180 protein-coding genes, 3 tRNA genes, 2 rRNA genes, 1 pseudogene and 1 riboswitch are annotated in these 199,049 nt (G+C 33.8%); of the genes and pseudogenes, 87 read left to right on the top strand and 99 right to left on the bottom strand.

The features are described 5' to 3' along the window. From ERX46_RS13565 to rfaD, 14 genes are all read left to right on the top strand, one after another. Positions 1–91, top strand: a 23S ribosomal RNA gene (locus tag ERX46_RS13565); the annotation flags it as partial. 231 nt (positions 92–322) lie between these two features. After that, positions 323–436, top strand: a 5S ribosomal RNA gene (gene rrf / locus ERX46_RS13560). Positions 437–708: 272 nt separating this feature from the next. Next, a complete protein-coding gene (locus tag ERX46_RS13555) occupies positions 709–1,593 on the top strand; it encodes an EamA family transporter (protein ID WP_130094408.1) in 885 nt (294 codons plus the stop codon). A 57-nt stretch (positions 1,594–1,650) separates the two neighbouring features. Further along, positions 1,651–1,745: riboswitch (TPP riboswitch) on the top strand. A 69-nt stretch (positions 1,746–1,814) separates the two neighbouring features. Next, a complete protein-coding gene (locus ERX46_RS13550; RefSeq protein ID WP_130094407.1) occupies positions 1,815–2,540 on the top strand; it encodes a class I SAM-dependent methyltransferase in 726 nt (241 codons plus the stop codon). Positions 2,541–2,542: 2 nt separating this feature from the next. Beyond that, positions 2,543–3,601: an AIR synthase-related protein gene (locus tag ERX46_RS13545; protein WP_130094406.1), complete on the top strand. Its 1,059-nt coding sequence runs from the start codon at positions 2,543–2,545 to the stop codon at positions 3,599–3,601. Beyond that, complete coding sequence (locus ERX46_RS13540; protein ID WP_130094405.1) at positions 3,588–4,244, top strand: thiamine phosphate synthase; 657 nt, start codon at positions 3,588–3,590, stop codon at positions 4,242–4,244. Before ERX46_RS13545 ends, ERX46_RS13540 begins: the two co-directional genes overlap by 14 nt. Further along, a complete protein-coding gene (locus tag ERX46_RS13535; RefSeq protein WP_130094404.1) occupies positions 4,241–4,501 on the top strand; it encodes a Trm112 family protein in 261 nt (86 codons plus the stop codon). Before ERX46_RS13540 ends, ERX46_RS13535 begins: the two co-directional genes overlap by 4 nt. A 209-nt stretch (positions 4,502–4,710) precedes the next feature. Then, on the top strand, positions 4,711–5,766 hold the full coding sequence (locus tag ERX46_RS13530; RefSeq protein WP_130094403.1) for a Fe(3+) ABC transporter substrate-binding protein: 1,056 nt from the start codon (positions 4,711–4,713) through the stop codon (positions 5,764–5,766). Further along, complete coding sequence (locus ERX46_RS13525) at positions 5,747–7,411, top strand: ABC transporter permease (RefSeq protein WP_130094402.1); 1,665 nt, start codon at positions 5,747–5,749, stop codon at positions 7,409–7,411. The genes ERX46_RS13530 and ERX46_RS13525 overlap by 20 nt, the downstream gene beginning before the upstream one ends. A gap of 2 nt (positions 7,412–7,413) precedes the next feature. Further along, positions 7,414–8,415: an ABC transporter ATP-binding protein gene (locus ERX46_RS13520; RefSeq protein ID WP_130094401.1), complete on the top strand. Its 1,002-nt coding sequence runs from the start codon at positions 7,414–7,416 to the stop codon at positions 8,413–8,415. A 208-nt stretch (positions 8,416–8,623) separates the two neighbouring features. Continuing rightward, a tRNA-Leu gene (locus tag ERX46_RS13515) sits at positions 8,624–8,705 on the top strand. A gap of 93 nt (positions 8,706–8,798) precedes the next feature. Then, positions 8,799–10,160 carry a trigger factor gene (gene tig, locus ERX46_RS13510; RefSeq protein ID WP_130094400.1) on the top strand — a complete coding sequence of 454 codons (1,362 nt, stop codon included), beginning with the start codon at positions 8,799–8,801 and terminating at the stop codon, positions 10,158–10,160. A gap of 445 nt (positions 10,161–10,605) precedes the next feature. Next, positions 10,606–11,046 carry a hypothetical protein gene (locus ERX46_RS13505; RefSeq protein ID WP_130094399.1) on the top strand — a complete coding sequence of 147 codons (441 nt, stop codon included), beginning with the start codon at positions 10,606–10,608 and terminating at the stop codon, positions 11,044–11,046. A gap of 108 nt (positions 11,047–11,154) precedes the next feature. Next, positions 11,155–12,120 (top strand): ADP-glyceromanno-heptose 6-epimerase, encoded by a 966-nt coding sequence (rfaD, locus tag ERX46_RS13500; RefSeq protein WP_130094398.1) that lies wholly within the window; start codon positions 11,155–11,157, stop codon positions 12,118–12,120. 311 nt (positions 12,121–12,431) lie between these two features. On the opposite strand, the gene ERX46_RS13495 is transcribed toward rfaD, so the two are convergent. Genes ERX46_RS13495 through ERX46_RS13485 form a run of 3 tightly spaced genes read right to left on the bottom strand, consistent with a single transcriptional unit; the run spans position 12,432 to position 17,051 of the window. Next, positions 12,432–13,880, bottom strand: coding sequence for an O-antigen ligase family protein (locus tag ERX46_RS13495; protein ID WP_130094397.1), 1,449 nt, complete (start codon positions 13,878–13,880; stop codon positions 12,432–12,434). A gap of 3 nt (positions 13,881–13,883) precedes the next feature. Then, entirely contained in the window at positions 13,884–14,873 is a 990-nt protein-coding gene (locus ERX46_RS13490) for a Wzz/FepE/Etk N-terminal domain-containing protein (RefSeq protein ID WP_130094396.1), read from the bottom strand. A gap of 48 nt (positions 14,874–14,921) precedes the next feature. After that, positions 14,922–17,051, bottom strand: coding sequence for a S46 family peptidase (locus ERX46_RS13485; RefSeq protein ID WP_165366239.1), 2,130 nt, complete (start codon positions 17,049–17,051; stop codon positions 14,922–14,924). Between the two features lie 166 nt (positions 17,052–17,217). Between ERX46_RS13485 and ERX46_RS13480 the strand changes: the two genes are divergently transcribed. Continuing rightward, entirely contained in the window at positions 17,218–17,823 is a 606-nt protein-coding gene (locus ERX46_RS13480; protein WP_130094394.1) for a hypothetical protein, read from the top strand. Here ERX46_RS13480 and coaE read toward each other — a convergent pair. From coaE to ERX46_RS13465, 3 genes are read right to left on the bottom strand one after another with little or no spacing between them, the layout of a single operon-like run. Continuing rightward, positions 17,816–18,400: a dephospho-CoA kinase gene (coaE, locus tag ERX46_RS13475; RefSeq protein ID WP_130094393.1), complete on the bottom strand. Its 585-nt coding sequence runs from the start codon at positions 18,398–18,400 to the stop codon at positions 17,816–17,818. The two genes, ERX46_RS13480 and coaE, sit on opposite strands and share 8 nt — an antisense overlap. A 5-nt stretch (positions 18,401–18,405) precedes the next feature. Further along, entirely contained in the window at positions 18,406–18,789 is a 384-nt protein-coding gene (locus tag ERX46_RS13470) for a DUF1987 domain-containing protein (RefSeq protein ID WP_130094392.1), read from the bottom strand. Between the two features lie 4 nt (positions 18,790–18,793). Further along, positions 18,794–19,351 carry a SiaB family protein kinase gene (locus ERX46_RS13465; protein ID WP_262708098.1) on the bottom strand — a complete coding sequence of 186 codons (558 nt, stop codon included), beginning with the start codon at positions 19,349–19,351 and terminating at the stop codon, positions 18,794–18,796. Positions 19,352–19,514: 163 nt separating this feature from the next. On the opposite strand from ERX46_RS13465, the gene ERX46_RS13460 reads away from it, so the two are divergent. Both ERX46_RS13460 and ERX46_RS13455 read left to right on the top strand, forming a co-directional pair. Then, positions 19,515–20,255 (top strand): class I SAM-dependent methyltransferase, encoded by a 741-nt coding sequence (locus ERX46_RS13460; protein WP_130094390.1) that lies wholly within the window; start codon positions 19,515–19,517, stop codon positions 20,253–20,255. Then, the gene (locus ERX46_RS13455) at positions 20,252–21,025 is read left to right on the top strand and encodes a ZIP family metal transporter (protein WP_130094389.1); all 774 of its coding nucleotides are present in this window, start codon (positions 20,252–20,254) and stop codon (positions 21,023–21,025) included. Before ERX46_RS13460 ends, ERX46_RS13455 begins: the two co-directional genes overlap by 4 nt. 19 nt (positions 21,026–21,044) lie before the next feature. Here the strand turns inward: ERX46_RS13455 and ERX46_RS13450 are convergent, their stop codons facing one another. The 3 genes from ERX46_RS13450 to ERX46_RS13440 all read right to left on the bottom strand — a co-directional run bounded on the left by ERX46_RS13450 (position 21,045) and on the right by ERX46_RS13440 (position 23,372). Beyond that, on the bottom strand, positions 21,045–21,563 hold the full coding sequence (locus tag ERX46_RS13450; protein ID WP_130094388.1) for a sigma-70 family RNA polymerase sigma factor: 519 nt from the start codon (positions 21,561–21,563) through the stop codon (positions 21,045–21,047). Between the two features lie 280 nt (positions 21,564–21,843). Next, positions 21,844–22,950: a glycoside hydrolase family 3 N-terminal domain-containing protein gene (locus ERX46_RS13445; protein WP_165366238.1), complete on the bottom strand. Its 1,107-nt coding sequence runs from the start codon at positions 22,948–22,950 to the stop codon at positions 21,844–21,846. A gap of 17 nt (positions 22,951–22,967) precedes the next feature. Beyond that, a complete protein-coding gene (locus ERX46_RS13440; RefSeq protein ID WP_130094386.1) occupies positions 22,968–23,372 on the bottom strand; it encodes an OsmC family protein in 405 nt (134 codons plus the stop codon). Positions 23,373–23,497: 125 nt separating this feature from the next. On the opposite strand from ERX46_RS13440, the gene lipA reads away from it, so the two are divergent. Then, entirely contained in the window at positions 23,498–24,391 is an 894-nt protein-coding gene (gene lipA, locus ERX46_RS13435) for a lipoyl synthase (protein WP_130094385.1), read from the top strand. Between the two features lie 168 nt (positions 24,392–24,559). After that, on the top strand, positions 24,560–27,652 hold the full coding sequence (locus ERX46_RS13430) for a T9SS type A sorting domain-containing protein (protein WP_165366237.1): 3,093 nt from the start codon (positions 24,560–24,562) through the stop codon (positions 27,650–27,652). Positions 27,653–28,248: 596 nt separating this feature from the next. On the opposite strand, the gene frr is transcribed toward ERX46_RS13430, so the two are convergent. From frr to rplM, 6 genes are all read right to left on the bottom strand, one after another. Next, the gene (gene frr / locus ERX46_RS13425) at positions 28,249–28,812 is read right to left on the bottom strand and encodes a ribosome recycling factor (protein WP_130094383.1); all 564 of its coding nucleotides are present in this window, start codon (positions 28,810–28,812) and stop codon (positions 28,249–28,251) included. A gap of 56 nt (positions 28,813–28,868) precedes the next feature. Then, positions 28,869–29,573 carry a UMP kinase gene (pyrH, locus tag ERX46_RS13420; RefSeq protein ID WP_130094382.1) on the bottom strand — a complete coding sequence of 235 codons (705 nt, stop codon included), beginning with the start codon at positions 29,571–29,573 and terminating at the stop codon, positions 28,869–28,871. A 94-nt stretch (positions 29,574–29,667) separates the two neighbouring features. After that, entirely contained in the window at positions 29,668–30,492 is an 825-nt protein-coding gene (tsf, locus tag ERX46_RS13415; RefSeq protein ID WP_130094381.1) for a translation elongation factor Ts, read from the bottom strand. A 23-nt stretch (positions 30,493–30,515) separates the two neighbouring features. Continuing rightward, the gene (rpsB, locus tag ERX46_RS13410) at positions 30,516–31,397 is read right to left on the bottom strand and encodes a 30S ribosomal protein S2 (protein WP_130094380.1); all 882 of its coding nucleotides are present in this window, start codon (positions 31,395–31,397) and stop codon (positions 30,516–30,518) included. Positions 31,398–31,511: 114 nt separating this feature from the next. Then, complete coding sequence (rpsI, locus tag ERX46_RS13405; protein WP_107039281.1) at positions 31,512–31,898, bottom strand: 30S ribosomal protein S9; 387 nt, start codon at positions 31,896–31,898, stop codon at positions 31,512–31,514. Positions 31,899–31,903: 5 nt separating this feature from the next. After that, positions 31,904–32,359, bottom strand: coding sequence for a 50S ribosomal protein L13 (gene rplM, locus ERX46_RS13400; RefSeq protein ID WP_130094379.1), 456 nt, complete (start codon positions 32,357–32,359; stop codon positions 31,904–31,906). Positions 32,360–32,696: 337 nt separating this feature from the next. On the opposite strand from rplM, the gene ERX46_RS13395 reads away from it, so the two are divergent. Further along, entirely contained in the window at positions 32,697–34,814 is a 2,118-nt protein-coding gene (locus tag ERX46_RS13395) for a S9 family peptidase (RefSeq protein ID WP_130094378.1), read from the top strand. A gap of 69 nt (positions 34,815–34,883) precedes the next feature. On the opposite strand, the gene ERX46_RS13390 is transcribed toward ERX46_RS13395, so the two are convergent. Next, positions 34,884–35,405: an NUDIX domain-containing protein gene (locus ERX46_RS13390; protein WP_165366236.1), complete on the bottom strand. Its 522-nt coding sequence runs from the start codon at positions 35,403–35,405 to the stop codon at positions 34,884–34,886. 9 nt (positions 35,406–35,414) lie between these two features. Then, entirely contained in the window at positions 35,415–36,614 is a 1,200-nt protein-coding gene (locus tag ERX46_RS13385) for a pyridoxal phosphate-dependent aminotransferase (protein ID WP_130094376.1), read from the bottom strand. A gap of 378 nt (positions 36,615–36,992) precedes the next feature. On the opposite strand from ERX46_RS13385, the gene ERX46_RS13380 reads away from it, so the two are divergent. Beyond that, on the top strand, positions 36,993–37,595 hold the full coding sequence (locus ERX46_RS13380; RefSeq protein WP_130094375.1) for an RNA polymerase sigma factor: 603 nt from the start codon (positions 36,993–36,995) through the stop codon (positions 37,593–37,595). Between the two features lie 57 nt (positions 37,596–37,652). On the opposite strand, the gene ERX46_RS13375 is transcribed toward ERX46_RS13380, so the two are convergent. Next, positions 37,653–38,702: an efflux RND transporter periplasmic adaptor subunit gene (locus ERX46_RS13375; RefSeq protein WP_130094374.1), complete on the bottom strand. Its 1,050-nt coding sequence runs from the start codon at positions 38,700–38,702 to the stop codon at positions 37,653–37,655. Positions 38,703–38,960: 258 nt separating this feature from the next. On the opposite strand from ERX46_RS13375, the gene ERX46_RS13370 reads away from it, so the two are divergent. Beyond that, entirely contained in the window at positions 38,961–39,503 is a 543-nt protein-coding gene (locus ERX46_RS13370; protein WP_130094373.1) for a hypothetical protein, read from the top strand. A 219-nt stretch (positions 39,504–39,722) separates the two neighbouring features. On the opposite strand, the gene ERX46_RS13365 is transcribed toward ERX46_RS13370, so the two are convergent. The 7 genes from ERX46_RS13365 to ERX46_RS13335 all read right to left on the bottom strand — a co-directional run bounded on the left by ERX46_RS13365 (position 39,723) and on the right by ERX46_RS13335 (position 46,953). Continuing rightward, positions 39,723–40,640 (bottom strand): hypothetical protein, encoded by a 918-nt coding sequence (locus ERX46_RS13365; protein ID WP_130094372.1) that lies wholly within the window; start codon positions 40,638–40,640, stop codon positions 39,723–39,725. Between the two features lie 102 nt (positions 40,641–40,742). Next, on the bottom strand, positions 40,743–41,867 hold the full coding sequence (dnaN, locus tag ERX46_RS13360) for a DNA polymerase III subunit beta (protein ID WP_130094371.1): 1,125 nt from the start codon (positions 41,865–41,867) through the stop codon (positions 40,743–40,745). A gap of 265 nt (positions 41,868–42,132) precedes the next feature. Continuing rightward, positions 42,133–43,152, bottom strand: a complete 1,020-nt coding sequence (locus tag ERX46_RS13355) for a hypothetical protein (RefSeq protein ID WP_130094370.1) — start codon at positions 43,150–43,152, stop codon at positions 42,133–42,135. A gap of 7 nt (positions 43,153–43,159) precedes the next feature. Beyond that, positions 43,160–44,935 carry a GldG family protein gene (locus ERX46_RS13350; RefSeq protein ID WP_130094369.1) on the bottom strand — a complete coding sequence of 592 codons (1,776 nt, stop codon included), beginning with the start codon at positions 44,933–44,935 and terminating at the stop codon, positions 43,160–43,162. A gap of 2 nt (positions 44,936–44,937) precedes the next feature. After that, positions 44,938–45,669, bottom strand: a complete 732-nt coding sequence (locus tag ERX46_RS13345) for an ABC transporter permease subunit (protein WP_130094368.1) — start codon at positions 45,667–45,669, stop codon at positions 44,938–44,940. Between the two features lie 111 nt (positions 45,670–45,780). Next, complete coding sequence (locus ERX46_RS13340) at positions 45,781–46,083, bottom strand: putative quinol monooxygenase (protein ID WP_130094367.1); 303 nt, start codon at positions 46,081–46,083, stop codon at positions 45,781–45,783. Positions 46,084–46,092: 9 nt separating this feature from the next. After that, a complete protein-coding gene (locus tag ERX46_RS13335) occupies positions 46,093–46,953 on the bottom strand; it encodes an SAM hydrolase/SAM-dependent halogenase family protein (RefSeq protein ID WP_130094366.1) in 861 nt (286 codons plus the stop codon). A gap of 523 nt (positions 46,954–47,476) precedes the next feature. Here ERX46_RS13335 and ERX46_RS13330 point away from each other — a divergent pair. The 5 genes from ERX46_RS13330 to hemF all read left to right on the top strand — a co-directional run bounded on the left by ERX46_RS13330 (position 47,477) and on the right by hemF (position 53,975). Continuing rightward, complete coding sequence (locus ERX46_RS13330; RefSeq protein WP_130094365.1) at positions 47,477–48,442, top strand: PhoH family protein; 966 nt, start codon at positions 47,477–47,479, stop codon at positions 48,440–48,442. After that, positions 48,420–49,376 (top strand): phosphoribosylaminoimidazolesuccinocarboxamide synthase, encoded by a 957-nt coding sequence (locus tag ERX46_RS13325; protein WP_207214175.1) that lies wholly within the window; start codon positions 48,420–48,422, stop codon positions 49,374–49,376. Before ERX46_RS13330 ends, ERX46_RS13325 begins: the two co-directional genes overlap by 23 nt. Positions 49,377–49,625: 249 nt before the next feature. Further along, positions 49,626–51,158 carry a glutamine-hydrolyzing GMP synthase gene (guaA, locus tag ERX46_RS13320; protein ID WP_130094363.1) on the top strand — a complete coding sequence of 511 codons (1,533 nt, stop codon included), beginning with the start codon at positions 49,626–49,628 and terminating at the stop codon, positions 51,156–51,158. After that, positions 51,158–53,092 carry an amino acid ABC transporter substrate-binding protein gene (locus ERX46_RS13315; protein ID WP_165366235.1) on the top strand — a complete coding sequence of 645 codons (1,935 nt, stop codon included), beginning with the start codon at positions 51,158–51,160 and terminating at the stop codon, positions 53,090–53,092. The genes guaA and ERX46_RS13315 overlap by 1 nt, the downstream gene beginning before the upstream one ends. Then, on the top strand, positions 53,067–53,975 hold the full coding sequence (gene hemF, locus ERX46_RS13310; protein WP_130094361.1) for an oxygen-dependent coproporphyrinogen oxidase: 909 nt from the start codon (positions 53,067–53,069) through the stop codon (positions 53,973–53,975). The genes ERX46_RS13315 and hemF overlap by 26 nt, the downstream gene beginning before the upstream one ends. Positions 53,976–54,482: 507 nt before the next feature. On the opposite strand, the gene ERX46_RS13305 is transcribed toward hemF, so the two are convergent. The 6 genes from ERX46_RS13305 to ERX46_RS13280 all read right to left on the bottom strand — a co-directional run bounded on the left by ERX46_RS13305 (position 54,483) and on the right by ERX46_RS13280 (position 62,797). Next, complete coding sequence (locus tag ERX46_RS13305) at positions 54,483–55,163, bottom strand: hypothetical protein (protein WP_130094360.1); 681 nt, start codon at positions 55,161–55,163, stop codon at positions 54,483–54,485. Between the two features lie 195 nt (positions 55,164–55,358). Further along, complete coding sequence (locus tag ERX46_RS13300) at positions 55,359–57,746, bottom strand: GumC family protein (RefSeq protein ID WP_207214171.1); 2,388 nt, start codon at positions 57,744–57,746, stop codon at positions 55,359–55,361. Positions 57,747–57,763: 17 nt separating this feature from the next. After that, complete coding sequence (locus tag ERX46_RS13295; RefSeq protein ID WP_130094358.1) at positions 57,764–58,546, bottom strand: polysaccharide biosynthesis/export family protein; 783 nt, start codon at positions 58,544–58,546, stop codon at positions 57,764–57,766. A 250-nt stretch (positions 58,547–58,796) separates the two neighbouring features. Further along, entirely contained in the window at positions 58,797–59,435 is a 639-nt protein-coding gene (locus ERX46_RS13290) for a LolA family protein (RefSeq protein ID WP_130094357.1), read from the bottom strand. Between the two features lie 83 nt (positions 59,436–59,518). After that, on the bottom strand, positions 59,519–62,077 hold the full coding sequence (locus ERX46_RS13285; RefSeq protein WP_130094356.1) for an FtsK/SpoIIIE family DNA translocase: 2,559 nt from the start codon (positions 62,075–62,077) through the stop codon (positions 59,519–59,521). An 87-nt stretch (positions 62,078–62,164) separates the two neighbouring features. Then, a complete protein-coding gene (locus tag ERX46_RS13280) occupies positions 62,165–62,797 on the bottom strand; it encodes a hypothetical protein (RefSeq protein ID WP_130094355.1) in 633 nt (210 codons plus the stop codon). A 158-nt stretch (positions 62,798–62,955) separates the two neighbouring features. Between ERX46_RS13280 and ERX46_RS13275 the strand changes: the two genes are divergently transcribed. The 5 genes from ERX46_RS13275 to ERX46_RS13255 all read left to right on the top strand — a co-directional run bounded on the left by ERX46_RS13275 (position 62,956) and on the right by ERX46_RS13255 (position 71,039). Next, positions 62,956–63,915, top strand: a complete 960-nt coding sequence (locus ERX46_RS13275; RefSeq protein WP_130094354.1) for an arginase — start codon at positions 62,956–62,958, stop codon at positions 63,913–63,915. A gap of 11 nt (positions 63,916–63,926) precedes the next feature. After that, positions 63,927–65,831: an arginine--tRNA ligase gene (argS, locus tag ERX46_RS13270; RefSeq protein WP_130094353.1), complete on the top strand. Its 1,905-nt coding sequence runs from the start codon at positions 63,927–63,929 to the stop codon at positions 65,829–65,831. An 11-nt stretch (positions 65,832–65,842) separates the two neighbouring features. Continuing rightward, positions 65,843–66,991 carry a putative sugar nucleotidyl transferase gene (locus ERX46_RS13265; RefSeq protein ID WP_130094352.1) on the top strand — a complete coding sequence of 383 codons (1,149 nt, stop codon included), beginning with the start codon at positions 65,843–65,845 and terminating at the stop codon, positions 66,989–66,991. 298 nt (positions 66,992–67,289) lie between these two features. Next, entirely contained in the window at positions 67,290–69,737 is a 2,448-nt protein-coding gene (lon, locus tag ERX46_RS13260; protein WP_130094351.1) for an endopeptidase La, read from the top strand. A gap of 351 nt (positions 69,738–70,088) precedes the next feature. After that, the gene (locus ERX46_RS13255; RefSeq protein ID WP_130094350.1) at positions 70,089–71,039 is read left to right on the top strand and encodes a YihY/virulence factor BrkB family protein; all 951 of its coding nucleotides are present in this window, start codon (positions 70,089–70,091) and stop codon (positions 71,037–71,039) included. Positions 71,040–71,180: 141 nt separating this feature from the next. Here the strand turns inward: ERX46_RS13255 and ERX46_RS13250 are convergent, their stop codons facing one another. From ERX46_RS13250 to ERX46_RS13205, 10 genes are all read right to left on the bottom strand, one after another. Next, positions 71,181–71,642 carry a MepB family protein gene (locus ERX46_RS13250; protein WP_130094349.1) on the bottom strand — a complete coding sequence of 154 codons (462 nt, stop codon included), beginning with the start codon at positions 71,640–71,642 and terminating at the stop codon, positions 71,181–71,183. A gap of 23 nt (positions 71,643–71,665) precedes the next feature. Then, on the bottom strand, positions 71,666–71,845 hold the full coding sequence (locus tag ERX46_RS13245) for a hypothetical protein (RefSeq protein ID WP_130094348.1): 180 nt from the start codon (positions 71,843–71,845) through the stop codon (positions 71,666–71,668). Between the two features lie 32 nt (positions 71,846–71,877). After that, complete coding sequence (locus ERX46_RS13240; protein ID WP_130094347.1) at positions 71,878–73,347, bottom strand: hypothetical protein; 1,470 nt, start codon at positions 73,345–73,347, stop codon at positions 71,878–71,880. Positions 73,348–73,496: 149 nt separating this feature from the next. Then, complete coding sequence (locus ERX46_RS17720; RefSeq protein ID WP_242494578.1) at positions 73,497–73,691, bottom strand: type II toxin-antitoxin system RelE/ParE family toxin; 195 nt, start codon at positions 73,689–73,691, stop codon at positions 73,497–73,499. Then, on the bottom strand, positions 73,691–73,936 hold the full coding sequence (locus ERX46_RS13230) for a type II toxin-antitoxin system ParD family antitoxin (protein ID WP_130094346.1): 246 nt from the start codon (positions 73,934–73,936) through the stop codon (positions 73,691–73,693). Before ERX46_RS13230 ends, ERX46_RS17720 begins: the two co-directional genes overlap by 1 nt. Before the next feature lie 263 nt (positions 73,937–74,199). Next, positions 74,200–75,039, bottom strand: a complete 840-nt coding sequence (locus tag ERX46_RS13225) for a bifunctional helix-turn-helix domain-containing protein/methylated-DNA--[protein]-cysteine S-methyltransferase (protein ID WP_130094345.1) — start codon at positions 75,037–75,039, stop codon at positions 74,200–74,202. Between the two features lie 109 nt (positions 75,040–75,148). Further along, positions 75,149–75,685 (bottom strand): hypothetical protein, encoded by a 537-nt coding sequence (locus tag ERX46_RS13220; protein WP_130094344.1) that lies wholly within the window; start codon positions 75,683–75,685, stop codon positions 75,149–75,151. A gap of 45 nt (positions 75,686–75,730) precedes the next feature. Then, positions 75,731–76,015: a hypothetical protein gene (locus ERX46_RS13215; protein WP_130094343.1), complete on the bottom strand. Its 285-nt coding sequence runs from the start codon at positions 76,013–76,015 to the stop codon at positions 75,731–75,733. A gap of 96 nt (positions 76,016–76,111) precedes the next feature. Next, a complete protein-coding gene (locus ERX46_RS13210; RefSeq protein ID WP_130094342.1) occupies positions 76,112–77,488 on the bottom strand; it encodes a hypothetical protein in 1,377 nt (458 codons plus the stop codon). A gap of 409 nt (positions 77,489–77,897) precedes the next feature. Next, positions 77,898–78,332, bottom strand: a complete 435-nt coding sequence (locus ERX46_RS13205) for a DUF2141 domain-containing protein (protein WP_130094341.1) — start codon at positions 78,330–78,332, stop codon at positions 77,898–77,900. Between the two features lie 366 nt (positions 78,333–78,698). Here ERX46_RS13205 and ERX46_RS17805 point away from each other — a divergent pair, with 366 nt between their 5' ends. After that, complete coding sequence (locus tag ERX46_RS17805) at positions 78,699–78,824, top strand: hypothetical protein (protein ID WP_262708097.1); 126 nt, start codon at positions 78,699–78,701, stop codon at positions 78,822–78,824. A 75-nt stretch (positions 78,825–78,899) separates the two neighbouring features. Here the strand turns inward: ERX46_RS17805 and ERX46_RS13200 are convergent, their stop codons facing one another. Then, the gene (locus ERX46_RS13200; protein ID WP_130094340.1) at positions 78,900–79,361 is read right to left on the bottom strand and encodes a hypothetical protein; all 462 of its coding nucleotides are present in this window, start codon (positions 79,359–79,361) and stop codon (positions 78,900–78,902) included. 176 nt (positions 79,362–79,537) lie between these two features. Here ERX46_RS13200 and ERX46_RS13195 point away from each other — a divergent pair, with 176 nt between their 5' ends. Beyond that, positions 79,538–80,020: a YkgJ family cysteine cluster protein gene (locus tag ERX46_RS13195; RefSeq protein WP_130094339.1), complete on the top strand. Its 483-nt coding sequence runs from the start codon at positions 79,538–79,540 to the stop codon at positions 80,018–80,020. Between the two features lie 285 nt (positions 80,021–80,305). Here ERX46_RS13195 and clpB read toward each other — a convergent pair whose 3' ends face one another. Then, positions 80,306–82,933, bottom strand: a complete 2,628-nt coding sequence (gene clpB, locus ERX46_RS13190; RefSeq protein ID WP_130094338.1) for an ATP-dependent chaperone ClpB — start codon at positions 82,931–82,933, stop codon at positions 80,306–80,308. Positions 82,934–83,193: 260 nt separating this feature from the next. Here clpB and ERX46_RS13185 point away from each other — a divergent pair, with 260 nt between their 5' ends. Then, on the top strand, positions 83,194–83,658 hold the full coding sequence (locus tag ERX46_RS13185; RefSeq protein ID WP_130094337.1) for a type I restriction enzyme HsdR N-terminal domain-containing protein: 465 nt from the start codon (positions 83,194–83,196) through the stop codon (positions 83,656–83,658). A gap of 176 nt (positions 83,659–83,834) precedes the next feature. On the opposite strand, the gene ERX46_RS13180 is transcribed toward ERX46_RS13185, so the two are convergent. The 3 genes from ERX46_RS13180 to ERX46_RS13170 form a co-directional block, all read right to left on the bottom strand. After that, entirely contained in the window at positions 83,835–84,797 is a 963-nt protein-coding gene (locus ERX46_RS13180; protein ID WP_130094336.1) for an OmpA family protein, read from the bottom strand. A gap of 303 nt (positions 84,798–85,100) precedes the next feature. After that, positions 85,101–86,042 (bottom strand): M20/M25/M40 family metallo-hydrolase, encoded by a 942-nt coding sequence (locus ERX46_RS13175; RefSeq protein WP_130094335.1) that lies wholly within the window; start codon positions 86,040–86,042, stop codon positions 85,101–85,103. Next, positions 86,029–86,637, bottom strand: a complete 609-nt coding sequence (locus ERX46_RS13170) for an IMPACT family protein (protein ID WP_130094334.1) — start codon at positions 86,635–86,637, stop codon at positions 86,029–86,031. Before ERX46_RS13170 ends, ERX46_RS13175 begins: the two co-directional genes overlap by 14 nt. A 51-nt stretch (positions 86,638–86,688) precedes the next feature. Between ERX46_RS13170 and ERX46_RS13165 the strand changes: the two genes are divergently transcribed. The 3 genes from ERX46_RS13165 (at position 86,689) to ERX46_RS13160 (ending at position 88,537) form a co-directional block, all read left to right on the top strand. Further along, positions 86,689–87,201 carry a hypothetical protein gene (locus ERX46_RS13165; RefSeq protein WP_130094333.1) on the top strand — a complete coding sequence of 171 codons (513 nt, stop codon included), beginning with the start codon at positions 86,689–86,691 and terminating at the stop codon, positions 87,199–87,201. A 5-nt stretch (positions 87,202–87,206) separates the two neighbouring features. Next, the gene (locus ERX46_RS17540) at positions 87,207–87,359 is read left to right on the top strand and encodes a hypothetical protein (RefSeq protein ID WP_165366234.1); all 153 of its coding nucleotides are present in this window, start codon (positions 87,207–87,209) and stop codon (positions 87,357–87,359) included. Between the two features lie 101 nt (positions 87,360–87,460). Beyond that, on the top strand, positions 87,461–88,537 hold the full coding sequence (locus ERX46_RS13160) for a chorismate mutase (RefSeq protein WP_130094332.1): 1,077 nt from the start codon (positions 87,461–87,463) through the stop codon (positions 88,535–88,537). Positions 88,538–88,699: 162 nt separating this feature from the next. Here the strand turns inward: ERX46_RS13160 and ERX46_RS13155 are convergent, their stop codons facing one another. From ERX46_RS13155 to ERX46_RS13145, 3 genes are all read right to left on the bottom strand, one after another. Continuing rightward, positions 88,700–92,944, bottom strand: coding sequence for a S8 family serine peptidase (locus ERX46_RS13155; RefSeq protein ID WP_130094331.1), 4,245 nt, complete (start codon positions 92,942–92,944; stop codon positions 88,700–88,702). 351 nt (positions 92,945–93,295) lie between these two features. Beyond that, entirely contained in the window at positions 93,296–93,742 is a 447-nt protein-coding gene (locus ERX46_RS13150; RefSeq protein ID WP_130094330.1) for a hypothetical protein, read from the bottom strand. A 25-nt stretch (positions 93,743–93,767) separates the two neighbouring features. Then, positions 93,768–94,262: a hypothetical protein gene (locus ERX46_RS13145; protein WP_130094329.1), complete on the bottom strand. Its 495-nt coding sequence runs from the start codon at positions 94,260–94,262 to the stop codon at positions 93,768–93,770. Positions 94,263–94,522: 260 nt separating this feature from the next. Here ERX46_RS13145 and ERX46_RS13140 point away from each other — a divergent pair, with 260 nt between their 5' ends. The 4 genes from ERX46_RS13140 to rny all read left to right on the top strand — a co-directional run bounded on the left by ERX46_RS13140 (position 94,523) and on the right by rny (position 100,402). Beyond that, a complete protein-coding gene (locus tag ERX46_RS13140; protein WP_130094328.1) occupies positions 94,523–97,903 on the top strand; it encodes a methylmalonyl-CoA mutase family protein in 3,381 nt (1,126 codons plus the stop codon). A 284-nt stretch (positions 97,904–98,187) separates the two neighbouring features. Beyond that, on the top strand, positions 98,188–98,484 hold the full coding sequence (locus tag ERX46_RS13135; protein WP_130094327.1) for a hypothetical protein: 297 nt from the start codon (positions 98,188–98,190) through the stop codon (positions 98,482–98,484). Between the two features lie 6 nt (positions 98,485–98,490). Then, positions 98,491–98,778 carry a cell division protein ZapA gene (locus ERX46_RS13130; RefSeq protein WP_130094326.1) on the top strand — a complete coding sequence of 96 codons (288 nt, stop codon included), beginning with the start codon at positions 98,491–98,493 and terminating at the stop codon, positions 98,776–98,778. Positions 98,779–98,869: 91 nt separating this feature from the next. Then, positions 98,870–100,402, top strand: a complete 1,533-nt coding sequence (rny, locus tag ERX46_RS13125) for a ribonuclease Y (RefSeq protein WP_130094325.1) — start codon at positions 98,870–98,872, stop codon at positions 100,400–100,402. Between the two features lie 4 nt (positions 100,403–100,406). Here the strand turns inward: rny and ERX46_RS13120 are convergent, their stop codons facing one another. Next, positions 100,407–100,616 carry a hypothetical protein gene (locus ERX46_RS13120; protein ID WP_165366233.1) on the bottom strand — a complete coding sequence of 70 codons (210 nt, stop codon included), beginning with the start codon at positions 100,614–100,616 and terminating at the stop codon, positions 100,407–100,409. Positions 100,617–100,875: 259 nt separating this feature from the next. Between ERX46_RS13120 and ERX46_RS13115 the strand changes: the two genes are divergently transcribed. Then, positions 100,876–102,735, top strand: a complete 1,860-nt coding sequence (locus ERX46_RS13115; RefSeq protein WP_130094323.1) for a T9SS type A sorting domain-containing protein — start codon at positions 100,876–100,878, stop codon at positions 102,733–102,735. A 41-nt stretch (positions 102,736–102,776) separates the two neighbouring features. Further along, entirely contained in the window at positions 102,777–102,971 is a 195-nt protein-coding gene (locus ERX46_RS13110; RefSeq protein ID WP_130094322.1) for a hypothetical protein, read from the top strand. A gap of 461 nt (positions 102,972–103,432) precedes the next feature. On the opposite strand, the gene ERX46_RS13105 is transcribed toward ERX46_RS13110, so the two are convergent. Continuing rightward, positions 103,433–103,657, bottom strand: coding sequence for a hypothetical protein (locus ERX46_RS13105; protein WP_130094321.1), 225 nt, complete (start codon positions 103,655–103,657; stop codon positions 103,433–103,435). A gap of 440 nt (positions 103,658–104,097) precedes the next feature. After that, positions 104,098–104,208, bottom strand: a complete 111-nt coding sequence (locus ERX46_RS17890) for an addiction module protein (RefSeq protein WP_394345120.1) — start codon at positions 104,206–104,208, stop codon at positions 104,098–104,100. A gap of 557 nt (positions 104,209–104,765) precedes the next feature. On the opposite strand from ERX46_RS17890, the gene ERX46_RS13095 reads away from it, so the two are divergent. Together ERX46_RS13095 and ERX46_RS13090 are read left to right on the top strand one after the other, a co-directional pair. After that, positions 104,766–106,127 carry a pyridoxal-phosphate dependent enzyme gene (locus ERX46_RS13095; RefSeq protein ID WP_130094320.1) on the top strand — a complete coding sequence of 454 codons (1,362 nt, stop codon included), beginning with the start codon at positions 104,766–104,768 and terminating at the stop codon, positions 106,125–106,127. Between the two features lie 54 nt (positions 106,128–106,181). After that, entirely contained in the window at positions 106,182–106,916 is a 735-nt protein-coding gene (locus tag ERX46_RS13090) for an ABC transporter substrate-binding protein (protein WP_130094319.1), read from the top strand. A gap of 368 nt (positions 106,917–107,284) precedes the next feature. Here the strand turns inward: ERX46_RS13090 and ERX46_RS13085 are convergent, their stop codons facing one another. Further along, a complete protein-coding gene (locus tag ERX46_RS13085) occupies positions 107,285–108,613 on the bottom strand; it encodes a hypothetical protein (RefSeq protein WP_130094318.1) in 1,329 nt (442 codons plus the stop codon). A 124-nt stretch (positions 108,614–108,737) separates the two neighbouring features. Between ERX46_RS13085 and ERX46_RS13080 the strand changes: the two genes are divergently transcribed. Further along, on the top strand, positions 108,738–109,292 hold the full coding sequence (locus tag ERX46_RS13080; protein WP_130094317.1) for a 1-acyl-sn-glycerol-3-phosphate acyltransferase: 555 nt from the start codon (positions 108,738–108,740) through the stop codon (positions 109,290–109,292). A 270-nt stretch (positions 109,293–109,562) separates the two neighbouring features. Here ERX46_RS13080 and ERX46_RS13075 read toward each other — a convergent pair whose 3' ends face one another. The 6 genes from ERX46_RS13075 to rsfS all read right to left on the bottom strand — a co-directional run bounded on the left by ERX46_RS13075 (position 109,563) and on the right by rsfS (position 114,227). Continuing rightward, on the bottom strand, positions 109,563–109,814 hold the full coding sequence (locus ERX46_RS13075) for a hypothetical protein (protein WP_130094316.1): 252 nt from the start codon (positions 109,812–109,814) through the stop codon (positions 109,563–109,565). Between the two features lie 37 nt (positions 109,815–109,851). Beyond that, a complete protein-coding gene (locus ERX46_RS13070) occupies positions 109,852–110,517 on the bottom strand; it encodes a phosphatidylserine decarboxylase family protein (protein ID WP_130094315.1) in 666 nt (221 codons plus the stop codon). Positions 110,518–110,661: 144 nt separating this feature from the next. Further along, on the bottom strand, positions 110,662–111,477 hold the full coding sequence (locus ERX46_RS13065; RefSeq protein WP_130094314.1) for a phosphatidate cytidylyltransferase: 816 nt from the start codon (positions 111,475–111,477) through the stop codon (positions 110,662–110,664). Further along, on the bottom strand, positions 111,470–111,727 hold the full coding sequence (locus ERX46_RS13060; protein ID WP_130094313.1) for a putative signal transducing protein: 258 nt from the start codon (positions 111,725–111,727) through the stop codon (positions 111,470–111,472). Before ERX46_RS13060 ends, ERX46_RS13065 begins: the two co-directional genes overlap by 8 nt. Further along, a complete protein-coding gene (gene ftsH, locus ERX46_RS13055; protein ID WP_130094312.1) occupies positions 111,696–113,843 on the bottom strand; it encodes an ATP-dependent zinc metalloprotease FtsH in 2,148 nt (715 codons plus the stop codon). The genes ERX46_RS13060 and ftsH overlap by 32 nt, the downstream gene beginning before the upstream one ends. A gap of 9 nt (positions 113,844–113,852) precedes the next feature. Further along, the gene (gene rsfS, locus ERX46_RS13050) at positions 113,853–114,227 is read right to left on the bottom strand and encodes a ribosome silencing factor (RefSeq protein WP_130094311.1); all 375 of its coding nucleotides are present in this window, start codon (positions 114,225–114,227) and stop codon (positions 113,853–113,855) included. A 65-nt stretch (positions 114,228–114,292) separates the two neighbouring features. Between rsfS and ERX46_RS13045 the strand changes: the two genes are divergently transcribed. Then, positions 114,293–115,030: a biotin--[acetyl-CoA-carboxylase] ligase gene (locus ERX46_RS13045; RefSeq protein ID WP_130094310.1), complete on the top strand. Its 738-nt coding sequence runs from the start codon at positions 114,293–114,295 to the stop codon at positions 115,028–115,030. A 115-nt stretch (positions 115,031–115,145) separates the two neighbouring features. Here the strand turns inward: ERX46_RS13045 and ERX46_RS13040 are convergent, their stop codons facing one another. Then, positions 115,146–115,373 (bottom strand): hypothetical protein, encoded by a 228-nt coding sequence (locus ERX46_RS13040; RefSeq protein ID WP_130094309.1) that lies wholly within the window; start codon positions 115,371–115,373, stop codon positions 115,146–115,148. After that, positions 115,370–117,274: an acetate--CoA ligase gene (gene acs / locus ERX46_RS13035; protein ID WP_130094308.1), complete on the bottom strand. Its 1,905-nt coding sequence runs from the start codon at positions 117,272–117,274 to the stop codon at positions 115,370–115,372. The genes ERX46_RS13040 and acs overlap by 4 nt, the downstream gene beginning before the upstream one ends. A 94-nt stretch (positions 117,275–117,368) precedes the next feature. Here acs and ERX46_RS13030 point away from each other — a divergent pair, with 94 nt between their 5' ends. Beyond that, on the top strand, positions 117,369–118,010 hold the full coding sequence (locus ERX46_RS13030) for an HD domain-containing protein (protein WP_130094307.1): 642 nt from the start codon (positions 117,369–117,371) through the stop codon (positions 118,008–118,010). 365 nt (positions 118,011–118,375) lie between these two features. Here ERX46_RS13030 and ERX46_RS13025 read toward each other — a convergent pair whose 3' ends face one another. The 7 genes from ERX46_RS13025 to proS all read right to left on the bottom strand — a co-directional run bounded on the left by ERX46_RS13025 (position 118,376) and on the right by proS (position 123,425). Next, a complete protein-coding gene (locus ERX46_RS13025) occupies positions 118,376–119,557 on the bottom strand; it encodes an OmpA family protein (RefSeq protein ID WP_130094306.1) in 1,182 nt (393 codons plus the stop codon). Continuing rightward, on the bottom strand, positions 119,541–120,581 hold the full coding sequence (hemE, locus tag ERX46_RS13020) for a uroporphyrinogen decarboxylase (protein WP_130094305.1): 1,041 nt from the start codon (positions 120,579–120,581) through the stop codon (positions 119,541–119,543). The genes ERX46_RS13025 and hemE overlap by 17 nt, the downstream gene beginning before the upstream one ends. Before the next feature lie 119 nt (positions 120,582–120,700). Continuing rightward, the gene (gene rpsT, locus ERX46_RS13015) at positions 120,701–120,952 is read right to left on the bottom strand and encodes a 30S ribosomal protein S20 (RefSeq protein ID WP_130094304.1); all 252 of its coding nucleotides are present in this window, start codon (positions 120,950–120,952) and stop codon (positions 120,701–120,703) included. 29 nt (positions 120,953–120,981) lie between these two features. Further along, a tRNA-Glu gene (locus tag ERX46_RS13010) sits at positions 120,982–121,053 on the bottom strand. Positions 121,054–121,110: 57 nt separating this feature from the next. Beyond that, a tRNA-Glu gene (locus ERX46_RS13005) sits at positions 121,111–121,182 on the bottom strand. 74 nt (positions 121,183–121,256) lie between these two features. Beyond that, a complete protein-coding gene (locus tag ERX46_RS13000) occupies positions 121,257–121,937 on the bottom strand; it encodes a hypothetical protein (protein WP_130094303.1) in 681 nt (226 codons plus the stop codon). 18 nt (positions 121,938–121,955) lie between these two features. Beyond that, positions 121,956–123,425: a proline--tRNA ligase gene (gene proS / locus ERX46_RS12995; protein ID WP_130094302.1), complete on the bottom strand. Its 1,470-nt coding sequence runs from the start codon at positions 123,423–123,425 to the stop codon at positions 121,956–121,958. Between the two features lie 141 nt (positions 123,426–123,566). Between proS and ERX46_RS12990 the strand changes: the two genes are divergently transcribed. Next, positions 123,567–124,655, top strand: coding sequence for a hypothetical protein (locus ERX46_RS12990; protein WP_130094301.1), 1,089 nt, complete (start codon positions 123,567–123,569; stop codon positions 124,653–124,655). Between the two features lie 27 nt (positions 124,656–124,682). Continuing rightward, positions 124,683–126,176, top strand: coding sequence for an OmpP1/FadL family transporter (locus tag ERX46_RS12985; protein WP_130094300.1), 1,494 nt, complete (start codon positions 124,683–124,685; stop codon positions 126,174–126,176). Here the strand turns inward: ERX46_RS12985 and ERX46_RS12980 are convergent. Both ERX46_RS12980 and ERX46_RS17840 read right to left on the bottom strand, forming a co-directional pair. Continuing rightward, positions 126,166–127,698 carry a hypothetical protein gene (locus ERX46_RS12980; RefSeq protein WP_130094299.1) on the bottom strand — a complete coding sequence of 511 codons (1,533 nt, stop codon included), beginning with the start codon at positions 127,696–127,698 and terminating at the stop codon, positions 126,166–126,168. The genes ERX46_RS12985 and ERX46_RS12980 overlap by 11 nt on opposite strands. Before the next feature lie 166 nt (positions 127,699–127,864). Then, positions 127,865–128,857, bottom strand: coding sequence for a glucosaminidase domain-containing protein (locus ERX46_RS17840; protein WP_165366232.1), 993 nt, complete (start codon positions 128,855–128,857; stop codon positions 127,865–127,867). Between the two features lie 271 nt (positions 128,858–129,128). Between ERX46_RS17840 and ERX46_RS12970 the strand changes: the two genes are divergently transcribed. Beyond that, positions 129,129–130,436, top strand: a complete 1,308-nt coding sequence (locus ERX46_RS12970; protein WP_130094298.1) for an NAD(P)/FAD-dependent oxidoreductase — start codon at positions 129,129–129,131, stop codon at positions 130,434–130,436. A gap of 182 nt (positions 130,437–130,618) precedes the next feature. On the opposite strand, the gene ERX46_RS12965 is transcribed toward ERX46_RS12970, so the two are convergent. The 4 genes from ERX46_RS12965 to trxB form a co-directional block, all read right to left on the bottom strand. Then, positions 130,619–131,272, bottom strand: a complete 654-nt coding sequence (locus tag ERX46_RS12965; RefSeq protein WP_130094297.1) for a LysE family translocator — start codon at positions 131,270–131,272, stop codon at positions 130,619–130,621. A 107-nt stretch (positions 131,273–131,379) separates the two neighbouring features. Further along, complete coding sequence (locus tag ERX46_RS12960; RefSeq protein ID WP_130094296.1) at positions 131,380–133,002, bottom strand: ABC-F family ATP-binding cassette domain-containing protein; 1,623 nt, start codon at positions 133,000–133,002, stop codon at positions 131,380–131,382. Between the two features lie 97 nt (positions 133,003–133,099). Continuing rightward, complete coding sequence (locus tag ERX46_RS12955) at positions 133,100–134,611, bottom strand: DEAD/DEAH box helicase (protein ID WP_130094295.1); 1,512 nt, start codon at positions 134,609–134,611, stop codon at positions 133,100–133,102. 241 nt (positions 134,612–134,852) lie between these two features. Then, positions 134,853–135,803, bottom strand: coding sequence for a thioredoxin-disulfide reductase (trxB, locus tag ERX46_RS12950; protein ID WP_130094294.1), 951 nt, complete (start codon positions 135,801–135,803; stop codon positions 134,853–134,855). A 64-nt stretch (positions 135,804–135,867) separates the two neighbouring features. Here trxB and ERX46_RS12945 point away from each other — a divergent pair, with 64 nt between their 5' ends. Next, complete coding sequence (locus ERX46_RS12945; protein ID WP_130094293.1) at positions 135,868–136,137, top strand: hypothetical protein; 270 nt, start codon at positions 135,868–135,870, stop codon at positions 136,135–136,137. A gap of 304 nt (positions 136,138–136,441) precedes the next feature. On the opposite strand, the gene rluF is transcribed toward ERX46_RS12945, so the two are convergent. Beyond that, complete coding sequence (gene rluF / locus ERX46_RS12940) at positions 136,442–137,164, bottom strand: 23S rRNA pseudouridine(2604) synthase RluF (protein ID WP_130094292.1); 723 nt, start codon at positions 137,162–137,164, stop codon at positions 136,442–136,444. 233 nt (positions 137,165–137,397) lie between these two features. On the opposite strand from rluF, the gene ERX46_RS12935 reads away from it, so the two are divergent. Together ERX46_RS12935 and ERX46_RS12930 are read left to right on the top strand one after the other, a co-directional pair. Then, on the top strand, positions 137,398–137,637 hold the full coding sequence (locus ERX46_RS12935) for a hypothetical protein (protein WP_130094291.1): 240 nt from the start codon (positions 137,398–137,400) through the stop codon (positions 137,635–137,637). An 11-nt stretch (positions 137,638–137,648) separates the two neighbouring features. Beyond that, the gene (locus ERX46_RS12930) at positions 137,649–138,425 is read left to right on the top strand and encodes a hypothetical protein (RefSeq protein WP_130094290.1); all 777 of its coding nucleotides are present in this window, start codon (positions 137,649–137,651) and stop codon (positions 138,423–138,425) included. A 90-nt stretch (positions 138,426–138,515) separates the two neighbouring features. Here ERX46_RS12930 and ERX46_RS12925 read toward each other — a convergent pair whose 3' ends face one another. The 3 genes from ERX46_RS12925 to rsgA are packed head-to-tail and all read right to left on the bottom strand — an operon-like array spanning position 138,516 to position 140,221. Continuing rightward, positions 138,516–138,842, bottom strand: a complete 327-nt coding sequence (locus ERX46_RS12925; RefSeq protein WP_130094289.1) for a nucleotide pyrophosphohydrolase — start codon at positions 138,840–138,842, stop codon at positions 138,516–138,518. Further along, positions 138,842–139,294, bottom strand: a complete 453-nt coding sequence (gene dtd, locus ERX46_RS12920) for a D-aminoacyl-tRNA deacylase (RefSeq protein WP_130094288.1) — start codon at positions 139,292–139,294, stop codon at positions 138,842–138,844. Before dtd ends, ERX46_RS12925 begins: the two co-directional genes overlap by 1 nt. Next, positions 139,295–140,221 (bottom strand): ribosome small subunit-dependent GTPase A, encoded by a 927-nt coding sequence (gene rsgA / locus ERX46_RS12915; protein WP_242494577.1) that lies wholly within the window; start codon positions 140,219–140,221, stop codon positions 139,295–139,297. A gap of 497 nt (positions 140,222–140,718) precedes the next feature. Between rsgA and ERX46_RS12910 the strand changes: the two genes are divergently transcribed. The 5 genes from ERX46_RS12910 to folE all read left to right on the top strand — a co-directional run bounded on the left by ERX46_RS12910 (position 140,719) and on the right by folE (position 146,604). Continuing rightward, entirely contained in the window at positions 140,719–143,475 is a 2,757-nt protein-coding gene (locus tag ERX46_RS12910; RefSeq protein WP_130094287.1) for an outer membrane beta-barrel protein, read from the top strand. Then, the gene (locus ERX46_RS12905; protein ID WP_130094286.1) at positions 143,450–144,193 is read left to right on the top strand and encodes a GLPGLI family protein; all 744 of its coding nucleotides are present in this window, start codon (positions 143,450–143,452) and stop codon (positions 144,191–144,193) included. Before ERX46_RS12910 ends, ERX46_RS12905 begins: the two co-directional genes overlap by 26 nt. A gap of 826 nt (positions 144,194–145,019) precedes the next feature. Further along, the gene (locus ERX46_RS12900; RefSeq protein ID WP_130094285.1) at positions 145,020–145,373 is read left to right on the top strand and encodes a T9SS type A sorting domain-containing protein; all 354 of its coding nucleotides are present in this window, start codon (positions 145,020–145,022) and stop codon (positions 145,371–145,373) included. A gap of 185 nt (positions 145,374–145,558) precedes the next feature. Continuing rightward, positions 145,559–145,990, top strand: coding sequence for a 6-pyruvoyl trahydropterin synthase family protein (locus ERX46_RS12895; RefSeq protein ID WP_130094284.1), 432 nt, complete (start codon positions 145,559–145,561; stop codon positions 145,988–145,990). A gap of 20 nt (positions 145,991–146,010) precedes the next feature. Further along, positions 146,011–146,604 carry a GTP cyclohydrolase I FolE gene (gene folE / locus ERX46_RS12890; protein WP_130094283.1) on the top strand — a complete coding sequence of 198 codons (594 nt, stop codon included), beginning with the start codon at positions 146,011–146,013 and terminating at the stop codon, positions 146,602–146,604. 43 nt (positions 146,605–146,647) lie between these two features. Here the strand turns inward: folE and ERX46_RS12885 are convergent, their stop codons facing one another. The 3 genes from ERX46_RS12885 to ERX46_RS12875 form a co-directional block, all read right to left on the bottom strand. After that, positions 146,648–148,141 carry a VWA domain-containing protein gene (locus ERX46_RS12885; RefSeq protein WP_130094282.1) on the bottom strand — a complete coding sequence of 498 codons (1,494 nt, stop codon included), beginning with the start codon at positions 148,139–148,141 and terminating at the stop codon, positions 146,648–146,650. Between the two features lie 98 nt (positions 148,142–148,239). After that, positions 148,240–148,935, bottom strand: coding sequence for an inorganic pyrophosphatase (locus tag ERX46_RS12880; protein ID WP_130094281.1), 696 nt, complete (start codon positions 148,933–148,935; stop codon positions 148,240–148,242). A 127-nt stretch (positions 148,936–149,062) separates the two neighbouring features. After that, positions 149,063–149,929, bottom strand: a complete 867-nt coding sequence (locus ERX46_RS12875; RefSeq protein ID WP_130094280.1) for a M23 family metallopeptidase — start codon at positions 149,927–149,929, stop codon at positions 149,063–149,065. A 157-nt stretch (positions 149,930–150,086) separates the two neighbouring features. Here ERX46_RS12875 and ERX46_RS12870 point away from each other — a divergent pair, with 157 nt between their 5' ends. Both ERX46_RS12870 and lnt read left to right on the top strand, forming a co-directional pair. Beyond that, positions 150,087–152,321, top strand: coding sequence for a choice-of-anchor L domain-containing protein (locus ERX46_RS12870; RefSeq protein WP_130094279.1), 2,235 nt, complete (start codon positions 150,087–150,089; stop codon positions 152,319–152,321). Positions 152,322–152,761: 440 nt separating this feature from the next. Continuing rightward, the gene (gene lnt / locus ERX46_RS12865; protein WP_130094278.1) at positions 152,762–154,372 is read left to right on the top strand and encodes an apolipoprotein N-acyltransferase; all 1,611 of its coding nucleotides are present in this window, start codon (positions 152,762–152,764) and stop codon (positions 154,370–154,372) included. A gap of 97 nt (positions 154,373–154,469) precedes the next feature. Here the strand turns inward: lnt and gldC are convergent, their stop codons facing one another. Together gldC and gldB are read right to left on the bottom strand one after the other, a co-directional pair. Next, complete coding sequence (gene gldC / locus ERX46_RS12860; RefSeq protein ID WP_130094277.1) at positions 154,470–154,823, bottom strand: gliding motility protein GldC; 354 nt, start codon at positions 154,821–154,823, stop codon at positions 154,470–154,472. A gap of 3 nt (positions 154,824–154,826) precedes the next feature. Continuing rightward, entirely contained in the window at positions 154,827–155,831 is a 1,005-nt protein-coding gene (gene gldB / locus ERX46_RS12855) for a gliding motility lipoprotein GldB (protein WP_130094276.1), read from the bottom strand. A 96-nt stretch (positions 155,832–155,927) separates the two neighbouring features. Here gldB and ERX46_RS12850 point away from each other — a divergent pair, with 96 nt between their 5' ends. Both ERX46_RS12850 and nadE read left to right on the top strand, forming a co-directional pair. Next, positions 155,928–156,743 (top strand): porin family protein, encoded by an 816-nt coding sequence (locus tag ERX46_RS12850; RefSeq protein ID WP_130094275.1) that lies wholly within the window; start codon positions 155,928–155,930, stop codon positions 156,741–156,743. 3 nt (positions 156,744–156,746) lie between these two features. After that, positions 156,747–157,526: an NAD(+) synthase gene (gene nadE, locus ERX46_RS12845; protein ID WP_130094274.1), complete on the top strand. Its 780-nt coding sequence runs from the start codon at positions 156,747–156,749 to the stop codon at positions 157,524–157,526. Positions 157,527–158,008: 482 nt separating this feature from the next. Here the strand turns inward: nadE and ERX46_RS12840 are convergent, their stop codons facing one another. The 8 genes from ERX46_RS12840 to topA form a co-directional block, all read right to left on the bottom strand. Further along, entirely contained in the window at positions 158,009–158,335 is a 327-nt protein-coding gene (locus ERX46_RS12840) for a 2Fe-2S iron-sulfur cluster-binding family protein (RefSeq protein ID WP_130094273.1), read from the bottom strand. A gap of 125 nt (positions 158,336–158,460) precedes the next feature. After that, positions 158,461–159,471: a type IX secretion system ring subunit PorN/GldN gene (gene porN, locus ERX46_RS12835; RefSeq protein ID WP_130094272.1), complete on the bottom strand. Its 1,011-nt coding sequence runs from the start codon at positions 159,469–159,471 to the stop codon at positions 158,461–158,463. 18 nt (positions 159,472–159,489) lie between these two features. Then, complete coding sequence (porM, locus tag ERX46_RS12830; protein ID WP_130094271.1) at positions 159,490–161,196, bottom strand: type IX secretion system motor protein PorM/GldM; 1,707 nt, start codon at positions 161,194–161,196, stop codon at positions 159,490–159,492. 72 nt (positions 161,197–161,268) lie between these two features. Beyond that, complete coding sequence (gene porL, locus ERX46_RS12825; protein ID WP_130094270.1) at positions 161,269–162,084, bottom strand: type IX secretion system motor protein PorL/GldL; 816 nt, start codon at positions 162,082–162,084, stop codon at positions 161,269–161,271. Between the two features lie 59 nt (positions 162,085–162,143). Beyond that, positions 162,144–163,688, bottom strand: a complete 1,545-nt coding sequence (porK, locus tag ERX46_RS12820; protein WP_130094269.1) for a T9SS ring complex lipoprotein PorK/GldK — start codon at positions 163,686–163,688, stop codon at positions 162,144–162,146. A 109-nt stretch (positions 163,689–163,797) separates the two neighbouring features. Beyond that, a complete protein-coding gene (locus ERX46_RS12815) occupies positions 163,798–164,724 on the bottom strand; it encodes a PorP/SprF family type IX secretion system membrane protein (RefSeq protein ID WP_130094268.1) in 927 nt (308 codons plus the stop codon). A gap of 155 nt (positions 164,725–164,879) precedes the next feature. Continuing rightward, positions 164,880–166,034, bottom strand: a complete 1,155-nt coding sequence (locus ERX46_RS12810) for a formimidoylglutamase (protein WP_130094267.1) — start codon at positions 166,032–166,034, stop codon at positions 164,880–164,882. Positions 166,035–166,121: 87 nt separating this feature from the next. Beyond that, the gene (gene topA, locus ERX46_RS12805; RefSeq protein WP_130094266.1) at positions 166,122–168,590 is read right to left on the bottom strand and encodes a type I DNA topoisomerase; all 2,469 of its coding nucleotides are present in this window, start codon (positions 168,588–168,590) and stop codon (positions 166,122–166,124) included. Positions 168,591–168,838: 248 nt separating this feature from the next. Between topA and miaB the strand changes: the two genes are divergently transcribed. From miaB to groL, 7 genes are all read left to right on the top strand, one after another. After that, the gene (gene miaB / locus ERX46_RS12800; RefSeq protein WP_130094265.1) at positions 168,839–170,266 is read left to right on the top strand and encodes a tRNA (N6-isopentenyl adenosine(37)-C2)-methylthiotransferase MiaB; all 1,428 of its coding nucleotides are present in this window, start codon (positions 168,839–168,841) and stop codon (positions 170,264–170,266) included. Positions 170,267–170,281: 15 nt separating this feature from the next. Continuing rightward, positions 170,282–171,547, top strand: coding sequence for a sigma-54 interaction domain-containing protein (locus ERX46_RS12795; protein WP_130094264.1), 1,266 nt, complete (start codon positions 170,282–170,284; stop codon positions 171,545–171,547). Between the two features lie 14 nt (positions 171,548–171,561). Beyond that, complete coding sequence (lptE, locus tag ERX46_RS12790) at positions 171,562–172,071, top strand: LPS assembly lipoprotein LptE (protein WP_130094263.1); 510 nt, start codon at positions 171,562–171,564, stop codon at positions 172,069–172,071. Next, entirely contained in the window at positions 172,071–173,459 is a 1,389-nt protein-coding gene (locus ERX46_RS12785) for a tetratricopeptide repeat protein (RefSeq protein WP_130094262.1), read from the top strand. Before lptE ends, ERX46_RS12785 begins: the two co-directional genes overlap by 1 nt. A 3-nt stretch (positions 173,460–173,462) precedes the next feature. After that, positions 173,463–173,765 carry a preprotein translocase subunit SecG gene (gene secG / locus ERX46_RS12780; protein ID WP_130094261.1) on the top strand — a complete coding sequence of 101 codons (303 nt, stop codon included), beginning with the start codon at positions 173,463–173,465 and terminating at the stop codon, positions 173,763–173,765. Positions 173,766–173,958: 193 nt separating this feature from the next. After that, on the top strand, positions 173,959–174,237 hold the full coding sequence (locus ERX46_RS12775) for a co-chaperone GroES (protein WP_130094260.1): 279 nt from the start codon (positions 173,959–173,961) through the stop codon (positions 174,235–174,237). 43 nt (positions 174,238–174,280) lie between these two features. Continuing rightward, the gene (gene groL / locus ERX46_RS12770) at positions 174,281–175,918 is read left to right on the top strand and encodes a chaperonin GroEL (protein ID WP_130094259.1); all 1,638 of its coding nucleotides are present in this window, start codon (positions 174,281–174,283) and stop codon (positions 175,916–175,918) included. Positions 175,919–175,997: 79 nt separating this feature from the next. On the opposite strand, the gene ERX46_RS12765 is transcribed toward groL, so the two are convergent. Beyond that, positions 175,998–176,999 carry an NAD(P)H-dependent glycerol-3-phosphate dehydrogenase gene (locus tag ERX46_RS12765; protein WP_130094258.1) on the bottom strand — a complete coding sequence of 334 codons (1,002 nt, stop codon included), beginning with the start codon at positions 176,997–176,999 and terminating at the stop codon, positions 175,998–176,000. Between the two features lie 218 nt (positions 177,000–177,217). Between ERX46_RS12765 and ERX46_RS12760 the strand changes: the two genes are divergently transcribed. Then, complete coding sequence (locus ERX46_RS12760; protein ID WP_130094257.1) at positions 177,218–177,523, top strand: hypothetical protein; 306 nt, start codon at positions 177,218–177,220, stop codon at positions 177,521–177,523. 230 nt (positions 177,524–177,753) lie between these two features. On the opposite strand, the gene ERX46_RS12755 is transcribed toward ERX46_RS12760, so the two are convergent. Continuing rightward, positions 177,754–178,923, bottom strand: coding sequence for an MFS transporter (locus ERX46_RS12755; RefSeq protein ID WP_130094256.1), 1,170 nt, complete (start codon positions 178,921–178,923; stop codon positions 177,754–177,756). A gap of 85 nt (positions 178,924–179,008) precedes the next feature. Here ERX46_RS12755 and msrB point away from each other — a divergent pair, with 85 nt between their 5' ends. Beyond that, on the top strand, positions 179,009–179,575 hold the full coding sequence (msrB, locus tag ERX46_RS12750; protein ID WP_130094255.1) for a peptide-methionine (R)-S-oxide reductase MsrB: 567 nt from the start codon (positions 179,009–179,011) through the stop codon (positions 179,573–179,575). 4 nt (positions 179,576–179,579) lie between these two features. On the opposite strand, the gene apaG is transcribed toward msrB, so the two are convergent. Continuing rightward, positions 179,580–179,978 carry a Co2+/Mg2+ efflux protein ApaG gene (gene apaG, locus ERX46_RS12745; RefSeq protein WP_130094254.1) on the bottom strand — a complete coding sequence of 133 codons (399 nt, stop codon included), beginning with the start codon at positions 179,976–179,978 and terminating at the stop codon, positions 179,580–179,582. A gap of 227 nt (positions 179,979–180,205) precedes the next feature. On the opposite strand from apaG, the gene ERX46_RS12740 reads away from it, so the two are divergent. Genes ERX46_RS12740 through nqrF form a run of 6 tightly spaced genes read left to right on the top strand, consistent with a single transcriptional unit; the run spans position 180,206 to position 186,336 of the window. Next, positions 180,206–181,573: a Na(+)-translocating NADH-quinone reductase subunit A gene (locus ERX46_RS12740; protein WP_130094253.1), complete on the top strand. Its 1,368-nt coding sequence runs from the start codon at positions 180,206–180,208 to the stop codon at positions 181,571–181,573. Positions 181,574–181,600: 27 nt separating this feature from the next. Further along, positions 181,601–182,878, top strand: a complete 1,278-nt coding sequence (locus tag ERX46_RS12735; RefSeq protein WP_130094252.1) for an NADH:ubiquinone reductase (Na(+)-transporting) subunit B — start codon at positions 181,601–181,603, stop codon at positions 182,876–182,878. Between the two features lie 2 nt (positions 182,879–182,880). Beyond that, positions 182,881–183,600, top strand: coding sequence for an NADH:ubiquinone reductase (Na(+)-transporting) subunit C (gene nqrC / locus ERX46_RS12730; RefSeq protein ID WP_130094251.1), 720 nt, complete (start codon positions 182,881–182,883; stop codon positions 183,598–183,600). Between the two features lie 4 nt (positions 183,601–183,604). Beyond that, the gene (locus ERX46_RS12725; protein WP_130094250.1) at positions 183,605–184,294 is read left to right on the top strand and encodes an NADH:ubiquinone reductase (Na(+)-transporting) subunit D; all 690 of its coding nucleotides are present in this window, start codon (positions 183,605–183,607) and stop codon (positions 184,292–184,294) included. A 21-nt stretch (positions 184,295–184,315) separates the two neighbouring features. Next, positions 184,316–185,038, top strand: a complete 723-nt coding sequence (gene nqrE / locus ERX46_RS12720; protein ID WP_130094249.1) for an NADH:ubiquinone reductase (Na(+)-transporting) subunit E — start codon at positions 184,316–184,318, stop codon at positions 185,036–185,038. Then, the gene (nqrF, locus tag ERX46_RS12715) at positions 185,038–186,336 is read left to right on the top strand and encodes an NADH:ubiquinone reductase (Na(+)-transporting) subunit F (RefSeq protein ID WP_130094248.1); all 1,299 of its coding nucleotides are present in this window, start codon (positions 185,038–185,040) and stop codon (positions 186,334–186,336) included. The genes nqrE and nqrF overlap by 1 nt, the downstream gene beginning before the upstream one ends. Positions 186,337–186,551: 215 nt before the next feature. On the opposite strand, the gene purE is transcribed toward nqrF, so the two are convergent. Together purE and ERX46_RS12705 are read right to left on the bottom strand one after the other, a co-directional pair. Beyond that, positions 186,552–187,034 (bottom strand): 5-(carboxyamino)imidazole ribonucleotide mutase, encoded by a 483-nt coding sequence (purE, locus tag ERX46_RS12710; protein WP_130094247.1) that lies wholly within the window; start codon positions 187,032–187,034, stop codon positions 186,552–186,554. Positions 187,035–187,070: 36 nt separating this feature from the next. After that, positions 187,071–187,316 (bottom strand): 4a-hydroxytetrahydrobiopterin dehydratase, encoded by a 246-nt coding sequence (locus tag ERX46_RS12705; RefSeq protein ID WP_130094246.1) that lies wholly within the window; start codon positions 187,314–187,316, stop codon positions 187,071–187,073. 201 nt (positions 187,317–187,517) lie between these two features. Here ERX46_RS12705 and ERX46_RS12700 point away from each other — a divergent pair, with 201 nt between their 5' ends. Beyond that, positions 187,518–188,087, top strand: a complete 570-nt coding sequence (locus ERX46_RS12700) for a hypothetical protein (protein ID WP_130094245.1) — start codon at positions 187,518–187,520, stop codon at positions 188,085–188,087. A 229-nt stretch (positions 188,088–188,316) separates the two neighbouring features. Then, a complete protein-coding gene (locus tag ERX46_RS12695; protein WP_130094244.1) occupies positions 188,317–188,583 on the top strand; it encodes a hypothetical protein in 267 nt (88 codons plus the stop codon). Between the two features lie 603 nt (positions 188,584–189,186). Here the strand turns inward: ERX46_RS12695 and ERX46_RS12690 are convergent. Both ERX46_RS12690 and ERX46_RS12685 read right to left on the bottom strand, forming a co-directional pair. Next, positions 189,187–189,948, bottom strand: coding sequence for a zinc ribbon domain-containing protein (locus ERX46_RS12690; RefSeq protein WP_130094243.1), 762 nt, complete (start codon positions 189,946–189,948; stop codon positions 189,187–189,189). Between the two features lie 5 nt (positions 189,949–189,953). Beyond that, positions 189,954–191,054 (bottom strand): Nif3-like dinuclear metal center hexameric protein, encoded by a 1,101-nt coding sequence (locus ERX46_RS12685; protein WP_130094242.1) that lies wholly within the window; start codon positions 191,052–191,054, stop codon positions 189,954–189,956. A gap of 512 nt (positions 191,055–191,566) precedes the next feature. Between ERX46_RS12685 and clpP the strand changes: the two genes are divergently transcribed. The 6 genes from clpP (at position 191,567) to ERX46_RS12655 (ending at position 198,456) form a co-directional block, all read left to right on the top strand. Continuing rightward, positions 191,567–192,235, top strand: coding sequence for an ATP-dependent Clp endopeptidase proteolytic subunit ClpP (gene clpP, locus ERX46_RS12680; protein ID WP_130094241.1), 669 nt, complete (start codon positions 191,567–191,569; stop codon positions 192,233–192,235). Between the two features lie 113 nt (positions 192,236–192,348). Continuing rightward, positions 192,349–193,590 (top strand): ATP-dependent Clp protease ATP-binding subunit ClpX, encoded by a 1,242-nt coding sequence (clpX, locus tag ERX46_RS12675; protein ID WP_130094240.1) that lies wholly within the window; start codon positions 192,349–192,351, stop codon positions 193,588–193,590. 256 nt (positions 193,591–193,846) lie between these two features. Then, on the top strand, positions 193,847–194,527 hold the full coding sequence (locus tag ERX46_RS12670) for a hypothetical protein (protein ID WP_130094239.1): 681 nt from the start codon (positions 193,847–193,849) through the stop codon (positions 194,525–194,527). Continuing rightward, positions 194,524–196,287, top strand: coding sequence for a hypothetical protein (locus tag ERX46_RS12665; RefSeq protein ID WP_207214169.1), 1,764 nt, complete (start codon positions 194,524–194,526; stop codon positions 196,285–196,287). Before ERX46_RS12670 ends, ERX46_RS12665 begins: the two co-directional genes overlap by 4 nt. 259 nt (positions 196,288–196,546) lie before the next feature. Continuing rightward, positions 196,547–197,365 (top strand): hypothetical protein, encoded by an 819-nt coding sequence (locus ERX46_RS12660; protein ID WP_130094238.1) that lies wholly within the window; start codon positions 196,547–196,549, stop codon positions 197,363–197,365. Positions 197,366–197,589: 224 nt separating this feature from the next. Further along, on the top strand, positions 197,590–198,456 hold the full coding sequence (locus ERX46_RS12655) for a WG repeat-containing protein (RefSeq protein ID WP_130094237.1): 867 nt from the start codon (positions 197,590–197,592) through the stop codon (positions 198,454–198,456). A 335-nt stretch (positions 198,457–198,791) separates the two neighbouring features. Here ERX46_RS12655 and ERX46_RS17915 read toward each other — a convergent pair. Beyond that, positions 198,792–198,957 (bottom strand): annotated as a pseudogene (locus ERX46_RS17915) (transposase); the annotation flags it as partial. Positions 198,958–199,049 lie beyond the last annotated feature (92 nt).

The following is a 199,049-nucleotide window of genomic DNA, read 5'->3' as shown; positions in this document are numbered from 1 at the left end:
GGCCGTGGAAGACTACCACGTTGATAGGCTATAGGTGTAAAGACAGTAATGTCAAAGCCAAGTAGTACTAATAACCCGTAAACTTATAGTTATCTACTGTTACTATTTCAATCACCCAATATTTTCTTTCTAGATGTTAGACTTCTAGACATTAGATATTAGACAAAAAACGTAAATGTTTTTGATCTATTATCAATGTTCTAAAAGCTATACTCTAGTTTATAGACTTAAGAAATTAAGGAGATAGACTAACAACAAAAGATAAAACAAGCCTCGCTTGTCTAATGTCTTTTGTCTTATAAGTCTAAAATCTCCAATGATTTTCGGTGTCTATTGCAGCAGGGTCCACCTCTTCCCATTCCGAACAGAGAAGTTAAGACTGCTTGCGCTGATGGTACTGCCCTTTTAAGGGTGGGAGAGTAAGACGACGCCACTTTTAATAAAAAACCTCATACATTAACTTGTGTGAGGTTTTTTTTTGGTTAAAAGTTTTTTTAATCTTGAGTATATTGTTCTGTCCGTCAGGTGACGGATGGGAGAGTAAGATGATGAAATTTATAAATCTCATGTATTGAGATGTCTTTAAGTTAAAACCATTTTGTATAAATGGCAGACGCCTTGGTATGTCATCGGTAGTTTAGTGTGTCGAAGCCATCCTTCCTAAAAGTTAATATGAAATTTATACAACAATATTTTTATTATTAAATCATGACGAAAAAAACAGGTCTTTTATATGTTGGGTTTGGATCCTTAAGCTACGGAATTCTTGCAACTGTTGTTAAATATGCGAATGAATTAGGTGCAGGAACAGCGCTTTTGGCCTTTTCTCAGTATTTCTTCGCCAGTATATTCTTAGCTTTTCTTGCTTGGAAAGTGAGTAAATCAAAAACACTAGGTTCAAATTATACTGTTCCTTCTAGAAATTTGAAGCTAAAAATGATCCTCTTTGGAACAACTTTAGGATTTTCTAGCTGTTTTTATTACCTCACCATTCAATATGTACCTGTCTCTGTTGGAATTATTCTATTAATGCAAGCAATTTGGATGGGAGTTGTTGTAGACCTAATATCCACAAAAGGTAAGAACAGTAAAATAAAAATAATAGGTGCTCTTGTCGCAATCACTGGGACTCTCCTTGCTGCTAACGTTTTTGAAGCTAGTTTTATTTTACATCCTTTAGGAATCACTTTTGGTATGCTTGCAGCTGTTAGTTTTACTTCGTTTATGTACTTTTCTAATTTACTCGGTCACCAGACACATGTAATAATAAAAAGTAAATACTTAGTTTATGGTGGTTTTATTGTAGTCCTTTTATTTTGGAATATTGACATCATAAACACATTTGACATTTTTTATATGGTAAAATATGGAATTTTCTTAGCTATTTTTGGTTCTATGATTCCACCTATTTTCTTTTCTCAAGGAATGCCAGTAATTGGAACGGGACTCGGAAGTATTGTTTCAAGTATAGAAATACCATTTTCTGTAATGAGTGCTGCTATTATTTTAGGTGAAGATGTATCTGTTTTGCAATGGATAGGTATATTAATTATTCTATCAGCAGTTGTTTTGATTAATATTAAGAAAATTTAGTTTTTTCATTTAACTTAATGTTTATCTATCAATGTAAATTAAATTTCTATATTTGATTTACAATATAAGGGGTGCTTAATTAATTTTAGGCTGAGATTATACCCAATCTGATCTGGATAATGCCAGCGTAGATAGTAAATAGCTTTTCAATTTGATTGAAAGCATCCCCTTTATATTATTTTATTAATTATAAAGTCTAGGACTGTTTTAATCAAATGGCTATGAATCCAATTAAATTTAATGAAGCTAAGTTCGATCTTGTTACACAAGATCTGAAGAAATGGCAAGGCAGAGAAGAGTGGTTCTTTAATAGAGAGCATACAGACACCTATGAACAATGGTATGAAGGTAGGTATAAACGAGCCGAAGTCTGGCAGAAAAAAATCATCGGTCGTCTAGTTAAGAAAGATGAAAGAGTAAAAACACTTTTAGAGTTTGGATGTGGAACTACTCGTTTTACACGATGGTGGCATGAGATAGGAATTGATTCTAGTGGTGCGGATATTTCTCCTTTTATGCTCGGTCAAGGTGTTCATTTGTTTACAGGTGAACTTGTTCTTGCAGATTCTCATTATATGCCTTTCAAAGATAATACCTTCGATGCATTAGCATTTGTAACAACTTTTGAATATTATAAGGATCCTGTTAAAGTTATTCAAGAAGCTGCTCGTGTTGGAAAGAACGGAATCGTCTTTGGAATGATGAATCGTAATTCACCTAAAGTTGTAAGAAGAAGAGTTCAAGAAGTGTTTGGTAAGAATCCATTTTATTTAACAGCCAACTTTTATTCCCCAAAAACATTAATAGCTGTTATTGAAAAAGCACTTAAAGGCCGTTCCTATAAAATAGAATGGACAACTACTGGTTTGCCAAAATGGTTTCCAGTACAAGAATGGAATCAACCTTATGGAGATTTTTTTGGTCTTTATGTTAGGTTAAACGATTAATCATGACAGCATTTAATAATTTGTCTGGTAAAATAACTTCGTCTGCATTCAAAGAATTATTACTTCCAAAAACTGGTCACCAAAGAGATGAAGTTCTTGTGGGACCGAATTTCGGAGTTGATAACTCTGTAATCGATTTGGGAAATAATCTAGGAATGGCTATATCAAGTGATCCACTTTCACTGATTCCAACAATTGGTACGAAAGCATCGGCATGGATGTCAGTTCATCTTTTAGCCAACGATATGGCAACAACAGGATTCTCTCCAATGTATGCTCAATTTGTTTTGAATCTCCCTTCAAATATTTCTTTATCTACTTTTAAAGAATATTGGAATTATATCCATTTTTACTGCAAAGAAATTGGTGTTTCCATAACTGGTGGACATACTGGAAGATTGGAAGGTCAAAATTCCGTAATTTCGGGTGGTGGAACCATGTTTCTAACTGCTCCTTTGGATAGAATAATTACAAGTAATGGAGCTAAACCAGGGGACGTAATTATAGTAACTAAAGAATCAGCTTTAAATTCATCATCTATTTTAGCTATGAGCTTTCCAGAAACTATAAAAAAGAACTTAGGATTAAAAGTTTATCAACAAGCCTGTGAGAATTTCTATCACACATCATCTCTTAAAGAAGCTTTATTGGCTGCTGAACTATTAGAAAGTAATTTTGAATTAAATGCGATGCATGATGTTACTGAAGGTGGAGTTCTAGGAGCTATTTATGAAATGGCTTATGCTTCCAATTGTGGTTTTGAAGTTTACAATAATAGCATTCCAACTGGTGATAGTCAAACCAAGATAATGGACTTATTCGAAATTGATCATCGTTTTTGTATCGGTGCAGGGGCAATGATCATGTCAGTGAAGAAAGGAAATGAAAAATGTTTGATTAATCACCTTGAAAGTAATTCAATTAAAGCAACTGTAGTTGGAGAATTTACAATCAATGAACATAGAATAATTGAAAATGGAATTGATAAGGAATTTGTTTTTGATGGAATTGATCCTTATTGGCAAGCTTATTTTAAAGCAGTGAAAGATGGAATCAAATAAGAATACAAAAAATATCGGTGGATTATATTTGGTTTTAGATCCTTCGATTGAACAAGTAACTTTATTGACTAAACTTAAAAGTGCCATTGAAGGAGGTGTCGATATCTTACAGATTTGGAATAATTGGCCTAATACATTCCGAAAAATTGCTAAAATTAATCTCATAAATCTAGTTGTTGATATTGCAAAACAATATAATGTTCCGGTACTTATTAATGAAGAATGGGAATTGGTTATAGAAACGGAACTATCTGGAATTCATTTTGACATTGTTCCAAGTAGTCTAGAACTTCTAAAATCAGAAATTGACAGAGAATTGATTATTGGAGTAACATGCAGTAATTCTCTTGAAATTATTGAATGGGCCCAAGAAAACAAATTAGATTATATTTCCTTTTGTTCACTTTTCCCATCGAAGTCTGCCGGATTGTGTGAAATCGTAACTCATGAAACAATTCTAAAAGCACGTAGAATTACAAGAATTCCTCTATTTGTTTCTGGTGGAATAACATCTGATAATCTGTTACAGCTTCAAAATTTAGGTATTTCAGGTGTGGCTGTTATTTCAGGAGTACTAGATTCACCTTCACCAAAGCTAGCAAGTCAAAAATATATTCAAACATTAAATAAAATTATACAATGAAAACATCATTTTTAGAAAAACTTTGCTGTCCTCAAGATAAGAGTCACCTCGAATTGCAAATATTCAAGCAAAAAGACGAAGAAATAATAGAAGGATTATTTACATGTCCAGAGTGTAAAAGGTATTATCCCATAATTTATGGTATTCCAATTATGACACCTGATGAGTATAGACAAAAAGAGCTGGAAGAACCGTTGTTAAAAAAGTGGGGACTTAATTTGACTGATAGTGGTTCTAAATTTTGTTTAATTGAATAAGCTAATATTACATAATGATGCAACCGCTTATTTTTATTGTAATCACGAGACTTTAGAAATATTGTCTTGTGAATTACTAAATTATATTCATAAGCTGTTCCTGCTTTAATTTTTGTTTTTAAATGTTTACAATTCAATTCACAATTCACAATATCTCCCTATTCATATCCATTCTAAATTACTATATTTGTCTTTTAAAAAGAGACGAGATGAAAAAAATATTAATTGCCGTAGTTACTTTTTCCTTACTTACAGCTTGTGGAAGTAACAATGAAGAAAAGGACAACAGTAACGTACAAGAAACTCAAAAAGAACAAGTCGTTAATGTATACACGCATCGTCATTACGAACCAGACCAAGATATCTTCAAAATGTTTGAGGAGCAAACTGGGATTAAGGTGAAGGTGATAAATGCAAGTGCAGATGAGTTAATTCAGAAGATGAAAATGGAGGGAAAACAATCTCCAGCTGATGTTTTAATCACTGTTGATGCAGGTAGATTAAGCCGTGCTAAAGACCAAGGTTTGTTGCAAAGTATTCAGTCAGAGATATTAGAAAAAACTGTTCCGTCCCATTTGCAAGATGTCGACAATCAATGGTTTGGTTTAACAAAAAGAGCAAGAATTATTGCTTATTCATTAGACAGGGTAAAGCCAGAAGAGCTATCAACTTATGAGGAGCTTGTGTCAAATAAATGGAAAGGAAAGATATTAGTAAGATCTTCTTCTAATATTTATAATCAATCCTTAATGGCTTCGATTATCGCTAATGATGGTGAAGAAATAGCTAAGAAATGGGCTAAAGGAATCGTTGCTAATATGGCACGTTCTCCAAAGGGTTCTGATAGGGATCAAGTAAAAGCCGTAGTCGCTGGAGAAGGTGATTTGGCAATCGTGAATTCATATTACATTGGTAAAATGTTAAACTCTCCTGATGCTGAAGAAGTTGCAACAGCGAAGAAAATCGGATTGTTTTTTCCTAATCAAGAGGGTAGAGGAACGCACATTAATGTAAGTGGTGCAGGAGTTGCAAAATACGCACCGAATAAAGAAAACGCTATTCGTTTTATCGAGTTTTTAGTGAGTCAAGATGCACAACAAATCTTTACTGATGCGAATTATGAATATCCAATTTTGGAAAGTGTGGCACCAACAAATGACATTAAAGCTTGGGGAGATTTTAAAGAAGATACTTTAGGATTAAACAAATTAGGAGAAAATAATAAAAAAGCAGTATTGATTTTTGATGAAGCAGGCTGGAAGTAATAGAGAAACCTTTTCCTTAAAATCAAGGCTAAAGAGATTTAAAAGAGACAGTAACAGATGGTCAGTATTTACGCTGGCCATCGTTATTTTCTTAGCGCTCCCAATTATCTTTATTGGCGTAGAGTTGTTTTCTGGTCCGGGTGAAACATGGAGTCATATTGTAAAATATCTTTTACCAGAATATATTTGGAACTCACTTTATTTGGTGTTATTCTGTAGTATTCTCGTTTTAGTTTTAGGTGTTTCTTCGGCATGGTTTGTTTCCCGCTTTAATTTCCCAATGCGGAAACAATTGGAATGGCTACTTATTCTGCCATTAGCAATTCCGTCATATATTGTTGGTTATGCATATGCAGGAATCTTCGATTATGGAGGAAGTCTCGATCTAATATTTCGTCAGCTCAATTTGGATTTTATTAGAATAGATATTATGAATCGTGCTGGACTTGCATTCGTTTTGAGTATTTCTCTATTTCCTTATGTATACGTTAGTGCGAGAGCATTTTTCTTGAATCAGGCCAATAATTTACTTGAAGCTTCTAAAATGTTAGGTGTTGGCGAACGTAAAACATTTTTCAAATTAATGTTACCACTTGCTCGACCAGCTATTGTTGCTGGATTAGTTTTGGTTTTAATGGAAGTGCTTAACGATTATGGTGCAGCTAAATATTATGGGGTAAACACTTTTACAACCGGTATTTTTAGATCCTGGTTTTCATTGGAAGAACCTGAAACAGCAGTGTATTTATCTGCATTATTAATCATAATTATCTTTGCATTGATTCTGTTTGAGAAATGGCAAGTGAGAAAAATTAAGTTTACTTCTTCCAAATCGAATAGCACGCAAATACAGCGTAAAACAACAACAAAGTCATTAAAGTGGCTCATCTTTTTAGTTGTGTTTCTTCCTGTACTTTTAGGATTTATTTTACCAGTTCTTCAATTAATCTATTGGGCAACATTAACGGCATCAACAGTTTTTGATGTGCAGTTTTTATTGATTTCTTTACAAAGCTTTGGAATTGCTATTACTTCAGCAATTATAACCGTTTTCTTTGCACTTTTATTGATTTTCTTTTCAAAATGGAGCGCACTTCGTTTCATTAAGAATGTGTCACGGGTTGGAGTTCTAGGTTATGCAATACCAGGAGCTGTAATTGCTATTGGTATAATGATTCCGACTTTAGCATTGGATAAATGGTTAATTAATGTACTCGCTAATTTCGGAATAGATTCTGGTTTTATTATCAACGGAACATTGATTGCGTTGTTTTATGCTTATGCTGTTCGTTTCTTAGCTGTAGCCTATAATCCTATTGATTCAACCGCTTTAAAAGTGGACAATTCTATTCCTGACTCTTCAAAAGTTTTAGGTGTTGGGAATCTCAAAACATTTTTTAAAATTGAATTTCCACTCATAAAAACAGGAGTATTTAGTGCTGTGATATTGGTTTTTATTGATGTTATGAAAGAATTACCTTTAACATTAATCTTAAAACCTTATCATATTGACACATTAGCAGTGAAAGCTTACGAATATGCAAGTGATGAAATGGTTATGGAAGCTGCAATTCCATCACTTTTCATTATCTTTACTGCAATGATACCTGTGATATTTTTAAATAAATTACTGATTAAAAAATAATAATGTTAGCAATTCATTCTCTTTCTAAAAGCTTTGACAAAGGCAAGAATTACGCCTTAGAAAATGTGACTTTCGATTTGAAAGAGGGAGATGTATGCGCCATTGTAGGCGAAAGTGGAAGTGGGAAAACAACCTTGGTGAGATTGATTGCTGGACTTGAGCGTCCTGATCATGGAAGTATTGCTTTAGATGGAAATATTATTGCATCACTAGATAAGTTTGTTCAACCAGAGAAACGAAAAATTGGTTTAGTTTTTCAAGAATATGCGCTTTTCCCTCATTTAACTATTCTTGAAAACGTATTGTACGGTATTTCTAAACTGAAAAACAAGAAAATAAGAGCGCAAGAAATGCTCGATTTAGTAGGTTTAAGTGAAATGGGAAAACGTTATCCACACCAACTTTCGGGTGGACAGCAACAACGTGTAGCCTTAGCAAGAGCTTTAGCGCCAGAACCAACACTGCTCATTTTAGACGAGCCATTCAGTAATCTCGATGCAATGTTAAGAATGCAATTGAGAAATGAAATTTTCGACATCATTAAGAAAACTGGAGTAACAGTTTTGTTCGTAACGCATGATACCCAAGACGCACTTTCTGTAGCTGATGAAATTTTGATTCTTCAAAATGGAAAAGTCGTTCAGAAAGATGCCGCAGCAAATTTATACGTTAAACCGAATACCTTATATGTAGCTTCTTTATTTGGAAATACAATTCAAATCAATAAGAATCTGCAAACTGCATTTCGATGTCCTTTAAAAGAAGATTGTTGTCATGCCATTAGGAATGAAAAAATAAAAGTGAACCCAACAGCAGTCGATTCAGATTGTGAATACATCACGAATGCCACTGTGATTAAGAAAATAGTTTTGGGAGATTCCATTCAATTGCTTTTAAAGCTTGAAACAGGAGAGCAGTTAACAGTAATGACACAAGATAAAAACGTTGCTGACACCATCACTATTGGATTCAATTCAAAAGATATTTTGGAGTTTAACGACTAACGGTATTATTGTAAATAATGTTTAAAAGATTAGGAAATCGTCCACGTTTATCCAATCAATTAACTCTTTTAAAAGTGGATTTTAAAATTCTTTTAAATAAATCCTAAATTGTTCTTTTATATAAAGAAAATTTACGTAAATTTGCACTCGCTTTTAGTTATGAAAGTTGACAAAATACCAAATAACGTTTTGGTGAAATTTTTTAAATGCGGATATGGTGAAATTGGTAGACATGCTAGACTTAGGATCTAGTGCCGCGAGGCGTGTGGGTTCGAGTCCCTCTATCCGCACACAATTAAAAGTGGTATGAGTTTAAAACTTATGCCATTTTTTGTTTTAGATTGTTTGGTTTTAGTATTAAATAAAAGTTTATTTCAATCAATATGAATATTATAAAAGAAAACGTTGATGATCTCAACGCATTATTAAAGGTTACAGTTGAAAAGAGCGATTACCAAGTAAAAGTTGATAAAGCTTTAAGTGACTACAGAAAAAAAGCGACTACTCCTGGATTTAGAAAAGGAATGGTGCCAATGGGAATCATTAAAAAACAGCATGGTAGAACAGTTCTTGGAGATGAGTTAAATAGACTTGTTAGTGAAGGACTTTACAAATATGTTGCTGAACAAGAATTTGAAATTCTTGGTAACCCACTTCCTAAAAATGACATCGAAGTACAAGGAGATTTTGATAAACCTGATACATTCGTATTTACTTATGAAATCGGAATTTCTCCAAAAGTAGATGTTAAAATTACCGGAAAAAACAATTACGAATACACTAAAGTTAAGGTTGATAAAAAGTTAATTGATAAACAATTAGAAGATCTTACTCGCCGTTATGGTAAACTCATTTCAGGTAAAGAAATTGGTGAAAAAGATATGGTTTTAGGTCAATTCGTTGAACTAAACGAAGAAGGTGAAATCTTGGAAGGTGGAATTATGAATAGTTCTACAATTTCTATGGAATTCATCGAAGATGAGCAACTGAAGAAAGAAATGATTGGAAAGAAAGCTGGCGATAAAGTCACTGTAAATCCATTCAGCGTTTCTAGAGGTGGTAAAGACACAGCTTCAATGTTAGGAATCGAAGAAAGTGAATTGGGTAATATCTCTGAGAAATTCCAATTGACAATCAATGAGGTTAAAATCATGGAGCCAGCAGAATTGAACCAAGAATTGTTCGATAAATTGTTTGGTGAAGGAGAAGTAACTTCAGAAAAACAAATGATTGAGAAAGTGAAAGCGGACTTAGTTCAAATGTTTGAAAAAGACAGTGAGAAAATCTTAACACGAAGAATTTCTAACGATCTAATAGAGAAAGCGGATATCCAATTGCCAGAGGGATTCTTGAAAAGATGGATTATAGCATCTCAAAAGGAACCTACTACAATGGAGCAGGTTGATGCTGATTTCGGAAACTATGCACGTAGTTTGAAATGGCAATTGATTCAAAATAGCATCTTCAAAAACAACGATATGAAAGTTGATCAAGAAGAGGCAATGAATTATACGAAAAGCTTATTGGTTAACCAATATGCGCAATACGGAATGCCAACTCCTGAGGATGCTGAATTAACTAAATCGGCACAACAAGTTTTGTCTAATCAAAAGGAAGCACAACAAATCTATGATATGTTAGCTGAAGAAAAATTAACTAAGTTCTTTAAGGAAACAGTTAAGTTGGATGAAAAAGAAGTTGATTATGATGAGTATGTTAAAATCGCACAAGACAGTAACGCATAAAATTTAAATTTTTAGCGTACTGCATTAAATATATTTAGAAAAAAGCCTCATGCAACTGCATGAGGCTTTTTCATTAGCATAAAAACAGAGTCGATAATCCTTATGATACTTGGAGATAAAAATGAATAGTGCTGTAATTAGTGTCCGCAAGAAAACTAAATATTTTTAAGGCTTTGATAAGAAAGTTTCAAAGGCAGAGCTTGTCTAAGTAGGCCTGTCGAAGGAACTGCAATTAAAAACACTTGTGCTGAGCTTGCCATAGTAAGCATAAAGCAGTATTTGGAATTTTCTTGCAAAGACTAATTGTCTTTTGAATAATATTTCTCGATGATTTACTTTGTCTGTTCCATTACTATTCTTTTACTTAAAATTGTTAAATTATTGACGTTACATGTTTTTGTTATAACTTAGCCTATTAACTATATAAAACAAAAAAAACACAAGTATGATATTACAAATTATTAAAAAAACACCCTTTTTACTTTGTGCAGGAGCAATGTTAGTTTTCTCTTCTTGTAATGGAGAAGAAACTGAAAGTATTGATGCAGAGAACACAGCAACCGAAACTGTAAATGATACACCAAGAACTCGAACTGATGCTGATGCTTCAAAAAGTCAATCTCCAGATGAAAATGTTACATTTGGAAATGAAAATACACCTTTAAACAACAATGTCTCCGGTGGAGTAGGAGTTGGTACAAATCCTCCACATGGGGAGCCAGGTCATGATTGCGCAATTGCAGTTGGTGCGCCTTTATCACCTAATCCAAGAATCGCTTCACCAGAAATTATCAATCCGCAGAGCACTAAATCAGGGAATTTGAATCCTCCACATGGAGAACCAGGACACGATTGTGCAGTGGAAGTTGGAAAGCCATTAAATTAAATTTATTAATTTTAGGAACCTCATGCAAAGACATGAGGTTTTTTTATGTTTAATTTTGACCTTGAAGGTGTCATTTTTGTATATTTACCTTTATAAATTTAATTAATTATGATAGTTGTAACAGGAGCTGCAGGATTTGTAGGAAGTGGTTTAGTAAGCAAACTAAACGATATAGGTATTAAACGCATTATTATTGTTGATGATTTTTCAAATGATGAAAAAGAACACAATCTTGTTGGTAAAAAATACATAAAGAGAATTGATCGAACGGAGTTTATTGATTGGTTCAAAGAACATGGTGAAGAAGTTAAATTCATTTACCACATAGGTGCAAGAACAGATACAACTGAATTTGATAAAGAAATATTTGATCGTTTAAATCTAAATTATTCAAAAGATATTTGGAGATATGCTACACAATATGGTATTCCTTTAGTATACGCTAGTTCAGCTGCCACTTATGGTTTAGGTGAGCACGGTTACGACGATAATCACAGATTAGTTAATGAGCTAAAACCATTAAATGCTTATGGAGATTCTAAAAATGATTTCGATAAATGGGTATTGACACAACCAATTAAACCTCCTTTTTGGGCTGGTTTGAAGTTCTTTAATGTATACGGACCAAATGAATACCACAAAGGTAGAATGGCATCTGTTGTTTTACATGCTTACCGCCAAATCACACGTACAGGTGAATTGAAATTATTCAGATCTCACAATGAAAAGTATGATGACGGTGAACAAAAAAGAGACTTTATTTACATTAAAGATGTTTTAAATATCTGTATTTTCTTGATGGAAAAACGTCCAGAAAGTGGATTATATAACGTTGGATCTGGAAGAGCGAGAACTTTCAAATCTTTAGCAGTAAATACTTTTCACGCTATGAACCGTGAAGTTGAGATCTCATATATCGATACTCCAGCAGATATTAGAGATAAATACCAATATTTTACTGAAGCAAAAATCAACAAACTTATTTCTGCTGGTTACACAGAAGGATTCCATACACTCGAGCAAGGTGTTGAAGACTATGTTGAGAATTACTTGATGGATGGAAAATATCTTTAAGAGATAATTTTTAAATATTTAGGATTTTAAAGACCCGATATAGCGTGATTTGATCATGGTGTTCGGGTCTTTCTTATTGTGTGAAATTAAAAAGGCAAATCTAAATTGAATAATTTAAGATACTTTATCATTAAGATATTATCAAAGCATTGAAGATTAGTTTTCCATGATGGATAAGATCTAACATATTTCGAATGTCATAATTGGTTAAAGTGATTTAGAGAATTACATTAATTCGTAGAATTATTTCAAGACCATTTAAAACTGTCTAGCAATAATTGTAACCGTTTTTTAGATGTTGTTGATATTGTTTATAGTGTGCTTTTTCTTCTCCTCATCATAACGCCTTGAGCTATAAAAACAGCAGCAGCTCCATATACTGGAATCGAAGCTTTATCCGTGTCGAGATAATTATTGAGTAAACCATGGAAGAAATACGTTGACATCGCCAAAATAATACAAAGGAGTAATATATACAATTCTGTATCCTCAGGGGTGTAGCGTTTAATATTAATTAAAAGCATAATTCCACTGTAAAATAACGCGGCTACAAAAACCAATACAGAAAGCATTCCTATAAGGCCCATTTCTGCCAATGCACCAAGGTATTCTGAATGAGCATTCCCTTGATTTCCAAAATTTGTAGAAATAACAGTAAGCTTTCCTGGATCCTGATATGGTGCATATTCAAAAGCATAAGTTGCAGGACCAAATCCAAAAACAGGACGTTCTTTAAACATATTCCATGCTGCACTCCATCTGTTTAAGCGTTCTAAATTTGATGCATCAGAAGTAATATTTGCTGCTGATTGTAGTCGTTCATCAAAATTAGTAGTGGTGTGTTCTTGCTTGTTTTTAGCCAATTCCATTTCAATTTTACTCCAAGAGAATAGGATAACTGACAACACAATAATACCAATGGAAAGTAAATATTTGAATTTCACTTTGTATTTTATAAAAGCCCAAACGGATATAGCGAATACTATACTCAACCAGGCACCTCTGGTGTAACTAAAGTAGAGTCCCAACAAGGTGATGATAAACATTATTACTAGAAGTACTTTTGCTTGTAAAGAGTGCTTTTTGTAAAAATACAGTCCTAAAACAAAAACAATACTCATGGCAACACTTGCTCCATAAATGGTGTGGTCTTTAAAGAAAGGTGACATAACCCAATGGCTTTCTTTCTCTCTGAAATTAAATCCCCAATGATGAATAATAGTATAAACAATTACGATGGTCATTCCTGCAGTGTAGCACCATAAGAATTTAACAATGTTGGATTTGTTTTTGAATATATTAAAACCAATCATTAAAATCGGAATTATGAACCAAAGCTTCATTAATAGAAATTTAAAGGAAACTAATGGTTGTGCACTAGTAATTGATGTCATGAAAACCCATAGAAGATAGAATCCAATCGATAGAGTTATTGGATGACTCCAGAACTCCTTATTCATAATTGGAGATTTCAATTCCTTCAGAATGATCCAAAGCATCAATCCAAAAAGAATCGGTTCAGTGGGGAGATATAAACCAAATTTACCATCTGTGAATTCCTCGAGATTAACAGATAAAGGTGTTAAGAATACAGTAAGTAAAAATGCTGAAGAGGTGTGGAAAATTGCAATATATGCAATGACCAAAACCAAAGGTAACGCATTTAAAAAATAATTATCATTAAAAACAAGGTATGCATTCACTCCCATAAACAGCAGTGCAATACTTATCAATAAGCTATTGTTTTTAATGAACTTCACAGTCTAAACTGAATATTTAACTGTTCTTATTCTGTCTCTGATCAACAATGCAATAAACATTAGGATTATTGAAGCTAGAGTGAAAACCAGAACAATAATCATTCTCTTCGGTTTAGCTTTTTTATCAGATGCAACAGCCGACTCAACAATAAATTTATGATTAAAATTTTCTACTGCATCAGATTCTGCTTGTTCGTAGGAAACCTCTTGATCGGTCATTTTTTCAATTCTGAACTCACGTAAATCTGATAGGGCATCGTATCTTGAACCGTATTTTAAATTTACATCAATTTGATTTTTGAAAAATGCTTTATCCTCTGCTGTTTTAGATTCGTTTAATGCCGCAAATAAGCTTGATCTCGACAATGCGTCTATTACTCCTAACTGGGAAAGGCTATCCATTTCAGTGTTTAATTGTTCTTGTGACGCCTTCAATTGGTCTAACTTACGTCGGTTGATCTCAAATGCAGGAACAGTACGCTCCTTAATTAAATCGTTTTTTACAGTATCTATTAACTGAACAATTTTATTCGCAATGTCTGCTGCAAGTTGTGGTGATTCATCCAAAACTGAAATATTGATAGAGCCAAAACGTGTTCTTTCAAAGTGAATATGACCTTCATATGCTTTCCCTAATTTATGATGATAACCATCCTCTTTTGGATCAATATCATACACTTTAGCCAAATCAAATTTGTTGATAATTCTATTGCGCAAAGGTGAAGATTGTAAAATCTGAATTAATTGCTCAGCATTTTCCTCTTCTCCAAAATCCATTGAACTGGCCTTGGCATTACTTTGTGCGTTAAAAGAAACTGTACTCGTAGCCGTAGGGAATACAATGGCATTTGATTCATACAAAACAGGAAGTATGAGCGAGACTATTATTGAAATTATTCCAGCAATTATCCCTGTAAAAAATAGTATTTTTCTATTTTTATATGTGAACACCAATAACTCATTGGTATTTTGATCAGATTTCGTCTTTTCCATCCTTAATTCTTTTCCTAACTAACTTTTTTGAATAAAATATATTGCTTCTTATCTAACTATTGTCATTTCTTTCACCAAATGAGGTGCTTCACCATAAATATCAATCATCCATAAAACATAGCGAATGTCAACAGAAATATTTCTACAACGTGATGCATCAAACATATAATCGCTCATTGTACTTTCCCAACTTCTGTCAAAGTTAATTCCTATTAAATGACCTTCTCCATTTATTACTGGTGAACCTGAATTTCCTCCTGTTGTGTGATTAGAGCCTGTGAAACAAACCCACAGCTCACCATCTTGAGCATAATCTCCATAGTTTTTAGCTTCGTAAAGCTCTACCATTCTTGGCAGTAAATCAAAGTCTTCATGACCCGTATTGTATTTTTCAATTACACCATCCAAAGTTGTATGTGGAGTATATTTCATTCCGTCTTGTGGCGTTGAACCTTCTAATTTACCATAAGTGACACGAAGCGTACTGTTAGCGTTTGCCCAATGTTTTGCTTCTGGATACATTTCATATTTTCCTTTCACATAAGGTTTCATTAACTGATTTCTTGTTCCATAATATGTTCTTAAATCATCCAATAAATGCTCGTTAAATATGTAATCTAGTTCACTATATAATTGATATCCTGCGTCTTTTTTGATTTTCTTCTTAGCGTATTTATTGAAGTTGTTTAAAACTTTCAAGTATCGCTCTTGATCCACTAAAAACGATTTCTCGAAAATATCACTTTGTAAGTCTGCTAAATCATTTTTCAATAAAGATTCAGGAAGAAAAGAAGAATCTACCATCTTTTTATAGTACTCACTTTGCAATAAGAAAATCTCTTTGTCTATATTGATATCGTATTGCTCATAAAAACCGCCAAGTGATTCCTTTTGTTCCTCAATCGCTGCATTCAATTCTTCTGTTTTTCCATCGTTATATAATGACATTAAATCGTTAATTGCACGTGCTCTTTTGAACATTTCAGCACCAACATAGATATACTCAATGTACATGTTATAGGTGAAGTCACTCATGTTAAATTGAGTAGATAGTTCTCTTAAATCACTAACAATTCCAGCGTATTCAGCATTCCATTCTTCTTTAGTGTTGGCTTCATTTGTATAGCTGTCTTCGTAATCAACTTTCTTTTTAATTGCGTCACCTCTTTTTAATCCATCAATTTGACCAATCCATTTTTTCCATGCATTTGCAATTCTAGCTTGTTTTGAAGCATACATAATTTCTGTTGCTTCAGATTTTTTCATTGCCGCATTAATAACAGATAAAGAAAGATCTCTCATTTGAATTTGAGCAGGACGCATAGTATTGATGATAAAATCTAATTCCGTACTAATTGTGTGCTGGTTTGTAGTTCCTGGGAATCCGAAAACCATTGTAAACTCATCCACTTCTCTTGATTTTAAAGAAATAGGAAGGTGGTGAATAGGAGAGTAAGGTTGATTGTTTTCGTTGTATTCAGCTGGTTGATTGTCAGCATTAGCATAAATTCTAAAAACAGAAAAGTCACCAGTGTGTCTTGGCCAAACCCAGTTATCTGTATCTCCACCAAATTTACCAACAGTTTTAGGAGGTGTTCCTACCAATCGAATATCTGTAAATGTTTCTTTAACCAAAAGGAAGTAACTATTTCCAAAGTCAAATGGTTTAATTTCTGCTTCGTAATGTGTTCCGTCAAGCGCTTCTGCTTTTAATAAAGCAATATTTGCTATAATTTTTTGATTTACTTCTGCTCCTTCTAAATCTTCAGTACCTGCTAAAACTTTAGCTGTTACATCTTCGATTCTCACCATTCTTGCAGCAGTCAAGCCTGGATTAGTTAATTCTTCTTGTAAATTCTTTGCCCAAAACCCGTATTTCGCAATGTTGTTGTCAACTGTTGTGTGCGAATAAATTTGAGAAAAACCACAATGGTGATTCGTTAATAAAAGTCCTTGGTCAGAAATAATTTCAGCTGTACAACCGCCACCAAAATGGATGATTGCATCTTTGATACTGGCATTATTAGCATCGTAAATATCTTGTGCACTAATCTTCATTCCCATGGCCTTCATGTCGGATTCAAAAGCACCAAGAAGCGTTGGAATAATCATGCCTTCCTCTGCGCGAGAAAAAACATTTAAAAGCATAAACATGAATAGGAAACTAACTTTTTTCATCATCTTCTGTTTTAATAAGCGGTAAAGATAAGAAGTGTATAGAATTTTTTGTATTCTTATCAATATAAAGATTTTATTTTTACAACTTTGTAACGTGGATTTACTGAATTTTATTTTTCGAATAGGTGTTATTTTAGCCGTATACAATTTTTTGTGGTGGCTAATAATGACGGGGATTAATCTTTTAAGAGGTGGTCGACCTAGACTATTGTTTGAAGTTTACTTCATTAAAACGATTCGCTATGTTTTTCTAGCGGATGTTATTTTCCTCTTTTGTGTCCAACAAGCTGGTGGATTAGTTCTTGTGAATGACCTACTTCTAGCAGGATTAATTTTACTTATTTACTTCACTGGAAAAATCCAATCTAAACAAAACCGTCAATCATTATTCTCTGTTCGTGGAAAAGCAAATCTTCCTGGAATTGGAGATATTTTGAATAGAATAAAACCTGCTTTTGATATTCGCTTCGAAATAGCAGTGGTGGTTTTAGCTTTGGTTGTTTTTGGAGGATTTTACTTTGCTCCTTATTTAGCATCAAATGCAATATCGAATTGGTTCTTAGAAAGTATTCTGAATATTGAAGATACTCCAGTGTTTGGCTTTATATTTAAAATTGTTGGATTCTTCTTTATGATATCAGTCATTATGAAGGTGGTAAACGCAATTATGACTATTCTTATTGGTAGAACAAAAAGTAATAACGAATATCCAGATGAAAAACGTGATGATAAAAACGATGATCATTTTGATGATTATACCGAAATCAAATAGCGCTTTCGAAATATTTAAGCATTGCAATAACTTGTGGAGTAACTAAAGTGGTATCATCGTTATTGATCACATAAGAAGCCATCTCAATTTTGACTTCATCTTTCCATTGGTTTTTCATTCTTTGTTCAACTTCTTCAATGGTTGTTTTGTCTCGGCTCGTTACACGTGCAATTCTAATTTCTTCAGGTGCAGTAACAAGAACAGTGTAATCAAATGTTTTGTATGCGCCAGTTTCATAGAGAATAGCCGCTTCATTAAATACTAAAGGTTTCTTTTGTAAAATTGCCCATTCGTCAAATGCTGCTCTAACCGCTGGATGAACAATTTTATTTAATGCTAATTTCAATTTTTCGTCATAAAAAACTTTACTCGCTAAGTAAGGACGATTTAAGGTGTTTTCAATGTAAGCTTCTTCTCCAAATAGGTTTTTTATCTGTTGAATAACAGCATTATTAGTCGTCATAAGAAGTTTTGCTTGATCGTCAGAATTAAAAACAGGGTAGCCCATGATTTTAAGAATATTGCAAATTATTGACTTTCCTGAGCCAATTCCTCCTGTTAATCCTATTTTTTTCACGTTTCTTAAATCTCTTCTACTTCAATCATTGTAAATGGAAGTGGAATTATTGCTTGATAATCCTCTCCTGCTTCTTCTATGTCTCCATCATCTTTTTCGAAATACCAATTCACTTTTACGTCAGTATCTTTTTTATTAATGTTTTCTAATAATTTAAAAAGATCAAGTAGACATTTAGAAGATGATGTGTTAAAGTATTCTAGCTTAACATCAAACACTGTAGCAGGTTGTGGAGATTCTCCATATTGCTCAATCCAGTCGTTTAAAGGTTTGTAAAACTCAACAGAATTCTCAGGAATAGATCTTCCGCGAATTTCTAAAGTCCCATTTTCAAAATTGAAAGTAACACTTGGTGTTTTAGGTGTTCCATCTAAGTTAATATTTTCCATCTTTTTACTTGATTTTTACATTTAAACAAAAGAAACTATAATTCTTATCAATAGGCATAAAACTATACTCTAACTTATTTCCCGACTTTCTTGCAATATCTATCAAACCTAAACCAGCTGTCCCTTTACTTGAGAATTGTCCTTTACTTAAAACAGACTTATATAATTCTCTTAACTCTTCCTTGTCTAGTTTGTTGATATTCTTAATCTTTAACTCTAAGTCTTCGGCTTTCTCTTTACTTATATAATTCCCCGTTTTGATTTCATAATAATCTTCTGGATTAGAAATGCAAAGAATGGAAGAATTGCTCATTATCTCTTTTGAATTATCTCCATGTTTTATCACACTTTCATTGTGGTGATATAAGTTTTGAAGACATTCTACAAGTATATTATATACCTTTTTACGCCTTTTTGTCGATTTCTCAATATGGTCAAGCTTAGATTCTGTGATTCTAAGTACAGAGTCTAATAAATCAGCAGTGACCAAACCTTTAAATGAAAGCATCGCATGATTGCGTTCCATGGTTTTATAGAGATCAAATATAGAGTTAATTGACATTGAGCTTTAGTTTCATAGTAATGAATCGCAAATATATGGTTTTGTTCCATATGTGCAATATCTCAAAAATGTTTCTTTGATTTCGTTTTTATAATGCAACATTATTGCATGAGTGGTTTAAATTGAATACATTTGTCTACTTTTTTAACAAAAGATTATTGAAATGGATGAGCTAAAAGGTGAATGGTTTGAGACTTGGTTTGATACTTCTTATTACCATATTTTGTATCAAAATAGAGATTTCACTGAAGCTGAGAGATTTATCAATAACTTGCTGGGCTATTTAGATTTACCGAAAAATGTAAATTGCTTAGACCTTGCATGTGGAAAAGGAAGACACTCTGTATTTATAAATAAGAAAGGATTCCAAGTTACTGGAGTAGATTTATCTTCTAACAGTATAAAAGAAGCAAAACCATTTGAAAATGAAACGCTTTCTTTTGATACGCATGATATGAGAGAGGTGTATAAAGAAAATACTTTTGATGTTGTTTTCAATTTATTTACAAGCTTTGGTTATTTCGACGATTATGATGACAATTTAAAAGTGCTCAACTCTGTTAATAAGATGCTTGTTTCAGAGGGGCTTGTTGTAATTGATTTTATGAATGCTGATTATACTTTAGATCACCTTGTAGAGAAAGAAGTGAAAACCTTGGACGGAATAGATTTTAATATCACAAAGTCTTATGATGGAAAACATATTTTTAAGAATATTGATTTCACGGATCAAGGAAAGGAATTCCATTTTCAAGAAAAAGTACAAGCAATTAAAAAAGAAGAATTTGAAACTTTATTAGAAAAAACAGGTTTTGAAATTCAAAATATTTATGGTGATTTTTCTTTAGCGCCATTTAATAAAAAAGAATCAGATCGTTTGATCATTATCGCTAAGAAGAAATGAGTTTAGTTTGGGGAACTATCCTTTTAGTAGGATCCGTATTATTAGGAGGAGGTTTAGTTGTGTTTTTACAGAACTTAAACAAAGGGAAAATAATTAAAATTTTGCTTTCTCTAAGTGGAGGATTCCTCTTGGCAATCGCATTCATTCATTTTATTCCAGAAATATATGCGCACGGGTCTGAAGGAGTAGGGTATTATATTCTACTTGGTTTTCTTATTCAATTGTTTCTTGAATATTTTTCTGGAGGAATAGAACATGGTCATATTCATGCAAAAGATACAAAAGGTACAGTTCCGTGGTCTTTATTCATAGCCCTTAGTTTTCATTCTTTCTTCGAGGGAATGCCCTTAGAAGCTCAATTTGTGAGAGAAGCAGGAGGACAGGTTTTAGATCATGTTGAACATGTCGGCCATGCGCATGCTCATTCAAAAGGGGAAGGGGTTCAAGGTTTACTTTTGGGAATAATCTTACACAAAATCCCTGTAGCAATTGCATTAATGACCTTATTGTTGGCTTCTGGTTTTAAAATGGCAAAAGCATGGCTAGTTTTGATTGCTTTCGCTTTGATGGCTCCTTTAGGAATGTTAGTTGGACATTTTGGTGCTCAAAATGCATTGTTCAATTTAGAAATAATTCTTGCCGTAGTAGTCGGAATGTTCTTGCACATATCAACTACAATCATTTTTGAATCGAGTGAAAACCATAAATTCAATTTTATAAAACTCATTAGTCTGCTCATTGGAGTTGGCTTAGCTATTTTCGCTATTTAAATAGTAAAGATGAGATTTGTTAAAGTTCACAGGCAGAACAGTTAGATTCTCCATTCAAATTCCCATTTTTGTCAAGTTCGTACTTACAGCATAGCATGAATTTTTTCTTTAAAATATCTTTAGCTCTGCTTGTTCTGGCTTTCACATTTTCTAGACTTATATCTAAAAACTTTGCAATTACCTTTTGTTTTTGTCCATCAATATAAATAAGTTCAATTACTTCTTTGTAGATCAGAGGTAGGTCATTTATAAATTTATCAAAACAACATATATCCTGATAGTTTGGATTAATGGATTCTTGATCTGTTGTAGACAAATATTTAGATTCCTTATTATAATAGTTTGTAATTTCATTTCTAGCTATCCTGAAGATCCATGACCTTATCTTTTCTTCACTTTTAAGTTGAGCTAGGTTCTTATGGATTTTTAAAAATATATTCTGGAAAACATCATTTGCGATATTCTTGTTTTTAACTTTCTTGAGAATGAAAAAATATAATTCCTCATTGAAGTGGTTGTATATATATTGAGTCTCCATATTCAAAAATAAAAATAAAAGGTTAGTCGAAAAACTAACCTTTTATAAATTTAGTTGCATTTGCTGCATTCACACTTTGTACAAGCACAGTTGTTTTCTGCGCAGTTTTTACAATTACAATTCGGACATTCACAATTTCTGCATTTACAATTATTCATTTCTTTATATTTTATCGTTCATAAAGAAGACTGTCCAATGCCAAAAAAGATACATTTTATTTCAATTATTTTAAAAATAATTTATTTTCTGTGAAGCGAATAGATTTAAATTCGAGAAATTATTAATGTGGAAATAAATCACCTTCAGTACAAAGTTTCGCACGAATAATACGTTTACAAGCTAAATCAACTTTTGCTTTAAAAACGCTATCAGTCATATACTTTGCTAGTATTTCTTCATGTGCTTTTGCCGCGTTTAATGGCATTAATAGAATATCAATTCCAGCATCAATTGCTTTTACATTTGAACCAGCAATAGTTGAAACACCCAACATATTCATAGCATCGGTTACAATTAATCCTTCAAATTGAAGACTATCTCTCAATAAATCAGTAACAATTTCTTTTGAAATAGAAGCAGGCATTCCTTTAGTATTGAAAGGAGTCTCATTATCAACGGCGATATGGGCAATCATAATACTTACAACTCCATTTTCAATTAATGGAGGATAATTTTTCACTTCCTTCATTTCACCTTTAATATATACCAGTTTTTTGTGCGTGTCTCCCTCAACATATCCGTGACCAGGAAAGTGTTTCGCAGTGGCGATAATATTATGTCTCTGCGTTTCTTGAATAAATGCATCAGACCATGGTATTACACTATCTGGCTCGTGTCCGAAACTTCTCCAACCAACAGTTTTGTTTGGTGACATATCAACAACCGGTGCGAAATTGTAATTAATTCCAATCTCATTTAAGTCTTTCGAAATAATCTTAGCCACCTCTGTAACCTCTTTTAGTGTCTTTAAAGTATTCGCTTTAGCGACAGGGGTAGAGTTTTTGATTTTTCTGTTCACCAAACTCGCCTCAGCATCTGCGCTATATAAAAATGGTAAAGTTCCCATTTCAAGATTCCAGTCGTTGTATTTTTTTACCCAAGTGGTAAATTCTGACTTCGTTCCATTCAGTAATAACAAACCACCTATTTTTTTATCAATCACCAATTGATTTATTGTAGCTTCTGTTTGACCATATGGACCAATTGCGGGCATAATTAATTGAGCTACTTTTTCACCATCTGTTAAAGCATCAAAATGTTTTAAAACTTTTTCATTCAATTCTAAATTGTAAGTATGAAAATCCGTTAGGTTAAATTTTGATTCTTGAGCATTTATTGATGCAGAAAAAGCAATTAATATTAAAGCTGTAATTTGAAAAATGCGCATTTGTAATAATTTTAACATTAGTAATTAAATTCAATATTGATTTTGATCTCCGGAGAAACACTTTTAGCAACTGGACAGTTCTTTGCTGCGTTCTCTACTCGTCTTTTCTCTTTAACATTCCAATCATTACCTGTAAGGTTAAGAACAATATTTAAACCTCCAACTCTTCTTGGATTGTCAATCATTATCTTTTCTACTTCTCCTTCGCATCCAGCAAAAGTGAGGCCGTTTTGATCACAATATATTCCAATTATTGTGATCATACAGTTAAGGTAACCTGCTGCCAAAAGATCTGTAGGAGAAAAGCGTGTTCCTTTTCCATTGTTATCAACAGGTGCATCAGTTTCAATTTTTGTCCCCGATTTTTGATGAAGTGTCGAAATTCGTAAATCTCCTAAATAGGAAGCGCTTATTTTTTTCATAGTCCTTTATATTACGTACTTTTGCAAGTGAAATTTATATTACAAAAATAGTATTTTCTTTGACGGTGTAAATGGAATAATTCATTTCATTATGTCAATGTAAAAACTTCAATAAATTAGACACAATGTCGATAGTAGAAGAGCCAAAGAAAACAAAGATTAAAAAGCCAAAATGGTTGCGTGTAAAATTGCCAACAGGTGAGTCATACAGAAATGTTAGAAAACTTGTAGATGAGCACAAATTGCATACCATTTGCGAAAGTGGAAGCTGTCCAAATATGGGTGAATGTTGGGGGGAAGGAACGGCGACGTTTATGATTCTTGGAAACATCTGTACGCGATCTTGTGGTTTTTGTGCAGTCCAAACGGGTCGACCAGAAGAAGTAGATCTTTTTGAACCCGGTCGAGTAGCGAATTCTGTGAAATTGATGGGCGTGAAGCATGCTGTGATTACTTCAGTTGATCGTGACGATTTAAAAGATGGTGGCGCTAATATTTGGGCTCAAACCATTCGTGCCATTAGAAAGCAATCGCCGGAAACAACTTTAGAAACTTTATTGCCTGACTTTGCTGGGAAATGGGAAAACCTAAAAATTGTTACTGATGTAGCACCTGAAATTGTATCACACAATATTGAAACAGTTCGTCGCCTAACGAAAGAAGTTCGAATTCAAGCAAAATATGACCGAAGCCTAGAAGCTTTGTTTAGAATAAAAAAAGCTGGAATGAGAACCAAATCTGGAATTATGTTGGGACTTGGTGAAACACATGAAGAAGTTCTTGAATCTATGCAGGATTTAAGAAGCGTTGGAACCGATATAGTTACTTTAGGACAGTATTTGCAACCAACTCAAAAACATATTCCTGTTGCAGAGTTTGTGACACCAGAACGTTTTGAAGAATATAAACGCAAAGGAATAGAGATGGGCTTTAGATATGTTGAGTCTGGTCCTTTGGTGAGATCCTCTTACCACGCTGAAAGACATATATTTGATATGCCGGAAGCTCAAAAAGTATAGAGTTGTATATTAAATAAACAATATTGAATTAAGTGTGTTTATTACATAGTCAAAAGGCTATAATTTTACAAATGAATAAATAGGCGTTAAAAAGTTATAAAATATTTGAATTTTTTACTTAAATTGGCGCCTTGGAATAGATGTGAAACCGAAAGTATTATTATGAATATGAAGCGAAATAAATTGATTCTGGGAGGATTAGGGGTTGTAGCTATTGCAGCGGCAGCCATGGTGACTCCAAGTATTTTAGGAAATGATGAGGGTATGAGGTACTCTCAAGATAGAGGCTCTTTGGCGACTGTTGCCGGGAGTAATGGATTCAGAGAGTGGGTCAAAACAACAATGATAGACGTCGAAACAGGCGAAGCTATTGAAAGCAGTAAATTAAACCAAATTCTAAAACAGCACCAAGTTGCTAACCAAACAAAGGCTTTAAGTGTTGAATGGTTAGAATTAGGACCAGATAATATTGGTGGTCGTACGCGTGCTATTTTAACAGATCATGTAAATACAAATACTGTATGGGCGGGAGGTGTTTCAGGTGGTTTATTTAAATCTGAAAATCGCGCTAATAATTGGTCACGTGTTGAGACTTTCCCTGGTGGACCGTTTATTTCTTCTATTGCACAAGATGCAGGAGGAAATATTTATGTTGCAACAGGTTCAAATGACGAAGCTTGGGACGGACAAGGTTTATTTGTTTCTCCAGATGATGGAGCAACATGGCAACTTGTTCCTGGAACAGCAAACTTTTCAAGAATTAATAGAGTAGCAGCGACTAAAAGTAGTCCTGTCGTATACTTTACTAACTCTGCAGGTTTGAAAAAATATACTTTTGGCGGTACTGTTGAAGATGTTACTTCTTATGGAGGTAACGGGTCTAAAACTTTAGCTTATTCTATAGATGGTAAAGCGATTGTTGTAGCATCTATTAATTCAGAAACATGGGTTTCTACAAATTGGGGACAAGATTTTCAAAAGGTTTCAGCATTAGGAAATGTTAATGGTAAAATCACACAATCTGGATTTGGTAGAATTGAATATGCTATTTCAACTAAAAAATCAAATGGTACATACTCTATTTATGCAGCAACTACTTCTTCTAACAATCAAGGACAATGGATTTCATTAGATGATGGTAACACATGGCATAAACATACTGCAGCAACTCCAGCTGATATCAGTAATGGTGTGATCGATTATCGTAATCAAGGTACTTACAATAGTGTTGTAAGTTTTGACCCTACAGATGTTGATCGTGTAATTGTGGGTGGTATTGACTTACATGAGTGGAAAAAACAAATTAATAACCCGCCTTCTGGAGGATGGAATAAAATATCATTATGGTTTACAAGCCCAACAAGTGATCTTTATGTTCATGCTGATAATCATGAATTAAAATGGGATGGTAGTAATAGATTATTTATTGGTAATGATGGTGGAATAGGTGTTTCTTTAGATAAAGGACAAACATTTTATCCAGCAAACCGTGGTTACAACATTACTCAGTTCTATGCTTTTGCATATGATAAAAATGGTGGTGTAATTGGTGGTACTCAAGATAATGGTAGTTTATATAACAACCTTAATAACGCAACTTATCAAGAATTTAGACAGGTTTCAGGAGGTGACGGTTTTACAGCTGAAATTTCTTTCTTCAACCCAAAAGTACTTATTACAAGTATTTACTATAATGCTTTTTATCGCAGTGGAGACGGAGGAAATACCGTAAATAATTTCGCTCCGATATTGCCAGGCTATGATGTTGTTGGTGGACTGACTTCTACGGATCACCCTTTTCACACACAATTTCATTTAGGAGAGTACTACGATACAGATTCTGAAGATTCAGTAATCTTTATCCCTCGTGCAAGTTATTCGGTTGGTGAAACAATTTTGGTTCCAAGTAGAGCTTCAGGTGATACTATTGAATACGTAACTCCAACGATTGTTCAGTATGATGATACGTTGTTATACGATCCAAGTTTAACTGTTGTGGAATATGAAGTGGAAGATACATCAGGAATTATTTATGATTTAGGTGTTTATAATTATGCTCATTTACCTTCTTCATCAGGGAGTACTCCTCCAGTGGTTAACGACAAGATAGAAGTCTTTGTTCCTAATGGACCAGATACAGTTGTTGTTGCTGCGGTAACTCCATATAATTTTTACTTCGGATCAAATGCATCTGGACCAGGGGTTACACCTTTTGGGAAAGATACACTTCGTTTAGGAGTTGCATGGGATACACTTACAGTTCAGGATCCATACCAATCATGGTTTGTGTTTAGTACGAACAAAAACAATGGAGAAATCTGGGGAACACGTGATGCTTTAAGGTTGTCAGCAACTACAGTAAAATGGGTTCGTTTGATGGATGGAATTGGAAATGCTGGTAATTTAGATGTTGCATTCAGTAGAGACTTAAATAACATGTATGTAACTGCTGGAAGTGCAGTTTATAGACTGCAAGGTTTAGGTGAAGTTTATACTTCGGATGCAGATTTTAAAGACAAATTAAGTATAGACCAAAGTTCATCTGCAACAACTAAAGTGTTAATGCGTTCAGGTTCTTTTACAGGAGTAGGAGTTAATCCAAATAATGCAGATGATGTAGTAGCTGTTCAAGGATTTAATGGTTCAGTTTATCGTTCTTCAAATGCAACTTCTGCTGCGCCAACAATGACGCAAGTAGGATCACAAAATGGGATGGCCTTCTATGACGTGATTATCGACAGAGATGATAGTAACATATTGTTTGCAGCTACTTTTGCAGGTGCTTCAATGTCAGAAAATGGTGGTTCTACATGGACAGATGTTTCTGACCCTCGTTTTGCTGGTGTTCCATCTTATGAAGTTCGTCAAGCTTGGAGAACTTTTGCTGAAGGTAACAGAGTACCAGGTAAGGTATTTTTAGGAACTTTCGGTCGTGGTATCTGGTCTTCTAACGCTGTTTTGAATGTGTCATCAAATGACCCAATCAAAGATGTGAAAAAAGACAAACCATTCAAATTGGAGCTTTATCCAAATCCTGCTCGTTACAATTCAACATTAGTTGTTGATTTGAAAGAGAGTAATTTGTTAGACATTCAGTTCTACAATATCTCAGGACGTTTGGTGAAAAGAATTCAAAAAACAGACGCTCATGTTGGACGTAATGAAATTGGATTCAGTGCTTCTGAATTACCTCAAGGTACTTACATCTTAAGAGTACAAAGTGGTAACCAAGTTGAGAATACGAAATTCGTGAAAATGTAGTCACATACATTCCAAAATATTTAAAGCCCTGACAATTATGTCAGGGCTTTTTTGTTGGTTAATACTTTAGGGTAATCCATTTTATATTAGTACAGCCCATTAAATTGTCATCCTGAAAATCGATAAAACTTATTTTAAATTGTTGATTTTTAGCTGTTATTGTCGGTTTAAATAGAATGTATAATAGTTGGTTTAATTCCTACGATTTAAATGGGAACCCTACATCTAGTATACACTACTAATGCTTTATAAAGCAAGTTGACAGTGTTTTCATAGATATATAATTGAGATGAGTTTTTGTTTAAAATTTAAATAGAACTTATTACAATGATTGGGATGTTTTAAAACGCTTTAGGAAATTAAATTCAATAGGGACGGCAGGACATGGACGGTTTTGGTACGGACGGTTTGCAACCGTCCCAACATCAAACCCGTCCCAACATCCAACGTCGCAACATCAACCGTCCCAACATCCAACCCGTCCCAACATCCAACGTCCCAACATCAAACCCATCCCATCCTCAACCCGTTCCAAAACCAAAAAAAGCCCCAACGATATCGTTAGGGCTTTCAGTTTATAGGGTCTTGTTCTAAAACTATATTTTCATCACATCGATTTCTTTAGCGTCGATAAGTGCATCTATTTTTTTAACAAAAGCATTCGTCACTTCTTGGATTTCTGCTTCAGCTGTTTTGGCATCGTCTTCAGAAAGTCCTTCGTTTTTTAATTCCTTGATGTAGTCCATTGCATCCTTACGGTTGTTTCGGATACTCACTTTGGCATGTTCTCCTTCAGATCGAGCAACTTTACACAAATCCTTTCTTCTTTCCTCTGTAAGCATCGGAATGTTGATAATTAGCATTTCACCATTATCTTGTGGAGCTAATCCTAAATTCGCATTAATGATTGCTTTTGCGCAATCACTCAAAATACTTTTCTCCCACGGTTGAACAGTTAATGTTCTTCCATCTAAAGTACCAACATTGGCAACTTTAGTGATGTTAGTCATACTACCATAGTAATCTACCATTACAGTATCTAACATGTCTGGAGTTGCTTTTCCTGTTCTAATTTTACGTAATTCGGAATCTAAGAAAGTTAAACTCTTGTTGTTAGCTGATTTAAACTCACTTATAGTCTCATTTGTTTCCTCTGTCATCACTTTTAGTTATTTAAAACCTTTAAATATAATATACAAATTTAATAAAGAATCCATTAAGCTACAATAGTACCTACTGGTTCTCCCATTATAATGCGTTTCAAATTACCTTCTATATTGATATTGAATACAATAATAGGCAGATCATTCTCTTTGCATAATGTAAAAGCGGTCATGTCCATAACGTTTAATCCATTTGAATAAACATCATCAAACGAAATAGAATCGTACTTTTCTGCTGTTGGATCTTTTTCTGGATCCTTGGTGTAAATACCATCAACTCTTGTTCCTTTAATAATCACATCAGCATTGATTTCAATTGCTCTTAATGAAGCAGCTGAATCTGTTGTGAAATATGGATTTCCTGTTCCAGCTCCAAAAATTACAACTCTTCCTTTTTCTAAATGACGAACTGCTCGTCTTCTAACATAAGGTTCTGCAATTTCTTTCATCTCTATTGCTGATAAAAGTCTTGAATCAATTCCAGCAGTTTCTAGTGCTGATTGAAGTGCCATTGCGTTAATCATAGTGGCTAGCATTCCCATGTAATCGCCATGCGTTCTGTCCATTCCACCTTCTTCGGCTTGCACACCTCTAAAGATATTTCCGCCCCCAATTACGATTCCTAATTCAACACCTAAATCGGTGATTTCTTTGATTTGCTCTGCATACTTGGTTAATCTGGCATTGTCTATTCCGAATTGTTTATCTCCCATAAGTGACTCACCACTTAATTTTAACAGAACTCTTTTATATTTCATGGTCAAGAATCGTTATACGTTTATAAAATTTCTACAAAATAAGACAAAAAAAAGAGAGAAACAATGTTCTCTCTTTTTTTACTTTAAATATTGATTAGCTTAATGAAAAGCGTTTAAATTCAGTAACAGTTAAACCAGGTTCAACTGAGTTTAAGAATTTCTCAACAGTCATTTTGTTGTCACGAACGAAGTCTTGACTCAACAATGTGTTCTCTTTAAAGAACTTGTTTAATCTTCCTTGTGCGATCTTGTCTGCTAAATCAGCTGGTTTCCCTTCCTCAATTGCTTGATCTTTTCCAACTTGAAGTTCACGGTCGATAACATCTTGCGCAATACCTTCTTTTTTCAAAGAAATAGGATTCATAGCAGCAACTTGCATTGCAACTTGTTTTCCAGCGTCTTCGCTTTCTTCACCTGATTTACTAAGACCAACTAAAGCAGCCAATTGGTTTCCTGGGTGGTTGTAAGCTACAACTGAAGTTGCAGATACTTTTGTGAAGTTTGAAATCTCTAACTTCTCTCCAATAACACCAATTTGCTCAATAAGCTTTTCATCAACTGTTAATTTCTCGTTGTATTTAAGATTTTTTAATTCATCTGCTGATGCAACGTCGTTTTTAATACCAACCTCTAAGATTGATTTAATAAACATTTGGAAATCTTCATTTTTAGCAACAAAGTCAGTTTCGCAGTTAAGTTGGATCATATATCCTACATCACCTTTTGACTCTGCAAATATAAGACCTTCTTTAGCTTCGTTGTCTCCACGTTTAGCAGCAACTTTTTGACCTTTTTTACGTAAAAAGTCAACTGCTGCTTCCATGTTACCGTCAGCTTCAACTAAAGCTTTCTTGCAGTCCATCATTCCTGCACCTGTCTGTTTTCTTAAGTCATTTACTTGACTAGCTGTAATTGCCATAATATATTAAATTACAAAAATTATTATTCTGATTTATCTTCTGGTTTTTCCTCAGCTTTCACCTCAGTTTTAGCCTCAGATTTCTCTTCTACTTTTGTTTCTTCTTTTTTAGAAGCTTCTTTTTTGGCTGCTTTTTCTTCGTCAGCTTTCTTTTTGTCTTCTTTTTTCTTTGCTTCTTCTGCTTTTTTGTCCTCTTCTTGTTTAGACTTAGCTGTTTTGCGTTCTTCTAAACCTTCTTCGATTGCAGCGATAACATGGTCCATAATGATTGCAACTGATTTAGATGCATCATCGTTCGCTGGAATAGGAAAGTCAACTAATTTTGGATTAGAGTTTGTATCAATCATCGCAAAAGTTGTAATTCCCAAACGAACTGCTTCTTTCAAAGCAATGTTTTCTTTCATTACATCAACAATGAAAATAGCAGCTGGTTGACGAGTCATGTCAGCGATAGAACCAAAGTTCTTTTCTAATTTCTCACGTTGTCTTGTAATAAATAATTTCTCACGTTTAGATAAAGTATCCCATGTACCGTCAGATTGCATTTTGTCGATAGTCGCCATCTTACGGACAGACTTTCTAGTTGTAGCGAAGTTTGTTAACATTCCACCTGTCCAACGTTCAGTAACGTAAGGCATGTTGATTGCTTTAACTTTGTCTGCAACAATTTGTTTTGCTTGTTTCTTAGTAGCAACAAATAAAATCTTTTTTCCAGATTTTGCGATTTGTTTCATAGCTAAACAAGCTTGCTCTAAATGAGCTATTGTCTTATTTAAATCAATAACGTGAATACCCTTTTGCTCATCAAATATGTATGGAGCCATTGCTGGGTTCCACTTTCTTTTGAGGTGACCGAAGTGAACACCTGCATCTAAAAGTTCTTTAAAATCTGCTTTTTTTGACATTTTAATTTTTTGTTTCGTGTTTACGTTCCTTTAGTAATCAATGACAGAGGGTTCTTTCGAAGGGTGCTCCACCACTTGGATACTAAACAAGCGCCAAATAAAGTAATTGTAAGTCTAACGTTTCGAGAATTGAAACTTCTTACGTGCTTTTGGTTGACCTGGTTTTTTACGCTCTACCATTCTTGGATCACGTGTCATTAAACCATGCTCTTTCAATAAAGGCTTGTGCTCTTCATTTACTTTTACCAATGCACGAGCGATTCCTAGACGAATTGCCTCTGCTTGACCATTGATTCCTCCACCGTGTACGTTCACTGTTACGTCATATTGACCTAAAGTTTCTGTAACAGCAAAAGATTGTTGAACTTTAGTTTGTAAAGTCGCAACTGGAAAAAATACTTTGTAATCACGTTTGTTTACAGTAACGTTACCTTTACCAGGCTTCATGTAAACACGAGCTACAGAAGTTTTTCTTCTTCCTAATGTGTTAATAATTTCCATACTCATTATTTGATTGATTCAAGATTAATCGTTTCTGGCTTTTGTGCAGCAAATTCATGCTCAGTTCCTACAATAACCTTTAGGTTCTTGTATAACTTACTACCTAATTTGTTCTTAGGTAACATGCGTTTTATAGCCATTTCTACTATGCGCTCTGGACGCTTCTCTAATAACTGCGCTGCAGTTAATGAACGCTGTCCTCCTGGAAAACCTGTGTGACGAATGTATGTTTTCGTCTCCCACTTATTACCCGACATTGTAACTTTCTCTGCGTTGATTACGATGACATTGTCACCACAGTCTACGTGAGGAGTAAAATTCGGCTTGTGCTTTCCACGGATTAATTGCGCTACCTTGCTTGCCATACGCCCTAGCGTTTCGCCTTCTGCGTCCACCAATAACCACTTCTTTTCAGCGTTTTCTTTATTGATAGAGACAGTTTTGTAACTTAATGTATCCACGTTGTTAATTTTAAAAATAAGACAATAATCCCAAAATTTGGGGATGCAAATATATAACTTAAAGATTTGAATAACAAATGCCCATTGAAAAGATTTGCAAAAATGTTTTGGGCTTTGTTTTAATTGTTTGCATTTCGAACAAATATAATCAATATCTCCGGCTCGATTATATAATTCTATTACTTTTTTGTTGAAGTTATTATTTTAATGGATTTAGCTTCCAACATTGTCTCTTAGATGCATTTAATTTCATTTAATCCTTTTATTTGTTATCTCTAAATAGCGCTTTCTTAATTTGTTTTATCTTTGGAATCTTACAAATCATAACTGTTAGAAAATGAATAAACTTTTTATCATCTTAATGCTTTCTGTGTTTTTTACCACACAAGCAAGCGCTCAAAAAGATTTAACTTTAGAAGAGGCCGTATCTGGGCAATACCAGCAATTTTATCCTGATCATGTTTTTGGTTTTGGATGGATAGAAAACCTTAATAAATATTCTTACCTCAAACAATATCAAACATTAGTGATTGGTGAAGTAGGTGGTGAAGAAAAAGAAGTGTTGAAAATTAGTGAGGTAAATGAAGCACTTGATGTAAAATTCAATTATTTCGCTGGAATAAAATGGAAGGATGAAAACACAATCGTTTTGAAACTTCAAAATACTGTTGTTACTTATAACCTAAAAACAAAGAAGGGAACCAAAATTGAATTGCCAGAAAATGCTGAAAGAACAACTTTCGATCATCAATACAATAATATTGCTTACACTATTGATAATAACTTGTATTACACTTCTGTCGCGCAATACAATCAATTTGCAGTAACAGAAAATGAGGATAAAAACATTGTGTCAGGTCAAGAGATTGCAAGAAGTGAAATGGGAATTACCCAAGGAATTTTCTGGTCTCCAACTGGGAATAGTTTAGCTTTCTATCAAAAGGATGAATCTAAAGTTCATGATTATCCACTTCTAGATATTACTCAAACTCCTGGGAAGTTGAATTCTATTAAATATCCAATGACTGGTCAGCCAAGTGAAAAAGCGAAATTGGGGATTTTTTCTTTAAAGAATAATACTACAGCTTTCATTGCTGCGAAAAATGGAGCAGAAAATTATTTGACAAATGTGAGTTGGACTCCAGATGAGCAATTTATTTTATTGGCTGAAGTAGCGCGTTCTCAAAAACACATTTGGGTTCAGAAATACAAGACTGATGGAACTTTAGCGAAAACACTTTTCGAGGAGAAAAAAGACACTTGGGTTGAACCTGAAAAACCAGCTCATTTCCCATCTAAAAATAGTAACGATTTTGTTTGGGTAAGTGAACGTGATGGTTTTGATAATCTTTATTATTATTCTATTGATGGTGAATTGAAATCCCAATTGACAACGAATAAGTTCATGTTGAAAGACATCGTTGCGGCTCATCATGGCGAAGTATTTTTCACAGCTACTGGAGAAAGTCCATTAAATACGCTGTTGTACAAGGTAAATACAAAAGGTAAACAAGTTTTACTTACTAAAGAGGAAGGAACGCATAGTGTAGATGTTAATTGTACAGGTGAATATATTTTTGACCAATATTCAGCTCATGATATTCCAAACATTGCTGTAATTCGTAAAGCGAGTGGTAAGGAGGTAAAGAGAATGTTAGAAGCTGAAAATAAATTAGCTGATTACAAACTATCAGAAGCTGAAATCAAATCTATTAAATCTAGAGATGGTGTTGATTTATATACACGTATGATTAAGCCGAAAAACTTTGATGCTTCTAAAAAGTATCCAGTTTTGATATATGTTTATGGTGGACCACACGCACAAATGATAACTAACAGTTGGTATGATGGAGCTAGTTTATGGATGCACTGGATGGCTAATCAAGGTTATGTTATATTTACATTAGATAATCGTGGTTCTGGAAATAGAGGAGTGGAGTTTGAACACATTATTCACCGTAATTTGGGAGTAATTGAACACCAAGATCAATTGGATGGTGTTGACTATCTGAGCGGATTTGATTTTATTGATACCAGTAGAATTGCAGTTCATGGTTGGAGTTATGGAGGGTATATGACAGGGACAATGATGATGAAATCTCCAAATATTTTTAAAGTAGGTGTTGCTGGAGGTCCTGTAACAGATTGGAAATATTACGAAGCAATGTATGGTGAACGTTACATGGATACGCCAGAAGAAAACAAAGAAGGTTATGAAAAGACAAGTTTATTGAATCAAGCGGAAAACCTAAAAGGCGATTTATTATTGATTCATGGAACTTCTGATCCTGTGGTTGTAATGCAACACAATTTGTCATTGGTGAAGAAACTTGTTGACCTAGGAATTCAGGTTGACTTTTTTCCTTATCCAATGCATGAGCACAATGTAGGAGGAAAAGACCGAATTCATTTAATGAGAAAGGTTTTAGATTATATTATTGATAACAACAAGTAATAGGGCTTAGATTAAACAAAAAATGGCAGCAATTAATTTAATTGCTGCCATTTTTTTATGCTTAATTTTTTATCTAATCTTCGTCTTACTCAATAGTTTTGAAATCAACCTCACATCTTCCAAAGTCGGTTCATCTGCTATACAGTCAACTGAAAGTGAGGAGATACTCCTTTGTAATTGAGAGAACGCCATTTTCACCATTTCAATGTGGTCGAAAGCCAATTCTGGTAATTCTTTCATTGAAACCCATTGTGCTGACTTTGCATCGTCGTTTCCTTTAGGTTGAACACCATTCTTTTTCATAAGAGTATAGTGCGCAATAGAAATTACTCGAAATCTAGGATCTCTTTTCACTTCTCCATAAGTTCCGAATTGCTTCATGAATTTCACTGAAACACCTGTTTCTTCTTTCAATTCACGGACAGTAGCTGCTTCCGGAGTTTCCTTATCTTCGATAAATCCTCCAGGAACCGCCCAGCTTTTTCCATTGGTTACTTTCTTACGTTCGATTAACAAAAGGTAAAGACCTGTTTCGTCGTAACCGAAAACAATAGCGTCTGCGGCAACTTTTATGTTTTGTTGAATACTCAAAATCTTGAATTAATAAGATGTATAAGGATAGATCTCTAAAGCTTTTTCTAAACAAACGAGTGCTTTTTGAAGTTCTTTTTTCTCTAAAACATAAGCAATACGTGCTTCTTTTTTTCCTAACCCTGGAGTAGCATAGAATCCGCTTAATGGCGCCATCATTACGGTGTTTCCTTCATATTCGAAATCTTCCAATAGCCATTGACAGAAATGCTCTGTGTCTTCTACTGGGAATTCTGCAACCGCGTAAAATGCTCCTTTTGGTTTTGGACAATTCACCCCTTTTATTTTGTTTAAACCATCTACCATAATGTCACGACGTGCAACATATTCGATAGTTACTTCATCAAAATAAGATTGTGGTGTAGCCAAAGCTCCTTCTGCAGCGATTTGTGCATAAGTTGGTGGGGAAAGTCTTGCTTGTGCAAATTTCATTGCGGCATTCATGAATTTGTCATTCTTTGAAATTAAAGCACCAATTCTTGCTCCACACATTGAATATCTTTTAGAAACCGAATCAATTAAGATTACGTTTTCTTCCATTCCTTTTAAGTTCATCACAGAAAAAGGCTTTGCTCCATCGTAACAAAATTCTCTGTAAACTTCGTCAGCAAATAAGAAAAGGTCTTTCTTCTTTACTAATTCACTTAACTTCTCTAGTTCTTCTTGCGTATATAAATATCCAGTTGGATTTCCTGGGTTACAAATTAAAATCGCTTTCGTTTTTGAAGTGATTTTCTTCTCAAATTCTTCAATTGAAGGCAGTGCAAATCCATCATCAATGGTAGATGTTACGGGAATGATATTAATTCCAGCTGCTGTAGCAAAACCATTATAGTTTGCATAAAATGGTTCTGGAATAATTATTTCGTCACCAGGATTTAAACATACTGACATTCCGAATAATAATGCTTCAGAACCTCCTGTTGTGATAATGATCTCATCTTTTGTTACATGAATATCATTCTTTGAATAATATTCAGCCAATCCTATTCTGTACGATTCAAATCCTGCAGAGTGAGAATATTCCAATACTTTAATGTCTGCATTTTTTACAGCATTTCTTGCCGATACAGGAGTTTCAATATCCGGTTGACCTATGTTAAGATGTATAACGTGTTTTCCTTGTGATTTTGCTGCCTCAGCAAATGGTACCAACTTTCTAATTGGTGAAGAAGGCATGCTGATAGCTTTCAATGATAATTCTGGCATATTTTCTTTCAGTTTTATTTCCTTCAAAAATAACCAAGACCTTTTGATTTTAAATGATTTTTTGGAAAGATTATCCTAAATTGTATTAAATGTATGTCTTGGGTTGTTTTATACGAACAATAAAAACAACCTAAGAATCAATGAAAATCATAGTTAAGAAGGTGTAGTGAAAAAAAAGTGATTTATTTTCCAACCTTTCCTAACTTAGTTACGTCTAACAGCTGTAGTGAAAATTTTTCCTTGGATTGATTTTTGCTATTTACACAAATAAGATTATATTTGAATTTATTAATTTTTTAAAACTAGTTGCTTATAGGAACATTTTTACTCTAAAACACAGAATTACATTTTAATAGTTAATCTCTAAACTGAGTAACAATGAACTTATCTAAACAAGAAGATAAACAACTGGTATCTTTATATATTGAAGGACAAGAAAAAGCTTTCGAAGTTCTTTTGAACAGACATAAAAATAAAATCTATAATTATATTTTTATGAAAATTCGAGACGAAGCCTTGTCTCAAGATATTTTCCAGGAAACATTTATAAAAGTAATTAAGACCTTAAAGAAAGGTGCTTATAACGAAGAAGGTAAATTTTTGCCTTGGGCCATGCGAATTGCGCACAACTTGATGATCGATCATTTCCGTAAAACCAATAAGGTGAGAATGATTTCAGAATCAAGTTCAAGATCTGAAGATTATAACATCTTTGATATGCTTGAATTACAAGATAATAATGTTGAGGATGAAATGATCCACAATGAGCTTGTAAGTCAAATGGTTGAATTAATTGATCATTTGCCAGACTCACAGCGTGATATCTTAAACATGAGGATTTTTAAAGAAATGTCTTTTAAGGATATCGCAAGGAAAGAAAATGTGAGTATCAATACAGCGTTAGGAAGGATGAGATATGCATTAATTAATATTAGAAAATTGATTGAAAAGCATAATATACTTACACCGCTATCGCAATAGAATATTAAGTTATGTATAAGCCAAGCTAAAACTGCAGCATTTGTGCTGTGGTTTTTTTTATGGATTTATAATTACATGAGAATGTTCAGGGAGTCCATCAACAAGTGCAGAGTCTTTGTCTTTTTGAATTGTTTTAATGGATAGTTTGTATATTCTCTCACTTGAAAATAAACTCACAGAGTCATTTTTAATCGCACTTAAAGGGACTGCAACTTTTTTTGCTGGATAAGTTATTTGTACAACTTGGTTGAGTAAACTTGGATCTTGCGAGAAGATTGAAAGATAAACTTCTACAATCGATGAATCTGATAGCGCATAACCCGTTTTGGAAAACATTCCTTCTGATATAATCTCCTTATTCACCGAATGAAATTGAATTGTATCTTTGGATTTTATTCTTTTTAAATCGTTTAGGTGAACTTGCGCAATAACCTGATAAGAATTGTTTTTAGCTAATTTTAAAACAGTCTTACCTGATTGAATTGATAATCCTTTACCAATATTACTTTCAATTATTGTTCCGTCAAATGGTGCTAGATAGAAATATTCTTCAGCTCTTTTTTCTACTTTCTTCGTTTTGTAATATTGGCTTATTACATTTAGGCTATAAACTAACTCTTCTTCGTTTTTAGATTTTAGTGCTGGTAATTCGGGTAGAGGAACAGTTCTTTGAATTTTACTTTCAAATAGTTTCCATTTCTCTTCTTCTTTTGGGATCTTCTCTTTTATTTGAGGAATTAGTTCTTGAATCAAAGTTTTGTAAGCTGATCGGGCAGCAAGTAAATCATAAAGAGCATCTAGTCTTTCTACTTTAATAAGGATTTCGTTTTTCTTGAATCTTGAGCCGACTGATAATGAACGATTGTTTTTATCGATTTTCCCACTGACTTTCATTTGAACTTCTTCAATGGTTGTTGCTGTAATCAGTCCATCAATAAAAAGGTCTTTCTGCTGATTAACCTCCATAAGTTGAAATTCTTTTATGTTATGAATATCTGAATGTTTATTAACTGTCTTATTTCCAGAAAGAGAAATAAATAAAACAGTAGATATAAGACCTATTATGATGAATGAAAAAACGAGATTTAATTTTTGTTGAGGATTCATTTACTTGTATTTTAATCAAAAGTAGCGTAATTACTCAGGTATATGGGCTTTTTTGATTTCGTAATTGTTTTAAGATATCTTGAAAAAGTTTTAAATTGAGATTTTCTTTTAATTGATGGAAATTAACATAAATCTGTTTTAAATAACCTATTCTAGCGCTACTTGTTAATAAATATGTTGAAAAGCATTGTTTTTATTGAGTTGAGAGCGCTTTATTACTCTTTACCTTTGTGAACAGAGTAAACCAAAATATGCAATATGCTAAGTACAATCTTTAAGAAGAAAGTTTCTGACGAACAACTAGCCAACGTTTTCGTGAATGGCGTCTTAGACGTCATTGATAAAGGTTTTAAAGAAGTGAGATTTATAATGGAAGAAGATCCTGCATTTTTGAGCAGGCCTCAACTAGGAAATTCTTCTGATGGTCACTTTGCAATGATTGTAATAGTTGGAAACATTAATGCGCTAAATAATTCTTTTTCATCTAAAAAGCTTCAAACTCTTGAGCCATTGATTTTTGAGAAATTGGCCGATGCTTTTGAAATGACTAAGCATGAATTAGAAGAGCACCATAAAGATTACACCTCATTTATGAACCGTGTAAATCATCCTTCAAAAGTTACTTTGTACAGCATGTCAAAAGCAATGTTCTATAAGTATAAGCTAAACGATTTCCAAGATGACTATTTCAAAAGTATGGACTCTCCAAATCCTTTGTTCTTAAAAAGAATGGATGAGATTATGAAGAACTTTCTTTGGAATTGGGAAGCTTTCTTTAAGCGTTATAAAATACACATGTAATCTATTGGATATTCTTCCTTATGTAGGCTTCAAATATGCTGTAAAACGATCCTTTACGATCAGAAGTATTAAGTAATGGTCCTAATCTTATAATGAGGATTTGTGCATGAATATCCTAAGGTTTAGGAATTAGGCTTTAAAGTTGATTTCTAATTTGAATTTGACCGTAATTAAAAGACTATTTGCGCGAATTAAATTTAAACAATCAAAGTATTTGATTTACAAAACCTCGGTGTTTATCGATTCAATTTCTAAATAAGGACTAAAACTAAAAGTGGTGGATTTTCTTAAAGCGCCAAACGTTTCATCGATCCATTCTACTTTAAATTCGTAACCAATTAGTGTTTTGTTTTCTTCCAATGCCATGAGCTTTCCAAATTTTTCAACAGCTATTTTCGTTTGTAAGCTGTTCAAATAATTCATTGCTAATATTTTACTCACATTTCTGAAGTCAACAGTTGATGCTTTTTTAGCAGCTTCCATGATGCTCATTGTATGATTCATGAAAGGCGCTAATTCATCACTACCAATTAGTTCAATTTGCTTGTTTTTAAAAAAGTGTAAGAAATCCCATTCCGCTTCAGATATGTAGAGTTCTCTATTGGTGACAAAGTGATAATCGAATTGATATGCGTAATAGAGATCCTTGAACTTCTTGTCAATATTAAAATTATAAAACGGAGTAACAAGCAGTAAACTATCTTTGTAGTTGAACAAATAGAATGCACTATGGATTTTTATAGAGTCAGCTGTTGTAACAGTTTGATATATATGTTCAATCTCATATTGAACTTCATGAATTTCTTGTAGGGCTTCTGCACGATACCCAGGGATTAAGTCTTCTATTCCAGAGCGTCTTAAACCTCTGTAGTCATTATTTCGAAGATACGCCTCTTTAACAGAATAAACAGAATCTAAACGAATAAAAGCATCTGGTTTAAATACTTTCATTTGACCAAAAGACAGAGATTGATAGCTGTCTAAAATATGTTTGTCTTTCGTATGGTTTTCAATGGTTTTATGCAAAGACTCTTTTTGATCATTAATGGTTTTAACAGGAGTGTTTACCACATTTCCGCAGCTAGAAGTAATAACAATTCCGATTACTAAAAGAAAAACAATTGAAAACTTATTCATAGGATCGACCAAACTAAAATTAGACCATTAAAAAGATAATAGGTATTAAAGATAGTAAAATTGATTCATAAATCAAGAAGAAAAGAAGAACTCAAATGGAGTTTATGAATTTACCATAACTGGCATCACCAACATTAAGATGTCTTCGTGCTCGTTTTCCTGAACTGCAGGAACAATCAATCCAGCTCTATTTGGTTGACTCATCATTAATTTGATTTCATCTGAAGAAATATTTCCTAACATTTCAATAATGAAACGTGAATTGAATCCAATCTCCATGTCTGTTCCGTCATAGCTACAAGTTAAACGCTCTTTCGCTTCATTTGAGAAATCTATATCCTCAGCAGAAATTGCCAATTCTGACCCTGAAATCTTCAATTGAACTTGGTGCGTTGTCTTGTTAGCAAAAATAGAAACACGCTTTATAGATCTCAGTAATGACTCACGATCTACTGTCAATACATTTGGATTCTCTTGTGGAATAACAGCTTCGTAATTTGGGTATTTACCATCAATCAATCGACAAGTTAACTCGATGTCCTTAAATGTAAACACTGCGTTAGAATCGTTAAATTCGATTTTAACCTCAGCATCTGCTTGACTTCCCAAGTTGTTCTTCAACATGTTTAGTGCTTTCTTCGGAAGAATAAATGAAGAATTCCCTGATGCTTTAGAATCTGTGCGTTTGTATCTCACTAATTTGTGAGCGTCTGTTGCAACGAAAGTCATGTCTTCAGTTGTGAACTGACAAAAAACTCCACTCATTACTGGACGCAAATCATCTGTTCCAGTAGCGAATAATGTTTTGTTTATAGCATCAGCTAAAACTTCTCCTTTAATAGTCGTGCTATTTGTATTTTCGATTTCTCTAACCTTTGGAAAATCATCTCCGTTGTAGCCTACCATTTTAGACTTCCCGTTTGTATATGTGATTTCAATTCCGTAACCTTCTTCGTTAATCGTGAAAGTCAAAGGTTGATCTGATAAGTTTTTAAGAACATCCAATAGTAATTTCGCAGGAATACAAATTTTCCCTGATTCATTGGCATCCACCTCAAAAGTGGTTTTCATTGTAGTTTCAATATCAGAAGCCGAAACTCTTAATGTTTTATCATTGATTTCAAATAAGAAATTGTCCAAAATAGGCAAAGTATTACTTGTTGTCAATACACCACTGATTGTTTGAAGGTGTTTTAATAAGCTTGAGCTTGAAACTACAAAATTCATTTTTTCTTTCTTAAAATTTATAACGACAAATATAGTTTTTTACTCTCAATTTGAAAGCATTAAAAACGATTTTCTATCAGAGCATTTTATGTGCTCATTATTAATTTCTAAACTAAACACTGTGATCCATATTGTCCGCCCAAATGTACTAATGATTAGTGCTAAAGCGCGATTGTTTTTGGTTGTAGAAGAATCTTTATAATTAACTTCAATTCGTATATAATCAGCTAATTATTTAGTTTCACATGATGTCAGTTAAGAAAAATCACTCCAATTTTAATTGATCATTCACAAAAACAGTCTTCCCTTGAAGAAGTGGTCCAACAGTATAGTATTGCATCCTAACTAATATTCCATCTGGTTTTACCGCCCACAAGTAATCTTGATCATAAGCCAAGGTGTCTTTTGCGTCGAATGTCGCATCAAGTCTTCTGTATAAGTCCAATTTGTAAGAAGATTGTTTTGCTGTAACATTGAGCTCATAATCTGGTGTACTCGCCTTTATACTGTCAATTTGCTTGTTTGATAAAGTAAAGTTGGGTTGGTTGAAATTAATGTTCTCAAAACCGTTCAAATAGAACGTTAAGTTGTCCTTGTTAATATTTGAAACGCTATTCCCATTAGAAGTTACCTGAATATTATCAGGACCATTAATTTTAATTAAATAACTGCTTTCAGGAATGACACGATTGATAACTTCAACTTGTTTTAAATCCAAACTTTTGTAAGAAAATAGATTAACACATGCAAAACGACGAGGGTCAGCAAAGAAACGTGGTTCTAAAATACCATAAAAACCTTTCATTCCCATAATTACAGGATTATCACTTTTGATGTCCGGAGTTTCCAATAGCATGTGCGTTCCCATATGGTCTTGCGTAGAATGTCCAACATACCAAGTTTTTGACCAACTTCCATTTTGATAAATTTTAACCGACTTGTGATTGGCCATTAAGATTTTCTTCATGTTGTACATCGCAGATTTGGGAACATATCCTTTCAAGGTCACCTTATTCATCGTTTCTAGCATCATTTGAACAATGTTTTGCTGTACACACTCACCTTTTTCACCTACCCAAATACCTTCTTTATTTCTTGAAATAGTATAACTTTGATCAGCAAAAGAATCATAAATATCAATCCTATCAACTGTTGAAGTATCTTCAATTGCAAACGCAATAAGACTATTATCAGTGATTTTAGATCCTGATTTTAGATTTATTGCCATGTATGAAAGTGCGATAATTAGTCCAACTCCTAAAACAATAACGATTAACTTTTTCATATTTTTTTTATTTTTTCACGTATTTATATCTGCGGATTGCAAATACAACCACAGCCAAGACGATAATAAACAGTAAAGGGATTGCAATATTTATAAATTTATAAAATGCACCATGCTTTTCAATTTTTAATTTATCCGTTGGATGTAAATCTATAGTTCGGCTTCTGATTGATAATAAGGTGCTTTCACCCAACATATAATCAATGCAATTCTCGAAAAACTCAAAATTACCGAATGCTCTACCTGCAAAAAGTTCATCAATTTCTCTTTCGCGTGGCAATCTTGGAACATAACGATATCGATTTTCCTCCGGTACAGCTATTGAGTCATAATAAGTGTTTTTGAAGAATGTTCCATTTCCAATCACCATTATCTTACCTGGTGCTGTTGATTTATCCAAAATTTTTGAATCTGGACTGTCAGAATAAGTTGAAACGATTCTGTTTTTAAATGCGGATTCAAACTCTCCTTCGATTATTCCCCCCAACATTAATCGATTATTTTCATTGTTTGGATCTTCTTGAAAGACTGGGTTTTCACCAAACTGACTTTCCATAGCAATGGAGAGGAGGGGAGCATTTCCAAATGATTTAGAATTAGAAGAACTCGTTAAAATTACAGAAGGCTTTGTTTTATTCTTTGTTTCTACAAATTGTAAACTAGAAGCATACGGTAATTTCACTGGATTCACCATGCTAGAAATAGGATGATCTGTTCCAGAAGCACGAACATAAAAATACCAATTCACAAATCCTTTCGGAATTCCAGGCATGGCAAAAGCGTCATAGTTGGCATCAATTACTAAATCTTCATTCACTTTTATTCCGTAATCAAATAGTAAATCTCCAATTCCTGTTCTTTTTCTAACACTATGAGTTTTCCCTGTTCTTCGGATAGTGTCATTGCTGATTTCTAATGGGTTGTTAAAAATCATTACATTTCCACCTTGCATCAAGTATTGGTCAATGATGAACTTATCTTTTCCGCTAAATTTTTCTGTTGGTTCCGCAATGATTATTCCGTCATAAGGATCAAGTGCATTCAATTTACCGTCGATTATTACATCATCAATATTGTATGAGTCTTCAATATTTCTTCTTGCTCCTTGCGTATATGGAATCCCTAATTCTCCATGTCCATGAACAAATGCCAGTTTCTTTTTTTCAGAACGTGTTGCTTTCGCTAATACACGCATGAATTTATATTCCAAACTGTTAATTCCTTTTTGAACTAAATCATTTAATCGAGAATCCAGACGATATTGTCCACCTTCAAGAAAACGAATATGATCTACTGTTGTCCCTCTGTATTCTACAATTGCTCCTGGGAAAACCTCAATTATATTTGAAGCTCCTTGACTTCTATAAGTAATGTCAATTGGTCGAATCCCTTGTCCTTTATTAAATAACTGTTCCTTTAAAGCTTCTTGATCTTCAAGTGAACCTTTATTTGGATTAATAAATTCGTATTGAATATTTGCTCCTGCGTAGTACTTGAATTCATCAAGTTTATCTCTAACTGCTGTTTGTAATCTTTTAATTTCTGCTGGAAATTCACCTTCTAAATAGATTTTAAATAGAATTTTATCTGTCAATATAGTATCCGATTTTAAAAAGTCAATACTTGAATCGGTAAGCGAGTAACGCTGATCACTAGTGAAATCAACTCGGAAATTAACAAATGAAATAATGATGTTTATCAAAATTAAAACTGCTAAAGCAATTGCAGTAATAATTCCATAATACGCTCTATTTGAAGCTCTTTTTAATTTTATTTTAGCCATATCTATTTACGTATTGCAGTTAAAATATTGTGAGAAGCAAATAAGAAGAAAACAATGACACTAAAGAAATATACAATGTCACTTAAGATTAAAACTCCTTTTTTGATGGAATCATAATGATAATCTAAACTCGCATAACGAATAATACTATCGAATCCAGCAAATGTTGCGTAAGATCCTAGTAATGATAATCCGCTAAATAAAAACCAACACAGAAACATTGCAAATATAAATGCCACTATTTGGTTGTTGGTAATTGAACTTGCGAATATTCCAATAGCAACAAAGGAAGCGCCTAAAAGAATTAGTCCTATGAATGAAGTGATTGCTGCTCCATGGTCCATTACACCAACTGGATCACCTAAATAATGCATTGAAAAATAAAAAGTAAGTGTTGGAACGAGTGAAATTACTACCAATGTAACACCTGCTAAATATTTGGCCATTAGAATAGATAAATCTGAAATTGGTCGGGTATAAAGCAATTCAATGGTTCCCGTTTTTCTTTCATCTGCAAAGGAGCGCATCGTTATAGCTGGAATAAGAATTAGTAAAATTAGAGGCGCTAGATTGTAGAAAGGAATTAAATCAGAAACGCCTCCATTTAAAAGATTGAAATCGTCATTGATTATCCATAAAAATAGCCAACAGGTAACGATGAAAATAAGAATAAACACGTAGCCTATAATTGAACTCAAAAAACTGCGTATTTCCTTTAAATATAATGCTCCCATTTTATGAAATTTGTGTCAAAAATAATGCTTCTCTAGCTCATTTTGGTTTATAACTGCTAAAGATTGTCAAAATTGCAATGTTAATGAACTTCTTTTGATTGAACGGCTTGTTTATTTGATTGAAAAGCCATCGAAATAGATTTCTGTCGACCAAGCTTCAGCTTTTTGGTCAAACCATTGTTTTACTGTTGGCCAAATTGAAGCAAATAACTCTGAGGTTCTGTATTTTTCTAAATCATCATCTGATTCCCATTCACTGTATGTAAAAACAATTCCTGGTGTATTTTCATCTCTTAATAACTTCATTCCCTTACAGCCCGGAAATGCATTTATTTTATCCTTTACAGTGTCAAAATGTGTGATGAAATCGTTGATGTGTTTTTCCTTTAATGTTAATTTAACTAATCTGGTCATTTTTGTATTTTAGAAAAGTGAATCAATTGTGGTGCGAGATCCTCGTGGTGTAAATTCAATTCTGATAATATCTCCAAGTCGCAAGCCAAACAATGAATTGGCGCCTCCACCATTTTCGGGTGTTCCTTTATTAATAGCAATCTCTAAATATCCACTGTCATTAAATAGAGCTAGTTTTTCTCCAGCAGGTACTTCATTATATCCTAATGAAATAGTGTCTATATAGTATTCTTTCTGGCGGAAATAAATAACGAATGGAATATTTTTTCCAACACGTAGAAAATCTTTCTTTGTGATATTGGTGATGATATTTCCATAATGATCAATGTAAGAAACCGCTCCTTTTAATGTGTCACCATCAATAACAGGGGACAATGGAAAAGCTTTCCGAATACTTTCTACAGGACTACAAAAAGTTTCAAAAGGAACACCGTCCACGATTTTGCATGCCGCAGGAACAAGAATGTTTTTAGTTGGAAAATTCATTAGTTCAGGACGAGAAAGTACATCTTCTAATCGCCACATGCCTTCTGGTTTTTTATTCCCTAAAAGTAAACTAAAGAAACCATTGTCTGCACCTAGAAAGTACTGCCCATTGTGCTTGATAATAGTAGGGTAAATACTTTCCTCCGGCTGATTGAAGTTAATCAATGGTTCAGCATCAACACCAATAATATGAACTGTATTTTCTGGAAAGTCATTAATACAGCTTTTTAGTAAATGTGCTGCTTGAGTAATCTTAAATGGACTTACGAAATGAGAAATGTCAATTATTTGGACCTTTGGTGATAAACTCAAAAGTCTCCCTTTCAATGAAGCAACGTAGTAGTCGCTTAATCCCATGTCTGTTGTAAGCGTGATTATGCTCATTTTAATTTAAACGCATTTTACTGATATAATTAAATCCAAAATTAGCTTTAATTTCGAGAATATTGATGAGATATTCTTGGAATTTGTATCTAGAAAATAAATTCATCTTTTGTGGTTTTAAAGTGGCAAATCAGTAAATAGTTTTTTAGCGTAATTTTCTTTTCTAAAATCATATTTTTATTGGTCTTAGAAATAGTTAAAACTATGCACTTTAGTTCATTTGTTTTTAGCTTCTAAAAAGTTTTAAATTAAACTTTAGATAAAAGACAAAAAGTCTAATCACTAATATCTAAATATTTTGATAATTACAGAATTTTATTCTCATTTGAACCTATGGTACTTTTAGTCCATAGTGGTTAAGTTTCTATTAATTAAACAAATAGGTTTGAATTTTGTTAAGTAAAAACTATCTTTAAATTAGAATAATTCTTGATTTATAAACTTTTATATTTCAGAGTTTCATTTTTACTTTAAAACATGAAAAATTCCATTAAATTTGGAATCATATTAAAACCAAAATATATTGCTAGAACGAAAAATAGAAATTGAAGATATTAATCCTTTAGAGCTATTAGGAGTTAATAATTCAAAGCTAAAACTGATTAGAAAATACTTTTCAGATTTAAAAATCGCAGCACGTGGAAATGTGCTGATTGTTGAAGGAGAGGAAGCTGTAGTAGATACTTTTGAATCGAAATTAGATCAGTTAATTCAACATATTGCTAAATATGGTGGACTAACAGAAAGTAATATCGACAATGTGATGGTTGAAGATCCCGCGGAAATGTTATCTGGAGATGGTTCTGAAATCATTATTCATGGTGTTGGTGGGAATAAAATAAAAGCGAGAACTTTCAATCAAAGAAAGCTTGTTGAAGCCATCAACCAAAAATCTATGGTTTTTGCAGTTGGTCCTGCTGGAACGGGTAAAACTTACACCGCAGTTGCTTGTGCAGTAAGAGCATTGAAAAACAAACAAGTTAAAAGAATTGTTTTAACGCGACCTGCTGTTGAAGCTGGTGAAAATCTCGGATTCTTACCTGGTGATTTGAAGGATAAATTAGATCCTTACATGATGCCATTGTATGATGCATTGCGTGACATGATTCCACCAGAGAAATTGCTGGAATATATGGAATTTGGTATTATAGAAATAGCACCTTTGGCTTTTATGCGTGGTCGAACTTTAGATAAAGCTTTTGTAATTTTGGATGAAGCTCAAAATACTACGGTTAATCAAATGAAAATGTTCTTAACCCGAATGGGAGCAAGTGCAAGTTATGTGATTGCTGGAGATGCATCGCAAATTGATTTACCGTCAAAACAAAAGTCGGGATTGATCTACGCATTAGATACATTAAACCATATTGAAGATATCGGTGTTGTTCGATTAAATAAGAATGACGTAATTCGACATAAATTAGTAAAACAAATTATCGAAGCTTTCGAACAAGAAAAAAATAATGATGAAGAGTCTAACAAAAACTGATTTTAACTTTCCAGAACAAGAGAAAGTTTACAAAGGTAAGGTGAGAGATGTTTATTTTATCGGTGATGATTATTTAGTAATGATTGCTTCTGATAGGATTTCTGCATTCGATCACATTTTACCAGCTGGTATTCCTTTTAAAGGACAAGTGTTAAACCAAGTGGCGACTCATTTCCTGAAAGCCACCGAAGATATCTTGCCAAACTGGTTAATCGATGTTCCAGATCCTAATGTTGCTGTGGGTTACCGTTGTGATCCTATTCGTATTGAGATGGTAATTCGCGGATATTTAACAGGACATGCTTGGAGAGAATACAATGCTGGGAAGAGAATGTTATGTGGTGTTGAAATGCCAGATGGGATGAGTGAAAATGATAAATTTCCAACGCCAATCATAACTCCATCCACAAAAGCTGTTGAAGGTCATGATGAAGATATTTCTCGTGAGGAAATTTTGAAACAAGGGTTTGCCACTGAAGAAATCTATGTTCAATTAGAAAAGTATACTCATTTATTATATCAAAGAGGTACCGAAATGGCTGCCGAGAGAGGGCTGATTTTAGTGGATACAAAGTACGAATTCGGAATGAAGGGCGGGGCGGTAATGCTAATGGATGAAATTCATACACCAGATTCATCCCGCTATTTTTATACAGAAGGATATGAAGAGAGACAAGCAAACAAAGAGCAACAACGTCAGTTAAGTAAAGAGTTTGTGCGTCAATGGTTAATTGAAAATGATTTTCAAGGGCTGGAAGGTCAAAAAATGCCAATTATTCCTGAAGACTTTATTGCTTTGATTACGGAAAGATATATTGAGCTTTTTGAAAAGATTACTGGAAACGGTTTTGTTCAAGCGGATACTTCTAATATCGAAGAACGTATTATGAAGAATACTGTTGAATCATTGAAGGCTAAAAAGATTATTAAATAAGCTTTGCAAGAAAACTAAATAGGAAGATTCTACAACAAAAATGTAGACAACTATTCAACTATAGATTTTAAAATCACTCCTTTTCTTAATTGAGAATGAGTGATTTTTTTGACTTAATTTCTATATTTAATTATGTGTTTATTGGATGTTTAGAACTACAATCGTTATTAAATCTGCTTTTTGATTTATTAGTAGTTAAAAATTAAAAATTACTTAGGTGTCGATTGAACGGTTTATTATCTTTGCGCTATGCAAGACACGATTTTAATTCTGGATTTTGGATCTCAATACACACAACTTATCGCAAGAAGAGTAAGAGAACTGAATGTTTATAGTGAAATTCACCCATGGGATAAATGCCCTGAAATCACAAGTAATATAAAAGGTGTAATACTTTCAGGGAGTCCTTTCTCTGTGAGAGACGAGAAAGCACCAAAAATCGATTTATCTAAAATTAAAGGTAAAGTGCCACTTCTAGGAGTTTGTTTTGGTGCACAATACATGGCGCACAACTTTGGTGGAGAGGTTGCAGCTTCTGATACCAGAGAGTATGGAAGAGCAAATATCGTTTCTCATAATAGTGAGAACGACCTTTTGAAAGGAATTGGAGAACAGTCACAAGTGTGGATGTCTCATGGAGATTCAATAAAAACGCTGCCTTCAAATTTTGATGTTATTGCTAGCACGGCTGACGTTAAAAATGCAGCATATTCAGTTCAAGAAGAAAAAACTTACGGAATTCAATTCCATCCAGAAGTATATCATTCAACTGATGGAGCAACAATCATATTTAATTTTGTAGTGAGCATTGCGGGTTGTCTCCAAGATTGGACACCTGATGCTTTTGTTGATTCTACAGTAGATGCATTAAAAGAGCAATTAGGTGATGATAGAGTAATTCTTGGATTGTCAGGAGGAGTAGATTCTACTGTTGCCGCGACTTTATTACATCATGCAATTGGAAGTAACTTACATTGTATTTTTGTAAACAACGGATTGTTGCGTAAAAATGAATATGCTGAAGTTCTTGAAAGTTATAAAGGAATGGGGCTTAACGTGAAAGGCGTTGATGCATCAGAACTTTTTTATTCAGCTTTAAAAGGATTAACTGATCCAGAAGAAAAAAGAAAAGCTATCGGCAAGGTGTTTGTAGATGTCTTCGACGAAGAATCTAAACTCGTGGAAAACGCAAAATGGTTAGGACAAGGAACAATTTATCCCGACGTGATAGAGTCTGTTAGTGTCACAGGAGGACCATCACAAACAATAAAATCTCATCACAATGTTGGTGGATTACCAGATTATATGAAACTAAAAGTTGTTGAACCTTTGAAATCTTTGTTTAAAGATGAGGTAAGACGCGTTGGAAAATCTTTAGGAATTTCTCCTGCAATTTTAGGTAGACATCCTTTCCCTGGCCCTGGATTAGGGATTAGAATTCTAGGTGAAGTTACACCAGATAAAGTGGCAATACTTCAAGAGGTAGATGCTGTGTTTATCGGTGAGTTAAAATCAGCCGGATTATATGATGAGGTTTGGCAAGCTGGAGCTATATTCTTGCCTGTAAACACTGTCGGTGTTATGGGGGACGAAAGAACTTACGAAAATGCAGTTGCATTAAGAGCGGTTACGTCAACTGATGGAATGACTGCTGATTGGTGTCATTTACCTTATGAAGTTTTAGGAAAAATATCGAACAAAATAATTAATCAGGTGAAAGGAATTAATCGTGTTACTTACGATATCAGTTCTAAACCGCCTGCAACAATAGAATGGGAATAATGAGAATTTTAATAGCTTTAATTATATTTTTGAGTAGCTCTTTCGCTGCTTTGTCACAAGAAATCGGACAAGAAACCAGAGGTGGTAAATTGTTTAAGATTCATGCTGTTGAGGCGGGGAATACTTTATATGGTTTGCATGTGAAATATGCAGTAACCATTGAATCGATTATTAAAGCGAACCCTACTGCAAAAGATGGTTTGCAAGTAGGACAAATTCTTTATATTCCTACGAACGAAACTACAGCTCAAAAACCTGCTGAGGAGAAGTTCATTATCCACTTTGTAAAAAGAAAGGAAACACTTTATGGAATTTCTCGCGAGTATGATGTTTCTGTGGCAGATATTATAAGATTAAATCCAGGTTCTGATAAAGGGTTGGATATTAAACAAGAGCTAAAGATTCCTTTAATACCTAAAAAAATAGAGAAACCTTTAGTTGTTGATGATAAAAAACCACTTGATAAAAAGGAAAAAGTTGAGGAAGAGGTGAAAAAAGAATTTGAGCCTTATAATCCTTTTAAAGAAGATTCTGTAACCGTTAAAGATTATAAAGTTGAATTTAAAGATAGCATCGTAAAATACGAAGTTCAAAAAGGAGAAACATTATATTCAATTTCTAGACGATTTATGGTTCCTGTAGAGGATTTAATCGAGCAAAATGATTTGCAAGGAAGCTCTATTAAACCGGGGCAAAATCTAACTATTACCTTAAAGAAAGAGAGAATCAAAGAAGTTGAAGTACGTGAACTGGTAACAATAGCACCTATTAGCAAGTCTAATGTTAATCTGGTTAAGAAGAAAGAAAAGTATAAAGTGCTAGTCGTTTTACCAATGAAGCTTGGTGATAATCCTAAAGCACTTTCAGGAATGTATACTGAAACGACTTCTTTAAATAAGTTGACAGACCTTTCAGTAGAATTTTTAATGGGAGCTCAAATGGCTTTAGACTCACTTGAGAAACTTGGATTAAATGCTGATGTTGAGTTTTTTGATACAGGTGGAGATTTAAGTAGATTAAAAGAAAAATTAGATTTAAGTAATAAGAATAATTTGGATATGTTGATTGGTCCATTCTATCCTCAATTGTTAGAATATGCTGCTCAATGGGGCTTGAACAATAAAGTTCCGGTTATTGCTGTTACTAAAATCCCAACAAAACTATTGGAAAATAATCCGTATTTGCTGTCTATGGTTCCTTCCGAGCTTACAATGATTAGTGCTATGGCAAGGTATTTAGCTAAAGAGCATGCTGCAGATAATATTGTAATAATTGAAGGAGAAAATGCAGAAGTAAAGGAAAGAGTTCAGTATTTTAAAGATATTTTTGAAAAGAGTCAACCGATTGCAAACAGAACAACTGCGAAAATTACTGGTGTCGGTGATGCTTCGGGGAGAAGTTTGATGAATCAGATCAATACTGATGGAAACAATTTCATAATTTGTTTATCAAATGATGTTCAACAGATAATGAAGTTTGTGAACGCTCTAAATGCAGCTAAGAATTATAGTGCTACTTATGGTAGAGCAGCTATAAACATGGTTGGTTTACAAAACTGGTTAGATATACCTGCTTTGAACAGCTATTATAGAAATCGTTTTGAATTTCATTTTGCAGCTTCCAATTTTTTAGATTACGAAAAAGAAGATGTTAAAGAATTTCAAATTGAGTACAGAGCAAAATATGGATCTGATCCTTCAAAATATGCTTTCCATGGTTTTGATGTAGTTTTATCTCAAGGAGCATCTCTTTTGTTGGGTTATGAGAGAAATATAGGTTTAATGGATTACTTCAGTGTTCATCCATTAGGGCCAAACCATGGAAGTGAAAATTCCAGCGTATTTATTTCAAAACAGAAAGATTTTGAAATTCAGTTTTTAGAAATCATTTCAAATAACAATCAGTTTGATGTTAACCAAAGAGGAGGTAATTGATAGATTAAAGTCGGTTCAAGATTATATTTGCGAAAAGCTAGAATCTTTGGATGGCCAAGCCAAATTCCATGAAGACAATTGGATTCGTGAGGAAGGTGGTGGGGGAAGAACCCGAATCTTATCTGATGGAGCAATCATTGAAAAAGGAGGAGTAAACTTCTCTGCAGTTCATGGACCTGTTTCTGATGTAATGAAGAAACAGTTAGGTCTTGATGGAAATGAATTCTTAGCTACGGGTGTATCAATTGTTATTCATCCAAAAAATCCTTTTCATCCAATTATGCACATGAATGTCCGTTATTTTGAAATGGATACAGGAGCATATTGGTTTGGCGGAGGGATCGACATGACGCCTCACTACATAGATTTTGATAAAGCCCGAATATTTCATACAGACTTGAAAGGAGTTTGTGATCAATACAATCCAGATTTCTATTCTAGATTCAAAAATTGGGCTGATGATTACTTCTATATACCTCACAGAAATGAAACTAGGGGAGTAGGCGGTATCTTTTACGATCATTTATCAGAAAAAGATGGTCTACCAAAAGATGAGTTATTGAATTTTGCGATTGATTTAGGAGAGCTATTTCCAAAAGTCTACGCAGATCAAATCAATTCTGATCGTTCACCCAAATTTTCAGTTGATAATGAAGAGTGGAGAAATTTGAGAAGAGGAAGATATGTAGAATTCAATTTAGTCAACGACAGAGGAACAAAGTTCGGACTTAAAACCGGAGGAAGAATTGAATCGATTTTAATGAGTCTGCCTAAAAACGCATCTTGGTTTTATGATTTTAAAGCCCAGGAAAGCTCTAAAGAAGAGGAGACCTTAAAGTGGTTAAAGAAAGATGTTGATTGGTTGAATGGAGCTGGTGAGTAAGCTTGAACATATAAGCTTGAATGATCCACGTTTCTAAAAACGCAAAACCCTTATTCTAACGAAATTTCATTAGCTATTTCCAATGGTTTTATTGGGAGTGAAAATATTCTGTAGATTTAAGTTCTTAATGTGTTGAATTTGGTTGTGATTGTTTTGCATTTATATTTTTTCTACTCAATTATCTTATTTTCGATATTTAAGAATATCTACGCAGAGCTATTCGTGATCTGATTTTATCTTAGCCAGTCTCGCATTTATACGGGTGGTCTGATTTCACCTCAACCAGCCCCGGTTTGATCATATACTCATGATTTTATCACGGTAAAGTTTCCTTTTAGCAAATGTTCTAAGTTTCTCAAATACTCATTAAATTCGTGTAGAACCAAAAAAAATAGATCATTCAATTTAGAAATTGGTTCTTTAGAGATCACAATCTATTATAAATGAAAAAACGAAATTCATAGAATGAATTTCGTTTTTAAATATTTTATTTTTTAAAATTACCTATTACAGAAATCTAAAAGTTAATCCTGCAGAAATTGCAACAAATCCTGTAACGTCTTTTGACTTCACACCGTTGTGACTGTCATAAGTGTTGAATTGTTTAAACTGAGTAAATTGACTAACATCTAAATTAAGAGATAATCTAGAGTTTAAATGATATTGTGGAGTAAGTCCAACAATAATATGTCCTAAATTATCAGCATTAAAGAGTTTTCCTTTATATTCACCTCCATTAGCTTCGATTTCGCGTTTCAAAGAAGGATTGTATATTGCAGTTAAACCAGAACCAGCATGAATGTTCAATTCGAATTTTCTATAGTTGTTAGGTGAAATCAATTCCAATAATCTAACCATAACTTCTAATGAAGCAGCTGCAGAACCTGATCTGTCCACAACATTTGAAGCACCATAAGAAGCGTTAAACTGATTATAATCTAGTCTTCCTTTAATTGCTATTTTCTTATTGAAAAAATATCCTAGTCCTGCATTACCAGACCATGCAAGATCAGTAGTTGCCAAATTTGATGTCTGACCAAGAAGACGAATTCCAGCATTACCATCTATGAACCATCCTGTTTTGTGCCAGTTGATTTTCAAGCTCCCCATAGACCTTCCAGATCTCATCTGAGAGAAGGCTGCTGTACTAAAAAGGGTAATGAGTAAAATTATAAAGATTCTTTTCATGGTTATATAAATTATTATTAATTGTTGTGTTAATTTGATACAAATGTATGAATTATAAATAGTTAATCAAATATTTTAAGATTAATTATTTTTATTTATTTACACACAAATTTTAAAATTGTGTAATAATTGCAAAATTAAATATAAATATTGTGTAATTCAAAAGAAATTTGTTAATTATATTCAAAAATAATTTTAACTTTTCTTTAAAAAAGAAAACCTACTTTTCTTTCTTTCAGCAGATTCGTATGTGTCTCCATAGCCATACCCATAATTACCGTATCCATAACCCACCTTCTTTCTTTCACTTCCATTTAAAATAAAAGCAATATTTTTCACTTTCTTTTCATTTAGAATTTTCAATGGAATATTCAAAGATTTTTTATGAGCAAAGTTTGCTTTAACTACATAGAGTAGAAGATCAGCGTGTTCTAATATTGAAACTGTATCAACTACTAAAGCCATTGGTGAGGTATCAACAATTACGTAATCATATTTTTGTTTAAGATCTTCAAAAAACTCAACCATTCTGGGTCTTGTTAATTGTTCACTTGGGTTCGGAGGAATATCACCTGAGAAAATATAATCAAAACTTATATCATCATTTGATTGATAAATTATTGATTCTAATGTAATATCAGGATTCGCTAGATAATTGGATGCTCCAAGTAAACTTTCTTCGTGATTCAAATATTGAGATAGTTTCGGCGCTCTAAGATCTAAACCAACTAAGACTACTTTTTTATCTGTGAGTGCTAAAGAATTAGCTAGATTTATGGAGGTAAAGGTTTTTCCCTCGCTAGGTAAAGTTGAGCTTAAGTAAATCAGTTGACCTTCATCTTTCTTCTCGAGTAAAAACTTCATATTTGTTCTTAACATTCGATAAGCCTCTGAAATAACTGTTCTTTCCCCTTTTTTGGTAACTAAAGTTTCTTTTGATTTATCCATTGGGATATCTGCAACTACAGAAATATCGGTTGCTTCAAGTTCTTCGACTGAACGAATTTTATTATCCAATAAGTCTTTTAGATATATAAAGGCTATTGGAATAGCAATTCCTAATATAAAAGCGGCTAAAAATACGATGTTTTTCTTTGGACCTACAGGTGAACTAAGAGGGTATGCAATATCAATGATTTTAACATTACCTATAGTAGAAGCCATTGCGATTTCATTTTCCTCTCTTTTTTGAAGAAGGTATAAATAAAGTGTTTCTTTAATTTGTTGCTGACGTTGAATTTCTCTGTAACGTCTTTCAAATTCTGGAATATCAGCAATTCTCTTTTTGTATTTAGAAGATTGTCTTTGAAGTTCTTTCATTTTCATCTCCATGCTTTCTTGGGCATTTTTGAGACTTCTTTTAACACTCTTTTTTAAACCATTTAGTTGGTTTTCAATCTGAATAGCTAATGGATTTGTTTGACTTGAACCTTCAATCAATTTGTTGCGTTCCATTACTAACTTATTGTACTCTTGAGTAACCGTATTAATATTTTGGTCAGTAAACCCTAAATTAGCTGGTAGTAATGTGTTAACATCATCATACTTGTCAAGGTACTCAACCATATATTGTGCTAAACTTAACTGAATGTTTGTTTCAATAATAATGGTTTCAATTGATCCTTCTTGCTCAAGAAACATTTCAGCATTCTTTTCAACATCAACTAATTTTCTGTCCGTTTTAAATTTCTCGTTAATACTTTCAACTTCAGATAACTCATCTTGAATAACGTCCATTCTTTCAGCAATAAATGCACTGGTGTTCTTCGTTATTTCGTTTTTATCTGAAATAGCATTTTCTTCATGTTCAATTATTAACTGATTTATAAAATCGTTATTTGCTTGTTTTATTAATCCTGTTGCAGATAATACCAATACAGAGGCATCTTTATTTACTGTATTCACTTCAAAACTCGACTTCCATTTATTGGTAGCGCAAGAAAGTGAGTAAAAGTTATACGTGAATTTACTATTTATGTGATTTTCGTTAAAGAAATCAGTTTTTGAAATACTCACTTTACCACCAAGTGTTTCAAAAACTTGATCATACTTAAACTCTCCTAATAAATCATTGTTTTCGCTTTGGTTATCATTGTACGTTTGATGAACTAAAAACTTATCTTCTTTTACTTTCGTCAATTCTAAAGCGAATGTTATGTTATAATGTTCGTCGGTAGTATCTTTAAATTTGAAAGTAAATGGAGCGTTGTCGCTGTAGTAATATCTATCTGGACTAAGTGTATTGTTTTGTTGCGTGAGTTGAGTGTTCAGTTCTAGTTTTTTAACTACCTTCATTACCAGGTCTCTAGATTTAAAAACTTCTATTTCATTGTGTAAATTAGAATTCCCTTTTGATAAGCCTAAATCTGAAAATATATCTAATTCCGCACCTAAACTCCCGTTTTTCTCGTCTTTCACTAGGACTGTGGAAGTACTTTTATAAATTGAAGGTTGTCCTTTTAAATATAAATATGCAATACCACAGAACACAAACGTAAAAAGTAAAATCCACTTCCAATGCTGTAAGTATTTCCAAATAATTTCCTGAATATTTATATTTTCTTCAGGTTGTTGTTCAAACATTTGCTGTTGCATTTTGGCTATTTAACGATTAGGGTAATGGTTGTAATTACTAACGAGGTCAAAGATATTATTATTCCTCCAGAGGATCTCCAAAACGTTCCTTCAGTTCTTTTGGCGCTATTTGGCTCAACGTATACAACATCATTTTGTTCAAGATAATAAACCGGTGAAGTAAGCACTTCATCTGTAGTTAAATCTACTCTGTATTGTTTTTTTTCTCCATTTTCATCTCGAATAACAAGTATGTTATTCCTTACACCAGTAATACCGAGATCACCAGACAGTCCAATAGCTTCAAGAATAGTAATTCTTTCATTGGGTATAGTGTAGGTACCTGGTTTGGTAACATCTCCTAAAACCGTTATTTTATAATTTTGAATCTGAATATTGACAACCGGACTTTTTAAGAAACTACTAAGTCTATTTTCAATAAGGTCAGTTGCTTCTGTTCTACTTAAACCACCTAGTTTAACTTTTCCCAATATTGGAAGATTAACTATTCCTTCTGGATCAATTAAGTAACCCAGTTTCGCTGGTGAACCTGATGAATATCCTGATTGCGTAGTTTGAGTACCTCCAGTAGCAGGGAAGTTAAATGGAACAACACTTTGTAAATCGTTAGCTGTCACGACAACTGATATAAAGTCATCGGGCTTAAATGTTGGTGTATATTGTGAGTTTTGAACTTCAGTGCTGTCTTCTTGATGTGTTTGGAAATACACCATTCTTTTATGTGTACCGCAAGAGCTAAGCAATATAAGATTGATTAGGAGAATAGAAAGAGTAATTGATTTGTACATAAAAGTTATTTCAAGATGGCAAATATAAACAATTTTACTTTATAAGAATTTATTTGAACTCCTCAGTTTCTCAATAAGTTGAAAATGTTGTCAATATGTTCTGCTTAGTTATTAAAGGGTGTGATAAGTTTACTTAATGTAATGATCAATTATCTAAAATTAGAAGATTTAGACTTTTACCTAGAATGAAAAGGTTTTTGAAGGATAACAAGACCATTTTTATTAGGGAAATGGTCTTGTTAAATATCTATCAATCTCTAATCAGTTGGTATCCTGGGAAGTTTTGTGGATTGTAAACAAATTTGCTATCAGGAACCGATTTGTTTTTTTCAAATACGTCGATTGAGTAGGTCATTGTACTTCCATCCTTTGTTTTCATAATTGCTTTTAGCAATTGGTTATTGCTTGCTTCAACGTATAAAACAATTGTATGATAGTTTACCTCACTTGGTTTAAGAGGGTAGAGACTTATTTGGTGAACCTTTTTACCGTTCATCGTAGTTTCTTGATCGTACTTGTTTTTAAAACCTTCTTCCCAAATAGTCATTAGTTTTTTAGGATTCATCGATTCGTCATTGTCTAAATCAACATCACTTTGATATGTTACTTTCTCTTCCTTAACAATGGTCCAGTTTTTTACAGCATTAGAAACCAAAGTGTTTTGACCTAGTGAAGCGTAGTATTTATTACCTTTCACATAACCTATTCCTTTTTGATTTGAATCTTCTCCCGTTGCTGGGTTTTTGACGTTCATTGTAAATTCAATATAAAACGAATTCATCTTCTTGATCTCAGAAGACATTTCGCTAAGAATTTGCTCAGATTTTTGATCTGATTGCGCAAATATTGAACTTGTGATAAACAAAACTGCAATTAATAAGTGTTTCATATTTTATAATTTTGAAATGGTTATGACATAAACTATGCCAAATTTAATGGTAATATTTCCTAAATAAATGACATTAACATCAATTAACGCAAACCTTTCTCGTTAAGGTGTTGATTTAGTGCTTCATCTGTCGGTATAAGTACGTCTCTGGCTTTACTTCCTTGGAATGGTCCAATTATTCCATGTGCTTCCAATTGATCAACAATTCTTCCAGCACGATTGTATCCCAACTTTAATTTTCGCTGAAGTAAACTTGCCGAACCTTGCTGGTGTGTTACAATAATTTGAGCAGCATCAAAGAATTTTTCGTCAAGTTCGTCATCAACATCTAAAGTGGTTCCTTCAGCACCTTCTCCAACATACTCAGGTAGCATCATTGCTTCTGGATAACCTCTTTGGTTTCCTATGAAATCACAAATTGCTTCTACCTCAGGTGTGTCAACAAATCCACATTGTAAACGAATAACTTCATTTCCTGTAGAGATTAACATATCCCCTTTTCCAATTAATTGATCTGCTCCAGAGGTATCCAAAATAGTTCGAGAATCAATTTTAGATAGTACACGGAAAGCAATTCTGGCTGGGAAGTTAGCTTTAATCATACCCGTAATTACGTTTACAGACGGACGTTGAGTTGCAACGATTAAGTGAATTCCAATTGCACGAGCAAGTTGTGCTAAACGAGCTATTGGATGTTCAACTTCTTTTCCTGCTGTCATGATCAAATCTGCAAACTCATCAATGAGTACTACTATATAAGGCATATAGCGGTGACCATTTTCAGGATTTAATTTTCGTTGAACAAATTTATCGTTGTATTCTTTTATGTTTCTCGTTTGCGCAAGTTTCAATAAATCATAACGTTCATCCATTTCAATACATAATGAATTTAAGGTATTCACTACTTTTGAAGTATCCGTTATTATAGCTTCTTCTTCTCCAGGTAATTTGGCTAAGAAATGACGCTCAATTTTATTAAATAGGGTTAACTCTACTTTCTTCGGGTCAATTAAAACGAATTTTACTTGAGATGGGTGTTTCTTATATAGTAAGGAAACAAGAATAGCATTTAATCCAACAGATTTACCTTGACCAGTTGCTCCAGCTACTAACAGGTGAGGCATTTTAGCCAAATCAAAGGTGAATGTTTCGTTTGTTATTGTCTTTCCTAATACAATAGGTAGTTCAGCTTTTGAGCTTTGGAATTTCTCAGAGGCGATTAAAGAACGCATACTCACAATTTCCGGATTACTGTTTGGAACCTCAATTCCAATTGTTCCTTTCCCAGGAATAGGAGCAATAATACGAATTCCAAGAGCAGCTAAACTCAAGGCAATATCATCTTCAAGATTCTTTATTTTAGAAATTCTAACCCCTGGTGCTGGAACAATTTCATATAATGTCACTGTAGGACCAATTGTCGCCTTAATCTTCGCGATATCAATTTTATAATTCGCTAAAGTATTTACAATGTTGTCCTTATTCTGTTCTAGTTCTTCTTTCGTTACACCTCCTTGATTACTTTCAAATTTTCTTAATAGATCTATTGTTGGCGGAGTGTAGCTAGCTAGGTCAAGTTTTGGATCATACGGTCCAAAATCTTCAACCATTTTGTTTAAATCTTTATCAGTAAGCTCTTTTTCGTTTTTAGGAACTTCAACAGAAAATTCGTTTTCATCGGCCTCATTTTCTTCAATTTCACTTTGTGGCTTAACAATCGGAGATTCTTGTTCTTCTTTCTTTGTTATAACCTCAAAGTCATCGTCACTTTCAGCTTCTTCATCAATTTCAATGTTCTCCTCCTCATTTTCTTCTATATCTTCCTCGTCGTCTTCCTGCTCGTCTTGGTCAATATTGTCGTCTTTAAAAGAGACTTCATACTCTTCATCTTCTTCTAGATCTTCCTCATCGATTTCCTCTTCGTCTAAATCGTCTTCTTCTTCACTATGAGCAAATGCATTATTATTTTTGTCTGCGGAAGTTGAGTTTTCTTTTTTAGGAAAGTACTTTTGGAATATTGCTTTAAAATCAGGATTGAAAAGCGCTACAACAGCTACAAACAATAAAACAAGAATTAATAGGATAGCTCCGAAAAGTCCCAGAGCAGAGGTTAACCATTCCTTTATTGCATAACCAAATGATCCACCTAAATAATTAACACGAGAAGTCATCAATCCTAAAAAGGTAGAAAACCAAATGATTCCGATGAAAGTTACAAGGTACGTTTTGCGAAGAGGTAATATTCTGATGTTAAGTAAAAGTCTAACTCCTGTAATTAATAATAAAAAGCTAAATGCAAACGATGCTATTCCAAACCATTTGAACATGAAAAGATGAGCTGTCCACGCACCAAATTTACCTAGCCAGTTGGTTACTTCGATATCTGGGCTACTAAAAATAAAATTAAAAAATGTTGTAGAAATAATTAAATCTTGATCTTCTTTCCAACTAAATAAGTAAGAAGTGAACGCGATAAATAGATAAATTGAGAGCAAAAGAAGGATAGCACCACTTATTGATTTTGCTTTTCTGCGGTCAACTTTAGCGTAAAGAGAAGAGAAAGATCTGCTATTTTTAGATTTAGCAGTAGTCTCTTTTATCTTTTTCTTGTCTTTTTGTTTTAATACGTTTCCTTTTGCCATTCGATTTGCTGCAGATTTATTTTGCGAATATAAGGAATGAATTCGTTAGTTTATAGAAGTTCCCCTAAGGCTATTCACAATTTGCTGTTAGTCCTTTATTAAGTTGATGAACTCATCCAATGTGATGATTTCATATTCCGATGGAATTCCAAAAATATCAATGTCTATAGCGCGTTCTTCAATAGTTTTAAGTTGGTAATTGATCCACATTCCACTAGAGTTAATTGAATAGTTTACTGGTAAACCAGGCATTCCATCTATTGCTGTTGAATATTTAGCAGGAATTCCCTCCAAATAGTTCATAGTCATTGTAGTGTCATACATCGTATCGGTAACGTGAATATTCTTAGCCTTCCTGCCAGCAAATTTATCTTTTCCAAAAGCTTTCTTAAATAAATATCTATTATCGTTTTCTAAAGTATCAGCTATGGTTTGAATGGCCACTTTTTTCATTCCTATATCCATTAAAATATAAGCTTTGTTTTTCGGGATATGTTTAATGTAAACTTGTTTTCCGATAGGAGTGAAATTATCAATTCTTAGCATAGAATCCTTTGCATAAATCACTTGGTAGTTGATGCTGTCTGTTATGTCTGGATTATTTAGGTCCGAAGAAATAGTGTAAACCAATTTCCCTTCAAAGTTTTCAATACTTGGCTTAGGAGTAGAACAAGCGATGAAAATAAAAAGTAAAACTATGTATGAAAGTGCTTTTATCATGAAGAATTAAAGATGAATATTTCTTGACAAATTTAAAACAAATTTTCGCCTAAGTTTCAAATCTTCACGGAGAAGTTATTCGCGTCTCACTTTATGAAGAAATTAACTATGATTTTTTTATCTTTGCATTAATTCAAACTCAAAGAAAACATATTGTCATGGCAAAATCAATAGCATATATCATCAACGATTCAGAAATTTCAGCAGGAACACGTGGAGCAAGTTTAGGTCCTGGTGCGATACGTGTTGCAGACGATAATTCAGGAAATTTTTTATTTTCCAAATATCCTATTCATTACGTGAAAACGATGAATCATTTGTTGGATCAACCAACTATTTTAAAATGGGGGAAAAGAGCAGACGGATTGGCCACTGTATATAAAAATGTGGCTGAGGTTGTTAGTAGAGAACGAAAAAAGAACGATTTTATAATTGTAATTGCTGGAGATCATGGTTCTGCAGGTGGAACAATTGCTGGGTTGAAAGTAGCAAATCCTCAAAATAGATTGGGTGCTTTATGGATTGATGCGCATGGAGATTTGCATACACCATACACAACTCCTTCTGGAAATATGCACGGAATGCCTTTGGCAACAGCTTTAAATGAAGATAATTTAGAATCAAAACAAAATGATCCACTTCCAGATACTATTAAATTTTGGAATGAATTAAAAAACACAGGTGGCATTGCTCCGAAAATATTAGCAGAGGATCTTGGTTTTATAGGTTTGCGTGACCTTGAAACTCCAGAGGTTGAACTAATGGAGCGCAAAGGAATTAAGAATATTTCTGTTGATGAACTAAGAACAGTAGGTGTCCAGAAAGTCATTGATCGTCTGGAATTGAAGTATGCTGCATGCGATGAGATTTATATTTCTTTTGATGTAGACTCTATGGATCCAGATATCGTATCTCACGGAACTGGAACTCCTGTTCCTCATGGTTTAACACCCGAAGAAGCAAGTGCATTATTAAGGTATTATGCTGCTCATCCAAAAGTGAAGTGTATTGAATTTGTTGAAGTGAACCCTTGTTTGGATGAAAAAACAAATCACATGGCCGAGGTAGCTTATCATTTAATGAAAGAAGTTTTAGAAGTTGCTGAAAAAAAAGCATAGATTAATTGAAAATGGAAAACAAAATTAAAGCATTATTGCTTGAGAATAGTCTGTCGGTTTTTGGAGTAAAAATTGACGAGAAATTAATTCAATTTCAAAAGACAAGAAAAGATGTAGATGGAGATATGACTTTGGTTGTTTTTCCATTTGTGAAAATATTGAAATCTTCTCCTGCAATAGTTGGTGAAGATATCGGACGTTTTCTGAAAGAAGAATTAGAAGAAGTTGAAAGTTATAATGTCGTAAGTGGATTTTTGAACCTTAATTTGACCAATGCATTTTGGAAGAATGAACTTTTTAAAATGACAGAGGACAAAAACTTCGGTTGTGCAGCAGCGCTTTCTGGTAAGATGTTTATGGTAGAATATTCTTCGCCAAATACAAACAAACCATTGCATTTGGGTCACATGCGTAATATCTTTTTAGGATATAGTGTTTCTGAGATTTTAAAAGCAAATGGTCACGAGGTGGTTAAAACACAAATTATTAACGACCGTGGAATTCATATTTGTAAAAGTATGGTGGCTTGGGAGCAATTTGCAACGAAAGATGCAAGTGGTAAAAGAGAAACTCCTGAAACAAATGGAATGAAAGGTGATCATTTTGTAGGGAAATATTATATCGAATTTGATAAGCAAGTTACGCTTCAAGGATTCGAAATGACTTCTCAATGGAAAGAGAATAATTATTCGAATTCTACAATTCCAGAAGAAGCAAAAGAAAAATTACCAGGTTTGTTTACAGCTTACGAAGCTTCAGAAGACGACAAAAAGAAAGAAGGGATTTATCGAAAAATTGCAGCTTTTGCTGTTCCGTTTGCTCAATTGACCAAAGATGCAAGTGAAATGTTGTTGAAATGGGAAGCCAACGAACCAGCAGCAAGAAAACTTTGGGAAACAATGAATAATTGGGTTTATGTTGGTTTTGATAAGACCTATAACCGAATGGAAGTTGATTTCGATAAGATCTATTATGAATCTGAAACATTCTTGATTGGAAAAGATCATGTAACAGAAGGTTTAGAAAAAGGTGTTTTCTTTAAAAAAGACGATGGCTCTGTTTGGGTTGACTTAACAGACGAAGGTTTAGATGAAAAATTAGTTTTACGTGCCGACGGAACAGCAGTTTATATGACCCAAGATATTGGGACTGCAATTGATCGTTTCAAAGATTTTCCAAATTTGAATGGAGTAATCTATACGGTTGGAAACGAACAAGATTATCACTTTCAAGTATTGTTTTTAATTCTCAAGAAACTCGGTTACGACTGGGCAAAAAACTGTTTCCATTTATCTTATGGAATGGTAGATTTGCCAGATGGTAAAATGAAATCTCGTGAAGGTAGAGTAGTGGATGCTGATGATTTGATGGAAGAAGTTGTTTCAATGGCGAAAGAAAGCACGAAGGAACGTGGTCACCTTGATGGAATGACGGATGCCGAGCGTGAAAGTCTTTACGAAATGATTGGAATGGGTGGGTTGAAGTATTATTTACTGAAAGTTGATCCACAAAAACGCATGAAGTTTAATCCAGATGAATCAATTGAATTAAACGGAAATACTGGACCATTTATTCAGTATGCTTACGCAAGAATTAATTCATTAATGACGAAAGTTGAATTGGTAAATCCTGAAAAGGAAATGGCAATTGATCATGCAGAAAAGGAATTAATTAAACAATTGAGTGAATTTCCAGTGGTAATTAAAGAGGCAGGACAGAATTACAGTCCAGCATTAATTGCGAATTATACTTTCGAATTAGTTAAAAATTACAATTCATTTTATCAGGCATTTAGTGTGATGAAAGAAGAAAATATAGCATTGAAAAATGCACGAATATTAATCAGTCAAAATACAGGGAAAGTAATCCATACAGCAATGCGTTTGTTAGGAATTAACGTTCCGAATAGAATGTAAAAACCAAAATCATGAACATCATCCTACACGATTTATCGAATCATTTAACATTTGCACCTTTGTCACTCACACGTCCGGTTGGGAATCTTCGAACAGGAATTTGGACTAATGATGAACGTTGGCAATTTTATATTCCAGAAGCTGAAATTTCGTTTAAAACGGAAGCGTATTTGTCGGATAAATTTCCAGTAAAGCAAACGAAAGATAATTTTTGGATAAATGCTTCTGTAATTCCAAATGCACGATTGGTAGAGTTGGTTCAGCAATTGGAGATGAATCAAACTTTGTATATGAAAGGTGTTTTTATGGCGCATAGAGGAGAACAATTTGAACCAAAAAACAGTATTTCAGAAACGATAAAAGATTTAGTGATTTTAGAAAACCGTTGGGATTTATATCAATTGAATGATGTTATTTTAACTGCCGATTTTATAGCTTATACCAAAGGAAAGAAAAGTGCTCCACTTTCAGAGACGAATACATTAATTGGAGATGCTAGTCAACTTTTTCTTGAAGAAGGAGCCACTGTAGAATGTGCGATTCTGAATGTGAAGTCTGGCCCAATTTACGTCGGTAAAAATGCCGAAATAATGGAAGGAAGTGTTGTTCGAGGAGCTTTGGCAATGGCAGAAAGTAGTGCTTTAAAGCTATCAACAAAAGTTTACGGAGCAGTTTCACTAGGGCCACATTGTAAAGTTGGTGGAGAAGTGAATAACGTAATTTTCCAAGCGTATTCTAACAAAGGACACGACGGATTTTTAGGGAACTCAGTGATAGGAGAATGGTGTAATCTCGGAGCAGATACGAACAGTTCTAACCTTAAGAATAACTACGGAAATGTGAAAACCTACAGTTATTTAACGAAAGGAATGGAACAAACAGAGTTGATGTTTATGGGAGTTTCCATGGGTGATCATTCCAAAACAAGTATCAATACAATGCTCAATACTGCCACAGTAATTGGAGTTTGTGCAAATTTATTTACATCAGGTTTCCCGCCGAAGTTCGTCCCGAATTTCTCTTGGGGAGGTGAGAAAGATTCCCCGGTTTATGAATTGGACAGAGCAGTAGATGCAGCAAACCAGATGATGGTGAGAAGAGGGAAGCAAATCACAGAAAGTGATTTGAAAATTTTGAATTATTTATTTCCAGGGAAATAGAAAATTTTAAAAAAAACAAAAAACAAAAAATCAAATAATCATTGGTCATTGGGATAAATCCCAATGCGGAAATACACCATCCCGCTGGGGTTTTCATTTACGTAAATTTTAATGCGAAGTGCCTCAATACTCAAAACTCTTCCTCGATACTGTGAAAAACTGTCAAATTTGACAGTTTTTTATTATGGCATAAGTCTTGAACAATTACTTTCCACAATTATAGTAGGACATTTAATTAATATCCTTAACTTAATTATAAGTACTAACTGACACATTGACGCAAAAGCGCACATAAGATATGAATGATATTTTCGATAAAGGCATAATTACAATGGGATCACCAGATGATTCAGATGCAGAATTCATCCCGCTAATTACACAAGAGGAGGAAGATGATATGCACAACGCAAAATTCCCTTCGGATATTCCGATTTTACCACTGAGAAATAATGTTTTATTTCCTGGAGTTGTGATTCCAATTACTGTTGGACGAGATAAATCAATTGATTTAATCAAGCACGCCAACGGAAGTGATAAAGTTGTGGGAGTAGTTTCACAAATGAATCCTGAAATTGAGGATCCAGAGGGAAAAGACCTGCATAAAATTGGTACTGTAGCAACGATTCTTCGTTTGCTGAAAATGCCTGATGGAACTTCTACTGTTATTATTCAAGGGAAAAGAAGATTTGAACTGGAAGAAATTACACAAGAGAAACCATTTTTACGTGGGAAAATAAAATTGTGTAAAGAAGCAAAGGCTCCTAAAAAGAGTAAGGAATTTACAGCGATTATTCAATCAATGAAAGAATTGTCGTTGAAGATTATTAAAGAATCACCAAATATTCCTTCTGAAGCACAATTTGCGATCAAGAATATTGATAGTCCAAGTTTCTTAATCAACTTCATTTCTTCTAATATGAATGCTGACGTTGCGACAAAGCAAAAGATGCTGGATGAAATGGATTTGAAGAAACGTGCAATGTCTGTACTTCAACATTTAACTGTTGAAGCACAACAATTGGAAATGCGTAACGAAATTCAAACACGTGTTAAGGTTGATTTAGACAAACAACAACGTGAATATTTCTTGAATCAACAAATCAAGACCATTCAGGAAGAGTTAGGCGGAAATCCACAAGAACAAGATGTGGAGAAAATGCGTGAACGTGCTTCAAAGAAAAAATGGTCAAAGAAAGTGGAGGAAATGTTCCACAAAGAATTGAATCGTTTACAACGTTCGAATCCCCAAGGCGCTGAATATACTGTTCAATTGAACTATTTAGACTTGTTATTGGATTTACCTTGGGATGATTATACAAAGGACAATCTTGACTTGAAACGTGCTGAAAAGATTTTGGAACGTGATCATTACGGATTAGAAAAAGTGAAGAAACGTATTCTTGAATACTTGGCGGTATTGAAGTTGAAGAAAGATATGAAATCGCCTATTCTTTGTTTTTATGGACCTCCAGGAGTGGGGAAAACTTCTTTAGGAAAATCTGTTGCAGAAGCATTGGGTAGAAAATATGTGAGAATGTCATTGGGTGGAATTCATGATGAAAGTGAAATTCGTGGTCACCGTAAAACATACATTGGTGCAATGCCAGGACGTGTGATGCAAAACATTAAAAAGGCGGGAACGTCAAATCCTGTTTTTGTATTGGATGAGATTGATAAAATTTCACGTTCAAATCATGGAGATCCATCAAGTGCAATGCTTGAGGTGCTAGATCCAGAACAAAATAATGAATTTTACGATAACTATATAGAAACAGAATACGATTTATCGAAGGTGTTATTTATTGCAACAGCAAATGATTTATCGACAATTCAAGGTCCATTGCGCGACCGTATGGAATTGATTGAAGTTTCTGGTTATACTGTTGAAGAGAAAATTGAAATTGCAAAAAGACACTTGCTTCCAGACCAAATTAAGGAACATGGAATTAAGAAATCAGATATTTCTATTGGAAAAGTTGCTTTAGAAAAATTGATTGAAGAATATACGCACGAATCTGGTGTTCGTGGTTTGGACAAAGCCGTTGCGAAACTGGTAAGGAACCGTGCGCGTCAAATTGCAATGGAGGAAGAGTTCAAGAAAACGATAACTGCAGATGATTTAGTGGACATTATGGGGCCTGGGAGACCAAAAACCAAGTATGCTAACAATAACGTTGCTGGAGTGGTAACTGGTCTTGCTTGGACTTCAATGGGAGGAGATATTTTATTTATTGAATCTTCTTTATCTAAAGGAAAAGGTAAATTAACGTTGACTGGAAATTTAGGAGATGTAATGAAAGAATCAGCAACGATTGCGTTACAATTCTTAAAAGCGCATCCACAATGGATAGGAGTTGAAGCAGATGTATTCAATAACTACGATGTTCACATGCACGTTCCGGAAGGAGCAACGCCAAAAGATGGACCATCAGCTGGTATCACAATGTTGACTTCTTTGGCTTCATTGTTTACGCAAAGAAAAGTAAAGAAAAACCTTGCCATGACAGGTGAAATTACTTTACGTGGAGATGTTTTACCAGTTGGAGGATTGAAAGAAAAAATCTTAGCTGCAAAACGTGCGGATATTAAAGAGATCATTCTTTGTGATAAGAACAAGCAAGATATAGATGAAATTAAACAAGAATATTTGACTGGATTAACTTTTCATTATGTGAGTAACATGAGAGAAGTTTTGGATATCGCTTTAACTAAGGTTAAGGTTGAAGATGCGGTTTTGGTTAATTGAAAATTGATAATTAACAATTGATAATTAACAATTGATAATTATTTGGATGACTTTTAATTAAGATTTACAAATTATTGGAATTGTTTAGTATTGGGAGCTCCGACATAATCGTCGGAGCTTTTTTTGTTTAGTTTTGAAATTAGATATGAGTGTATAGTGTTTAGATATGGTTTTACTTATTTTTATTGATTTCTCCATAATAGTTAGTAAAACACTCGTGGATATGTTTTTCTGATACAAAATGTCATGGTTTTATATTTTTTTGTATAACATTACTAAGAAGCGTATTGGAAATATTTTATATTTACTAGCAGATTAATTTTTAACATAAACTCTAATTAATAACACTATATGTTCGAAAAAATAAAGAAATTCCTAAATCCAGTTATTGAAGTTATAAAAACGATTATTGCAGGAATTGGATCACACAGCTTAATGACCTTTGCAGCAGCTATTGCATTTTATACTATTTTTTCACTTCCTGGACTAATTGTGACGATTATTGTTGTGGCAGGAGTTTTTCTTGGGAGAGAGGCGGCAACTGGTGAATTAACTATGCAATTAAGCGAATTTATAGGACCAGATATAGCCAATTCTATTTCTGAAATTATCATTCAAGTTGATATGTCGGACGATAATACCTTTCAAACAATATTTGGTGTTGGAACATTGGTTTTCTCTGCAACGACTATTTTCATGAGTTTACAAGAAGGTTTGAATAAAATCTGGGATGTTGTTGCTCAACCTAAAAGAGGATTTGTCAAATTTCTTATAAATAGAGTTTTATCACTAGGAATGATAGTAGGAATGGGTTTTATTTTAATTGTTTCTTTGATTAGTGATACCCTACTTGAGCTATTCTTTGGGAAAATTCAAAGTATAATTGGAAGCGAACCAAGTTTGCTTTTAAATATAACAAGCAGTGTTGTGTCCTTCGCAATTGTATTTGTAATCATAGGAATGATATTCAAATTCTTACCAGATGTACAATTAAGATGGAAAGATGTTGGTTTGGCGGCTTTAATTACTTCAGGATTGTTCATTTTTGGTAAATATGCAATTCAATATTATTTGTCAACAAGTAATTTTGCCGAAACATACCAAGCTGCCGGGTCAATCGTAGTTTTATTGATTTGGGTTTATTATTCAACCGTAGTAATTCTGATTGGCGCCGAAATAACTAGAGCAATAATGATCTACAAAGGAAGACCAATTCGTCCGTCTGAACATGCCAAAAAGGTTTCTATTCAGCAAGTTGATTATGAAACTTATAAGACGAACTTTTACGATAAGGATAAATAAATAATGGTTAATTATTAACGTGTCGTTCATTCAGTTTAGAACTAAACTCTTGGCTGAGTGAACACCAGCGTTTTTATGTTAGAATAAATCCTGTTATCATTTCCAAATAATTAGTTGGTATGGTTTAGGTTTTTTAAATTATCAATTATCAATTATCAATTCAAAAAAGTATTTAGTCTGCCATTCCTGAGTTTTTAAGGCTTGCTTGCTTGTTGGAATATCCCAAGGAGGATAAACCCTGATTCCACGTTTTCCGTCTTTTTTATCGTCTGAAATTATTTTATTCTGATGTAAAACAGCTTTTGGAAATATAAAAACGCCGATAGAATCTTGTTTTTGAGTTAAGATAATCATAGACTCAAAATCATCTGTAATGCTAAAAGGAGCAGTAATTCCCTTTTGGTTGCGCTTCCAAATGGTAACGAATTGACCCGTTTTTGTTGGAGTGATTTTAGCTTTTCGGAAGACTACTTTTTGTCCGTCCAAATGAAAAGTATGTGCCAAATATTCTTTGCTTTCTGGTTCTATTTTAATATTGCTTAGCTTTCTTCCTTGTGGTTTAAAAAGCTGTGAATCGATGAGTTCTATTTCAGGAGTCTTCATTTAAAATTATCAATTGTGAATTGTCAATTATCTGTTTCGTTTCTAGATTTAACATGCACAATTACTGACATGACAATTGCTGTGAGTCCAATTAATAGAAAAAAGCCATGTAATAGAATACTAAAATTATCTAAATCACTTAAACTCAAAAACGTTAGAAATAGTCCAGATATTAAAAGTGTGGTTGCTTTGCTTAATTTCATTTTTTCTTAATGTGCTTAGTTGGCAAGTTTAATCATTTTATCAAAACTAATTCTCCTTTTCTTATAAGAAATGTTTGCATACCAATTTTGATTTTCGCTCCTTCTGCCAAGGGAATTGTAAAGTCAATATCCTCCTCAATTGTAAATAATTTACCACCTGAAATTCTAGCAATATCAATATATTGATAACTTATTCTGCCACGAAGTGAACCACATACAATCACCGAAATAGGAATATTCTTTTCAATTAATATATCTAGAATTGCCATGTCTCTGACCGATGCAAAGTTATCTGCTATCAAAACTATATTTTCAACTTTCATTTCAGTTTGATCTACTCCTCGAATCATGGCTTCAATATCATTTTCAGGACCACGACCGCCATTTCCCTTGCGCATTGTGGAAAAAGCAGTTTCTTCTACTTCTTTAATACTGTCAGAATAAACTTCATACACGCCACCAGATTTCCCAATTTTTCCATCTGGTTTGTTGTCGCCGTCATTAAAAAAAGCAAAATTATCTAAATTCGTGCTGGCGATTTTTAATCTTCTCCATTGCAATGTTTGCGTTATATATGGATACATACTTCCCGTAACATCTTCAACTACCAATGCATTTTCCCAAAAATTATTGTTCAATGTTTGTTTAACAACAGTATCTGAAGCTTTAGAATCTCTTGATGCTGGACCAAAATAAGTTCTATAATCTCTTAGAATATCTTTGAGTGCATCACCGTAGCACTCGGATTTGATTCTAATCGTAATAGCGCGGTCTTTAATTATCTTGTATTCAGCTTCTCTCCTCCAAATGCTTTCTTTGTTTAATAACTTCCCTTTTGCTTTTCTTCTTGCATTGTTTGGCCAGTATTTACCTGAATAAACTGTCTGTCCTCTGTAGTTTATCAATGTATCCACACCAATGGAATCACAAATATTCATGCATAATTTTGATAAAGCGGTTGAGGAATCTCTAGGTATCATTTCGCCTAATCCACTTTTTATGATGTTAATTTCATCTTTGGTTGTAATCGTGATCAGTGTTCCATCTTTTAATTCTATAACCGGCTCTCTGGAATAAAAAACGAATCCGTGAAATAAATTTTGAGCTTTAGATTTGTCTTCATTCTCGATTTGATTCATTAGTTTCCATTCAATTGCATTGTTTTCAAACACAAAAGGTAAAACTTGTCTTAAATAAGCTAATCTTTTCTCGTTCAATTCTCTTTGAGAAAAACCATCAGATTCTTTGTAACTAGAGTAGTAGAGTTCAACTTTGTAAATTGTTTTATCCTCTAATTTTTTAATCGTTGCTGTATCCTGAATTTTAAATTCATTAAAACCTGTTTCTAAAGAGGTTTGGTAAAATTTAAGTTTCTCTTTATTAAAATCTTCAATTTTCTCAATTTCTTGATTTAGAATGTAATCGATTCCTACTATTTGTGAAAAACCAGCAGTGCAGATTACAAAAAGAATAATAAAAGTACTTATGAATCGCTGTCTCATTTTAATATTCAAATTTTATCAGATATCTCATTCTATTTTGGCTTAATATTTTCGTAAATGGCTTTTAATATCCCTAACTTCATGAAGAACTCTAATTACTTCAATTTTATTTCCAATACTATTTACTTTGTAGAAAATATAGTGTGAATTTATTTTTGATCTATAATATCCATTTTTAATATTACTATAATCATCTCCTTGAAAAGGGTTTTACTTAAAAAATCTATTTTATCTAAAATTGAATTTATATAAATGTCAGCTTGTTCAATAGACCATTCTTCGAATGTATAAAGCCAAATTTCGTCAAGGTCAATTAAACCTCTTACCGATATTTTGTACTTCATTACTTGTCATATTTTTCATGAAGTTTTTTCATGTAAGTTGTTCGATCAAAATCTTCAATAAAGCCTGACTTCTCTCCTTGCTCCAATGCGCTTAATAGTTTTTCTTTATGGGTTTCTTCATATTCTAGAAGTTTTAAAGCAGCTTTAATAACTTCGCTTGTTGAAGAAAATCGCCCAGATTTCACTTGATTTGAAATAAACTCATTGAAGTGATTCCCAATTGTAAATGAAGTGTTTTTAGCCATTTTTGTAAATTTATTTATTAAAATACCAATTTATGGTATTGTGAACAAATATTTTGTGTCTAGATATTAAAAAAGTAAATTCATTAACTCTTGCCGCTTATCAACCAACAATAACCGCCTTTTAAGTTTTTTTTTCATTCATAACTACCCAAACCATAAATTTCTCACTAAACACAATTCAACATTCATCATTCAAAATTCCTCTTTGCTGACGTTAATCATTAATAATTTAACATTAATCATTAGTTTTCAATTATCAATTATCAACTATCAATTGCCATTTCCCATCCAATAATTGCCGTTTTCCGAGTCGTTCCCCACATATATCCACCAAAAGCACCAGTCGCTTGAATTACCCTGTGACAAGGAATCAAAAATGCTATCGGATTACTACCAATCGCTGTTCCAACTGCTCTAGCTGCTTTTGGTTTTTCTATTTTTGTTGCTATTTCTCCGTAAGTTGAAAGCCTTCCTGTTGGAATCTTTAAAAGTGCTTCCCAAACTTTAAGCTGAAAATCAGTTCCTTTTAAATGCAGTTTGATTTTATCTATTTCTGTCCAATCTTCGGAATAGATCTTCAATGCATTTTCTTGAATAGTATCAGATTGCTCTTTGAACTTTGCATTCGGAAAACGGGTTTTTAATTCTGAAAAAGCAATTTCATCATCATCTGAAAAACCCATATAACAAATTCCTTTATTCGTTGAAGCAACCAATATTCTTCCAAAATGACTGTCCGAAAAACTATAGTTAATGATGAGGTTTTCTCCTTTGTTTTTATATTCTCCCGGAGTCATTCCCTCAATTTTTACGAATAAATCATGTAGTCTGCCAGTACCAGAAAGTCTAGCTTCTGATGCAGTGTCAAATAATGTAGCTTGATTATTTCCTAGCATTTGTTTGGCATGTTGAACACTGATGAATTGCAAGAATTTCTTTGGACTCACACCAGCCCAATCAGTAAATAAACGTTGAAAATGAAATGGACTTAAATTAACTTTATCAGCAATTTCGTCAAGTGTAGGTTGGTCTTTATAATTCTGTTGAATGAATTCAATTGCTTCTGCTATGCGCTGGTAATTTAGAATTTGCTGTTCATTCATTTATGAGAAATTTGATTACCTCAAAAATAGAAAGGTTTTTAATTATTTAAAACCCGATTCTTGCTAAATGTTGGATTAAATATTAAAAAGTACAATATAAATTAAAGTATTATAGGGTAATTCTAAACCCTACATTCGTTAAAAATCCATTGGAGTAAATTGGACTTTTAACTATTTTATCTGCTCTTGCTCCTGTTCCAACTCCACCAAGTTCAAAATAGAATCCAATTTTAGAACTGGTTCTAAACTCAAAACCAAAAAGTCCGTAACCTCCACCTCTAAATTCTTCGGAAGAAAATATTGAATTTGGGATAAGTACTATTCCACCACCTTCTCCGTAGATGAAAAATTTGTCATCAATAATAAAATTACGACTTCTAATTCCTAATTGAACATTTTGATAGGGGGTCCAAGTAGTTGAAGTTAATGTTGAGTGCTGCAGCCACTTTAAACTACCACCTATTTTTATTGCAACTATCGAATTCGCAAAATATGGACTGATGATATCTATTCCAATCCCAAAATCATTTTGAATTTGATTCACATGGAATCCAATACCAATTCCGTTTTTCTCAGATTGTGCGTTTAAATTAATTGATAACAAGATAGATAGGGATAATACTATAATCTTTGCTGAATTTTTCATTGTTTTAAGTTTTTGTTTATCAAATATTTCTTTAAAGTTGCATTATTATTTTATCATACCATTATGGAAAGAGATAATTTCAGAACCAACATCATCCAAATACATTCGCGGTGAATCGTTATTTTGAGGTGTAATTTTCCGAGGTCTTACCCAATTTATGTTTGTGTCTCCTTTAAAAGCATTTAAGTCGAAATAACCCAGTTGAATCTTAATACAGCTTTGGGTAATTTCATTGAAATAGTTTTTTATATGACTATCTTCTTTTACTTTGTTGCAGCTTATAAATATCAATAAAGTAGAAAGTAGGAATATTGTTAAATAGAGCTTCATTGTTTAGTGTTTTGGTTTGTTCTGTATGCTGTTAATTTCCACTAATTTGGGTGTTAAAAATTAGTATTCAAAATATCATAAAGAAATTTGTTCAATTCAAACCAACTTATTTAATTCATCCAATAATGCTTTGCGTTTAGGATAGGTTGTTTTTATTGAGTTCACAAAGGCAATAAAACCTTCAAGGTCGCTTAATTTTTTCATTCTTTTTAAATAGGAGCAAGCGGTTTTGTAATTGTTTCTACCTTCAAATCTCTCCAAATAACTTGATATTCTCTCCTTATAAAGTTTTATTAGTTCTTCATTATAATCTTTTGATAAATACTCTTCGTTGTTAGCAATGTTTTCTAAAGAAAGATTTTCTTTCAACATTAAAAACAGTCTGTCCCACCATTGTTCCTTGATAAATATGCTTCTAACTTTTTCACTGTAGTTCCAGCTTTTTTTAGGGGAAATTTCTGAAATTAAGTCTTCTAATAATTCTTTCCATTCCTTTTTGGCTACATTCTGTTTCAAAATTTCATAATAATCAACTTTCGGTTTGAAAGAATTTATGAATAAATATCGAGCATATTCTATAAGTTTAGATTTATCATTTTGAAATTGAGCGATTTTTAAAAGCAAGTCGTACCATTCATTTACTAAACCTGGACGATCTTCTTGATCAAACTTAATTCCATCCAATAAAAGTTGTTTTGCGCGGTTAAAATCTTGGTTTTCTACTGCTTTTTCAATCTCATCTTTTCTGATTGTAGGGTTATCAATATGCAGTTCAATGAAATTTTGAACTTCTTCTTTCCCTTTGTGCTTTTCTAATATTTCAAGTTTAAAATTTTGAGCATTTTTCCTTTCATATTTATCCTGCATAGTGTCTAAACAATTAAGGATTATATCAATATCGGTTATTGAATCTATTAGATTGTAGGCTATGGTAAGCATTCCAATATGCCAGCTCCAGCCTTTGAATAATCCTTTATTAAAAGTAAAGATGCAATAATCAAAAAGCTCCTTTTTTAAATCAGCTGATATGTTTTTCGTTGAAATATCGAGAAGCATTTGATATGCATTTTCAATAATACCTCCAATGTCTCCTCCGCTATCATCGCTGAATTGGATAGCTTCAGTCATCTCTTCTAAAAGTGCTGAACATATATTGATGGCAACTTTATAATTTTCATTTTTGAATTGGTTTTCTGAAATGGCAACTATTGGGTCTATTCCTCTTAAAAGATATTTCATTTGATACCAGCCTATAAAATCGTGTCGATCCATAACAGATTCTAATACCAATCTTATTTGTTGATTGTAAAATTCTTTAGATTGATTATCATTCAAATGAGCGAAACTTGAAAGGAATAAGTTTTTAAATTGTTCATTCACCCCACATTGAACTTCAATGAATTTTATTAATTCTTTATGAGTAGCTTTCTCAATAACCTCTTTAAGTTGTTCTTCGGTGTTTTGTTTTTCCATTAGTTAATAAAATAGTAATTCATCTAAATGTAACAAAATTGATATAAATAATCAATCAACTTGATCAACAACTAAGTAATAATTAAAAATAGGGTTAACTATTTAAATATCAGTATTTTTCCTTAGTTTCCTTACCTAGGTTGAAGATATGAAATCTATTAATAAGGTAGTTGATGCTCTAAGGATTTAGTATTCCATAAGTAAAATAGATCCTTCGTAAAATCCATAAAATATTGATTTTTGGATTGAATATTCTTTTTTAACCTACTAATTAATAGCTACTTATTCCGGTGAGGATATTTACATAAAATTTGAATTTAATCCTGTGTTTCAAATGGGTAGCCCATATTAATAATTAAAGCCATCCACGACGTTTACCATTAATAATTTACCATTAACAATTAAATACCTACTCCACCAATTCAATCCTAACCGTCTTATCTCCATCAACTAAAACCTTACAATCTTCAAAATCAGGTTTAAAAAGTTTCAGCTTCACATTATTTGAAAATCCATAAGGCTCTGAAGGTCTTAAAAGGAAACTCAAATTACACTTGTTGTCTGAGTTGATATCATGATAAAGTGAAATTGCATATTCACCTTTCGTGAAGTCATTAAGATAAAATGTCAAAGTTTTTCCATCTGGACTTTCAGAATAGGTTTTGTATTCTTTTCCTTGATCTAAAAACGTTTTAGAACTGTTGAAAATGCCTAAACGAACCTTTCCTTTTTGTGAGTTAATATTTGTCACAATAACTTTGACGTCGAATGTTTCTTGAGCGAATAATGTAGATTGGTTGCTTAATCCAAATGTTGTAAATAGTATTAAAATTAGAGATTTCATGACTTTTCTTTAACTGCATATTTGTATGTATGCATAGTTAATGATTTGTGAATGTTCAAAAAGGTTGCCAAGTTTTATGGTTAATAGAACAGATTTTAGTTTCGATTCTAAATGATTTGTATAAGTGCCTTGATTTAAAGTTAGTTAAAGGAATAATTGTGAGTAAAATTTAAATCAAAAAATTGATTAAAGTGAATATTCTAAGTTAGAAAAGGCTTTAAGAACAAAATAGAAGAGGAGTGAAAGTGGAAAATATTAGTTTAAAAATAAAAATCTCTGTTCAAAGACCAAGGTTTCTTTGATAAATTCAATGCCTTATCTCCAGGTTTAACACCAAAAGATATTCGTTTTTGTGCTTAAATTAGAATGAATTTAACTTCTAATGAAATAGCAATTTCTCATAGAGCCGTTCAAGGAATTAAAGGAAGAGTTAGAAAGAAAATTCAATTGGATTCTAGCGAAGATATTGTGAAATATTTAATGAATTTGTAAAGGGCATCTCTAATAACTCTGTTGGAAAAAATAACAAGTTAGCAACCAAGGTAGAGTTTTTAGAGATGCCCTAAACTAATAAGGACCAAACAAAACCGCAATTAAAGCTAAATCAAGTGATTTTTCAACTTTTGCAATACAATCTGTGAAGCTTGTTGAGTTTCCATGATATATTTCTCCTCCCGAAATGGTAAGTAAACAAGCGGTAAAACTTGATGAATTTCCGAGGTAAACCTTTCCGTCTTTTAAAGTGTAGATACAGTCTGTAAAATTCGTAGACCTCCCTAAATATACTTTATTGTCTTTTATTGTGTAACGGCAATCGGTAAAACTTGTCGAATTTCCTTGGTAGACTTTGTTTTCAGAAATCGTAAAAATAATATCAGTAAAACTTGTTGAATTCCCGCGATAAACTTTTTCGTTCTCAATTGTGTAAAGACAATCAAAATGACTCGTAGAATTTCCTTTGTAAACTTTAGTTTGTGCTGAAAGCACAAATGAAAAAAGAATGAAAGTAAATAAGAGTATGTTTTTCATTATTTTAGTTTTTCTTTTTGTTACAAGTCTGAAGCCAAAGATAAAGTCTTTGTTGTTAAATAGAGGTAGCATATTTGTTTTAGAATAGCTTTCTCATTTTTTAAAGGATATTTTGAGATAGTGATAAAACAATATTTTTTCTAACAACTAAATATTATTCCCCTAACTTTGCAGTAATGAAATATCAAGAGGATTTAGACATTGCCCAGGAGAATAAAGCTGACAATAAAAGGTTGGGAAAACAAATGAGACGAACTCCAGAAAGGAAGCTCGATGAAATTTTCCATGCAGAACACGAAAAAGCATTTCAAGATATTGATTGCTTAGAATGTGCAAATTGCTGCAAAACAACCAGTCCGATATTTAGAGATGTTGACATTAAAAAATTAGCTAAGCGATTCAGAGTAAAGCCAATTCAATTTATCGATCAATATCTTAGAGTAGATGAAGACGAAGATTATGTTTTGAAATTAGCTGAACCTTGTCCTTTCCTTTTCGATGATAATTCATGTAGCGTTTATGAAGATAGACCAAGAGCCTGTAGTGAATATCCGCACACCGATAGAAAAAAGATGTTTCAAATTATCCCGCTTACTTTAACAAATGCTGAAATCTGTCCTGCTGCAAGTAGAATTGTAGAAGCAATGAGAAATATATAAATCTCCGATTTATATATTTCAGTTTCGAGGGAGTGTGAGAGGTTTGAGGCGATATCAAAGTAGATTATCTTTTCTAATTTAAGAGAAGATAGTTAGGCATAGCTTTCAGCATAGTTCAAAGCGTTTCTCCCTTTGGAGGGAGATACAGAGGGAGGATAAATGCAAAACGATTCATTATAAGTTAGTTTTCTGTCTTAAAGCGGGTTTAATTTGTAATCTTTTTTCCAAATAAAAATCCCTCATACTTTTCAGTACAAGGGATTTCCTACATTATTATTCCACTATTTAAATCGCAGCTTCTTCTTCCTCTTCTTCAGTTATCGGTTTTCTAAACACAATTTTATCACCTAGCAAATCAACAACTACATTCTGCGTTTTGTCAATTTTCTGTGCAAGTAAATCTTTCGATAACTCATTCAAAATGCTTTTCTGAATTACCCTTTTCACTGGTCTAGCACCAAAGTGCGGATCATAACCTGTTTCGGCAATCCAATTTACAGCTTCTTCTTTTACGACCAATCTGATATCGTGCTGCTCTAATTGCTTTTTCAAGTTGTTCAACTGAATTTCTACAATTTGACGTGTATCTTCTTTTGTCAAAGGAGTAAACAAGATTTGTTCATCAATTCTATTCAAGAACTCTGGACGAATGTGTTGTTTTAAGAACTCACTCATTTCCATCTTTGTTTTCTCTTTTATTCTTGGAAGTTCCGCTTCAGTTGCTCCTTCAAAGTTGTTTTGAATGATTTCAGCACCCATATTTGTTGTCATGATTATGATCGTATTTTTGAAATTCACCAATCGACCTTTATTGTCTGTTAATCTTCCATCATCTAAAACTTGCAGTAATACGTTGAACACATCTGGATGTGCTTTCTCGATTTCGTCTAACAAAATAATAGAGTAGGGACGTCTTCGAACAGCTTCCGTCAATTGTCCGCCTTCGTCGTAACCAACATATCCCGGAGGTGCTCCAACCAACCTGCTCACACTGTGCTTTTCTTGGTATTCACTCATGTCAATACGCGTCATAGCGTTTTCATCGTTGAATAAATAGGCCGCTAATGTTTTGGCTAACTCAGTTTTCCCAACTCCAGTTGTTCCCATGAAAAGGAACGAACCAATTGGTCTGCTAGGGTTTTGTAATCCAGCTTTGTTTCTTCTAACAGCATCTGAAACTGCTTCAATTGCTTCTTCCTGACCCACGACTCTTAATCGCAATTCATCTTCTAATCGCAAGAGTTTCGCACGTTCACTTTCCAACATTTTATTAACTGGAATTCCTGTCCATTTAGAAACTACATCTGCAATTTCCTCAGCGTCCACTTCTTCCTTAATCATTTTACTATTGGCTTGAAGTTTAGAAAGGTCCTCTTTTCCTTTTTCTACTTCCGCCTCTAGTTCTTTGATCTTTCCATAACGTAATTCCGCTACTTTTCCATAATCTCCAGCACGTTCTGCTTGATCTGCTTTCAGTTTAACTTGTTCAATTTCTTCTTTAGCATTTTGAATAACATCAATTACATCTTTCTCTGCTTTCCATTTCGCCATGAATTCATCGCGTTTTTCTGAAAGATTTGCTAACTCAGCTTTTAAACCTGCTAGTTTTTGATGATCATCTTCACGTTTTATTGCTTCACGCTCAATTTCTAGTTGCATGATTTTTCTTTCAATCTCATCCAGTTCTGCTGGTTTTGAGTTGATTTCCATTCTCAATTTTGAAGCTGCTTCATCAATTAAGTCAATCGCTTTATCTGGCAATTGTCTGTCGGTAATATAGCGTTGTGAAAGTTCCACCGCAGCAATTATCGCTTCATCTTTGATTAAAACCTTGTGGTGATTTTCATATTTTCCTTTAATTCCACGAAGAATAGAAATTGCATCATCCGCTGTTGGCTCGTCAATTAAAACCGTTTGGAAACGGCGAACCAAAGCTTTGTCTTTTTCAAAGTGTTTTTGGTATTCATCCAAAGTTGTTGCTCCAACAGCTCTCAATTCTCCACGTGCCAAAGCAGGTTTTAGAATATTCGCTGCATCCATTGCGCCTTCTCCAGCACCAGCACCAACAAGCGTGTGAATCTCATCAATGAAAAGAATAATTTCTCCATCCGATTTTATCACCTCGTTAACCACAGCTTTTAAACGCTCTTCAAATTCTCCTTTGTATTTCGCTCCGGCAATTAAAGCTCCCATATCTAAAGCATAAACAATTTTAGATTTTAGATTTTCAGGAACATCCTCCGAAACAATTCTTTGTGCTATTCCTTCAGCAATTGCTGTTTTACCCACACCAGGTTCACCAATCATAATTGGATTGTTCTTCGTTCTTCGCGTTAGAATTTGCAGTACACGACGAATCTCTTCATCACGACCAATAATCGGGTCTAACTTCCCGTTTTTCGCCATTTCATTTAAGTTATTGGCAAATTTATCCAAGGATTTATAAGTTCCATCCTTACCTTGTGAATCCACAGATTCTCCATCTCTTAATTTCATAATTGCGTCTTTTAAAGTTGATTTTTTGAACTTGTTGTCTTTCATCAAACTCGCCACTGAATCGTTTCCGTCCATCAATGCATAAAGTAAAACTTCCAGTGAAAGAAACTCGTCCTTAAAGTTGCGCATCTCGTTCATCCCGTAATTGAAAACACGTTGTAGCGTGTTACTTAAATAGGGTGCGCCTCCACCTTGAACTTTCGGATAGTTTTTTATTATGCTATCCAAAGCACTTGTGAATATGGCTAAATCACTATTTAATTCTTTAAATATAAAGGGAAGAACACTATCATCGACCTGAATCATGCCGCGCAAAACATGTCCAGTTTCAATCGCTTGTTGACCACCTTCTAGCGCAATTTCTTGCCCTTTTTGTACAGCCATCTGCGTTTTAGTTGTCCATTTATTAGTATCCATATTTTTATCTTGTTTTGATGAGATAGTATCAAATAACTATCCAATGGTGAAATCGCTGCATCTCAATGACAATATGGCGCGTGGCGTTTATTTACTCTGACGAATTGTCTTAAAAATGTATTTGTAAGGTAGTTGAAATGATTTGTTCTGCCAAGTGATTGGTGAATTTAAATGGTTTGTTGCACATCTAGGCTTTGCCTATTAGGACAAGCCTACATAAACAAACCATAAAATTCCTTTTTTAATACTATTTTTACCCGATGTTAACGCCTTTAAATTTCCCCAAAACACCATTAAAACTTTCTAAAAAAGGAGAGGAAATTTACGTATGGGATATTTTTAGAAAAAGGAAACTTTTACTCACACCAGAAGAGTGGGTTAGACAACATGTATTGCATTTCTTGATTAACAACAAGGAAGTTCCAGCACCCTTAATCGCTGCAGAATATCCAATCGAAGTCAATAAAATGGTACGCAGATGTGATGGCGTGATTTTTAACCGAGAAGGAAAAGCAATCGCAATCATAGAATGCAAAGCACCACAAATAAAACTCTCAGAAGCTGTTCTGCACCAAATAGCGCAATACAATTTCAAGTTACGTGTTAATTGGTTAATTCTTACTAACGGTTTACAAACCATTGTCGCTTTTGTAAATCAATCAACAGGAGCAATTCAATATTTTGAAGAAATTCCAGGATTTACTCAGATGAGTGAAATTCAGTAGGGATTTTTGGGCAGAGAGTCTTGAATTGAGTTATTATCTGAAGAATTAAATTAAATTTCAACATAAGCTTATAAAAAAAGAGCAACATTTCTGTTGCTCCTTAATTCTAAACAATTCTAATTTTATATTTAAAAGTATGCTGCCGCGAGTTTTCACTCGTGGTTAAAAGCATACTTTTATTTTCCTAAAAACTTCATTACCTCCGTTAAATCTGGAGATAAAATAATTTCAGTTCTTCTGTTTTTTGCTCTTCCATCCGCAGAATCATTGCTCGCTTTTGGATCATATTCTCCACGACCTGATGCAGTCAGTCTATCCGGGTGAAGTTTGTGCTCATCTTGTAAAATTCTTACCATCGAGGTTGCACGTGCAACACTTAAATCCCAATTGTCTTTGTATTGTGCCGTTTTAATCGGAACATTATCTGTGTGACCTTCAATCAAAATTTGAAATTCTTTGTTTTTTGTTAAAACGCTAGCTAATGCTCTTAAAGCTTCTTGTCCCTTTTCTTGAACATTTGCTTTTCCTGATTGGAACATCAATTTGTCTGACATCGAAACATAAATCTTCCCGTTTTTGATTTCGGTTGTCAATTCATCTCCATCAAATCCAAGTAAAGCCTCACGCAATAAAGAATTTAATCTGTTCGCAATTGAATCCTGACGAGCAATTTCGTCCTCCAATTTTTTGATTTCTCTTTCTCTCTCCGCTAAATCATTTTCTTTTCCAGCCAAGTGACGCTCTTTTTCTTTTAATCTTTCATCATATAAATGACCTTGATTTAGTTTTTCTGTAATTGCTTTTGAAAAACGCTCACTCAATTCTAAATGCTCAACTTCAAGATTTTTCAATTTCTTGCTAGAAATAGCATTTTCCTCATTCAGTTTTTTATTTGTAGTAGATAAACTATCATTAACAAAGCCCAATTTTTGATTGTTCTTAATCAAGAATTCATTTTCTTCAGTTTTGATACCTAAGTTTTCGCAAAGTTCATCACGCTCAATTACCACATCGTTCAATCGGCTACTTCCTGCTATTCCACCTTCTGGTCTTGGTTCTCCACATTTATAAACGGGAGCACAAGAAGCAAGAGTAAATAAAGCACCCATAATTAGGAATGCGAAATTTCTATTTTTCATAGTTTATTATAAGTTTATTGTTCTAATTGTATCAAATATACAGAATTTGAGAGTATTGAAAGGGTTTCTAATGATTAATTATTATTGTTTAATGTTTAACGTGGTTTGCGCTGTTATAATTATTAATGTTTAAGGTTTAATGGTTAACGTGAATTGCGCTGGACGTTTTTAATTATTAATGTTTAAGGTTTAATGGTTAACGGGTTTGCGCTGTACACTACTTTCGGAAAATTAACCATAATTTCTAATGTGTAGAAATTCAATATCCACGGGCGTTAAACATTAATAATTTACCATTAATAATTAATTCAACTCTTTCATCAAAACTCCATACAACTCCATCATTGCTTCAATATCACTCAAGAAAACCTTCTCAGTTGGAGAGTGAACATTATCTTCTGGCGCTCCAATAAAACACCAATCAAACGGTAAGTCTGTGTCTTGTAACATCGATCCATCACTTCCTCCAGCCGACTCAACTTCCAACTGAAACTGAATGTCATTTTCTTTTGCAATAGCAATAATTCTATTTAAAAAACTCTTTCTTGGAACAGCTTTATCACGCATTGAAATCGCAACTCCTCCGCCGTGTTGAACTCCTTCTGTTACCCAAGTAATATCAGAAATTAAAGCTTGATGAACATTGTATTTGTCATATAAAAAGCGACCTAAGAATCCAACTGATCCTCCGCCATGTTCTTCATAAGTGGAAAAAACAATTGCTCCATTTTCTAAATCTTCAGCAATAGTTAAAGCATTTAAAACACCCAAACGATTATCTAAATAAGGCGTTTGAACATATTGCTCAGTTAAATTAAAATTGGGTTTGAATGTTAAATCTGTCCCTCTGTCAATTTCTCTATCGAAAACGTATTTCAAACTTTTATGGCCTTCATCGTCTTCGATAATCATCAATTCAGTTTCGATTTCTCCTTGACTATCGCTACCCACGAGTTTCATTCCGTCAATGGTTTTTGGACCACCAATTTTAATGAGATTGAAATCATAAGCTGTTGTGAATCCTATGGTGTCAATATGTGCGAAAACAGCCGTTTTTGGTTTTCCGAAAATCAAGACAATTGCATCCTGAAATCCTTCTCCAGAATGAATGGTAACTTCGCTTTTCCACGATTTTTTGTTTTTCTCAATGTAATCAAGAATAAAATCTCTGATGTTTTCTTCGTTTCCTGAAGCACCACGTACTTCAATCAGTTGTTCTAATAATTCTGGTTTAAAATGTGCCAATTTTTTCAATTTTTAGTGAATCAAATGATTCTAATTTTGATAATAATAATTCTGTAGATTCTATTTTAATCGCTATTTTTAAATAACAATCGTTTTCAAAAATTTGTTTATTGATAAACGCATCGCTGTCTTTTACAACATCCATAATCAAAGCCATATCTTGATAGCTAAAGAACAATTCAAATCGGTCTTTTACAACTTCTTCAATGATTCTTCCGTTTTCGACCGCTTCTTTTGCAGCAGTTCGGTAAGCGTTAATTAGTCCACCGACTCCCAATTTCGTTCCGCCATAATAACGTACAACTCCAATTAAAACATTCGTTAAATCAAAAGATTGAATTTGTCCTAAAATAGGTGCACCAGCAGAATTACTCGGTTCTCCGTCGTCATTTGCGCGATAAACATCCTTATTTATACCAAAACGATATGCATAACACAAATGCCTGGCTTGATGGTGGTCATTTTTCCACTTAGCCAAAAGTTGCTTTGCTTCTTCTTCGTCCTCACAATTGATAGCGATTCCAATAAATTTGGATCCCTTCTCCTTATATTGACCTTCAGAAGTGCCTTTTAATGTTTTGTATGTTGTGGGTATTTTCAGTATTTTTGATTTTTATGCAAATATAATAAAGTAATCGCTGAATTTATGAAGACCAGATTAACGATGTTTCTAGTATTTACATTATTGATTTTCTCCTGTAAGAAAGAAGAGCAATCTTGTTCCGATGGTATTTTTACACCCGAAAAAGAAGTGAAAACAGATTGTGGTGGCGTTTGTCCGCCATGCGATTTTGTGCCAACAGTTGTTGATACTTATTTATCTGCCAAGATAAACGGTGAACTAATTTCATTTTCTGATTACAGTTTGTCAAAAGCTCCAGAATGGATTTTAACTTTCCAAAATGACAGTTTATATTTTAATGTGAATTTTGGTGACGGAGATTCTTTGGGAGGTCGACCAATTATTTCGAATTATTCTTTTGGAACGATCAATGGAGTGAATTATCCTGATTTACAGAATGGAACAGTCGTTTTGGCTGAAATAGACAATACAGAAAACTACTTATCAGGATTTTTTACTTTAAATTTTAATAAAAATGGAAGTGTAATTGATACTTTAGCGGTTACAGATGCACAGTTTTCAAAAATTAATTGGTAGAAAAAATGAAATTGAATTTTCGCGTTATATTAGGATTAGGTTTAGTGGCTATTACAGTTTATGATATTATCGTAGCTGGATTTCATTTTAAACATGCCATCTTTCTAGGAATTGCAGCCCTTGCAATTTTCATGGCCTTGAATAAAAACAAGGTCTAAATAACTCCTCTTTATTTATAAGAATTGATCCAAAACAAATCTATTTTAAAGTTGTTGTGGTTAAGACCAAGCAATAATGATAATAAGCTGAAAGAAAACCTATGAAATTGGATCTACAAAACAATCTTAAAAAATACAAGCGACCATTTCTGATTGCTGGACCTTGCAGTGTTGAAAGTGAGGAGCAAGTAATGAATGTTGCAAAAGCTATTGCTGCGGAAACTAAACCTGCTTTAATTCGTGGTGGAATATGGAAGCCAAGAACAAGACCAGATTCTTTTGAAGGAGTAGGAGCGATTGGTTTGCCTTGGTTGGTGAATGCCGGAAAAGAAATCGGTGTTCCTGTAACAACAGAAGTGGCCAATGCAAAACATGTTGAAGCCGCATTGAAAGCTGGAGTTGATGTTTTGTGGGTAGGAGCGAGGACTACCGTAAATCCTTTTGCTGTTCAAGAAATTGCGGATGCTATAAAAGGAACGGAAATTACCGTAATGGTAAAGAATCCAATTAATCCAGATTTAATGTTGTGGATTGGTGCTTTTGAACGTTTGCAAAAAGCGGGAATTAATGATTTAGTTGCCATTCACAGAGGTTTCTCAGTTTATAAGCATCCACGTTATAGAAATGTACCCAATTGGGAAATTCCTATTGGTTTAACAGAAGAAATGCCAGATATTCCAGTGATTTGCGATCCAAGTCATATTTCAGGAAGAAGAGATGGATTGCTAAATGTTGCCCAAAAAGCAATGGATTTAAACTTTGCCGGATTAATGATTGAAACACATAATAATCCTGATAAAGCTTGGTCGGATGCTGAACAGCAAATTACGCCAATTCAATTAAAAGAATTATTAAATCAATTGGTGCTTAGAAAAGCAAATATTCAATTAGAAGGAGTAGATTTTATTGGAATTCAGCGTGGAAAAATTGCTGAAATCGATAATCAAATGTTTGACTTGCTGAAAGAAAGAATGCAAATTGTAAGAGATATTGGTGTCTACAAAAAGGAAAATAACATCACCATTCTACAATCTGAACATTGGAAGAAAATGATAGATCAACGCTTAGCAAAAGCCAAAGAGCTTGAATTGAGCATTGACTTTTTAAGAAGTATTTTAGATGCCATTCACCAAGAATCTATTCGTCATCAGACGAAGGTGATGAATCCCGAAAGATAATTGATAATTAACAATTGATAATTACGAATTCTAGTTTTAAATTAATCGAATAGTTCAAAATTTTAAAATTAGAATTTTAACTCTTTTGCAAAACCGTTACAGCGAGATTGTATCTCGTGGTAACGGTTGTACTTATCTCGTCGTAGCGATTTTATATTCGCCCTAATCCTTTACAATCCTAAAAACACGATTTACATCCTCCGATTCAACATGAATCATATAAACCGTTGATGTTTCAGGCAAATCAATCTCAACCATACTCGTGTTTTGTGCAGTCATTTTTGAAATCAGTTGACCCAAAACGGTATAAATCTGAATATCAATAAATTCTTTTTCAACTCCAAACTGAAGTGTCACATTATTCTTAGTTGGATTTGGAAAAATATTAATGCTGTCGCTGGCATAATTGATATACGGCGGAAGAATAAACTCAAAGCATTCAGACCTTTCAGTACAACCATTTTCAGTAACTTCCAAAGCATACGCTCCATTTTCTGAAGGAGTGAAAATATTATTGGTATCTCCAATTATAGGCAGAGAATCATTGAAGCAATTTATCCATTGATATTGAGCATCAATCGCCACAGCATTAACTTGATCTTCAATTTGGGTAATTCCAACTTCTACATCAACATAAGTAATGGTCAAGGTGTCAGAATAAATTTTACAATTGCTATTAATAGAATAAGTGATGAATATTTCATCTGATTCTACAGCATTTTCGAAAAAGAAAGAAGAGTCTGTTCCAGAATAAACAACACTTCCATTCAAATAATATTCAACGAACGTACCTCTGTTATTTGCCTGAATAATTATAGAATCGCTACTACAAAAAGGATTGCCAGAAAGTTGAGGCTGTTCTTCCCAAACATAAATAAAGTCTGTAAAGCTTAATGCATCATCTCCATTAGCATTTGAAGCAATAAGTTCAATAGAATAAAAACCTGGAGCATTGAAACTTACTTGTGGATTAATCGAATTGTTATTCGTTCCTGCCTCATAATTTACTGTGTTTGGTAGGAAATTCCATTCGTAAGTATCAGCATTAGCCGATGTATTTGAAATCGTTATAATCTCATCAGCGCATAATTCAGTTTCATTCACCGAGAAATCAGCAATAGGCAATGTCGTAATATTAATATCGTCAATAGCTAAATCAGAATACCAACTATTTGGTCCATTCGAACCTCGAATAATCAATACAATATTTTGATTACTAAATTGCGAAAGATCTACAACCTGATTTATCCACTGATCGCCTTTCTCTCCAACAATAGGAGTCATTATATCTTCATAAAACTCTCCATTTGCTATAGCATCAACATGTAATTCTCCAATCGAACTACCAAGTGCGTGATACCAAAATGAAAGCTGAGCATTGTTTATTCCCGTTAAATCTATGCATGGAGAATAAAGACGCGCAGAACTGTTATTACAAGGCCCCGAACCTTCAATGTATAAATATTTACCTGATCCAGAAGTGTGGTCTGATGAAGGTCCTGTTCCTGATGATAAGGTCGATCCGTTGTTCGTTCTCCAGTCGATATCATCTCCTGATCCATTCGGAATATTGTACCAACCATCTTGTAAACTACAATTCGTTAGTTCACAATTATTAGCGTTACTGCAATTAGAAAAGTTATCGAAATCTTGCATTAGATTCGCACCTGCGCCCACACTCTGATAAACCATTATATTGCTTATGATAGAATCATTCATCGTGATCAAATCTCCGTTTAAACTAGTCCAGACTTCAATTGTGTTGCTTCCAGTTAGAAGATTGAAAACAGGAGTGAAGGTAAAATCATATTCACTAGCCGATGGAACGTTTACAAAAACAGTATCAATATTTATAATTCCTCCATTTAAGCGGTAACTAACGGGCAGAGTGTCTACTGAGTTTACGCCCCAATTCCGTAATTTTATTTTGACAGATAAATTAGAACTCATACAGCTCGGAAGGTTCGCAACGCCTGGTGTTAAAATTTGTATCGATCCAATATCATTTTCGTTACAATTCAAATCTGAAGGTGCTCTCTCAACTGCTGTAACTCTTCTGCTTTTTACACCATTCACAACCGCTGAGATGGAAACATATTCAGTTGCTGTTAATGAAAGTCCATTAAGAATTACTGCATTTGTAGTCGTGTAATCTACAGAATCCATATAGTCTCCAACAATTCGATAAACAATATAGCCATCTGCATTTGGCAGCGCATCCCATGAAAACAAGGAAGAATCAGCACAAGACCACGCCAGTGAGAAATCATCTGGTTGTTGAGAAATAATGAAAGTAGCATCGCTTTGTCCTTCCAAATTTCCTCTCTCAATTCTAATAAGTGCATCGTTTGTTAAATCTTGTGGTACATTCCAATCATAATAGCGGTCATTTGATCCAACTCCAGTGGCTATGCTGCTCCAAGAAGTTCCGTTATTCTGACTGTAAGAAATGGCAAAACTCTGCCCAGTGCTTGTTGCATCCCAACGAATACGCTCTAAATCACCAGGAACAAATTTTTCTCCTCCATGTGGATGAGTTACTATGACTTCATCAAAAACAAACTCGTAAGTCATATAGTAAGTTTGTGGACCTTGCGGTACCATTGTTCCTTGAACGTTTAATTGATATGATCCCGATTGTGGATTATCAATTGTTATTTGCTCATTATTGTTTAAGGTGTCTGTGGCCCGCACTGCAATTTCATCTAATGCAATAGCATTGAAAGTTGGATTCAAAACCCAAGGTTGAAAACTAGCTGAACTTGGATCTGTTAACGTAATGTCTAAATCGTTGACAAGTGTTCTCGTTGAAATCCCTGCTGAAGCTTCCCAATCTACCCAATAAACCATCACTTTCAATTCTTTCACATTTGCTGGAACAGAAATATTGTGGTTGTTATTTGCGCCATTTGTTATTGATGCTTCAAGATGGTTTCCTTCATTCACTACTTCATAAGCGCGTCTTGCATTTACATGTCCAAATCCAGTTTGAAAATCTGGTCCTGGATTGAGCATATCGTCAGCGGTATTCATAATTATCGCTTTTAAAAGTCCAGCATCAGGAGTAATGTTATTGTTATGAAAGCGATACGCTTCAATCAATTGGGCAAATACACCTGCCAAATTGGGTGATGCATAAGATGTTCCACCTTGACCAGGAGAAACAATATGCGGCAATAATCTACCGTCTTTGGCTGGTCCTCTGCTACTAAAATCGGTTAATTCTCCATTATCACCAGAAGAGCCAACGTTGAATATGTTTTTTGCCATTTTAGGCATTCCTGTAATGTTTCCCCAGCCTGGTGATCCAGCATAACATGTGCTTTCACCAATATTTCCTGCTGAATGTGTAATTATAAATGTAGGATTTGTACGCACATAAAAATCATAATTGGCAGAAGTTCCGTTATAAGTCTCTGGACCTGTTGGACATCCCCAACCATAAGATCGATTCACGATGTTTATTCCATTTGATGCAGCATCTTGCGTACTAAATCCACCTGAATATAAAGTTGCTCCAAAAGCTGTTCCTTGTTGCGTTGGATCAATGTTGCCTGCTTTTGCCATTCGCATTCCAACATTGGTTTTGTGTCCACTTGGAGCTCCAGGGGTTTCAAACGTTCTGTCAATTCGACCTCGTAAATTAGGATTTTCTATTGGATCGAATGTTCCACTTTCATCAACTGCTATATTCGCTCCTGAACCATTGAAGAAGTAATTCTTAGCCGGATTATTTGAAATATAAGTACTCATAATGCGCTCCGATTCTTGAAGAATAGTTTCATTCTCAATCGGCGGTTCAATAAATTCAATGTATTGAACCAATGGATGCGCCGATAATTTAATCAATTCTGTTGCAGATGCACTTAGTTTAACACTATTCAATGTATTATCGACTTGACCAATTGTTACTTCATATTCACCTAAAATAGATGTGAAGGAAGCATTTTTAGGAGTAGCAAAAAATAGGATTCTCACTTGTGCATTATCATTTGTACCTGAGTAGGAAGGAATGTTTCCAGCTTGTATAGCAGAAGAGATTTTCCATTCAGATTTAATTTCAGAAATATTACGAACGTTATTCGCCATCAGAATTTCAGCTGTTGCTGTCGGTTTTACACGAGCGACCCAACTAAAATTAGGAATGTATTTTAACAATTCTATTCCATTCGATAACAATGTAGCTTTATTTTCTTCTGATGGAATAGCATTGAACTGAACCAAAACAATTAATTCTCCTTCAAATTCATTATTAGTATTTTGAATATTCTCCCAATTTTGAGCAATAGAACCCTCAATTTGAAAAGGCTTTTCTCCCAAATGAATAATGTGATTTCGAGGTGAATCTTGAGCTAAGATTGAAAAACAAAATAAAAGTGCAAAAAGTACAGACGAAAGTTTCTTCATAACGAATAGTATAATTTTCCGTTAAAATAAAGAATAAAGAACCCAATTGAGACTTTTGCAACTTGAAAGTGGAATTTATGTCGTCAACTGGTTGTTTTTGGACACAATTGGGTTTCCCGTTGGGGAGTATTTATTGGTCTCAGAAATAGTTAGAACTATGTACTTTAGTACATCTAGTTTTAGCTTATAAAAAGTTTCATATCAAACAATAGATTTTAGATTTCAGGCATTGACAAAAAGTCTAATGTCTTTTTGTCTAACATCTAACCTCTAATATCCAAATATCCAAATATTCTCATAAGACGAAATTTTCTTGAATTTCAATATCTTTATTTTATCCATTTCACAAAATCACTCTTTCTTACAAGTATGTCTATATAATCGATGGTCAGTAATTTCTTCTGTAGAACCTCCAGGTGTATAGGTATGTGTGCCACTTTGAGTAAGCGTAAATGAATTTTCCTCCCAATCTAAGTCATAAGTGCGTGTTGATTCAAATTCATAGAAATCTAATATTAACTCTGTTTCAGAATTTGTGTATTTAAAATTTAATTTTTGGGCATCATATCCGTCTGAGTCTAACATCCATCCTGTTCCATCTTTTTCAAATTGTAGGATTCCAATATTTTCGTTTACTTCATTCTTCTCATTTGCAGGCCAAGTTGAAGTTACAATTTCTTCATATTTTACGATGTCCCATTTACCTCCATTCTTCCAAAGGTTTCTTTCAATTTTCTTTTCTTTGCTACACGAGAATAATACGAATAGCGCAAGGAGTATAAATAATAAACGTTTCATGTTTAATGATTTTAGTGTTTGAGTATTACTTTTTCTCACAATTAAATTTCAATGCATAAACAGTTGTTTCTTTTGATCCTGGAATCGTGTCATTATTTTGATCCAGATCATAATGAACTTTCGATTCATTGTAGCTGTAAGTCATTTTGTCTTTTTCCCATTCTAAATCAAATGCTGCACCTTCAACATCTGTGAAAATAAAGAAAATCGAATTTTCAGTAAAGTGATACGTAAATTCAGCGTTGATTTGCTCTTCATAAATAACATTCTCCAAATATTCCGCTAATTCTGCAGAGTAGTTGAATTTTCCAGTGCCATCTTTATTAAATTGAATAGAACCACCATTATTTATTGTACTAGAATAATCAAATTGTGAGGCGGGAATTTTATAGTAGGATTCTTCAAATGACTTAATTTCCCATTCACCTCCTTGTTTCCATAAGTTCTTTTCGATTTTCTTTTCTTTCTTACAACCCAATGCAAGGAAAGCAATGAGTAAGATAAAGAGTAGATTTTTCATAATGTAGGTTTGTTTAAAATATGAATTTACAGTTTATTAATTCAAATGACAAAATAAACCTAGCTAACTTGTTCAACTTCTCAACTACTAAGGTTTTAATTGTTGACGTTTTAACAAATGGAAATACACCTATTTAGCTTCAAGCTTTACTATTTAATCAATATCCGTCTCCTTCCACCAAATTTTAAAATTACCCAACCAAACCCACCACTTTTCAACATAAACTCATTATATTTGCGGGTATTCAGCATTTTGAAATTATGGAGAAAATATTACCTTATAAAACGAAGAATAAAGTTAGAATAGTTACTGCAGCATCACTTTTTGATGGCCACGATGCGGCTATTAACGTAATGCGTAGAATCATTCAAGCTTCCGGTTGTGAAGTGATTCACCTTGGACACGATAGAAGTGTTGATGAGGTGGTGAACTGTGCAATTCAAGAAGATGTTCAGGCAATCGCAATGACTTCTTACCAAGGAGGACATACAGAATATTTAAAATACATGTACGATTTGCTTCAGGAAAGAGGAGCGCCACAAATTAAAATCTTTGCAGGAGGTGGAGGAACAATTCTACCTTCTGAAATTGAAGAATTACAAGCTTACGGTATCACACGAATTTATCATCCAGATGATGGTCGTGAGATGGGCTTGCAAGGAATGATCAATGATTTAATCGAGAAATCTGACTTTCCAGTTGGACAAAACGTTAATATTGATCCAAAGATTTTAAAGAATAAGAAAGATGCAGATATCGCAAAAGTGATTTCAGCAGCTGAAAATTATCCTGAAGAGTCAAAAGCTTTATTGGACGAAATGCACATTTTAGCCGAAAAAGCAAATGTTCCTGTTTTAGGAATTACTGGAACGGGTGGTTCTGGAAAATCTTCTTTGGTGGATGAATTGGTGCGTCGTTTTCTTATAGATTTCGATGACAAAAGAATTGCAGTTGTTTCTGTAGATCCTTCCAAAAGAAAAACTGGAGGAGCTTTATTGGGAGATAGAATTCGTATGAATTCAATTTCAGACGATAGGGTTTACATGCGTTCTTTGGCGACTAGACAATCCAACTTGGCATTGTCAAAGTATGTTGGGGAGACATTATTGGTGTTGAAAGCAGCAGAATTTGATTTGATTATTTTGGAAACTTCTGGAATCGGTCAATCGGATACTGAAATTATGGACCACTCCGATGTGAGTTTATATGTAATGACGCCAGAATACGGAGCAGCAACTCAATTAGAGAAAATTGACATGTTGGACTTCGCTGATGTTATAGCGCTTAATAAATTTGACAAACGTGGAGCTTTAGATGCATTGAGAGATGTACGTAAGCAATACCAAAGAAATCATGTGCTTTTTGATAAGCCAGTAGATTCAATGCCTGTTTTTGGAACAATTGCATCGCAGTTTAACGATCCAGGAATGAATCAATTATACAAAGTGATTTTACAAACTTTACAGGATAAAACGGATACAAAATTAGTTTCTACTTTTGAGATTACAGACGAAATGTCTGAGAAGATATTTGTTATTCCACCAGAAAGAACACGTTACTTATCTGAAATATCTGAAAGCAACCGTGCGTATGACCGTTGGGTAGATGCGCAAGTTATCGTTGCAGATAAATTGTACAATATTCAAGGAACAATTGATACGATTTCAGAAAGTGAATTAGAAGACAAAGACCGTTTGGTAAAAAGATTAACGGAGACTTTTGAGACTTTAAAAATGGACTTGAATCCTCACAATATGGAGGCAATTGAAACTTGGGGAGATAAAGTACAGAAGTACAAAGACCCAGAGTTTACTTTCAAAGTGCGTGATAAAGAATTAAAAATTCAAACACATACTGAATCACTTTCTCATTTACAGATTCCTAAAATAGCTTTACCAAAATATTCTTCTTGGGGAGATATTTTAAGATGGTTATTGCAAGAAAATGTACCGGGAGAATTTCCTTACACTGCGGGATTATTCCCATTCAAACGTGAAGGAGAAGATCCAACAAGAATGTTTGCAGGTGAAGGAGGACCGGAACGTACAAATAAGCGTTTCCATTATGTAAGTTTAGGAATGCCAGCAAAACGTCTTTCAACAGCGTTTGACTCGGTAACATTATACGGAAACGATCCTGCTGATCGTCCAGATATTTATGGTAAAATCGGTAATTCAGGTGTTTCTATCTGTTGTTTAGATGATGCTAAGAAATTATATTCTGGTTTCGATTTAAGTGATCCTAAAACATCGGTTTCTATGACCATTAATGGTCCAGCGCCTATGTTGCTAGGTTATTTCATGAATACGGCGATTGATCAAGCATGTGAGAAATACATTGTTGCAAATGAATTAGAAGACGAAGTTCGTGAAAAAATAAAGTCAATTTTTGATGCTTTAGGAACGAAACAGCCTGTTTATCAAGGTGAACTTCCTCAAGGAAATGATGGTTTAGGTTTGATGTTATTAGGAATAACAGGAGATCAAGTTTTACCAGCAGATGTTTACGCTCAAATTAAGAAAGATACACTTTCAGTAGTTCGTGGAACAGTTCAAGCAGATATTTTAAAAGAAGATCAAGCACAAAACACATGTATTTTCTCCACAGAATTTGCATTGCGTTTAATGGGAGATGTTCAAGAATATTTCATCAAAGAAAAAGTACGTAACTTCTATTCCGTATCAATTTCAGGATACCATATTTCGGAAGCAGGAGCAAATCCAATTACACAATTGGCATTGACACTTTCTAACGGATTTACGTATGTTGAATATTACTTAAGCCGTGGAATGGACATCAACGAGTTTGGTCCAAACCTTTCTTTCTTCTTTTCTAATGGAGTTGATCCAGAATATGCCGTTATTGGTAGAGTTGCAAGAAGAATTTGGGCGAAAGCAATGCGTGAGAAATACGGAGCGAACAAACGTGCTCAAATGTTGAAATACCACATTCAAACATCTGGGCGTTCATTACATGCACAAGAAATTAACTTCAACGATATTCGTACGACGCTTCAAGCGCTTTACGCAATATATGACAACTGTAACTCATTGCATACAAACGCTTATGATGAAGCAATTACAACACCTACAGAAGATTCTGTACGTAGAGCAATGGCAATTCAGTTGATCATTAACAAAGAGTTAGGTTTAGCGAAAAACGAAAATCCAATTCAAGGTTCATTCATCATTGAAGAATTAACCGATTTAGTTGAAGCAGCTGTTTTAACAGAATTCGATAGAATTACAGAAAGAGGTGGAGTGCTTGGTGCAATGGAAACAATGTATCAGCGTTCTAAAATTCAAGAAGAATCGTTGCATTACGAGACATTGAAACACACTGGTGAATTTCCAATTATTGGAGTAAATACCTTCAAGAGTGCAGCAGGTTCGCCAACAATTATTCCGAAAGAAGTAATTCGTGCAACAGAAGAAGAAAAGCAATATCAAATTGAAATGCTTACTGAATTAAAAGTAGCACGCAAAGACGAATCCGAAAAATGGTTAGCAATTCTTCAAGAAGCAGCAATCAACAACGAGAATATGTTCGAAAAATTAATGGAAGCAAGTAAGTTCTGTTCATTAGGACAAATTACAAATGCTTTGTTTAATGTTGGAGGGCAGTATAGGAGAAATATGTAATATTCCCAACTGTAGAGGCGCAATGCATTGCGCCTCCACAGTTGGATATTTGCGCCACCACAATTGGACATTGCACCACCACAATTGAACATTGCGCCACCACAGTTGGGCATTTGCGCCACCACATTAAAAAAACCATCGCGTATAACTATTGGGTATAACCATCGCGTATTACCATTCGGTAAAACCATTGGTCACATTGCACAAAACATTGATGAAAATCATTCCAAAAAATAATTGCTTTATATCCATGCAAGTATTATCTTTGTGTTATTCGTACAAAAATGGAAGAAATTCAAAAAGTCATAGCAGAAATAGAGTCAAAGGTCGCAAAAATGCGGACTTCGCTTGTTGATGTTAAATCTGAAAATAATGAATTGACATCAGAAGTGCAGTTGCTTAATGAGAAATTGAGTCAACGCGCTGAAGAAGTTAAAGATTTCAGAGACAAGTACGATGATTTAATGCGTCAACATGAGGAACGCCTTTCGCTTGAAAATCAAAGCAAAAAAGGGAACGAAGTTCAGATTGACGCACTAGTAAGGGAAATAGATGACTGTATAGGTCGATTGAAAGCATAAATATATATGAGTAAAGTATCAATTAAAATAGTTATTGCCGGACGCAATTATCCGCTCACCATTAATGAAGGTGAAGAGGAATTGGTTCGTAAAGCTGTGGAAGATATCAATACCAATGTTCAAAAGCTACAAGAGAGTTATGCAGTAAAAGATATGCAAGATTTATTAGCGATGACTTCATTGCAATTGGCAACACGTGCAAATACAGCTCCTTCAGATGGAAAAGAGCGTGTATTGAAAACTGAAATGCTAGATGCCTTGAAAGTATTGTCTCAAAATATAGAAGTAGAGTAATAAACTTGCATTTTTTGTTATAAACGTTTCCCATTTTTTTTAAGAGCAATACTGCTCTTAAAAGATGTGGGATTTTTAATTTTTAAGAACTATGGAAATAATAATAGGAGTAAGTATAGGACTGATAATAGGAGTCATACTTGCCGTGATAGTACAGAATGTATTATTGAAGAAAAGAAAAGAACAAATCATAAAAGAGGCTGAAATCGAAGGGGAATCTATCAGAAAAGATAAGATTATTCAAGCCAAAGAGAAGTTTTTAAACTTGAAAGAGGACCACGAGAACACAATGAAAGATCGTGAACGCAAACTTCAATCAGCAGAGGACAGAGCGAAAGCGAAAGAGAAAAATTTATCTAAAAAGATTGAAGAAATAAACCGCAAGGAAAAGTCAGTCGATTCGAAGGATGCAACATTAGAAGAGAAAATTCAATTGACGCAAGCAAAGCATGATGAGCTTGAGAAAATGCAAGACAAGCGTGTTTTAGAATTGTCGCGTATTTCAGGAATGGATGTTGAAGAAGCGAAGAAACAATTGATGGAAGCATTGAAAGACGAAGCCCGAACAGGCGCAATGTCTCATATTAAAGACATCGTTGATGAAGCTAAATTGAACGCCAACAAAGAGGCGAAGAAAATTATTATTCAAGCAATTCAAAGGGTTGCACATGAGCAAGCAGTTGAAAATGCCGTTTCTGTCTTTAACATTGACTCAGATGAGGTAAAAGGTAGAATTATTGGTCGTGAAGGTAGAAATATCCGTGCCTTAGAAGCTGCTACAGGAGTTGAAATCGTTGTAGATGATACACCAGAAGCAATTTTACTTTCATGCTTTGACCCAGTGAGAAGAGAAATCGCGAGATTAGCAATGCACCAATTGGTTTCTGATGGACGTATTCACCCAGCAAGAATTGAAGAAGTTGTTGCTAAAACAAGAAAATCTTTAGATGATGAAATCGCTGAAACAGGTCGCCGTACTTGTATCGATTTAGGAATTCATGGTTTACATCCTGAGTTATTGAAAATGGTAGGTCGAATGAAATACCGTTCTTCTTATGGACAAAACCTATTGCAACACAGTAGAGAAGTAGCAAATATTTGTGCAATCATGGCTGCAGAGTTAGGATTGAACGTGAAATTGGCGAAACGTGCTGGATTGCTTCACGATATTGGAAAAGTTCCAGAGGACGAACCAGAATTGCCACACGCTATTTTGGGGATGAAAATTGCAGAAAAATTTGGTGAAAAACCAGATGTTTGTAATGCAATTGGAGCTCACCACGATGAAATTGAAATGACAACAATGATTTCTCCACTTGTTCAGATAGCGGATGCTATTTCTGGAGCACGTCCAGGAGCACGTCGCGAAGTTGTAGAATCGTACATCAACAGAATTAAAGAATTAGAGAACCATGCACTTTCGTATGATGGTGTAATTAAAGCCTACGCTATTCAAGCAGGTAGAGAATTACGCGTTATGGTAGAAAGTGAGAAAGTATCAGATTTAAAAGCTGATGAACTTTCTTTTGCCATCTCACAAAAAATTCAAACTGAAATGACGTATCCAGGTCAAGTAAAAGTGACTTTGATTCGTGAAAGAAGATCTGTGAATTACGCGAAATAGATAATTACGAAATATTTAATTGCGACCCGATAGTTATCGGGTTACGAATTTCTAAATTTTCATATTTTAAAAAGCCATTCTCTTTGAGGATGGCTTTTTTCTTTTTCCTTCTTTTGCCACCGGCAAAAGCCATATCCCAGTACGGACGATTTGCAAATCGTCCACCACAGTTTAAAGCACTACCTTTAATTACTAAAAGCAAATCGTCCACCACAGTTTAAAGCACTACCTTTAATTATTAAAAGCAAATCATCCTCCTCAGTCTAAAGCACTACCTTTAATTATTAAAAGCAAATCATCCACCACAGTCTAAAGCACTACCTTTAATTATTAAAAGTAAATCGCCCACCTCAGTTCAAATCATAACATTAAATAAAAATAAAAATCTCTATTCCAAAGGAACTTATGTCTTTAAATCAATGAATCCTTAAATTTTTCATTTTTCATTTATAATTTTTCGTTATTTTTATAACATGAAGAATTTATATTTATTTATCACGATTTTATTTTTAGCAGGTTCATCCTTTTCTTTTGGACAAGTAGCTGGAGAGTCAAATGTTATTAAAAAACAAGGTACTTATCTTGGACTTTCGAAACCATTAAGAGACATGCCTCAAATTCATGATGAAAGTTCAATGGTTTACTATAACGATGAAGCAAAAGTGCGCAAGAATAGAGTGCGTCCTGTTTATATGGATTCTACTGCTTTACCTAAGAAATACGATCCGCTTGTTCAAAATTTTGTAACAAAGGCTTCTGGTTCCGCTGAAAAATCACGAGGAGAAGTAAATCTTATTCAAAATTTTAACGGAATGAATGGTGCTTTTCCACCAGATCCTTCAGGGGCAGTGAGTGAAGATTATTATGTGCAAGCAGTAAATGTTGCTTATAGAGTTTATAATTTGGATGGTACACCAGCAACAGGAATTATTCAATTGAAAGATTTATGGCTAGGATCAACTAATTCTGGAGACCCAATTGTGCTTTGGGACAGACATGCAGAAAGATTTTTCGTTACCCAATTCCAAACAGGTTCAAACGAAATTTTAATTGCTGTTTCAGAAACTTCTGATCCTACTGGAGCTTATTATACGTATTCTTTTCAATTCAACGATTTTCCAGATTATCCGAAATATTCTGTTTGGTCTGATGGTTATTATATGACTTCAAACACGCAAGGTGATGATATTGTTGCTTTTGAGCGCGATAAAATGTTAGTTGGTGATGCAACTGCTTCAATGATAGCTTTAGATATTCCTGTTTTTGCATCACAATATGGATTCAAAAGTGTACTACCTGCTGATGCTGATGGAGATTTACCACCTTACGGAACACCAATCAGTATGTTTTTATTTCAAGATGATTCTTGGAGCGCTTCAGTAACCGAAGATCATATTAAAGTGCTAAAAATGAATGTTGATTGGATTACGCCCAGCAATACAACGATTGTAATAGATCAAGAAATTAGTACAGCTCCTTTTAATTCAACTTTTACTAATTCTTGGGACGATATTAAGCAAAAAGGAACAAATCAAAAATTAGATGCAATTGCTTCTATATTCAATTACAGAGCGCAATATTTAAAATGGCCAACATATAATACGGTCTTGTTATGTAATGTTGTAGACATCGACAATACCAATACAGCAGGTATTCGTTGGTATGAATTAAGACAAGATACAGATAATGACGATTGGGCAATTTATCAGCAAGGAACTTATTCTATTGCTGATGGAAATAGTCGTTTTTTAGGAAGTATATCAATGGACTACAATGGACATATTGGAATGGGTTATTCTGTTTCTGGTCCTACTGAATTTCCTGGATTAGCTGCAACAGGTCGTTTCGCCGGAGATGAATTAGGGAAATTTACTTTTACTGAAACTTGGGCCAAAAAAGGAGTGACTTTTCAATCACAAGCCAATCGTTATGGTGATTATTCACACATGTCTCTATCACCAAACGGACAAGAATTTTGGTACACTGGTGAGTATATTGGTTCTGGAGGATCAAGAAAAACTAGGATATTCTCTTTCAATCTTCAAAGTCAGGTTGGTGTAAAAGATGAATCAATGGACAACGATCCAACACTGATTCTAATGCAAAACGACGAAAGCATTTTGATTGAAGGAAGTTACTTACCCAATTCAAAAGAGATGTACATAGATTTATTTGACATCAGTGGAAAATTAATTGAAAGACAAACCAAGGAAACAATAGAAGGTAAAATGTCAGCATCATTTGACAAAACCGGTTTATCCAATGGAGTTTATTTGGTGAGGATAGGGAAAGAGAGTTTTATGAGAGTGGAGAAGATTGTTGTTTCGAAGTAATGTGATGGGAAATAGGCGCTTATCGATATGGCTTCAATGGAATGGAGAAAGATGATAACGTTAAAGGCGAGGGAAACTCAATTAATTACAAGTATAGAATGCACGACCCAATAGTCGGTCTCGTTACCAAAGGCTCCACAGATTCGAAATCATTAGAATATATTACAAATCAAACCTTAAGAAAGGGTGGTGATGTTATTGAAGCTGAAACTATTTCTACTGGTGAAGAGCCTTAAACTATTATATTTCAAAATATGAAAGATTTTTTTATTTATAACTATTGGGGAAATTTTTTAACTTTTTTAATTGGTATATATCTACTGTACACTGCAATTTTTAAGACTGAGCAAATTAGAAACAGAAATTCACCATTTCAACCATTAATGTCTTCAATAGTAGGAGGTCTTGCTTGCATAATTTGGGCGATTTATTTAGTTTATATGAATTTATTTGATAAATGGTAATGCTACTTTAGAGTAACTTTGTATACTCCAAATAATCTCCCCCGCTGTTACGAGATTCAATCTCGTTCGCGGTGTGTTTTTTTATTCATTTTTTAAAACCAAAATCTTTAATAATAGGTTGAAAAGACTTTTTCTACAAGCTCAGGTTTAAATAAAAGCTTATCATCTTTCATGATCACACTAGACATGAAGGGCTGAAAAGGCTTGGTTAGGTCGGTGTAGTAGATCGTACTTTACGCATGAATTTTTCTATCATACGTTTCATTTATTCCATTAAAGAACTTTACAAGTAGATCAATAAACTCGGTGTCGGTACTCTCTGTTTTTTTCATTTGAGGAGGAAACAGGAATTTGGAATAATCATCTAAAGCAAGAAAGGTTAAAACATCTCCATCCTCAGCTGTTGGCGTAACAATACCAGTTATATAGATTACTTCGAAAGGTTTAGTAGTTTTCATTGCTGCGGTTATTTTTTCTTTTTAGGGTCTACTTTAGGTCTTAATTCGTAGGCTTTTCTTAGGTTTTCTTGCGCACTAGATCCACTTCAAAGGAGTGCATTTCTTCTTGACCAATACCCCACTGCGCTGCAGTTGTACTAATGCGTTTTACCTTTTACTCCCACTTCTGTGGACTTCTAGAAGTATGAAAAACAGCAACAATAATTATTTCATTTTCACGAACATTAAAATGCACACCGTAGGGAAATTTCTGTAAAAATGCCACTCTAGTTTGATTGTACCGAATTTGAATCTTCAGGGGGTTTTTCTGAATATTTTGGATGGTTCTGGAGATATGTTTTCAAACCTGAGACCTAAATCGTCTTTTTGATCTTCATACCAAAGAAATGCATTTCTGGTATCAAGCTCGGCAGCTTCTGAAATAGATAAAGAATATTCCATTATTGATTAAAAACATCTTGTTTGGCTTCACTCCAACTTCTTGTTTTCATTTTGCCTTCTTGTACAAGTTCTAATCGGCTTTGAGCTTCTTGTTGCTGTTCTAAAGGAATATTTATTTAATCATCCTTAACATCTAAACCAAGCTGATTAACGAGCTCCATAAAGAAGCTTAATTTAGTTTCGGGAACTTTTAATGTAATTTCTTTCATGATGTTATTTCTTCAATAATTGCTTTTTTGTATAAAACCCTACTAATGCTTTGCTAAACAAATATAGGGTGAATAATCCCAACTTATTAATAGTGAGAAAAAATTCATTTGAAAGAAAAAAACACTTAGTCTAGAGTTCTCAATGCGCTGCATTGAGCTTGTCGAAATGGGATGTAAAAAACTGACATCTCACGATACTTTATTACCGCTAAAAGTGGTGTGCAGTGATTTTAATATCAGCTAAATTAGTCGTATAGGCTCCTAACTCTATTGGTTCAATGGAATGGTGAAGGTAATCCCCAAAAATATTTACTTCAAATAAAGAAAACTCGATTCAAGTTATAAAGGTATTGTTCATAATTCACAACATTCGTCTTTTTTCCGTTAACAATTAATAATTAACCATTAATAATTAATTCTTCCCCAACTACTTCTTATCTTTGCAAAAAACAAATTGAATGAAAGTATACAACAACATATTAGAGACGATTGGAAATACGCCTTTGGTTAGGATTAATAAACTAACGAAATCCATAGATGCGACCGTTTTAGCTAAAGTAGAAACGACAAACCCAGGGAATTCAGCTAAGGACAGAATGGCTGTGAAAATGGTTGATGAAGCGGAAAAGAAAGGCTTGATTCAACCCGGTGGAACAATCATTGAAGGAACTTCTGGAAACACTGGAATGGGACTTGCTTTAGTTGCTATCATTAGAGGATACAAATTGATTTGTGTGTTGAGCGATAAGCAAAGTAAAGAGAAAATGGATATTCTTCGTGCTGTTGGTGCTGAAGTTGTTGTTTGTCCAACGAATGTTGAACCAGATGATCCTCGTTCTTATTATTCTGTTTCAAAAAGATTGGCTACCGAAACACCAAATTCTTGGTATGTAAATCAATATGATAATTTAGCAAATCGTGATGCACATTACGAATCTACTGGACCAGAAATTTGGGAACAAACCGATGGTAAAATCACGCATTTTGTTGTAGGTGTTGGTACTGGAGGAACAATTTCTGGTGTTGGGAAATACTTGAAAGAAAAGAATCCTGATGTTAAAATTATCGGAATTGATACTTATGGTTCTGTATTTAAGAAATACCACGAAACTGGATTTTTTGATGAGAACGAAATTTATCCTTACATCACAGAAGGAATTGGAGAAGATATTCTACCAAAAAACGTTGATTTTGATGTAATTGATCATTTCGAAAAAGTAACGGATAAAGATGCTGCAATTTACACACGTAAATTAGCGCTTGAAGAAGGAATATTTGTTGGAAACTCTGCTGGTTCTGCAATCAAAGGGATTCTTCAAATGAAGGATATGTTCAAGAAAGACGATGTTGTTGTGGTATTATTTCATGACCATGGAAGTCGTTATGTTGGAAAAATGTTCAACGATGAATGGATGAGAGAAAGAGGTTTCTTGGAAGAAGGTCACAAATCTGCTGATGATTTATTAGAAAATCACAAAGATCATCCTTTGGTAACTATCGGTGTAGAGGAATTGGTTTCTCACGCTGTTGCAAAGATGAGACAATATAAAATTTCTCAAATTCCGGTAACGAAAGATGGAGAATTTGTTGGATTGATTGACGAGACTGCTTTGATTAATCAGATTGTTGGAAATGAACAAATAAAAGATGAAGCGATTGGTAAAATCATGGGACCTAAACTTCCTGTTGTTAAGCCAAACGCAACGATTAAAGAATTGTCTAAGTTGATCAATAAGGATGTGCCAGCAGTTTTGGTTGACCTTGGAGACAATAAATACCACATTATTACAAGACACGATGTAATTGGTGCAATGGCTTAGTTTTTAAAAGTGATTGACCAATTAGGAAATACAATACATTTAGAAAAGGAACCGATGAGAATTGTCTCATTGGTTCCTTCTCAAACAGAATTGCTCTATGATTTAGGTTTAGGTGATAGAGTAGTAGGCATCACAAAATTTTGCATTCATCCCAACGAATGGTTCCGTTCCAAAGAAAGAATTGGAGGAACAAAAGATGCTGATATTGAAAAAATCACCCGATTAAAACCTGATTTAATCATTGGGAACAAAGAAGAAAACACCAAAGAAGATATTGAAGCCTTAAGGAAAATTGCTCCTGTATATATGAGTGATATTTTTAATTTAGCGGATAGTCTAGAAATGATTGCTCAAGTTGCTGAAATTTGTAATGTCGGAAAGCGAGGTGCAGCAATCGTTGAGCAAATTCAAACCAATTTCAAAACCATTATTCCATTCACAGATCAACCAAAAGTTGCCTATTTGATATGGAAAGATCCATTTATGGGTGTGGGTTCAGCTACTTTTATTGACACTGTTTTAACAGACCACATGGGAATGGAAAATGTTCTTGGAAATCAAGTGCGTTATCCTGAATTAGACATTGAGAATCTGCCAGAGTTGGATTATCTTTTTCTGAGCACAGAACCTTATCCTTTTAAAGAAAAGCATTTTTCAGAATTACAAAAGTACTTTCCGAATGCTAAAATTATGTTGGTGGATGGAGAGTATTTTACTTGGTATGGTTCACGATTAATTAATGCTCCGAAATATCTGAAAGGGTTGATGGAAAGGATAATTAACAATTAACAATTGACAATTGATGATTGTTATTTCGTAGAATAGCGCTGTCTTACGATTCTACAAAATAAAAATTAAATGCCTATCGGATACTCTACCAGTAAATATAGAGTTAAAATACCATCCAGCATCAAGACCTTAGATTTTCCTAATTAATTAGATGTGATGTTTGTTTAATTAAAAGATGAGAATTCAGTTACAGCAGTAATCGTAAGAAATCCGCTATAATCCGCATTCACCTGATGTGAAAAATCCGCGAGTATCCGCGTTGCTTGCATCCGTTTCATCCGCGTGCCATTACAGCGTGAAACAATTGTGTGGGGGATAGTTCTGAAATTATTACTTTACAGGTAAACAATGCCGATAAGCATTAAAAATTATAATAACAACATCACATATTTTGCCATTTCCACAGTCATCAACTTTCCTTCCTTGACGCTAATCTCTCCTTTAATTTCTAATGAATCTCCAACTTGCTCTGCGCGAATATCAAAATAGCTAACATCTTCCAAAAACTGTTTTGAAAGCTTCACTGGCGGCATCATTTTAATAAAGCCAGCAACAAATCCTTGTCCATCGATTTCTAAAACAGCAGATGGATAACCACTCGCTGAATAGTAGGGTTTTATTTCTGTTTCAACATAATCAGGCATTTCAGTTAAGCCAATGTAAATTTCATTTTCTGATATTTGTTTGTAATTATATTTTACATTTCCAATAGTGATTCTTCTATTTTCAAAATCAATTAACGATTTATAATTAGGATGGAGATTCTTAACAACAGAATCAATTTGAAAGGGTTCTTTGAATCTTAAAATCCAATCTAAGTTAGGCAAAACGGCCATCGACCCTTTATATTCATCTATTGCGACACCATAAATCAATAACTGCATAGACTTTACTGCGGGAACTTCAATTCCTAATTTATTAAACGAAGTAGCCAAGTAATTCATTGCGTCCTCAGGGACCTCGCTTGTTTGAATCTGAAAATATTTTTGAGAAGTAGGCAGATTTAGTATGTTTTGTTTTGAAGAACTAGAAACAGCATTATCAATAAGTTTTCCTTTACCCTTAATAGATATTGTTTGGTTTTTAATGTTTAAATCAAGATTCAAGGCTTTGAGATAAGTTCCATCGTTTCCTTGATAAGCTAAATTGATTAACCCTCTTGAATTGAATTTTCCATTTTCTATTTTTTTAGAATTTACAATCTTCTCTGCCAATTGAGTATAATGAGTTACCGTTTCAGAAGATGCTTTGTCATCTAAATAAATCAAAACTCCATATTTTGAATTGCTAAATTTTATAGTGTTTTCGCCATCTATTTGATATCTTTTAAAATCTCCTTCATTTGAAATGTTCAATACAACTCCTTTTGCTGAGCTATTGTTCCAATTGTCGTAAAAAACCACAACCTCAGCACTTAAGTCTGCTCCTAATTTACTAATCTCTTGGCTTTCCTCTGGCATGAAGAGTTGAGCAGTTTTCTCATCTATATCTGCTTGGAATAATAGATCAAATAGGAATGTATGAATAAGTTCTTGGGTATTCACACTCATTACCATGTCAATATCGCTAGGCAGTAGACTACTATTCGAAGTACTTTCCTTTGCTGTTGTGAAATTTACAAATCCAATAATAATCCAAAATCCAATTAAGAAGAGTAGAACAATTGAGAAGCTAAATACACGTTTATATTTCTGCACTTGCGAAGGGTATTCGTTTGAAAAAATTATCTTTGTAATTGAATTACTGTGTTGGTAAATTTAATCAATAACCAGCACAAAATTAAGGAGTAGAATAGTATTATTGATATTTCATTAGATAATTATGGGGAAATTTGCATTGTGGATATTGAAAATGATGGGATGGAATATTCAAGATAGTCCAGAAGGGGTTGATAAAGCAGTTATTGTTATGGGACCACATACGAGCAATTGGGATTTTATTGTTGGTAAATTAGCCTTTATGCACTACGGTGTGAGGGGGCGTTATTTGATCAAAAGCGAATTGTTTTTCCCTCCATTAGGTTGGTTTTTAAAAGGAATTGGTGGAATTCCAGTTCACCGCAATAAAAACAACAAATTTACAGACCAAGCGGTAAAACACTTCAACGAAAATGAATCAATGTATATGGTTTTTACACCTGAAGGAACGAGAAGTTATAATCCAAATTGGAAAAAAGGTTTTTATTATATCGCGTTAAGAGCAAAAGTTCCAATTTATATTGGATACATGGATTACCCAACAAAAACAGGTGGATTCTTAGAGTTGTTTACTCCAACTGGGGATGTCATTAAGGATATCGCATTTATCAAAAAGCAATTGAGTCAATTTAGAGGAAAGCATCCTGAGAATGGAATTCGTGCGGTGGAAGATGAGTAAGTTTAAAATGAAAAATTAATAGTTACAAATGGAGAGTAAAAAAACTGACTTAATTTTATGACTTTGTTTTTAATGGTCTATTAAAAAAAAAATAGGGAGTTTTGAAAAGCTTTATAAGTAAACATCAGCCAACAAATATGCTGGAGAAATCATCTCTATGATCTATCCATTGAGATTTCCAAGTGCTATTTTCTTTGACTAACAAAACGTATTCAAACAAAAAACGGAATCAAATAAATGATTCCGTTTTTAATATCTATTAAGAAAAGACTAGTCTTTTTTCTCAGTTTTTCCTTTACTACAACAAGCTTTTTTACCTTCCTTGCTTGCACAAGATTTTGCTTCTGTTGTTTTTCCTTCAGTTTTAGCTTCTGATTTTTTGTCTTTACAACAGTCTTTCTTACAATCTTCTTTACAATCTTTCTTTTCAGTTTTTACAGGTTCACCTGCAGTTGCTGTAGAAGTGTATCCGATTGTTCCAAAAAACAATCCCATTGTCAATACCATTAATCCTTTTTTCATTGTCTATAGTTTTATAATCTAACCAAAAATAGCTTAATTATTTTAATTCACCAATTTTTGTGATTCTTCCTTTTACTACATCTCCAATTTTCACATCAATCTTTGTGTCAAGTGGTAACAATAAATCGATTCTTGATCCGAATTTAATAAATCCAAATTCTTCAGCTGCTTTTACTTTATCTCCGGGTTGAACATAATAGCAAATTCTTCTTGCCACTGCTCCAGCAATTTGTCTAAAAAGCACTTCTTTTCCGCCTTCGTGCTCTATAACAAAAGTAGTTCTTTCATTGTCCGTTGAGCTCTTTGGATGCCATGCTACTAAAAATAATCCTTTGTGGTATTTCGCATATTTCATCAATCCAGAAATAGGATTAAAGTTCGCATGCACGTTTAAAGGCGACATGAAAATAGAAATTTGAATTCTTTTGTCTTTAAAATATTCCGTTTCTTCAACTTCTTCAATTACCACAACTTTTCCATCTGCCGGGCAAATAATTTCATTCGTTTTTTCAACGTAAGTAATTTTAGGAACACGAAAGAATTGAATAATCAAGTAAGCCATCACAATAACTCCCAATGTAAGTAAAGCATATAGCCACCAATATCCAATTATTGTCCATAAATAATAATTTAGTACTTGTATAGCGATCAATATTATTAATCCGATTGTTATGATGAGATATCCCTCTCTGTGTAATTTCATTTATGTAATTTTATTTTAAAAGGTGTAAATTTAATGTATTATTCGGTTTAAACACCTTTCGTGAAAAACGTTTTGTATGAAGGGACGTTTTGCAAACGTCCTAATATGCAAAACGTCCTATTATTCAAACGTTCAATGAATTAATTACCCAAACGTAGTCAACAACAAATAGAAAAATGGCGTAGCATAAATAACAGCGTCAAAACGGTCCAAAATTCCACCATGTCCTGGCAGTATAGTTCCGGAGTCTTTTACATTTACAATTCTTTTGAATTTTGATTCTATCAAGTCTCCCAAAACACTTGTTGGAGAGATTATTACAGCTGCTACTATCCAGAAGATCATATCTCCATCCATTAAGAAAGCATAAATCCATCCTGCTAGAATGGTAAATACAAATCCTCCAATCGTTCCTTCCCAAGTTTTCTTTGGAGAAATACGTTCAAAAAGTTTATGCTTTCCAAATGATCGGCCTGCCAAGTAGGCAAAAGTATCATTGGTCCAAACCAAGATAAAGAGACCTATAATGTAAGTCCATTGAGGTTCTGTACTTGTTTCAAAGTTATATATTGAGAACATCAAATAGAACGGAAACATCACATAAATCCAGGGGAAAAAGGTAACTGTTAAATCAAGTAGCGGATTTTTTTGCTTACTGAAAATAACGAATAAGAAGGGTAGGAAAACAATAGGAATCAATACCAATTCAATCGGGAATTGAATTATACCTATTTGTTTTAAGGTAAGTAGAATATAGAGAAGGAGTGCACCCAAAATCCCACTGTAAGACTTAGGTTGGACGATGTTGGATTTTTCGAAGAATCGATAAAATTCAAAAACACCTATACACATAAAAAAGCCTAACACAGTGGCTGCTGCATAGGCTCCAACAATAAAAGAGCTGATGGTGATAACCACAAACAAAGCTCCCCAAACGGCACGCGTAATAATGTTATTCATAGGGTTTTTCTATGATGTATTTTGCTCGAATAACATCATTTTGGTTAACATAGATTTCTATCTGACCAAAGTTGTTATAAGAAGTGTCCATCTTATTTATTACAATAACATGGACACCTTCTTCTTCAAGTTTTAATTTCATGATATTAGCCATGTGTACTTGTGAAGTACGGTAGACTAATTTATTTTTCTCAAATTCAGTTTCTTCAGGAAGGATCTTACGAATCCATTTTTTTATCCTCTTCCACATCTTCATTTGAGTTTTTATCGCTGTTTTCAGTATTTACAGATCCATTTGTGGAAGCTGGCTTTTCAGCATCATCTTCAATTACATTTGCATCATCTGCAGAAACCTCAGCATGTTCTCCTGCTAATTTGATTTTCTCAATATCAGAAAGTTTATCCCAAGGACGCTCACCAAATATAGCAATTAAATCTTCTTTGAAGATAACTTCTTTTTCTAATAGCTTACTTGCTAAAAGATTAAGTTTATCTTGATTTGCTGTAAGAATATCTTTCGCTCTTTGGTATTGCTCCTCAATTAATTTACTCACCTCTTGGTCAATAATTCGAGCAGTTTCTTCAGAATATGGCTTTGTAAACTGGTTCTGACCTTGTGAGTCATAGAAAGAAATATTTCCTACTACTTTGTTCAGTCCATAAACAGAAACCATTGCATAAGCTTGTTTAGTTACTTTCTCTAAATCGCTTAATGCTCCAGTAGAAATCTTACCAAATGTAATTTCCTCAGCAGCACGTCCACCTAAAGCAGCACACATCTCATCTAATAATTGCTCAGTTGTGGTTATGCTTCTTTCTTCTGGTAAATACCAAGCAGCACCTAGTGATTGACCACGGGGTACAATTGTAACTTTTACTAATGGGTGAGCGTGTTCAGCTAACCAAGAAACAGCTGCGTGTCCAGCTTCGTGGAATGCAATAGATCGTTTCTCATCTTTAGTAATAATCTTGTTTTTCTTCTCTAATCCACCAACGATTCTGTCTACAGCGTCTAAGAAATCTTGTTTCTCAACTGCCTTTTTGTCTTTACGGGCTGCAATTAATGCTGCTTCATTACAAAGGTTTGCAATATCTGCTCCTGAGAATCCTGGTGTTTGTTTTGCCAAGAATTCAACATCCATTTCTTTGTCCGTTTTAATAGGCTTTAAATGAACTTTAAAGATTGCTCTTCTTTCGTTTAAATCTGGCATGTCAACATAAATCTGACGGTCAAAACGCCCTGCACGCATCAATGCTTTATCCAATACATCTGCACGGTTAGTTGCTGCAAGAATAATAACACCAGAGTTTGTTCCAAATCCATCCATTTCTGTCAGTAGTTGGTTCAATGTATTTTCACGTTCGTCGTTAGAACCCATGTTGTTGTTCTTACCACGCGCTCTACCAATTGCATCAATCTCATCAATAAAGATAATTGAAGGTGCTTTCTCTTTTGCTTGCTTGAATAAATCTCTAACACGAGACGCTCCAACACCAACAAACATCTCTACGAAATCAGATCCTGATAACGAGAAGAATGGGACATCTGCTTCACCTGCTACAGCTTTCGCTAATAAAGTTTTACCTGTTCCTGGAGGGCCAACTAAAATTGCTCCTTTTGGAATTTTAGCTCCTAATTCTGTGTATTTTGAAGGATTCTTCAAGAAGTTCACGATTTCCTCGACTTCTTCTTTTGCTCCTTCAAGTCCTGCTACATCTTTAAATGTAACGTCTGTTCCTTTTCCTTTCTCAAAAACTTTAGCTTTCGATTTACCAATGTTGAAGATTTGACCTCCAGCACCACCAGCACCTCCGCCAGACATTCTCTTCATGATGAACATCCAAATGGCTATAATGATAATGATTGGCAATAAGAAACTGAATATTTGTCCTATATAATTGTGCTCTTCATCCACACGATAAGAAATAACATCAAATCCATCTGCTTTTCGCTTGTCATTGACGGTTTCAAATTCCTTTATAAAAGCTTCGGTTGACGCGATATCAAATGAAAATTGCGGTGAAGCAGTACCCAAGGTTTTCCCTGAATTGTTCATCGCACGTCTCATAACTTCGAAATCTGATCCTGAAAAATCACCCTGATTTACAGCTGTAATTCCAGATTCGTTGATTTTAAAATCTACTCTTCCTACATTTCTCCAGAGGATAGTGTTTTCAACAAAACCTTCTTCCATTAAGGTTAAGAAAGTTTGTTTGGATTGTAATTCCTTTGTTGTTGAGGAACTCATGAATAACTGGATCCCAATTATCGCAATTCCAATTGCTGCATAAATCCAATAAATAGAATAAGGATTCTTCTTAGTGGGCTTATTCTTGTTTTGATTCTCTTTGTTTTCTTTTGCCATTTCTAATATTTATAGATTTTCAATCTGACGTTTCTTACCATCAGCCCATAAATCTTCTAATTCATAATATTCACGAACATCTTTGTGGAAAATATGCGCAACAACGTTTACATAATCCAATAAAACCCATTGTGAGCTGTTTTTACCTTCTTGGTGCCAAGGTTTTTCTTTTAAAGTTTTTCGAGTAGCACGTACAATCGCGTTTGCAATTCCATCAACTTGGGTAGTTGAATCGCCGCTTCCGATTACAAAAAAGTCTGTTACTGCACTTTCTACGTCTCTTAAATCTATTACAACAATATCCTCTGCTTTGTTGTCTTGCATCCCTTCAACGATTACCTCGCAAAGTTTTTCTGCACTAATTTCTTTTACTATTTTTATCATTCTATAATAATTGCTTACAAAGCTAATTAAATTTTAATTTTGCGCCCTTACTTTTAAACTGTTTCATGGATATACAAAATGTGTTTGTAGGTCAGAAAATAATTTATCTTGATCGCACTGACAGTACTAACAACTATACTGCCAAGGTGTTCAAATCAGGTGCTATTGATTCAGGCTCGGTAATTCTGACAGACATTCAAACAAATGGCAGAGGGCAGCGTGGAAAAGAGTGGCAATCTGACGCATTTTCTAATTTGATAGTGAGCATTGCTGCCGACATTAATATGTGGAAAATTAACAATATGATTTCCCTTAATCATGTTACTGCTTTAGCTTTGCAATCATTTTTGCTCAAACACATAGATAATGTTAAAATAAAATGGCCCAACGATATTATGATTAATGATAAAAAAGCCGTTGGAATTTTAATTGAATCTTTTATTACTTCAAATCAAAGGAATTCTGTTATTGGCTTTGGTGTGAATATCAATCAACAAAATTTTGACGCACCAAGAGCTACTTCTTTAAGTTTGGAAACAGGAAAAAACTATAACCCAAAAGAATTAATTTATGAAGTAATCGACGCATTTAATCATTTCATTAACTTATATCATGAAAAAGGAGAAAAATGGATGCATAATGAATATAATAAGCAACTCTGGAAATTAAATATGCCTCATCCATTTACAATTAATGATCAGATTACCGAAGGTGAAATTCAAACGACCACCGATTCAGGAGAACTAATTGTTCAATTTCAAAATGAAATTAAAGTATTTATGAACGGACAAATCACTTATTGATCAATTGCGAATTAAATCAATTGCGTTGCGTGTATACTGACAAATATCACCTCGATTTCCATGTGTTATCGTTTCGATATCAATTCGTTAAACATTAACAATTAAACATTAACAATTAGTAATCATCAATTCTCTTCTCCAATATTCTAACACTATCTCTAGAAGTTTCTAAATCGTATTGTAAAATTTCATTAAAAGCTTCTAAATAATTATATCTCTCTGTTAATTCATAATTTTCTAATTGTAATTCTGTTTTGCTTTTTGCAAGAAATACTCCCCAAATAACTAGCCCTGCAATTACGAAGCCTTTCATTACAAATAAGACTTTTAAAGTGATTTTCATTTTTCTCTATTTTTGATTATTTCATCAACTGCTTCTGGATTTAATAGGGTAGAAGTATCACCTAAATCTGTGAATTCATTAGACGCGATTTTTCTTAAAATACGACGCATAATTTTTCCAGATCTTGTTTTAGGTAAGCTAAATGTAAATTGAATCTTAGATAGTTTTGCTATCGGACCAATTTGATCTGAAATTGATTCGTTTATTGCGATTTTTAATGCTTCTTTTTCTTCATCGCTGATTGGTCGTTTTAATGTCACAAATCCAAATAAAGCATTTCCTTTTACGTCATGAGGATAGCCAACAATAGCCGATTCAGCAACTATTTGATGCTCGTTGATCGTGTTTTCAATTGGCGCAGTTCCTAAATTATGACCTGAAACAATTACGACATCATCAACGCGACCAGTAATTCTATAATATCCTACCGGATCTCTCAATGCTGCATCGCCAGAAAAGTAATATCCTGGATAAGCGGAGAAATAAGTTTCGTGATAGCGCTTGTGATCGTTCCAAATGGTTCGCGCTATTCCTGGCCATGGTGTTTTGATACATAAATTACCATTCACAAGATTTCCTTCTAATTCTTTTCCTTCTTCACTCATCAAAACAGGTTGAATTCCTAAAAGTGGAAAAGTAGCAAATGTTGCTTTCGTAGGTGTAGAGAATGGAATAGGTGAAATTAAAATCCCTCCAGTTTCTGTCTGCCACCACGTATCAACTATCGGACAGCGTTGTTGACCAATGTGATGATCATACCAATTCCAAGCTTCGACATTTATAGGTTCTCCAACTGAACCCAAAACTTTTAATGAAGATAAATCGTGTTTTTCAACATGTGAAATATCTTGTTTTGCCAATGAACGAATAGCTGTTGGTGCTGTATAAAATTGATTGACTTTATGTTTTTCAATAACTTCCCAAAATCGATTATGATCTGGATAAGAAGGAACACCTTCAAATATAATAGTTGTTGCTCCATTCAATAATGGACCGTAAAGTATGTATGAATGTCCCGTGATCCAACCAATATCAGCTGTACACCAATAAATTTCTCCATTTTCATATTGGAAAACATTTTTGAATGTATGCGCTGTATAAACCATATATCCTCCAGTTGTGTGAACCATTCCTTTAGGTTTTCCGGTAGAACCAGAAGTGTAAAGAATGAATAATGGATCTTCTGCTTCCATCGTTTCCGCTGGACAGTCTGTACTTGCGCTTTTTGTTAAGTCAGCTAAATAAAAATCTCTTTCTGCTTCCATTTTAATTTCGCAGTGGGTACGTTTAACTACAAGAACGCTTTCTACTGTTGGACAGTCAACCAGTGCTTTGTCAACAATGTTCTTTAGGTTAATTTCTTTCGCTCCACGATAAGAACCATCTGCGGTAATCAGCATTTTACAGCTTGCATCATTTACACGAGATGAAATGGCTGTTGATGAATATCCTGCGAATACAACAGAATGAATTGCTCCAATTCTTGCACAAGCGAGCATTGAATAAGCTAATTCTGGAATCATTGGTAAGTAAATACAAATTCGATCTCCTTTTTGAATACCTTTTTGCTTGAGAACATTGGCGATTTTATTTACCTCTTCAGATAATTTGTTAAAGGTAATGTGCTCTGCTTTTTCATCAGTTGAATTAGGTTCAAAAATAATTGCTGTTTGATCTCCTTTTTCCTCTAAATGTCTATCTATACAATTTTCAGTAATGTTTAATTGACCGCCTTCAAACCATTTTATATCTGCTTTGTGCATGTCGGCATTTAGAACACTGGACCATCTTTTCTTCCATTTGAAACTTTCAGCTATTTCACTCCAAAATTTTTCGGGATCTTGAAGAGCTTTTTCTTGATACTTAAAATATTCTGGAAGATTTTTAACTATATATTTCATGGCTCATTATTTTTAAGATGGAAGTTAAATTTACTAATATTGTTTGAGATTAATTTCATTTACGGAGGTTTTGATTATAATTATAAAAGAAAATATGAAAGAAGTTATACAAGCAGTTGAACAACAGGTGAAAAAACTATTTGAAAATGAAGGTACTGGACATGATTGGTTTCATATAGACCGAGTAAGAAATATCGCCTTAAAAATTCAAGAAAAAGAAGGTGGGAATAGAGAGGTAATTGAATTAGCAGCATTATTACATGATATATCAGATCATAAATTCAATGGCGGAGATTTTGAAAAAGGAGCTGAAGTGGCAAGTCAGATATTAGATCATTTAAATGTAAATATTGAAACAAAATTAGCTGTGGCATTAATTGTAAAGTATGTTTCTTTCAAAGGAAGTGGTGAGAAAGATACCATGGATTCCCTAGAAGGAAAAATTGTTCAAGATGCCGATAGAATTGATGCCATTGGAGCAATTGGAGTTGCCAGGACTTTCGCCTACGGTGGTTCAATTGGACAACCAATTTATGATCCAGCGATTCCTCCAAAAATTAAACAATCTAAAGAAAGTTACATTAAGGAGAGAACGCATACTGTAAATCACTTCTACGAAAAGCTTCTGATTCTAAAAGACAGAATGCATACCCATTCGGGAAAAGTAATTGCCGAAAAGCGAACACTTTTTATGGAGGAGTTTTTAGATCAGTTTTATGAAGAATGGGGTGGGTAATTATGAATTATGAATGTTGAATTTTCGGAATTTTTAAAGGTTGGAGTTTAGTTTTAATAGCTCTAGTGATTGTTAGTGTATTAGCCATGGACTAAAGTCAATGGCTAGAAAGAATTCGTACGGTTTTTTGAACATGATTTTAGCTTGATAGATGTATTGTTGTTCTTTAAATTATTGCATTTTTCAGACATTTTCATAACACAATTACTTTTACATCTGGCATAGTCATTAATTACGATGAAAAATTTTACTTGTTGTTTTTTGCTGCAAAAAGTCAAACTTAGCAAAATGTAAAAAAATCATCGCAAAAAAAAAAATACGCTCCAAGATTGAAGCGTATTTAATAAATTTATAGTTTTTGGTTCTTAGAGAACTCTAAATGTTACTCTTCTGTTTTTAGCATCTCTCAAAGTGTCATCATCACTTTCAGTAATATACTCAGAATCTATTCCATCTTTAGCGTCTTCAATAATCAATCTGTCTCCAGCAACTCCTTTTTCTTCTAGAAGTTTTTTAACATATTCTGCTCTTCGCATCGAAAGAACATTGTCTGTTGCACTTGCAGCTTCTGTTGCATCGGAGTGACCTGTTAATTGAAGTTTCATCTTTGGATTCTCTTCCATCATTGACGCAAGTTTATCCAAAGTTTTTTCTCCATCTATTTTTACGTCATATCTTCCACCTGCATAGTAAATATTATATTGATTTACCATTGCACTTAAATCCATGTCTTTTGTAATCTCTGGAGAACGTTGGTAAACTGTTGAAGCAACTTGTTGAGATTCATCTCCATAATCACATTCACATGTTTCATTTGGACCTAATAATTGTACAGAAACATCATCAATATAATAGTAAGCAGCAATTATCTGCTTTCCACTCATGTCTCTTGGTTTTCTTGCACGGTCACCTTTAATGTCAGCATCTTCAGAAAAATTACCTATTGTAATATATTTTTCTTTTCCAGTTGCAACATATTCTCCGCAAACTAAATCCCATCCATACATTCCATCAAATGCTTCTCTTTTCGGATGTTCAATATGAGTTTCAGCAATAATCGCTGGAATTTTATCATCTGTTCCTAATCCTTTTTTAGAAATATGAGCACCTAATCTGTTTGATGAGTATTTAGAAAGCTCTGCTAAAGAAGCATAAAATTGAACTTTATAACGCATTCCCTTTTTCAAAGAAGTTGAAAGTTGAGATGTTAAATAACTTCTGTTCTCTTTTTCACGATAAGAATATGAAATCACTCCTGCATAGTTAACACCACTTTTCGGTTCTTCTCTCCCGTAAATGTTATCTGGAGTTAATACATCAGGTGCTCCTGCTTCTGAAGAAAATAAATCTGCTCTACTTCCTGTCGCAGAAGACCATCCTTCAGCTTTTTCAATATCGCCAATTCTGCGAATCTTTCTGCTTTGTGCATCTTCGAAACTTGGGTTTACGACCAAGTTCTCGGCTTCTTGTGCAATCGTTGATAACGAAAGTAAGGCTAAAGGCAGCGTGTAAAGCAAGCCTTTTAATTTTCTAGTTTTTGATTTCATAGTTTTTTACAGTTTTAATAAATGTTTTAACCTTTTCAGGATCGATATCTGGATAAACTCCATGACCCAAATTTACAATATGTCTTTTACTTTTGAAACTATCTAACATATTATTAGTTAGCTGCTCGATTTCACTGTGTGAAGAATATAAAGCACACGGATCAAGATTCCCTTGTAAAGTTTTATTTTCACCTACAATTTTTCTAACATCAGCAACGCTCATATTCCAATCTAGTCCTAAAGTATTGCAATTTGAATTAGCTAAATTTGGAAGTGCAGCATAAGCTCCTTTTGCAAATAACGTTACAGGTACTTCATTAATAGCATCTGCAATTTTATTTATGTATTTCAAACCGAACTCATTGTACTGGTTGTTTCCTAAAATACCTGCCCAAGAATCGAATACTTGAACAAGGTCGGCACCTGCTTTAATTTGCATTTTCAAATAACGAATAGTCACTTCCGTGATTCTATTAAGCAACTCATGTGCCAAAGTAGGGTTTTGGTAAAGCATTTTTCTAGATTCAGAAAATGTTTTAGAACCTCCACCATCAATCATGTAGCAAAAGATTGTCCAAGGTGCCCCAGCAAATCCAATTAATGGGACTCTTCCATTTAATTCTTTTTTGGTGATTTCAATGGCTTCTTTTACATAGCCTAAACGGTCTTCTACATCAAAATCTGTTTGACCGTGTTTAACAAGGTCAGCTTCACTTTTAATTGTTTTTTCGAAACGAGGTCCGACCTTTTCTATCAGTTGGTATTCTAATCCCATGGCTTCGGGGATAACAAGAATGTCTGAAAAGATTATTGCCGCATCCACATCTAGGTGGTCTACTGGCTGAATAGTTACCTCTGCTGCTAAAGCTGGGGTTTCTACTAATTCTTTAAATCCACTTAAAGAATTTCTTACGGCTCTGTACTCAGGAAGAATCCTTCCTGCTTGGCGCATTAGCCAAACTGGATATCTTTCGATATTTTCTCCACGTGCCGCTCTTAAGAGTAAGTCATTTTTAAAATCCATAGAAACAAAGATAAGCATTCGTTATGGATAATAGCTGCAGTAATTGTAGAAAAAGTTAGTGCATAGCAAAAAAGGGAGCCTAGTGATTAGACTCCCTTAAATATAATGATTTTAATCAATTACAAGCTAGAGATGTGCAATGCTAAACCAGATTTAAGGTTAGCTGCTTTCTTCTTGTGAATAACGTTTTTCTTCGCTAATTTATCAAGCATACTTGAGATGTTTGGTAAAAGCTTTTCAGCCTCTGCCTTATCTGTTGTACCACGTAAAACACGAATCGCATTACGCGTTGTTTTATGCTGATATCTATTACGAAGCGTTTTCGCTTTATCTGATCTTACTCTTTTAAGTGCTGACTTGTGATTCGCCATAATTTACTGTTGTTATAATGTTTATTAAGTAGCCCATAGGAGAATCGAACTCCTGTTTTCAGGATGAAAACCTGATGTCCTAACCACTAGACGAATGGGCCATAATTTAATTTGTACTTTTTTTAACCTTGAAAGTATTCTCGTTAGAATAACTTTAGTAGCCCATAGGAGAATCGAACTCCTGTTTTCAGGATGAAAACCTGATGTCCTAACCACTAGACGAATGGGCCGTTATTTGATATAAATTTCGGAGTGCAAATATATATGCATTTTAATTTATAACAAAGCTTTTTTGGATAAAAAATTAATTATTTTCATTGTGTTCTGCTTCAAACTTGAATCCCAACCTTTTACCAGTTTTTAATTCTTGAGCTGTTGACAAGGTTTTTATTTGATGAACACTCACATGACTCACTTTATTGTAAGGAGGAGTATGTAAATCGAATTCCGCAGCATGCTTAACAGCCACTTCAAAAATATTTTTCATGGTTTCAACATCAAAGATATTTGACCTTATATTTCTAAAGTAATAAGAAAGCTCTCCTTTTCCTTCAATCATGAAATGACCTTCTTTGTTGATGAAAATTCGACCAATTAAATATCCTGCATCATTCATTCTCTTTTGAAGAAAAGACTCCGCTAAGAAATTGTAGATGTTAATTACTCCGAAGTAACCAAGGTGTTTGTCTTCTTCAATGTAAGAGTTCTTCCATATCGAATTATCAGCTGGGAAGGTAAATACGTTGGTGTGCATGTTAAACACCAATACATCGCTTCCTACGTATGCATGAGTTTCGAAATCGCCGTTGTAATCGAATTTCAAACGAACCCTCTCATCAGGAATCTTAATTCTGAATAATGCTAGTTCTTCTTCAACAACAGTTTTGAACTTTTTATAACATGCTAGAGTAGTTGCATAAACTTCTTGCTTAAGTATAGATCGCTCTTTCAATAGTTCAACAACATCTTGTTTTTTAATTTCCATGTCTTTTCTTACTATAGGTTAATATGCTTTTGCAAACAAGACTCTCTTCGTTGATGGATTACCTGAGTAAATACATTTTCCAGCTTCTTCTTTTGCATCTAAAGGTATACACCTAATAGTCGCTTTTGTTTCCTCCTTAATCTTATTTTCTGTTTCAGATGTTCCGTCCCAATGTGCTGAAATAAATCCTCCTTTTTCTTCTAAAACCTTTTTAAATTCTTCATAAGATTCAACAGGTGTTGTGTTCTCTGTTCGGAATTCTTTCGCTTTATTTAATAGATTGTCTTGAATTTCATCTAACAAGTCAACAATATAAGTTGAAATACCGTCCCATTCAACAACTTCTTTTGTTTTGGTATCTCTTCTTGCTACTTCCGCTTTATTGTTTTCTAAATCTCTTGGACCAATTGCTACACGAACAGGAACTCCTTTTGCTTCATATTCTGCAAATTTCCACCCTGGTCGTCTGTTGTCATCATCATCAAATGTTACAGAAATCCCTTTTTTAATCAATTCAGATTTTAAAACAGCTACCTTCTCAGAAATTGCTTCTAATTGTTCTGCTGTTTTATAAATTGGAATTATAGCTACTTGAATAGGCGCTAGTTTTGGAGGTAAAACCAATCCTTCATCATCTGAATGAGTCATGATTAATCCACCAATTAAACGTGTCGAAACTCCCCATGAAGTTGCCCAAACATGTTCTAGTTTCCCTTCTTTATCTGCGTATTTTACGTCAAAAGCTTTCGCAAAGTTCTGACCTAAAAAGTGTGATGTTCCAGCTTGAAGTGCTTTTCCATCTTGCATCATTGCCTCAATGCAGTAAGTTTCGTCTGCTCCAGCAAATCGCTCTGCCGCAGTTTTTATTCCCTTAACAACTGGCATTCCCATGTATTCTTCTACAAAGTCAGCATATACATTAAGCATTTGTTCTGCTTCTTCAATGGCTTCTTCTTTTGTACTGTGAGCAGTATGTCCTTCCTGCCAAAGAAATTCTGTAGTTCTTAGGAATAAACGTGTTCTCATTTCCCAACGTACAACATTTGCCCATTGATTAATTTTCAAAGGTAAATCACGGTAGGATTGAATCCAGTTTTTGAATGAGTTCCAAATAATAGTTTCTGATGTAGGACGAACAATAAGCTCCTCTTCTAATTTTGCATCAGGATCAACGATTAATTCTCCACTTTCGCTGGTTTTTAAACGGTAATGTGTTACCACCGCACATTCTTTAGCAAAACCTTCCACATGTTGGGCTTCTTTACTCAAATAAGACTTAGGAATGAATAAGGGGAAATAAGCATTGGAATGACCCGTTTCTTTAAACTTTGCATCCAAAACACTCTTCATATTCTCCCATATTGCGTAACCATAAGGTTTAATTACCATACATCCGCGAACATCTGAGTGCTCAGCTAATCCAGCTCTTTCAATAACTTCATTATACCATTTGGAATAATCCTCAGACCTTTTTGTGTACTTTGCCATTTTGTGGAACAGTTTTTGTTAAATTATTCTTAATATTTAAACGTTATTTACTGTAAATACGTTTAAGATTTACAAAAGTAAGAACTCAATTTGGAAATCCTTCAAATAAGTTGTAAGTTTAATCAAATAGAACCTTATATTATGGAAACGACAATTAAAATATTTATTCTACTCGGAGCAAGTGCTTTATTATCTTCTTGTTCAAATTACGGTTACATTTCTGAAAACGATGTTTATATGCAAACACCTACAGAACTTAACCTAGAAGAGGATGAGAACGATATTACATCTTTTAATGCGTTCAAAGCAAGGCAAAAAGGAGCTTTTGAACAAGAATACAAAGACCCCCGTGTAAATGAACGTGTTCGCATGAATACTTTAATGATTATGACAGCATACAATCCTTATGGCTATTACGGTTATAATGGAATGAGCTTTTATCCTCAACATCATTATGCTTACCAAGGCTTTAATTCAGGAATTGGTTTCGGAAGCAGTTATCAGTATGGATATTCTCCGTTTGGTTATGGTTTCGGATACAGTCCATATCACAACGGTGGATATTATAATTATGGATACGGATATGGATACGGACATCCAGGATATCAAGGGTCTTATTATCCAAACGGTTACTATGGAAATGGATATTATGGAGACATGATTCCAGGATACCCTACTTCTAGCGGAAATTCATTTTATGGACAAAGAAGACCTTTGGCTTCATCTTCAAATCGATCAAGTTATTACTCTAAGCCAAAATCTAACATGAATGTTTATACTTCTAAATCTTACACTCCAACGAATCAGAATTTAGGAATGGCAAGAAAAGAAGTGCAGAAAAGAAGCGCAAATGGAACAGATTATAGCAGCAGAAAAGCTGGTAATATTGGTGTTTCTACGAATCAAGGAGTCAGAACGAACGTTAATAGAGATATAGGTAGAACAACTTTACAAAATAGAGTGGTTAATAATTCTTATACCCCTAATTCTTCTGCTAGAAATTCTGGAGTGGCTCAAAAGCCTACACGAACAGGTGTAAATACTCAGTTCAATAGAAATGTTGGGAATTCTAGACCTACTGGGACTTCAACTCCTCGTGCTACAAGAACTACAACTTCTTCTCCTCGTATTCAAACAACTCAGCCAAGTGGGAGAGGAGTTTCTACTAGACCTAGCTCAGGTAGTTCAAGTAGAAATTCAGCGCCATCATCACCTTCAAGAAGAAGATAAAATTAAACGACAAGACTGTTTTTAGATATGAAGAAAATCATAAGTGTTTCAGCTGTATTTGTATTGGGTTTATTTTTAAAATCTGAATTGATTGCCCAGAATGAAAACGATGTTTTGCGGTACAGTACTACAGATGTTTTTGGATCTGCTCGATTTGAAGCGATGGCCGGTTCTTTTGGTGCATTAGGTGCAGATTTTAGTGCTATTCAAATTAATCCTGCTGGAATGGGAAGGTTTTCATCTTCTAATATGTCTTTTAGTTTCAACAACACTTCAATTACGAATGAAGCGACGTATAATGGACAAACCACTAATTCACGTGATAATAACTTTACACTTAGTAGTGGAGGAGCGGTATTCACAACAGATTTAAGTGCTACTAATTCGGGAAGGAAATACAGCCAATTTACTGTTGGTTATACACGACTTAAAAACTTTAGCAATTCAATAAGATATGAAGGTCAAAACTATTATTTTTTATTAGATGTTTTTGCTAATTCTGGCTTTGGGATTGATCCTGAGTATATCAATAGTGACCGTCCATTCTCTACAGCCTTGGCTTATGAAGTTTTTGCTTTAAATTATGATGAATCTAACTTTCAATACATTTCAGAATTAACTTCAGGAGATATGTACCATAGCCGTGAAATTAACACAGACGGTGGAATGGGAGAGTTCCATTTTGGTTATTCAGAAAACTATATGAATAGGTTTTATTATGGAGCTAGTTTAGGAATTAGAAGAGTGAAATATGATGAGAGTTATAACCACAACGAAAGACTTTTAGATACTGTAGGGGTAACTTTAAGATCTTTTGATTATTCATACGAGCAAATAACCCGAGGGACAGGATTTAACTTGAAATTAGGTGTTCTTTTTCTTCCGTCAGAGCAATTTCGTATTGGTTTAGCATTTGAATCTCCAACTGTTATTAGCCTAGAAGATGAATGGACTGCTAACATGACTGCTGAACATGATTACGGAACTGAAGTTGTTTCGTCTGAACTTATACCGACAGGTAGATTTGAATACCGCATAAAAACTCCAATGAAACTGAGAGGTTCGTTTGCTTATATTTTAGGAATGCGTGGCGCTATTAATGTTGATTTAGAAATGTCACGTCTACCAGGGGGAAGATTAAGACCTTCGAATACGAGTTCAAACTATAGCAATGTTTATAGCTTTCAATACGAGAATGAGGAGGTTGAATATCAATACCGTACTGTTCTTAATACAAGAATTGGTATGGAATATATGGTTTATACAGATGTGTTTTTACGTGGTGGAATAGGAATTCTTCCTCAACCTTTTGATAAGGATTTAGGTAATGTATCTTCTCCTAACATGACTTATTCAGGTGGAATTGGCTGGGATAATAAAAACTTCTCCATCGATTTAAGTTATAGGTTACTTCAAATTACAAGTGAATATTATGCTTTTGATCCAACGAAAATTGAAAACAGAACAGAATTTAAAACCAATATGCACAATGTTGTGTTGACTGGTCGACTTAAGTTTTAGTACCTTTTTTCACCATTTCTAAAAACTCTTCACCGTTTATTTTTGACTTTAGCCAAGCGACAACATCAATATAATCAAGAATTACATTCTCATTCTCATTTTCTAGGAGCAAATTAATTTGCTTTAATGTGTCCTTATAAATTGGAATAGTTTCAATTTGCGTGACAGTTTTGGCAATCTTTTTAATTTGCTTAATAAATACTTTCTCAATCTGATGATCTCTTTTCGTCTTGTTTAAGTAACGAATAGCTGAATTAGAAGAGTATTCTAAATAGTCATAGTTGGCCAACTCAAAATGTAACAATAGGTTAAGTATACGAGCAAAACTATAGATATCCTGTCTCAATTGCTGTTCGTTATCATTGAGGATAAGATTTAAAAATTGCAATGCATTCTTAAAGTCAGACATTGCAAATAAGGTATATGCAGCACTAAAATAGAATTTAATTTTTTGTTCTTTACTTGATCTTTCAATCAATTCTTCATTTTGATGATAACTGCTTTCAAATACTTCTAATGATTTTTCAAATTCTCCTTGTTTATTGTAAAGGTTCATTTGATCTGAGAGCAAAATATTGTTGATACGAATTGTAAGATGTAATGAATTGAATCCCTTTTTACCTTTTAGGTTTTTTATCTGATCAATCATCTCTTGCGCCATGGCAAAGTCATTTTCATTGACATAGCTTTGCATTAAATGAAATAGGGTCAAAACATAACGTTGTCCTAAATCAATTTTAATTTTCGGGTTATCATCTAGAATGTTTCGCACCCGATTGAATTTTGTGTAGCTCAACTCAAAATTTCTATTCGTTGCAGCACAAAGGCCTTGAATGTAATAACAAATCGAAGTTGCTCTTTTAGAGAGTGCCGTATTCTTTCCTTTTATTAAATGATGATTTTCAATTTCGTTTACTGTTCTTCTTTCGTCTTCATTTTTGGTAAATCCATCACTTCTAAACAAAGCATTGATTCTGGAATAAAGAATATGGTATTCAGCTAAGTTTCTTAGTTTATCAATAACCTCACTTTCTTCTTTAATGATGTTGTTTAAGTCTACATCGAAATCACCCGATTCGTAAGATTCTTCTGTAAGTACTTTTTCCCATGATATTAATTCAATAGAAAAGTAAAACTCTTCATGCTCTGTAGCAAGCTTTTTAGCACGTTTAAGAAATTTTATAGCCTCTTTATGTAAAGCTTTATTGTAAAGAATCTCAATATTTTTAATCTCTTGTTTTAAAATGTTAGAAGCAGATTGTTCGCCATAAAATTGACGTAAGCTTTTTAAAATCAATTTATACAAGTGATTCTTCTCAGAAGGAAGGTGATTTATAAAACGTTCTTTTTTAAAATATTCTTTAAGTTTTAGTTCGTCGTAAATTGATTGACTATCTATGAAATCAAATAATTTGAAATAATTTTTTTCTCCAGCTTGTATAGATGAAGAAAGTTTGAAAAAGCGTTTTTCAGATTTGGTGAGGGACTTTATTAAATGAAATAATTCATTGCTTGGTTTCATAGGAATCTGGTTTAAACGTTCATAACGAATCTAGTATTTTTTAGTCACTAAAAAAAGCAACATTTGTTTTAATTAATAAAAATAAAAAGACCATCAAGTTAATGACAGTCTACTAAAATAAGAATATTTTCGATTTATAAAACTATGTCTTTCAGAAAGAATAGAATTAATTTATTTCTCCATCTTTTGTCATCGCCATATTAGAAGGGCTTTGAGTTCTTATTTCCAAAAGTGACTTTAATTGCACTCCATGTTCTTGAGAAATCTCCCAGAGTTTTTTGTTCTCATTAACTTCTTGTTGAACGATGTCTGAATCTACTCTTTTGCGCTTACGCATTATGTAAATCTTATCTCCTTCAGACAATACATCTTTATTTGGTAGGAAATCATTCCAGCGGTTCATTTGGTGTAAACTGTAGCCAAATTCTTTTGAAATTCGATAGAATGTGTCATGTTTTCCAGCGATAACGTATTTAGTGCGATTAGCATTAATGTAAACTTTTCGCTGTGCTTTTTGAATATTTTTTGCTGACTTATTGTTTTTCTTGTGTCTTTTATTTTGAACTGTTTTTACTTCTGAACCTGATGGAATAGTGATTTCTCTAACTGGGTTCTCATTTGTAGGTTTGTTTTCAACGATCCAGTCATTTGTTGCTAAATTGTCGTACTGATCCAAGTCGTAACGTTCGATTATATCAATTAATCTTTTTGGATAGTTTGGATTTGTAGCATATCCAGCATCTTTTAGTCCTTTTGCCCAAGATTTATAATCTGTAATTTCTAATTCAAATAGTGAAGCATAACGTGAACGAGAAGTTAAGAATTTACTATGATCTTCATAAGATTGAGCAGCATCTTTGTATTTCCTGAAACACTCATTTTTCTTATCATCGTCTTTTAAGAATGTCGCTCCTGTCCAATCATGACATTTAATACCGAAATGATTATTGGCTTTTACAGCAAGCAAAGAATTTCCAAAACCACTTTCTAAAATTCCTTGAGAAAGTGTAATACTTGCTGGAATGCCATGTGTTAACATTTGATTCATTGCAATGCCTTTCCAAGATTCAATATATTCTTCTAAGGAAATTTTTGAATCATTTCCAAAAGCCGAAAAATTTAGAGAAACCAAAATTAAAAGTGCAAGTAATCGATTCATATCTTTCTTGTTTATATGTAATATTACGCAAGTTATTAACATTGGTTACATAAATTGTTGGAAACTTATATTTTTTATGTTGATAAGTCTGAAATTTGAAATTTAAACGATCAAAAGGGAAAGAAGTTTACTTTATTCAAATTGTTCAATTTCTTTCATTCGATATACAAGATAAATTTGTCTTTTATGAATAATTCACAGAGATTCAATTGCAATCCGTTTAGCGAATGAGTACTTTTATTACCATTGAAAACATAAGAAATTAAATCAAATGGAGTCCATTAAAAGTACCAATACAATACGTTTACCCGAAACAGATTTACCAAGAGTTGTAGTGATTGGAGGTGGTTTTGCTGGCTTGTCATTTGTCAAGAAACTTAAAAATAAAGATTTCCAAGTGGTGATGATTGATAAAAACAATTTTCATCAATTTCAGCCTTTGCTATATCAAGTGGCTACTTCTGGGATTGTACCAGACAGTATTGCCTTTCCATTTAGGAAACAATTCAAAAATTACAATAACGTATTCTTTAGAATGGCTGATGTGACGAATATCAACACTGAAAAGAAACAAGTTTTAACGGACATCGGTCATGTTCATTATGATTATTTAATAATAGCGACAGGAAGTGATACCAATTTCTTTGGTTTAAAAGATGTTCAGGCAAATAGTTTAGGAATGAAAACCATTCAGGAAGCGCTTGATATTAGAAGTATGATCTTACAACGTTTCGAAAAAGCAGTCGTGACTTCTGATTTTGCTACACGAGATGCACTGACTAATTTTGCTGTTATTGGAGGTGGGCCAGCAGGTGTGGAGACCGTGGGAGCAATTGCCGAATTCAAGAAATACATTCTTCCGAAAGATTATCCAGATTTGGATGTTTCATTGATGTCGATTTACCTAATTGAGTCGAGTGATCGACTCTTAAGTGGAATGTCAGAAAAGTCTTCTGAAAAATCATTAAAGTATCTTCAAGAATTGGGCGTGACTGTTCACTTAAATACAAGAGTAACTTCTTATGATGGATTAATTATTAAAACGTTTAATGATAAGGAATTCATTGCGAAAAGTATGATTTGGACTGCAGGAGTAACGGGAAATATCCCTAAAGGAATAGATGAAAACTGTTTTGCGAGAGGAAATCGATTAATGGTAAATGAATATTCAGAATTAAAAGATCACTCAAATGTTTATGCAATTGGAGATATCGCTTCTATGGTAACAAAGGAATATCCTTATGGACATCCGATGGTAGCGCAAACTGCAATTCAACAAGGAGATTTGCTTGCTAAGAATTTATTAAATCAAATTGAAGGAAAAGGCCTTAAGAAATTTGAATATCATGATAAAGGTTCTTTAGCTACAGTTGGAAAAAGAAAGGCGGTTGCAGATATTGGGAAATTTAAATTTGGAGGATATTTCGCCTGGATCCTTTGGTCTGTCGTTCATTTAATGTCAATTAGTGGTTTCAAAAACAAATTGTTTGTAGGAATTAATTGGGTTTGGAGTTACTTCACCTATGACAAAGGAAATCGATTGATCGTGAGGAGATATAAACGAGGAGATAAGGAATAGTTAGAGCTCGTCTATAACTACAGATGTATGGGGTAATTCAATACTATACTTTAAAAGAGATTCCTCGGCATTTTAATTCTTTATAGAATTGTCATTCCGACAGAGTGCAACAACGAGGAATCTGTTTTTTTTATTTTTGATTAAGCTTCTAGAGTAGAAGCAATATTAGTTTTTGATTTTCTTCAACCAGCAACATCCGCCAAAGCAATCGTAATTCCCATGATAATAAAAATAATTCCACTTATTTTATTCAATGAAAAATTAGATTTATTGGGTCTTTTAAACTTCTCATAGAAATAACTTGAGAAAAAGGTTAACGATAGAAACCACACAATTCCGATTACGGTCATTGTTGTTCCTAAAAGTATAAAAGGAATTGGACTTTCTAAATGATCTGGATTAATGAATTGAGGAAAAAAAGCCAAAAATAGAATAGCTACTTTAGGATTTAAGATGTTTGTGATCAATCCGGATAAATAATCATTTTTTGATTCTGCTTTTAATGCTGACTTTGACTTGATTTCAGTTTGTTCTTCAATATGAAATTCTTTTCTCTTTTCCTTAAATTTTAGAATTCCTAAATAAATAATATAGGCAGCACCTAAATATTTGACAACGCTAAAAGCTATTGGAGATCTGGCAATTAACATAGACAAACCAATTGCTCCTAAAAAAGTATGAACAAGAATTCCAGAGCTAATTCCGAGTGTAGCGTAAACCCCAGCTTTTTTACCATTAACAAGTGATTTGTTGAGAATTAGCAGTGTGTCCATTCCTGGAGTCATCACCAAAAACAGTCCAGTTACTATAAATGCTAAGTAATTATCTATTCCCATTCTATATTATTGATTTTAGAGCGCAAAATTAAATAAAAATAGCTCCAACATTATCGTCGGAGCTATTCAATATATTTAATCCTTTGATTAGGATTTTAATTTTTTACTTAAGCGTAAAGTTCTTCTTGCAACTGCGCAATCTTTTCATCTTTCAAATACTCATCATAAGGCATTAATTTGTCAATCATTCCGTTTGGTGTAATTTCAATTATTCTTGTTGCAACAGTTTGTACCAATTCCTGGTCATGAGAAGTAAACATGATAATTCCAGGGAAATCATTCATCCCATTGTTCAATGCAGTAATCGATTCAAGGTCCAAGTGGTTCGTAGGTTCATCCATCATTAATAAATTGGCTTTCACCATCATTAATTTTGAAAGCATACATCTTACTTTTTCACCTCCTGAAAGTACAGTAGCACTTTTCAAAGCTTCTTCACCAGAGAATAACATTCTACCCAAGAATCCGCGAATATAAACTTCCTCGCGCTCTTCATCAGTTGTTGAATAAGTTCTTAACCAATCCACCAAACTTTCTTTCTTTTGGAAAAATTCATGGTTCTCATTTGGTAAATATGCTGAAGTAATTGTTGTTCCGAATTTGAATTCACCTGTTTTAGGTTCTTTATTTCCGCTTAAAACTTCAAAAAATGATGTTAAAGCTTGAGAGTTTTTTGAGATAAATGCGATTTTATCATCTTTTCCAACATTAATATTGATGTCTTTGAATAAAGTCTGACCATCTGTTTCGTAAGAAAGATTCGTTATGTGTAATACTTGATCACCAGCTTCTCTTTCTTGTTCGAAAACAATTCCAGGATATTTTCTTGATGATGGTTGAATTTCACTTAAATCTAATTTATCAATTAATTTTCTTCTACTTGTAGCTTGCTTAGATTTAGAAGCATTGGCAGAGAAACGAGAAATAAAATCTTGTAATTCTTTCTTTTTATCTTCTGCTTTCTTGTTTTTATCTGCACGTTGTCTAGCCGCTAATTGTGAAGACTTGTACCAGAAAGTATAGTTTCCTGTGAATAAGTTGATTTTAGAATAATCGATATCACAAATATGCGTAACCACTGTGTCTAAGAAGTGACGGTCGTGAGATACAACGATAACAGTATTTTTAAAATCCAATAGGAAGTCTTCTAACCACTCAATTGTTTTTAAATCTAAATCGTTAGTTGGCTCATCGAGCACTAATAAATCTGGATTACCAAATAAAGCTTGTGCTAAAAGAACACGTACCTTTAACATGTTTGGAAGGTCCTTCATCAAGGTTGTGTGCATTGACTCATCAATACCAAGATTTGAAAGCATTGTGGCTGCATCTGTTTCAGCATTCCAACCATCCATATCTCCAAATTCAGTTTCCAATTCAGAAGCTCTCATTCCATCATCCTCAGAAAAGTCTGGTTTAGCATATAGAGCATCTTTTTCAACTATGATTTCGAAAAGACGTTTGTGACCACGCATTACAGTTTGTAAAACTTCGTATTCATCAAACTCAAAGTGGTCTTGTTTTAAAACAGCCATTCGCTTTCCTGGCTCAAGAACAACGTGTCCTGTTGTAGGATCTTGATCTCCAGTTAATATTTTAAGAAACGTAGATTTACCAGCACCATTGGCACCAATAACTCCGTAACAGTTTCCATGTGAAAACTTTAAGTTAACTTCGTCAAATAAAACGCGCTTTCCAAACTGAAGTGTTAAATTATTAACTGATATCATAGCTTTTCAAAATTTTGTGCAAAGGTACTTTAAAAATATTCTATTCCCTACTTTGCTATTTGGGATAAAACAATTGAACATTAACGATTTAGGTTTTTTACTCGTCTTCTAAAGTGGCACGTAATTTCTGACGCAATTGACGGTTATAAGTCTCCATCAAATACTTGAAATAGTTACGTGTACTTTTTGCAATACATTTTGTATATTGTTTCAAACGGTGTTCGATATGTTCTTGAAGTGCTTCTTGAATTTCTAGACCATCATAAAAATCATTGGCTTTGCTAAAAATAGCTTGGTAATGATTTTCTAAAGAATCATCAACGGCATATTTTCCTTTTTCTCCTCGATCAATATAGTCTTCGTAAACCTCTTTCATCTTGAATTTATCCAAAACTGAAGTATCTACACGGTCTCTAACATGTTTAGGAAGCATATAAGCTGCCTCAAACATAATGTCTTCTTGTTCTGATAAACGTGCTTCTAAGAATCGGTCTGGAAATGCAAAGGCATCATCCCAATTGATATAGTCCTGCCATAATCCAAAACGGCGAACGTTATTTCCTAAGTCAATTAATCTAAAAATGTCTTTTTTAGGTAATTTTCTAGAACCACGTCCAATCATTTGGTGATACAATGTCAACGAGCGCGTCGCACGATTTAAGATAATCGTTTCAACAGTTGGCTCATCAAATCCAGTAGTTAAAATTCCGACTGAAGTAAGAATGGCATTGGGTGTTGTTTTGAACCAACTCAAAATATCCTTTCTGTCTTTATCAGAGAAAGTACTGTCTAGGTGGCGAATTTTATATCCTCTCTTATGGAAAGTTTCTTGAACCCTAACACTGGTTTCAATTCCAGAGTTAAAAATCAATGTCTTTGTATTGATGGCAACTTCTTCATAAGCAAAAAGTAATTTCTCTTGCATGAAATAGTTTCCGTATACTTGTTCAGAACTGCTTACAGTAAAGTCTCCGTTTGATCCAATCTTTAATCCGTGAAGATTTACATCATAAGTAAAAGTTTCAGCATTTGCTAAATATCCACTTTCAATTAAAGAAGAAATACTTTCTCCAACTTTCAGTTTGTCATAATGGTCATTTAAAGGCAATGCTTTATTTGAACTGAGTGGAGTAGCGGTAACACCTAAAATGTTCGCTTGTAAATAATACTGGAATATTTTTCTAAAACTGTTGTAATGTGCCTCATCGACAATTACCAATCCGATGTCCTTTATGAAGTTCTCATCGTCTTGTAATCGGTTGTTCAAAGTCTCTACCATTGCAATAAAGCAATTGTAATCGTCTTGGTCATCGAGTGTCTTTACTTCACTGTTGATTACCTTATTACTAATGCCTATAGCAGAGAGCTGTTTGGCTGTTTGAACAGATAATTCGATACGGTGGGTAAGGATTAGCACCTTTTTCTTCCACGTTTCAATATAATTTTTCGTGATTTCAGAAAATATCACGGTTTTACCACCTCCCGTAGGAAGTTGGAAAAGTAAATTATAATCGGTTCCATTTTCTTTTAGTTCCTCAATTATCTGATCCACTGTTCTTTGTTGGAACGGATACAGGGTCTTTGGTTCAAAAAGGGCTTCGTCTATCATATCTTGATTATCTCAAAAATTGGGGTACAAAAGTACGCCCTTTTTCGGGAACAAAAAAATAATAGGGTATAATTTAATGTTTATCGTTTTTTTTGTTGGCTTCGGCTCCGGTCAGCCACCAAACCCACCAAACAAAAAAGGCAGCTCTTTCGAACTACCTTTTCCTATTTTGTTTAATCATAGTATTGGCGTTTTACAAAATCGCCAATACTATCCCGCGCTGAAGTTGCACTGTTGCGCTCTATCCTTCCAACGCAGATAAATATCTTTCTGCATCCAAAGCTGCCATACAGCCTGTTCCTGCTGCAGTAACTGCTTGGCGGTACACATGGTCTGCTGCATCTCCTGAAACAAATACACCTGGTACGTTTGTTAATGATGTTCCTGGTTTTTCATATTTGATATAACCCGTTTCATCTAGATTAATATAATCTTTAAAGATGTCTGTATTTGGTTTGTGTCCAATTGCAACGAAGAATCCTGTACAAGGAATATCCATTGTTTCTTTCGTCTTGTTGTTGATCACACGTGCACCAGTTACTCCCATATCATCACCTAAAACCTCAACAGTTTCTGTGTTTACAAGAATTTCGATGTTTGGTGTATTTCTAACGCGGTCTTCCATTATTTTTGATGCACGGAATTCATCACGGCGAACGATCATCGTAACTTTAGAACATAACTTAGAAAGGTAATGTGCTTCTTCACAAGCAGTATCACCCGCTCCAACGATTACAGTTTCTTGATTTTTGTAGAAAAAACCATCACAAACTGCACAAGCTGAAACTCCACCACCCATTTTAAGGTATTTTTGTTCAGACTCTAGTCCTAAGTACATTGCGGCAGCTCCAGTAGAAATGATTACTGTTTTGGCATGGATTTCTGTTCCATCCTCAGCCCAACATTTGTGAACTGGTCCAGAGAAATCAACTTTACTAATGAATCCAGAACGAACATCTGTGTCAAAGCGTTCTGCTTGCTTTTGCAATTCAATCATCATTTCAGGTCCAGTAACTCCATCAGGATATCCAGGGAAATTCTCTACTTCATTTGTTGTTGTTAATTGGCCACCTGGCTGAAGTCCTTGATACATCACAGGATTCATATCTGCACGCGCTGCGTATATTGCAGCAGTATATCCCGCTGGACCAGACCCAATGATAAGACAATCTATATTTTCTACTTTGCTCATGTTCTTATTGATTTTTTAGAAAGCCAAATTTAAGAATTTTTCTTCGTAAAAAAAGTGATAAAAGTTGCTTAAGAATTGTAATGCTGAAAAACAAGAGTGGGATTGGGCTGAGAAGAAAGAAGAATTACGCAGAGATACGCGGAGGGGCAGAGGTTCGCAAAGGTTTGGTGAGAGTGCCTCTGGACTTGTTTTTTACACAGAGATAAATGGAGCGATTTCACAGAGATACACAGAGAAGAGAAGAAAGAAGAATTACGCAGAGATACGCGGAGGGGCAGAGATTCGCAAAGGTTTGGTGAGAGTGCCTTTGGACTTGTTTTTTACACAGAAATAAATGGAGTGATTTCACAGAGATACACAGAGAAGAGAAGAAGGGAGGGGAAGAATTAGAAGAGATGAGGGAGTTTTTGAGGAGATTTGCCTTGTAGGGACGATTTACAAATCGTCCTTACTACATCCAGCAAATCAAATAAATATAAAGAATATTAAATCCGTGAGAATCCGGGGTCAAAGATCCGCGTCAACCGCGTTCCATTAAAGCACAAATCACGAGTCAAAATCGCTAAGCAGTACAAATTCGTAATTAACTTCGTTGAGGGCTTCGCCGTTCGTAATTGATTCCGCTCTCACTCTCTTTCTCACTCTGTCTTGTTGGAGTATCCTATCAATTCGCTCAAACGCCCAAATTCCTGCTCTGATAAATATCTCCATTCTCCAACTGGCGTGTCTTCGAGTAAAATATTCATGATTCGAACGCGTTGCAGAGCAACAACATTGTAATCAAAATATTCACACATACGGCGAATTTGTCTGTTGAGTCCTTGGGTTAGAATGATTTTAAATGTGCGTTTGTTGAGTTGTTCAACTATACATTTATTGGTCATTGTGTCCAGAATAGGAACACCATTTCCCATTTTATCTATAAAATCTTGGGTAATTGGTCTGTCAACAGTAACTATATATTCTTTCTCGTGATTGTTACTCGCACGTAAGATTTTGTTTACGATATCTCCGTCGTTTGTGAGTAGAATCAATCCTTCACTGGGCTTATCCAATCTTCCAATAGGGAAAATACGTTCAGGATAATTCATGAATTCGATAATGTTGTCTGGTTCAACACGGGTATCAGTCGTACAAACAATTCCAACAGGTTTGTTCAAGGCAATATAAATATTCTCTCTGTTTTTATTGTTGACGTTTTTTCCATCAACAGCAACAACATCTCCCGGTTGAACTTTAGTTCCCATTTCTGGAACTACTCCATTAATAGTAACGCGACCCTGTTCAATCAGTTTATCAGCTGCTCTGCGTGAACAATGTCCAGCTTCACTTAAATATTTATTGATGCGTGTTTCTTTCATGATTTTACAAAGATAATGTCAATTGACAATTAATAATTGATAATTGACAATTAAAAAATTCAAATATTATTTTATGATATTTTCGTTTTTCAATTAAGGTGATTTTACCATTGGGTTTCATGATTAATGAGTGACTTAACTAACTTGACTACTAGACAAAACTTTGAATTTCATAAAATTATTTATAGATTGATAAAGAATTTAAAAATAACTACTTATGAAACTGGCTAAGTATGATTTACAAATTGGACTCAAATAACGATTTCAAAGAAGATTATTTAAGTGCATTTTCAAATCCCTTTGAAGATTACTTTATGGTCAACAGCCAGCAAACCGATATTTTTATTCTTCAATCTCTGGGTGGAACCATTATCGGGAAGTATAAGGTAGGAAAAGGAGAAACAAGAATAACTGAAATTCTTTTGAGCGGGTTGTTTATAGGTAGGTTACAAAATCAGAATCAAACTTTATAAATTGTAAAGTAATGAAAAATATTATTCTCTTTATTGCATTTATTTACATAAGCGTAAGCAGTTTATCGCAAGAAAAGATAAATTTAGCGATTGGATTTTCTAGTACTTTATCAGATGAATTGAGTATAATTAGTAACAATGGTTCTCAAAGTTATTTTAGTTTAGGATTGAATTTAGGTGCTGATTATGGTTTCGATAAAGGTAATTTCTTAATCCTATTTAATTACAAATTTGAATCTAATATTTATGCCTATTCAGATACTCCTAAAATAGAAAATGGAATACAATATGTATCTTTTAACTCCCTTCAACGCTTGCATATCCTAGGCATATCTTTAAAATACGTTTTTTTAAATAATGAGCACGATTTCAGACCATTTTTAAAGGTGTCTGGCTTCACTGAGATTTCTACAAATTACAAGTATGGATTTTTACTTGATAATGGATTTATCCCAAGAAGTGAATCAGGTGCTTCTTATATTTATCCACCATATCCAGAAGATCCAGAGTTTGATTATTATAACTCGTATTTCTACAATTCCACTCCATTAATAAGCAGTTGTCTTGTCGGTCTCGATATTAAACTACTGCAAAATTTAAACTTAAACTTTGCAATAGGCTATGGTTTCCGAGTTATGAAGGTGAAATATGCAGAATGGAAGGAAGATGAGAACGTTTATGAAAAACTGAAAACAATACCAACTAAAAACATAAACTCACAAATGTTTGATGTTCAATTAGGCTTAACTTACGTTTTCCCTCGCAAAAGCACACCTAAACCCCAATAAACTTAAAACTTTAGATCAACCAAAAATTTTAAAAGAACAATCAACTTCAAGCCCCTACAAAATTATCAATTGTTAATTATCAATTATCAATTAAAAAAGCTTCTCATTCCCCTTATGCCGCTCACTATCCCGCTTTGTTTTCTTTTCTAAATTCTTTTCTAAAGCTTCAGTCAAATCCACTCCAGTCTGATTTGCAATGCAAGTCAACACAAAAAGAACATCTGCTAATTCGTCGCCTAAATCCTTGTTTTTGTCGGATTCTTTTTCACTTTGTTCACCATATCTTCTCGACATAATTCTAGCGACTTCACCCACTTCTTCCATCAAAACAGCGGTGTTAGTGAGTTCATCAAAATAGCGAACTCCGTGTTCTTTAATCCAATTGTCAACAGTGGTTTGTAGGTCAGAAATTTTCATTATTCTTTGTTTTTGGTGTCAATGATTATCGTTACTGGTCCATCATTCACTAGAGAAACTTTCATGTCAGCTCCAAATTCTCCACTTTCCACTTTACAACCACTCACGGCTGCTAAAACTTTTTTGAACTGCTCATAGATTGGAATAGCAGTTTCTGGCTTTGCTGCATGAATAAAACTTGGTCGGTTTCCTTTCTTCGTTTTGGCATGTAAAGTAAATTGAGAAATGACTAAAAACGCACCATTTATGTCTTGAATGCTTAAATTCATTTTTCCTTCTTCGTCAGAAAAAATACGAAGTGAACTCAGTTTTCTACTCAACCATTCAATATCTTCCTCGGTATCACTTTCTTCAATACCCACCAATAGGACCAATCCATTTTCAATTTGACCAGCTACTTTATTTTCTATTGTAACACTGGCTTCCGTTGTTCTCTGAATTACTACCTTCATTTATCTGTAATTTAAGCTTTGATCTTCTGTTATTAAGTCAACGTAAGTACTATAGCGAGAAGCTTCTATTTCTCCTTCTTCAACTGCGTCTTTTATAGCGCATTGTGGTTCATTAAGATGCTGACAATTGTGGTATTTACACTGATTCAATAAAGCACGCATTTCTGGGAAATAGTGACTCATTACTTTTTTGTCTAAATCAATGACTCCGAAAGCACGAATTCCTGGTGTGTCAATAATATAACCGCCAGTTTGCAATTTATGCATTTCCGCAAAAGTAGTCGTGTGCTGTCCTTGCATGTGGTGAATAGAAATTTCAGCAGTTTTAATGTCTAGATTACTGTCCAAAGCATTAATTAAAGTACTTTTTCCTGTTCCACTGTGACCTGCAATCATAACTTGTTTGTCCTTAATGTCATTTCTTAAAAACTCAATATTCGTCTTATTCAAAGCCGAAATCTTGTGACATGGATATCCGATTCTTTCATACATCGCCATGATTTCATCTACGATAAGAATTTCTTCTCCTTCATAAACATCAATTTTATTGAAAAGTAAAGTAACCGGAATACGGTAAGCCTCAGCTGCAACCAAAAAACGATCTATAAAAGCCAAATGTGTTTCAGGTGCAACAAGCGTAACCAACAGATAAGCTCTATTAACATTCGCAGCTAAAATATGCGATTGTTTAGACAGATTTATTGATTTTCGAACGATATAATTATGTCGCGGAAGAATTTCTGCAATTACACCAGTTCCATCTTCATTTTCTGTAATCATCACTTCATCACCAGCTGCAACTGGATTGGTGGTTTTAAATCCTTTCAATCGAATCTTTCCACGTATTCCAGCGTTCACGATATCACCATTTTCTAATTCAATGATATACCATTTCCCTGTTGATTTGAGTACTTTTCCTTTTTTCAAATTTTGATCTATTTCTTTGTATGGTTCAAATTTAAAGAAAAAAGGCAAGTGACAATTTATAATTGATAATTAACAATTGAAAATTTTAAATCCGACAGCGAGGAATTCCTTCAAAGTATACACACAATTTTTAATTCTTCATTTTTAATTTTTCATTCATAATTCAACATTCAACTGAATTTTTCACTTTTCACTTTTCATTCATAACTCATAACTCATCATTTTTTAAATCCTACAGCGAGGAATTCCTTCAAAGTATACACACAATTTTTAATTCATAATTCATAATTCATAATTCAAACATTCAACATTCAACATTCAACTGAATTTTTAATTTTTCACTTTTCATTTTTAATTTTTCATTTATCTCTCCTCATTTTCCATTTTTTTTAAACATTAAAAACTAAACTTTAATCATTAAAAAAAGCATCTTAACATATTAAACTCTTCTTACAACTATGAATACACTATTTTTGTACTCAGAAAAAAATATATAGATGAAAAGATTACTGGCCTTGTTACTCATCTTGTTTACTTCGCTTTCTTACGCACAAGAAATGAAGTTCACAGGAGTTGTAAATGATACTTTAAACAATAAACCTTTGGAAAACGCTGTCATTATGGCGGTGCGACTTTCTGATGGATTATTATTGGGTTATACACGTTCAAATGCAGACGGAAGTTATAAACTTCGAGGAGTTCCTATTGATACTATGGAATTGATTGTTTCTCACCATGATTTCGATGAAAAACGTTTTTACATTATAGGATCAGAAGAGAATACTGAAATTCATATCCCAAATATTATTCTTCCAGAACATGCTACTCAGTTAGATGAGGTGATTGTTTATGCGAATAAAGAACCCATTTATTTCAGAGGAGATACATTGGTTTATGTTGCAGATTCTTTCGCTACAAAGCAAAATGCAATGGTTGAAGATTTATTGAAAAACTTACCTGGATTGCAAGTTGACGATGATGGGAATGTAAGTTCTCAAGGACGAAAAGTAACCAAAGTATTGGTCGATGGAGATGAGTTTTTTGGCTCTGACCCAACAATTGCAACGAGAAATTTATCAGCTAAAGGAGTTGATAAAATTGAAGTTTATGAAGCAGAAGATGAAACTTCTGGGGGTAATTCCGAAGATAAGATTCAAGTCCTCGATGTGAAATTAAAAGATGATGCCAAAAAAGGATACTTTGGTAAAATAGCGGGTAGTGGAGGTTTCAACTCTGAATATTTTAAAGATCTACCAAATGGAAGCGGATTTTACGAAGGTGAAGTTTTAGCCAATTACTTCAATAAAGACTTGAAAGTTTCTGTTTTTGCATTGGGCTCAAATACACCAAATACTGGATTTAGTTACAGAGACGCATCTCGTTTCGGATTAACCAATGAAATGTCAGGTGGTTGGGGATCAATCATGAACACGAGCAGATTAAATGGTTTGCCTGAAAATTATAAAGGCGGATTTTACTTTTCAAATAAATTAACTGAAAAAATTAAACTGGGTGTAAATTATACTTACAATGACAGTCGTTTGACTACAGAACAAATTCGAAATTCAGAATACTTTTTTGCAGACACTACTTATTTAAAAAGAGACTCTTCATTTACTGACCAATTACAACAATCACATACAGTGAACTTGAATTTGGAATATGATATTAATGATAAAACTAAATTGAAGTTGAAGTCTAATATTATTCTTAGAAATGAATCCTCATTGACAACTAATGCAAGTGATTTCCTTACTAAGGACGAACAAAGATTTAGTGCTACCGATGTGAGAAATGAGTCTAAAGCTGATGGATTGGAAGGGAATGTAGAATTGGAATTAAATAAGAAATTCGAAAAACGATTTAGAGAATTAGATGTCGTTTACCAATTAGGATATACGGAAACAGATAGAGATAACACATTAAATTCTAATCTATATTTCGGACAATTCATTATTCCAGATTCTATTTATGATCAAAAACGAAATATGGCCAATAATACAACTGGTCACCGTATGATTGTAGATTATATGGAGCCAATTACACGAAAGTTTAGATTGAAGTTTCAGTACAGGTTGGATTATTTCTATGGAGAACAAGCGACTTCTACCTTTAATCGTACGGCAACAGGTTATGATGAATATGCTGGATTATACAGCAATGATTTTAGCAATACACGATTAGAAAATAGAGGTGCATTAGGAATTTTATTCACTGATAGAAAACATACTTTAGATGTAGGATCTCGTTTTAGAAATGTGGTTATAGATAATTTCAATAACGAAACAAATACGAACATTAATCAAACTGTAGACAATATATTGCCTTATTTAGAATATCGTTATAAATTTTCTAATGCACACAGAATTCAATTGGTCTATTCAACAACTTCTGATCAACCAAGTTTAAATCAACTTCAACCTGTGAGGGATAACACAGATCCAAATAGTTTGGTGATTGGTAATCCAAATCTAAAGCCGAATTATTCACATAAATTAAGTGTGAATTATAACAAATGGAATGCTCTAAAACAGAGCTATGTCTACAGCGGAGTTTACATGAATTATTTTGATAACGATTTTTCTAACTCCATTGTTTACACACCAAATGGACAATCTGTTTCGACGGCAATAAACGTTGATGGGAATATTTATAGCGGTTTTTATGCTGGTGGTGGAATCCCAATTTTTAAAAAACTATTGAGTTTAAGACCTCAGGCTTCAGGTGGTTATACGAGCTTTAATTCAGAAATTAATAACCAAAAAAACACCACTGAAAATTATAATATTGATGGTGAATTAGGACTTGAAATGCGTTCAGACTCTATTGAAATCAGCATAAGTGCTGCGTTAAGTTATAACGATCCACGTAGTAATTTATCAATGGGTTTAAATGAGCCATATACTGTTCAGCGTTACAAAGCATCAATTTTTTATGAATTACCATTCAACTTTTTCGTAGAAACAGATGCCGTTTATGAAATCAATTCAAGAAGAGCTGAAGGATTTAATGCAACACCATTTATTTGGAATGCTAAATTGAATAAACGCTTCCTAAAGACAGGTAATCTTGTGATTAATGCATCAGTTTATGATATTTTTAATCAGAATATAGGGATTTCTCGAAACGTTGGAACAAACATAATTACAGATACACGCAGTAGAATTATTGCACGTTACTTCATGATTGGAGCAACATTAAGATTCAATAACAATAAAACAAAAGCAGATGAAGGCAGAGGTAGATGGTTCTAAAATTTTAGCAGGAATTGCTTTTTTACTCATAACTACTTTGTCTTTTGGACAAGTAATTCGTTCAGGTGAAATTGTTTTTGAAAAAAGAACAAATCTTGAAAAGAGGTACGAAGGATCTCAAACGATGGGGAACTCTAAAGAGTGGATGAAAGAACCAAAAAAGGATGAGTATGTATTGTATTTTACCGACTCAACTTCTCTTTTTAAACCAATTCTACCAGAAGTTGGTGATGAAGATAGAGAATGGTCAACGATGAAAAACACGACGTACCAAAATCTAAATTCAGGTAAATTAGAACGTCAGTTTTTGTATTATGGAGCGGAAATCTATTTATTGGATACCGTAAAGAAAAGAGAGTGGATCATAACAGAAAACAGAAGAACAATTGCTGGTTTTGAAACCAAGCAAGCACTGTGGGTAGCAAATGACTCAACAAATATTTATGCTTGGTACGCAGAAAAAATCATCCCTTCAGTTGGTCCAGAATCTTTTAACGGCTTACCTGGTGCAATTCTAGGATTAGCATTAGAAGATGGTGGAGTGGTTTACTTTGCTAAAGAAGTAAAGCCATTATCGAAAAAGAACATCGAAAAAGAAATGCCCAAAGGAAAAGCTAAAGATTATTACACGAGTATAGACATACGTAAACTAGTGAAGGAATTATTTTCAGGCCGAGGTTCGGGAGGAAGAATTCTGGATGATATATTTGTTTGGTAGAAAACGATGTAGTTAGTCGTTTTCAATTTAGTCAACTAGTCACAGCGGGACTGTATATTAATAGGAATGGGCTTTAGCCCATCCGTCAATCGATACAAACCATTATTAAACCCCACAAAATCGAAATAATAGCATGCAATTATTTCGATTTTGTGGGGTTTTGTTTTACATCTGATTCTTTGAGCCAAGGACTTGCGTGCTAGGTTATTAACATGTCTTCCCTCTGGGACTGTGAATAATTAGTTTTTAAACCACAATGCTTTATATTTCAAAATTGGGCTACCAATATAGGTCGTTAATCCCTAATTTTAGCGATGTGTTTTTTCAATAATACAGCTGATAATCGCATTAATTAATTTTATATAGAGTTAAACTTTAGCAAAAAGGAAGAAGGGATTCCTAAGTTGTTAAAATCTAATATTTTCTCAACTATCGGAATGACAGTTTGTAGAGAAGTATTTGGGGTAAAATTTGCTCAAGCGAAGCTTGAGCAAATTTTACCCCACAAAAGCCAACGAAAACCTGTCTTTCCGATGGAGTGAAACGACGAGGAATCTCTTTTTAAATAATTACGACTTAGCTTGGTAACCCAATTTAAAAAAATAAATCATTACAAATATTCATCATTACCAACCCTATCAAGTTAACATCCGAAAGCTACCGGATTAAACATCCCAATATATCCATAACATGACCCAAGCGTCCTCCATTGTTAACCTAACGTTATCTGTTTTAACATTCTATTAAGTCGTTAGTAACCTTTGTTTTTAACCAGATTTGTGACGTACATTTGTCGCAACTAATAAATATAAAAACAAATAAAAGAATGAAAAAATTAACGATTATTGCTGCATTATTGATAGGAAATATTGCAATGTCTTACAGTGGAGTAGGAGAACCGACAAAAAATATTTTGGTAGACAGTTCAAAAAGTGAAATTCAATTTGATATTGAATCTAATAAATCCAATGTGTTAACCGTCCTTGTTAAAGGTGTAGAAGAGAATTTCACAAGTATTGCACTGATTGATCAACGTGGAAAGTCAATTTATTACGCTTATGTAAAAACCAATAGTGAAACTTTCCAAATTGATTTATCAGAATTAACACCAGGGAAGTATTACGTAAAATTAAATACGGACAGCGAAATTAGAATGAAAACTTTAATTGTCGAAAGGTAGTATTCTCTTAAAAGTAACCTAATCAAATCAATCTAGCAGATATAACCACTTTTACTTAAATCATATTTTCTATTCACAATCTTACAACGCTTTTTTAAGGCGTTTTTTTTTGCTTTCTAATAAAAACTAATAAACAATTTTCTTTCTCGAACGTTTCTTATCTTTGTGGCTAAAATTTTTTAGAATTGAAAACAGTTTACATTACACGCAGAGAACATTTCAACGCCGCACATAAATTGTGGAATGAGGGATGGAGCGATGAGAAAAATGAAGCCGTATTTGGAAAATGCAGCAACAAGAATTGGCACGGACATAATTTCAACATCTTTGTTACAGTAAAAGGAACCCCTTCGACTGATACAGGTTTTGTGATTAACTTAAAAGATTTAAGTCAAATCATGAAAGATTATGTTGTTGAAGCCTTGGATCACAAAAATCTAAATTTAGATGTTCCTTTCATGAAAGGGGTTTTAGCATCAACAGAAAATTTAGTTATGAAGATTTGGGAGGAAATTGAAGGGCCAATTAAAAAAGCTGGTGGAGTTTTGTCAAAAATTAAGCTAGAAGAAACTGAAAATAATTACGTGGAATATTATGGTGGTAATGAACCATTCTAACTACATAACATCAATTTTTAATGGAAAGTAAATTTGAATATGATCAAGAGGTAACTGATAGACTAACGGAGGTTTATAAAGGTGTTTTAGCTGATTTAGGTGAAGACCCAAATCGAGAAGGTTTACTTAAAACTCCAGAAAGAGTTGCCAAATCTGTTCAGTTTTTAACCCAAGGTTACAAACAAGATCCAGATGAGATTTTAAGAAGTGCTTTATTTCATGAAGACTATTCCGAAATGGTAATTGTGAAAGACATTGAAGTGTATTCTCAATGTGAACACCACATGTTGCCTTTCTTTGGGAAAGCACATATTGCATATATTCCTAATGGTAAAATAGTTGGATTAAGTAAACTTCCAAGAATTGTAGATGCGTATGCACGTCGATTACAAGTTCAAGAAAGATTAACATTAGAAATTCGTGATTGTATTCAAAGAACGTTAGATCCTAAAGGTGTAGCAGTTGTTTTAGAATGTAGTCACATGTGTATGCAAATGCGTGGTGTTGAAAAACAAAATTCATCAACTACAACTTCAGCATTTAAAGGATTGTTTATGTCAAATGACAGCACAAGAAAAGAATTCATTAACTTGATTCAAGCACGTTTGCATTAAAAGTGAAAATTCAAATTCAATTAAAAGGTGTTTAAAGCATCTTTTAATTGAATTTAAATGTTGACAAACGAATCTCTTCTTTCAATTTATTCTGAGCATCAGCCAATTTCTCAATAAGGATAAACCTTCCATTACCCAATTCCGCAGCTTCTCGCATACTTTCTTCTGCCTTTGAATTGGTTTTAATTCCCACAACACTCATTGTAGTATTGTTTTTACTTAAATTCTTTTCAATGTATTTTTTATAATCTCCAGAGCTTTGATTAAATGCTCCGTCAGTAATAATAATTAAATGGTTTTGAATTCCAGCTTTTGAGTTTTTCTTTACTTGTTTATAGCCTAATTTGATTCCTTTACCGCCAGCCGTTTGTCCAGATATTTTTAATTTCTGTACAACTTCTGAAATCATTTCTTTTTGATCTCCAGCGGTCGGATCTAACAAAACTTGCGCATCTGACGAATAGGAAACTAATCCGATTTTATCCTCTGGTCTCAACATTCCAAGTAATTGGTCCAATGAATATTTTAATAATTCTGCACGGTCATATCTATTCATTGAAGAAGAAACGTCCAATACAAAAACAACATTAATTGGTTTGAAATATTTAAGATCAAAATTCTCTTTGTCTAGCTTTTCAAATTCAGGAATCTCCTCTTTTACTACTTCTTTAAATACCGGTGTTTCTTCTATTATATCTGATAAATCTATTTCAGGTTGATTTTCTTCAATAATTATAACGCGTTCTTCTTTTGGTTCTTCAACTACTTCCGCAAGAATTTGCTCCCCTTTTTCTTCTTGAGGCATTTCTTCAACAATTAGCTCACTTTCTTCATTAATAATAAGCTCAGGAGTTTCTTCAATCTCTTCTTTCTTACTCAAAGCTAAAGTGACAAAATTATTTTTAAAGTTTACATATTGTGCCAGCTCATCTGGATAATATCCCTCATGCGTCGCATAAAAATAAGTTATTCCCAGTGGTAATTTAATTTTTAATTCCCCATTTCTTGCAGTAGACCATTTACCCAAAGCACTTCCATTTTGCAGAATAGCGACTTTTGATTGTCCTAAATTTTCTCCTGTCAGTTTATCAATCGTTTGAACAGTTAACATAAAATCCATCGGATTACCTTGGGCAGGTTTTTGTCCAAATGTTGGACAAGCAGTTAAGCTGTTAGAAGTTGGCAATGAAACAATCTTTCCTTTCAATCGAATGGTTGTTGCTTCATTGTTATCACTCGTGTATACAGGGATAGAATAATCAAATCTCCCTTTCTTTCTGTTATTAACGTGAAAACGAATTACAGCCGAACTATCTGGTTGGATTCTATCATTTTTTTGTAGTGAAGCAACTTCCATAGGTGTTTTCACACTGAGAATGTATATTTCTTTATTCGTTTCGTTTTTTATATAAATATCTACGAATCGCTCATCATTTCCATTGATATCTTCAAAATCATGACTCGTTTTATCGAATATAACTTGAGTCTGACCAATAATCGAAATAAATAATAAATATAGAAGGACTGTAGTTCTCATAAAATAAATATAACTAGAATTTAGAAAACAAAAAAGAGGAAAGATTAACTCCTTCCTCTATATAAACGCTATTTGTTAACGTAAAGTATTTTAATCTTTTAAACCTTTTCTTTTAAAACTGCTGTTAAAGCCTCTGCTAAAAGTGTATCAGCATCGCCATGATTCTCTTTATAATCTAGAGAACTTCTGCGAATAACTTCTTTTGCCTCTTCAGCTCCATAAACGTGAGTAATTTCAACATTTTTAGAATCTCCACCTAAATCTTTGTAAGTAAGGAAAAAGTGCTTCACTCGGGCTAAAACTTTTTCTGGAATTTGATCAATTGAGGTCATGTCACCATAAACTTGGTCATCCTTCAAAACAGCAATAATTTTATCATCTGCTTCTCCACCATCAATCATTCTAAATCCACCTACTGGTATACATTCAGCAATAATATTTCCGCAATTTACTTCACGTTCAGATAAAACACAAACATCCAATGGATCATTATCTCCAACAATATTCGTTCTTCCTGTTTTTGTGTTTGCATATTCTGCCACGTGTTTGTCGCATAATGTCTGCGGAACAAAACCATACATACATGGCATGTAATTAGAGAATTTTTGAGGACGATCTACCATCAAATATCCACTTTCTTTGTCCACTTCATACTTAATAGCATCTGAAGGAACGATCTCAATAAATGCGTTAATTAGTTCGGGTTGTTTTTCACCAATTGTGATTCCATGCCATGGGTGCGCTACAAAGCGTTGTTTAAGTGCTTTTGCTAATTTAGCTACTTCTTCTTTCATATATCGTAATTTCGAGTAATTTTCTTTTAAATTAGGGATTGCAAAAGTACTGAAAAAATTGAAATGAAAAAAGTTGTCGTTTTTACAGTTGAAAATTGAAAAGAAGTAGTAAAAAGAGATATAAAATTTACTTCCCGAAAGAGAAATAATCCAATGGATCTAGCGGTCCCATATCACTCCATAATTCGAAATGTAAATGAGGCCCAGTACTGCGTTCACCAGTATTTCCTACCACACCAATTGCTTTTCCACGCGTAACTTTATCACCTACATTAACATAGACCTTTTGGGCATGTTTGTAAACAGAGATGATTTCGTTTTCATGACTCAATATAATCGTATGGCCATCTTGATCATCATAAGAAGAGTGCAAAACTACACCATTCAAACAAGCCTTAATCTGTTCGTCCTTTTTAGTAACTATATCAACTCCTGGATGATTTGGGATTCTAAATTTTTGACTCACCTGACCTGCAACAGGGTCATATAAGAATAGATGATCAAATAATTGGTCATTCGTTCCCTTAAGTTTTTCTTGATTCTCCCTAATGTTTTGATCCAATTGTTTTTCAGCATTAGAAATAGTTGTGTCTACAACTAAATTGGCGTTGCCTTGCGTTTTTTCATTAAGATTAGTAACGTAAATTGAGTCAATTGAAACTTCTCCTAAAATTACTTTTTGTAAATTGGATATATAATTGTCTTGGGCAATAAGTCTTTTTTCTAAGTTAGCAACGCGTGTTGCCGTAAATTCAATTTTTTGTTTATTTCTGTTTTTAATATTCTCAGGTAATAAATATCCTATTGGGGTGTAGGAGAAAATCAGGTAATTAAATAAAAACAAAATAATAATGAAAATTAAAGAAATACTAATTAACTGAATACGATTAATTTTTACTCTCCACCATTCTTCAAAGCTTACTGGATCCATTCCTACAATTCTTGTGGAACGCTTAAACCAATTCTTCTTCTTTTTCTTCTCTGGCTTTTTCATGACAATTGTCTGCAAAAATACATTTATATAGATGAATTTTTGCTATATTAACGTTAATTAAGTAAAATTCAATAGACCTCATTTTTAAGTGTGTTAAATTTGGCTTGTTATTTGTTAAATCAACAACTATTCTATATTTAAAACGTTATACTATTAGATGAAATTATTGCTATCAATATTATTCCTTTTCCTTACATCTTCTATATGGTCTCAACTTGTGACTAATGGAGGTTTGTCAGCAACGCAATTGGTGCAAAACGTACTTTTGGGAACTGGGGTTGATGTTTCTAATATTAGCTATTCCGGGGCAACAAGTGCAATTGGTACTTTCAATGCTACAAACGCCAGTATAGGAATTGATGAAGGGATTATCATGACTACTGGAACTATAAATCAAGGACCAGATGGGCCGCATGGTCCAAATAACAAAACCAATGCAGGAATGGATAATAATGCAAGTGGTTATGGACAGCTTACTAACCTGGTTGGAACTGATACTTACAATGCAACTTTATTAGAATTTGATTTTATTCCTTATTCAGATACAGTTCGTTTTAAATATGTTTTTGCTTCTGAAGAATACCCAGAATTTGTTGGGACTCAATTTAATGATGTTTTTGCATTTTTTATAACTGGCCCTGGAATTCCTGGAGGGACGCAAAATATGGCAATCATTCCTGGAACAAACCAACCAGTTGCAATTAATAATGTCAATGCCGGACAAAATGCAATATATTTTGAATCTAACGGTGATGGAACTCAAGCTCCACAAAACACAAATTCTTTTTATGTTCAATATGATGGTTTTACTGTTCCACTAGAAGCTGTTTCAAAAGTGCAATGTGGAGAAACTTATCATTTAGTAATTGCTGTTGCTGATGTAGGTGATCCAATTTATGATTCTGGAATATTTTTAGAGAAAAATAGTTTAAATAGTGTTCAACCTGTTCAAGTAAGCTATGAATTGTCAAGTGATCCTTATGGAGATGGACAAACAATGGCGCAAAATTGTACTAGTGCCGATGTAACAATTACGCGATCTGGACCAATGATAAATCAAGCATTAACAATTCCAATTAATCTTTTTGGTTCTGCTGTTGAAGGTTTAGATTATTCGAATGTTCCTAACAGTATCAATTTTTCACCCGGACAAACTTCAATTACTTTTACTATAGATGCGCTTAATAATACAGCACTTACAGGAATTGCTAATTTGATTATTCAATTTGAAATTGATGATCCTTGCGGTAATACTGAATTTCAAGCCATAGAATTATTCATAAAACCTGTTGAGCCAGTTACGGTTACTTTGGATCCTGTGGATATTTTGTGTCCTGGAGAAGAAGTGGAATTGATTGCCCAAGCGCAAGGAGGTGGTGGAGGATATACTTATCTTTGGAGTACTGGTGCAACAACCCAATCCATAGTCATAAACCCTTTGACCACACAAACGATAACTGTTGATGTTACTGATGATTGTTTAAATCAAACAGCAACTGCAACCTTAGTTATAGTAGTACCTGTTTATGATCCGTTAGAAATCGAAGCTACTGATGATATAATTGAACAATGCCCTTTTGTTCCTTATGATTTAATTGTTGAAGCTATTGGTGGGGCTGGTGAATATACTTACGAATGGTATAATCCCAATTGGAATTTAATTGGAAATTCTGCAGAAATAACTGTAGCAGCTCCGGCAACGTCTACTTATTCAGTTGTGGTAACTGACCAATGTGGAACCAGTGATACAACAACTGTTAAAATTACAATTTTAAGTCCTCCTTTGTTACTAGAAATAACACCGGATCAAGAATTATGTCCTGGAGATTCTGTTCAATTAAAAGTGACAGCGACAGGTGGTTTTGGTAATTACTATTACAGTTGGCCACATTCAGGTGATACTGTTTCAACAGTTTGGGTAAAACCGGACAGAACAACAGAATATACGGTTATCGTAAAAGATGATTGTCAAACTTTTCAAGTTATAGCGAAAACTACAGTAGTTGTCGTTAAACCAGATGTTAATTTCAAAGCCATAACTGAACCTAAGTTTATAGGTTTACCGATAACTTTTCAAAATTTAACGGTTAATGGAAATACTTACTTCTGGGATTTTGGAGATGGTTCTACTTCTACAATGGTTCATCCAAATAACACCTATGACTATCCAGGAACTTATGAAGTGAAGTTAATAGCAACTGATAGCAAAGGCTGTATAGATTCACTTACTAAAATTATAACAATTTTAGAGGAAGTATATTTATACATTCCTAATACTTTCACTCCCGGAACACAGAATCGATACAATAATTATTTTAGAGCAAGTACTATTGGAATTGAAGCCTTGAGTATAAATATTTTCAATCGTTGGGGAGAACTTTTATATAGTTGAAATGACGTTGACTTCAGTTGGGACGGTACCTATAGAAATGAAATAGTGCGCGATGGAACATATATTTGGACGATTGAGTATGTCGATGTTCATGATATTGAAGTCAAGCAAATAACAGGACATATAAACGTTATTAAGTAAAATCAATGTTTCTAAGTCTTTGATAAGAGAGTTTTTAAGATAAAACTTTTGAAGTTCTTCATTAATAGGTATTTCAACTGTGAACATCGGGATGCATTGGTCTGACCTAGACAGTTGAACATAAATTATAAACACTTGTGCAGCGTTGTGCAGCGTTGTGCAGAGCCTTTCGAAGTAAGCTTGCCGAAGTAAGCGTAACCTAGTATTTGACGTTTTCTTGCAAAGAGTAGTTAAAATCATTTGAATTCTCGCTTTAACTATTAGGTATATTATCTTTGCAAGAATCGAATTATTCAGCTATGAAATTTTCACGTTTACAAAGATACCTTTTAAGCATTTTGAGTGGTTTATTAATGACCATTTCATTTCCACATACAGGTAGTATTTTTCCATTGGTTTTTCTTGCGTGGGTTCCGCTTTTATTAGTCGAACACAACATTTATCGTGAAAAATATCGTTCATCCAAAGTATTGATTCACGCATATCTTACCTTCTTTATTTATAATTTAGGTACAACTTATTGGATATATTATTCAATTGGAGGTGAAGGAGGAGCAATTTTAGCTTATTTCCTTAATGGATTTATAATGGCTTTGGTCTTTTTGCTTTTTCATTTTACCAAAAAATTCGTTGGACAGAAAGAAGGATATATTGGTATACTTTTTTTCTGGGTAGGACTAGAGTATATACATTATCATTGGGAATTAAGTTGGCCTTGGATAAATATTGGAAATACTTTTGCAATCGTACCCGAAATTGTTCAATGGTATGCATATACTGGAATTCTAGGGGGAACACTTTGGATTCTTTTGGTGAACTTATTGGTGTTTAAAATAGCGAGCAATATCCTTTTTAAAAAGGAATCTTTTAAAGTTCAAACACCGTTAGTATATCTCTCAATTGCACTAATTGTAATTCCTTCTTTACTTTCTTTCTGGAGTTACTCAGTTTATGAAGAAACTGAAAACCCAATTGAGGTTGTGGTAACTCAGCCTAATGTTGACCCTTATAATGAGAAGTTTAATTCAGAATTAAAGCAGCAACTTGATAAATCTATTATTAAGGCAAATGAATTAATTACACCAAATACCGCTGTTGTTTTAGGTCCTGAAACGGCAATAGCACAAGGATTTGATGAAGCGAAATATCAGGAAAGTGAGGCAATGAATTATCTTCAAGAGACCGTTGATGGTTGGGGGAATACTGCCTTATTCACTGGCGCTTCAACATATAAGGTTTTTGATTATAAAAATAGTCCGGCGGCTAGAGGTATTCCAGGAACTGAATTCTTTTATGAATCTTACAATACTTCTGTTTTAATTTCTAACAATAAACCACCTTCTTTTGTACATAAATCGGAACTAGTGCTCGGAGTTGAAAAGATTCCTTTTTCAAAATGGTTTCCTTTTTTAGAAAAATTATCTATCCAGAACGGTGGAACATCAGGGACATTGGGAGTGGAAAAGGAGCCGCGTGTTCTAAACACGAACGGATTCTCTTTCGCTCCAATTATATGCTATGAATCGCTTTATGGCGGAATGGTGGCAGAGCAATGTCGAAAAGGAGCAGAGGTTATTTTTATCATCACAAATGACGGCTGGTGGGAAAATACTGCAGGTCACATGCAACATGCGAGTATTGCCAGATTAAGAGCCGTTGAAACAGGACGATATGTGGTGAGATCAGCGAATACTGGAATTTCTTGTGTAATTAATCAAAGGGGTGATATTATAAAAGCTACCGAATATTGGGTACAAGATGCATTCCGTGAAACAGTTCAACTCAATGGCGAACCTACATTTTACGTTACATACGGAGATGTAATAGGCCGCTCATTTGCTTTTGTAAGTCTTTTATTGATCACACTTACATTGGTGAAATACCTGCGCCGATTTGGAACTTCCGTTTAAAAGAGAATTTAGATAAACTAATGGGTATTAAAAAGCACGATTCTATATGGAATCGTGCTTTTTAAATAATGTAAAACTGTTTTTGGATATTTAATTTCTAATCATTCTCAGGTAAAATCTCCATTTTTTCTGCAAAATGATAACAGTAATCTCTTAAGTCCTCTGAAATATTCTTTTCTCCAGTTGCTTTCTCAAATGTATCAGCCATTGTTACCAAAGTTTGATGGAAAAATTGCTTCATTTCTTCAATTGATAATTCTTTTGTCCAAAGATCAATCTTCATGGTGTTTTTTTCTTTAGGATCCCACATGGAAAGAAACATTGCGCTGGCTTCTGCTTTTTCAATTTCACCATCTTGGGCTGACCAAATCATTCTAACTGGAACATTGTTCTCGTTTGTACCAACATTTACTGATATCTCAGACGTTTTTGTAATCTTTTCTTCATTCATAACTTATTGAATCTCGTATGTTTGTAAAATCGTATTGTATTTCGTATCAATTAACGCTTGCAAAGATAATGCTTTGTTTTTAGTCATATAGCCTTTAACAATTCTATATCCTAAAAATTGACCAATTCTATCTGGAGAATCTACAGCTAATCCAACTGTCGTAGGACCTTCATTTAAGAAGTTGGTTCTAACTCTAATGTCCGTTTTAAATAACATCTGCTGCTCAACCAAATAGTTCCAAACAGAAGTTTCATTTTTAACAGCCCAATCGTATTGTGTTTTATCATAACGTAACACATAATCTTCATGAGCGTTTGGAAATGCGGCATTCAAAATATACAATATCTTTCCTGCTTGGATGATATGTGCTGCAAGCTTTTCGTCTAATTCGTTGAATAATTGAACTTGAATCCAATTTAGAAGTACATCTCTTTCAAGAAAATCAATATTCATTCTGTCTCGCTGCCATTGGTAAAGCTCAGCATTTGGTATGGAAGAAATCACATTGCTTTTAGGAGAAATATAATTTTCCAATCCAACAGCAATATTTTTCTGAGCACAAGTAACTTGACTAAATAATTTATTGATATAAAATATGTTTTCCGGTAAAATAGAATCGCCAAAATGATATTTTAGATAAGTAAAGGCTTTATTTATTTTGTTTTCATGTTGAGGTAGTTCTGCGTACAACTTTTGTTTTTCTTCTTCAATATCAGAAATGTAATCTGAGTTATAAAAATTATAAATTGCTTGATAAGAATAATCGTCAATGTTTTGACGAATATTCTGACTCAATTCATACATGAATAAATCACCTAATTGTTGTTCTAAATTTTTTACTTTGGATGCTACCTCTTCTTTAGGTTTTTTGTAAAGTTCGTCATCAACATTTATATAGTTCAAAGAAACTTCTTTTTTAGGTAGATTCACATCCAAAGGATTTGATGTACAGCCATAAAAAACAGCCATTAAAATAAGAATTGCATACAATGATAATCTATTGTTCATGAAATATGATTATTTTTGTCAATAGTCGAAGATTGAATTTTTATTATATCTTGCTGACTAACACAAATATTGAAATAAATAACTAATATCAAAAGTATGAAAAAATTACTGACTTTATCATTAATAGCAGGACTGTTGTTTTCTGTTAATGCTCAAGATGCCTCGGACAAAAAGGTTTTGGCAGGATTGACACTTGGAGGAGCTCTCAACTTCAATGATCCTGAAACGAATACAATAGATTCTAGAGTAGGAGGCGATTTTATCGTTGGAATGGCTTTAGATTGGAATTTTTCAAAAAACATTGGGCTAGCAACGGGTATTGAATTTGACTTCAATCGTTTTAGAACAAGTTATGAACCAACAGTTTACTTAGATTATAGAGATAAAGATATTTTACAATTTAGAGATTATGATGTAGAAAATACAGATAATAATTTTTTATTGAAAGAGAGACAACATAAAAGTATTTATCTAAGCCTTCCTATCATGCTGAAATTCCAAACAAATTTTATGGGATACATGAGATATTATGGGAAATTCGGTGTTAGAAATAGCTTTATGCTAACAACACGCACAAATAATAAAGGACAAGCCTTCGATGTTGCGGGTGATCTAGTTGATGTTACACAATTGGATGATATGAAGTCGCCAGGTTCTATGTCTTTTTATAAAGGATCTATTGGAATAGCTGGTGGAGCAGAATACAATATCTCAGGAAACACTGTTTTAGTTGCTGAATTGGGTTACTATTATGGTTTCTCAGAAGTATTTCAACAAAAAGGAGCTGTTTTTGGAGATGACCAAAAAGATTTGTCTTTATACCAAATTCCAGAAGGACAAACAGAAAGAACATATTATGCGCCAAGTTTAAAACAAGGACAATTGATGTTAAAGGTATCCGTATTATTTTAATTCATGAGTACATTTAATTGTAGTAAAATAGCCAGTCATATTATTGACTGGCTTAATGTTTATATAAAAGATATTCCTGTTAAAGGATTTATCGTGGGTATCTCTGGCGGTGTCGATTCTGCACTTGTAGCATCGCTTTGCGCTAGAACCAATAAAAAAGTAATCTTGTTGAATTTGCCAATTCGTCAAGCTAAATCAGAGTATAGACGTGCCCAAAAGCAAATTGAACAGCTAGAAAATGAATATCCAAATGTCGAAGGCTTAAAGATTGATTTAACCCATTCTTTTGAATGTTTGGAGAAAACTTTGCCGGAGGATGTAAATTCAAATCATTTGGTAATGGCCAATTCTCGAGCAAGATTAAGGATGACGACTTTGTATGCTGTTGGGCAAACAAATCAATTATTAATAACTGGGACTGGTAACAAGATTGAAGATTTTGGAATTGGTTTTTATACCAAGTACGGAGATGGCGGAGTAGACCTTAATCCTATTGGTGATTTATTAAAATCGGAAGTATTTCTTTTAGCTAAGCATTTAGGTGTTATTCAGGAGATCGTTGAAGCAAAACCTACAGACGGACTTTGGGGAGACGAACGCAATGATGAAGATCAAATTGGAGCAACCTACGATGAGTTGGAGTTCGCAATGAGTTTTAAAGGCGATAAGAACACTTTATCAGATCGTCAAAAAGTAGTTCAAGAAATTTATCAAAGACTAAACAGTATCAATCAACATAAGATGATTCCAATACCTGTTTGCAGTCTAGAAGGTTTGAAGTAGTGATATACTTATAAGTTGACATTAATAGAAATACATGTAAAACAGGATACTTTTACTACTATTATTATCTATGCTGATAATGTATCCAAGTTTTGCCATTTCAACAAGTATATTGAACTCTTATTAGAACTGAAGAGGTCTGTTATATTTGTTTTTTAGGTTGATTTTTATTGTTGAAAAGTTTAAAATACTGTGCTTTCCTTAAATCGATTTTACTATCTACCATTTATATATTGCTTAATACAATTCTAAACCCTTAAATTAATTCTAGTTAACAATAAAGTTTTGAGATGCTAAAACTTACGGCATAAGAATGTGAAAATTACAAATTTCAATTGATTAGATCCATAGCTAAGAAATGGATATTTGATTCCCGAGTACTTGCGGAGAGCATGTCATGGTGAGCATAACGCCGACCGGTCCTTCCTCACAACGAATACTTGGAGTTTTCTTGCAAAGACTAGTTATGTTAATTATAAGGATTAAATAGATTCAGGAGCCAGTCTCAATACAATATTGTCAATGTCTTCAGTAATATCAATTTGACAACCTAATCGGCTGTTATCCTCAACGAAGAACGCTTGATCAAGCATATCCAACTCAGCATCACTTTGCTCGCGTAAATCGGTGTCAGATTCTAAATAACATTGACAAGAAGCGCACATTGCCATACCACCACATGTACCTTCTACTGGAAGTTCGTATGATTTACAAAGTTCCATAATATTCATGTTCATATCTGTTGGTGCTAACAATTCATGTTTCTCACCTTCACGATCAATAATAAAAACAGTGATATTTTCTTCCATGCTTAAAAATTTTCATACAAAAGTAGTGATTTAGTCTATCATTAGGAACAATAAAAATATGATTTATACCCAATAAAAAAGCCTCAACATAAATGTCGAGGCTTTTAATATGATTTTACTTAAAACTAGTAACTCCAAACATCATGTTCGATGTTTCTAATCTCTTCAGTAATTCTTTGAGATTCCATCAATGCGTCAACACCAACTCTGTACTTTTCAACACTTCTGTCGTAAACGTTTTCTTCTTTATAAATGAAAGAACTAAATCTACGTTTCATGAAGTAGTCATCAAAACTCATCCATCTTGAACCATTATTTTCGTTATAAACAAAATAGTTATTAAAAACATAACGGCAATCAGTTGGGAAGTATAACCAGAATAAGGTTTTTGTCCCTGAAATGCTATTACCATTATTAATATCTATATTATGAACAACCGGTGCAATACCTAAAATACGTACATCCAAAACAGATCTTTGTTTATCGAAGATCCAATCTTCTTTCAGTCTGTATTGAATTATATCTTTAGAAGTGTACCAAAGTGTATCTCTTGGAGGATAAACAGGTTGACCGTTAACTCCAATTGAATCTTCTCGATATTGATTTAATAGAGGATCAAGTGGAATTTCACCTAATGTAGCAAGATAAGCAGTTACCTCCTCTTTATAATCAGGATCAGTTGCAAAGTTTTTACCTTGTTCTGGTAAAACTGGATATTTGAATTTATCACCATCATGAACAGAAGTTCTAATTGGATTATAGTCAGAATATACAGTTAAATCACCTGATAATATGTGTTGACGAATTATTGTCCACAAACTCCATCTGTTGTCATTACGAATCCATTGTACCTCTCCCGTTAAAGGATCTGGAGGTGTGATTTCATCTAAAGGATAATAGAGTGGACGATTGATTTTCTCACGAAGATCAATTGCTCTCCATACACGTTTACTCCAAATCGCATCCGCTTCACGAATGTATGGATAGGGGATAAGACGTTTGGTTGGAATATTAGATTTAAGGTAAACCCCATCAATAACACCCGTTTCTGTACGGCTATTAATAGGTCCACCATTAATTTGAGCAAAAGTGCTCAAACTAAAAATCAATAATGTCGAAAGCAATAAATTCTTCATGACTTTTTTATTTATCTATTATTTAACAGTAAATACTGCATTCTGACGCAATACTTTACCGCCTGGTTCTCTGTAACTAACTACAACTGTAATCATATTTCCAGGTTGAGCATTTGCCATAATTCTAAGTGCTTCACCAGAAAGATTAGATCCTGTACCTTGCGCTGGCCTAGGTGCTCCAGTTGCCTGAACTTCCCATGATACAACACTGAACTTAGCTTCTAATGGAATTTCTGCTGGATAACCTGCAAACAATTGTCTAGATGCTCTAATTTGAGCTGATGTAGCTGCTTCTCCGTCTTCTAAACGTCCTAAATTAATAGAAGGCTTAGGCAAGTTCATAACACGGAATTTGAAACTTCCTAATTTACTACTAGAACCATCTTCCGCAACACCCGCAATGTTTATAGTAGCTTCTCTTCCGTTTCCAGGAGTTGCTATATAACCTGTGCTTGTTTTGCTCAAAGAAACATTATTTGCTCCAGAAAGTGAGTACTGAGGAAATCCAGATGCAGCTCCTTCAACTTGATTAGCATAACCTCTGTATAGAACGTTCATTTGTGGAAGAGAAACAGTTCCAGATGGTTTCCCAACTGTATATCTAAATTCCCATGACTTAGGTATTGTTTCACCTTTTTCTTTAACACCAATTGTTCCAGTTACGTGGTAATTTCCAGGTGAACTAACATCCAAAGGAATTCTACCAGTTGTAGCTTTCCAATTTTCAGGTATAGAATCATTGATTCCATATCTTAATGGAGCAACGTCTGTTGTATCATAAGCAGCAATCATAACATTTAAGTCCAATGAATCACCAGCGTTAACATAACCTGTTCTAGCAAAAGCCAAAGGCTCAATTTTATTAAAGTTAAATGTAGGTGCATCAACTTTAGAAAGTAAAAACTCTGCAGCAGAACTTTCACTATTCAATACATCTAATTTAAGAGCAGTAAACATTGCTGCAGCTGCAACAATAGGAGCGTGGTCAAACATTGCTGAAGGCCATGGTACCAATTTAGTTTTTCCTGCATCTTTAACTTCTATCATTGCTGGTAGAGTCATTGATTTGTAATAATTTGATATTCTAGATGTGTCATCTGGATTAGCTGTTGCTAATGCATCTTTTAAACCAGAAATATCATCAGGAGCAGTAAAAGTATATTTATTTTTACCACTTGTGTAGTTACCCATCAATTCTGCTACAGAATTTCTGTAACGGTTAATGTTGGTTAAAATAGCTAATCCTCTTTCCTTTGGTTTCATTGGATTTCCTCCAATGAATAATTCTGTTGGAACATCATAGTTATCCATTGCCTGAATACCCATTAAAGATTTGAGTTCAACTATTAAACTGTCTTCACCTTGGCGTTTTAATACCCAGTCAACACCTTCAACCCTTTTAATCATGTCATTAGATTCGTTTAAGATGTAATGAATGATTTCTTTAGTATGAGCATTTAATGTGTCAGACTTTCCTTGCCATAAATCAATAACTTTTGTATCCGCTTTGGGATCCGTTAAGATAGCTGCACGTTTACTTTCAAAAGTACCATAAACATTACCTGTAGCGTTATCAATAATTTCACCACTGGATTCTAATTTGTCATTTATGGTAACAAATGCTGCAATTATCTCTTTTGACACGTTTAGTGCCAGAAGAGCAGTCAATACGAGATACATCATCCCGATCATCTTCTGTCTTGGGGTTTCTTTTCCTCCTGCCATTTGTAATTAAATTTTAAGAATTAATTTATTAATTAATGTTTCTAATTTATAATTCCATGTTATAAATCACTATTATTTACTAATAGTCATTGCTTTTAACATGTTACCGTAAACATTATTTAAGTCCGTTAAGTTCTTAGCTAACATTGACATATTTTCTTTGTATAGTTTAGTGTCCTGAACAGAATCAGAAAGATTTGACATCATTTCAGTTACTTGTCCTTGGAATTTTTCTGTTGCTTCTAAGTGAGATGAAGAACCTTTTAATTGTAATTCATATACATTGTTTAAAGCAGAAAGATTCTTAGATACTTTTTGCATTTGCTCACCGAATGATTGACCTTCTTCAGTAGATGAAGTCATTCCTGAAATTGCTACAGAAGCTCTTTCGTAAGACTCAGACAACTTCGATACTGTATTTGAAGCAGATTGTAAACTATCAACATAAGAATCTGTTGCTGCCGCAGCTGAAGTAACGCCCTTCAGTTGTGCTGCATTGTCTCCTAATGCTTTCATACCTTCACCTAATCGCTCTAATAGTGCGCTATCAATTTTAGCATCCTCTAACATCGCGTCAAGTTCTCCTGTAATTCCAGATCCTTGATTTCCTCCTCTTCCTCTTCCAACTTGTAATTCAGAAGGATCAAAGTTTTCATCATTTCCTAAAGCTAATTCAGGATACACAAGCTCCCAATTTGGATCTTCATGAATTGGCTCAAATGCTGAGAATATAAAAATAATGGCTTCAGCTCCTAGACCTACAACTAACATTGGTCCGGCACCTGGCCAGTGCATAATCTTGAATAAGGCACCAAGTATTACTACTGCTGCTCCAATTCCATACAGCTTTGCCATAAAATTTTTCCATCCTTTACTTCCTGGTTTCATAGTTTTAATTTTTAAGGTTTAACGATTTATTTATTTGTTTTATTTACTTGATTTAACGATTATCTCAATTGAAGATCTTGGTCTAATTCTTCACCTCCTTCTTTAGAGAAATCTTTTCCACCTCTACCTAGGTGAGTTGCTACTGATCTAAATCCTATATATGATTTAGCAGTATCTCTGTATTCATAAGTTCTAGTTCCATTTTGTAAATAGTAACCTATGTCTTTCCATGATCCTCCACGTATTACTTTACGCTTCATCGCTGGTGGATCCCAGTCTAAAGCATTGTAACGGTATTCAGGATTTTGGTCATGAGATAATTCATACATAGATTCATCGTAAGCTGTTTCACACCATTCAGCAACGTTACCAGCCATACAATAAAGTCCAAATCCGTTAGGATTGTATGAGAATGCTTTCACAGTTTGATTCCCACCATCTTCAGCATAACGACCTCTCATTGGTTTAAAGTTTCCTAAGAAACAACCAGCAGAGTTACGAATGTAAGGTCCACCCCAAGGATATGCAGATAAATCTAAATCACCTCTAGATGCTCTTTCCCATTCAGCTTCACTAGGTAAACGGAAATCATGAACGTAAATCTCACCCATTGACTCTAACCATCCATTTAACAATTGTGTTCTCCAAATATTAAATGCTTTTGCTTGTGGCCAAGTTACTCCAACTACTGGGTAATTGTCATAAGATGGATGCCAGAAATACATTTTAGTCATCGGATCATTAAATGCATAGGTGAAGTCTCTAATCCAAACTAAAGTATCAGGGTAAACATTAATGGTTTCATCAATAACAAAACGTTGCCTATTTTCATGACCACGAATTGCATTATTTTGACCTAATTTGTTAATAACACCCATATCCTTGTCTAAACCTCTTTTCTCTTCAGTAAATGGATGATCTGCAGATCTTAAAGTACGGTGATCCATATCTGTTTTAATCCCTTGGTTGTTGTATCCATCAGGTTTAATATGAACCTTACCTTTGCGGGCAGCTTCAACTAAATCAATCCAATAGTATTTGAAGTTGAGTTTTCTAACATCAATTTCCTTTCTTTTGTAAAAACGTTGTGCAGAAGGGTAGTACATTTCTGACAATAGGGGAACCAACATAGGATCATAGTATGAGAATTCACGATCCCAATTTAATGAGAATCTGTCAATGTTTTGAAAACGGTCGCTTGACTCGTACTCAACCCATTCCATGATACCATCATCATAATACTCGTCTTGATAATTTATAAAACGATCAGCTTCTTTATCCTCTTCGATATTTTCATAGATCATTTTACGTGCTATGGAGTCTCTAACCCACCACACAAATTGACGGTATTCATTATTCGTGATCTCTGTTTGATCCATATAAAAGGCAGATATTGTAACTGTCTTTGAAATGGTCTGATGCATGAAAGGTACATCCTCATCATTTTGACCCATGATGTAAGATCCCTGAGGAATATAAACCATACCTAATGGTACCTCAGGATAGTAGACACTTCTACCTTGTACTCCAGTTAAATATCCTGATCTTGTACTACAAGATGCAAGCATTAAACTGATTAAACCTATAATTAATAATTTCTTCATTCTACCTTGTTTTTACTTTCCTGTTTATCACTAACAATTTAAAGGTCGTTTTAACTTATGTCTGTATAACGGAAAAGCTACCAAAATGGTTACAGATTATTTTTAAGTATTATAAATATCTTGGATTTCTAGCCTTCGTAATTGGAATTGGAGGCAATGGATAACAGTATTTCACCATTAACTCATGTGATCCAGCTGAGATACTAGAAACTCTATTTACAGTGATATCATAAGAATATCCAAAAGTAAATGAATTCCAATTTAAACCAGCCATTATTCCAATAGCATCTGTAGTTCTATAAGTTACTCCAGCATAAAAGGTGTCGTCCCATATAGCACGTAAATTAATGTCAGCACTTAGAAACTTAAGATCTGTTCTTACCAAACCATTTGCTTCCACACTAAGTTCTTTCATCGTGAATGCATTGTCCATTCGGTAACCTCCCATTGCGTAGTAATGACGCGAAGTATTGAAGTTTAAGTCCGAAATTTCTAATGCTGGTAAGTGCGTAGAAGATACTCCTGCATACCAACCAGTAAATGACATGTAATACAGCCCGAAGTTAGCATCAAATGTTGCTGCTGATTTTGCCTGTGGTAAAGACTCATCAAATGGATTTCCATCTGGTGTCACCCATGTTGGACTCATTCCAAAGCTATTTAATCCTACAGCTGCTCCTATACCTAAAGTTCCATCCGCTAAAGATAGGTGGTAAGAGTAGTTCAAGGTTACATTGTTTTGTCTCGAGAATCCGATCGCATCATGATAAAATGATATACCAGCGGCACTTGGAAAGTAGCGCGATAAATTTGCTTCAGCATTCGCTAACACAGAGTTTGGAGCTCCGTTAAACTTATCCCACTGATTACGGTAGATCATAGTTCCACAAACTTCGTGTGACATACCAACACCGGTTGCCCCAGGATTGATACTCATTTTGTCAAAAATAAAATGTGTCAAGATCTTATCCTGCTGGCCGTATGTGTAAAATACACCGGAGGATATTAAAATTGAAATAAATAAAAGTCTTTTCATATATAGCTTTTTTTCAATGGTTTATGCATATAATGTCGCAATACATAGCTGCATCAGTCGACTAAAGTAGTTAAAAAAATGTAATTAGGAAATAAATAAAATGGGAAATGATGTTTTTTGTGATATTTCATGTATTTATTTTTAATCGAGAAAAGTTAAACTAATTTCTGATAGGTTTTCCACCACAAGTCTGGAACTTCTCCTTTCATTGATTCTTGATAAGTTTCATAACTGCATGGAATCATTTGGTGACGCATGAATTTAGATCTTTTAGAGCCTGGGTAGGGAACTTCAATCCACCAACGACCAGACTTATTACTCTTATAGAATACAATCTCTTCATTGAGATCTTCAAGATATACCCTGAACTTAGTATATGATTTTTTACTTCCTATAGGAAAGTCCCCTTTTCTATGTGCATATCCCTCATTAAAATACCAGATAAGCTGTGCAACAAGTTCGTCAGTTACTTTATGGTTATTACTGTAGTAATTAAATATACCAAAGCTTGAAAGCTTATCGCTGATTCCTGCATATCTTGTCAACTGGCATGCTTCATTGGCAAATATTCCGTTCGGGGCGCTATAATTATTGTTTTGAAGATCACTCGCTCTTATACTGGTTAAATCGAAACTCAAAATATCTGTGTTACGCATAAAAGGTTCTGCCAACTGTATAGACTGATTAATTTCACCTAAACGACAGACATCAAAATAGAGTTCGTTAAATAAGTCAAGCGTTTTATTGGAGATGTAATGATTTTGAGCACCAATATTAGTGTAGTTAAACAAGAAACATGGTTTATGTAATAACACATGGCTCAACCAACCTTCGTGGTTAATTTCTTTTTCAATATCGCCTAAATCAAATCGATTGTCTATGGTGGTCAGATTTACCATTTGCTCTAATTGCTCGTAAGCTTTATAAATAGCATTTGTTAAATCTTGAGTACCCCCAACAATAATTGGAATAATTTCTTTCTTGATTAGTTCTTGACAAACTGTTTGAATAGCATATGCAGTATCCTTTATTTCTCTACCGGGAACAATTGTTCCTAAATCGTAAATTGTGTGTGTCCAGTTTACCCCTTGAAACAATTTGTATAATTGACCCCTGAAGTCATTTGTGAAATCATTTTTTAAATTTTCTGAATGATTTCTATATTCTGGAACATAAATGATTGCTGTCCCTTTCTTGTCGATTACTGGGAATTCACCTCCAATATAAGAGTGAATCGAACTGCCGAGCATTTCTTCTTCATAAGAATCATTTAAGGGAATGCTTTGAAAGTAAATGGAAATGTCTTTCATGATTTTAATCTCATCAAGGGTAGATGTTATTTCATTTTAAAATGACTGCACTCCAATTAAAGGAGCACAGTCATTTTAATAATTATTCTATTTTTTCTTAGCTACTGTCTTTTTCGCTGCCGGTGCTTTTTTCGCTGCCGGTTTCTTGGTAGCAGTTTTCTTTGCCGCTGGCTTCTTTGCTGCTGTTTTTTTAGCTGCGGCTTTCTTAGCTGGAGCTTTTTTGGTAGCTGCTGTTTTACCTCTACCTGTTTTCTTAGGCTGGTTTTCAGAAATTTTGATGCATTCTTCGTAAGTCAATTTCTTTACTTCGTCTTCTTCATCTTTAATTTCTTTAGGAAGTTTAAAGTTGTCTTTACCAATCTTTAAATAAGGTCCCCAACGTCCAATCAACAATTGCATAGTTTCATCTTCAGGGAAAGTCTTCAGTAGCTTTTTAGCATCTTCAATTCTTTTCTCTTTGATTAACTCAATAGCTCTGTCTAATTCGATATCCATTGGGTCATCTTCCTTAATAGAAACAAATTTCCCATCGTGTTGAATATATGGACCGAATCTTCCAATATTTGCTTTCACAACTTTTTCTTCAAACTCTCCTAGTTGACGAGGAAGTTTAAATAAATCCATTACTTCATCAAAAGTGATAGTTTCAATTGATTGAGTTGGACGTAAGCTAGCAAATCTTGCTTTTTTCTCACCTTCCTCTTCCGTATCTCCTATTTGTGCCATTGGACCGTAACGACCAATACGAACGATAACTTTTTCACCTGTTTTTGGGTGTTCACCTAAATGGCGTTCCCCAGAAGCGCGATCTGAATGTTCTAATGTATGTTCAACAGTCTTATGGAATGGATCATAGAAACGTTTAATCATTTCTGTCCATTCTTTCAAACCATTTGCGATTTCATCAAACTCTTGTTCTACTTCAGCAGTAAAGTTGTAGTTTAGTATTTCACCAAAATGTTCTACTAGAAAATCAGTAACTACCATTCCGATATCAGAAGGAGAGAGTTTGTTTCTATCTCTTCCTGTTATTTCCGTAGCTTCTTCTTTATTTGTTCCAGAATCATCTAGTGTATAGATAAGGTAATTTCTTTCCGTTCCTTCACGCTCCATTTTTTCAACATATCCTCTTTTTTGGATAGTAGAAATTGTTGGTGCATAAGTAGATGGTCTACCGATTCCTAATTCTTCTAATTTTTTCACTAAAGATGCCTCAACATAACGTGGAGCAGCTTTTGTGAATCTTTCACGTGCAACGATAGACAAAGTCGAAAGTACAGCTCCTTCTTTTAAATCAGGAAGTAATCCTTCTAATGCTTTGTCGTCTTCTTCGTCATCATCCATTTGTGATTCAAGGTAAACCTTAAGGAAACCATCAAATTTGATTACTTCACCTTTCGCAACGAAAATATCTTGAACTTCAGGAGCTCCAATTTTAATTGTAGTTCTCTCCAATTTTGCTGGACTCATTTGTGAAGCGATTGATCTTTTCCAAATCAAATCATACAAACGGTCTTCATCATTTCCTTTTTTAACTGATGAAACCCCGAAATCACTTGGACGAATCGCCTCGTGAGCTTCTTGGGCTCCAGCACTTTTGCTTTTATATTTCTTAGGGTTACTGTACTCTTTTCCGTAGTCCTGAATAATTGTGCTTTTCGCAGCATCCATTGCAGTTTCGGATAAGTTTACACTGTCTGTTCTCATGTAAGTGATCAGTCCAGCTTCATATAAACTCTGTGCAACTCGCATTGTACGCGAAACACTAAATCCTAATTTCAAACTTGCTTCTTGTTGAAGTGTAGAAGTTATAAATGGAGCGCTTGGATTTTTCGTTCCTGGCTTTTTAGTTACTTCAGTTACTTTAAAAGTTGCTTTGTCGCAATCCTTAAGAAAAGCTTCTACTGCTTTATCCGTTCCTATATTATGTGCTAAAGTTGCAGAAACTTTATCTTTACCTTCAGCAAAATCTCCAACTACTCTAAAGTAGCTCTCTGGAGTAAAATTCATTATCTCTCTTTCACGTTCAACGATTAAGCGAACAGCTACAGACTGAACTCTACCTGCTGATAAGCTAGGTTTAACTTTTTTCCATAGCACTGGAGAAAGTTCAAATCCTACCAATCTATCCAATACACGTCTAGCTTGTTGCGCATTTACCAACTCTTGATTGATTTCGCGTGGTTCTTTAATTGCTTTTTGAACCGCTACTTTTGTAATCTCGTTGAAAGTTATTCTTTTTGTATCCTTTTTGTCTAATTTCAAAGTTTCATAAAGGTGCCAAGAAATCGCCTCACCCTCACGGTCCTCATCTGTTGCTAACCAAATAGTTTCAGCTGCTTTAACATGCTTCTTTAATTCTGCAACAATAGCTTTCTTATCTGGACTAACTTCATAATTTGGCTTAAAATTATTCTCGATGTCAATTGCCACTCCTTTTTTAGCAAGATCTCTCACGTGACCGTAACTAGACAGTACTTTGAAGTCTTTTCCTAAATAGCCTTCAATTGTTTTTGCTTTAGCGGGGGACTCAACGATAACTAAATTCTTTGCCATATTGATTATGTTAAATTCTTTTTCTGAAATTGAGTGCAAAATAACTCCAAATTAATACGAAATACAAACTTTCTTGTGTTTTTACTTCAATTGTATTTTCTTAAGGTGCCGTTTTTCATGGATATTTCACCCTTAATTCTTTTCTAATTGTTCTGTTTTATTGATATTTATTAAATAATTAACTACTGACATTTTGACACCATGAGAAGAAAATATATCTTTGTCCTTCATAAAATTGAAATTCACCAATGGGAATCGTTTTAGATAAAGATATGGATGAGGCTCGCCAAGGCGAAGCAATCTCAATGAATAAGGCTGAGGGAGGTAGGAAATTATACCTAGAAAGCTATGGATGTGCTATGAATTTTTCTGATAGTGAAGTCGTAGCGTCGATATTAGTAAATGATGGTTTTTCAACAACTCAGAATTCGGAGGAAGCAGATTTAATACTCATTAATACTTGCAGTATTCGTGATAATGCAGAACAAAGAATTAGAAATCGGTTAAGACAATTTAATAAAGCTAAGAAACAAAGACCAGGATTAATAATTGGGATCTTGGGTTGCATGGCTGAACGCTTGAAAACTAATTTGCTTGAAGAAGAAAAATTAGTTGATATTGTTGCAGGTCCAGATTCTTATCGAGATTTACCAGGTTTGATTGTAGAAGTTGAGGGAGGACAAAAAGCAGTAAACGTTTTGCTTTCTCGTGATGAAACTTATGCAGATATTAGTCCAGTGCGTTTAGATAAAAACGGAATAACTGGATTTGTGAGTATTACACGTGGTTGCGATAATATGTGTTCTTTCTGTGTTGTTCCCTTTACTAGAGGAAGAGAAAGAAGTAGAGATCCACATACAATTGTTCAAGAATGTGGTGCTTTATTTAATTCTGGATACAGAGAAGTAACCTTATTAGGTCAAAACGTAGATTCTTACCGTTGGAATATGACGAGTAAAGGTGAAATTAAAGATGAATCAAATCCAACCACAAACTTTGCACAATTGCTAGAAATGGTTGCTGAAGTTCATCCAGATTTAAGAATCCGTTTTTCTACTTCTCATCCTAAAGATATGACCGATGATGTTTTGTATGCAATTGCAAAGCACAAAAATATATGTAACTATATTCATTTACCAGTTCAATCTGGGAATAGTGATATTTTAAAGAAAATGAATCGAGGTTATACGCGTGAATGGTATATGAATAGAATTGAAGCTATTAACCGTATTATTCCAGGATGTGGAATTACAACAGATATCATAACAGGGTTCTGTGATGAAACTTTAGAGCAGCATGAAGAAACGCTTTCAATTATGCGAGAAGTGAAATATGACACTGCTTATATGTATAAATATTCTGAGCGTCCAAAGACTTTAGCAGAAAGAAAGTATGAAGACAATATTCCAGAAGAGGAGAAGCAAAGAAGGTTGGAGGAAATTATTACTCTTCAACATGAGCATAGTTTAGCGATGAACAAAGCTCAAATTGGAAAAATCGAAGAGGTATTGGTTGAGACTGAATCAAAACGTTCTAAAGAACAAATGATGGGAAGAACAGACCGTAATCTAAAAGTAATCTTTGATCGCAAAGATTCCAAAACGGGGGATTATGTAATGGTTCGCATTACAGATTGTAATAAAGCTTCCTTAAAGGGAGAAATTGTTGAAGGTTAATAATCTATTGATGATATGAATATTCAGCAAATCAAACAGAGGTTTGGAATAATTGGAAATGCGCCAGGTTTAAATCGTGCTTTGGAGGTTGCAGCTCAAGTTGCACCAACTGATATTTCGGTTTTAGTGACAGGGCAAAGTGGAACAGGAAAGGAAATCATTCCTCAAGTTATTCACCATTTAAGTACTAGAAAACACGGGAGTTATATTGCCGTTAACTGTGGTGCAATTCCTGAAGGAACTATTGATTCAGAGCTTTTTGGACATGAAAAAGGTGCTTTTACAGGTGCTAGCGGAAGTCGAAAGGGATATTTTGAAGAAGCAGACGGTGGTACAATCTTCTTGGATGAAGTAGCTGAATTACCTCAGCAAACCCAAGTTCGATTACTGCGTGTTTTAGAAACGGGTGAATTTATTCGTGTAGGTTCTTCTAAAGTAATTAAGACAAATGTTAGAGTTGTAGCGGCTACAAACGAAAATATGGCTGAAGCTATTCGTAAGAATAAATTTAGAGAAGATTTATTGTATCGTTTAAGCACAGTTCCGATAAAACTTCCGCCATTAAAGGAACGAAAAGAAGATATTCATTTATTGTTTAGAAAATTCGCTGCAGATTTTGCAGAGAAATATAGAATGCCAACGATAAAATTAGTGGATGATGCAGTAATTGCATTGACCAATTATCCATGGCCCGGAAATATTAGACAATTGAAAAATATTGTGGAGCAAATTTCCGTTATTGAGAATGAGCGTGAGATTACGCTAGAGAAAATGAAGTTTTATTTACCAGAAGATGTTGTTTCTGGTGTTCCCGCGCTTGTTGAGGGTAAGTCTCAAGAAAATGATTCTTTTTCAGATAGAGAATTGATTTATAAGTTTTTGTTTGACATGAAAAGGGACATGAACGAGTTGAAAAAGCTTGTGATTGAATTGCTTAATGGGAATAAAGACGTTGATTTAACAGGAACACAAAAAGATGTTTTAAATCGTGTTTATACTGATATTTCGAATGAAGACAGCAAGAAATTGTTAGAAGCAGGAGTTCGAGATGAAGTTCGAGAAGAACGAGAATATGCTTCGCAAGAAGAAGTTACGATTGTTGACAGTGATTATCAAGACCACATAGAAGTGGAAGAATCTTTGTCTTTGGAAGAACGTGAAATGGAGTTTGTAAAGAAAGCTTTAGAAAAACACCATGGAAAAAGAAAAGATGCAGCAAAGGAATTAGGGATCTCAGAGCGAACTTTGTACAGGAAAATCAAAGAGTATAACTTAAAATAGGCTAAAGCTTCACTATGAAAAAATTTCTTTTATTAACAACAGCTTTACTTTTTACTGCTTGTTGGCCAACGAGTTTGTCTTTTCGAGATGGAAGTGTTCCACCTGAATGGAAACGTTTTATGGTTACCACTTTAGAGAATAAAGCGGCCAATGCTCCAATTAGTTATTCTTCTGAGCTTTCAGAGTTAATAAAGGATGGAATTCAAAATAGAGTAGGGCTAACTTTGGTTTCTGAAGAGTCCGATGATCCTCAGATTACCATAACGGGATCTGTGAATTCCTATGATATTACACCTTTGTCATTGCAAGAGAATGCAGCAGAGGTAAAAAACAGGCTTACAATTAGATCAAGTTTTCAGATTTTTATTTCAGCACCAGAAGAAGATGTAATGGAGTTAAGCAGTTCACGTTTTGCAGATTTTGATGCTTCACAAGATGTAGGAGCAATTCAACAACAATTATTGGAAGAAATCAATGAACAAATTGTGCAAGATGTTTTAAATAAGTTACTTTCGAATTGGTAATGCTAAACTTCGTAGAAATATCACATAGAATTGATAATCCTTCAATGATTAAATTGGAAGATTTGGAAGAGTTACGTCAATTGGCGAAAAGGTATCCATTTACTGCGATATTTTCTCAATTGTATCTCAAAGGTTTAGCGCTTCACAAAACTATTCAATTTGAATCTGAATTAAAGAACCATGCGTATAAGGTTCCTGATCGATCTCAATTGTTCTATTTAGTTCATTCAGTTGAAGAGGAAATTCGTCAAACTGAACCTATTTTGGGTAATCAGAATCAAGCAGAAATTAATGAGGAATTAGAAACTGAGGCTGTTTTAGAAGAATCTCCATATGAAGAGGTAGTTACTGTTAATATTCCAGAAGTAGAGAAGCCACAAGAGGAGCTGAAGGAAGAATTAATTGAGGTTGAGGCGCCAAAAATAGACTCAGATCAAGAAACTATTATCCATGTAGAAGAGAATGTTTCAATAACAGAAGAAGTTTCAAAGGATGAGCTTGAGGAAGGAGTTATCCAAGTTTCGACTTACAATGCTGATAATTCAGTAAGTGTAGAAGATAATTTAATTAATCCAAATGAGAATGTAGATAAAGAGTCTCTCGAAGCTGAAAAAGTTTCTATTGATAAAAGTTTAATTGATTCTGTTGACGAGACAGGTAGTGATTCAGAACAAGAAATTGAAGAGGAGTCAAAGGCGGAGAAAAGCAGATTTGCTAATCTCTCGGATAAGCTTAAAAATGTAAGTGATTTAGAGCGCGATATTTTAGCACATGCTATAAGTTCTTCAATTTTTATAGAAATAGATGAATTAGAGGCTGATACTTATCATTTTGAAAAGCTTAAAAAGTTAGATCGTCCAGAAAAGAGAGAGGAAGAGTATGAATCTGCATCAATTGAGTTTGACTTACCTTTAAATTCAGAAACGCTAGCCGAAGATTATATTTCGGAAGAAGAAAATGTTGATTTTAAAAATAAGATTGAATTTGATGGGGAATCTTCTTATGATTTGAATGAAGATAAAAAATCCTTCACTTCTTGGATGATTTCATCTATTTCTAATGAAGCAAAAGAAAAATCGATAGATAAAAAAGTTGATTTGTCTCCAAAAGTGAAAGAATCGACAGAAAAAACAGAAGAAAAAGAAAAAAATAAAGAAATTTTCACCCCTGAAAAAAGAAAATCTGAGTTCTTTTCTCCACTCAAGAAAGCACGTGAAAGCCTAGATGAATCAAGGCTTCCAGTGAGTGAGACCTTGGCTAAAGTATACGGTGCTCAGGGCAATTATCCAAAGGCAATTGAAGCTTATGAAAAATTATTGTTGAAATTTCCAGAAAAAAAGAGTTTCTTTGCACTTCAAATTGAAACTTTGAAAAGAAAATTAAATTAAAATATGGGAACTTTATTAACTATACTTATTATTATCGCAAGTATTTTGCTTGTGTTACTTGTTTTAATGCAAAATCCAAAAGGTGGTGGATTATCAACTGATTTTGGTTCAGCGCAACAATTAGGAGGTGTTAAACAAACCAATGATTTCATAGAGAAAGCAACATGGAGTTTAGCAGGTATTATTGGAATATTGAGTATTGCAATGACTTTGATGTATCATGAACCTTCAGGAGTACCAGCAAATGATGCAGCTCCTCAAGATACTGAGCAACCAGCAGTGCCAGCAGGCGATGTAAGTGAGTAGGAAAAGGCTTTACACGGATTGATTTTTTAGTCAGTCTTATATAGAAATACATTTAATAAATGTCAGTGTGTCATATACGCTGACATTTTTTTTGTTCATAATTGTAGCTATCTGACAAATGTAGTCTGTTTATCTATTGGCACAGAATTGGTCGTTCCCACTGAGTAAAAAATTAACTAAAAATATAATAAATATGTCAGCATTAAAACCATTGGCGGATCGTGTATTAATCGAGCCTATTCCAGCAGAAGAAAAAACAGCTAGCGGAATTATCATTCCAGATGCAGCAAAAGAAAAGCCTTTAAAAGGTACAGTTATCGCTGCGGGAAATGGGAAGAAAGACGAGCCAATGACGGTAAAAGAAGGAGACACAGTATTGTTTGGTCAGTATTCTGGAACAGAAATCAAAATTGAAGGAAAGACTTATTTGATTATGAAAGAAGCTGATATTTACGGTGTATTTCAAGCATAGTCTCCACATTTAAAACAATCTTTTAAAAAAAAAATAATTCAAAATGTCAAAAGAAATATTATTCGACGAAAAAGCGAGAGAGAAACTAAAAAACGGTGTTGATAAATTAGCGAATGCAGTTAAAGTAACGCTAGGACCAAAAGGACGTAACGTAGTTATCGGTAAAAAGTTTGGTTCACCACTCATCACTAAAGATGGGGTTTCTGTAGCTAAAGAAATTGAGTTGAAAGATCCTGTTGAAAACATGGGAGCTCAAATGGTAAAAGAAGTTGCTTCAAGAACTGCGGATATCGCAGGAGATGGGACAACAACAGCAACTGTTTTAGCACAAGCAATTATTACAGCAGGTTTAAAAAACGTAACTGCTGGAGCAAATCCAATGGATTTGAAAAGAGGAATCGATAAAGCGGTTAAGGTGATTGTTCAAGAGCTTAAAAAACTTTCTAAGGAAGTTGGTTCAGATAATGACAAGATCAAGCAAATCGCTTCTATTTCTGCTAACAACGACGATACAATTGGAACATTAATCGCAGAAGCAATGAAAGTTGTTGGAAACGATGGTGTAATCACTGTTGAGGAAGCAAAAGGAATCGAAACTGAAGTAAAAACTGTTGAGGGAATGCAATTCGACAGAGGTTATTTATCACCTTACTTCGTTACGAACGCAGAGAAAATGATTGCGGATTTAGAGAATCCATATATCTTAATCTGTGACAAGAAGATTACAAGCATGAAAGAATTGCTTCCTGTATTAGAGCCAGCGGCACAATCGGGAAGACCATTATTGATTATCGCAGAAGATATCGATGGTGAGGCTTTAACTACGCTTGTAGTAAACAGAATCAGAGGTTCTTTGAAAGTAGCAGCTGTTAAAGCACCAGGATTTGGTGACCGTAGAAAATCAATGTTGGAAGACCTTGCAATTCTTACGGGTGGACAAGTTATTTCTGAAGAGAAAGGATTGTCACTTGAAACTGCAACTTTAGATATGTTAGGTTCAGCTGAAAAAGTTGAAATCGACAAAGACAATACAACTATCATTAATGGTTCTGGTAATAAGGAAGAGATTAATGGACGTGTAGCTCAAATTAGAGCGCAGATGGAAACATCTACATCTGATTATGACAAAGAGAAAATGCAAGAACGTTTGGCTAAATTAGCTGGTGGAGTTGCTGTTCTTTACGTTGGAGCTTCTTCTGAAGTTGAGATGAAAGAAAAGAAAGACCGTGTTGAAGATGCTCTTGCAGCAACTCGTGCAGCGGTTGAAGAAGGTGTTGTTCCTGGTGGTGGAGTTGCGTTATTAAGAACTTTGGTTGGTTTAATTGACCTTAAAGGAGATAATGATGACGAAACAACTGGAATTGAAATAATGAGACGTGCGGTTGAAGAGCCATTACGTCAAATCGTTAAAAATGCAGGAAGTGAAGGAGCGGTAATCGTTCAAAAAGTTCTTGAAGGAAAAGACGATTTCGGTTACAACGCTAGAACTGAGAAATACGAAAATTTACTTGCTGCTGGAGTTTTAGATCCAACGAAAGTAACGCGTATCGCAATTGAAAACGCTGCATCTATCGCATCTATGTTGTTGACAACAGAATGTGTTATAGTTGATGAGCCAGAAGACGAAAGTGCTGGTGGAATGGGTGGCGGAATGCCAGGTGGTATGCCAGGTATGATGTGATTTTAATAGGTAGGGGTGATTTGCAAATCACCCTTACCAAATCACCCATACAAATCGCCCCTACAAATCACCCTTTTTTTTATGATAAACGATCCGTTAAGATCTTCATTTCGATAACAGGAGAAATACGCTCGTAGATAATGTTGTTGACAGCTTCAACGATTGGCATTTCAACATTGAACTTTTTATTGATCTCCATTACAGATTTCACGGCGTAATATCCTTCTGCAATCATGTCCATTTCCATTTGGGCAATTTTCACAGAATAACCTTTTCCGATCATAAATCCGAAAGTTCTGTTTCTTGAGAATTTAGAATAAGCGGTAACCAATAAATCTCCTAGATAAGCGCTACTTTTCACATCTCTGTGAATAGGGCTCACTTCGTCGATGAAGTTTTCAATTTCTTGAATTGCATTAGAGATTAAAACAGCTTGGAAATTGTCTCCGTATCCTAATCCAGCACAAATTCCAGATGCAATAGCGTAAACGTTCTTTAAAATTGCAGAAAGCTCTGTTCCGAATAAATCATCGGAAGTTGTGGTTTTGATATATCTCGTTTTAAAAAGATCAGCCATGTCTTCCGCAATATCTTCATCCTGACAAACAATTGTTAGGTAAGATAAACGTTCTAATGCTACTTCTTCAGCGTGACAAGGTCCACAAACGATTCCTATTCTATCATAAGGAATATCAAAAGTTTTGTGAATAAATCTTGCAGGAATAGCGTGATATTCTGGAATAATTCCTTTTACAGCAGAAAATACAGTTTTCCCCTTGAATAAATCAATAGGGAAGTTTTCAAATAGAGAAGATAAAAATGCAGATGGAGTAGCGAGAATAATGATGTCTGATGATCTTACAACCTCTTCAAGATTCGTTGTTACATTGATTTTTTCAATCTTTAGTTCAACAGCTTGTAGATATTTAAGATTTCGTCGATATTTTAAAATATTCTCGACAGCATCTTCGTTTCTCATCCACCAATGTACTTTCGATACATTTTCTGTAAGTATTTTTATCAATGCAGTAGCCCAGCTTCCACCACCAATAACACCAATTATTTTTTCAGATTTATCCATAGTACTTCCTACAAAAATACATTTTCTTCTTAATTGCTGCTGCTTTTAATGAGTAATCTTAGAAAATTTATTTCTAAAGTTCTTTTTTATAAAATAGTTTTTCACCTGACCTTGAAATTTTTTAGATTAATTTTTATAAAAATTAGCTATAATAGTTTGGTGATTGTACTAATTTAATACTTTTACCATGTTATTTTAAAACTGTCAAATTGTAAATTATGAGTAGTAGTAAGCCTAGAGTTGTAAAAGATTACGCTAAATTAGAAAAGCTGGTTAAACAGCAGATTAAATTGAATTACCCAGAGGGTTTTGAAGACCATCTGATTAAATTTAAAAATAAAGATGGAAATACCGTTAGTGCACTTCCGTTTGAAACTGCTGATTATTATTATCTCATACGAATGACAATTAGTCAAGCGCAAGAAATCATCGAAGACGATGAAGATTATGATGACGAAGGGTTCTTGAAAGAAGAAGTTAAAGAAGAATATGAAGAAGACGAAATTGATGAAGAGTTTGAATAAACTTTTATTCAAATAAAAATTTTTCAAAATATTAAAAGACGGCTATATGTCGTCTTTTTTTCGTTTTGAGAATTAATCTCCTTTACCATTTATGCTATCTGAGATATTTGCTTGCGTAATATGAATTGTAATTATTAAATTCAAGAAAGAAGATTTATGGATTAAAACTTCATTATGACCACGCAATTTTACTGAAGCTATTTTTCTAAAACTTATGAAATCCGAACAGCTTACTTTTTATAATTGACATTAGTTTTACTAAAAAGCAAATGCAGTATCACATAAACAAGTGCTAAACCGGCAACGATTGCTCCGAATGTAAAAGCATAGTTCAAACTTTCAGGAGTATTGTTATAAATGGAAAGTGTACTGGCAGCTCCAAATAGAATTCCTAATTCTAATGCGATAAATAGAGTTCCTGACCCTACTCCTCTTCTATGGGCTGGAGATAAATCAGCCATCCAGGCAAATAGAGTAGGAGAACTTATTCCCGTTGCAATTCCAAATATAAATGATGCTGCGGTGTACCAGAATTCTGTTTTTGCATTTCCTGTCATCAACATTGCGATAATCAAGAATACTATTCCTAGGATAAGTGTTTGACGTCTTCCAATTTTATCAGAAACTTTTCCTGCAAATAATCTGACTGCAATAGTAGAAACAACATAAAAGACATAATACCATCCTTTATTATCTATTCCTAAATAAACAGATTTGTCGGGAGTTAAAACTAAAATTAGTCCTGTACAAACTGTTGTAAGGAACATTACCATTGCTGCTGGAAGAACATTTTTTTCTAGGATATCATTTGCTTTAATTTTGAAGATCTTAAAAGTAAAAGGTTGAGGATTCGGTAAAGTTTCTTTCACCGATTTAATTAAAATCATAGAAAGAACAGCAGTTAAACTTGAAACTACAAATAGGCCATTAATTGTTAAAGCGTTTGCAATTGGAGTTCCTAATGCTTGTCCGACACCTAGTCCTAATGCGATTCCAGTTCCAAAAACGCCCATTCCCTGACCACGTTTTTCAATAGGTAGAATATCTGTTACCAAAGCTGTTGCTCCTGTTGGAAGAAATCCAGTTGAGAATCCATGTAAAAAGCGAAGTGTTAAGAAGAAAGCAATAGTCCCACTAAAAGGATAGATTAAAGTAATTACGATACTGACAATAGTGCCAACATACATGGTGCTTTTTCTTCCAACTGTATCTGCCATTTTTCCAGAAAAAGGTCTTGAAATAGCTGCTGTGACAGTGAAAAGCGCAATAATGAGTCCTTTGTAAGTTTCTCCACCCAATAAAGTAATAAAGCTATTTAATTCTGGGATAATCAGATTAAAGGAAGTCATAAAGAAAAACATTCCTAAAGTAAGCGCCCAAAAATTTCTACTGTATGTCATAAATTCAAATATGTAAAATTAGTTAATACTTATTCTGCATGAACATTTTAAGGATTAATATTGTTACATTAATATGAAAAAACAAATGAAATTTATATCGAAAAATATCGCAGTCTTACTTTTTGCTTTTACATTTTTGTCTTGCACTAGTGATAGCGATGAGATTTCTATTTCCGCTGGTAATATTGAAAACGAAGTAATCGCTCTTGAAGCTTCCTCTAATGATAGAACAACGGAGTACCTTTCAAAAGACGATACAATAAAGAAGATTTCCAAGACAGATGAGGAGTGGAAGAAGCAATTGACAGAGGAACAATATCATGTGAGTCGTGAAGCTGGAACAGAACGCGCTTTTACCGGAAAATATTGGGACAATAAGGCAGAAGGGACTTATACATGTGTTGGTTGTAACTTACCACTTTTTAGTTCTTCAACTAAATTCAAATCAGGTACAGGATGGCCAAGCTTTTATGTGCCGTTAAATGAAGAGGTGGTGACTGAGGTTACTGATAATTCAGGCGGTTGGACTAGAGTAGAGGTGGTTTGTACACGATGCGATGGGCATTTAGGTCACGTATTTAAAGATGGTCCAAAACCTACAGGGTTGCGTTATTGTTTAAATTCTGCGGCTTTAAACTTTGAGAAAAAGTAATTTTCTAATTTAATTTGCCAGCATACTCTAAGGTGAAACGCGGAACATTTACTTTAAAATTATTTGTTATTTCACCTTGGTCATTAATGGTGTCAAAATTATAATACCCTTCCATAAAACCAAGTCCAGAAGACAAGTCGCATCCAGAAGTATAAATGTGTGATTCGCCTGGTTCTAATGTTGGTTGTTCACCAATAACTCCTTTGCCTTCTATTATTCTAGTGGGTGCTAAGGAATCAACTATTCTCCAGTACCTAGAAATAAGTTGAACTCTGTTGTGACTCAGATTTTCAATTTTAATAGAGTAGTTGAAGAAAAATAGGTTTTTTTCCAGTTGCGTTAGGTCAGAGCGAAACAAAGCAGTAACCGTAATCTTTATTCCTTTTGTTATAGCAACATTCATGTTTCAAGTTTATTGTAAAACATTATTTAATTTTTAGAATTAATTTTATAAATATAGTTAAACGATTGAAATGTACAAAAATTATATTATGAATGGAGGCTATAGCTTATGATTTGTTATTTAGAATGATTCTAAATTGATAATTGGTCATTCTAATGCAACTTTTACTACCCCTAAATTCGAACAAATTTATATTTTTGTGCACTAAATAAAATGTCTATATAAACATGTCAAAGGCGGTTAGACTTAAGAAAGGACTTGATATCAAGTTGCTCGGTGAAGCCGACCAGGTAAAAGTAGAGGCTAAACAGCCTACCATGGTCGCATTAAAACCTTCTGATTTTCACGGATTAATCCCGAAAGTCATATTAAAAGAGGGGGAGAAGGTAAAGCGCGGTGAAGTCGTGTTTTACGATAAATATAACAAGGATGTAAAGTTTGTGTCTCCGGTAACGGGAACAATCTCTGAAATATTGAGAGGCGAAAAAAGACGTATTTTAGAGATACGGATTTCGGTTGCCGCAACAGATGAAGCAGTTCAGGTAAATCCAGTAGATCCTTCATCGATTAGTCGAGAAGAGGTGAAGTCAACGATGTTGGCAAACGGATTGTGGCCATTTGTGAAACAACGACCATTGGATAAGATTGCTGATCCTTCAGTAACTCCGAAATCAATTTTCATTTCTGCATTTGATTCAGCTCCATTAGCTCCAGATTACGATTTTATTCTGCACGGTCAGGATCAATTTTTCCAGCATGGTTTAAATGCTTTAGCGAAATTGACTGATGGTAAAGTGAACATTACTTTAAACGGTAAAGGTGCTTCGGATGAATGTTTTCAGAATGCTAAGAACGTTGAAATCAATAAGATTTCTGGTAAACATCCAGCAGGAAATGTAGGGACACAAATTCACCATTTCGATCCAATCGATAAGGGAGAATTTGTATTTACCTTAAATCCTCAAGATGTTGTTACTATCGGTAAGTTTTTCGCAGAAGGTCAGTTTGACGCTTCTCGAATAGTTGCTTTAACAGGATCTGAAGTAGAAGCAAGTGCAAGGAAATATTATAAAACTATCATTGGTGCTCGATTAGACACTATTATAGATGGTAGTTTAACAAATGACAATGTTCGTGTTGTTAGTGGTAACGCTTTAACAGGTAAAGCAGTTGAGAAAGATGGTTTCTTAGGATTCTATGATGCTCATATTACTGTTCTTCCAGAAGGAAATGAACATAAATTCTTCTTAACAGAAGGATGGCTTGCACCAGGTTTCGATAAGTATTCTAGTCACAGATTGTTTCCAACTTGGTTAACGCCAAACAAAAAACGTCGTTTAGACACCAATTTAAATGGTGAACAACGTGGTTTTGTTGTAACAGGAGAAATGGAAAAGGTATTGCCTTTTGATATTTTACCTATGCAGTTGATCAAAGCAATTATGGTAAACGATATTGATGCAATGGAGCAACTGGGGATTTATGAAATCGCACCAGAGGACTTCGCATTGTGTGAATATGTTTGTACATCTAAAATAGCTATTCAGGAAAAGATCCGTGAAGGTTTAGATGTAATCGAAGAAGAATGCATGTAAGATGTTAAATTTATAAATTTTAGGAAATTGAAAGCATTAAAAAAAGTCATTCAAAATCTTGACCCAAAGTTTGAGAAGGGTGGAAAGTGGGAGAAAATGTACCCGCTTTATGAAACACTCTCAACTTTTTTGTTTACGCCAAAACACGTAACAGAACAAGGTTCACATATCCGTGACGGAGTCGATTTAAAGCGTACCATGTTTATGGTTGTTATCGCTATGGTTCCGGCATTATTGTTTGGTATATACAATACTGGACACTGGCATTACGAATTACAATCTTACCTTAACCCTGAGCAATATGGAGCATACAGCGACTATTTGACAGGATTTGGTGATAAAGTATTGTACGGAGTTCTGCAAGTTTTACCTATTATTATTGTCTCTTATGGAGTGGGTCTAGCCATAGAATTTGTCTTTGGTTTTGTCCGAGGACACGGTCTTCATGAGGGATTCTTAGTATCAGGAATGTTGATTCCATTAATTATGCCAGCTGACGTTCCATTGTGGATGGTAGGTGTTGCAACAGCTTTTGCAGTTGTGATTGGTAAAGAAGTTTTTGGAGGAACAGGAATGAACATTGTAAACATTGCGCTTACAGCCCGTGCCTTCTTATTCTTTGCTTATCCTACAGCAATGTCAGGAGATAAAGTGTGGAAATCTGGTACATCAGATGTAATTGCTCAAAATGGAGGTGTTCTTCCAGATGGAGCTTCGGGTGCTACTGCTTTAGGTGATATGGCTTCCTTTGTTGGAGATTCGCCCATGGTCGCCGGGGAAGCACTGTCAGCCAGCATGTCAAGTGCTGATTTGCTTCAGAAATTTGAAGGAGCTTACGATCCATTACATGCTATTATTGGAATGATTCCAGGTTCTGTTGGTGAAACTTCAGTTATCGCTATTTTATTAGGAGCTGGATTATTATTGTACACAGGAGTTGCTTCATGGAGAATCATACTTTCTTTCTTCGCAGGAGGATTTGCTTTTGCTTTATTGATGAACTTAATTGGAGCTAACGCATACATGGACATGCCAGCATACTATCACTTAATAATTGGTGGTTTTGCATTTGGTGCGGTTTTTATGGCAACAGATCCAGTTACAGCTTCTCAAACCCAATACGGTAAATTATGGTATGGTTTCTTAGGAGGTGGATTAGCGATTTTAATTCGTGTTCTGAATCCAGCTTATCCTGAGGGAGTGATGTTGGCAATTTTGTTTATGAATATTATGGCTCCATTAATTGACCATTATGTTGTGCAAGCAAATATTACTAGACGTAAAAAACGATTTAAAACAGCTTAGATATGAAAGTTAATAAAGACGGAAACGGTTATACTTTTGCTTTCTCAATTATATTGGTTATAGTTGTAGGAGTGATCCTTTCATCCCTTTCTATAGGATTAGGACCTTTGAAAAAAGCAAATGTTGAAGTAAAGAAAAAGATGAACATTCTTTCTGCTTTAGGTGTTGAGTCAACACGTAAGGATGGTAGTGAGAAATATGATCAATTTATTTTAGACAGCTATGTAATTTCTCATGATGGAACATTACAAGAAAATTTACCAGAAGAAAAACAAGCATTTAGTTTAGATGTTCAAAAGCAAAACAGAGATAAAACGGTACAAGTAAACGACAGACTTTATCCAATTTTCGAAGCGGAAAAAGATGGAGAGAAACTTTTTGTTTTACCAGTTGTTGGAAAAGGACTTTGGGGACCAATTTGGGGATTCATTGCTTTGGCTGATGATTATGAAACTATCGTAGGTACTTCTTTTGATCACAAAGGTGAAACACCTGGATTAGGTGCTGAGATTTCTCAAAGCTTCTTTGAAAATCGTTACAATGGTGAGAAAATCGCTAACAATGGTAGTTTTACTCCAATCAAAGTTGTTCAGAATGGTTCTGGATTCGAAGACCAAAAGGTGGACGGAATTACAGGAGGGACAATTACATCGAAAGGTGTTGAGAAAATGGTAAATGAGACCATGGAAGTGTATTATAAATATTTCAGTAAAAATAAATAGTGCTATGAGTCAGACTGAAGATAAATTAAAAGCGCCAAAAGAGCCGTTGTTCTCAAAAAAGAACAAGCGTTTAATTACAGATCCTTTAGCGGATAATAACCCGATTACTATTCAAGTATTAGGTATTTGTTCTGCTTTGGCTATTACAGTTCAAGTTGAACAAGCATTCTGGATGTCTATTTCGGTAGTATTCGTAATGATTTTTGGAAACTTAATCGTTTCTTTATTGAGAAACTTGATCCCATCTCGTGTACGTATTATTGTACAATTGGTAATTGTTGCTTCTCTTGTTATTATCGTAAATGAGATGCTGCAAGCTTATGTACCAGATGTATCTGAAAAACTTTCCGTATTCGTTGGATTGATTATTACCAACTGTATTATTATGGGACGATTTGAGGCGTTTGCTATGGCAAACAAACCTTGGCCTTCTATATTAGATGCTGTTGGGAACTCTATCGGATATGCGTGGATTCTTATTGTTGTTGCATTAGTGCGTGAAGTATTAGGTTCTGGAAAAATCTGGGGAGCTTCCATATTTGGAAATAACTTACCAGGTGAAGAAAGTGGATTGTATGCTTTAGGATATGTGAACAATAACATGATGATTTTACCTCCAATGGCGTTGATCGTTGTAGGAGTTATCATCTGGATTCAGCGTTCAATGAACAAGGAACTTGTCGAAGAAAATTAATAAGAGTTAAGATTTTTAATTATGGAAAGTACATTAGATATATTCGTAAAGGCGATTTTCACCGAAAACATGATTTTCGCCTATTTCCTGGGGATGTGTTCTTATTTAGCTGTTTCTAAAACAGTGAAAACAGGAGTAGGTCTTGGTTTAGCAGTCATCTTCGTATTGGTTGTTACTGTACCGATGAACTATTTATTAGAGAATTATGTATTGAAAGAAGGAGCTTTGTACTGGTTAAATCCTGAGTATGGAATTAGTGGGGCAAATACTATTGATTTAGGCTTCTTGTCTTTCATTATGTTTATTGCAGTAGTGGCTTCGATTGTTCAGTTAGTTGAAATGTTGGTTGAGAAGTTTGCACCAGCTCTTTATGGAGCTTTGGGAATTTTCTTACCATTGATCGCTGTAAACTGTTCAATTCTTGGGGGTGCATTATTTATGCAAGACCGTCAATATTCCACGATTTTAGATGCAACATCATTTGCATTAGGTTCGGGAATTGGTTGGTTTATCGCTATCGTTTCTTTGGCGGCAATTCGAGAGAAGATTCGCTATTCAAACGTTCCACCAGCATTAAGAGGTTTAGGTATTACTTTTATCGTAACTGGATTAATGGGAATCGCTTTCATGAGTTTCATGGGAGTTGAGTACGGAAAAAAGAAAGAAAAAGAGAGTACAACAAATACTATCAGTGGAGGTGCTATTGAAACCTCTCAAGTTATTAACGAAAAACTAGAACAGTAATGGGTTTATCAATTTTAATTACAGTAGTATTCTTCTTAGCAGTAATTTTATTGTTGGTTTCAATGTTGCTTTTTGTAAAAGCAAAATTATCTCCAGCAGGAAAAATAATAATTACTATAAACGGAGAGAAGGAATTAGAGGTTAATGGTGGTGATACACTTTTAAGTACATTAAGTAATAATCAAATCTTTTTACCATCAGCGTGTGGTGGAGGTGGAACTTGTATTCAGTGTATTTGTCAAGTGCATGAAGGAGGTGGAAGTATTCTACCAACTGAAGAACCTCATTTCTCTAGAAAAGAGATCAAAGAAAACTTTCGTCTAAGCTGTCAAGTTAAGGTAAAAGAGAATATGCAAATCGAAGTTCCTGAAGAGGTTCTTGGAATTAAAGAATGGGAGGCGAAAGTAGTTTCAAACTACAACGTTGCCACTTTTATTAAGGAGTTTATTGTTGAGATTCCAGAAGACATGGATTACAAAGCGGGTGGATATATCCAAATCCGTATTCCTAATTGTGTTGTTGATTTCAAAACAATGGACGTTACAGCTCATCCGGAAGACCACCCAGGTCAACCTGATAAGTTTAAGCCAGATTGGGACAAATTTAAACTTTGGCCTCTTCAAATGAAGAACAATGAGGATACAGTTCGTGCTTATTCGATGGCTTCTTATCCTGCTGAAGGAAGAAAAATCATGTTGAATGTACGTATTGCAACTCCACCATTTGACCGTAAAGCGGGTGGATGGATGAAAGTTAATCCTGGAATTGCTTCTTCTTATATCTTCAACCTTAAACAAGGTGATCCAGCAATTATCTCAGGTCCTTATGGTGAATTTTTCATCAACGAGGAATCTGATGCAGAAATGTTGTACATCGGAGGTGGAGCTGGAATGGCGCCAATGCGTTCTCACTTGTATGAGTTATTCAAAACAATGAGAACTGACCGTAAAGTTACGTACTGGTATGGAGGTCGATCTAAAGCTGAATTGTTCTATATTGAACACTTCCGTGAATTAGAAAGGGAATTCCCTAACTTTAAATTCTATATGGTATTGTCTGAGCCTTTAGAGGAAGACAACTGGAAAGTGAAGAAAGATATGAATGATGAAGAAGGTGATGGATTCGTAGGATTCGTTCACCAAGTAGTTATCGATCAATATTTGACAAAACATGATGAACCAGAAGATATCGAATTTTATTTCTGTGGCCCACCAATGATGAATCAAGCGGTTTTGAATATGTGTGATCAGTGGGGTGTTCCACCTGAGAATGTATCATTTGATGATTTCGGAGGTTAATCTGAATTTATATAAATTTTATTTAAAAGCGTTTCGAAAGAAACGCTTTTTTTTATGGTGTGAATTTTCGTGTTTTATTACGTGGAAATGAATGGTTTCTTTTTGCAGATACGCACGGCCGTGCGTCTTTGCAAAAAAAAATCATCCGTTCATCAAACAAAAAAAAGGAGAAACCATTTAGTTTCTCCTTTCATTCATATTATATGTGAATTATTCTATTTCAATTCTTCCGCAGTCTTTAGAACAGCTTCTTTCAGTTCATCGATATATTCTACTAATCTCTCCATTAGTTCAGGTTCTCCAACTGCTACAATCTTTGCAGCAAGGATTCCAGCGTTCTTAGCGCCATCTAATGCCACTGTTGCTACTGGAATTCCACCTGGCATTTGAAGGATAGATAAAATTGAATCCCATCCATCAATTGAATTTCGTGATTTTATTGGAACTCCAATCACTGGAAGAGGAGTAAGTGAGGCGGTCATTCCTGGTAAGTGAGCTGCACCTCCTGCACCTGCAATAATTGTTTTGATTCCTCTTTTATGTGCGTTTCTGCCGTAATCAAACATCTTTTCAGGTGTTCTGTGTGCAGAAACAATATCCATCTCGTAGGATACTCCTAAATAATCGAGGATATCTGCAGCTTCTTGCATAATTGGTAAATCTGATTTACTCCCCATTATAATTCCAACCTTGGCCATATTTTGTTTTTCTGTAAAGATAAATATTTTGTGAAACTATAATGTTTTTAAGCCCTCATCTATCTTTTTCGCCATTTTATGATCAAGTTCAGTAACTATATTGCCTTCTTCGCTTGTGGTGAGTTTGATATTTACTTTCTTATAACTGTGCATTAAAATCGTTGGATGATGGTCCATATCTTCCGCTACTCCACCCACCATATTTACAAATTCCAATGCTTGTTTGAAATCTTCGAATATGAAGTCTCTTTCTATTTTATTATTTTCAATACTCCAGTTCATAGTTAATAATTTTTAGTGTTTATAGATTGGTATTAAGGTAGTAAATGAAATCCATATTTCAATAGATATTTTATGGATACATGAAATAAATCTATTTTTTTATTCAAATTGCCTACGCTGTGGTGTTACATTTTAATTTTTATAATTGTTTATCAATTTGATACGGTTTAATTTCAAAAGGATATTTATCTTTGTTAACATATGAAATGGATCGGCGAACGCATTAGCTTTTTAGACAAAAAGGACAGTATTAGTTTTGTAATATATCCTCCTAAACTGGGACGCAAAAAAGGACTCTTAATAACTTGGTTTTTTCTGTGGCTGCTTATTGGTGGTTATGTAACTTCTCAAATGTTTAAAGATTATAACGATCAAGAGAAGCTTGCGTTATTTATATTCATGATTTTCTGGCTTTATTTTGCTATTCGGGTTTTGCGTACAATGCTGTATCTCTTTTTTGGAAGAGAGTATATAAAACTTGATAAAAACGTTTTACGTATAAAAAGATCAATTGGTTCTTATGGAAATACGAAACAATATTTTATAGAAAACATCACGAAATTTTCATTGATTGCAATGAAAGAAAATTCTTTTCAAAAAGTTTATGATGACTCATTATGGGTTCGAGGTTCGAACAGAATACAGTTTGAATTTTTTCAAAAACGTATTTCTTTTGGTAGAAAATTAGAGGAGAAAGATTCAAAAATGATGTTTCAGATTTTGACGAAGCGTATTGAGAAATATTTGAATTTGAAAAGGAAGGAAGGGTAGGTAGCGGCATTAGGCTGTATGCTTTAGGCTTTATGCGTGATAGCTTAACTATAAGAGGTTATTGTTAAGGAAGGAGCTTATGCATTCGTAATGGTGTTTTAATCAATGTAAAATTGACCTAAATGCTGGTTTTTTATATTCTATTCAATTTTTCAGAATTTTAAAATCGGATTAATAATCGTTATAGAGTAATTTTTACGATAAATAGAAATTAGTTTAGTTTTAAAATATGATACAAGGTTCAAAAAAGCAAATTGAATTATTGAAGGCTATTGAAAACTTTATTATCAATAGCGATTTGTCTTTTAAGGTGGAAGAAGACGAAATGGGGGATTATCTTTCCTATTTGACTTCAAAAACTGGAAAACAATTTACTTTTGAAGTTAATGGAGATTATGTTGAGTTTTATGGAGACAGAAGTCATGACTTGATTGACTATTGTGATTCTAACTATATTGAAAAGTCCTTGAAAATGATTCAATTCTATCTAAAATAATTAGCGTTTTTTCTGATAATTCTATTTTCGATTGTGTCACCTTTTAAGCTGTCATCTTAATAATGGGTCACATTAAATTGTAGGGATATGGAATATTATAAAACAATAGCTAGCTAATTTCCACGAGTTAATTAAAAGCAAAATCAAGTCAATATTTTTTATGTCTATACTGCATTTCAAATTACGCTCGACTTTTAGTGAGAAGTAGTTTTTTTTGTGGCCTGTCGATGTGGAACTAGACCGATAAATAAAAAAAAAGTACCACGAGATAAAATCTCGCGGCAACTTTTTTTTAGGATTTGAGTTCAAAAAAGAGGGTTGGGATTAATGGCGCGGAGCGCCATTAATCCCAACCCTCTTTTTTGATTTTAACCCTCTTTTTTGATTTTAACCCTCTTTTTTGATTTTAACCCTCTTTTTTGATTTTAACCCTTTTGCAAAGTGTTCCCTCGAGGTTTTATCTCGTGGGAACGCTGTTTATTTACTCAATTAAGTTAATTGGATTTCTTCCAGTATTCTAAACTTGTTTAGCATAAAACAATCCCCAACAAAAAAAAAGTCCTAACATTTCTGCTAGGACTTTCAATAATATAGTAAAAGAGATTAATCTTCTACAACTTCTTCTTCACCTGGAACTAAAATTCTTCCACAGTGCTCACAGATAATAATCTTTTTCTTTTGAACGATGTCCAATTGACGTTGTGGCGGGATTCTGTTGAAACAACCTCCACAAGAATCACGATCAACAGGAACAACAGCTAAACCGTTTTTCGCACTTGTACGTAATCTTTCGTATGCCGTTTTCAAGTGGTCATCCAGCATTTTCATTGCTTTTTCTGATTTTTTCTTGAGTTTTTCCTCGTCTTTCTCAGTTTCAGCGATGATGTTTTCTAATTCAGCTTTTTTAACTTTCAAATCAGTCTTACGACCAGTTAATTTTTCTTGAACTTCGTTGATCACCTCTTTTTTGTGCTCAATTTTCGCTTTCGCTTCTTTGGCTCTTTTTTCGTGCAACTGAATTTCCAATTCTTGGTACTCAATTTCCTTACTTAAAGACTCAAATTCACGGTTATTACGAACGTTGTTTTGTTTCTCTTTATATTGTAGAATCGCAGTTTGAGCATCTTTTTGCTCGTTCTTACGATCGGTAATATCAGTTTCTATATCTTTTAATTCACCAGTTAATTTCTCAACTCTTTTTTCAAGACCTTCGATGTCCGCTTCAAGATCTTCAACCTCTAAAGGAAGCTCACCACGAATTGTTAATAGACGATCGATTTCTGAATCAATTTGCTGTAAATTCGCTAATGCTTCTAAGCGCTCAGCGACAGTTGTGCTTGACTTAGCTTTTGCTTTTGTTGCCATATATGCTAAAAATAATTAATAGGATTTGTATTCACCTTACTCAAATGGAAGGCAAAGTTAATAAAATTTTTCTGCAATAGTGCAAGAATTAAGTTTGGAGTATATTGTTCGCTCTCAAAATGTCCAATATCAGCAATGATTATCGATTTTTCAGCATCAAAAAACTCATGATACTTGAAATCTCCTGTAATATAAATATCAGCTTGTTGACTTTTTGCTTTGTTCAACAAAAAACTTCCAGCTCCACCACAAAATGCAACGGTCTTAATTTCTTTCTTTATTAATTCAGTATGTCGAATAATTCCGCAATTAAAAGCAGACTTCAAATGACTCAAGAATGCTCCAACTTCCATTGGTTTATCCAAATCTCCAATCATTCCTGAACCTTCATCTTGATTCACATTGGAAATAGGGTAGAGGTCATGCGCCACTTCTTCATAAGGATGTGCCGTTTTCATTGCTTTAATGATTTGACTTTCTTTATAAATTGGAATTAAAACTTCGATGCGTTTTTCATTGGCTTTTTCCCTAGTTCCAATTTCACCGCTTGAAGGTTTCGAATTTTCTCCAGGTAAAAAATATCCGCTTCCTGAACTTTCAAAACTACATTCTGAATATTCGCCAATATTTCCTCCGCCAGCTTCAAAAATTGCTTGTGTAACTTTAGCAGAATCATTCTCTGGACAAAAGAAAACTAATTTCTTTAAAACGTTTTTCTTTGGAGCTAAGATTTTAGGATTTGATATTCCAAGGCGTTTTGCAATTTCATAATTCACTCCAAATTTATAGTTATCTAAATTCGTGTGAATAGCATAAATAGCAATGTCGTTTTTGATGGCCTTTATTACTGTTCGTTCAACATAATTCTTTCCATTCAACTGCTTGAGTCCACCAAAAACAATGGGATGATGCGCAATGATCAGATTTGCGCCAATTTTAATGGCTTCCTCAACTGTCTCTTCAATGCAATCCAAAGAAAGCAACACCTCTGTGACTTTCAACTCGTGATTTCCCACAATTAATCCCGAATTATCATAGCTTTCTTGACTTCCCAAAGGAGCAATTCCCTCCAAGAGCGATGTGATGTCTTTTACCTTTAATTCCATAGTTAGACAAATGTAATTAAATGAAATTAAATGAAAAATGAAAAATTCGTGATTAATTATAAAAGTTGATGATTTCCCAGGGGGAAATATTAATCGGAGGCATAACGTAGGGGCGTTTTGCAAACTGATTTCGTCGCCTTCGACAAGCTCAGTCACCGAAGAGTTATCCGTTGACTGAGCCTGTCGAAGGCAACAATCGAAGGGGTTTTGAATTTATTCAATTCGTAATTAACCTCGTTGAGGTTTTCGTAATTCGTAATTGAACAATTCGTAATTAATTTTTATCATCTGCCATAATGACGTTGAATTATCAAAAACATACCGGTATTCTCAAAATTTGACGGAATTCAATCCAATTTTGACCGACGTTGAGATAAAGCATGGTATTTGATAACCAAAAGAAGAATTAAGAATTTTCAATCATTAATATCAATTCGTAATTATTTGTTGAACAATTTTAATTGGGAATTGTATCTTTAACGATAATTACGAATACGAAAAAAGAGATAACTATGTATAATAAAGAGGAGTTTAAAAAATACGCAACAAAACATTTAGGCATCAGCAGTATGCATGTTGGACAATATATTGAATCTTCGATGACACCTTACATTATTGAAGAACGTCAATTGAATATGTCACAAATGGATGTGTTTTCTCGTTTGATGATGGACCGTATTATATTTTTAGGAACAGGAATCGACGATCAGGTAGCGAATATCATTAACGCTCAATTGTTGTTCTTAGAGTCTGTAGATCCTAAGAAAGATATCCAAATTTACTTAAACTCTCCAGGAGGAAGTGTTTATGCAGGATTAGGAATTTATGACACAATGCAATACATCAGTCCAGACGTAGCAACGATTTGTACAGGATTGGCAGCTTCAATGGGAGCAGTTTTATTGTGTGCAGGTGCAGAAGGAAAACGTACAGCATTGAAACATTCACGTGTAATGATTCACCAACCATTAGGTGGTGCGCAGGGTCAGGCTTCTGATATCGAGATTACAGCGCGTGAAATCATCAAGTTGAAAAAAGAATTGTATGACATTATTTCACACCACACAGGAAAACCATTTGACAAAGTTCAAGATGATTCTGACCGTGATTACTGGATGACTTCAACGGAAGCGAAGGAGTACGGAATGGTGGATGAAGTGTTACTTCGAAAAAACAAATAGAATTAAAACGAAGTAGTTTTTGTGTTCCTTTTTGGGAAGCCTATAAGAATTACTTATTTTTGTAAAATAAACCAAAAGGTCGATAGCGATATTGGCCTTTTTTGTCATAATATATGAGTAAAAAAGAAACAACTTGTTCTTTCTGTGGCCGACCAAAGAGTCAGGTGAGATTATTGATTGCTGGAATATCTGGACACATTTGTGACCACTGTATAATCCAAGCGCAAACAATAGTGAAAGAAGAAATCCCAAGCGGAGGATTAGAAATTGAAGGTGGAGATAATGCACCTTTGACAGTTTATAAGCCAACAGAAATTAAAGCGAAATTAGACGAATACGTTATTGGTCAATTGTCTGCTAAAAAGACGTTGTCTGTTGCTGTTTATAATCATTACAAACGTTTGAACCAAAAGGTTGGAGATGATGATATCGAAATTGATAAGTCGAATGTTGTGATGGTTGGAAGAACAGGAACAGGGAAAACACTTTTGGCGAAGACTATTGCTAAAATGTTAAACGTTCCTTTCTGTATCGCTGATGCTACTGTTTTAACGGAAGCAGGTTATGTAGGAGAAGACGTTGAAAGTATTTTATCGCGTTTATTGCAAGCTGCAGATTACAATGTGCAATCGGCAGAACGTGGAATTATTTTCATTGATGAGATTGATAAAATTGCGCGTAAAAGTGATAATCCATCAATCACACGTGACGTTTCTGGAGAAGGTGTTCAGCAAGCTTTGCTTAAATTGCTTGAAGGAGCAGAGGTGAATGTTCCGCCACAAGGAGGAAGAAAACACCCAGAGCAAAAAATGGTGAAAGTCAACACGAAAAACATTTTGTTTATTTGTGGTGGTGCTTTCGACGGAATTGAGAAATTGATTGCTAGACGTGTAAATCGTCAAACAATTGGTTTTGCTAACGTTGAAGAAGAACGTATTGATAAAGACAACTTATTGGAATTTGTTAATCCAACAGATTTAAAATCTTACGGTTTAATTCCTGAGTTAATTGGTCGTTTCCCAGTATTGACTTACTTAGAACCGCTTGATAAAACAGCATTGCGTAGAATTCTTACAGAGCCTAAAAATTCATTGTTCAAACAATACGTAAAATTGTTTGAGATGGACGGAATAGATTTGAAGTTTGATAGCGAAGTTCTTGACTTTATAGTGGATAAAGCAGAAGAATTTGGTTTAGGTGCACGTGGATTACGTTCTATCTGTGAAGCAATTCTTACAGAAGCGATGTATGAAATTCCAGGAAGTAAAAATCCAGCTAAGGAGTATAGAGTTACTTTGGAGTATGCTAAAAAGCAGTTTTCTAGTTCTAAGATGGCTAAGATGAAGGCGGCTTAGGTTTTAGGGTAGGGTAATTATATTATTAGGGCGGTTTCTTTCGGGGAGCCGCTTTTTTTTGTTGGTTTTTTTTGGGGTTTTGGTTGTTTTTATGTGCTTACAAATGGTTGTAAATATTTATTGAAGGTCTATTGCCTTTGAAATAAGGTTCTTAAAAGTGTAGGGATGTTAAAAAAAATGTTAAATTTGGGTAGAAATGTACAGTATAAATATACGCAATACGTATATCGAATTGTTAGGCAAAATTACAAAAAAAATGTCATTTACTAAAAATACCATAGAACAACTAATTAAAGCGTCAAATCAAATTCAAACAGAAACAATTGAAGATAATGATTTGACTGATATTTTGGAAGGACTTAATGCTGTAATTGAAATATCAGAACGCATTTCTAAAAATGATAAAACCACAGATTTTTATTGGAATGAAATCATTACAGAATTAATAGCTGTAATACATAGTGCTATTTCAGGATATAGTAAATTAGGATTAACAGGCTTAAGAAATATACTTGAATTGGTTTGTCATTCCTTTTTTTATTACGACCATCAAATAGAATTAAAATTATCTATAAATGAGAATATAAAAGCCGATAAATATGTAAGTGCATTGATTAATGATTATATGTTTTTTACAAGTAAATATATCAATACATTCTATGATGATATTCAAAAGTTAGAGTATAAACCAGATTCTATAAGTGGTTTTTTAAAAATGGAATACTCTGCTTTGTGTGATGTCGTGCACGGCAGACATAAAACTCTGTTAAAAAAGGATTTATCAATTAAATACGACAAAATAAGTTTTAAAAAATTTGAAACTCATTTTTTAAATATTACATCCGTTATATCAAATATGTATATAGTAAGACATAATGATTTTAATGAAAAAGAAATTATTAAAATATCGAAAAGACTAAAATTATTAAAATTATGAAAAATTCTCTAGGCGATTATTTATTAGATAGAACGGAGAGTTTGGATGAAAAACTAATTCTCGATTATTTTATTGAAAGAAATGATGATAAAATAAACAGATTATTAGATTCAGAACAATATTTACTTGAAGGCAGCAGAGGTGTTGGTAAGACTATGCTAATGAAAACTGCAATGTTAAGGTCAATTAAAGATTTTGGAAAAAACAGTGTACTACCTGTTTGGATTAGTTTTGAAGAATCTATTAGATTGGAAAGAATCGTTATTCTTGATAATTCTATAGACCCATTCCTTCAATGGACAATGGGCAAAATCCTAGATGAGACTTTAAAAATGCTTCTGAAAATTAAACCTGGATGCATAAACAAACTTAATAGTAGACTTTCAGATATTTTTGGATTAACTATAAGTGATAACAGTACTAAATATTCAGAACTACTAAATGAATATATCAAGACTCTTGAGAAAGCAGATATAAAAGATAGTGATGAATTGAAAAAATGTGTCCCTTCAACTGAATTAGCTAATATATTAGACAACCCTCAAAGTTTTAAAGATTTTCTTTTAAAACTCGTTAATGATTTTAGCTTAAGTAGAATTGTATTTCTTTTTGATGAGGCTGCTCACGTTTTTTCGCACACACAACAAGAAAAATTCTTTACATTTTTCAAATCTTTAAGAGACCCAAAAATAGCTTGTAAAGCAGCTGTATATCCAGGTATTACAAATTATGGTAAATATTTCGAAAGAGGTCAAGATGCAAAAGAGATTCGAATTAATTGGAAACCTTTAAATAGTAATGATGTAGACTTTATCAAGCAAATTTTAAAGAAACGAATTCAGGAATTTAACCCCAAGTATTGGGAAAAACTTAATGTAAATAAAGATATAATTGACACTATCTGCATTTGTAGTAATGGTAACCCCAGGTTTGCATTCCATATTATTGATGAATTAGAAAACAGTAAAGCTTTTCAATCAAAAATCAGCAATCAAATTCTAATTAACTCAATCAGAACTGTTTTCAATACAAAATGGAAAGAGTTTGATACCTTAAAACAAAGATTAATAAAATATTCTCAGCATATATCAGAAGCAGAAGTTTTAATGAAAGAAACATTAATACCTAATTTAAGGCTGTGGAATGATAAACAAAGAACGAATAAGAGAAAACTATCAATTGGATTCTATATATCCACAAAAGCATATGATAGTTTAGAAAAACTTTTTTCGGTTTTAGACTATTCAAACATTACAAGTACAGACCATAGTAAAAAGAGTTTAGGACATAATAAATATGGCTACTATATTACAATCAATCCGAGTCTGATATTCACTGATTTAATCTTAAAAGGAATAAATGAATTAAATAGTACTTCAGTAGCTATTGAAAATAACCAAGCATATACAGAATCATCAACTGTCATAAAAGAACTACTAAGTAGCGTCAATGCTTTTGATGAATATAATTGTTTAAATACTTCTTGTGATTTCAAAACAGTAGAAGATACTTTCAAATTTTGTCCTAAATGTGGAAGTAAAATTCAAAAAGAAGAAATAATATCTTTATATAAAATACTAAGGTCTCATAATATTGACAACATCAAACTATCAAAAAGAATTACCGATAGATTAAGTGTGAAATTCCATAATGTTGGAGAACTTTATGATGCTGAAAAAGATGATATTAGAATGAAATACATTCAAAATGTTCGAATTGAATTAGTGAAGAATGCTGTTATTGAATATATGGCAGGATAGCAAACTTTGCCTAACAGTGTTTAAAAAACATAGGGCATTTATGGCTTAACCGAAAGCCTGGGCTTATTTACAAAGTCCGCTAAATATAAAATTTAGCGTTTACAGATAAAAAGTTAAAAGCAAAATATTTATATTTAGCTAAGTGTTAAACCGAAACGATAGTATTTATCAACTGGCCTACGTTCCTTATACTAAACGTTATCTGCCATTATAGTATCCGCTTAATAACATGAGAGAAAATATATTTATAATCTTTTTTTTGTCAATATCAATTTTCACATATGGTCAAAAAAGTGAAAATAAGGAAAGTTTTTTCATTGCACAGAATTCTGTAACATCAAATTTTAGACTAGGATTAAATATCTTCCAATTTGGGGTAGGTATGTGGGATACCAAAACGAATGGACCTTTACCGGATCCTTCTAAATCTCTTATTTCCACTACAAGTAATCTATTCACCGGTTTTCAAATTGATTTTCAAGGTATTTTCAAAGATAAACTAGGTTTTGAAACAGGTTTTGATTTCGTTGGTGGAACTATGAATGAATCAAAAATTAGAAATGAATTTCAAAACAATTTGTCTAATTATGATATTTCATTTGCTAAAAACAATTCTGAAACTGGTTATTCTCCGTTTAAAACTGGTTATAATTTTAGATTGCTTAAAATCGGTTTAATAGGTTTCTTTCCATTTAAAAAAGCAGTAATTATTCCTTATGCTGATTATCTATATACTATTGAAGCTGATTTTCCTTCTGTTGAGGTTAACTTTTTCGATAAGGCAAATAACATTTCATTCAAAAGAAAATATGAATATGAAATTTCAAGTTCAATGGGGTTTAAAGTTGGCACCGCCATTCGTGGTTATTTTAAATTTAGTGATAAACCTAAGAAACGAAGTAGCGCATTTTTTCAAATAAAAACTGAATTTGTATATTTAAAAGCGAATGGTTCATCATACTATACAGACGCTAGTACAAGCAATTCAATAATTGAAAGTAATCCGATTAATTTTAATCAAAATTCATTTATTCTATTTTTTGGTATTACCCTTGGAGGTTTCGAGTTTAACTGGTAATAAGGGGATTTGAAGTGTTTATTAAATTTAATGCACAAACAGAAAGTACAGTAGGTAACACAGCCCTTTGGTCAGCCTGTAAATACCTTCTATTTTTACATTGTTGTAAATCTAAAAGTTTATATCTTCGATAAAATATTTAAGTTATACGCTGCTGCAAATCCTTAAGCTATAGGCCTTAATTTGAGACATGAAATTGCGCTTTCAATAAATTTATATTACATATGAAAACATACTTAGCAGGCATAATTCCCAAAATAAAAAGATACAGTGAAAAACTTGATAATCTAACTCTGTTAACAAATCAACATTGGGTTGTTCTTGATGAGTTAAGTAATTCAAAGTTAGTATACATCTTCAGAAGCAATTTTGAATTGTTAATTTCTAAAAACGGCAAAGTTGAAAAAGGAAAATGGGAATATTTAGGAAACAACTCTTTACTCATTGAAAGAAAGGATGAAAGCTATTTGTTTAGACACGGTTTTTTTGATGCGAACATTTTAGCTCTTAAAGTCGATGGTAAAGATGAATTTGCATTTCTTATTAACGAGAACAATTATGGTGGGGACTTAAATTCAATTGAAAAAATATTAGACTTTCTAGAGAGGAAGTATTTGAAAATGATACCCCAAAATCAAATTGAACTCCTTAACAATCACAATAAATCCACAGAAACTGAATTGACAACTTTGAACTTAGATAAGGACTTGAATCCGGTTGAGAATTCTGAATGGAAACACGGCTATATGGACAGACAAGGAAACCTAATCATAGAATACAAGTATGATATGGCATATGATTTTTCGGAAGGCCTAGCCTCAGTATATTTGATAGGAAAGAAGACTGACTATTATGGTTTTGTTGATGAAAAAGGAAACGAAATAATACCATTGAAATATGAGTTTGCCGAAAGCTTTTCTGAAGGACTTTGTCTGGCTAGACTAAATAGAAAATTTGGTTTTCTAAACAAAATTGGTGAGACTATTATTGGATTTAAATTTGACGAGGCTGCCTCTTTTGAATTTGGTAAGGCACGAGTTAAAATTAATGGCCGTAAATTCTATATTGACAAAAAGGGAAATGAAATATAAAACTACTTACAATAACTAAGTATCCGACATCCCGATAGTCCATCATTTCTACAATCTCAATGGAGCCCGCTGAATACAATATTGACAGCCTGTCCCGCATTTCAATCGTGAGATCTGGCTTTCCTTATGGGCAAACGATTTAACACCGTGTTTTGAAAGATTCATCTAGTGGTTAAAAGCATTAAAAATGTGTGCACATTTCACATTGGCTTTGGCCGATTAAAGTTCATTTTCATAAAAACCGCATATTTATCACGACTTGTGCTGCTTCTATTTCGACTCCACTACTTCTAAGCCATAACATCTCTTAGTTCGGAAAGTCTAATCTTTTTTCAACTACTACTCAATATTCCAAAATGTCTTATTCTATTAAAACCTTTAGGTAGAATGTGCAAAGTAAAACCAATAACGACTCCTTTACATGGCAGGCGATTTATAAAGTCCTAGCAAAACAGATTTATTTCTTTGACCTTCATACCTGTAATCTTTCGCTGGGGAAGTGTAAATTTTAACAATAACGTATAGAGAGAACGCTAAGATTTATGCAAAAGAATAAGGCAGTTAAATTGAACTTGATCAAAAAAAGCACTAAA

The organism is Brumimicrobium glaciale (assembly GCF_004152935.1).
GTDB lineage: Bacteria > Bacteroidota > Bacteroidia > Flavobacteriales_D > Crocinitomicaceae > Brumimicrobium > Brumimicrobium glaciale.
The sequence above is the reverse complement of the archived record's forward strand: the minus strand, read 5'-3'. Positions and strand labels throughout refer to the sequence as shown.

Bases quoted from the DNA above. Each gene is read 5' to 3' on its own strand.
- ERX46_RS17540 (WP_165366234.1), top strand. From the start codon at position 87,207: ATGAAATTGAATTTTCGCGTTATATTAGGATTAGGTTTAGTGGCTATT.
- ERX46_RS13000 (WP_130094303.1), bottom strand. From the start codon at position 121,937: ATGGAAATTAAAAAACAAGATGTTGTTGAACTATTGAAAGAGCGATCT.
- porN (WP_130094272.1), bottom strand. From the start codon at position 159,471: ATGAAGAATTTATTGCTTTCGACATTATTGATTTTTAGTTTGAGCACT.
- ERX46_RS12670 (WP_130094239.1), top strand. From the start codon at position 193,847: ATGTCATTTACTAAAAATACCATAGAACAACTAATTAAAGCGTCAAAT.
- ERX46_RS13280 (WP_130094355.1), bottom strand. From the start codon at position 62,797: ATGATAAAAGCACTTTCATACATAGTTTTACTTTTTATTTTCATCGCT.
- ERX46_RS13090 (WP_130094319.1), top strand. From the start codon at position 106,182: ATGAGAATTGTCTCATTGGTTCCTTCTCAAACAGAATTGCTCTATGAT.
- ERX46_RS13380 (WP_130094375.1), top strand. From the start codon at position 36,993: ATGAACTTATCTAAACAAGAAGATAAACAACTGGTATCTTTATATATT.
- ERX46_RS13370 (WP_130094373.1), top strand. From the start codon at position 38,961: ATGCTAAGTACAATCTTTAAGAAGAAAGTTTCTGACGAACAACTAGCC.
- ERX46_RS13135 (WP_130094327.1), top strand. From the start codon at position 98,188: ATGGAAGAAATTCAAAAAGTCATAGCAGAAATAGAGTCAAAGGTCGCA.
- nadE (WP_130094274.1), top strand. From the start codon at position 156,747: ATGAGTACATTTAATTGTAGTAAAATAGCCAGTCATATTATTGACTGG.
- ERX46_RS13450 (WP_130094388.1), bottom strand. From the start codon at position 21,563: ATGGAGACTCAATATATATACAACCACTTCAATGAGGAATTATATTTT.
- ERX46_RS13095 (WP_130094320.1), top strand. From the start codon at position 104,766: ATGAAAGTATACAACAACATATTAGAGACGATTGGAAATACGCCTTTG.
- groL (WP_130094259.1), top strand. From the start codon at position 174,281: ATGTCAAAAGAAATATTATTCGACGAAAAAGCGAGAGAGAAACTAAAA.
- ERX46_RS13150 (WP_130094330.1), bottom strand. From the start codon at position 93,742: ATGAAACGTTTATTATTTATACTCCTTGCGCTATTCGTATTATTCTCG.
- ftsH (WP_130094312.1), bottom strand. From the start codon at position 113,843: ATGGCAAAAGAAAACAAAGAGAATCAAAACAAGAATAAGCCCACTAAG.
- ERX46_RS12885 (WP_130094282.1), bottom strand. From the start codon at position 148,141: ATGAGAACTACAGTCCTTCTATATTTATTATTTATTTCGATTATTGGT.
- lipA (WP_130094385.1), top strand. From the start codon at position 23,498: ATGTCGATAGTAGAAGAGCCAAAGAAAACAAAGATTAAAAAGCCAAAA.
- clpX (WP_130094240.1), top strand. From the start codon at position 192,349: ATGAGTAAAAAAGAAACAACTTGTTCTTTCTGTGGCCGACCAAAGAGT.
- ERX46_RS13145 (WP_130094329.1), bottom strand. From the start codon at position 94,262: ATGAAAAATCTACTCTTTATCTTACTCATTGCTTTCCTTGCATTGGGT.
- ERX46_RS13375 (WP_130094374.1), bottom strand. From the start codon at position 38,702: ATGAATCCTCAACAAAAATTAAATCTCGTTTTTTCATTCATCATAATA.
- rluF (WP_130094292.1), bottom strand. From the start codon at position 137,164: ATGAAAGAAACACGCATCAATAAATATTTAAGTGAAGCTGGACATTGT.
- ERX46_RS13345 (WP_130094368.1), bottom strand. From the start codon at position 45,669: ATGGGAGCATTATATTTAAAGGAAATACGCAGTTTTTTGAGTTCAATT.
- ERX46_RS13115 (WP_130094323.1), top strand. From the start codon at position 100,876: ATGAAGAATTTATATTTATTTATCACGATTTTATTTTTAGCAGGTTCA.
- ERX46_RS13505 (WP_130094399.1), top strand. From the start codon at position 10,606: ATGATATTACAAATTATTAAAAAAACACCCTTTTTACTTTGTGCAGGA.
- ERX46_RS13305 (WP_130094360.1), bottom strand. From the start codon at position 55,163: ATGAAAAGAATCTTTATAATTTTACTCATTACCCTTTTTAGTACAGCA.
- ERX46_RS12760 (WP_130094257.1), top strand. From the start codon at position 177,218: ATGAGTAGTAGTAAGCCTAGAGTTGTAAAAGATTACGCTAAATTAGAA.
- ERX46_RS13255 (WP_130094350.1), top strand. From the start codon at position 70,089: ATGTTCGAAAAAATAAAGAAATTCCTAAATCCAGTTATTGAAGTTATA.
- ERX46_RS12880 (WP_130094281.1), bottom strand. From the start codon at position 148,935: ATGAAAGAAGAAGTAGCTAAATTAGCAAAAGCACTTAAACAACGCTTT.
- clpP (WP_130094241.1), top strand. From the start codon at position 191,567: ATGTATAATAAAGAGGAGTTTAAAAAATACGCAACAAAACATTTAGGC.
- ERX46_RS12755 (WP_130094256.1), bottom strand. From the start codon at position 178,923: ATGACATACAGTAGAAATTTTTGGGCGCTTACTTTAGGAATGTTTTTC.
- ERX46_RS13205 (WP_130094341.1), bottom strand. From the start codon at position 78,332: ATGAAATCTCTAATTTTAATACTATTTACAACATTTGGATTAAGCAAC.
- ERX46_RS12905 (WP_130094286.1), top strand. From the start codon at position 143,450: ATGAAGGCAGAGGTAGATGGTTCTAAAATTTTAGCAGGAATTGCTTTT.
- rsfS (WP_130094311.1), bottom strand. From the start codon at position 114,227: ATGATAAAAATAGTAAAAGAAATTAGTGCAGAAAAACTTTGCGAGGTA.
- ERX46_RS13080 (WP_130094317.1), top strand. From the start codon at position 108,738: ATGGGGAAATTTGCATTGTGGATATTGAAAATGATGGGATGGAATATT.
- ERX46_RS12785 (WP_130094262.1), top strand. From the start codon at position 172,071: ATGCTAAACTTCGTAGAAATATCACATAGAATTGATAATCCTTCAATG.
- rpsI (WP_107039281.1), bottom strand. From the start codon at position 31,898: ATGGAAATTATTAACACATTAGGAAGAAGAAAAACTTCTGTAGCTCGT.
- rfaD (WP_130094398.1), top strand. From the start codon at position 11,155: ATGATAGTTGTAACAGGAGCTGCAGGATTTGTAGGAAGTGGTTTAGTA.
- rny (WP_130094325.1), top strand. From the start codon at position 98,870: ATGGAAATAATAATAGGAGTAAGTATAGGACTGATAATAGGAGTCATA.
- ERX46_RS12655 (WP_130094237.1), top strand. From the start codon at position 197,590: ATGAAAACATACTTAGCAGGCATAATTCCCAAAATAAAAAGATACAGT.
- ERX46_RS12810 (WP_130094267.1), bottom strand. From the start codon at position 166,034: ATGAAAGACATTTCCATTTACTTTCAAAGCATTCCCTTAAATGATTCT.
- ERX46_RS13465 (WP_262708098.1), bottom strand. From the start codon at position 19,351: ATGTCAATTAACTCTATATTTGATCTCTATAAAACCATGGAACGCAAT.
- lptE (WP_130094263.1), top strand. From the start codon at position 171,562: ATGAAAAAATTTCTTTTATTAACAACAGCTTTACTTTTTACTGCTTGT.
- ERX46_RS17720 (WP_242494578.1), bottom strand. From the start codon at position 73,691: ATGAAGTACAAAATATCGGTAAGAGGTTTAATTGACCTTGACGAAATT.
- ERX46_RS13180 (WP_130094336.1), bottom strand. From the start codon at position 84,797: ATGAAAAATAGAAATTTCGCATTCCTAATTATGGGTGCTTTATTTACT.
- rpsB (WP_130094380.1), bottom strand. From the start codon at position 31,397: ATGTCAAAAAAAGCAGATTTTAAAGAACTTTTAGATGCAGGTGTTCAC.
- ERX46_RS12875 (WP_130094280.1), bottom strand. From the start codon at position 149,929: ATGAAAAAGCCAGAGAAGAAAAAGAAGAAGAATTGGTTTAAGCGTTCC.
- gldC (WP_130094277.1), bottom strand. From the start codon at position 154,823: ATGAATGAAGAAAAGATTACAAAAACGTCTGAGATATCAGTAAATGTT.
- ERX46_RS13220 (WP_130094344.1), bottom strand. From the start codon at position 75,685: ATGAAAAATTCAGCAAAGATTATAGTATTATCCCTATCTATCTTGTTA.
- ERX46_RS12765 (WP_130094258.1), bottom strand. From the start codon at position 176,999: ATGGATAAATCTGAAAAAATAATTGGTGTTATTGGTGGTGGAAGCTGG.
- ERX46_RS13540 (WP_130094405.1), top strand. From the start codon at position 3,588: ATGGAATCAAATAAGAATACAAAAAATATCGGTGGATTATATTTGGTT.
- proS (WP_130094302.1), bottom strand. From the start codon at position 123,425: ATGGCAAAGTACACAAAAAGGTCTGAGGATTATTCCAAATGGTATAAT.
- pyrH (WP_130094382.1), bottom strand. From the start codon at position 29,573: ATGAAATATAAAAGAGTTCTGTTAAAATTAAGTGGTGAGTCACTTATG.
- ERX46_RS12985 (WP_130094300.1), top strand. From the start codon at position 124,683: ATGAAGAAAATCATAAGTGTTTCAGCTGTATTTGTATTGGGTTTATTT.
- ERX46_RS13230 (WP_130094346.1), bottom strand. From the start codon at position 73,936: ATGGCTAAAAACACTTCATTTACAATTGGGAATCACTTCAATGAGTTT.
- ERX46_RS13335 (WP_130094366.1), bottom strand. From the start codon at position 46,953: ATGAGCATAATCACGCTTACAACAGACATGGGATTAAGCGACTACTAC.
- ERX46_RS12990 (WP_130094301.1), top strand. From the start codon at position 123,567: ATGGAAACGACAATTAAAATATTTATTCTACTCGGAGCAAGTGCTTTA.
- ERX46_RS13520 (WP_130094401.1), top strand. From the start codon at position 7,414: ATGTTAGCAATTCATTCTCTTTCTAAAAGCTTTGACAAAGGCAAGAAT.
- guaA (WP_130094363.1), top strand. From the start codon at position 49,626: ATGCAAGACACGATTTTAATTCTGGATTTTGGATCTCAATACACACAA.
- ERX46_RS13395 (WP_130094378.1), top strand. From the start codon at position 32,697: ATGAATAAACTTTTTATCATCTTAATGCTTTCTGTGTTTTTTACCACA.
- ERX46_RS12980 (WP_130094299.1), bottom strand. From the start codon at position 127,698: ATGAAACCAAGCAATGAATTATTTCATTTAATAAAGTCCCTCACCAAA.
- porK (WP_130094269.1), bottom strand. From the start codon at position 163,688: ATGAAGAAATTATTAATTATAGGTTTAATCAGTTTAATGCTTGCATCT.
- ERX46_RS13210 (WP_130094342.1), bottom strand. From the start codon at position 77,488: ATGGAAAAACAAAACACCGAAGAACAACTTAAAGAGGTTATTGAGAAA.
- ERX46_RS13385 (WP_130094376.1), bottom strand. From the start codon at position 36,614: ATGCCAGAATTATCATTGAAAGCTATCAGCATGCCTTCTTCACCAATT.
- ERX46_RS13215 (WP_130094343.1), bottom strand. From the start codon at position 76,015: ATGAAGCTCTATTTAACAATATTCCTACTTTCTACTTTATTGATATTT.
- ERX46_RS13140 (WP_130094328.1), top strand. From the start codon at position 94,523: ATGGAGAAAATATTACCTTATAAAACGAAGAATAAAGTTAGAATAGTT.
- ERX46_RS13470 (WP_130094392.1), bottom strand. From the start codon at position 18,789: ATGGAAAATATTAACTTAGATGGAACACCTAAAACACCAAGTGTTACT.
- ERX46_RS12725 (WP_130094250.1), top strand. From the start codon at position 183,605: ATGAGTCAGACTGAAGATAAATTAAAAGCGCCAAAAGAGCCGTTGTTC.
- ERX46_RS13160 (WP_130094332.1), top strand. From the start codon at position 87,461: ATGAAATTGGATCTACAAAACAATCTTAAAAAATACAAGCGACCATTT.
- ERX46_RS13240 (WP_130094347.1), bottom strand. From the start codon at position 73,347: ATGAGACAGCGATTCATAAGTACTTTTATTATTCTTTTTGTAATCTGC.
- ERX46_RS12665 (WP_207214169.1), top strand. From the start codon at position 194,524: ATGAAAAATTCTCTAGGCGATTATTTATTAGATAGAACGGAGAGTTTG.
- tig (WP_130094400.1), top strand. From the start codon at position 8,799: ATGAATATTATAAAAGAAAACGTTGATGATCTCAACGCATTATTAAAG.
- ERX46_RS13285 (WP_130094356.1), bottom strand. From the start codon at position 62,077: ATGGCAAAAGGAAACGTATTAAAACAAAAAGACAAGAAAAAGATAAAA.
- ERX46_RS13200 (WP_130094340.1), bottom strand. From the start codon at position 79,361: ATGAAAAACATACTCTTATTTACTTTCATTCTTTTTTCATTTGTGCTT.
- ERX46_RS12925 (WP_130094289.1), bottom strand. From the start codon at position 138,842: ATGAAAATTTCTGACCTACAAACCACTGTTGACAATTGGATTAAAGAA.
- porM (WP_130094271.1), bottom strand. From the start codon at position 161,196: ATGGCAGGAGGAAAAGAAACCCCAAGACAGAAGATGATCGGGATGATG.
- ERX46_RS13550 (WP_130094407.1), top strand. From the start codon at position 1,815: ATGAATCCAATTAAATTTAATGAAGCTAAGTTCGATCTTGTTACACAA.
- ERX46_RS12970 (WP_130094298.1), top strand. From the start codon at position 129,129: ATGGAGTCCATTAAAAGTACCAATACAATACGTTTACCCGAAACAGAT.
- ERX46_RS12685 (WP_130094242.1), bottom strand. From the start codon at position 191,054: ATGGAATTAAAGGTAAAAGACATCACATCGCTCTTGGAGGGAATTGCT.
- hemF (WP_130094361.1), top strand. From the start codon at position 53,067: ATGTTAACCAAAGAGGAGGTAATTGATAGATTAAAGTCGGTTCAAGAT.
- ERX46_RS13275 (WP_130094354.1), top strand. From the start codon at position 62,956: ATGGCAAAATCAATAGCATATATCATCAACGATTCAGAAATTTCAGCA.
- ERX46_RS13030 (WP_130094307.1), top strand. From the start codon at position 117,369: ATGAAAGAAGTTATACAAGCAGTTGAACAACAGGTGAAAAAACTATTT.
- ERX46_RS13245 (WP_130094348.1), bottom strand. From the start codon at position 71,845: ATGAAATTAAGCAAAGCAACCACACTTTTAATATCTGGACTATTTCTA.
- ERX46_RS13045 (WP_130094310.1), top strand. From the start codon at position 114,293: ATGGATATACAAAATGTGTTTGTAGGTCAGAAAATAATTTATCTTGAT.
- trxB (WP_130094294.1), bottom strand. From the start codon at position 135,803: ATGAGCAAAGTAGAAAATATAGATTGTCTTATCATTGGGTCTGGTCCA.
- miaB (WP_130094265.1), top strand. From the start codon at position 168,839: ATGGGAATCGTTTTAGATAAAGATATGGATGAGGCTCGCCAAGGCGAA.
- ERX46_RS12870 (WP_130094279.1), top strand. From the start codon at position 150,087: ATGAAATTATTGCTATCAATATTATTCCTTTTCCTTACATCTTCTATA.
- nqrE (WP_130094249.1), top strand. From the start codon at position 184,316: ATGGAAAGTACATTAGATATATTCGTAAAGGCGATTTTCACCGAAAAC.
- ERX46_RS13485 (WP_165366239.1), bottom strand. From the start codon at position 17,051: ATGAAAAAAGTTAGTTTCCTATTCATGTTTATGCTTTTAAATGTTTTT.
- ERX46_RS13075 (WP_130094316.1), bottom strand. From the start codon at position 109,814: ATGAAAAAAGGATTAATGGTATTGACAATGGGATTGTTTTTTGGAACA.
- nqrF (WP_130094248.1), top strand. From the start codon at position 185,038: ATGGGTTTATCAATTTTAATTACAGTAGTATTCTTCTTAGCAGTAATT.
- hemE (WP_130094305.1), bottom strand. From the start codon at position 120,581: ATGGATTTTAAAAATGACTTACTCTTAAGAGCGGCACGTGGAGAAAAT.
- ERX46_RS12775 (WP_130094260.1), top strand. From the start codon at position 173,959: ATGTCAGCATTAAAACCATTGGCGGATCGTGTATTAATCGAGCCTATT.
- ERX46_RS17840 (WP_165366232.1), bottom strand. From the start codon at position 128,857: ATGAATCGATTACTTGCACTTTTAATTTTGGTTTCTCTAAATTTTTCG.
- ERX46_RS13480 (WP_130094394.1), top strand. From the start codon at position 17,218: ATGACGGGGATTAATCTTTTAAGAGGTGGTCGACCTAGACTATTGTTT.
- ERX46_RS13535 (WP_130094404.1), top strand. From the start codon at position 4,241: ATGAAAACATCATTTTTAGAAAAACTTTGCTGTCCTCAAGATAAGAGT.
- ERX46_RS13105 (WP_130094321.1), bottom strand. From the start codon at position 103,657: ATGAAAACTACTAAACCTTTCGAAGTAATCTATATAACTGGTATTGTT.
- ERX46_RS12960 (WP_130094296.1), bottom strand. From the start codon at position 133,002: ATGATATCAGTTAATAATTTAACACTTCAGTTTGGAAAGCGCGTTTTA.
- ERX46_RS13365 (WP_130094372.1), bottom strand. From the start codon at position 40,640: ATGAATAAGTTTTCAATTGTTTTTCTTTTAGTAATCGGAATTGTTATT.
- ERX46_RS12690 (WP_130094243.1), bottom strand. From the start codon at position 189,948: ATGGCAACAAAAGCAAAAGCTAAGTCAAGCACAACTGTCGCTGAGCGC.
- frr (WP_130094383.1), bottom strand. From the start codon at position 28,812: ATGACAGAGGAAACAAATGAGACTATAAGTGAGTTTAAATCAGCTAAC.
- lon (WP_130094351.1), top strand. From the start codon at position 67,290: ATGAATGATATTTTCGATAAAGGCATAATTACAATGGGATCACCAGAT.
- ERX46_RS13155 (WP_130094331.1), bottom strand. From the start codon at position 92,944: ATGAAGAAACTTTCGTCTGTACTTTTTGCACTTTTATTTTGTTTTTCA.
- nqrC (WP_130094251.1), top strand. From the start codon at position 182,881: ATGAAAGTTAATAAAGACGGAAACGGTTATACTTTTGCTTTCTCAATT.
- ERX46_RS13525 (WP_130094402.1), top strand. From the start codon at position 5,747: ATGAAGCAGGCTGGAAGTAATAGAGAAACCTTTTCCTTAAAATCAAGG.
- ERX46_RS13065 (WP_130094314.1), bottom strand. From the start codon at position 111,477: ATGAATAACATTATTACGCGTGCCGTTTGGGGAGCTTTGTTTGTGGTT.
- ERX46_RS13250 (WP_130094349.1), bottom strand. From the start codon at position 71,642: ATGAAGACTCCTGAAATAGAACTCATCGATTCACAGCTTTTTAAACCA.
- ERX46_RS12815 (WP_130094268.1), bottom strand. From the start codon at position 164,724: ATGAAAAGACTTTTATTTATTTCAATTTTAATATCCTCCGGTGTATTT.
- ERX46_RS13445 (WP_165366238.1), bottom strand. From the start codon at position 22,950: ATGCGCATTTTTCAAATTACAGCTTTAATATTAATTGCTTTTTCTGCA.
- ERX46_RS12700 (WP_130094245.1), top strand. From the start codon at position 187,518: ATGAAATGGATCGGCGAACGCATTAGCTTTTTAGACAAAAAGGACAGT.
- ERX46_RS13040 (WP_130094309.1), bottom strand. From the start codon at position 115,373: ATGAAAATCACTTTAAAAGTCTTATTTGTAATGAAAGGCTTCGTAATT.
- ERX46_RS13300 (WP_207214171.1), bottom strand. From the start codon at position 57,746: ATGTTTGAACAACAACCTGAAGAAAATATAAATATTCAGGAAATTATT.
- ERX46_RS13070 (WP_130094315.1), bottom strand. From the start codon at position 110,517: ATGAAATTACACAGAGAGGGATATCTCATCATAACAATCGGATTAATA.
- ERX46_RS13060 (WP_130094313.1), bottom strand. From the start codon at position 111,727: ATGTGGAAGAGGATAAAAAAATGGATTCGTAAGATCCTTCCTGAAGAA.
- ERX46_RS13355 (WP_130094370.1), bottom strand. From the start codon at position 43,152: ATGAAAAAGTTAATCGTTATTGTTTTAGGAGTTGGACTAATTATCGCA.
- ERX46_RS13165 (WP_130094333.1), top strand. From the start codon at position 86,689: ATGAAGACCAGATTAACGATGTTTCTAGTATTTACATTATTGATTTTC.
- ERX46_RS12955 (WP_130094295.1), bottom strand. From the start codon at position 134,611: ATGATAGACGAAGCCCTTTTTGAACCAAAGACCCTGTATCCGTTCCAA.
- ERX46_RS12935 (WP_130094291.1), top strand. From the start codon at position 137,398: ATGATTTACAAATTGGACTCAAATAACGATTTCAAAGAAGATTATTTA.
- ERX46_RS13455 (WP_130094389.1), top strand. From the start codon at position 20,252: ATGAGTTTAGTTTGGGGAACTATCCTTTTAGTAGGATCCGTATTATTA.
- ERX46_RS13430 (WP_165366237.1), top strand. From the start codon at position 24,560: ATGAAGCGAAATAAATTGATTCTGGGAGGATTAGGGGTTGTAGCTATT.
- ERX46_RS12695 (WP_130094244.1), top strand. From the start codon at position 188,317: ATGATACAAGGTTCAAAAAAGCAAATTGAATTATTGAAGGCTATTGAA.
- ERX46_RS13325 (WP_207214175.1), top strand. From the start codon at position 48,420: ATGAAGAGTCTAACAAAAACTGATTTTAACTTTCCAGAACAAGAGAAA.
- ERX46_RS13440 (WP_130094386.1), bottom strand. From the start codon at position 23,372: ATGAAAAAAATAAGCGCTTCCTATTTAGGAGATTTACGAATTTCGACA.
- ERX46_RS12840 (WP_130094273.1), bottom strand. From the start codon at position 158,335: ATGGAAGAAAATATCACTGTTTTTATTATTGATCGTGAAGGTGAGAAA.
- rpsT (WP_130094304.1), bottom strand. From the start codon at position 120,952: ATGGCGAATCACAAGTCAGCACTTAAAAGAGTAAGATCAGATAAAGCG.
- topA (WP_130094266.1), bottom strand. From the start codon at position 168,590: ATGGCAAAGAATTTAGTTATCGTTGAGTCCCCCGCTAAAGCAAAAACA.
- acs (WP_130094308.1), bottom strand. From the start codon at position 117,274: ATGAAATATATAGTTAAAAATCTTCCAGAATATTTTAAGTATCAAGAA.
- ERX46_RS13315 (WP_165366235.1), top strand. From the start codon at position 51,158: ATGAGAATTTTAATAGCTTTAATTATATTTTTGAGTAGCTCTTTCGCT.
- ERX46_RS12900 (WP_130094285.1), top strand. From the start codon at position 145,020: ATGAAAAAATTAACGATTATTGCTGCATTATTGATAGGAAATATTGCA.
- dtd (WP_130094288.1), bottom strand. From the start codon at position 139,294: ATGAAGGTAGTAATTCAGAGAACAACGGAAGCCAGTGTTACAATAGAA.
- secG (WP_130094261.1), top strand. From the start codon at position 173,463: ATGGGAACTTTATTAACTATACTTATTATTATCGCAAGTATTTTGCTT.
- folE (WP_130094283.1), top strand. From the start codon at position 146,011: ATGGAAAGTAAATTTGAATATGATCAAGAGGTAACTGATAGACTAACG.
- ERX46_RS13265 (WP_130094352.1), top strand. From the start codon at position 65,843: ATGAACATCATCCTACACGATTTATCGAATCATTTAACATTTGCACCT.
- tsf (WP_130094381.1), bottom strand. From the start codon at position 30,492: ATGGCAATTACAGCTAGTCAAGTAAATGACTTAAGAAAACAGACAGGT.
- ERX46_RS12795 (WP_130094264.1), top strand. From the start codon at position 170,282: ATGAATATTCAGCAAATCAAACAGAGGTTTGGAATAATTGGAAATGCG.
- ERX46_RS13555 (WP_130094408.1), top strand. From the start codon at position 709: ATGACGAAAAAAACAGGTCTTTTATATGTTGGGTTTGGATCCTTAAGC.
- ERX46_RS13025 (WP_130094306.1), bottom strand. From the start codon at position 119,557: ATGAAATCAAAAACTAGAAAATTAAAAGGCTTGCTTTACACGCTGCCT.
- porL (WP_130094270.1), bottom strand. From the start codon at position 162,084: ATGAAACCAGGAAGTAAAGGATGGAAAAATTTTATGGCAAAGCTGTAT.
- msrB (WP_130094255.1), top strand. From the start codon at position 179,009: ATGAAATTTATATCGAAAAATATCGCAGTCTTACTTTTTGCTTTTACA.
- ERX46_RS17805 (WP_262708097.1), top strand. From the start codon at position 78,699: ATGAATTTAACTTCTAATGAAATAGCAATTTCTCATAGAGCCGTTCAA.
- ERX46_RS12965 (WP_130094297.1), bottom strand. From the start codon at position 131,272: ATGGGAATAGATAATTACTTAGCATTTATAGTAACTGGACTGTTTTTG.
- clpB (WP_130094338.1), bottom strand. From the start codon at position 82,933: ATGGATACTAATAAATGGACAACTAAAACGCAGATGGCTGTACAAAAA.
- ERX46_RS13460 (WP_130094390.1), top strand. From the start codon at position 19,515: ATGGATGAGCTAAAAGGTGAATGGTTTGAGACTTGGTTTGATACTTCT.
- ERX46_RS13110 (WP_130094322.1), top strand. From the start codon at position 102,777: ATGGAGAAAGATGATAACGTTAAAGGCGAGGGAAACTCAATTAATTAC.
- ERX46_RS13350 (WP_130094369.1), bottom strand. From the start codon at position 44,935: ATGGCTAAAATAAAATTAAAAAGAGCTTCAAATAGAGCGTATTATGGA.
- ERX46_RS12910 (WP_130094287.1), top strand. From the start codon at position 140,719: ATGAAAAGATTACTGGCCTTGTTACTCATCTTGTTTACTTCGCTTTCT.
- ERX46_RS13545 (WP_130094406.1), top strand. From the start codon at position 2,543: ATGACAGCATTTAATAATTTGTCTGGTAAAATAACTTCGTCTGCATTC.
- ERX46_RS13490 (WP_130094396.1), bottom strand. From the start codon at position 14,873: ATGGAAAAGACGAAATCTGATCAAAATACCAATGAGTTATTGGTGTTC.
- argS (WP_130094353.1), top strand. From the start codon at position 63,927: ATGGAAAACAAAATTAAAGCATTATTGCTTGAGAATAGTCTGTCGGTT.
- apaG (WP_130094254.1), bottom strand. From the start codon at position 179,978: ATGAATGTTGCTATAACAAAAGGAATAAAGATTACGGTTACTGCTTTG.
- ERX46_RS13530 (WP_130094403.1), top strand. From the start codon at position 4,711: ATGAAAAAAATATTAATTGCCGTAGTTACTTTTTCCTTACTTACAGCT.
- purE (WP_130094247.1), bottom strand. From the start codon at position 187,034: ATGGCCAAGGTTGGAATTATAATGGGGAGTAAATCAGATTTACCAATT.
- ERX46_RS12740 (WP_130094253.1), top strand. From the start codon at position 180,206: ATGTCAAAGGCGGTTAGACTTAAGAAAGGACTTGATATCAAGTTGCTC.
- ERX46_RS13225 (WP_130094345.1), bottom strand. From the start codon at position 75,039: ATGAATGAACAGCAAATTCTAAATTACCAGCGCATAGCAGAAGCAATT.
- ERX46_RS13290 (WP_130094357.1), bottom strand. From the start codon at position 59,435: ATGAAACACTTATTAATTGCAGTTTTGTTTATCACAAGTTCAATATTT.
- ERX46_RS13195 (WP_130094339.1), top strand. From the start codon at position 79,538: ATGAAATATCAAGAGGATTTAGACATTGCCCAGGAGAATAAAGCTGAC.
- lnt (WP_130094278.1), top strand. From the start codon at position 152,762: ATGAAATTTTCACGTTTACAAAGATACCTTTTAAGCATTTTGAGTGGT.
- ERX46_RS13185 (WP_130094337.1), top strand. From the start codon at position 83,194: ATGTTAACGCCTTTAAATTTCCCCAAAACACCATTAAAACTTTCTAAA.
- ERX46_RS13340 (WP_130094367.1), bottom strand. From the start codon at position 46,083: ATGACCAGATTAGTTAAATTAACATTAAAGGAAAAACACATCAACGAT.
- ERX46_RS12930 (WP_130094290.1), top strand. From the start codon at position 137,649: ATGAAAAATATTATTCTCTTTATTGCATTTATTTACATAAGCGTAAGC.
- ERX46_RS13130 (WP_130094326.1), top strand. From the start codon at position 98,491: ATGAGTAAAGTATCAATTAAAATAGTTATTGCCGGACGCAATTATCCG.
- ERX46_RS12850 (WP_130094275.1), top strand. From the start codon at position 155,928: ATGAAAAAATTACTGACTTTATCATTAATAGCAGGACTGTTGTTTTCT.
- ERX46_RS12705 (WP_130094246.1), bottom strand. From the start codon at position 187,316: ATGAACTGGAGTATTGAAAATAATAAAATAGAAAGAGACTTCATATTC.
- ERX46_RS13295 (WP_130094358.1), bottom strand. From the start codon at position 58,546: ATGTACAAATCAATTACTCTTTCTATTCTCCTAATCAATCTTATATTG.
- gldB (WP_130094276.1), bottom strand. From the start codon at position 155,831: ATGAACAATAGATTATCATTGTATGCAATTCTTATTTTAATGGCTGTT.
- dnaN (WP_130094371.1), bottom strand. From the start codon at position 41,867: ATGAATTTTGTAGTTTCAAGCTCAAGCTTATTAAAACACCTTCAAACA.